This is a genomic window from Ruegeria sp. A5, from assembly GCF_056543005.1.
In genome coordinates, this window is record NZ_JBQGAV010000004.1 from 168,604 (window position 1) to 395,762 (window position 227,159).

215 protein-coding genes, 5 tRNA genes and 1 other RNA gene (2 of these 221 only partly in view) are annotated in these 227,159 nt (G+C 57.7%); 115 read left to right on the forward strand and 106 right to left on the reverse strand.

Annotated features, from left to right (window positions below; translation table 11 throughout):
• Positions 1 to 1,580: the 5' portion of a PhoX family protein gene (locus ACR0AY_RS11090; protein ID WP_170512423.1), read on the reverse strand. It extends 310 nt beyond the left edge of the window; the window shows 1,580 of its 1,890 coding nt (coding positions 1–1,580); its start codon is at positions 1,578 to 1,580; its stop codon lies beyond the left edge, outside the window.
• A gap of 177 nt (positions 1,581 to 1,757) precedes the next feature.
• A complete protein-coding gene (locus ACR0AY_RS11095; RefSeq protein ID WP_170512421.1) occupies positions 1,758 to 3,401 on the reverse strand; it encodes a tetratricopeptide repeat protein in 1,644 nt (547 codons plus the stop codon).
• 295 nt (positions 3,402 to 3,696) lie between these two features.
• On the opposite strand from ACR0AY_RS11095, the gene ACR0AY_RS11100 reads away from it, so the two are divergent.
• From ACR0AY_RS11100 to ACR0AY_RS11115, 4 genes are all read left to right on the forward strand, one after another.
• Positions 3,697 to 3,770: transfer RNA gene (locus tag ACR0AY_RS11100), tRNA-Gly, on the forward strand.
• A gap of 143 nt (positions 3,771 to 3,913) precedes the next feature.
• Complete coding sequence (locus ACR0AY_RS11105) at positions 3,914 to 5,734, forward strand: ABC transporter transmembrane domain-containing protein (protein ID WP_170512420.1); 1,821 nt, start codon at positions 3,914 to 3,916, stop codon at positions 5,732 to 5,734.
• 160 nt (positions 5,735 to 5,894) lie between these two features.
• On the forward strand, positions 5,895 to 7,784 hold the full coding sequence (locus ACR0AY_RS11110) for an acyl-CoA synthetase (protein WP_170512417.1): 1,890 nt from the start codon (positions 5,895 to 5,897) through the stop codon (positions 7,782 to 7,784).
• A 12-nt stretch (positions 7,785 to 7,796) separates the two neighbouring features.
• Complete coding sequence (locus tag ACR0AY_RS11115; RefSeq protein WP_170512415.1) at positions 7,797 to 8,720, forward strand: alpha/beta hydrolase; 924 nt, start codon at positions 7,797 to 7,799, stop codon at positions 8,718 to 8,720.
• Positions 8,721 to 8,726: 6 nt separating this feature from the next.
• Here the strand turns inward: ACR0AY_RS11115 and ACR0AY_RS11120 are convergent, their stop codons facing one another.
• From ACR0AY_RS11120 to ACR0AY_RS11185, 14 genes are all read right to left on the reverse strand, one after another.
• Complete coding sequence (locus tag ACR0AY_RS11120; protein WP_170512413.1) at positions 8,727 to 9,563, reverse strand: alkaline phosphatase family protein; 837 nt, start codon at positions 9,561 to 9,563, stop codon at positions 8,727 to 8,729.
• A 162-nt stretch (positions 9,564 to 9,725) separates the two neighbouring features.
• Positions 9,726 to 11,363 (reverse strand): ABC transporter ATP-binding protein, encoded by a 1,638-nt coding sequence (locus ACR0AY_RS11125; RefSeq protein ID WP_170512411.1) that lies wholly within the window; start codon positions 11,361 to 11,363, stop codon positions 9,726 to 9,728.
• On the reverse strand, positions 11,360 to 12,175 hold the full coding sequence (locus ACR0AY_RS11130; RefSeq protein ID WP_170402849.1) for an ABC transporter permease: 816 nt from the start codon (positions 12,173 to 12,175) through the stop codon (positions 11,360 to 11,362). Before ACR0AY_RS11130 ends, ACR0AY_RS11125 begins: the two co-directional genes overlap by 4 nt.
• Positions 12,175 to 13,131, reverse strand: a complete 957-nt coding sequence (locus ACR0AY_RS11135; RefSeq protein ID WP_170392259.1) for an ABC transporter permease — start codon at positions 13,129 to 13,131, stop codon at positions 12,175 to 12,177. Before ACR0AY_RS11135 ends, ACR0AY_RS11130 begins: the two co-directional genes overlap by 1 nt.
• 15 nt (positions 13,132 to 13,146) lie before the next feature.
• Positions 13,147 to 14,733: an ABC transporter substrate-binding protein gene (locus ACR0AY_RS11140; protein WP_480454157.1), complete on the reverse strand. Its 1,587-nt coding sequence runs from the start codon at positions 14,731 to 14,733 to the stop codon at positions 13,147 to 13,149.
• 334 nt (positions 14,734 to 15,067) lie between these two features.
• On the reverse strand, positions 15,068 to 16,171 hold the full coding sequence (locus tag ACR0AY_RS11145) for a DUF4147 domain-containing protein (protein ID WP_170512409.1): 1,104 nt from the start codon (positions 16,169 to 16,171) through the stop codon (positions 15,068 to 15,070).
• Entirely contained in the window at positions 16,171 to 16,608 is a 438-nt protein-coding gene (gene dtd, locus ACR0AY_RS11150; RefSeq protein WP_170512407.1) for a D-aminoacyl-tRNA deacylase, read from the reverse strand. The genes ACR0AY_RS11145 and dtd overlap by 1 nt, the downstream gene beginning before the upstream one ends.
• Before the next feature lie 22 nt (positions 16,609 to 16,630).
• Entirely contained in the window at positions 16,631 to 17,299 is a 669-nt protein-coding gene (locus ACR0AY_RS11155) for a nitroreductase (protein ID WP_170512405.1), read from the reverse strand.
• Between the two features lie 63 nt (positions 17,300 to 17,362).
• Positions 17,363 to 18,454 (reverse strand): TFIIB-type zinc finger domain-containing protein, encoded by a 1,092-nt coding sequence (locus ACR0AY_RS11160; RefSeq protein ID WP_170512403.1) that lies wholly within the window; start codon positions 18,452 to 18,454, stop codon positions 17,363 to 17,365.
• Positions 18,455 to 18,489: 35 nt separating this feature from the next.
• Positions 18,490 to 19,638 carry an SPFH domain-containing protein gene (locus ACR0AY_RS11165; protein WP_170512401.1) on the reverse strand — a complete coding sequence of 383 codons (1,149 nt, stop codon included), beginning with the start codon at positions 19,636 to 19,638 and terminating at the stop codon, positions 18,490 to 18,492.
• Between the two features lie 22 nt (positions 19,639 to 19,660).
• Positions 19,661 to 20,632, reverse strand: a complete 972-nt coding sequence (locus ACR0AY_RS11170) for a DUF2927 domain-containing protein (protein WP_170512399.1) — start codon at positions 20,630 to 20,632, stop codon at positions 19,661 to 19,663.
• Positions 20,632 to 21,822, reverse strand: a complete 1,191-nt coding sequence (locus ACR0AY_RS11175; RefSeq protein WP_170420695.1) for a toxic anion resistance protein — start codon at positions 21,820 to 21,822, stop codon at positions 20,632 to 20,634. The genes ACR0AY_RS11170 and ACR0AY_RS11175 overlap by 1 nt, the downstream gene beginning before the upstream one ends.
• Positions 21,823 to 21,851: 29 nt before the next feature.
• Positions 21,852 to 22,766, reverse strand: coding sequence for a 5-bromo-4-chloroindolyl phosphate hydrolysis family protein (locus ACR0AY_RS11180; RefSeq protein WP_170392241.1), 915 nt, complete (start codon positions 22,764 to 22,766; stop codon positions 21,852 to 21,854).
• A 175-nt stretch (positions 22,767 to 22,941) separates the two neighbouring features.
• Complete coding sequence (locus ACR0AY_RS11185; RefSeq protein ID WP_480454159.1) at positions 22,942 to 23,838, reverse strand: pseudouridine synthase; 897 nt, start codon at positions 23,836 to 23,838, stop codon at positions 22,942 to 22,944.
• Between ACR0AY_RS11185 and ACR0AY_RS11190 the strand changes: the two genes are divergently transcribed.
• Positions 23,819 to 24,271 carry a nucleoside deaminase gene (locus tag ACR0AY_RS11190; protein ID WP_170420696.1) on the forward strand — a complete coding sequence of 151 codons (453 nt, stop codon included), beginning with the start codon at positions 23,819 to 23,821 and terminating at the stop codon, positions 24,269 to 24,271. The two genes, ACR0AY_RS11185 and ACR0AY_RS11190, sit on opposite strands and share 20 nt — an antisense overlap.
• Here ACR0AY_RS11190 and ACR0AY_RS11195 read toward each other — a convergent pair.
• Entirely contained in the window at positions 24,268 to 25,434 is a 1,167-nt protein-coding gene (locus tag ACR0AY_RS11195; protein ID WP_170512395.1) for a M24 family metallopeptidase, read from the reverse strand. The genes ACR0AY_RS11190 and ACR0AY_RS11195 overlap by 4 nt on opposite strands.
• Positions 25,434 to 26,126: a metal-dependent hydrolase gene (locus ACR0AY_RS11200; RefSeq protein WP_480454160.1), complete on the reverse strand. Its 693-nt coding sequence runs from the start codon at positions 26,124 to 26,126 to the stop codon at positions 25,434 to 25,436. Before ACR0AY_RS11200 ends, ACR0AY_RS11195 begins: the two co-directional genes overlap by 1 nt.
• 57 nt (positions 26,127 to 26,183) lie before the next feature.
• Here ACR0AY_RS11200 and ACR0AY_RS11205 point away from each other — a divergent pair, with 57 nt between their 5' ends.
• A complete protein-coding gene (locus ACR0AY_RS11205; RefSeq protein ID WP_170512393.1) occupies positions 26,184 to 26,867 on the forward strand; it encodes a ceramidase domain-containing protein in 684 nt (227 codons plus the stop codon).
• Positions 26,868 to 26,897: 30 nt separating this feature from the next.
• Here the strand turns inward: ACR0AY_RS11205 and ACR0AY_RS11210 are convergent, their stop codons facing one another.
• Positions 26,898 to 27,461, reverse strand: coding sequence for a DUF4202 domain-containing protein (locus ACR0AY_RS11210; RefSeq protein WP_170512391.1), 564 nt, complete (start codon positions 27,459 to 27,461; stop codon positions 26,898 to 26,900).
• A gap of 154 nt (positions 27,462 to 27,615) precedes the next feature.
• Complete coding sequence (locus tag ACR0AY_RS11215; protein ID WP_170401611.1) at positions 27,616 to 27,774, reverse strand: hypothetical protein; 159 nt, start codon at positions 27,772 to 27,774, stop codon at positions 27,616 to 27,618.
• Positions 27,775 to 27,998: 224 nt separating this feature from the next.
• Here ACR0AY_RS11215 and gatC point away from each other — a divergent pair, with 224 nt between their 5' ends.
• From gatC to rnpB, 5 genes are all read left to right on the forward strand, one after another.
• The gene (gatC, locus tag ACR0AY_RS11220) at positions 27,999 to 28,286 is read left to right on the forward strand and encodes an Asp-tRNA(Asn)/Glu-tRNA(Gln) amidotransferase subunit GatC (RefSeq protein ID WP_170392224.1); all 288 of its coding nucleotides are present in this window, start codon (positions 27,999 to 28,001) and stop codon (positions 28,284 to 28,286) included.
• A gap of 3 nt (positions 28,287 to 28,289) precedes the next feature.
• The gene (gene gatA / locus ACR0AY_RS11225) at positions 28,290 to 29,777 is read left to right on the forward strand and encodes an Asp-tRNA(Asn)/Glu-tRNA(Gln) amidotransferase subunit GatA (protein WP_170512390.1); all 1,488 of its coding nucleotides are present in this window, start codon (positions 28,290 to 28,292) and stop codon (positions 29,775 to 29,777) included.
• Positions 29,778 to 29,818: 41 nt separating this feature from the next.
• The gene (locus tag ACR0AY_RS11230) at positions 29,819 to 30,523 is read left to right on the forward strand and encodes an excalibur calcium-binding domain-containing protein (RefSeq protein ID WP_170512388.1); all 705 of its coding nucleotides are present in this window, start codon (positions 29,819 to 29,821) and stop codon (positions 30,521 to 30,523) included.
• Positions 30,507 to 31,178, forward strand: coding sequence for an N-acetylmuramoyl-L-alanine amidase (locus tag ACR0AY_RS11235; RefSeq protein ID WP_480454162.1), 672 nt, complete (start codon positions 30,507 to 30,509; stop codon positions 31,176 to 31,178). Before ACR0AY_RS11230 ends, ACR0AY_RS11235 begins: the two co-directional genes overlap by 17 nt.
• 124 nt (positions 31,179 to 31,302) lie before the next feature.
• An RNA gene (gene rnpB, locus ACR0AY_RS11240) (RNase P RNA component class A) lies at positions 31,303 to 31,696 on the forward strand.
• A 6-nt stretch (positions 31,697 to 31,702) separates the two neighbouring features.
• Here the strand turns inward: rnpB and ACR0AY_RS11245 are convergent.
• Positions 31,703 to 32,035 (reverse strand): GYD domain-containing protein, encoded by a 333-nt coding sequence (locus ACR0AY_RS11245; RefSeq protein WP_170392216.1) that lies wholly within the window; start codon positions 32,033 to 32,035, stop codon positions 31,703 to 31,705.
• A gap of 380 nt (positions 32,036 to 32,415) precedes the next feature.
• Here ACR0AY_RS11245 and rpmG point away from each other — a divergent pair, with 380 nt between their 5' ends.
• On the forward strand, positions 32,416 to 32,583 hold the full coding sequence (gene rpmG / locus ACR0AY_RS11250; protein ID WP_010441901.1) for a 50S ribosomal protein L33: 168 nt from the start codon (positions 32,416 to 32,418) through the stop codon (positions 32,581 to 32,583).
• 207 nt (positions 32,584 to 32,790) lie between these two features.
• Positions 32,791 to 33,297, forward strand: coding sequence for a membrane lipoprotein lipid attachment site-containing protein (locus tag ACR0AY_RS11255; RefSeq protein ID WP_170392214.1), 507 nt, complete (start codon positions 32,791 to 32,793; stop codon positions 33,295 to 33,297).
• 294 nt (positions 33,298 to 33,591) lie between these two features.
• Here the strand turns inward: ACR0AY_RS11255 and ACR0AY_RS11260 are convergent, their stop codons facing one another.
• The 8 genes from ACR0AY_RS11260 to ACR0AY_RS11295 form a co-directional block, all read right to left on the reverse strand.
• Positions 33,592 to 34,647, reverse strand: coding sequence for a sn-glycerol-3-phosphate ABC transporter ATP-binding protein UgpC (locus ACR0AY_RS11260; protein WP_170512384.1), 1,056 nt, complete (start codon positions 34,645 to 34,647; stop codon positions 33,592 to 33,594).
• The gene (locus ACR0AY_RS11265) at positions 34,647 to 35,894 is read right to left on the reverse strand and encodes an MGH1-like glycoside hydrolase domain-containing protein (RefSeq protein WP_480454165.1); all 1,248 of its coding nucleotides are present in this window, start codon (positions 35,892 to 35,894) and stop codon (positions 34,647 to 34,649) included. The genes ACR0AY_RS11260 and ACR0AY_RS11265 overlap by 1 nt, the downstream gene beginning before the upstream one ends.
• Positions 35,895 to 35,899: 5 nt before the next feature.
• Complete coding sequence (locus tag ACR0AY_RS11270) at positions 35,900 to 37,108, reverse strand: carbohydrate ABC transporter permease (protein ID WP_170512380.1); 1,209 nt, start codon at positions 37,106 to 37,108, stop codon at positions 35,900 to 35,902.
• A complete protein-coding gene (locus tag ACR0AY_RS11275; RefSeq protein WP_170512378.1) occupies positions 37,108 to 38,340 on the reverse strand; it encodes a carbohydrate ABC transporter permease in 1,233 nt (410 codons plus the stop codon). Before ACR0AY_RS11275 ends, ACR0AY_RS11270 begins: the two co-directional genes overlap by 1 nt.
• A 57-nt stretch (positions 38,341 to 38,397) precedes the next feature.
• Positions 38,398 to 39,753: an extracellular solute-binding protein gene (locus tag ACR0AY_RS11280; protein ID WP_170420724.1), complete on the reverse strand. Its 1,356-nt coding sequence runs from the start codon at positions 39,751 to 39,753 to the stop codon at positions 38,398 to 38,400.
• Entirely contained in the window at positions 39,750 to 40,910 is a 1,161-nt protein-coding gene (locus tag ACR0AY_RS11285) for a LacI family DNA-binding transcriptional regulator (RefSeq protein WP_480454166.1), read from the reverse strand. The genes ACR0AY_RS11280 and ACR0AY_RS11285 overlap by 4 nt, the downstream gene beginning before the upstream one ends.
• Positions 40,911 to 41,349: 439 nt before the next feature.
• A complete protein-coding gene (locus tag ACR0AY_RS11290) occupies positions 41,350 to 42,087 on the reverse strand; it encodes a Bax inhibitor-1/YccA family protein (protein ID WP_010441904.1) in 738 nt (245 codons plus the stop codon).
• 195 nt (positions 42,088 to 42,282) lie between these two features.
• Positions 42,283 to 42,501, reverse strand: a complete 219-nt coding sequence (locus ACR0AY_RS11295) for a DUF1127 domain-containing protein (protein ID WP_170512374.1) — start codon at positions 42,499 to 42,501, stop codon at positions 42,283 to 42,285.
• A 127-nt stretch (positions 42,502 to 42,628) separates the two neighbouring features.
• Here ACR0AY_RS11295 and ACR0AY_RS11300 point away from each other — a divergent pair, with 127 nt between their 5' ends.
• The gene (locus ACR0AY_RS11300; protein ID WP_170512372.1) at positions 42,629 to 43,507 is read left to right on the forward strand and encodes a LysR family transcriptional regulator; all 879 of its coding nucleotides are present in this window, start codon (positions 42,629 to 42,631) and stop codon (positions 43,505 to 43,507) included.
• Here ACR0AY_RS11300 and ACR0AY_RS11305 read toward each other — a convergent pair.
• Complete coding sequence (locus ACR0AY_RS11305; protein WP_170512370.1) at positions 43,491 to 44,459, reverse strand: NADPH:quinone oxidoreductase family protein; 969 nt, start codon at positions 44,457 to 44,459, stop codon at positions 43,491 to 43,493. The genes ACR0AY_RS11300 and ACR0AY_RS11305 overlap by 17 nt on opposite strands.
• 337 nt (positions 44,460 to 44,796) lie before the next feature.
• Between ACR0AY_RS11305 and ACR0AY_RS11310 the strand changes: the two genes are divergently transcribed.
• The 3 genes from ACR0AY_RS11310 (at position 44,797) to ACR0AY_RS11320 (ending at position 47,453) form a co-directional block, all read left to right on the forward strand.
• Positions 44,797 to 45,168 (forward strand): helix-turn-helix domain-containing protein, encoded by a 372-nt coding sequence (locus ACR0AY_RS11310; protein ID WP_170343628.1) that lies wholly within the window; start codon positions 44,797 to 44,799, stop codon positions 45,166 to 45,168.
• 44 nt (positions 45,169 to 45,212) lie between these two features.
• A complete protein-coding gene (gene hisN / locus ACR0AY_RS11315) occupies positions 45,213 to 46,004 on the forward strand; it encodes a histidinol-phosphatase (protein ID WP_170392196.1) in 792 nt (263 codons plus the stop codon).
• A gap of 114 nt (positions 46,005 to 46,118) precedes the next feature.
• Entirely contained in the window at positions 46,119 to 47,453 is a 1,335-nt protein-coding gene (locus ACR0AY_RS11320) for an 8-oxoguanine deaminase (RefSeq protein ID WP_170512368.1), read from the forward strand.
• Between the two features lie 65 nt (positions 47,454 to 47,518).
• Here ACR0AY_RS11320 and guaD read toward each other — a convergent pair whose 3' ends face one another.
• Positions 47,519 to 48,808: a guanine deaminase gene (gene guaD / locus ACR0AY_RS11325; RefSeq protein WP_170512366.1), complete on the reverse strand. Its 1,290-nt coding sequence runs from the start codon at positions 48,806 to 48,808 to the stop codon at positions 47,519 to 47,521.
• Positions 48,809 to 48,946: 138 nt separating this feature from the next.
• Between guaD and mgtE the strand changes: the two genes are divergently transcribed.
• The 5 genes from mgtE to ACR0AY_RS11350 all read left to right on the forward strand — a co-directional run bounded on the left by mgtE (position 48,947) and on the right by ACR0AY_RS11350 (position 54,542).
• The gene (gene mgtE, locus ACR0AY_RS11330; RefSeq protein WP_170401569.1) at positions 48,947 to 50,341 is read left to right on the forward strand and encodes a magnesium transporter; all 1,395 of its coding nucleotides are present in this window, start codon (positions 48,947 to 48,949) and stop codon (positions 50,339 to 50,341) included.
• Complete coding sequence (locus ACR0AY_RS11335; protein WP_170512364.1) at positions 50,338 to 50,904, forward strand: 5-formyltetrahydrofolate cyclo-ligase; 567 nt, start codon at positions 50,338 to 50,340, stop codon at positions 50,902 to 50,904. Before mgtE ends, ACR0AY_RS11335 begins: the two co-directional genes overlap by 4 nt.
• Positions 50,905 to 51,016: 112 nt before the next feature.
• Complete coding sequence (locus ACR0AY_RS11340) at positions 51,017 to 51,829, forward strand: TIGR00282 family metallophosphoesterase (RefSeq protein ID WP_170512362.1); 813 nt, start codon at positions 51,017 to 51,019, stop codon at positions 51,827 to 51,829.
• 91 nt (positions 51,830 to 51,920) lie between these two features.
• Entirely contained in the window at positions 51,921 to 53,699 is a 1,779-nt protein-coding gene (locus ACR0AY_RS11345; protein WP_170512360.1) for an SLC13 family permease, read from the forward strand.
• Positions 53,700 to 53,795: 96 nt separating this feature from the next.
• Complete coding sequence (locus tag ACR0AY_RS11350; protein ID WP_170401560.1) at positions 53,796 to 54,542, forward strand: YbaY family lipoprotein; 747 nt, start codon at positions 53,796 to 53,798, stop codon at positions 54,540 to 54,542.
• On the opposite strand, the gene ACR0AY_RS11355 is transcribed toward ACR0AY_RS11350, so the two are convergent.
• The 4 genes from ACR0AY_RS11355 to ACR0AY_RS11370 all read right to left on the reverse strand — a co-directional run bounded on the left by ACR0AY_RS11355 (position 54,543) and on the right by ACR0AY_RS11370 (position 59,669).
• Positions 54,543 to 56,204: an FAD-binding dehydrogenase gene (locus tag ACR0AY_RS11355; protein ID WP_170512358.1), complete on the reverse strand. Its 1,662-nt coding sequence runs from the start codon at positions 56,202 to 56,204 to the stop codon at positions 54,543 to 54,545.
• 11 nt (positions 56,205 to 56,215) lie between these two features.
• On the reverse strand, positions 56,216 to 57,073 hold the full coding sequence (locus tag ACR0AY_RS11360) for a bile acid:sodium symporter family protein (RefSeq protein ID WP_170512356.1): 858 nt from the start codon (positions 57,071 to 57,073) through the stop codon (positions 56,216 to 56,218).
• Between the two features lie 72 nt (positions 57,074 to 57,145).
• Positions 57,146 to 57,880, reverse strand: coding sequence for a glutamine amidotransferase (locus ACR0AY_RS11365; protein WP_170512354.1), 735 nt, complete (start codon positions 57,878 to 57,880; stop codon positions 57,146 to 57,148).
• 16 nt (positions 57,881 to 57,896) lie between these two features.
• Entirely contained in the window at positions 57,897 to 59,669 is a 1,773-nt protein-coding gene (locus tag ACR0AY_RS11370) for an SLC13 family permease (protein ID WP_170512351.1), read from the reverse strand.
• Between the two features lie 110 nt (positions 59,670 to 59,779).
• On the opposite strand from ACR0AY_RS11370, the gene ACR0AY_RS11375 reads away from it, so the two are divergent.
• Together ACR0AY_RS11375 and ACR0AY_RS11380 are read left to right on the forward strand one after the other, a co-directional pair.
• Positions 59,780 to 60,520 carry a YebC/PmpR family DNA-binding transcriptional regulator gene (locus ACR0AY_RS11375; protein WP_170392173.1) on the forward strand — a complete coding sequence of 247 codons (741 nt, stop codon included), beginning with the start codon at positions 59,780 to 59,782 and terminating at the stop codon, positions 60,518 to 60,520.
• Positions 60,521 to 60,692: 172 nt separating this feature from the next.
• The gene (locus ACR0AY_RS11380; protein ID WP_170512349.1) at positions 60,693 to 61,967 is read left to right on the forward strand and encodes a permease; all 1,275 of its coding nucleotides are present in this window, start codon (positions 60,693 to 60,695) and stop codon (positions 61,965 to 61,967) included.
• On the opposite strand, the gene ACR0AY_RS11385 is transcribed toward ACR0AY_RS11380, so the two are convergent.
• Positions 61,964 to 62,857: an ArgP/LysG family DNA-binding transcriptional regulator gene (locus ACR0AY_RS11385; RefSeq protein WP_170512347.1), complete on the reverse strand. Its 894-nt coding sequence runs from the start codon at positions 62,855 to 62,857 to the stop codon at positions 61,964 to 61,966. The genes ACR0AY_RS11380 and ACR0AY_RS11385 overlap by 4 nt on opposite strands.
• An 84-nt stretch (positions 62,858 to 62,941) precedes the next feature.
• On the opposite strand from ACR0AY_RS11385, the gene ACR0AY_RS11390 reads away from it, so the two are divergent.
• The 6 genes from ACR0AY_RS11390 to ACR0AY_RS11415 all read left to right on the forward strand — a co-directional run bounded on the left by ACR0AY_RS11390 (position 62,942) and on the right by ACR0AY_RS11415 (position 68,769).
• Positions 62,942 to 63,541, forward strand: coding sequence for a LysE/ArgO family amino acid transporter (locus tag ACR0AY_RS11390; RefSeq protein ID WP_170512345.1), 600 nt, complete (start codon positions 62,942 to 62,944; stop codon positions 63,539 to 63,541).
• Between the two features lie 40 nt (positions 63,542 to 63,581).
• Complete coding sequence (locus ACR0AY_RS11395; protein WP_170512343.1) at positions 63,582 to 64,514, forward strand: DMT family transporter; 933 nt, start codon at positions 63,582 to 63,584, stop codon at positions 64,512 to 64,514.
• 57 nt (positions 64,515 to 64,571) lie between these two features.
• Entirely contained in the window at positions 64,572 to 65,144 is a 573-nt protein-coding gene (betI, locus tag ACR0AY_RS11400) for a choline-binding transcriptional repressor BetI (RefSeq protein ID WP_170392164.1), read from the forward strand.
• A complete protein-coding gene (gene betC, locus ACR0AY_RS11405) occupies positions 65,141 to 66,649 on the forward strand; it encodes a choline-sulfatase (protein WP_170512341.1) in 1,509 nt (502 codons plus the stop codon). The genes betI and betC overlap by 4 nt, the downstream gene beginning before the upstream one ends.
• 88 nt (positions 66,650 to 66,737) lie before the next feature.
• Positions 66,738 to 68,396 (forward strand): choline dehydrogenase, encoded by a 1,659-nt coding sequence (gene betA / locus ACR0AY_RS11410; RefSeq protein WP_170392160.1) that lies wholly within the window; start codon positions 66,738 to 66,740, stop codon positions 68,394 to 68,396.
• Positions 68,397 to 68,529: 133 nt separating this feature from the next.
• Positions 68,530 to 68,769 carry an HP1242/YdcH family protein gene (locus ACR0AY_RS11415; RefSeq protein WP_170392158.1) on the forward strand — a complete coding sequence of 80 codons (240 nt, stop codon included), beginning with the start codon at positions 68,530 to 68,532 and terminating at the stop codon, positions 68,767 to 68,769.
• Between the two features lie 56 nt (positions 68,770 to 68,825).
• Here ACR0AY_RS11415 and ACR0AY_RS11420 read toward each other — a convergent pair whose 3' ends face one another.
• Both ACR0AY_RS11420 and ACR0AY_RS11425 read right to left on the reverse strand, forming a co-directional pair.
• The gene (locus ACR0AY_RS11420; RefSeq protein WP_170512339.1) at positions 68,826 to 70,226 is read right to left on the reverse strand and encodes a helix-turn-helix transcriptional regulator; all 1,401 of its coding nucleotides are present in this window, start codon (positions 70,224 to 70,226) and stop codon (positions 68,826 to 68,828) included.
• A gap of 64 nt (positions 70,227 to 70,290) precedes the next feature.
• Positions 70,291 to 71,496, reverse strand: coding sequence for a multidrug effflux MFS transporter (locus tag ACR0AY_RS11425; protein ID WP_170512337.1), 1,206 nt, complete (start codon positions 71,494 to 71,496; stop codon positions 70,291 to 70,293).
• A 181-nt stretch (positions 71,497 to 71,677) separates the two neighbouring features.
• Here ACR0AY_RS11425 and ACR0AY_RS11430 point away from each other — a divergent pair, with 181 nt between their 5' ends.
• From ACR0AY_RS11430 to ACR0AY_RS11440, 3 genes are all read left to right on the forward strand, one after another.
• The gene (locus tag ACR0AY_RS11430; protein WP_170512335.1) at positions 71,678 to 73,210 is read left to right on the forward strand and encodes an acyl-CoA carboxylase subunit beta; all 1,533 of its coding nucleotides are present in this window, start codon (positions 71,678 to 71,680) and stop codon (positions 73,208 to 73,210) included.
• Between the two features lie 28 nt (positions 73,211 to 73,238).
• A complete protein-coding gene (locus ACR0AY_RS11435) occupies positions 73,239 to 73,718 on the forward strand; it encodes a DUF6497 family protein (RefSeq protein WP_480454171.1) in 480 nt (159 codons plus the stop codon).
• Positions 73,719 to 73,854: 136 nt separating this feature from the next.
• Positions 73,855 to 74,208, forward strand: a complete 354-nt coding sequence (locus tag ACR0AY_RS11440; protein ID WP_170392151.1) for a hypothetical protein — start codon at positions 73,855 to 73,857, stop codon at positions 74,206 to 74,208.
• Between the two features lie 86 nt (positions 74,209 to 74,294).
• On the opposite strand, the gene ACR0AY_RS11445 is transcribed toward ACR0AY_RS11440, so the two are convergent.
• On the reverse strand, positions 74,295 to 75,446 hold the full coding sequence (locus tag ACR0AY_RS11445) for a DcaP family trimeric outer membrane transporter (protein ID WP_480454173.1): 1,152 nt from the start codon (positions 75,444 to 75,446) through the stop codon (positions 74,295 to 74,297).
• Between the two features lie 650 nt (positions 75,447 to 76,096).
• Between ACR0AY_RS11445 and ACR0AY_RS11450 the strand changes: the two genes are divergently transcribed.
• Together ACR0AY_RS11450 and ACR0AY_RS11455 are read left to right on the forward strand one after the other, a co-directional pair.
• The gene (locus tag ACR0AY_RS11450) at positions 76,097 to 76,300 is read left to right on the forward strand and encodes a hypothetical protein (RefSeq protein WP_170392147.1); all 204 of its coding nucleotides are present in this window, start codon (positions 76,097 to 76,099) and stop codon (positions 76,298 to 76,300) included.
• A gap of 117 nt (positions 76,301 to 76,417) precedes the next feature.
• A complete protein-coding gene (locus ACR0AY_RS11455; RefSeq protein WP_170512331.1) occupies positions 76,418 to 78,463 on the forward strand; it encodes an acetyl-CoA carboxylase biotin carboxylase subunit in 2,046 nt (681 codons plus the stop codon).
• A gap of 76 nt (positions 78,464 to 78,539) precedes the next feature.
• Here ACR0AY_RS11455 and ACR0AY_RS11460 read toward each other — a convergent pair whose 3' ends face one another.
• Positions 78,540 to 78,986 carry a DUF4174 domain-containing protein gene (locus ACR0AY_RS11460; protein WP_170512329.1) on the reverse strand — a complete coding sequence of 149 codons (447 nt, stop codon included), beginning with the start codon at positions 78,984 to 78,986 and terminating at the stop codon, positions 78,540 to 78,542.
• 170 nt (positions 78,987 to 79,156) lie between these two features.
• On the opposite strand from ACR0AY_RS11460, the gene ACR0AY_RS11465 reads away from it, so the two are divergent.
• From ACR0AY_RS11465 to ACR0AY_RS11495, 7 genes are all read left to right on the forward strand, one after another.
• A complete protein-coding gene (locus tag ACR0AY_RS11465; protein WP_170512327.1) occupies positions 79,157 to 79,972 on the forward strand; it encodes a hypothetical protein in 816 nt (271 codons plus the stop codon).
• On the forward strand, positions 79,969 to 82,095 hold the full coding sequence (scpA, locus tag ACR0AY_RS11470; RefSeq protein ID WP_170512325.1) for a methylmalonyl-CoA mutase: 2,127 nt from the start codon (positions 79,969 to 79,971) through the stop codon (positions 82,093 to 82,095). The genes ACR0AY_RS11465 and scpA overlap by 4 nt, the downstream gene beginning before the upstream one ends.
• Positions 82,096 to 82,204: 109 nt before the next feature.
• Positions 82,205 to 82,807 carry a VOC family protein gene (locus ACR0AY_RS11475; protein ID WP_170401518.1) on the forward strand — a complete coding sequence of 201 codons (603 nt, stop codon included), beginning with the start codon at positions 82,205 to 82,207 and terminating at the stop codon, positions 82,805 to 82,807.
• Positions 82,804 to 83,328, forward strand: a complete 525-nt coding sequence (locus tag ACR0AY_RS11480) for a GNAT family N-acetyltransferase (protein ID WP_170512323.1) — start codon at positions 82,804 to 82,806, stop codon at positions 83,326 to 83,328. The genes ACR0AY_RS11475 and ACR0AY_RS11480 overlap by 4 nt, the downstream gene beginning before the upstream one ends.
• Positions 83,329 to 83,337: 9 nt before the next feature.
• The gene (locus tag ACR0AY_RS11485) at positions 83,338 to 84,018 is read left to right on the forward strand and encodes a molecular chaperone DjiA (protein ID WP_170392133.1); all 681 of its coding nucleotides are present in this window, start codon (positions 83,338 to 83,340) and stop codon (positions 84,016 to 84,018) included.
• A gap of 3 nt (positions 84,019 to 84,021) precedes the next feature.
• Complete coding sequence (locus ACR0AY_RS11490; protein WP_170512321.1) at positions 84,022 to 85,014, forward strand: endonuclease/exonuclease/phosphatase family protein; 993 nt, start codon at positions 84,022 to 84,024, stop codon at positions 85,012 to 85,014.
• A gap of 37 nt (positions 85,015 to 85,051) precedes the next feature.
• Positions 85,052 to 85,423 (forward strand): hypothetical protein, encoded by a 372-nt coding sequence (locus tag ACR0AY_RS11495; RefSeq protein WP_170512319.1) that lies wholly within the window; start codon positions 85,052 to 85,054, stop codon positions 85,421 to 85,423.
• Here the strand turns inward: ACR0AY_RS11495 and ACR0AY_RS11500 are convergent, their stop codons facing one another.
• From ACR0AY_RS11500 to ACR0AY_RS11520, 5 genes are all read right to left on the reverse strand, one after another.
• Complete coding sequence (locus ACR0AY_RS11500; protein WP_170401504.1) at positions 85,424 to 86,968, reverse strand: Ppx/GppA family phosphatase; 1,545 nt, start codon at positions 86,966 to 86,968, stop codon at positions 85,424 to 85,426. It abuts the gene before it with no gap.
• A gap of 50 nt (positions 86,969 to 87,018) precedes the next feature.
• Complete coding sequence (locus ACR0AY_RS11505; RefSeq protein ID WP_170392125.1) at positions 87,019 to 87,708, reverse strand: HdaA/DnaA family protein; 690 nt, start codon at positions 87,706 to 87,708, stop codon at positions 87,019 to 87,021.
• Positions 87,709 to 88,782, reverse strand: a complete 1,074-nt coding sequence (locus ACR0AY_RS11510; protein ID WP_170392915.1) for an AI-2E family transporter — start codon at positions 88,780 to 88,782, stop codon at positions 87,709 to 87,711.
• Between the two features lie 90 nt (positions 88,783 to 88,872).
• The gene (locus tag ACR0AY_RS11515) at positions 88,873 to 89,847 is read right to left on the reverse strand and encodes an isopenicillin N synthase family oxygenase (RefSeq protein ID WP_170512317.1); all 975 of its coding nucleotides are present in this window, start codon (positions 89,845 to 89,847) and stop codon (positions 88,873 to 88,875) included.
• A complete protein-coding gene (locus tag ACR0AY_RS11520; protein WP_170512316.1) occupies positions 89,847 to 91,244 on the reverse strand; it encodes an FAD-dependent oxidoreductase in 1,398 nt (465 codons plus the stop codon). Before ACR0AY_RS11520 ends, ACR0AY_RS11515 begins: the two co-directional genes overlap by 1 nt.
• A 132-nt stretch (positions 91,245 to 91,376) precedes the next feature.
• On the opposite strand from ACR0AY_RS11520, the gene proS reads away from it, so the two are divergent.
• The gene (gene proS, locus ACR0AY_RS11525; RefSeq protein WP_170465087.1) at positions 91,377 to 92,717 is read left to right on the forward strand and encodes a proline--tRNA ligase; all 1,341 of its coding nucleotides are present in this window, start codon (positions 91,377 to 91,379) and stop codon (positions 92,715 to 92,717) included.
• Positions 92,718 to 92,747: 30 nt separating this feature from the next.
• Here the strand turns inward: proS and ACR0AY_RS11530 are convergent, their stop codons facing one another.
• Positions 92,748 to 93,104 carry a hypothetical protein gene (locus ACR0AY_RS11530; RefSeq protein ID WP_170392119.1) on the reverse strand — a complete coding sequence of 119 codons (357 nt, stop codon included), beginning with the start codon at positions 93,102 to 93,104 and terminating at the stop codon, positions 92,748 to 92,750.
• A gap of 392 nt (positions 93,105 to 93,496) precedes the next feature.
• Here ACR0AY_RS11530 and ACR0AY_RS11535 point away from each other — a divergent pair, with 392 nt between their 5' ends.
• Together ACR0AY_RS11535 and ACR0AY_RS11540 are read left to right on the forward strand one after the other, a co-directional pair.
• Positions 93,497 to 94,783 (forward strand): lipoprotein-releasing ABC transporter permease subunit, encoded by a 1,287-nt coding sequence (locus ACR0AY_RS11535; protein WP_170512314.1) that lies wholly within the window; start codon positions 93,497 to 93,499, stop codon positions 94,781 to 94,783.
• A complete protein-coding gene (locus ACR0AY_RS11540) occupies positions 94,776 to 95,462 on the forward strand; it encodes an ABC transporter ATP-binding protein (RefSeq protein ID WP_170512312.1) in 687 nt (228 codons plus the stop codon). Before ACR0AY_RS11535 ends, ACR0AY_RS11540 begins: the two co-directional genes overlap by 8 nt.
• On the opposite strand, the gene ACR0AY_RS11545 is transcribed toward ACR0AY_RS11540, so the two are convergent.
• A complete protein-coding gene (locus ACR0AY_RS11545) occupies positions 95,446 to 95,883 on the reverse strand; it encodes a DMT family transporter (RefSeq protein WP_170512310.1) in 438 nt (145 codons plus the stop codon). The genes ACR0AY_RS11540 and ACR0AY_RS11545 overlap by 17 nt on opposite strands.
• 97 nt (positions 95,884 to 95,980) lie before the next feature.
• On the opposite strand from ACR0AY_RS11545, the gene ACR0AY_RS11550 reads away from it, so the two are divergent.
• Positions 95,981 to 96,388 (forward strand): c-type cytochrome, encoded by a 408-nt coding sequence (locus ACR0AY_RS11550; protein ID WP_170512308.1) that lies wholly within the window; start codon positions 95,981 to 95,983, stop codon positions 96,386 to 96,388.
• Positions 96,389 to 96,393: 5 nt separating this feature from the next.
• Here the strand turns inward: ACR0AY_RS11550 and ACR0AY_RS11555 are convergent, their stop codons facing one another.
• Both ACR0AY_RS11555 and ACR0AY_RS11560 read right to left on the reverse strand, forming a co-directional pair.
• On the reverse strand, positions 96,394 to 97,080 hold the full coding sequence (locus tag ACR0AY_RS11555; RefSeq protein ID WP_170512306.1) for a hypothetical protein: 687 nt from the start codon (positions 97,078 to 97,080) through the stop codon (positions 96,394 to 96,396).
• 42 nt (positions 97,081 to 97,122) lie between these two features.
• Positions 97,123 to 97,785: a DNA-3-methyladenine glycosylase I gene (locus tag ACR0AY_RS11560; RefSeq protein WP_480454177.1), complete on the reverse strand. Its 663-nt coding sequence runs from the start codon at positions 97,783 to 97,785 to the stop codon at positions 97,123 to 97,125.
• Between the two features lie 334 nt (positions 97,786 to 98,119).
• Between ACR0AY_RS11560 and ACR0AY_RS11565 the strand changes: the two genes are divergently transcribed.
• From ACR0AY_RS11565 to ACR0AY_RS11590, 6 genes are all read left to right on the forward strand, one after another.
• The gene (locus ACR0AY_RS11565; RefSeq protein ID WP_170392106.1) at positions 98,120 to 99,070 is read left to right on the forward strand and encodes an ABC transporter substrate-binding protein; all 951 of its coding nucleotides are present in this window, start codon (positions 98,120 to 98,122) and stop codon (positions 99,068 to 99,070) included.
• Between the two features lie 10 nt (positions 99,071 to 99,080).
• Positions 99,081 to 100,130, forward strand: coding sequence for a betaine/proline/choline family ABC transporter ATP-binding protein (locus ACR0AY_RS11570; RefSeq protein ID WP_170512303.1), 1,050 nt, complete (start codon positions 99,081 to 99,083; stop codon positions 100,128 to 100,130).
• Positions 100,127 to 102,190 carry an ABC transporter permease subunit gene (locus ACR0AY_RS11575; protein WP_170512301.1) on the forward strand — a complete coding sequence of 688 codons (2,064 nt, stop codon included), beginning with the start codon at positions 100,127 to 100,129 and terminating at the stop codon, positions 102,188 to 102,190. The genes ACR0AY_RS11570 and ACR0AY_RS11575 overlap by 4 nt, the downstream gene beginning before the upstream one ends.
• A gap of 105 nt (positions 102,191 to 102,295) precedes the next feature.
• Complete coding sequence (locus tag ACR0AY_RS11580) at positions 102,296 to 102,961, forward strand: NnrU family protein (RefSeq protein WP_170512299.1); 666 nt, start codon at positions 102,296 to 102,298, stop codon at positions 102,959 to 102,961.
• A gap of 72 nt (positions 102,962 to 103,033) precedes the next feature.
• Positions 103,034 to 103,570, forward strand: coding sequence for a DUF2478 domain-containing protein (locus ACR0AY_RS11585; protein ID WP_170512297.1), 537 nt, complete (start codon positions 103,034 to 103,036; stop codon positions 103,568 to 103,570).
• A gap of 158 nt (positions 103,571 to 103,728) precedes the next feature.
• Complete coding sequence (locus tag ACR0AY_RS11590; RefSeq protein WP_170512295.1) at positions 103,729 to 105,201, forward strand: glycosyltransferase family 39 protein; 1,473 nt, start codon at positions 103,729 to 103,731, stop codon at positions 105,199 to 105,201.
• 86 nt (positions 105,202 to 105,287) lie between these two features.
• Here ACR0AY_RS11590 and ACR0AY_RS11595 read toward each other — a convergent pair.
• A tRNA-Tyr gene (locus ACR0AY_RS11595) sits at positions 105,288 to 105,371 on the reverse strand.
• A 116-nt stretch (positions 105,372 to 105,487) separates the two neighbouring features.
• Between ACR0AY_RS11595 and rlmB the strand changes: the two genes are divergently transcribed.
• The 5 genes from rlmB to ACR0AY_RS11620 all read left to right on the forward strand — a co-directional run bounded on the left by rlmB (position 105,488) and on the right by ACR0AY_RS11620 (position 108,395).
• The gene (rlmB, locus tag ACR0AY_RS11600) at positions 105,488 to 106,261 is read left to right on the forward strand and encodes a 23S rRNA (guanosine(2251)-2'-O)-methyltransferase RlmB (protein ID WP_170512293.1); all 774 of its coding nucleotides are present in this window, start codon (positions 105,488 to 105,490) and stop codon (positions 106,259 to 106,261) included.
• 12 nt (positions 106,262 to 106,273) lie between these two features.
• Positions 106,274 to 106,549 (forward strand): hypothetical protein, encoded by a 276-nt coding sequence (locus ACR0AY_RS11605; protein WP_255612144.1) that lies wholly within the window; start codon positions 106,274 to 106,276, stop codon positions 106,547 to 106,549.
• Positions 106,550 to 106,724: 175 nt separating this feature from the next.
• On the forward strand, positions 106,725 to 107,096 hold the full coding sequence (locus tag ACR0AY_RS11610) for a YHS domain-containing (seleno)protein (RefSeq protein ID WP_255611718.1): 372 nt from the start codon (positions 106,725 to 106,727) through the stop codon (positions 107,094 to 107,096).
• Between the two features lie 291 nt (positions 107,097 to 107,387).
• On the forward strand, positions 107,388 to 107,858 hold the full coding sequence (locus ACR0AY_RS11615; protein WP_170392089.1) for a CoA-binding protein: 471 nt from the start codon (positions 107,388 to 107,390) through the stop codon (positions 107,856 to 107,858).
• A gap of 120 nt (positions 107,859 to 107,978) precedes the next feature.
• Positions 107,979 to 108,395, forward strand: coding sequence for a VOC family protein (locus ACR0AY_RS11620; RefSeq protein WP_170392087.1), 417 nt, complete (start codon positions 107,979 to 107,981; stop codon positions 108,393 to 108,395).
• 53 nt (positions 108,396 to 108,448) lie between these two features.
• On the opposite strand, the gene ACR0AY_RS11625 is transcribed toward ACR0AY_RS11620, so the two are convergent.
• From ACR0AY_RS11625 to hisF, 3 genes are all read right to left on the reverse strand, one after another.
• The gene (locus ACR0AY_RS11625; RefSeq protein ID WP_170512291.1) at positions 108,449 to 108,997 is read right to left on the reverse strand and encodes a hypothetical protein; all 549 of its coding nucleotides are present in this window, start codon (positions 108,995 to 108,997) and stop codon (positions 108,449 to 108,451) included.
• Between the two features lie 69 nt (positions 108,998 to 109,066).
• On the reverse strand, positions 109,067 to 109,384 hold the full coding sequence (locus ACR0AY_RS11630) for a phosphoribosyl-ATP diphosphatase (protein ID WP_170420798.1): 318 nt from the start codon (positions 109,382 to 109,384) through the stop codon (positions 109,067 to 109,069).
• Positions 109,381 to 110,142, reverse strand: coding sequence for an imidazole glycerol phosphate synthase subunit HisF (gene hisF / locus ACR0AY_RS11635; RefSeq protein WP_170392081.1), 762 nt, complete (start codon positions 110,140 to 110,142; stop codon positions 109,381 to 109,383). Before hisF ends, ACR0AY_RS11630 begins: the two co-directional genes overlap by 4 nt.
• A gap of 120 nt (positions 110,143 to 110,262) precedes the next feature.
• Here hisF and ACR0AY_RS11640 point away from each other — a divergent pair, with 120 nt between their 5' ends.
• Positions 110,263 to 110,709, forward strand: coding sequence for a DUF302 domain-containing protein (locus tag ACR0AY_RS11640; protein WP_255611717.1), 447 nt, complete (start codon positions 110,263 to 110,265; stop codon positions 110,707 to 110,709).
• Between the two features lies 1 nt (position 110,710).
• On the opposite strand, the gene hisA is transcribed toward ACR0AY_RS11640, so the two are convergent.
• A complete protein-coding gene (gene hisA, locus ACR0AY_RS11645; protein ID WP_170420802.1) occupies positions 110,711 to 111,430 on the reverse strand; it encodes a 1-(5-phosphoribosyl)-5-[(5-phosphoribosylamino)methylideneamino]imidazole-4-carboxamide isomerase in 720 nt (239 codons plus the stop codon).
• Positions 111,431 to 111,564: 134 nt separating this feature from the next.
• Between hisA and ACR0AY_RS11650 the strand changes: the two genes are divergently transcribed.
• Positions 111,565 to 111,966 carry a DUF2147 domain-containing protein gene (locus ACR0AY_RS11650; protein ID WP_170392077.1) on the forward strand — a complete coding sequence of 134 codons (402 nt, stop codon included), beginning with the start codon at positions 111,565 to 111,567 and terminating at the stop codon, positions 111,964 to 111,966.
• 3 nt (positions 111,967 to 111,969) lie between these two features.
• On the opposite strand, the gene hisH is transcribed toward ACR0AY_RS11650, so the two are convergent.
• Together hisH and hisB are read right to left on the reverse strand one after the other, a co-directional pair.
• Positions 111,970 to 112,608 (reverse strand): imidazole glycerol phosphate synthase subunit HisH, encoded by a 639-nt coding sequence (gene hisH / locus ACR0AY_RS11655; protein ID WP_170512289.1) that lies wholly within the window; start codon positions 112,606 to 112,608, stop codon positions 111,970 to 111,972.
• Entirely contained in the window at positions 112,609 to 113,196 is a 588-nt protein-coding gene (hisB, locus tag ACR0AY_RS11660) for an imidazoleglycerol-phosphate dehydratase HisB (protein ID WP_170512287.1), read from the reverse strand.
• Between the two features lie 153 nt (positions 113,197 to 113,349).
• Here hisB and ACR0AY_RS11665 point away from each other — a divergent pair, with 153 nt between their 5' ends.
• The gene (locus ACR0AY_RS11665; RefSeq protein ID WP_170325761.1) at positions 113,350 to 113,589 is read left to right on the forward strand and encodes an Lrp/AsnC family transcriptional regulator; all 240 of its coding nucleotides are present in this window, start codon (positions 113,350 to 113,352) and stop codon (positions 113,587 to 113,589) included.
• On the opposite strand, the gene ACR0AY_RS11670 is transcribed toward ACR0AY_RS11665, so the two are convergent.
• The 3 genes from ACR0AY_RS11670 to ACR0AY_RS11680 form a co-directional block, all read right to left on the reverse strand.
• Positions 113,586 to 114,452 (reverse strand): GNAT family N-acetyltransferase, encoded by an 867-nt coding sequence (locus tag ACR0AY_RS11670; RefSeq protein WP_170512285.1) that lies wholly within the window; start codon positions 114,450 to 114,452, stop codon positions 113,586 to 113,588. The genes ACR0AY_RS11665 and ACR0AY_RS11670 overlap by 4 nt on opposite strands.
• Before the next feature lie 85 nt (positions 114,453 to 114,537).
• A tRNA-Gly gene (locus ACR0AY_RS11675) sits at positions 114,538 to 114,612 on the reverse strand.
• Between the two features lie 33 nt (positions 114,613 to 114,645).
• Positions 114,646 to 114,720 (reverse strand) — tRNA-Gly (locus ACR0AY_RS11680).
• A gap of 149 nt (positions 114,721 to 114,869) precedes the next feature.
• On the opposite strand from ACR0AY_RS11680, the gene ACR0AY_RS11685 reads away from it, so the two are divergent.
• Positions 114,870 to 115,022: a hypothetical protein gene (locus ACR0AY_RS11685; protein WP_170609401.1), complete on the forward strand. Its 153-nt coding sequence runs from the start codon at positions 114,870 to 114,872 to the stop codon at positions 115,020 to 115,022.
• Between the two features lie 6 nt (positions 115,023 to 115,028).
• Here ACR0AY_RS11685 and ACR0AY_RS11690 read toward each other — a convergent pair whose 3' ends face one another.
• Complete coding sequence (locus tag ACR0AY_RS11690) at positions 115,029 to 115,412, reverse strand: MAPEG family protein (RefSeq protein WP_170401416.1); 384 nt, start codon at positions 115,410 to 115,412, stop codon at positions 115,029 to 115,031.
• 71 nt (positions 115,413 to 115,483) lie between these two features.
• Positions 115,484 to 118,921 (reverse strand): pyruvate carboxylase, encoded by a 3,438-nt coding sequence (locus ACR0AY_RS11695; RefSeq protein WP_170512281.1) that lies wholly within the window; start codon positions 118,919 to 118,921, stop codon positions 115,484 to 115,486.
• 293 nt (positions 118,922 to 119,214) lie between these two features.
• Between ACR0AY_RS11695 and ACR0AY_RS11700 the strand changes: the two genes are divergently transcribed.
• Positions 119,215 to 121,611 carry an ATP-dependent helicase gene (locus tag ACR0AY_RS11700; RefSeq protein WP_480454181.1) on the forward strand — a complete coding sequence of 799 codons (2,397 nt, stop codon included), beginning with the start codon at positions 119,215 to 119,217 and terminating at the stop codon, positions 121,609 to 121,611.
• A gap of 3 nt (positions 121,612 to 121,614) precedes the next feature.
• On the opposite strand, the gene ACR0AY_RS11705 is transcribed toward ACR0AY_RS11700, so the two are convergent.
• Positions 121,615 to 121,905: a DUF1330 domain-containing protein gene (locus ACR0AY_RS11705; RefSeq protein ID WP_170512277.1), complete on the reverse strand. Its 291-nt coding sequence runs from the start codon at positions 121,903 to 121,905 to the stop codon at positions 121,615 to 121,617.
• Positions 121,906 to 122,279: 374 nt separating this feature from the next.
• The gene (locus ACR0AY_RS11710) at positions 122,280 to 122,504 is read right to left on the reverse strand and encodes a DUF1127 domain-containing protein (RefSeq protein WP_170392061.1); all 225 of its coding nucleotides are present in this window, start codon (positions 122,502 to 122,504) and stop codon (positions 122,280 to 122,282) included.
• A gap of 937 nt (positions 122,505 to 123,441) precedes the next feature.
• Between ACR0AY_RS11710 and mraZ the strand changes: the two genes are divergently transcribed.
• The 10 genes from mraZ to ACR0AY_RS11760 all read left to right on the forward strand — a co-directional run bounded on the left by mraZ (position 123,442) and on the right by ACR0AY_RS11760 (position 133,478).
• Positions 123,442 to 123,909: a division/cell wall cluster transcriptional repressor MraZ gene (mraZ, locus tag ACR0AY_RS11715; protein ID WP_480439182.1), complete on the forward strand. Its 468-nt coding sequence runs from the start codon at positions 123,442 to 123,444 to the stop codon at positions 123,907 to 123,909.
• A gap of 4 nt (positions 123,910 to 123,913) precedes the next feature.
• A complete protein-coding gene (rsmH, locus tag ACR0AY_RS11720) occupies positions 123,914 to 124,906 on the forward strand; it encodes a 16S rRNA (cytosine(1402)-N(4))-methyltransferase RsmH (RefSeq protein WP_170512617.1) in 993 nt (330 codons plus the stop codon).
• Positions 124,903 to 125,271 carry a cell division protein FtsL gene (gene ftsL, locus ACR0AY_RS11725; RefSeq protein ID WP_170401400.1) on the forward strand — a complete coding sequence of 123 codons (369 nt, stop codon included), beginning with the start codon at positions 124,903 to 124,905 and terminating at the stop codon, positions 125,269 to 125,271. Before rsmH ends, ftsL begins: the two co-directional genes overlap by 4 nt.
• Complete coding sequence (locus tag ACR0AY_RS11730) at positions 125,268 to 127,055, forward strand: peptidoglycan D,D-transpeptidase FtsI family protein (RefSeq protein ID WP_170512275.1); 1,788 nt, start codon at positions 125,268 to 125,270, stop codon at positions 127,053 to 127,055. Before ftsL ends, ACR0AY_RS11730 begins: the two co-directional genes overlap by 4 nt.
• Positions 127,056 to 127,077: 22 nt before the next feature.
• Positions 127,078 to 128,559: a UDP-N-acetylmuramoyl-L-alanyl-D-glutamate--2,6-diaminopimelate ligase gene (locus ACR0AY_RS11735; RefSeq protein WP_170512274.1), complete on the forward strand. Its 1,482-nt coding sequence runs from the start codon at positions 127,078 to 127,080 to the stop codon at positions 128,557 to 128,559.
• Positions 128,556 to 129,974, forward strand: coding sequence for a UDP-N-acetylmuramoyl-tripeptide--D-alanyl-D-alanine ligase (locus ACR0AY_RS11740; protein WP_170512272.1), 1,419 nt, complete (start codon positions 128,556 to 128,558; stop codon positions 129,972 to 129,974). Before ACR0AY_RS11735 ends, ACR0AY_RS11740 begins: the two co-directional genes overlap by 4 nt.
• Complete coding sequence (mraY, locus tag ACR0AY_RS11745) at positions 129,974 to 131,056, forward strand: phospho-N-acetylmuramoyl-pentapeptide-transferase (protein ID WP_170392049.1); 1,083 nt, start codon at positions 129,974 to 129,976, stop codon at positions 131,054 to 131,056. Before ACR0AY_RS11740 ends, mraY begins: the two co-directional genes overlap by 1 nt.
• Positions 131,053 to 131,583, forward strand: a complete 531-nt coding sequence (locus ACR0AY_RS11750; protein ID WP_170512270.1) for an AAA family ATPase — start codon at positions 131,053 to 131,055, stop codon at positions 131,581 to 131,583. Before mraY ends, ACR0AY_RS11750 begins: the two co-directional genes overlap by 4 nt.
• 13 nt (positions 131,584 to 131,596) lie before the next feature.
• Entirely contained in the window at positions 131,597 to 132,991 is a 1,395-nt protein-coding gene (murD, locus tag ACR0AY_RS11755) for a UDP-N-acetylmuramoyl-L-alanine--D-glutamate ligase (protein WP_170512615.1), read from the forward strand.
• 106 nt (positions 132,992 to 133,097) lie between these two features.
• Positions 133,098 to 133,478: a glycine zipper family protein gene (locus ACR0AY_RS11760; RefSeq protein ID WP_170392045.1), complete on the forward strand. Its 381-nt coding sequence runs from the start codon at positions 133,098 to 133,100 to the stop codon at positions 133,476 to 133,478.
• Here ACR0AY_RS11760 and ACR0AY_RS11765 read toward each other — a convergent pair.
• Positions 133,475 to 134,653: a BaiN/RdsA family NAD(P)/FAD-dependent oxidoreductase gene (locus ACR0AY_RS11765; protein ID WP_170512268.1), complete on the reverse strand. Its 1,179-nt coding sequence runs from the start codon at positions 134,651 to 134,653 to the stop codon at positions 133,475 to 133,477. The two genes, ACR0AY_RS11760 and ACR0AY_RS11765, sit on opposite strands and share 4 nt — an antisense overlap.
• A 194-nt stretch (positions 134,654 to 134,847) precedes the next feature.
• On the opposite strand from ACR0AY_RS11765, the gene ACR0AY_RS11770 reads away from it, so the two are divergent.
• From ACR0AY_RS11770 to ACR0AY_RS11850, 17 genes are all read left to right on the forward strand, one after another.
• Positions 134,848 to 135,183 carry a cupin domain-containing protein gene (locus ACR0AY_RS11770; RefSeq protein WP_170392042.1) on the forward strand — a complete coding sequence of 112 codons (336 nt, stop codon included), beginning with the start codon at positions 134,848 to 134,850 and terminating at the stop codon, positions 135,181 to 135,183.
• Positions 135,184 to 135,435: 252 nt separating this feature from the next.
• A complete protein-coding gene (ftsW, locus tag ACR0AY_RS11775; protein ID WP_170392040.1) occupies positions 135,436 to 136,599 on the forward strand; it encodes a putative lipid II flippase FtsW in 1,164 nt (387 codons plus the stop codon).
• Complete coding sequence (locus ACR0AY_RS11780; RefSeq protein ID WP_170512266.1) at positions 136,599 to 137,696, forward strand: UDP-N-acetylglucosamine--N-acetylmuramyl-(pentapeptide) pyrophosphoryl-undecaprenol N-acetylglucosamine transferase; 1,098 nt, start codon at positions 136,599 to 136,601, stop codon at positions 137,694 to 137,696. Before ftsW ends, ACR0AY_RS11780 begins: the two co-directional genes overlap by 1 nt.
• Positions 137,693 to 139,099 (forward strand): UDP-N-acetylmuramate--L-alanine ligase, encoded by a 1,407-nt coding sequence (gene murC, locus ACR0AY_RS11785; protein WP_170594761.1) that lies wholly within the window; start codon positions 137,693 to 137,695, stop codon positions 139,097 to 139,099. The genes ACR0AY_RS11780 and murC overlap by 4 nt, the downstream gene beginning before the upstream one ends.
• A 4-nt stretch (positions 139,100 to 139,103) precedes the next feature.
• Positions 139,104 to 139,352, forward strand: a complete 249-nt coding sequence (locus ACR0AY_RS11790; protein WP_170512262.1) for a DUF2484 family protein — start codon at positions 139,104 to 139,106, stop codon at positions 139,350 to 139,352.
• Entirely contained in the window at positions 139,349 to 139,615 is a 267-nt protein-coding gene (locus tag ACR0AY_RS11795; protein ID WP_170392032.1) for a DUF2484 family protein, read from the forward strand. The genes ACR0AY_RS11790 and ACR0AY_RS11795 overlap by 4 nt, the downstream gene beginning before the upstream one ends.
• 23 nt (positions 139,616 to 139,638) lie before the next feature.
• Positions 139,639 to 139,932 carry a hypothetical protein gene (locus ACR0AY_RS11800; protein ID WP_170401372.1) on the forward strand — a complete coding sequence of 98 codons (294 nt, stop codon included), beginning with the start codon at positions 139,639 to 139,641 and terminating at the stop codon, positions 139,930 to 139,932.
• Positions 139,929 to 140,855: a UDP-N-acetylmuramate dehydrogenase gene (gene murB, locus ACR0AY_RS11805; RefSeq protein ID WP_170512260.1), complete on the forward strand. Its 927-nt coding sequence runs from the start codon at positions 139,929 to 139,931 to the stop codon at positions 140,853 to 140,855. The genes ACR0AY_RS11800 and murB overlap by 4 nt, the downstream gene beginning before the upstream one ends.
• Positions 140,856 to 140,963: 108 nt before the next feature.
• Positions 140,964 to 141,881: a D-alanine--D-alanine ligase gene (locus ACR0AY_RS11810; RefSeq protein ID WP_170512259.1), complete on the forward strand. Its 918-nt coding sequence runs from the start codon at positions 140,964 to 140,966 to the stop codon at positions 141,879 to 141,881.
• Complete coding sequence (locus tag ACR0AY_RS11815) at positions 141,869 to 142,873, forward strand: cell division protein FtsQ/DivIB (protein ID WP_170512257.1); 1,005 nt, start codon at positions 141,869 to 141,871, stop codon at positions 142,871 to 142,873. Before ACR0AY_RS11810 ends, ACR0AY_RS11815 begins: the two co-directional genes overlap by 13 nt.
• Positions 142,874 to 142,881: 8 nt before the next feature.
• Positions 142,882 to 144,216: a cell division protein FtsA gene (ftsA, locus tag ACR0AY_RS11820; protein ID WP_170392023.1), complete on the forward strand. Its 1,335-nt coding sequence runs from the start codon at positions 142,882 to 142,884 to the stop codon at positions 144,214 to 144,216.
• A complete protein-coding gene (locus ACR0AY_RS11825) occupies positions 144,203 to 144,622 on the forward strand; it encodes a hypothetical protein (RefSeq protein WP_170392021.1) in 420 nt (139 codons plus the stop codon). Before ftsA ends, ACR0AY_RS11825 begins: the two co-directional genes overlap by 14 nt.
• 348 nt (positions 144,623 to 144,970) lie before the next feature.
• The gene (gene ftsZ, locus ACR0AY_RS11830; RefSeq protein WP_170512255.1) at positions 144,971 to 146,572 is read left to right on the forward strand and encodes a cell division protein FtsZ; all 1,602 of its coding nucleotides are present in this window, start codon (positions 144,971 to 144,973) and stop codon (positions 146,570 to 146,572) included.
• Positions 146,573 to 146,786: 214 nt separating this feature from the next.
• Entirely contained in the window at positions 146,787 to 147,707 is a 921-nt protein-coding gene (gene lpxC / locus ACR0AY_RS11835) for a UDP-3-O-acyl-N-acetylglucosamine deacetylase (RefSeq protein ID WP_170512253.1), read from the forward strand.
• A gap of 126 nt (positions 147,708 to 147,833) precedes the next feature.
• Positions 147,834 to 148,697 carry an outer membrane protein assembly factor BamD gene (locus ACR0AY_RS11840; RefSeq protein WP_170392015.1) on the forward strand — a complete coding sequence of 288 codons (864 nt, stop codon included), beginning with the start codon at positions 147,834 to 147,836 and terminating at the stop codon, positions 148,695 to 148,697.
• A gap of 36 nt (positions 148,698 to 148,733) precedes the next feature.
• On the forward strand, positions 148,734 to 150,383 hold the full coding sequence (gene recN, locus ACR0AY_RS11845; protein ID WP_170512251.1) for a DNA repair protein RecN: 1,650 nt from the start codon (positions 148,734 to 148,736) through the stop codon (positions 150,381 to 150,383).
• Positions 150,384 to 150,475: 92 nt separating this feature from the next.
• On the forward strand, positions 150,476 to 152,161 hold the full coding sequence (locus ACR0AY_RS11850) for a chloride channel protein (protein ID WP_170392011.1): 1,686 nt from the start codon (positions 150,476 to 150,478) through the stop codon (positions 152,159 to 152,161).
• On the opposite strand, the gene ACR0AY_RS11855 is transcribed toward ACR0AY_RS11850, so the two are convergent.
• Positions 152,162 to 153,532, reverse strand: a complete 1,371-nt coding sequence (locus ACR0AY_RS11855) for a DUF3179 domain-containing protein (RefSeq protein WP_170512249.1) — start codon at positions 153,530 to 153,532, stop codon at positions 152,162 to 152,164.
• 191 nt (positions 153,533 to 153,723) lie between these two features.
• Between ACR0AY_RS11855 and speB the strand changes: the two genes are divergently transcribed.
• Entirely contained in the window at positions 153,724 to 154,695 is a 972-nt protein-coding gene (gene speB, locus ACR0AY_RS11860) for an agmatinase (protein ID WP_170512247.1), read from the forward strand.
• Between the two features lie 30 nt (positions 154,696 to 154,725).
• Here the strand turns inward: speB and ACR0AY_RS11865 are convergent, their stop codons facing one another.
• The 8 genes from ACR0AY_RS11865 to ACR0AY_RS11900 form a co-directional block, all read right to left on the reverse strand.
• Positions 154,726 to 155,946: an aminopeptidase P family protein gene (locus ACR0AY_RS11865; RefSeq protein ID WP_170512245.1), complete on the reverse strand. Its 1,221-nt coding sequence runs from the start codon at positions 155,944 to 155,946 to the stop codon at positions 154,726 to 154,728.
• A gap of 160 nt (positions 155,947 to 156,106) precedes the next feature.
• Positions 156,107 to 157,318 carry an ABC transporter permease gene (locus ACR0AY_RS11870; RefSeq protein WP_170512243.1) on the reverse strand — a complete coding sequence of 404 codons (1,212 nt, stop codon included), beginning with the start codon at positions 157,316 to 157,318 and terminating at the stop codon, positions 156,107 to 156,109.
• Positions 157,319 to 157,323: 5 nt separating this feature from the next.
• Positions 157,324 to 158,598 (reverse strand): ABC transporter permease, encoded by a 1,275-nt coding sequence (locus ACR0AY_RS11875; RefSeq protein WP_170512242.1) that lies wholly within the window; start codon positions 158,596 to 158,598, stop codon positions 157,324 to 157,326.
• Between the two features lie 70 nt (positions 158,599 to 158,668).
• A complete protein-coding gene (locus ACR0AY_RS11880) occupies positions 158,669 to 159,760 on the reverse strand; it encodes an extracellular solute-binding protein (RefSeq protein WP_170391999.1) in 1,092 nt (363 codons plus the stop codon).
• A 101-nt stretch (positions 159,761 to 159,861) separates the two neighbouring features.
• Positions 159,862 to 160,962 (reverse strand): ABC transporter ATP-binding protein, encoded by a 1,101-nt coding sequence (locus tag ACR0AY_RS11885; RefSeq protein ID WP_170401347.1) that lies wholly within the window; start codon positions 160,960 to 160,962, stop codon positions 159,862 to 159,864.
• Between the two features lie 132 nt (positions 160,963 to 161,094).
• On the reverse strand, positions 161,095 to 161,808 hold the full coding sequence (locus ACR0AY_RS11890) for an aspartate racemase/maleate isomerase family protein (protein WP_170512240.1): 714 nt from the start codon (positions 161,806 to 161,808) through the stop codon (positions 161,095 to 161,097).
• Positions 161,805 to 162,950, reverse strand: coding sequence for a M24 family metallopeptidase (locus tag ACR0AY_RS11895; protein ID WP_170512238.1), 1,146 nt, complete (start codon positions 162,948 to 162,950; stop codon positions 161,805 to 161,807). Before ACR0AY_RS11895 ends, ACR0AY_RS11890 begins: the two co-directional genes overlap by 4 nt.
• Complete coding sequence (locus tag ACR0AY_RS11900) at positions 162,947 to 163,990, reverse strand: pyridoxal-phosphate dependent enzyme (protein WP_170512237.1); 1,044 nt, start codon at positions 163,988 to 163,990, stop codon at positions 162,947 to 162,949. Before ACR0AY_RS11900 ends, ACR0AY_RS11895 begins: the two co-directional genes overlap by 4 nt.
• 203 nt (positions 163,991 to 164,193) lie before the next feature.
• On the opposite strand from ACR0AY_RS11900, the gene ACR0AY_RS11905 reads away from it, so the two are divergent.
• A tRNA-Leu gene (locus tag ACR0AY_RS11905) sits at positions 164,194 to 164,279 on the forward strand.
• 8 nt (positions 164,280 to 164,287) lie between these two features.
• Here the strand turns inward: ACR0AY_RS11905 and ACR0AY_RS11910 are convergent.
• A complete protein-coding gene (locus tag ACR0AY_RS11910) occupies positions 164,288 to 164,785 on the reverse strand; it encodes a hypothetical protein (protein WP_170391988.1) in 498 nt (165 codons plus the stop codon).
• Positions 164,778 to 165,539 (reverse strand): helix-turn-helix transcriptional regulator, encoded by a 762-nt coding sequence (locus ACR0AY_RS11915; RefSeq protein ID WP_170401338.1) that lies wholly within the window; start codon positions 165,537 to 165,539, stop codon positions 164,778 to 164,780. The genes ACR0AY_RS11910 and ACR0AY_RS11915 overlap by 8 nt, the downstream gene beginning before the upstream one ends.
• A 612-nt stretch (positions 165,540 to 166,151) precedes the next feature.
• Between ACR0AY_RS11915 and ACR0AY_RS11920 the strand changes: the two genes are divergently transcribed.
• From ACR0AY_RS11920 to ACR0AY_RS11945, 6 genes are all read left to right on the forward strand, one after another.
• Positions 166,152 to 168,359, forward strand: coding sequence for an MSCRAMM family adhesin (locus ACR0AY_RS11920; protein ID WP_170512235.1), 2,208 nt, complete (start codon positions 166,152 to 166,154; stop codon positions 168,357 to 168,359).
• Between the two features lie 128 nt (positions 168,360 to 168,487).
• Complete coding sequence (locus tag ACR0AY_RS11925) at positions 168,488 to 170,434, forward strand: type I secretion protein (protein ID WP_170512233.1); 1,947 nt, start codon at positions 168,488 to 168,490, stop codon at positions 170,432 to 170,434.
• Positions 170,435 to 170,470: 36 nt separating this feature from the next.
• Positions 170,471 to 172,777, forward strand: a complete 2,307-nt coding sequence (locus ACR0AY_RS11930; RefSeq protein WP_170512232.1) for a type I secretion system permease/ATPase — start codon at positions 170,471 to 170,473, stop codon at positions 172,775 to 172,777.
• 3 nt (positions 172,778 to 172,780) lie between these two features.
• Positions 172,781 to 174,121 carry an HlyD family type I secretion periplasmic adaptor subunit gene (locus ACR0AY_RS11935; RefSeq protein WP_170391969.1) on the forward strand — a complete coding sequence of 447 codons (1,341 nt, stop codon included), beginning with the start codon at positions 172,781 to 172,783 and terminating at the stop codon, positions 174,119 to 174,121.
• Between the two features lie 72 nt (positions 174,122 to 174,193).
• Positions 174,194 to 174,586, forward strand: coding sequence for a rhodanese-like domain-containing protein (locus ACR0AY_RS11940; protein WP_170420870.1), 393 nt, complete (start codon positions 174,194 to 174,196; stop codon positions 174,584 to 174,586).
• A gap of 83 nt (positions 174,587 to 174,669) precedes the next feature.
• The gene (locus ACR0AY_RS11945; RefSeq protein WP_170512230.1) at positions 174,670 to 174,855 is read left to right on the forward strand and encodes a hypothetical protein; all 186 of its coding nucleotides are present in this window, start codon (positions 174,670 to 174,672) and stop codon (positions 174,853 to 174,855) included.
• Here ACR0AY_RS11945 and ACR0AY_RS11950 read toward each other — a convergent pair whose 3' ends face one another.
• Positions 174,856 to 175,614, reverse strand: coding sequence for an alpha/beta fold hydrolase (locus tag ACR0AY_RS11950; RefSeq protein WP_170512228.1), 759 nt, complete (start codon positions 175,612 to 175,614; stop codon positions 174,856 to 174,858). It abuts the gene before it with no gap.
• A gap of 89 nt (positions 175,615 to 175,703) precedes the next feature.
• Here ACR0AY_RS11950 and ACR0AY_RS11955 point away from each other — a divergent pair, with 89 nt between their 5' ends.
• On the forward strand, positions 175,704 to 176,078 hold the full coding sequence (locus ACR0AY_RS11955) for a hypothetical protein (RefSeq protein WP_170391953.1): 375 nt from the start codon (positions 175,704 to 175,706) through the stop codon (positions 176,076 to 176,078).
• A gap of 69 nt (positions 176,079 to 176,147) precedes the next feature.
• Here the strand turns inward: ACR0AY_RS11955 and glyA are convergent, their stop codons facing one another.
• Positions 176,148 to 177,443: a serine hydroxymethyltransferase gene (gene glyA / locus ACR0AY_RS11960; RefSeq protein ID WP_170512226.1), complete on the reverse strand. Its 1,296-nt coding sequence runs from the start codon at positions 177,441 to 177,443 to the stop codon at positions 176,148 to 176,150.
• 168 nt (positions 177,444 to 177,611) lie between these two features.
• Here glyA and ACR0AY_RS11965 point away from each other — a divergent pair, with 168 nt between their 5' ends.
• Positions 177,612 to 178,373 carry an NAD kinase gene (locus ACR0AY_RS11965; protein ID WP_170391948.1) on the forward strand — a complete coding sequence of 254 codons (762 nt, stop codon included), beginning with the start codon at positions 177,612 to 177,614 and terminating at the stop codon, positions 178,371 to 178,373.
• A 271-nt stretch (positions 178,374 to 178,644) separates the two neighbouring features.
• On the opposite strand, the gene ACR0AY_RS11970 is transcribed toward ACR0AY_RS11965, so the two are convergent.
• From ACR0AY_RS11970 to ACR0AY_RS11980, 3 genes are all read right to left on the reverse strand, one after another.
• The gene (locus ACR0AY_RS11970) at positions 178,645 to 180,084 is read right to left on the reverse strand and encodes an amidase family protein (protein WP_170512224.1); all 1,440 of its coding nucleotides are present in this window, start codon (positions 180,082 to 180,084) and stop codon (positions 178,645 to 178,647) included.
• A 180-nt stretch (positions 180,085 to 180,264) separates the two neighbouring features.
• A complete protein-coding gene (prpE, locus tag ACR0AY_RS11975; RefSeq protein WP_170512222.1) occupies positions 180,265 to 182,154 on the reverse strand; it encodes a propionate-CoA ligase PrpE in 1,890 nt (629 codons plus the stop codon).
• Between the two features lie 287 nt (positions 182,155 to 182,441).
• On the reverse strand, positions 182,442 to 184,715 hold the full coding sequence (locus ACR0AY_RS11980; protein ID WP_170391942.1) for an NADP-dependent malic enzyme: 2,274 nt from the start codon (positions 184,713 to 184,715) through the stop codon (positions 182,442 to 182,444).
• A 196-nt stretch (positions 184,716 to 184,911) separates the two neighbouring features.
• On the opposite strand from ACR0AY_RS11980, the gene ACR0AY_RS11985 reads away from it, so the two are divergent.
• From ACR0AY_RS11985 to upp, 7 genes are all read left to right on the forward strand, one after another.
• Complete coding sequence (locus ACR0AY_RS11985; RefSeq protein WP_170512221.1) at positions 184,912 to 185,616, forward strand: hypothetical protein; 705 nt, start codon at positions 184,912 to 184,914, stop codon at positions 185,614 to 185,616.
• The gene (locus ACR0AY_RS11990) at positions 185,579 to 186,682 is read left to right on the forward strand and encodes a cupin domain-containing protein (protein ID WP_170512219.1); all 1,104 of its coding nucleotides are present in this window, start codon (positions 185,579 to 185,581) and stop codon (positions 186,680 to 186,682) included. The genes ACR0AY_RS11985 and ACR0AY_RS11990 overlap by 38 nt, the downstream gene beginning before the upstream one ends.
• Before the next feature lie 104 nt (positions 186,683 to 186,786).
• Entirely contained in the window at positions 186,787 to 187,179 is a 393-nt protein-coding gene (locus ACR0AY_RS11995; protein ID WP_170512217.1) for a cytidine deaminase, read from the forward strand.
• Between the two features lie 4 nt (positions 187,180 to 187,183).
• Positions 187,184 to 188,491: a thymidine phosphorylase gene (locus ACR0AY_RS12000; RefSeq protein ID WP_170636108.1), complete on the forward strand. Its 1,308-nt coding sequence runs from the start codon at positions 187,184 to 187,186 to the stop codon at positions 188,489 to 188,491.
• Positions 188,488 to 189,699, forward strand: a complete 1,212-nt coding sequence (locus ACR0AY_RS12005) for a phosphopentomutase (protein ID WP_170512214.1) — start codon at positions 188,488 to 188,490, stop codon at positions 189,697 to 189,699. Before ACR0AY_RS12000 ends, ACR0AY_RS12005 begins: the two co-directional genes overlap by 4 nt.
• Positions 189,696 to 190,682, forward strand: a complete 987-nt coding sequence (locus ACR0AY_RS12010; protein WP_170512212.1) for an adenosine deaminase — start codon at positions 189,696 to 189,698, stop codon at positions 190,680 to 190,682. The genes ACR0AY_RS12005 and ACR0AY_RS12010 overlap by 4 nt, the downstream gene beginning before the upstream one ends.
• Complete coding sequence (gene upp / locus ACR0AY_RS12015; protein WP_170391930.1) at positions 190,679 to 191,311, forward strand: uracil phosphoribosyltransferase; 633 nt, start codon at positions 190,679 to 190,681, stop codon at positions 191,309 to 191,311. The genes ACR0AY_RS12010 and upp overlap by 4 nt, the downstream gene beginning before the upstream one ends.
• A gap of 3 nt (positions 191,312 to 191,314) precedes the next feature.
• Here the strand turns inward: upp and ACR0AY_RS12020 are convergent, their stop codons facing one another.
• Positions 191,315 to 192,328: a hypothetical protein gene (locus ACR0AY_RS12020; RefSeq protein ID WP_170512209.1), complete on the reverse strand. Its 1,014-nt coding sequence runs from the start codon at positions 192,326 to 192,328 to the stop codon at positions 191,315 to 191,317.
• A 147-nt stretch (positions 192,329 to 192,475) separates the two neighbouring features.
• Here ACR0AY_RS12020 and ACR0AY_RS12025 point away from each other — a divergent pair, with 147 nt between their 5' ends.
• Positions 192,476 to 193,414, forward strand: coding sequence for a DMT family transporter (locus tag ACR0AY_RS12025; RefSeq protein WP_170512207.1), 939 nt, complete (start codon positions 192,476 to 192,478; stop codon positions 193,412 to 193,414).
• Between the two features lie 209 nt (positions 193,415 to 193,623).
• Positions 193,624 to 194,400: a Hint domain-containing protein gene (locus ACR0AY_RS12030; RefSeq protein ID WP_480454189.1), complete on the forward strand. Its 777-nt coding sequence runs from the start codon at positions 193,624 to 193,626 to the stop codon at positions 194,398 to 194,400.
• A gap of 53 nt (positions 194,401 to 194,453) precedes the next feature.
• Here ACR0AY_RS12030 and ACR0AY_RS12035 read toward each other — a convergent pair whose 3' ends face one another.
• From ACR0AY_RS12035 to ACR0AY_RS12070, 8 genes are all read right to left on the reverse strand, one after another.
• Entirely contained in the window at positions 194,454 to 196,655 is a 2,202-nt protein-coding gene (locus ACR0AY_RS12035; protein WP_170512204.1) for a 3-hydroxyacyl-CoA dehydrogenase NAD-binding domain-containing protein, read from the reverse strand.
• Entirely contained in the window at positions 196,648 to 197,136 is a 489-nt protein-coding gene (locus tag ACR0AY_RS12040; RefSeq protein WP_170420894.1) for a cupin domain-containing protein, read from the reverse strand. Before ACR0AY_RS12040 ends, ACR0AY_RS12035 begins: the two co-directional genes overlap by 8 nt.
• Positions 197,136 to 198,347 carry an acetyl-CoA C-acetyltransferase gene (locus ACR0AY_RS12045; RefSeq protein ID WP_170512202.1) on the reverse strand — a complete coding sequence of 404 codons (1,212 nt, stop codon included), beginning with the start codon at positions 198,345 to 198,347 and terminating at the stop codon, positions 197,136 to 197,138. Before ACR0AY_RS12045 ends, ACR0AY_RS12040 begins: the two co-directional genes overlap by 1 nt.
• Before the next feature lie 12 nt (positions 198,348 to 198,359).
• Positions 198,360 to 198,998, reverse strand: coding sequence for a glutathione S-transferase (locus ACR0AY_RS12050; protein WP_170391918.1), 639 nt, complete (start codon positions 198,996 to 198,998; stop codon positions 198,360 to 198,362).
• Positions 198,999 to 199,029: 31 nt separating this feature from the next.
• Complete coding sequence (locus tag ACR0AY_RS12055; RefSeq protein WP_170391916.1) at positions 199,030 to 199,242, reverse strand: hypothetical protein; 213 nt, start codon at positions 199,240 to 199,242, stop codon at positions 199,030 to 199,032.
• Positions 199,243 to 199,295: 53 nt separating this feature from the next.
• Entirely contained in the window at positions 199,296 to 201,077 is a 1,782-nt protein-coding gene (locus ACR0AY_RS12060; RefSeq protein ID WP_170512200.1) for an acyl-CoA dehydrogenase C-terminal domain-containing protein, read from the reverse strand.
• A 38-nt stretch (positions 201,078 to 201,115) separates the two neighbouring features.
• Positions 201,116 to 201,517 carry a MerR family transcriptional regulator gene (locus tag ACR0AY_RS12065; protein WP_039536426.1) on the reverse strand — a complete coding sequence of 134 codons (402 nt, stop codon included), beginning with the start codon at positions 201,515 to 201,517 and terminating at the stop codon, positions 201,116 to 201,118.
• 172 nt (positions 201,518 to 201,689) lie between these two features.
• Complete coding sequence (locus ACR0AY_RS12070; protein ID WP_170391912.1) at positions 201,690 to 202,058, reverse strand: MerR family transcriptional regulator; 369 nt, start codon at positions 202,056 to 202,058, stop codon at positions 201,690 to 201,692.
• A 117-nt stretch (positions 202,059 to 202,175) separates the two neighbouring features.
• On the opposite strand from ACR0AY_RS12070, the gene ACR0AY_RS12075 reads away from it, so the two are divergent.
• Genes ACR0AY_RS12075 through ACR0AY_RS12085 form a run of 3 tightly spaced genes read left to right on the forward strand, consistent with a single transcriptional unit; the run spans position 202,176 to position 204,434 of the window.
• Positions 202,176 to 202,595 carry a PaaI family thioesterase gene (locus ACR0AY_RS12075; RefSeq protein WP_010438901.1) on the forward strand — a complete coding sequence of 140 codons (420 nt, stop codon included), beginning with the start codon at positions 202,176 to 202,178 and terminating at the stop codon, positions 202,593 to 202,595.
• Between the two features lies 1 nt (position 202,596).
• Entirely contained in the window at positions 202,597 to 203,115 is a 519-nt protein-coding gene (locus tag ACR0AY_RS12080) for a PaaI family thioesterase (protein ID WP_170401296.1), read from the forward strand.
• Positions 203,116 to 203,117: 2 nt separating this feature from the next.
• Positions 203,118 to 204,434, forward strand: a complete 1,317-nt coding sequence (locus ACR0AY_RS12085; RefSeq protein WP_170512198.1) for an MATE family efflux transporter — start codon at positions 203,118 to 203,120, stop codon at positions 204,432 to 204,434.
• Here the strand turns inward: ACR0AY_RS12085 and arsC are convergent.
• Genes arsC through ACR0AY_RS12105 form a run of 4 tightly spaced genes read right to left on the reverse strand, consistent with a single transcriptional unit; the run spans position 204,431 to position 206,590 of the window.
• Positions 204,431 to 204,772: an arsenate reductase (glutaredoxin) gene (gene arsC, locus ACR0AY_RS12090; protein ID WP_170420902.1), complete on the reverse strand. Its 342-nt coding sequence runs from the start codon at positions 204,770 to 204,772 to the stop codon at positions 204,431 to 204,433. The genes ACR0AY_RS12085 and arsC overlap by 4 nt on opposite strands.
• Entirely contained in the window at positions 204,769 to 205,827 is a 1,059-nt protein-coding gene (locus ACR0AY_RS12095) for a quinone-dependent dihydroorotate dehydrogenase (RefSeq protein ID WP_170512196.1), read from the reverse strand. The genes arsC and ACR0AY_RS12095 overlap by 4 nt, the downstream gene beginning before the upstream one ends.
• On the reverse strand, positions 205,824 to 206,255 hold the full coding sequence (locus ACR0AY_RS12100) for a DUF1330 domain-containing protein (RefSeq protein ID WP_170420906.1): 432 nt from the start codon (positions 206,253 to 206,255) through the stop codon (positions 205,824 to 205,826). Before ACR0AY_RS12100 ends, ACR0AY_RS12095 begins: the two co-directional genes overlap by 4 nt.
• Positions 206,252 to 206,590 carry a DUF952 domain-containing protein gene (locus tag ACR0AY_RS12105; protein WP_170401286.1) on the reverse strand — a complete coding sequence of 113 codons (339 nt, stop codon included), beginning with the start codon at positions 206,588 to 206,590 and terminating at the stop codon, positions 206,252 to 206,254. The genes ACR0AY_RS12100 and ACR0AY_RS12105 overlap by 4 nt, the downstream gene beginning before the upstream one ends.
• A 108-nt stretch (positions 206,591 to 206,698) precedes the next feature.
• Between ACR0AY_RS12105 and ACR0AY_RS12110 the strand changes: the two genes are divergently transcribed.
• Entirely contained in the window at positions 206,699 to 208,276 is a 1,578-nt protein-coding gene (locus ACR0AY_RS12110; RefSeq protein ID WP_170464941.1) for a bifunctional metallophosphatase/5'-nucleotidase, read from the forward strand.
• Positions 208,277 to 208,328: 52 nt separating this feature from the next.
• On the opposite strand, the gene ACR0AY_RS12115 is transcribed toward ACR0AY_RS12110, so the two are convergent.
• Positions 208,329 to 209,981: a tetratricopeptide repeat-containing sulfotransferase family protein gene (locus tag ACR0AY_RS12115; protein WP_170512194.1), complete on the reverse strand. Its 1,653-nt coding sequence runs from the start codon at positions 209,979 to 209,981 to the stop codon at positions 208,329 to 208,331.
• Between the two features lie 151 nt (positions 209,982 to 210,132).
• On the opposite strand from ACR0AY_RS12115, the gene mnmH reads away from it, so the two are divergent.
• On the forward strand, positions 210,133 to 211,185 hold the full coding sequence (gene mnmH, locus ACR0AY_RS12120) for a tRNA 2-selenouridine(34) synthase MnmH (RefSeq protein WP_170512192.1): 1,053 nt from the start codon (positions 210,133 to 210,135) through the stop codon (positions 211,183 to 211,185).
• Here mnmH and selD read toward each other — a convergent pair.
• The 7 genes from selD to ACR0AY_RS12155 are packed head-to-tail and all read right to left on the reverse strand — an operon-like array spanning position 211,176 to position 219,262.
• Positions 211,176 to 213,335: a selenide, water dikinase SelD gene (selD, locus tag ACR0AY_RS12125; RefSeq protein WP_170512190.1), complete on the reverse strand. Its 2,160-nt coding sequence runs from the start codon at positions 213,333 to 213,335 to the stop codon at positions 211,176 to 211,178. The genes mnmH and selD overlap by 10 nt on opposite strands.
• Before the next feature lie 5 nt (positions 213,336 to 213,340).
• Positions 213,341 to 213,727, reverse strand: a complete 387-nt coding sequence (locus ACR0AY_RS12130; RefSeq protein ID WP_170401276.1) for a Na+/H+ antiporter subunit G — start codon at positions 213,725 to 213,727, stop codon at positions 213,341 to 213,343.
• Between the two features lie 7 nt (positions 213,728 to 213,734).
• Positions 213,735 to 214,004, reverse strand: coding sequence for a K+/H+ antiporter subunit F (locus ACR0AY_RS12135; protein WP_170391889.1), 270 nt, complete (start codon positions 214,002 to 214,004; stop codon positions 213,735 to 213,737).
• Entirely contained in the window at positions 214,001 to 214,498 is a 498-nt protein-coding gene (locus tag ACR0AY_RS12140; RefSeq protein ID WP_170392908.1) for a Na+/H+ antiporter subunit E, read from the reverse strand. Before ACR0AY_RS12140 ends, ACR0AY_RS12135 begins: the two co-directional genes overlap by 4 nt.
• Positions 214,498 to 216,036 carry a monovalent cation/H+ antiporter subunit D gene (locus ACR0AY_RS12145; protein WP_170512189.1) on the reverse strand — a complete coding sequence of 513 codons (1,539 nt, stop codon included), beginning with the start codon at positions 216,034 to 216,036 and terminating at the stop codon, positions 214,498 to 214,500. The genes ACR0AY_RS12140 and ACR0AY_RS12145 overlap by 1 nt, the downstream gene beginning before the upstream one ends.
• Positions 216,033 to 216,392 carry a Na+/H+ antiporter subunit C gene (locus ACR0AY_RS12150; protein ID WP_170391885.1) on the reverse strand — a complete coding sequence of 120 codons (360 nt, stop codon included), beginning with the start codon at positions 216,390 to 216,392 and terminating at the stop codon, positions 216,033 to 216,035. The genes ACR0AY_RS12145 and ACR0AY_RS12150 overlap by 4 nt, the downstream gene beginning before the upstream one ends.
• Complete coding sequence (locus ACR0AY_RS12155) at positions 216,392 to 219,262, reverse strand: monovalent cation/H+ antiporter subunit A (RefSeq protein WP_170401275.1); 2,871 nt, start codon at positions 219,260 to 219,262, stop codon at positions 216,392 to 216,394. The genes ACR0AY_RS12150 and ACR0AY_RS12155 overlap by 1 nt, the downstream gene beginning before the upstream one ends.
• 220 nt (positions 219,263 to 219,482) lie before the next feature.
• Here ACR0AY_RS12155 and ACR0AY_RS12160 point away from each other — a divergent pair, with 220 nt between their 5' ends.
• Complete coding sequence (locus ACR0AY_RS12160; protein WP_170401273.1) at positions 219,483 to 219,956, forward strand: rhodanese-like domain-containing protein; 474 nt, start codon at positions 219,483 to 219,485, stop codon at positions 219,954 to 219,956.
• Positions 219,953 to 220,768, forward strand: a complete 816-nt coding sequence (locus tag ACR0AY_RS12165) for a PHB depolymerase family esterase (RefSeq protein ID WP_170391879.1) — start codon at positions 219,953 to 219,955, stop codon at positions 220,766 to 220,768. Before ACR0AY_RS12160 ends, ACR0AY_RS12165 begins: the two co-directional genes overlap by 4 nt.
• On the opposite strand, the gene mdoH is transcribed toward ACR0AY_RS12165, so the two are convergent.
• The 5 genes from mdoH to ACR0AY_RS12190 form a co-directional block, all read right to left on the reverse strand.
• Positions 220,769 to 222,640: a glucans biosynthesis glucosyltransferase MdoH gene (mdoH, locus tag ACR0AY_RS12170; RefSeq protein ID WP_170512187.1), complete on the reverse strand. Its 1,872-nt coding sequence runs from the start codon at positions 222,638 to 222,640 to the stop codon at positions 220,769 to 220,771.
• Complete coding sequence (locus tag ACR0AY_RS12175) at positions 222,637 to 224,136, reverse strand: glucan biosynthesis protein G (protein ID WP_170512185.1); 1,500 nt, start codon at positions 224,134 to 224,136, stop codon at positions 222,637 to 222,639. Before ACR0AY_RS12175 ends, mdoH begins: the two co-directional genes overlap by 4 nt.
• Positions 224,133 to 225,350 (reverse strand): OpgC domain-containing protein, encoded by a 1,218-nt coding sequence (locus ACR0AY_RS12180; protein ID WP_170512184.1) that lies wholly within the window; start codon positions 225,348 to 225,350, stop codon positions 224,133 to 224,135. Before ACR0AY_RS12180 ends, ACR0AY_RS12175 begins: the two co-directional genes overlap by 4 nt.
• A gap of 33 nt (positions 225,351 to 225,383) precedes the next feature.
• A complete protein-coding gene (locus tag ACR0AY_RS12185) occupies positions 225,384 to 226,754 on the reverse strand; it encodes a tetratricopeptide repeat protein (RefSeq protein ID WP_170512182.1) in 1,371 nt (456 codons plus the stop codon).
• Positions 226,755 to 226,934: 180 nt separating this feature from the next.
• On the reverse strand, positions 226,935 to 227,159 hold the 3' end of the coding sequence (locus ACR0AY_RS12190; protein WP_170512180.1) for a CoA transferase. It continues 960 nt past the right edge of the window; 225 of the gene's 1,185 nt are visible here — the last part of the coding sequence; its start codon lies beyond the right edge, outside the window; the stop codon is at positions 226,935 to 226,937.

The following is a 227,159-nucleotide window of genomic DNA, read 5'->3' on the forward strand; positions in this document are numbered from 1 at the left end:
TTGAACAGGTTGCCTTCGTTCACATTTGCCGATCCGCCACGGTTATCCGAATGAACAGTTGGGTTTCCGGCCATGACATAGAGATCCCAATCAAAGCCAGTGGCCGCGTGATCTTCATCCGCTGGACGCCAGCGCACGATCTGGCCGTATTTGTTGGCCTCGCGCGGGTTAGGGCCGTTGACTGCAGTGTCATCACCCCCAGCATTTGGCTTAACTCCACGGTTCTTGTTGTTGGTCAGGCAGCAATATGCCTCGACCGCAACAGGGCTTGAGGCCACCCATTCCGGGCGGTCCATTGTGGTGCCGCCCGCAGCCGATGCGGCCATACGGGTAAAGATCAGAATTTCGGCCGCGTCCATGCCGGTTGTTTCCGGCGTCAGCGGCAGCCATTCGCCACTCATGTCGTCATTGAACTTGGCGACATATAGCGTGCCGTCATTCAACAAGCCCTGAGTGTCGACACCGGGCGCATAGGCCGCGTTCGAGACGAACCTGTAAAGATACTCGCCACGTTCATCGTCGCCCATATAGACCACGACACGACCGTCCGCAGCCAGCGCGACCTCAGCATTTTCATGCTTGAAGCGACCAAGGCCGGTGTGCTTGACCGGAGTGCTGTCGGGTTTGGTCGGGTCGATTTCAACGATCCAGCCTGCGCGGTGCGGCTCATTGGGGTTTTTCGAGGTGTCGAAGCGGGGGTCAAACAGTTCGTAGCCATTCCAGCTTTCGGCTTTGATGCCATAGCGTTTCATGCCGTCCGCGACCTTCTGATCGTAGCTGGCATTCTCGTCAGAGGAACCAAAGTAGCCGTTGAAATTTTCTTCGCAGGTCAGGTAGGTGCCCCACGGTGTCTTGCCGGAACCACAGTTGTTCATGGTGCCCAGCGACGCGGTTCCTGTCGGATCGGCCTCGGTCTTCAGTAGGTCATGACCAGCGGCGGGGCCGACGATCTTCATCGGAGTGTTATGGTGGATCCGGCGGTTGAAGGGGCTGTCCTTAACGACCGCCCAGCCCGCAGGGCCTTCCTTGATCTCCATTACTGTCACGCCCTGGATGTTCTGCAATTTCAAAACGTCATCGGCACTGGTCGGAACACCTTTTTGCGCGGCAGGCAGGTTGATCTTGCGGTTCGGGTACTCGTGGTTGATCGCAATCAGCTCGTGACCCCGGAACGAGAATGTCTCCATCCCATCCGTATTCTCGCCAAAAACCTTGTCCGAGTTTTCGACCGAACCGCCATCGGTCAAGTCATAGCCAACGGCCTCGGAAAACAGCGGATCGCCCCAGCGCATCAGCATCTTCCACTCATAACCTTCCGGCACGTGGACTGTCCCATCGGTCTGGGCAGGAATCGGCGTGAAGGCAAAGCGTTGTGCATCGACCGCCTGTGCTGAAGTTGAGCCCAACAAACCAGCGCCCATCGCCGCAGCGCCCGATCCAAAAGCCACAACTCCTGACAGGAAACCCCGTCGCGAGATAGCGCTTTCAACCACGCGGTCGAAGTCGTGTTCATCCGGGCGGGGGAAGTGCAACTCATCCCAATCGTCGGCGGAAAGGGTGGTAAGGTCGACGTCTGTCATGGATAGCTCCTGGCTGTCTGAACTAAGAATCGCACCGTGGGTTTAGAGCGATCACATGACAGGAAATTGACAGTCTGAGCAAAGCTTCTTTTGATCTGCGCCGCGTGCAGATTGACGCCGATCTACCTGCGGCGCTGATCAATGTTTAGGCGAATCTATCGCCTAACGACCAGAAGCCTAAGCCGCCTTTGCCTTGCTGCGGCAATAACATGAGGCATGGATAGGCACCGTGGCCCGTGCAGCAGCTTTGTCCAGTTGCAGCTTGATATGACGGGCCTCGGTCGTTTCACCGCGACGGATCAGGCATTCATGCAGGCCATGAAGGCTCCAGATATTGCCGGGATGCTGGCAAGCACGGGCGAGCGTGTCGTCCAGACCCAGATCGGCCCGATAGACGGCCTCGGCCTCATCGAATTGACCGTCTTCCATCAACAAGGCACCCAGAGCGTGCCTTGTTGGCTGCATCCATCCCCAAGGCTCGTCATAAACCAGATTGTCATCCAACTCGACCGAGCGGCGCAGATGATCAAGCCCGCCTTCGCGGTCACCGGATTTGAACGCGATCTCTCCATCCATCATCGCCTCGCCGATCATCAAAACATCCTCGGCGGTGTTATTGAATACCAGTCGACTTTCCGGGACGGCTTTCCTGGCCTGAAAGGCCACTTCGCGTGCGTGCGTTGCGTCGTCCATACGACCCAAATTGGCCAGAGCCACAGCGCGCGCCTGATGAATTGCGGCGGTGGTATAGCTGTATAACTCCGCGTCGCCGGGCATGGGTTCATCCAGAATTTCCTGCCACATGCCGAAGCGAACCATGACATGGACCTTTTTGCCATAGAAGGATTCGAACAAATCCGGGAAGTAACGGATCACATTGTCCGGCAATAATCGCATCAATTCCTCGGACGCAGCCAGGGCCAATTCGGGTTGCCCAAGGAACATGGCCCCATAGGCTTCAAAATGTACGTTGTGGACGCGATAGACGGTATAGAAGTTCTCACCCCCGGCCATGGCTTCATATTTCTTGTCGACCGCTGCGGCTCGGTGATTGCGCCAGACCACATTCTGATAGTCGCCGCACAACACGTCGATATGCGTCGCCATGTGAACTAGATGCCCGCTGTCGGGCACCAGATCGACCAGCCGATCCCCGTGTCGCAGCGCCTTTTCCGGAGTGGGCGACATCTCCATCAAGTGGATATACATATGCAGCAGGCCGGGATGATCCCAGGCACCGGGAAGCGTTTCAAAGGCCCTTTCCAGAACGGCTTGTGCCTCGGTGGTGGATGCCCCTTCGGCGGGCACGCCCTTCTTGAGATCCCATAGCTGCCAGGGCGTTCGGTTCATCAAGGATTCGGCAAACACAGATGAGACATCCAGGTCGTCCGGATGATCGGAATAAACCGCGCGCATCGAATCGGCGAACGCGTCGTTCCACGGGGCGTAATCTTCGATCTCGGGGTCCGACGGGAAATGTTGTGAGATCGCTTCGATCAGCGCCGCCTCGACCGGGGTAGAGGATGCGCGCAATGCCATCGCCGCTTCGATTGCCTGACGCGACCGATCAAGGGTTGCAACTTTTTCATCGGGCTCGAAGAACTCCCATGGTTTGTTGTAATTTGGACCAATCGCATAGGCGATGCCCCAATGGGCCATACCGCATTTCGGGTCATGAGTAATGGCCTGTTCGAAACAGGCGGCAGCGGCCTCGTGGTTATACCCGAACAACCAGATGAGCCCCTGATCGAACAGTTTCTGAGCTTCGCTTGATGAAGTGGTAACAGCACGGCGATACGTGCCGAGGTCAAATTCGGTCATCATTCAATCCCCCGCTAAAATTCCGCCGAGGACGGGCAAACAGCGCCGGACGACGGATTTTCGAACTATAGCACATTTTCGTGAATGGCGTCGCGGAGCGCGGAAAATGCTCTTTTGAGCGTTTGCAATGATCCAGCCCGCCTGATCAGTTAAGAACACTCGCCGAAAAGCACCCGGCTGTTCGCACGTGTCGATCCTGGCAAAATGGACCTTTCAAATCTCAGTGCGAGGCACATTTGATTGAAACATCCTCTTGACGTCAAATTTCGTATGAAATAGGTGGTGGCCTCGCTGAGCGGGCGTTGTGTAGTGGTAAGACCTTAGCCTTCCAAGCTAATGACGCGGGTTCGATTCCCGCCGCCCGCTCCAGTTGATCCCTCACACAAGTTGCGTCATTTAGCCCTTATCGGGTTGCAAAACTTTGTCTTCAGCTTGACCCCAAACGCCTCTGACGCCAAGAAGCTGGGAATGATGCCTGATCAGGGCGATCGACCAAAATACAAGGGCCAGACATGGCAAGAACCAGCGCCGCCAGTCCAGCGAACAATTCGGCTCCGCGTGCACAGGAAGAGCGTGCGCGGTCTAAGAAAATCGGCGTGCTGCGGTCTTTGTGGCCGTTCATGAAGCCCTATCGACTGCTGATGATCGGTGCGACACTGGCGTTGGTCCTAACGGCCAGCATGACGCTGACATTGCCCTTGGCTGTGCGGCGTGTGGTCGACAATTTCCGCATCGAAGATGGTGATTTGCTGGAATGGTATTTTCTGGCCGCCCTCGGTATTGCCGGGATTCTCGCAGTGGGTACGGGTATTCGCTATGCGTTGGTGACTCGGTTGGGTGAACGTGTGGTGGCCGATATCCGAAAGGCGGTTTTTGACCGCGTGATCGGGATGAGCCCCGAGTTTTACGAGCGCATCATGACCGGCGAAGTTCTGAGCCGTATCACCACCGACACAACGCTGATCCAATCGGTGCTGGGATCGTCTGTGTCCATCGCGCTCCGCAATCTTTTGATGTTCGTCGGCGGACTGGTGCTGATGCTGCTGACATCGGCTAAGCTGACTGGGATGGTGTTGCTACTGATTCCGCTGGTGGTTGTGCCAATATTGGTACTGGGCCGCAGGTTACGGGTGATCAGCCGGGAAAATCAGGACTGGATTGCGGCGTCCTCTGGAAATGCCGGCGAGGCGTTGGGTGCGGTGCAAACCGTGCAGGCTTTTACTCATGAGGACGCCAGCAGGACGCAGTTCGGAGAGATGACAGAAACTTCGTACGAAGTTTCTCTGCGTCGGATCCAGACCCGTGCGATTCTGACCGTCATTGTGATCTTTCTCGTCTTCTCGGGCATCGTTGGCGTGCTGTGGATGGGTGCGAATGATGTGCGTAACGGGGTTATGACCGAGGGCGTGCTGATCCAGTTTGTGATCTATTCGATCATCATGGCGGGTTCAGTCGCCGCGTTGTCCGAAATCTGGAGCGAGTTGCAGCGCGCTGCAGGTGCGACCGAGCGTTTGGTCGAGCTTCTGAACGCTGAAGATACAGTCAACGATCCGTCGCAGGCCAAGGCATTGCCTGTGCCCGTACGCGGAGAGATACGTTTCGACGATGTGACATTCCACTATCCCGCGCGCCCGGACGTTGTCGCGCTGGATCATTTGTCACTGCAGATTAAACCTGGGGAGACAGTGGCCTTTGTTGGCCCGTCTGGTGCGGGCAAGACAACAGTCATCCAGATGATTCAGCGGTTCTATGATCCCGATGCGGGACAGGTCAGTCTTGATGGGCTCGACCTGCGCGAGTTGAACCGTGACGACTTCCGTCAGCACATCGCGCTGGTCCCGCAAGACCCCGTGATCTTTGCCGCTTCGGCGCGCGAGAATATCCGCTTTGGCCGTCTGGACGCCTCAGATGCCGAAGTCGAGTCCGCCGCCCGAGCCGCCGCCGCGCATGAGTTCATCTCGGCTTTGCCCGAAGGGTATGACAGCTTTGTGGGCGAACGGGGCGTAATGCTGTCGGGTGGTCAGAAGCAACGTATCGCCATCGCACGTGCCATCCTGCGCGACGCACCGGTGCTGCTGCTGGACGAGGCGACCTCGGCTTTGGACGCAGAAAGCGAACGTGCGGTGCAGGGTGCGGTTGATAACATGAGGGCAGGGCGCACCACTCTGATCGTGGCGCACCGTCTGGCGACCGTTAAGAAGGCAGACCGGATTGTCGTGCTGGAAGCCGGGCGCATTGTGGCGCAGGGTACCCATAACGATCTGGTGGCGCAGGACGGTTTGTATGCCCGCCTCGCACGCTTGCAGTTCACCGACGGGGTGGCTGCAGAATAAAGTGACGCTCCGGCACATCTCGTTTCGCCGTAGCGTCATTCTACATATTCCCGAACCTGATCGCTAAGCCCTTGCTTGCGCATGGTGTGTTTTGCTTCCATCTTGGAGGTGACAAACAAGCCTGTGCGCGACACGGGAGACAGATCAGGGGAGGAGCCACATGGCCTTTGTGGGATTGGAAGACAAGGCGCGCATCGAGCAGGAGATGGCGTGGGAAGATCGGGACGTACCCGTCACCTTCCATCAACTGTTGTCGCGGACGGCGGGCAAGTTCCCGAACCATAAAGCGATCAGCTTTCAGTTGTTGTCCGGCCCGAGCGACAAGGCCGAGACGCTGACATGGTCCGAGCTGCTGGGCAAAGTCAATCAGGCCGCCAACCTATTCCGTTCCCTTGGCATCGGAGAAAACGATGTGGTGGCCTATGTGCTGCCCAACTGCAACGAGACGCTGGTCACCATGATGGGCGGTGCGGTGGCCGGGATCGTGAACCCGATCAACCCGTTGCTGGAGCCAGAGCAGATCGCGGCGATCCTGCGTGAGACCAAGGCCAAGGTTGTCGTCACCCTGAAATCCTTTCCCAAAACCGATGTGGCCCAAAAGGTTGAAGAGGCTGTGCGTCACGCTCCGGGTGTCAACACGATCCTTGAGATCGACCTGAATCGCTATCTGACGCCGCCCAAATCCTGGCTTGTACCGTTCTTGCGCCCAAAGATGGGTGATAAAGAAAAGCTGGCCCATGCGGATTACAAGAACTTCCTTGATGAGCTGAACAAGCAGCCTAAAACGCTGAACTTTGAGGATAGCCAGGAAGATCGGGTGGCGTGCTACTTCCACACGGGCGGCACTACGGGCATGCCGAAAGTAGCGCAGCACAAATACTCGGGCCTTATCTACAATGGCTGGTTGGGCAACACGCTGCTCTTTGACGAAAACGACGTCATCATGTGCCCTCTGCCGATGTTCCATGTCTTTGCGGTGCATGTCATCGTGATGGCGGCGGTGTCGTCTGGTGCACATGTGGTATTCCCGACGCCTGCCGGGTATCGCGGTGATGGCGTATTCGACAATTTCTGGAAACTGATCGAACGCTGGAAGGTTTCGTTCATCATCACAGTGCCGACAGCGATTTCAGCCAAAATGCAGCGACCTGTGGATGCGGATATATCCAGCGTTAAAACAGCATTTTCGGGATCAGCTCCGTTGCCGGTCGAACTGTTCCGTCGGTTTGAAGAAGCGACTGGCGTTACTATCGTCGAGGGCTACGGCCTGACCGAGGCCACTTGTCTGGTGTCATGCAACCCCGTGGATGGGGAAAAGAAGATCGGTTCGATCGGCATCCCATTCCCCTATACGGACGTCAAAATCCTGCAGGACGGGCCGGATGGACCAACCGAGTGCGGCGTAGATCAGATCGGTGAAATTTGCATCTCGAACCCCGGCGTATACGCGGGAAATACTTATACCGAGACCGACAAGAATACGAACCTCTATCATTTCGATAAATACCTGCGCACGGGCGATCTGGGACGGTTTGATGAGGACGGCTATCTGTGGATCACCGGTCGCGCGAAGGATCTGATCATTCGGGGCGGACACAATATCGACCCTGCAGAAATCGAAGAGGCCTTGCTGGGCCATGACGCGGTCGCCTTCGCTGGGGCTATCGGTCAGCCCGATGCGCATTCGGGTGAGGTGCCTTGCGCCTTTGTTGAACTGGTCGAGGGGGCCTCAGTCACTGAACAGGAGCTGATGGACTATTGCAAGGTTCACGTCCACGAACGTGCAGCACAGCCCAAGCATATGACCATTCTGGATGAATTGCCGAAAACCGCCGTTGGCAAGGTTTTCAAACCCGAACTGCGCAAGCAGGCCATCACTCGCATCTACAACGGTGCTTTGGACGCCGCAGGCATTGAAGCGCGGGTTGTTTCGGTAATCGATGACAAGAAGCGAGGTCTTATCGCGCAGCTTGACGCGAATGGGTCTTCCGAAGACGATGTCTCAAAAGTGCTGGGTTCGTTTACCCGGCCATGGGAGTGGTCTGAATAATTCGGAGGAACAATGGACTATGAACGTCTGATCGACGAGGAGACCTGGGGTTTCATCCGGCGCACGGCCGAGAGCTATCCGGATGATACAGTAGAGATGTCCATTGCTGACCAACGCCGGGTCTATGACGCGATGTGTCAGGACTTCCGCCAGGCGCGCCCACCTGGCATCGAGGTGCGCGACAGGTCCGCCGATGGCGTACCTGTTCGCATCTATAGTGCCGGTGACCCCACCCGGACCGTCATCTATATACATGGTGGTGGGTTCGTCGTCGGGGGCTTGGATAGCCACGATGATGTTTGTGCGGAACTCTGCGCCCAGACGGGCTATCGGATCGTTTCGGTCGACTATCGGTTGTGCCCTGAGCATGTGCACCCGGCGCAGTTTCAGGATAGCTGGACCGCCACGAACTGGGTGGTTCAGGAATACGGCGAGCCGATCGTGCTGGCCGGTGATAGCGCGGGTGGCAATCTGGCAGCAGCCGTTTCGCACCATGGTCGGGGGCGGTTGGAAAATGTGCTGGGGCAGGTCCTCATATATCCCGGCTTAGGCGGAGATATGTCGCAGGGGTCGTATATCGAACATGCCAATGCCCCGCTGCTGACATTGGACGATATCCGGTTTTATGAGACTGTTCGGTATCAAGGGACCACGCCCCAGAACGATCCTACCTATGCACCGTTGCATGACGTCGATTTCTCGGGGCTACCGCCGACGGTGGTGGTGACCGCCGATTGCGATCCGCTGCGCGATGACGGGCAAGCTTATTGCGACCGGATCACAGCCGCAGGTGGGCAAGCCCAATGCATCAACGAGGCAGGTTTGGTCCATGGGTACCTACGCGCCAGAACATCTGTCGGGCGCGCAGCGGACAGCTTTGAACGCATTTCCGTGGCCATTGAGGCATTGGGGCAGGGGATTTGGTCCTACGACTGAACCGCGTCAGGTCAGGAACGGCTTGGCTTTCATCGTGTCTGCCACCGGCGCACCCATACGCTTAAGTATGGTTGGGGCTAGCTGAAGCTGGTCGATCACGGTATCCGGTTCAGGGCCTTTGGCCTCACCAAAATAGTAAAGCGCCGTTTCCTGCTGCAACGGGCTGCGACCACCGTGATGGCCGCGTTCGTCCTGACCATGATCAGCCGTCACGATGACGTCATAACCCAACTGCTGCCAACGCGGAATGAATGGGGCCAGCATTTCGTCCATGACGAAACAGGCATGGTCCATCTCAGTGCAATCGTGGAAGAAACGATGCCCCATGCTGTCCAGTGTGCAAGTGTGCAGGATGCCATAATCCAGTCCGAAGCGCAGACACAGGTTGGTGAGCGAGGCAAACAGATCGACATCGCTTGGCGTCATCTGGTTGGCGTTGCCATATCCTGTCATTGAATGAAAGCGACCATAGTTGATGGTCAGGTTGTCGGGCTCGTCATATTCAACGTCGCGGACGTATTCGAACGGGTGGCGATTGAAGAATTGAGACCAATAGCTGTGGGTGACCGCGCCGGTTATGCCACCTGCCTCACGCACCTGACTGAACACGTCCTTGTGGCTTAGTCGGAAGACGTTGCCGTTGCCTGTACAGCCATGCTCTTGCGGTGTGACGCCGGTATGGATCGACGCATAGCAACTGGCAGAGGTTGAAGGCAGTACAGAGCGGAGTTTCCAAACCCGGGCAGCACCGCTGTCGACCCACCCTTCAAGATTGCCAAACAGTCGACGAAAGTTGCGCCAGGGGACGCCATCGAGGATGATCAATAGCAGTTTGCGGTCCATGTTACGGCCCTTGTTTCTGAGTATTCGTTCCGGCGAACCTATGAGATTCGTCCGGCTATGGCTGCGCATTTGCGCCCCAAATAGCAAAATCCCGACGTCTGCCTGTGTTCACAGCGCCGGGAATTTGAATGGTCTTCGGTGTTTCTATGAGAAGTGCGCGGATCAGTTCCCCGCGCTCTCCATTTTGCGGTGAGCGACAACCTCTTCCAGCCAGCCAAGATGCATCTCAGGCACCGAGCTAAGCAGCAAGTCTGTATAGTCGTCGAATGGAGGGCTTAGCACCTGGCTCTTGGGACCGTAGCGAACCACCCGACCCTGGTACATCACCGCGATACTATCGCTGATCGCACGGACTGTCGCCAGATCGTGGGTGATGAACAGGTATGCCACATCCTCGATCTTTTGCAGATCCAGCAGCAGCTTGAGGATACCGTCCGCGACCAGCGGGTCGAGCGCCGAGGTGACCTCATCACAGATGATCATCTTTGGCTTGGCCGCCAGTGATCGCGCGATACAGACACGCTGTTTTTGACCACCCGACAGTTCCGCCGGATAACGATCGATGAACTTCTCGCCCAGTTCGATCTCATCCAGCAACTCGACGATCCGCTTGCGTTTCTCGGCGCCGCGCATGTTGAAGTAGAACTCGAGTGGGCGGCCGATAATCGTACCGACGGTCTGACGCGGGTTCATTGCCACGTCGGCCATCTGGTAGATCATTTGCAGCTCACGCAGGTCTTCACGCGTGCGGCCTTTCAGATCAGAGCTGAGCTTGCGGCCCGCAAAGGTAATCTCACCATCACGGGGTGGAAGAAGCCCGGTGATGACCCGTGCCAGCGTAGACTTACCCGACCCGGATTCACCCACAACCGCCAGTGTCTGGCCCGGATGAAGCTCGACGTTGACATTATGCAGCACGTCGAAATTCAAGCCTTTGTAGCGCGCGGTGATACCATCGACGCTCAGCACGGGTTCAGGAGTTGGTTTTTTCTCTTCGTGCTCGATTGAGCGGACCGAAACCAGCGCCTGTGTGTACTCTTCTTGCGGGCGGTTGATGATCTGGTCGGTATTTCCGTATTCGACCGTATCGCCCATCCGCAGCACCATGATGTCATCACTGACCTGGGCCACAACTGCCAGATCATGGGTGATATACAAGGCGGCAACGCCCGAGTCGCGAATGGCGTCTTTGATGGCCATCAGCACATCGATTTGGGTAGTCACGTCCAGTGCCGTGGTAGGTTCGTCAAAAACCACCAGATCAGGCTCGGGGCAAAGCGCCAGCGCCGTCATGCAGCGCTGCAGCTGTCCGCCCGAAACCTGATGCGGGTAACGATCACCGATATTGTCAGGGTCGGGCAGACCCAGCTTGGCAAAAAGCTCACGCGCGCGGGCTTCAGCCTCTTTGCGCGAAAACTTCTTCTGCTCAACTGCGGCCTCGACCACTTGATCCATGATCTTCTTTGCGGGGTTGAACGATGCGGCGGCGGATTGGGAAACATATGTTACCTCACCACCGCGCAGTTTGCGGATGTCCCCATGAGATGTCTTGAGGATATCACGCCCGTTCACCCAAACCTCGCCCCCGGTGATTTTCACACCGCCACGGCCATAGGCCATTGAGGCCAGACCGATGGTAGATTTGCCAGCCCCGGATTCGCCGATCAGACCCAGCACCTTGCCTGGCGCGAGGTCAAAGCTGACCCCGTGCACGATCTCGATGTCATGGGGCTTTTCACCCGGCGGATAGACGGTCGCGCCGATTTTGAGGTCGCGGACCTTGAGAAGGATATCACTCATCCCCGGCCTCCTTTCAGCGATGTGGTACGATTCAGGACCCAGTCAGCCACCAGGTTGACCGAGATTGCCAGCGTCGCAATGGCCACAGCGGGATAAAGCGCTGCGCCGATACCATAGACGATGCCATCCTTGTTTTCTTTCACGATACCGCCCCAGTCAGCCAGCGGTGGCTGGACGCCCAGTCCCAGGAACGACAGGGTCGAGATGAACAGAACCATGAAGATGAACCGAAGTCCGAATTCGGCCACAAGTGGCGACAGCGCATTGGGCAGGATTTCCCGGAAGATGATCCAGGCGCGCCCTTCGCCGCGCAGCTTGGCGGCTTCAACATAGTCCATAACGTTGATGTCCACCGCTACAGATCGCGATAGGCGATACGGGCGGGTGGCATCCAGTAAGCCCATAACAAGGATTAGGATCGGGACGGTCACCGGAACGATGGCCAGAATGACCAGTGCCAGGATCAGAGTCGGGATTGACATGATCAGATCCACCGTACGGCTGAGCGCCTGATCAGCCCATCCGCCCAGTACAGCAGCCAGCAAGCCAAGCGACGTACCGGTCAGAAAGCTGAGCAGCGTCGCCGCTGCCGCGATGAAGATTGTCGTGCGCCCGCCATAGATCATGCGGGTCAGCAGATCGCGACCGATATTGTCAGTGCCTAGCAGATGTTCGGGGCTGCTCGGCTCCCAGACGTCGCCGACGACTTCTGCCATTCCATAGGGTGCAATCAACGGGGCGGCGATCGCCACAAAGAAATAGGCGAAGGTGAAGATAAGGCCAATCAGAGCCGAAAGAGGAATGTTCTTTATCATTTCGGATGCCTCAGTCTTGGGTTGGCAAGGATCGACACGATATCTGCAACCATGTTCAGACCGATATAAACGGCCGCAAACACCACGCCGCAGGCCAGAACAACCGGCACATCACGTTTGGTCACGGCATCCACAAGGTATTGCCCCATACCTGGATAGACGAACACAACCTCGACCACGACAACACCCACGACCAGATAGGCCAGGTTCAGCATGACGACGTTCACGATCGGTGAAATCGCGTTGGGAAAGGCATGGCGGGCAATAACCTGAAATGTGCTGAGGCCTTTCAATTCAGCGGTTTCGATATAGGCCGATTGCATGAGGTTCAGAATGGCCGCGCGCGTCATGCGCATCATCTGTGCCAGCACGACCAGCGTCAGAACAAAGGCAGGTAGCGCGATTGCATTCAACTTTTGTCCAAACGACATAGAATCATTGATCATCGCAAGCGACGAGAACCATCCCAATTTCACTGAGATATAGTAGATCACCACATAACCGATCAGAAACTCGGGGATCGAAACCGTCGTCAGGGTGATGGCTGAAATCAGTTTGTCGGGCCAGCGATTGCGGAACCGCACGGCAAGCAGCCCCAGAAAGATTGCAAGCGGTACGGAAACTATTGCTGCCACGCAAGCCAGGAACAGAGTGTTCCCAAGGCGTTTTCCAATACTCTCGGAGATATCAAGTTTGTTGGTCAGGGATTGACCCAGGTCACCCTGAAGTATGCCGCCCAACCACTCGAAATAGCGTGTAAGGGCAGGGCGGTTCAGGCCCATTTCTTCGCGTAGGTTTGCCAAGGCCTCTGGAGTTGCGGACTGCCCCAGGACGGCTTGCGCGGCGTCTCCGGGTAGGGCTTCGGTTAGGCCGAAAATCAGGGCCGAAGCGCCGAGCAGCAAAAGGAGTCCCAGCGCCAGGCGCTGGGAAACCAATTTGATGATGGGATGCATTATCCGTAGCCCGTTTTAGACGAACCACATTTTGCGAGATATGTTGCCGTTCATCATCTCTTGCGTCGGGTCAGATTCCCATCCATCCAGCTGGTTGCTGACGCCTTCGACAAAGTCGTTGAACATCGGGCAGATCAGGCCGCCTTCGTTGCGGACCATTTGACCCATCTGGCTGTAGATGGCTTTGCGTTTCTCAGCGTCGAGTTCCGCCTTTGCCGCGAACAATAAGTCGTCAAACGCCTGAACCTTAAACCTCGTGTCATTCCAGTCTGCGGTCGACAGATATGCAGTCGAGTACATCTGGTCCTGAACCGGACGGCCGCCCCAGTAAGACGCACAGAAGGGTTGAACGTTCCAAACCTCGGACCAGTAGCCATCATTGGGCTCACGCTTGATTTCAAGCGGAATTCCAGCCTGTGCAGCAGTCTGCTGGAACAGAGCAGCAGCATCTACAGCACCTGGGAACGCACCATCGGCAACGCGCAAAATAATCGGAGAGCCATCATGTCCAGATTTCTTATAGTGCTCTGCAGCCTTTTCAACGCTGAATTCGCGCTGTTCGATGGTTTCATCAAACAATGGATAGGCTGAATTGATCGGCATATCATTCCCGATCGAGCCATAGCCGCGCAGAACTTTGTCAACCAATTCCGCGCGGTTGATGGCGTACTTCAGTGCGGTGCGCAGTTCATTGTTATCAAACGGAGCCGTGTCGCAATGCATGATGAAGACATAGTGACCGCGACCAGCGGTTGAATGCACCGTCAGGTTAGGCGCACGGCCCAACAGGTCGGCAACTTTGGGTTCAACGCGGTTGACGGCGTGGACCTGTCCGGACTGCAGTGCAGCGGTCCGTGCCGTCGCATCGTTGATCACAACAACTTCTACGCTGTCAAAATTGCCGAAATCGCTGTTCCAGTGGTTTTCGTTCTTGGTGAACAAGTGGCGGACGCCGGGTTCGTCCACTTCTAGTTTGTACGGGCCGGTGCCGATACCTGCCGCCGGATTATCCATGCCGCCATCGGGCTGAATGATGAGGTGATAGTCGGCCATTAGATACGGCAGGTCGGCGTTCGGCTCGGTCAGTGTGACCTGGAAATTATCTCCATCGGCCTTCATCGACTCGATGCCTTTCATGATGCCCAAGGCACCTGATTTGGAATCTTCGTTCGAGTGGCGCTGCATAGTTTTCAGCACGTCTTCGCTGGTCATGGTCTTGCCGTTGTGGAACTCGACCCCTTGACGCAGCTTGAACGTCCATACTTTCGCGTCTGCACTTCCTTCGACGCTTTCAGCCAGGCGCGGTTCGATGGTTCCGTCGGGCGCCACTTCGACCAGTTGGTCTCCGAACTGCTTGCCGTTCTGGAACGGGACTGAGCTTGCGTAGGTTGCCGGATCAAGTGAGTTGGTTGATTCACCACCCTGCAAACCGAATTTCAGATCGCCGCCCTTTTTCGGACCAGCGGCACGTGCCGCATCGGCAAACATAGTGCTTGCCATTGCGGCCGAGACACCCAGTGCCGCTGCTTTGCCCATGAATTCACGGCGGGTCAGCTTTCCAGCTGTGACCTGCTTTGACATGTGAGTGAGTTGTTCGTTCATCCAGATTTCTCCCAGTTGATAGGATGTTCAGCCCGTTGGCGGGCTTTTTATTGACGCATGAGTCAACTTAGGTGCAATTCAGGGCAGCGGGCAAGTGCAAATCTCTTGAAATAATGGGGAGGTTCCGCCTTTGATCGCGCCAGATGATCTTGTTATGAGCCTTTGGAAATCCAAAACCCCTTATTACTAACTACTTACTCTGACCTGAACAAATTATCCGATAGTTGCCTGGTCAGTTTAGCATGAACTTTCGTTCCACAGATCAAACGCCATTCCGGCCTTTAAGTGATTCTATCTGGTGGTTTTTTCGGATGGGCGGAGTCAGGGTCCCGGATCAGTTTTTTATTGCAACAATCAGATCCATTACGTTTGTGCCTGTGGGTCCCGTGACCAACAGCGCCCCCGCCTTGTCGAGGAAACTGCCGCTATCTGCATTGTCCAGATACGCTTGCGCCTTATCAGACCAAGTGTCGCCGGTAACGATGGCGCCTGCTGCATCTGTTGGCCCGTCGGTGCCATCTGTTCCTCCGACGATGACGGTCAAATCAGATTGCCCTGCGATTTCGCGCGCGAGTGCTAGAGCAAGGGCCTGATTGCGCCCACCGCGCCCTGGCGCATCAGGTAGGACCACGGTTGGTTCGCCGCCAAATACCATGGCGCCCTTGGGCATATTCCGCAGCCGATCTCCTAATTTAGCTGCAACCGAGAGATAGTCATCGTGCATCGCTTCTTCGTTGCCGAGGACCTTGATGCCTGAGTTCTCGGCCGCAAATGCTGCGGCGTCGCGCGCGTGTGCGTTTGATGCGATTATCGCGGTGTGGGCAGAAAACTCCGGTTCTTCGGGCAATGACCCGATACCGGAGCCAATAACGCCCAGATCATCACCCGGGACGTCCGAGATCGCCAGAACGGTCACACTTTTCCCCAAGAATGCCGACAACAAACCGCCACCCTTGATCCGGGACAGCTTGCGCCGTTCCGTGTTCATTGCACCGATGTCGAGACCTTCACTCAGCAGTCTTTGGTTGAGGGCCTCAAGATCATCCAATGTCGTACCGGCCACGAGGTCCTCGGCAAGCGAAGAAGCCCCTCCCGAAACTAGCAGAAGCAGCTTGCTGTTGGGTTTCATCGCCTCAACCGTTTCGCGCAAAGCCTGCCCACCCTTCAGACTGCGGGCATCAGGAACCGGGTGTGCAGCTTCAATCACCACAATATGCTTAGGCAGGTCGTGGCCATGGCCATCCTTGGTAACCACCAGAGTGGGCACTGGGCCAAACCGTTCGACGGCGGCACGGGCCATGGCCCCTGCGGCTTTTCCAACGGCCAATATCTGATCTGGGGCTTCGATCGCCTGAGTGGCCTCCAGCGTTGCGCGATATCCATCAACCGCCGCCACACCTGCGCGCCAAATGTCCTTTGCCTTTTGCGAACTCTGCATCAGCTTTCCATCCAAATTGTGACCGGTCCGTCATTGACCAACTCTACCGCCATGTCAGCTCCGAACGCACCTGTCTCAACCGGAATGCCCCGCGATGAAAGGTTGTGTACAAACGCCTCGTAGAGGTGTTCGCCCTCAGCCGCCGGGGCGGCCCCGGAAAACCCAGGCCTGTTTCCACGCGATGTGTCAGCTGCCAAGGTGAACTGGCTGACCACCAGGGCCGAGCCCTCAATGTCCAATATCGACCGGTTCATCTTTCCCGCGTCGTCCTTGAAGATACGGAGCTTTGCGATCTTTTCAGCCAATTGATCAGCTTGTGTCTCTCCATCCCCCTGCATCGCACAAACCAGAATCATCAATCCGGGGCCCGATCGCCCGATGACTGTTCCATCGACTTTGACCGAGGCACTGGAAATTCTTTGAAGTAAGGCGCGCATCTGCAGGTCCTGTATTTTATTGCTATTCGTGCCAATCGATCACTTCATCCAGCGCGGCACGTTCCGTTCTGAACGCGTTCGCCGGGTGATCCATATCCGCATATCCGAACGAAATCGCGCACAGAATCAAGCGATCTTCTGATATCCCGAAATAACGGTGAAGAAATGTGCCATGGGCCGCTACCGCTGCCTGCGGGATACAAGCCACACCCAGGGCCTGCGCCGCCAGTGAAAATGCGGTCACGAAGCCACCACAATCCATCGCGCCGTAAGGGCCCAGTTCAGCAGGGCTGGACAGTATGGCGCAATGTGGGGCGCCGAACAGAGCATAGTTTTCCATCATCTGTTGCGCCGAGGCCCTGCGATCACCTTTTTCGATACCAACCGCTTTGTAGAGGGCCCAGCCACAGGCGCGACGGCGCTCTTGATAAACACCGGAATAGCCGGTTGGAAAGGGTAGGTCCGGAGCAGGCGCAACGTGCGAGGCTTCGTGTTGCAACGCGTCCCGAAAATGGTCTGTCTCGGCCCCGCTGGTGATGACGACCTGCCAGGGTTGCGCGTTGCACCAGCTTGGAACACGCGCAGCACTGGCGACGATCTGTTCAATCTGTTCGCGCGGCACCAGGTCCGTGCGAAAGGCACGGCAAGAAAAACGATCGGCCAAGAGCGCGTTCAGAGCGTCAAGGTGCAATTCAACATCTCCTTTCAGGCATGCCGAGGAGTAGGTTCCATGAGCGTGCTCTGCTTATCAGCTTTATTGCTGTCCAGTTGCCACCAGATACCCGACGCCGGCCGCAACGAGAAGGCCCAGAACCACGGCGATCGTAATCTTGATTGCGGACCAGGGACGCTCACCCTGAACGCGGCCGGTCCGGCCATTGACCACAAAACGATAGGTCTGGCCGCGGTATTTGTAGGCCGCCATCCAAACCGGCAAAAGGATGTGTTTGAATGTGACATCTCGCACTTCGGTGTCGACAGCGTGAATGCGCTGACGATCACCTCCGATATCGAAGCGCACGTCACGCTCGATCACCCGTGCCATATGTGCGCGGGCCTCTTGATAACCTTCTCGCAGTTCGACCGTGTAAGCCTCGGCGCGGAAACCGGCCAGATATTCCGGCTGGTATGGCTCAAGCGCAGGCAGGTCCCATGGCTCCAGCGCATCGGTATAGGATTTGGGCAGCGATTGTGATGCCAACACCAGAACATCGTCAAAGAACCGTGCAGCCCGTCCGGATTTTGGCGTCCAGCGCACTTTGGGAACCTGTTGCTGCACGCGCTTTCCATCGCGCATCACTGTGCGAGTTTCGTAATACACCACACCGCGTTCCCCACGATAACTCGACTTGGTATCAGCGTCGAAGGTCCAATACGGGACATAAATGCCCTGCATCTTGCGTCCCTTTCGGGCGTATTCCTTCAACCCGTTAGGTGCAAACCACAGTCGGCCCAGCCAATCCCCCATTGCCTTGTGGGCCGAGCGTTCATCCAGTGCAAAGGGCAACACTCCGCGGGGTTTGATATGGCGGCTAACGCCTGTATCGGTCACTACCGGAGTGGCACAGAACGGGCACTCCGCAGCATGGGTGTTCGGATCAAACTCAACCTGAGCCGCGCAGTTCGGACAGGTCAGAACACGGGTTTCTTCAATCTCGCTGTCAGGCAAGCGATCCGCGATGGCGGCGTCGAAATCCAGCTCTCGCAGACTCGCACCACCCCATGGGCCAGCACCGATCGTTCTGGTGTTGCCACAATGATCGCAGGTCAGCGTTCCGTCACCGGGATTGAACCGATAATCCGCCCCGCATTGGTCGCAGGGGAAACGGTGTTCGTCTTTCGCCATGACAGAACCTCGAAATCAGGTTACCAAATGTCAGATCACGCGCCCGGAGGCGGCGGAGGCAGGATCGTGAACAGCTGTGCCAGTTCCTGCACGTCGCCTGCCTTCTTCCAACCGTCCTGACCGGCAGTCCAGACGTGGGTATCACGCGTGATTTCACCATCGGTTGCCATACGACCCATCTTGGCCTTGGAGAACGGCCCGCTGGTCTGGCCATCCACCGCGATATGCCACACGTGCTCGACGGGTGGCGGGGGTGGCGGTGCCGCAGGCGCTGCGGCTTGCGGGGCAGCGGGGGCGGAACCGCCCCAAGGGCCGCTTGGTTGACCCGCTGCCATGTTCGACATCTGCTGTGCCATCGCCATACCCATTCCCATGCCAAGACCGGCGCCTATGCCGCCGCCCTGACCGGGATTGTTGGCCGCTGCGGTCATCGCTTCAGCTGCGGAATACTGCGTGAACTTGCCCAGATCGCCCGCCAACCCCATCGATGTGCGCTTGTCCAGCGCGGCCTCGACCGCTGGTGGCAGCGAGATGTTCTCGATGTAGAACTCGGGCATGCTCACACCATACCCGTCCAGCACCGGTGACACCTCGGCGGCAATCAGTTTGCCCAGATCGGCAGTGTTCGCCGCCATATCGAGAACTGGAATGCCCGAGCCTGCGAGGACGCGGCTGAATTCCTGCACGATGATGTTTCTGATCTGAAAGCTGATCTCGTCCATGGTGAATTCACCATCGGTGCCTACGATCTCTACCAGGAATTTCGCCGGGTCCTTGACCCGCACTGTATAGGTGCCGAAGGCCCGGATGCGTGTTGGCCCAAACTCGGGATCGCGCAGCATGATCGGGTTCTTGGTGCCCCATTTCAGGTCATTGAACCGGGTCGTGTTAACGAAGTAAATTTCAGACTTGAACGGAGACTGAAAGCCGTGATCCCAATGCTGCAGCGTCGTCATGATCGGCATGTTGTTTGTCTCAAGCATGTAGAGACCTGGGGTGAAGACATCCGCCAACTGCCCTTCATGCACAAAGACCGCCGCTTGACCTTCGCGCACGGTCAGCTTGGCGCCGTATTTGATCTCGTGTCCTTCACGCTCGAACCGCCAGACCATCGTGTCGCGCGTATCGTCGACCCAGTGGATGACGTCGATAAATTCGCCGGTCAGAAAATCAAAAATTCCCATTGGATTTCTCCTGTCTTCGGGGTCAGAGCGACTGCCCCATCAATTCGCGTGCAATGATACGGACCACCGGGCGCGCTTCTTCAGCGGTCATGCCAGCCTTAAGGCGCGGGTCATAAAGGATGGTCAGCAGCTTTTCGTCATGACTTGTCAGCAGGGCGAACTCGTCGTCATCGTTGAAGATTGATGGCCGGGCAGACGGGCTGTCATTCGGCAGCCCCAATCCCTGAGCGATCTCTTCGTGGACGCAACTCAGGCGCACCAGATCGGGATGTTCCGCCCGGATCAGGGCAACAGCCCGGGTATATGTCTGTGGCGCGCTGTTCGACGCCGAAGCGAATACAAAGCAATAGAAAGAGCGTGGCAGTTTGTCGAAGAGGTCAAGTTGCGCCTGCCCTATGCCCGGGATCAGTTGTCGCAGCCGGGCTTGCACATAAGCGGTATCATCTTCACCCGCCACGAAGACGTGGAAATTTGCATTCCGGGTGGTGGTTGAGACCGGGTGTCCAGTGAGCCGCGACAAGCGGTTGGCGTAGGCGTCAATTCGGGCGGTCTCTTGCTGGCGGACTTCAGGTGCAACCGATGGACCAAACTCGGGCTTTATGCGAACCGGCGACGACCAGCGACTAAGCTGTCGGCTGGTGCGGCTGCTGCCGCTGGCAACGGCTTGCCCCGGATATTCATTATAAAACGCTATGGTCTCAAAGTTCCGGGCCAGATCATCGGCATCATAGGGCGTATCAGGGCCACCGCCATCGGTTCTCAGCAACCCGCGCGTCAGCAAGTTGTTTTGTACGCTTTCATAGTATCGCGCGAGATCAAGGCTCGCTGGTGAGGGCGCTTGATATGCATTGCTCAGGCCTTGCGGCTGGGCAGGTTGAGGTTCAGGAGCGATCGTCGTCGTCAATGCCTCATCGCAGCCAGCAAATGCCAGCAGCGACAAGCCCAATACTGCAATCTTAGCGCGATGAAATGGCCGCACGCCCGCTGTTTCCATTATCCGGGAACAGCCGTTCCGGCATTGTCGCCGATCCCGTCCTGTCGCGCCTTGGCCGAGGCGAGCGTGTCGCGCAATTCGGCCTCCATCTTCTTCAGTTCTTCCTCGGCTGCGGCGCGTTTGGCCTTGCCTTCGTCTGCAATGGCGAGGCTTTCGTTGATGGTGCCGATCAGGTCTGCATTGGCTTGTTTGACGGCTTCGATATCGAAGACGCCACGCTCCATCTCTTCGCGGATCATTTTGTTGGATTCGCGCAAGTTGGCGGCGTTCGAGGTCAGCAATTCATTCGTCAGATCATTGGCATCACGTACGGCAGCGGCGGCCTCGGCACTGCGCTGTATGGTGACAGCTTGTGCCAGCTGGGTTTCCCAGAGCGGTACTGTGTTGACGAGGGTCGAGTTGATCTTGGTCACCAGCGACTTGTCATTTTCCTGCACCAGACGGATGGAGGGCAGCGATTGCATCGTCACCTGACGGGTAAGCTTCAGGTCGTGGACCCGGCGTTCCAGATCATCGCGCGCGGCACGCAAGTCGCGCAATTCCTGCGCTTTCATCACCTGTTGGTCTTCGGGCGCGGCCTGAACCTCGGTCTCTTTTTCAGGAATGTCATGGCTGTCCAGCTCGGTCAGCTTCTCCTCTCCCGCTGCGATGTACAGTGCGAGTTCGTCGTAGAACTCCAGCGTTTTTTCGTACAGCAGGTCCAAAGACTTGATATCTTTCAGCAGTGTATGCTCATGCCCCAGAAGATCATCAGTAATCCGGTCGATCTGGCTTTGAACGTCCTCATACTGCGCTGTGAATTTGGCGAAGGGCGCAGCACGGCCCAGCAGTTTTTCCCACCAACTGCGTTCGCGACGCACATCCAGTTCGCTGACTGAAAACCCCCGGATCGTTGTTACGATATTGCGAAGGCTGTCACCCGCCGGGCCCACATCCTTGTTGCGCACGTCGGCCAGCATGGCCTGACTGATCTCTTGCAATTCCGCCTGTGCGGATGATCCGAACGAGACGATCGAGTTTGTGTCGCCCATGTCGATCTCACCCATCCGCTTGCGGATCTCGGCACCAACTGGTTCGTCGGCCTCTTCCAACGGGACAATCTCGGCCTGCGGCTCGGGGAGGGCTACGGCGGTGACTTCCTGCACCAGCGTTTCAGCCTCGACTGCCTTGTTTTTAATCTCATCGGACATGGGGTAATCCTCGCTTACATAAAAGCCGGTCAGTCCAACCGGACGCCTTCGCGCTGCAGCCGGTCGCGCAGCACATCAATTTCAACCGTCAGATCACTGCGGTCATCCAATAGCATCTTTCGCGTCCGCGCCGCGAAATTCTGTTCAAGATCGTCCAGCAACGCCGAATAGTCCGCCAACGCCTGCGCATCACGCGTCCGTGCATAGACGTCCGAAAACTTCACCGTCGCATCGCGCGCGCCCTGCAAATAAACCGTCAGGTATTTTCGGGCACCAGCCAGATCGCGCGGGTCTTCCTCGACCGTGCGAAACAGATCGCGGGCTGTATCCTGAAAGCGTTCGACCCGCGCTTCGATCCGGCGGTCACCTGCGCGTTTTATTGCATCTGTCATTTGGGTCAGATGGGTTTCGGCGTCCTCGACCACGCGTGCGACACGGTCCTGCTGGAAGGTGTCGACACCCTCCATTCCTTTGTCCTTCATTGGGTCGAGGCCGAAGGAAACCGAATGTAGAACCGTTGCAGCGGCGCCAAACAGGATGGGGGCCAGCAGGCTTACCTGTGATGCTGTTTCGGCGTCCAGAAATTCGGTCCGGTATGAGGCTAGCGCCGCCCCCAAACCGGTCAGAACGCTGGAAAACATCTTGCGGGGAAACGCAGGTCTGCGTGCGGTGCGGCGGGCGTTGTAAGCGGATTCGGCCCTTAAACCTTCGCGCAGCAGAAACGCGGCAGCGGTCAGTAGCCCTGCCGCAACCAGGCCGATGGTCATTCCGATCGCGCCATCGTTCAGAGACAGAAACACCAGTGGTATCGCCGGGACAAACAGGATGTTCGCGCGTGCACCTGCCGGTTCGACACGGGCACCATCGAATTGGCCACGCGATGGCTGATCCTGCGAGGAAACATCGCCTTCTGGGCTGAATTTGCCGCCGTACCGTTTGGCCATTTCGCTACAGGCCCCCCAACAGACCGGTGCAGACGCCGAACAACAGCACCAACAGGGCCGCATAGGCCAATTTTTGTACTCCGGTCCCGGACATAGCGCCCCCCAACTGTGACCATCAGGGAAAATTTAGGCGATACGAGGGCTTGGCGCTAGGGGGAAGGTTGAATAACCCGCGTCACTTGCGAGGTTTCTTGCCGATTGCTGGTCTTTTGCGCTGCGGTCGAGCAGGGCGTTTGGCCGGGGGTATTCCGCTATCCTCAGCATCCAGCCCCAGTTGGTCGCGCATGACACGGCGGCGGATTTCTTCAACCTCGCTGGGTTTCAGGTTGCCCAGTTGGAATGGGCCGTAAGAAACCCGCAAAAGCCTGTTCACCACATAACCGATATCTTCGATAGCGCGGCGGATTTCGCGATTCTTGCCTTCGCGCAGGCCGATGGTCAGCCAAGCGTTCGCGCCCTGTTGACGGTCCAGTGTCACGGTCATGGGCTGAAACCGTTCACCATCGATTACCAGGCCTTTGCGCAGCGGTTCGAAATCCTCGTCTTTGGGGCGTCCATTTACCCGCACCCGGTATTTGCGCAGCCATCCAGTTGAGGGCAGTTCCAGCTTGCGCTTGATGCCGCCATCATTAGTCAGCAGCAGCAATCCTTCCGAGTTCAGATCGAGCCGCCCGACGCTCATGACCCGGGGCATATCCTCGGGCAGGTCGTCAAAAATCGTCTTGCGGCCTTTTTCGTCACGCGCCGTCGTCACCAGTCCCGGTGGCTTGTGATAGAGCCACAGGCGTGATGGCTCGGGCTCGGATACTGGTTTACCATCGACGGTAATCCTGTCCTTGGCGGTTACGTTCAGCGCAGGGCTGTTGATCGCCTTGCCATTCACGGTCACACGTCCGGCTTCGATCATGCGTTCAGCTTCGCGGCGCGAGGCGACACCGGCGCGGGCCAGCACTTTGGCGATCCGGTCGCCGGGAGGAGGGGTATTGGTCATCCTCCGGCCATAACCCATCCCGGCGGCTTGCGAAAGACGGGTTTCTGAGGCAGTCAGAGGCATGAAGTTCAGATCCCACATGAAACAGGCGCTGGAACAGGCACAGGCGGCGGCAGATCGAGGTGAAGTGCCGGTCGGCGCGGTGATCGTCGCGCCCGACGGGCAGGTGGTGGCCGCAGATGGGAACCGCACCCGCGAGTTGAATGACCCCACTGCCCATGCAGAGATTCTGGCTCTGCGCGCCGCATGTGCCGCGGCCGGGTCCGAGCGTTTACCCGATCATGACCTTTACGTAACCCTTGAGCCTTGTGCCATGTGCGCCGCAGCGCTGGCCGCAGCCCGCATCCGGCGCATCTACTACGGCGCTTCCGATCCGAAATCTGGCGGTGTCGCGCATGGCGCGCGCGTGTTTTCGCACCCACAGGCCCACCATCGACCCGAGGTCTATGACGGCATTGCCGCCGAAGAGGCTGCCGCGCTGCTGAAACGCTTCTTCGCGGCGCAGCGCGGTTAAGTTTTTACGACCATTTCACGTGGGATATCAGCCAGGGGCTTGCCCCCATCTGACGTCACCACAAAGCTTTCGGTAATCGCCAGTCCCCAGTCTGGGGTCCAGAGGCCGGGCATTAGGTGAAAGGTCATATTCTCTTGCAATTCCGTCGTGTCACCGGGTCGCAGGCTCATGGTGCGCTCGCCCCAGTCGGGCGGATAGCTGAGCCCGATGGGATAGCCGGTGCGGTTGGCTTTGACATACCCCGCGCGGGCGAAACTGTCATAGACACAAGCCGCGACCTCTTCGCAGGTGATGCCAGGGCGTGCGGCGGTCATTGTGTCGTCGATAGCGGTTAGAACAGCGGCTTCGGCCCGGCGGATATCATCCGGGGGATCACCCAGAAACAGGCTGCGACTAGCGGGGCAGTGATAGCGTCGATAGCAGCCGGAGATTTCGAAATAGGTCGCCTCATCCCGCGCCAGTGGTCGGTCGTTCCAAGTAATGTGCGAGGCAGAAGCCTCACGACCGGAGGGTGCAATCGGCACGATAGCAGGGTAATCTCCGGCTAGGCCGGGCAGTCCGGCGATGCCTGCCGCCTGCACTTCGGCGACAAGTTTGTTTTTGGGCAATCCTTCGCGATATGCGTCACGCAGAACTCCGTGCATATGTGCAGTCAGCTGACCCGCCTTGCGCATCATTGCGATCTCGGCATCGCTTTTGACAGCACGCTGCCAGTTCACAAGCCCTGTGGCATCAATCAATGCACCGAAGGCCTGTTCGAGGATGCGGTGGCTGGTGGCTGAGTAATAATAGTTATCCATCTCCACGCCGATACCAGAGGTCCAGCCGCGATCCCGCAATGCCAACACAAGGGCGTCGACCGGGTGGTGGTCCGGGTGTTGCACATGCTCTTCAGGCCAATCCAGCAGGTCCATCTGGTCCAACCGGGTGGTCTGCGCAGCCCCCGCTTTGTCCTGCGTTCTGCCCCACCAAAGAGGCGATCCGCTGGCGGGTAGGATGACCATCTGCGGTACGTAAAAGCTCCAACCGTCATAACCGGTGAGCCACGCCATGTTCGATGGGTCCGTGATCAACAAGGTCTCGATACCCTGTTGATCCATCGCAGAACGGGTCTTGTGAATGCGGTCAGCGTATTCCTGCGCGCTGAAATCCGACGCGGGCATCAGAGAGAAATCGCCTGCATGACCTCGGGCTCGATTACATCGACACCGGGCAACCCGTCAGCCAGTTCCTGAGCCGATTGCGCGAGAATCGGAAAGGTCTTGTAATGGCACGGGATCACTGTCTTGAAATTGAAATACCGCTTGGCAGCATAGGCAGTGCCCTTCATGTCCATGGTAAAGTGGCCACCTGCCGAAAGGATGCCGATATCGGGTTTATAATAATCACCCATCCACTCCATGTCGGCCATAATGTCGGTATCGCCAGAGAAATAGAGCATACGGTCCTCGGACGCGATCATATAGCCGACCTCGGTTCCACCCGTACGCAGACCATCAGGTGTCGAGAAGGTCGAGCTGTGCGAGGCAGGCACCATCGTTAATTTGATACCGTTTAGGTCAACCGTGCCACCTTTGTTGAATCCGACCGTTTCAATGCCTTCAGCCTCGGCCCAGTAGCCCATCAGGTCGTATTGCCCGACCACGGGCACGTTTAGATGTTTGGCCAGCGGCAGCACATCGACGACATGATCGAAATGAGTATGAGTCAGCAGGATATGCGTCGCGCCCGCAACGGCTGCGTCATGCTGATCTTCGGGCAAAGACGGGTTGCCCGTCAGCCAGGGATCGATCAATAGAACTTGTCCTGCTGTTTCGATGCGAAAGCTGCCATGTCCCAGCCAAATGATATCCATAGAGAATCCTCCCATTTTCCGCTTGGAGTTAGCCTAGCATCGGCTATGTAAAAATCTATGGATTGGACGCAGTATGTTGATGGATATTGTGAGCGGCTCTCGCCCGCGTATTGGGCCGAGCCGATAAACGCGATTACCAATGCGGCCTTTCTTATTGCTGCATTTGTGATGTGGCAAAGGGCGCGCGGGCAGGGCGCACCGTTGGCGATGGCTTTGGTTGTCATATTGGCGATGATCGGAATTGGCAGCTATCTGTTCCATACCCATGCGCAGGTTTGGGCGGCGATCTTGGATGTGACGCCAATTCTGCTGTACATCCTCGTTTACATCTACGCAGTGAATCGCGATGTCTGGCGGCTGAGCAACAGATACGCGCTGGGTTTGACCGCGCTGTTCTTTCCATACGTGGCGCTGACGATCCCGCTATTCCAGTTGGTGCCTAGGCTTGGTGGCTCGGCGGCATACGCCCCAGTCCCTCTATTGATTCTGATTTATGCGGTCCTGTTGCGCCGGAAAGCCCCGGACACTGCGCGTGGGCTGACAATAGGAGCAACTGTCCTGATCACCTCGATCACCTTTCGATCACTGGACACTCCAATTTGCGGGTATCTGCCAACGGGGACGCATTTTATGTGGCACATTCTGAATGCAGTTATGCTGGGCTGGATGATTGAGGTTTATCTGCGGGCGATCCGAAATCCACCTGCCGGAGCTGCGGTGGCTGCAGGATCAGGGCATTGATCAGAACCACCTAAGCATCTTCCTGATTGGTTAGTCCCTGAACGCAGCAGCCAAAGCCTCGGGCAGATCAAATTCAGCCAATACGCGCGCGCGGCCTTCGGCTGACATCTTGAAAGCCGTTTTTTCAACAATGCGCTGGATTTTTTCGGCGGAGTGCTTGGCGGCAAAAGGTTCAAAGTACCATTTCAGAAAAACGAAACAGATCACGTCCTCAAGCGCCTGTACCTCGGCATTGCGCTTGATCCCCTGTTTGCGCAGCATTTGCCCGACGGCTTCTATATCGTCCGCACCATATTCAGCCTGTTCCATGAATCCTTGCACAACGTCAGCGTGATATACGCCTTGCGCCTTCCTCCAGGCCAGATACCCTGCACGTCCTTCGGGGTATTCAGTGCGCTTTAGCTTCCAGCGTTCGACATGCTGACCACGTGCGGCGATCTGTAAAGCATCCGACGCATCGGGAAATAGCCGATCCAGCTCTGCGCTCATGCGTTGGCCATAAAGCAGTTCGACCGGCTGGCCGTCCTCTATATTAGGGTCTTGCGCATTTGCTGCGTCAATTGCGTCCAGAACGGTTTGCTTGCGTGTGCTCATTCTCTGCTCCGTTAGCTCGCCTGAACTGCACCTGACGGGTGGTTCGGCGTTTGATCCAAGACCATGCTAACGAGTTGTTGGAATGGGTGCAGCAGTCAATTGTAAAAAGCGCCGGATCGGGAGGGGGCGTACCGATCCGGCGCGCAGGTCAGGGTTATTTGCCTGCCTGGGTGTGGTCCCTCGTCACGGGCTCCGAAACAGGCGCGGGGAAGCTAAGGTTTCGGGTCAGATTGTTCATATCGATACCCAAAGCCAGGGCGGGCGAGGTCAGAACCAGAGCGGACAATATGAAGGCGGGAAGAAGGGTTTTCATGAGGTGTCTCCGATTTCTCGTTGCGTCACGATATTGAGGTGAACTGTTCGGTTCATTTTTTCAATGGCAAAACTGAACTAATCGGTTTACTTATTTGCATATCAGCCATTCAAATATGCATGGCAGCTGGCGATATTGGGTTTGAATCCGCGTCTGCCGCCTGTCGCTCTTGCGAGTGTTGCGGCAGGCAGGTAAACGCCCCCTAACGTAGATGAGGGTTTCCGATGTCGATTGACCAAAGCACCGCCGCCAAGGTGGCCAAACTGGCCCGGATCAAGGTCGAGGATGATGCGCTGCCTGCGCTGGCGTCCGAGTTCAACAATATCCTCGGGTTTATCGAGCAACTGAACGAAGTGGATGTCGAAGGCGTCGAGCCGATGGTCTCGGTCGAGCCGATGCGCCTGAAGCGTCGTCAGGACGTGGTCACCGATGGAAACCAGCAGGACAAGGTCCTATCCAACGCCCCCGATGCGCGCGAAGGGTTCTTCGCTGTTCCAAAAGTTGTGGAGTAAGTCATGAGCGAACTGAACAAACTGGGCCTGGCCGAGGCCCGCGATGCGCTGCGTGCCAAAGAAGTGACCTCGGTCGAACTGACCGAGGCCTGCCTCAAGGCCATTGACGAAGCCGACGCGCTGAACGCGTTTGTCCACAAGACGCCCGAGATCGCGTTGGAGCGCGCCAAGGCGGCGGATGAGCGGATCAAAGGCGGCGACGCGCCTTCGATGTGCGGTCTGCCGATCGGCATCAAGGACCTGTTTTGCACTAAGGGCGTGCCCTCGCAAGCGGCCTCGAAAATTCTCGAGGGGTTCAAGCCCGAATACGAATCCACCGTGTCGCAACAATTGGCGGATGCTGGTGCTGTGATGCTGGGCAAGCTGAACATGGACGAGTTCGCGATGGGTTCGTCTAATGAAACATCCGTTTACGGCAATGCGGTCAGCCCGTGGCGGCGCGGCAATGACGATGCACAGCTGACACCCGGCGGCTCGTCCGGTGGCTCAGCCTCGGCTGTCTCGGCTGACCTGTGTCTGGCCGCGACCGGTACCGATACCGGCGGTTCGATCCGCCAGCCTGCTGCTTTTGTCGGTATCACCGGCATCAAGCCAACCTATGGTCGTTGCTCGCGCTGGGGCATTGTGGCCTTCGCCTCTTCTCTGGATCAGGCCGGTCCGATGACCAAGAACGTCCGAGACGCAGCGATCATGCTGGAAACCATGTGCGGTAATGACCCCAAGGATTCCACCAGCGCCGAGCTGGCCGTGCCAAATTTCGAGGCGATGCTGACCGGCGATATCAAAGGCAAGAAAATCGGTATCCCAAAGGAATACCGCATGGACGGCATGCCTGCCGAGATTGAAAAGCTTTGGGCCGATGGCACCGCTATGCTGAAAGACGCAGGCGCCGAAATCGTAGATATCTCGCTGCCGCATACCAAATACGCGCTGCCTGCCTATTACGTGATTGCTCCTGCCGAGGCGTCGTCGAACCTCGCCCGCTATGACGGTGTCCGGTATGGCCGCCGAGCGCAGTTGGCTCAAGGCGATGGCATCACCGAGATGTACGAAAAGACCCGTGCCGAAGGCTTCGGTCATGAGGTCCAGCGCCGGGTGATGATCGGCACCTACGTGCTGTCTGCAGGCTTCTATGACGCCTACTACAACCGCGCTCGCAAGGTCCGCACCCTGATCAAGAAGGACTTCGAAGATGTCTTTGCCGCAGGCGTTGATGCGATCCTGACCCCGGCAACGCCGTCGGCCTCGTTCGGTCTGGGCGAGATGACCGAGGCTGATCCTGTTCAGATGTACCTGAACGATGTGTTCACCGTGACAGTGAACCTCGCTGGCCTGCCCGGTATTTCGGTTCCTGCTGGTCTGGACAAACAGGGCCTTCCGTTGGGTCTGCAGCTGATCGGCCGTCCGTGGGAAGAAGGCGATCTGCTCAACACCGCCTACGCGCTAGAGAGCGCGGCTGGGTTTGTGGCCAAGCCCGGAAAATGGTGGTAATCCTCAAACCTGACACGGCAATAAAGAACCGGAGCAGTCAAATGCGCAAATTGCTTCTGATCCCGGCCCTTGGGCTGATCGCGGCATGTGATACCGTTACCCCTGTTTCGGGTACCGGTTTCAATACGCCGGAATATCAGGCGCAGCGCGAGGCCGAACTGGCCGGGCAGGGTCTTGCCGGTAATCCGCTTGCACCACCCGAGGCGGTTTCCGAACAGCCGCTCTCGGCGCAGGGGGCTGTTGGTGCCGTACCAACAGGCGACGCCTCTGACATCGCCAACCAGACGGCCATTGCCTTGGCGAATACGTCGGGTCAAGAGACGCGCGTCGCGCCTCTGACTGCAACAAACAACCCAAGTATCTCTGATGAGCAGGATTTTGAGGCTGTCTCAAACCGTCGCAGTATCGATGCCGACGCTGCTCGTATCGAACAGAATCGGCAGTCTTACGAGGTCGTCGCCCCTACTGCCGTGCCCGAGCGCGGCTCTGACGGGCAACCCAATATCGTGCAATACGCCCTGAGCACTTCGAACCCCATCGGTACCCAGTTGTACAGCCGAGCCGGATTTAACCTGCAGGCCAAGGCACAGCGCAACTGCGCTCAGTTCGCATCTCCTGATCAGGCGCAGATTGAGTTTCTGTCGAATGGAGGCCCCCAGCGTGACCGCAAAGGGCTGGATCCGGACGGCGACGGTTACGCCTGCGGCTGGGACCCCAGCCCGTTCCGCAGTGCCGTCAACAACTAAGCTCTCCCCCATCTGGCACCCATCGCCCAATTTCGGCCCCCGCCGGGATGGGCTGTCACCCAAGCTGATCGTGCTGCACTACACTGCAATGGAGAGCGCTGCTGCCGCGCTTGAACGTCTCTGCGATCCGGGTCCCGAGGTCTCCGCCCACTACCTGATCGGTCGCGACGGTGCGCTCTGGCAGCTTGTCCGAGAGGAAGATCGCGCTTGGCACGCCGGGGCAGGGGAGTGGCAAGGGCAAGCCGACATAAACTCCCGCTCGATCGGGATCGAGCTGGACAATGGCGGAGATCACCCGTTTGCCGAACCCCAAATGCGTGTATTGGAACAGCTTTTGCCCGAACTCATGCAGCGTTGGACCATCGCGCCAGAGGGTGTGATCGGGCATTCCGACATGGCACCGGGCCGCAAGTCCGACCCCGGCCCTCGGTTCGACTGGCAAAGGCTGGAACACCAGCGCCTTGCCGCTCGGCGTGGTACTGCCCTCGAACCGAACGTCAACTTCCGCGAGCTGGCGCAGGACCGGGGCTACACAGCGACAAGCGAGGAGAAGACGCTCCTAAATTCCACACGCCTGCGCTATCGCCCGTGGGCCTCAGGCCCCTTGCACCCCGATGATCTCATAGCCCTCTGTCCGCTCCCAAAATCGACCTGATCCGCCCTTCATCTGGCCAAAAATATCTCGGGGATGAATTGGCCGTAGGCCAAGAAGGGGCTGGCCCCTTCACCACCCCAACCCCTCTTGACGCCATCACGCACAGAGCCTACCCAACCCACGCGCGGAGGGCCGGATGGCCGCTGGGGTCGTTAGGCCCGAGAGGAAAGTCCGGACTCCACAAGGCAACGGTGCCGGGTAACGCCCGGGCGGGGAAACCCGACGGAAAGCGCCACAGAAATCAGACCGCCACACACGTGTGGCAAGGGTGAAACGGTGGGGTAAGAGCCCACCGCGCCGCTGGCAACAGTGGCGGCACGGCAAGCCCCACCGGGAGCAATGCCGAATAGGGTCCCCGCGCGGGCCGGTCGGTGCAAACCGATACCGCCGCTAGGCACGCCTTGGCCGAGAGGGACCGGGTTGGCAGCTCGAGCCGCGCAGCAATGCACGGCCTAGAGGAATGGTCATCGAAGGGGGCAACCCTGGAACAGGATCCGGCTTACAGGCCCTCCGCGCATATCCTGTTACCCGCCCGGAGGTGTGTAGGTGCCGCCAAGTGCTGCAGCTTTTTCGGCGACGGCAACAAATTCCTGCGCCGACCATGCGCGAACGGTCTCGATCCTCGAAACCGCACCCGTGCCCGCGACGGCCATGCCAATTGCCACAGCATCACTGCCTTCAGGCAGTTCGCTGATAACGACGACATCATTGCCTCCGGTGGTTATATAAAATGAGATCAGTCTGCCGCCTGCTTTCTCAAGCAGAGCCTTGACGGGACCGGTGCGATCTTCCGGTTTTGCCAACATTCCTTTGACCCCATCTTGCGAATAAGACGCATAGGTAATGAAAACAGGCATATTTCTCTCCCTTGGTTGCAGTTTATTCGGAGCGCTAAAAGCGGCCGACTCCTTGGCCGTGTCGCGTGCAGGGTTGCGCGCAAACCGGAAAAGACCCGGCCAAATAGACAGCCGGGCGTTGCTATAGTTGTGAGCGGTGTTGTCTGCCGGAATTTACATCCGGCCCGGTATTACCTAAGTCCGCAAAACGGGCTTCGAAGGTTCCGGCGACACTATCACAGAATCGTGAGCGTTCCAAATCGACTGCTCTTGAAGCCATGTCAGGAATTGTTCCCCTAACGCGGCGAATCCGGTTGACTTGGGCGCATGAGCGGTTAAAAGCGCACGCTCATAAGGATTCAACCGAAAGGCCCCTGCCTTTTCGGACGCAGGAGATAACCATGGCGAAGCCGACGACAATCAAGATCCGTCTGAACTCGACCGCGGGCACGGGCCACTTCTACGTGACCAAGAAGAACGCGCGCACCATGACCGAGAAAATGACCATTCGTAAATACGATCCGGTCGCTCGGAAGCATGTCGAGTACAAAGAAGGCAAGATCAAGTAATCTGCCCTCTGACATACTTTTTGAAGAAGGACTCTGCCATGCAGGGTCCTTTTTTGTATTGTTTTGGGGTATCTCTTGGTCGGCCTAAACCAAGCAGGGGCGTTGCAGGGGCGCATCAGAGGTTTGGGTGTTCTGAATCTCAGCGGCTTGCTTTTTCTAATCCCCTGCCGCTACGCTTCAGCAACCCTTTCCAAAATGTTGACCGCCATGAAAAAAATCTTGTTGCCCGCTCTTGCTGTTCTGACATTGTCAGCCTGCGAAGACCCCTTTAACCGCGAAGGTGTTGGTTTCACCGGGATTGATGGTGAACCGCGCACAGTTTCGGATGTAAAAGGCGCCGTAGCCTTTTTGCCGCCAGAAACCAACATCCCGGCGGAACTGGCCAAGCTGCCAACGGTCCAGGTTACATCGGACAAAGCCGAGCTTGAAAAGATCGCGGGTGTCGCAATCGATAATGGCGGTCGCTCAGATGCGAATTCAGTTCAGCTCACTGGCAGTGATACCAATCTGTACCTGAGCAATGTCAGTGTAAACGGTCAGTTGTTCGGCGTCCTGCGTACGGAAAACAACTCCACCAAAGTTGATACATCCGTGGGCTCGGCCTTTGGCGCTCAAACGGAACGCTTTACCGGATGCTTGCCCGCGGGTGATGTATACCGCAAAGGTTCGTCCGAGCGCAGTTCGGGTTTTGCAGTGCCACTGAACTGCCGTTAATTTAGCTTACACAATCTAAGTAAAAGCCCCCGCCATTGGCGGGGGCTTTCTAGTTTCAGTGTTTCTGCAAGTCTTACGAGGCGCTGAACAAGGGCCCAAACCCAGCACCGGTCATTCAATCCAAGTGACACACCGGACGATGATCACGCGAGTTCAGAGGCCCCCGCCATCCGTTGGCATCCAAGCAAGCGCTATGCGTGTTCTCTATTCCGCCTCACCGCCAAAGAATAATCAGTGGTGAAACTCAGACCCGATCAGCAGAACTGTTTAACCTCAACTGATAGGAAGCAACGTTCATTGCTTTACCAATGCCTGCCCATTCTCGTCAAAGAAATGAAGTTTGTCGGTGGGAAAATGCAGGCCGATCTTTGCCCCAGGCTTTAGAGCGGTGTCCCCATTCAGGCGCACGGTAACCTTCTCTTCGGCGCCGCAATCCACGATCAGGAAGGTATCTGCCCCCAGATACTCAATCACCTCGATGATGCCATCACATTGCCCATCGCCTGATGATACAACATCGATGTGTTCGGGGCGAATGCCGAGTTTGCTTGCTACACCCGAGCGCGCGAAGTCGCCGCCTCTGCCATGTTCCAGAGTGTAGCCATCGTTCTGAGTCGTGCACGGCAATATGTTCATTTTGGGGCTGCCAATGAACTGTGCGACAAACAGATTGGCAGGGCGTTCGTAAAGTTCGCGGGGTGTGCCGACTTGCGCGATCTTGCCGTACTCAAGCACGACGATGCGGTTGGCCAATGTCATCGCTTCAACCTGATCGTGCGTCACGTAGATCATAGTGCGCTTTAGGTTCTGATGAAGTTTCGCGATTTCGTAACGCATTTCGACACGAAGCGCTGCATCAAGATTCGAGAGCGGTTCATCGAACAGAAACGCCGTCGGGTCGCGCACGATAGAACGACCAATTGCAACGCGCTGCCGCTGTCCACCGGACAGGTCCTTGGGGCGACGTTCCAGAAAAGGTCCCAGCTTGAGAACCTCGGCGGCTTTATTGACCTGCTCTGCTATCTCGGCCTTCGGAACACCCGCGACCTTAAGTGAGAACCCCATATTTTCGGCGACTGTCAAGTGGGGATAAAGCGCATAGGACTGGAACACCATCGTCAGACCCCGCTTGGAGGGTGGGTGATCCGTGACATCATTGCCGTTGATTAGTAGCGATCCGCGCGAGATATCTTCAAGCCCACCGATCATGCGAAGCAGGGTGGATTTTCCACAGCCCGATGGACCGACGAAGACGATGAATTCACCTTCATCAATCATTAGGTCAACGCCTTTGATGACCTGGGCCGAGCCAAACCACTTTTCGACGGATTTTAGTTCGATGCTGCCCATTAGTTCCTCCCTGCCCAATGCAGCCAAACTGCGGCTGTCCAGGTGAATGAATTCCCTCCGGCAGGGCTGCCGGTCAGTGGATCGTAGTATTCAGCGAAGCCGTTCGTTGCGATCAGCTGCGACGTTTTCTGGCGCAGTGCCTCGGCTTCTTCCAGGTGCCCCATATCCGCCAATCCAAACCCGATCAGCATATTCATGAACCCCCAAGTGGGACCCCTCCAGTACCTGCGTTGGTCGAAGTTGGGCATCGCGGGGTCATAGCTGGGAACTGGAAAGGGTACTTTTGCAAGCGTCGCCTGCAGGCGCTCCAGCATGTGCTGTGAATCAAGCCCCCCAAACCAGCAAAGATACGACGCGTTAGAGATGCTTCCGGCCCAATCACCAGTCAGCGCATCACGCGAGTCGAACGAGCTCAGCGTTTCGTTCCACAAAGATCGCGCGCCCGCTTCGAGCCTTTGAATGTCGCTACTTAGTCCATCCGCATCAATTCCAAGCCTTTCGCTGATCTCCTGCAGATCGCGTGCGGCGCGCAGAGCGATAAATGTCATCGTCGGATCTGCGACTCGGAAGGGATTCAGGCTCAGCAACTTCTGTTGATCCCAGTCGGCCTGGCAGCCGATCTGAACCAATTTGATATAGCGGTCATAGTCGTATTTGGTCGGTCGGTCTGCACTGTTGACGTGGCTTGTGTCACGACGCTGGTAGTCTCCGACACCTGTGGGATCTACGCCCTCCATTGCTTTGTCCCAGTCCGGTGCATTGTCGCGACCAGCTTCCCACGGATGCGTGGTGCAGACCGCGCCGTGTTCGTCGAGTCGCCATTTCATGATCCAGCGATGCCACGCCAGCAGAGATGGGAAGAGCGCGCGAACGCGGTCCGCGCCTGCATCGCCATCTTTTTCCCAGATCTTCCGCGCCACAGTTGCAGCCACCGGGGGCTGAATGATGCCTGAGGACGGGATCGGCCCGTGGCCACCCCAGACATCCGGGCCGGGGTAATATCCGTCATCCTGTTTGTGGAACAGGATATGCGGCACCATTCCATCATCCCACTGGCCCGAGAACAGTGTTTCAAGTTCCACCCAGGCTCGATCAATGTCGAACTCGGCAAAACCAAGCGCCGCAATCGCGCTGTCCCAATTCCATTGATAGGGGTAAAGCCCTTCGGTCGGGATGGTGTAGCCGCCGCGATCATTGGCAACCAGAATGTTGCGCGCCTCGCGGTCGGGGTTTGTATGTTGGTTCATCTCAGTCATCCTTTGACGGACCCCGCAGTCAGGCCCTTAGTCATGAAACGTTCAAGTCCCAGGAACAGCGCCATGATCGGAACGGTGGCGATCACCGCACCGGCCATCAGATGCTGTCGGGGAATTTCCGAGGAGTTCAGCATCGTGACGCCTCGGGTCAGGGTAAATTTCGAAGGGTCGTCCAGCAGCATGAAGGCCAGCAGGAACTCGTTCCAAGCGATCATGAAGACGTAGAGCGAGACCGACGCCAGCGCAGGCAGGCTAAGCGGCAGCGTAATCTTCCAAATCACTGCCAGCCGCGACAGCCCATCCATGAGACCGGCCTCTTCCACCTCAGTCGGCAAACCACGGAAATAACCTTGCAGCATGTACAGCGCGACAGGGATCGTCGTGACCGGGTAGATCATAACGATGCCAAGGATCGAGTTGCGCAGCCCGGTCAGCGAGAATGCGATATAGATCGGCAATGCCAGAACAATCATCGGCACCATGTAGATCAGCAGAATCGAGCGCGAGAACGCCTTTTGCCCTGAGAAACGGAACCGCGCCACCGCATAGGCTCCGGGGACGCTGAACAGCAGGGTGATAAAGACCGTCAGGACCGAGACGTAGAGCGAGGTCCAAAGATAGGTGCCGAAGTTGAAATCGCGAAACAGCTCGGTATAGCTGCGAAACAGAGCGGTGCCTTGTGATAGATCTACCGAGAAATCCAGCGGGTTCTGCAACAGGGCCTGTTGCGACTTCAGGCTGGTCATCACCATCACATAGAACGGAATGATCACGATCGCCGTGAAGAAGATATAGCCAAAGCCCGTGCAGAACCGGATCACGGCCTCTTCGTACTCGTGGCGGGTGAGCTCGCCGAACGGTGTCTCTTTCAGGATTGCGGCAACGGATAGGTGCATCACGACCGCCATCGCCACGACGGTGACCAGTATTGCCTGCAGGGATGTGTCAGAGCCGATCAGGACAGGCCCGACTCCGGTCAGGCAAGACAGGCCTAACAAGGCGGATACACCCAGTCGGGCCGGTGCGCGTTGCGCCGAGAAGCGGACATACACCAGACCGGCAATAGCCCCCCATATCAAGCAGAGCAAGACCTGTGGCCGGAACGCAGCCCCGGTCGAGAATGACATGGTGATGGCGACAGTAGTGGCGATCACCACCAGCCAGAGCGCGCCTAGAATCGGGGCGGTTATATACCCTTTGCGCATCACAAACCCTCCTCGCGGCTGATGAAGCGGAAGAAGACGAAGCTAAAGGCAATCAGGCACATCAGGATCACAACGGCCACCGCTGCGCCTGCGCCGATGTTCGAAACCGCAAATGCCTGTTCATAGACATTTACGGTCAGAGTACGGGTGCCGGCATTGCCGCCGGTCAGCAGGAAGATGTCGTCGAACTTGTTGAACGTCCAAATGAAACGCAGCAGGAACAGTACCGACAGGATGCCCAGCAGTTGCGGGATGCTCAGCAGCCAGAACTTCTGGAATGGTGAGGCTCCATCCATATCTGCTGCTTCGTACATGCTGGAGTCGATTGATTGCATCCGCGCCAGAATGAACAGGAACGACAGCGGGAAATAGCGCCAGATCTCGAACACTGTCACCATGATAAGCGCCAAAGGGCGTTCCCCGAAGAAGTTGATCGGTTCACTGCTTAGTCCCATCTGCACCAACAATGCGTTGGCAGAACCCGAGAACGGGTCGAACAAGGTGACCCATGTGAAGGCCACAGCGATGACCGGCGCCACATAGGGGAACAGATAGAGGCCGCGTATGAACCCTTGTCCTTTGAAGCTTTTGTTCAGCAACAAGGCTGCAAACAGGCCCATCACCAAAGCTCCAATGGTGCCGACCACGGTGTAGAACAACGTAACCCACAGCACGCCCCAGAACTCGTCTCCATCAAAGACACGGGCGTAGTTTTCCAGACTGAATTCAAGGTTGGTCAGGACGCTGGGTCCGCTCCCGGTCACGCCGGGCTCTGATCCTTCGAGCAGCTCTTCGAAAGCGTCCGGATCTCCGTCCAAGGTGACCGGAATACGGATGCGTTCGCGTTGACCGCCTTCCAGTGTGCCGAAATCGCAGAACAGGTTTTGCCCGTCCAGAACACAGGGACTTGCAACTTCGCGCGCCGTCACGCCGTCCGGTAGAACATCTGTCAGGGTGACGCCGACAACGGCGATGTCCTGACTTGAGTTGCGGACGCGGTATTCAATCCGCAGATCCTCGCCAGATCCGCGCAAGCTTTCACGCACCACAGGTGCAGGCGGACGAAGGTCAGACAGGGTGAAGGGCTTGAAGCTGATCCAGAAGATCGCCAGCAAGGGCAGGATCACCACAAGCGATACACTGATCACTGTCGGAGCCAGCAGCGTCCAGGCCAGACGCGCCTCGCGTTTGGCTAGCGCCCCGGTTCCGGTCGGTGGGGTGGCCGAAGACATGGGATACCTCGAAGGGTTGGGTGCAGCGGCGTAATCGCCGCTGCATGTGTCACAAGGTTACTGAACCTTCGCGAGCTCGTCGTTCATTGCGGCCACTGCAGCGGCGGCATCGATTTCATCGTCGATATATTGGCGCACGACCCGGTTAATTGCCTGGCTGTTGATCATTTTGGACGCCAAAGCCAGCTGGCCTTCAGCAACGCCCCAGCGCTGCGCCACGTCCAGACCGCCGACGATCTCATCGATCATCGCCTGATCATACAGCTCGCCCAACGGGGCTTTGCGGTCCACGCCTACAGGCAGCTCTGCCCATGCTTCCGAGAACGCGGTCGGGTTGTCAGCATTACCGCGACGGACCGGGAACTTGCCCTCGGGTGCGATGGCCAGTGTTTGAGTATAGCCGTCGTCCATGGCGAATTTCACGAACTCCATCGCCGCGTCGGTGTCGGCGTCGTTGGTGATGCCAAAGTAACGAACGTCACCCCAAGCCGCGCCATCCGGGTTCGATGGGCCCGAGAAGTTAGTGACGATACCGGTCTTCGAGGCCAGATCGCGCGAGGTCGGATCATCGTTGATCGTCGGCGGGGCGCTGTCGCGCAGACCGGCCAGTTCGTCAAGGATGAAGGGCGACCAGATGATCATCGCTGCTTTGCCATCAAAATACAGCTCGCGCGATTGTTTCCAGAATAGCTCACCCGGGGGCGAGGCTTTCGAGATCGCCTTGTAGAAATCCAATACCTCTATGGTCTTGGCTTCATCCAGCGGTTGGAAGCCGTCCGCGCCAACAGGGGTCACGCCATTGGCGAGGAACACATGCTCCAAAACCTGACTCATGAAGTTTTCATCAACTTTGGTTGCAGCAACGAAACCGTACATCTCGGGCGGGTTGTGCAACTGCTCCAGCGCAGCGACGACGTTGGCGAATGAGTTCGGGGCCTCAAGGCCAGCTTCATCAAACAGGTCTTTGCGGTAGACAACCATTTGAGTCCATCCATCGACCGGTACCGACGCGGTTTCGTCGTTGAACGCCGCCATACCAAGCGCGCCGGGGGCGAAGGTGTCGGCGCCCAGTTCTTCGATCACTTCGGTGGCGGCTTCGGTGTCCAAAATGCCCGCTTCAGCCCATGGCAGGGCATATTGCAGCGGATGATAGACCACATCTGGCAGGTCTCCGGCGGCAAATGCTGCTGTGGCGCGTGTACCCAGATCACTTTCGGTGACCGGGATAACCTCGACCGTGGTGCCGGTTTCAGCCTTGAACTGGTCAGCCATTTCCTGTTGCTTGGCCAGCCGCTCGGGCTGTTCTTCGGTGGTCCAGAAGCGGATCGTATCCGCCTGAGCGGACATCGCCGCCAATACTAGCGCAAGCGATGTTCCAAGCATCATTCGCGATGCTAAAGGTGCAAGTTTCATAGTCGGTTTCCTCCCCGGTTATGATCTTTTGAAAGTTGAATTTTTCGGGCCAGTTCCTCGGCTGTAACGCTTGGTGGCCCGTCGGAATTGCGTTCGATCAGAACGGCCTCACTAATCTCACGCAGATCTGTCGGTGCTTCACCGCGAGTCTGACTGATCAGCATCGTCGCAAGGCGTTCTCCGGCCCGCTTAGAATCGACGCTGAACGTGGTTAGACCAGGGCTGACATATTGGCATTCAGGGATGCCGTCATATCCCAAAATTGATACATCTTGCCCGACCTCGAGGCCCAGTTCTGCACAGACCGAGTAACACCCCAGCGCAGCAAGATCTGTTGCAAACACTATTGCAGTAGGTGGGTGATTCAGCGTCAAAAGCGCGCGTGCCTCAACCGCACCCTCCTCGCGCGTACGAGCACCTTCCCGGAACAACTCGGGATCGGCAGGCAAGCCCGCGATCTTGAGACCTTCGAGATAACCGTCACGGCGCAGATGGCTGTAGTTGAATTTCGGATCGCTACCGACATAGCCGATACGCGTATGGCCAAAATCGACGAGCCGACCGACCGCATCACGGGTTGCAGATTCACCCGAAATGTCGAACCAGGATGTCTCATCCTGCCAGTCCGCCTGCCCATACCCCGTGCGGCCATACATGATGAAGGGAACCTTCAACTCTTGCAGGTATTTCACCCTCGCATCGTCGACCTCGGTCCGGGGCAGAATGAATCCATCGGCTTTGCGCTCTTCGACAAGCCGCCCCAATACATCAAGCATATCTTTTTCGGACTTCGCCGTAGAAATCGTCATCGTCCAGTCGGATGCGCTCGCCGCTTCGCATGCTCCGGCCAGAAAGTCCTGAAGAAATGGGTTATGCCGGTCTGGTTCTTCGCTGTTGATGACCATGGCAATGGCGCGCACCCGCCCGGTTCGTATCGCCTGCGCATGGCTGAGTGGGCGATAGCCCATCTTTCGCGCCGTGGTTTGAACGCGCTTTCTCGTGGATTCCGAGATGTCGGTATATCCATTCAGGGCGCGGGACACCGTGCTCTTAGAAAGCCCAAGATGATCGGCCAATTGATCCAGTTTTACCCTGCCGGGGCCAGAATGACTCCGGGGGCGAGACTGCGGTTGCTGGAGACTTGGATTCGTCATCATTCTTCTATTTGTTTTCTCCGAAACCGGTTTCGGCAATCAAAATTATGAAATTCTTTGATTGGATCGACCAAGTACACGAACGTTCCAATGGCGAAAGGCGCTGATGAACGCATATGCAAACTTGCAAACGCGGCTTTCAGAGCGGTGCAAAATTAGGGTTGCGCCAACATGGTTGACTGCCGACTGCTACAGTAACTGCACGCTGATCATTGTTCGCGGAGCTTTGATGGGAATCGGTGAATTGAGCATGAGGACTATGCGTAAATACGGGCGACTATCCGGCCATGAGGGCGTGTAAAATTTGTGGAGGCAAAATAATCTGGTCGGAACATCATGCGATTTCACCAAGGCTTGGTATGGGCTTTTGAAGAGCAACCTAAAAAAAGCCCCGCTTAGCGGAGTGCTAAGCGGGGCTTTCTGTATTCTGTTGGAAGCAGTTTTATTCTCTGTTGCCCAGTAGTTGCAGCAGGAACATGAACATGTTGATGAAGTCCAGATACAGGTTCAATGCACCCATGATCGCCGCTTTGCCAAGCCATTCCTGATCGCCAGCATGAGCCATCTGCAGATAGGTGGTTTTGATCTTCTGCGTGTCATAGGCGGTCAGGCCGGCAAAGATCAGCACACCCAGGATCGACACTGCGAACATGATCGCAGGCGACTGCAGGAAGATGTTGATAACCATCGCAACGATCAGGCCGATAACGCCCATCATCAGGAAAGTACCCATGCCGGACAGGTCTTTCTTGGTCACATAACCGTACAGCGAAAGACCTGCAAACGCGATCGAAGTCACCAGGAACACCTGCGCGATCGAGATGCCGGTGAATGCTACGAAAATCCAGCTCAGCGACAGGCCCATCACGGCTGCAAATGCATAAAAGAACAGCTGTGCGCCGGACGCCGAGAGGCGGTTGATGGCGGCGCCAAAGCCAAACACCATCGCCAAAGGTGCAAACATCACGATCCAGCCCAGGATATTGGGGCTCAGCGTGACCGGATCACGGAAGATCGACAGCAGTTGCGGGCTCGAGCCCACGGCCCATGCCACGGCAAATGTGATCAGCATGCCTACGGACATCGTGCCGTAGACTTTGTTCATATGGGCGCGCAGGCCCTCGTCTATCTCGGCAGCGCGCGCGCCGGACGCCGTCCGGATCGTGTCGAATTGTGCCATATAGGGGTCTCCCTTCAATATTCTGTTCGCAGCCCACGGATGCGAGCCGGTTTCCCGGTAAATATCGGAGAGTGTGGCCCTCGTTTCAAGGGTTTTAAGCCTGAAACTCAGCAAAACTGTCGGCAATTTTTGCAACTGTCGCCAAAAAACCGGCGGCTTGGTCGCCAAATCCCTCAAGCCGCCGGTATTTTCGAATTAATACAGATGTTTGTGCCAGCTGTCGGGCGCGTCCCAGAACGGGCGCTCTGCTTCGTTACGCGCGTCTTTGCGTGAAACGCCGATGTCATTCAGTGCATCATCATCAAGCTGGGCGAGGGCGCGCCGCTGACGAGCGAGGTTAAACAGGTCAAGTATCCGAGCACCAATCGCCTTACGCTTGATGCGACGATGAGCTGAGATGGCTATATGGGTCATGATGATTGCCCTTTCCTGATTGTTTGATGAAACCTAGCGCTTCAATCAATTTCCTTGATCTATATGGAGCAGTCTGACATATTTTGGAAATGAATGTTTATGACGAGTCTCATAAGGAATCTTGAACATGCGAAATTTGGACATCACCACATTGCGGTCTTTCGTAGCTGTTGCTGACCATGGGGGCGTGACGCGTGCCGCTGGATTTCTTCACCTCACGCAATCTGCGGTCTCTATGCAGCTCAAGCGGCTGGAAGAGCTTTTGGGGCTGGAATTACTGGATCGATCCGGTCGAACCATCGCGCTAACGGCGTCCGGAGAGCAATTGCTGGCATACGCACGGCGGATGATTGCGTTGAATGATGAGGTAATCGGGCGGTTGACGGATCAGGCGTTTGAGGGCGAGGTCGTGCTAGGCGTACCGCATGACGTCGTTCATCCGTTCATCCCGCGCGTGTTGAAGCGTTTCAATGCCAGCTTTCCTCGGGTCAGCGTGAACTTGGTCACTTCCAACACGCGGCACTTGAAAGAAGAGTTCGCACGCGGAAGCTTCGATCTGATTGTGACTACGGAATCGGGTGCGGGCGAAGGTGCCGAAACCCTGCACCATATGCCTTTGCGTTGGGTTGGCGCGCTGAACGGATCTGCCTGGCGCCAAAAGCCTTTGCGGCTGGGGTTTTGCCGGAATTGCATTTTCCGTCCGGTTGCGACAGCGGCGCTGGATGATGCGGGAATCGAATGGGATATGAGCATCGACAGCGATTCCGACCGCACCGTTGAAGCCACCGTCAGCGCTGATCTGGCTGTGGGAGTTTTGCTGGAAGGCACCCAGCCCAGCCATCAGGAACTGATTGACCATGCCGGAGTGCTGCCGGACCTGCCGGTGCAGTTCATCAACCTCTACGGTGCAGAGCGGGTACGTGAGGAATATGTATCAGAGCTTGCGAACCTGCTGCGCCAGAACTTCAGTCATCCAACGGCGCAGCCGCTTAAAGTGGCGAGTTGATGCGGATCACCACCTTGCCAGTGGATTTGCGATCGCGCAGCAGTTCCAAACCTTTTGCTGCATCCTTCAAGGGCAGGACGTGGCTGATATGAGGCTTTATCCGGCCCTCAGAATGCCAGCGGAACAAGGTGCTGAAGCTGTCGCGCACGATCTCGGGTCTGAAATTCAGATAGCCGCCGATATATACGCCGATCACGGTCAGGTTCTTGACCAATAGATGGTTGGCCGGGATCTGGGGCACCTCACCTCCGGCAAATCCGATCGGTAACAAGCGGCCTTCCGGGTTGGTCGCGCGGAAGGCGGCCTTGAAGACATCTCCACCAATCGCATCGTAGACCACGTCAGCACCACCCAGAGCGAGAACGCGGTCGCGCAGGTCTTCGCTTGCGTCAAGCAGATGGTCTGCACCAGCTTTTTGTGCCACGGCCAATTTGTCCTGCCCGCGGGCTTGGGCGATGACTGTCGCACCCATCAGTTTTCCGATTTCAACTGCGGTCAATCCCACGCCACCGGCAGCACCGGTGACCAGTAGGGTCTCGCCCGGTTGCAGTCGCGCCCGGTGCGCAAGAGCAATATGGCTGGTGCCATAGGCAATTTGGATCGCGGCCGCGTCTTCGAAACTCATGGAATCTGGAAGGGGAATTGCCCGGTCCGCATCAAAAACGCCTGATTCGGCCAGGCCGCCTTGACCTGAATAGACTGCAACACGATCGCCCAACTTCAAATGCGTAGCATTGTTTCCAATTTCGGTGACAATCCCTGCAATCTCCATGCCCAGCGTAAACGGTGCTTCGGGGGTGTCTTGATACGTTCCTTTCTGCATCAGAAGGTCTGCAAAGTTCAGGCCGCAGGCGCGGATTGCGATACGAACTTGGTTCTCTTGCAGCGGTGCTTCGCGTGTTTCGCATAGCTGAGCGGGTGCCCCTTTGGTCTCGATACGAAATGCCTGCATCATTGGTCTCCGCTCTTTTGTCGCCATAGGCCGTTTGGCTTGACCGTTTGTCAATTCCATTCGCAATCTTCACAGCGTTAAACTGAATAGGGTGGATCAACTGTTTCCCATTTAGAAACTATCAATCTCTATGTTGGCCGTACAACCACAAACCACTGTTCGAATTCTCTGATTCAACCAGCTTGAAAAAATAACGGATTGCGGCAATATTGTACTATGGTGCTGTTCGGGGGGCACGATCCGAATTAGGGAGTTCTTAAGCAGCGACCCGCTAACTAAGCGGCGATGGCTGCTGTCGCGGTTTCCCGGACAGGTGTTTGTGTAAAGGAGACTACCAATGACCCATCACGTCGATGTCCATGTGGGCAAACGCGTCCGGCATCGCCGCTGGCTGATTGGCATGACTCAGCAGCAGTTGGCGCAGCAAGTTGGTATCAAGTTTCAACAAATCCAAAAATACGAAACAGGGGCCAACCGGATAAGCGCATCGCGTTTGTGGGACATTGCCGAAGCGTTGGATGTTCCCGTCAGCTTTTTCTTCGAGGGTCTTGAAGAGGCTCAGAAGTCGGATGCAGACAAGAAATCGGTTCCTGCGGATTTGATGGGTGACAAAGAAGCGCTTGATCTTGTTCGCTCGTATTATGCGATCCCGGAAAACCAGCGTCGCCGCCTGTTTGAACTGGCACGCGTGCTGAGCGACGTCGCCTGATACAAGCGCTTGACTTCGCGGGGTGTGGGGCGCACGGGTAAGCAATGCAAAACACCCTACGAAGCGATCTAGAGATTGCCGAAGAAATGGCCGACGCTGCGCGGGCGGCCATTCTTCCGTTTTTCCGCCAATCTAACCTGAAGACAGACAACAAACTCGATGCCGGTTTTGATCCGGTGACAGCCGCTGATCGCGAAGCAGAAAAAGCAATGCGTAGGGTGCTGGCTGATCACCGGCCTGAGGACGGTATCCTGGGGGAAGAGTTCGGTCATTCCGAGGGAACTACCGGACGAGTTTGGGTGCTGGACCCAATTGATGGCACGCGCGGTTTCATAAGTGGTACGCCCACATGGGGTGTTCTGATCGCCCTAAGCGATGAGACTGGACCGAAGCTTGGTGTGATCGATCAGCCCTATATCGGCGAACGTTTTATCGGAGATAAAGAGCACGCATTTGTCAAAGGCCCTTTGGGACGCACAGAACTTGGGACGCGTGACACTCGATCTCTGGACCAGGCGATCATCTTCACCACTTTCCCGGAGGTTGGCAGCGCGGTCGAGGCCGCCGCATTCAAGGCGGTTTCTCAGAAAACGAAGCTGACACGCTATGGGATGGATTGTTATGCCTACGCGTTGCTCGCTGCAGGTCAAACCGATCTAGTGGTCGAGGCCGGATTGAATTCCTACGATATCCAGGCCCCAATCGCGGTGATCGAGGCCGCGGGTGGTATTGTGACGGATTGGCAGGGCAATCCGGCTCATAATGGTGGGCGTGCGCTCGCTGCAGCCAATACTGAGATTCATGCGGCAGCGCTAGAAATTCTGAAGCAATACTAAACGGGTTGCCGACCCTTCTTTGCGACTTTAAACTGATCACGGCTGGTTCTTACGCCCGTTTTCCACCAGCCCATCACTCCATGCATGAGATGGGCAGTATGCGGGAGTGCGAAAATGACAGAATTTCTGATCCGTAACGCCGATATGATCCTGACGATGGATGATGATCGGCAAGAGCTTGCAGGCGCTGATCTGCTGGTTCGGGATGGTAAGATTGCCCAGATTGGCCAGCGCCTTACGAGCGATGGCGAAATACATGATGCAAATGGGTGTGTTGTGACCCCCGGTCTGGTGAACACCCATCACCATCTCTACCAAACGCTCACCCGCGCGGTTCCCGGCGGGCAGGACGCATTGTTGTTTGGTTGGTTGCGAACGCTCTATCCCATCTGGTCCCGCTTTGGTCCTGACGAGATGTTTATATCTGCCCAGATCGGATTGGCCGAGATGGCACTGTCCGGCTGCTCGCTTAGCTCTGACCACCTTTACCTATATCCAAATGGCGCGCGGCTTGAACACACGATCCATGCAGCGTCAGAGCTGGGGCTGCGTTTTCATCCCACGCGTGGGGCTATGAGCATTGGCGAAAGTGATGGTGGACTGCCTCCTGATGCTTTGGTCGAATCCGAGCAGGCTATTCTGGAGGATATGATCCGTGTCGTAGACGCCTATCACGACCCATCTGAGGGTTCGATGTGTCGCGTTGGTTTGGCGCCATGTTCGCCGTTCTCGGTTAGCCGAGACTTGATGCGTGATGCCGCGCTGTTGGCGCGCGACAAAGGTGTGATGCTGCACACCCATCTGGCGGAGAACGATGAGGATATTGCCTATTCTCAAGATCAGTTCGGATGTAGACCCGGCCAATACGCCGAAGAATTAGGCTGGACCGGTTCGGATGTCTGGCACGCTCATTGTGTCAAGCTGGATGGCGCCGAGATTGACCTGTTTGCACGTAGCCGAACCGGCGTTGCGCACTGTCCATGTTCCAATTGTCGTCTTGGTTCAGGTATCGCGCCAGTCCGAAAAATGCGTGATCAAGGCGTGCCAGTCGGGTTGGGCGTGGATGGATCAGCCAGCAACGACAGCGGCAATCTGATGGCCGAGGCGCGCCAGTCTATGCTGCTGCAACGAGTCGCAAACGGCGCTGACGCCATGTCGGCCCGTGAGGCGCTTGAGATCGCCACCCGAGGCGGGGCGGATGTGTTGAATCGGCCCGATTGCGGCCGGCTTATGCCCGGTAAACGAGCTGATATTGCCATTTGGGACGTGCAAGGAATTGAAAGTGCAGGCAGTTGGGACCCCGCTGCGCTCCTTCTGGCCGGACCGACGCGTGTCAAACACCTCTTTGTCGAGGGACGCCAGATTGTTCGTAACAGTCAGATCGCCACGATCGACCTGCCAAGGGTCATAGAAACCCAGAATCGTCTGGCACGCGCGCTGGCAGAATAGCGGATCCGCTCTTCATCTGGCTAAAAATACCTCCGCCGGAAGCATGGGCCATAGGCCCATTCCTATCAACCAGAAACAGCTCGTCCGGCGATCCAGGTATCGGTTACGGCACGGTCATCACCCATCATGATGGTCGGGAACACCGCTTCCCAAAGATCATCAGCATGAGCTTCGCGCTGGGCGATAGCAGGCGTCGATGCGAGGTTCAGCACCGCCAGATCGGCTTCCATGCCCACGGCGATGTTTCCAATACGGTCATCCATCCGCAGGGTACGAGCCGATCCCACCGTTCCAAGCCAAAGCAATTGCGACGGGTGCAGAGGATAACCCCGCAATTGACCAATCTCATAGGCCGCAGCCATTGTGCGCAGCATTGAAAAACTTGAGCCGCCTCCGGTGTCGGTGGCCAAGCCCACGCGGTGTCCTGAGTGGATCAGACCATTCATGTCAAACAGGCCAGAGCCGATAAACGTGTTTGAAGTGGGGCAGTGGATCAGGGCTGCATCTACCTCGCGCAGACGATCCCGCTCTCGGTCTTCCAGATGGATCGCGTGCCCATAAAGGCCATTTCCGCCCAGCAATCCAAACTGCTCGTACGTATCCAGATAGTCGCGCGTGTCGGGGAACAGGAATCGGACCCATTCGATCTCATCGGTCTGTTCGCTCAGATGGGTTTGCATCAGGCAGTCGGGATGCTCGGCCCAAAGCGCGCCCATCGCCTCCAGCTGTTCTGGCGTCGATGTCGGCGAAAATCGTGGAGTGATGGCGTAAGATATGCGATCAACCCCATGCCACTTTTCAAGCAGAGCTTTGGACTGGTCGTACCCGGTTTGTGCAGTATCCCGCAGCCCCTCAGGCGCATTGCGATCCATGCAGGTTTTACCCGCGACAACCCGCTGCCCACGCGCCTGCGCGGCGGTAAAGAAGGCATCAACACTCTCTGGATGAATGGTACAAAAGCTGCACATGGTCGTGGTGCCATGGGCTGCGGTTAGGTCTAGATATCTGTTTGCAATTTCAGCGGCATAGGCGGGGTCGTCAAACTTCATCTCTTCAGGGAACGTGTAGCTGTTCAGCCAATCGATCAGCCGCTTTCCCCAGCTCGCGATCATTGCCGTCTGCGGATAGTGGACATGAGAATCCACAAATCCCGCCATGATCAGCTGATCGCCATAATCCTTAATGTTGGCTTCGGGATGCGCGTCAGACAGGTCGGACGCCTGGCCCAGTGCCGCGATGCGGCCATCTTCGATCAGGACGGCTTGGTGAATTTTGGTCGCATCGGTGGGCTCACCTTCGAACGGTGATCCGTTGAAGCTAAGCACACGTCCCTTCAGAAGCGTCTTTTGCGCCATTTGTTCTGTTCTCCGCCTGTTTTGGACCGCCAACCAGCATAGGGGCGCGAAAGATGCGGGTAAATTGGACCATTGTCATTGTTTTCCGGTAGCTGCTTCTTCTATCTAGGGGCAATCGACAAGAAAGAGGGGCAGCGCATGACGACAGGCAACGACGAAGCCAGACCCGATCAGCCCCGCGATGAGGACGCCTATGCGCTGGACCCGCGAACCGTTGCGGCCATCCTTTATGCGGTTGATGTCGAAGATCGTGCCAAGCTGATTGAGCTGATGGAGCCGCTGCACGCGGCCGATATCGCTGACCTTCTGGAGCAGATCAATCCTTACGACCGTGCGCGCCTGATCCGGCTGTATGACAAAGAGTTCGACGGCGATATCCTGTCGGAGCTCGACGAGTCAGTTCGGGAAGAAGTAATCAATGTCCTGAAACCGGACGTTCTGGCCGAAGCCGTTCGGGATATGGAAAGTGATGACGTTGTTGACCTTCTGGAAGACCTTGAAGAGCCGCAGCAAGAAACCATCCTGGGCGCGCTTGAAGACTCCGAACGCGTCGCGGCAGAGCAAGCCCTATCTTATCCAGAAAACTCTGCTGGCCGCCTTATGCAGCGCGAGGTGGTCATGGCGCCCGATCACTGGACCGTGGGGCAGGCCATCGATTTCATGCGTGCCACCGACGATTTGCCGGAACAGTTCTATCATGTCATACTTGTTGACCCGCGATTGAAACCGGTTGCTCAGGTCACGCTGGGCAAGTTGATGGCAACCCGGCGCGAGGTGCCGCTGCAGGACATTGCCGAAGATGAATTCCACACCATACCCGTCGAACAGGATGAAGAGGACGTGGCCTATGCGTTCAATCAGTATCACCTGATTTCGGCTCCAGTCGTGGATGGCGACGGTCGTTTGGTCGGTGTCATCACCATCGACGATGCGATGGTGGTCCTGGACGAAGAATACGAAGAGGATATGCTGCGTCTTGCGGGCGTCTCGGACGAAAGCTCTCTGTCCGATAGTGTAGCGGCAACCAGTAGGCGCCGCTTGCCTTGGCTTGGTGTCAATCTGGTTACGGCGATTTGCGGATCGCTGGTGATTTCTCAGTTTGAGGCCGCGATTGATCAACTGGTGGCGCTCGCGATCCTGATGCCGATCGTCGCCTCGATGGGGGGCAATGCCGGGACCCAATCACTTACCGTTGCAGTGCGGGCGTTGGCAACACGCGACCTGACCGGCTCGAACGTAGGGCGCGTGATCCGGCGAGAACTGCTGGTGGGAATGCTCAACGGGCTGTGTTTCGCTATCGTGTTGGGAACCGTCGGGATGATGTGGTTCGATTCCCCGCTGCTGGGCGTCGTGATCGGATCGGCGCTGGTCGTGAACATGATCATCGCGGGCTTTGCTGGTACGGTAGTACCGGTCGTGCTGGACCGTCTGGGTGTTGACCCGGCGCTGGCGTCAGGAACCTTTGTGACCACGACAACGGATGTCATGGGGTTCTTCATCTTTCTGGGGCTTGCCAGCGTGGTGCTACTGTGAACGAGACAACCGATCTGACTGAAATCAAGGCCGCAGCGCGCAAGGTGGCATTCGCGCGACGCAAGGTAGCGTTTGATATGCGCATCCCGGGCGCGGCCGGGCGCTTGTCCGAGGTTCTGGCGGGTCATCGCGGTGTTCCCATGTCTGGCTACATGCCGATCCGCACCGAAATCGACCCGCTGCCTGCAATGGCCGAGGCTTCTGCATATGGCCCAGTGGGCGTGCCTGTCATTCGGGCCGCAGGACAGGCGTTGCGCTTCTCTCGATGGACGCCTGAGGGCATGCTGAAAGATGGACCCTTCGGCGCGAAAGTGCCCGAGATCGATGACTATTTCGACCCGGAGATCCTGATCGTGCCACTGGTTGCGTTTGATGCGAAGGGTGGTCGCTTGGGCTATGGCGGCGGCTTCTATGATCGCACGCTTGAAGGGTTGCGCGCCAAGCGCCCGACGCTTGCCATAGGATTTGCCTTTGATGCGCAGGAAGCCGAACATATGCCGCTGGAGCCGACCGATCAACCACTCGATATGGTGATTACTGAAAGCCGGGTGCTAACTTTCTAAGTTATCCCTCGCTATGCGCGATCGCGATTTCCTTTACATTGGCAGGCTTCAGGCTGAGTGATTGTTTGCTTCTGCCTTGTTATTGCCACTTCCAGCCCCTAGGACCGCAATCATGAGGATTTTGTTTCTTGGTGACGTCATGGGGCGCTCGGGTCGCGCCGCCATCCAGCAGCATCTGCCACGCCTGCGTGACGAATGGCGGCTGGATTTTGTCGTTGTCAACGGCGAGAACTCCTCGAACGGAATGGGGCTGAGCGGGGACCACGCCAAGCTGCTTTTGGACGCGGGGGCCGATTGTATCACCCTGGGCGATCATGCTTTCGACCAGAAAGACATGCTGCAGTTTATTGAGAAAGAACCTCGCATCGTGCGTCCGTTGAATTATGCCAAAGGGGCACCGGGGCGGGGGCATCGACTGTTCACCGCGCCGGGCGGTCGCAAGGTTTTGGTGGTGCAGGTGTTAGGGCAGGTCTTCATGAAACGCCCCTTTGACGATCCCTTTTCGGCCATTGAACCGATCCTGAAATCGCACCCACGCGGCGGCCAGGCGCAGGCGATCATCGTCGACATGCATTGCGAGGCAACGTCCGAGAAAATGGCGATGGGCCATTATTGCGACAAACGCGCAAGCCTTGTGGTTGGGACGCATACGCATGTGCCTACCGCGGATGCGCAGGTATTGCCGGGCGGTACAGGATATCTGACCGATGCCGGGATGTGCGGCGACTATGACTCGGTCATCGGAATGGACAAGCAGGAACCGATGCGCCGGTTCATAACCGGGATGCCCAAGGCGCGGTTTACGCCTGCGACAGGTGAGGCGACCTTGAGCGGAGTTTTTGTCGAAACCGATGACCGCGATGGAAGCGCAAAATCCGTGCAGATGATTCGTGTTGGCGGGCGGTTGCAGCAGTCTACACCCTGAAAAGCACGTCAGACTTGCCCCGCCGCACGCAATACGTGAAACTACCTATTAGGCGCGTATGCCAAATCAGGGTTCGGACAGAATACCAAGAATGCAATTCCTTCAACTGACAGAGATGGGCAGCGCAATTCTGGCGCTGATGATCGTAGCGGGCATGTTCATCATGTTTCTGCGCGAGGTCTATCCGACCGAAGTTGTCGCAATCGGCGGGGCGGCCCTGATGCTGGCAACCGGTATCCTGCCCTATCAAAGTGCGCTTGCAGTCCTTTCGAATCCCGCGCCGTGGACCATCGGCGCGATGTTCATCATCATGGGTGCCTTGGTGCGCACCGGAGCGCTTGATGCGTTCACCTCGCTCGCGCAGAAGCAGGCGCAGGTGAACCCTCGGTTTGCCATCGGGTTATTGATGGCGTTTGTCGTCGTCGCTTCGGCGGTGGTGTCGAACACACCGGTTGTCGTTGTAATGATCCCGGTCTTTATCCAGATCGCCCGCACGCTGAACGTTTCGGCGTCTAAATTGTTGATCCCGCTCAGCTATGGGGCGATCCTTGGGGGTACGCTGACGCTGATTGGCACCTCGACTAACCTGTTGGTCGATGGTGTGGCCCGCGCACAGGGTATGACGGCGTTTTCAATCTTCGAGGTTACCCCGCTGGGCATCGCGCTGGTGATCTACGGTATGGTGTACCTGCGCTTCATTGCGCCACGACTGCTACCCGAGCGTGACAGCATGGCCGAGATGCTTAGCGACCGCTCCAAGATGAAGTTTTTTACTGAGGCGGTTATCCCACCCGACAGCAATCTGATCGACCGCGAAGTGACCGGTGTTCAGCTGTTCAAGCGCCCCGGTGTGCGCCTGATCGACGTCATCCGAGGCGATGATTCACTGCGGCGGAACCTCAAGGGGGTGACGCTGAAAGTGGGCGACAGGGTAGTTTTGCGCACCGAGATGACCGAATTGCTGAGTCTTCAAAGCAACAAGGAACTCAAGCGCGTGGATCAGGTCTCAGCCGTTGAGACCAAGACGGTTGAGGTTCTGATCACGCCGGGCTGCCGAATGGTCGGTCGAACGCTTGGTGCGATGCGGTTACGTCGCCGATATGGTGTCTACGTCCTGGCGGTTCATCGCAGGAACCAGAATATCGGGCGTCAGTTGGATGCCTTGACCGTGCGTGTTGGGGATACGCTGCTGTTAGAGGGCTCGCCTGCGGATATCCAGAAGCTGGCCGCCGATATGGATATGGTCGATGTTACGCAACCTTCGGCACGAGCGTTTCGCCGCAGCCATGCGCCCATAGCCATCGGTGCGCTGGTCGGGATCGTCGCCCTGGCGGGGTTGGGCGTGGCACCGATTTTGCTGTTGTCGATCATCGCCGTTGCCGTGGTTCTGCTGACCCGATGTATCGACGCGGATGAGGCGTTCTCATTTGTCGAAGGCCGATTGCTGGCCCTGATCTTCTCCATGCTCGCAATTGGGGCTGCGCTCGATAAATCGGGCGCGGTTACACTGATTGTCGAAGCGGTCGCACCGGCGCTGGGCATGTTGCCACCTTTCTTGATCATATGGGCCGTATATCTGTTGACCTCGGTGCTAACCGAATTGGTTTCGAACAACGCCGTGGCGGTGGTGGTCACTCCGATCGCGATCTCTCTGGCTCAGGCTGTAGGAATTGATCCGCGCCCGCTGGTGGTCGCGGTGATGGTGGCGGCATCGGCATCCTTTGCGACGCCGATTGGCTATCAGACCAACATGATGGTGTATGGCCCGGGTGGGTACAGATTCACCGATTTTCTGAAAGTTGGTGTGCCGCTGAACCTGACTGTGGGTCTGCTGGCGTCACTTCTTATTCCGTTCATCTGGCCGCTCTGACACTGGCACGGATTCGCCGACCTGGTGTTTCGGGCCTTGTAAATGTCGATATCGTCACAATCTTTTTGCCTAAGATGAATGTGAAAGGATGGGATCATGCCTTTTCCAAAACTCGGGCAGGCCATTGTGGCCGGAGCAATCGTATTGGCTTTGCTGGGCAGCCAAAGCTCGGCAGGAACAGTCACTGGCACGGCAACCTACCGTGAACGGATCGCCCTGCCACCGGATGCGACGCTATTTGTCGAATTGCAGGATATCTCTCGGGCCGATGCGGCAGCGGTCACGCTGGCGGCGCAACGCTATGCGTTGAACGGAGTGCCCTCGGAATTTGAGCTGACTTTTGACGACGCGCTGATCCGCGAGGGTATGACCTATGCAGTACGCGGATCGATCTATCGCGGGGGTGAGCTGTTGTTTACGACGGATACGGTCCATCCCGTGCTGACCAACGGCGAAGGCAATTCGGCAGATCTTGTGCTGGTGCAGGCCGGTGCTCAGAGCCCCGCGACCCTGGAAGGGACCGAGTGGACAGCCATCGGTATCGGTGGAACCGTGCTAGATACAAAACGGCCGCCCCAGCTTTCCTTCGCCCAAGGTGGTGCGTTCGGTGGCACGGGCGGTTGCAACCGGTTTTCCGGGCAAGCCGAGATCACCGGCAACAGCCTTGAGTTTCCAGACAATATGGCCGCGACTTTAATGGCGTGCCCGCCAGAACTGGACGAGGTCGAGGATCAGTTCTTTGCCGCCCTGCAAAACGTGACGAACTATGCCGTTGCCGGCGACAGCATGGTTTTGCTCGATGCTGCAGGTGAGCCGATACTGAAATTCGTGCGCACCCAGTAATCAGGCCACTGCGCGGGACCTTCCTGCGTTGCGACCCGAGAAGATGCAACCGCCCAGAAACGTGCCCTCTAGCGCGTTGTACCCGTGATAGCCGCCGCCGCCAAAGCCCGCGACCTCTCCGGCTGCAAACAAGCCGGGGACGATTTGTCCATTGGCGCCGATCATCTGACTGTCCAGATTGGTCTGCAGCCCACCCAGTGTCTTGCGGGTCAGTACGTGCAGCTTGACCGCGATTAGCGGGCCGTTTGATGGATCGAGGAACTTGTGCGGTTTGGCCGTCCGGATCAGCTTGTCGCCCCGATAATTGCGTGCCGCAAGGATGGCCATCATCTGGGCGTCTTTGGAAAACGGATTGTCGACCTGAGAATCCCGTGCCTCGATCTGGGTGCGCAGATGCGTCTCGTCTATCAGACCCCCGCCTAATTGGTTCATGCCGCTGACCAATTCAGTCAGCGTGTTGGCGACGACGAAATCCTCGCCCTTTTCCTTGAACGCCTCGACCGGGCCAGTCGCCTTGGTGCCAGAAAGGATGCGCTGACGGAGCACCTCTTTCCAGCTGCCCGAAGTGAAATCCGGGTTCTGCTCGGACCCCGAAAGTGCAAATTCCTTTTTGATGATCTTCTGGGTCAGAACGAACCAGCTGTATTCATATCCGGTTTTCAGGATCTCTTTCAGCGTTCCCAGCGTATCGAACCCCGGCAGGCAAGGGGGTTGCAGGCGATTGCCGCGCGCATCGAACCACATCGAACTTGGGCCGGGTAGAATACGTATACCGTGCGCGGGCCAGATCGGATCCCAATTGCGCACACCTTCAGTGTAATGCCACATTCTGTCGCCGTTGATGACATGTCCGCCAGCTTTCTCGCTGATCGGGATCATGCGGCCATCGACATGAAACGGAACGCCTGCCACCATATCTTTGGGCGGTTCACCCAGCCGGTCGCGGGGCCAGTTCTGTCTCACCATCTCGAAATTCCCACCGATCCCACCAGAGGTGACAATAACCGAAGGGGCATAGACTTCGAATTCGCCTACTTCGTCCCGGTTGGTCTTGCCACCTCTTTGAATGCCGTCATCGGCCAGGACCTCCCCTGACACGCCTTTGGCAGAACCATTTTGCATAATGATGTGGCTGACTTGGTGACGGAACTTCAATTGGATCAAGCCGGCGTCGAAATGCGCGCGGACGCGGCGGATAAAATGCTCAAGTACACCTGGGCCGGTTCCCCAAGTGATGTGAAAGCGCGGGACCGAGTTGCCATGGCCGTCCGCATAAGAACCGCCGCGTTCGGCCCAGCCCACGACGGGAAACCAGCGCAGCCCCATTTCATGCAGCCACGGACGCATTTCACCTGCGGCGAACTCGACATAGGCTTCAGCCCATTTGCGGGGCCAGTTGTCTTCATCGCGGTCAAACTGCGCGCTGCCCATCCAGTCGCGCAGGGCCAGATCGTGGCTGTCGCGGATGCCCATGCGGCGCTGCTCGGGGGTGTCGATCATGAACAGGCCGCCGAGGCTCCAAAACGCCTGTCCACCCAGAAAATGCTCAGGCTCCTGATCCAGCACGATCACCCGCTTGCCCCGGTCGCCCAATTCGGCCGCCGCCGAGAGGCCCGCAAGGCCGCCTCCGATCACGATCGCGTCTGCGGTGTTATTGGTCATCGGATGTCCTTTCAGCGGCTGCGGAACCAAAGGATGAAGGGGGTTACGACCACATACATCGTGATACCATAAACGGCGGCAGGAACGGCAAGTGGGCTGAAGCCGGTCGTGGTGCCGGTGATCAAAGCTGCCAGCGTAATTCCCATCGCCGAATTCTGAATGCCAGTCTCGACCGAGATCGTTTTCGCCTCACTCCATGTCAGATTGGCGATGCGCGCCAGCCCCAGACCGATCAGCAACAGCGCAACGTTCAACGCGATCAGAGCTGCCCCAATCGAGCTGAGGTTTTGGATGAAGAACTGCCAGTTTCCGGCCAGTGCCGCCGCGACGATCAGCACGAACAGTATCGATGCGAGCGTCGAAAGCGGGCCGTCGACCCGAATGGCGAACCCCCTTGCAAAGTGACGTATGGCGACACCAATGGCGACTGGTAGGGTCGTGATCAGGAACAGCGCGGTGGCTAATGCGCTGATCGAAACTTTGGGTGCGGCCTCGCCCATGAAATGATCTATGGACCATGCGGCCAGAATGGGGACGGTCACGATGGACAGCAGGCTGATCACCGCTGTCAGGCTGACCGACAGTGCCACATCACCCTTGGCAAACTTTGCTAGGATGTTGCTGGTGACCCCACCGGGGCAAAAGCTTAAAAGCATGACACCCACGGCGATTTCAGCGGGCAGTCCGAACAGAGTGACCGTCGCGAAGGCAGCCAATGGTATCAGCACAACTTGACTGATGGCGCCAATGGCGAAGGGGTACCCCCGCGCCAAAACCCGGCGGAAATCGGCGGCTTCTAGCCCGATCCCCAGTGACAACATGATAATGGCCAGCGAAATGGGCAGGCCAACGTTGATAAGCAGGTCCAAGAACAACTCCTCCCAAAGTCATTCGGGCCAGCCTATGCGAGGGGTCGTAGATCAGGCAACAACGCCGTTGGGTCACCCGTAGCGTTGAGCAAACCGGCGCAGGATTTCACCCGGCTCCGTAACGTCTGCGGCATGGCACATATCGATCAAGCTTTGCGCATCCTCCGGCGGAAAATAGCCGTGGTCCTTGTAGATGTTAATCCGCTGCTCAAAATCTTTGGCGTCCGCTTCGGGGTGGAACTGGGTGGCATAGACATTCTGCCCCCAGCGGATCATCTGAAACGGGCAGGGGTTAGACGCTACCAGATGAACGCAGCCATCCGGCAGTAACTGCACGGCTTCCTTATGTCCCACAAACGCTTCGAATTTCGGCTTTAGGCCTGCGGTCAAGGGGTCTTGGGCGCCATCCTCTGTCAGACGGCAGTCGGACGGTCCGACCGGTTCGCCAAATTGCCGTTTGCTGACATCTCCGCCCAAATGTACGGCGAGAATACCCAAGCCATAGCAGCAGCCCATGAACGGGTGATCTTTCGCAGTGATCTGGGGCATCAGTCCCATGATTGCGCCTTCGATCTTTGCATCCAGCGCGGATTTGGTGGTCGGATCGTCGCTGACGCAGCCGGGACCCCCACCCACGATGACACCAGCGTAATCGACGACATCCAACCCTTCGGGCAGGTCTTCGCAATCCAGCCGGATGCGATGAGTTTGCGCAGGGCTCAGCCCGGTTTTGTCCAGTATCGAGGCATATTCGGCATCCGATGCATCGGTTTCCGGGCGCAGTTGCAGGATCAGAAAGCGTTTCATAGACAGCCTTTAGCCATCAAAGCGGCCAGAACACAAGGATCGCGGGGATCGAGACCGCGATGATCAGGATTTCCAGCGGCAGCCCCATGCGCCAGTAATCACCAAAACGGTATCCTCCGGGACCAAGCACCAGCGTATTGTTCTTGTGCCCAATGGGCGTCAGAAACGCGGCAGACGCCGCAACGGCCACCGTCATCAGAAACGGATCTGGCGACACCTCAAGCGTGCGCGCCATCTGAATGCCAACAGGGGCCGCGACAATGGCGGTGGCTGTGTTGTTCAACACATCGGACAGGGTCATCGTCACGACCATCAGTACGGTCAGGATTGCCCAGGCGGGCAGGCCGTTGGTCAGCTGAATCAAGGCGTTGGCGATCAACTCGGTTCCGCCCGAGGTTTCAAGCGCGCTACCCAATGGGATCATTGACCCCAGCAATACAACCACTGGCCATTCGATGTGGTTGTAGATATCCGCAATCGGCATGATCTTGGTCAGCACATAGGCTACGACCACGAACCCCAGTGCGATCGGCAGATAGATCAACCCGATACTGGCCGCCAACACGGCAGCCGCAAACAGGCCGATGGCAAGCCAGGCTTTCTCATTCGCGGTTACATTCAAGCCGCGCTCGGCCAAGGGCAGGCAGCCGAGCCACTCGGTGACATCGGGTGCTCGGTCGCGCGGGCACAGCAGCAATAAGATGTCGCCGGGCTCGACCTCGGTTTTGCGAACCTGACTGGATATCCGGCGCCCTTGGCGTGAAATGCCCATCAGGACTGTACTCTGTCGCCAGGCCAGTCCTAACGCCTGCGCAGTTCGCCCAGTGATGCGCGCGCTTTCGGGGACAACGACTTCAACCACTTCCAGCCCTTCGCCTTCGGCAGTCAAAACCTCCTGCCGACGGGCGTCCGAGAAATCCAGATTGAGCGCGGCGCGGAACTCATCCAGCGCTTCGGGGCGTGCTTCCAGAACAAGCGCATCGCCTTCATGCAGGGTTGCGTGGGTTGATCGACCATAGCGTCGCTTTCCGTTCCGGATCAGGCCGATGATAGCGACGTCAGATTTCTCGGCAGCCTCGTAGAGCTCACTGACCCGTTTCCCGATATGGGGCGATTCAGGCGGGATCGTCAGTTCGGCGATGTATTCGGCCAAAACTTCCGAGGTTTCTTCCTGCGCGCCGCGATTGGGGATGAGGCGCCAGCCGATCAGCGCGACGAACGCCAGCCCCGCAATTGCAGCCAACCCGCCCACCGGTGCGAAATCGAACATATGAAACGGTTCGCCCAGCGTTTCAGCCCTGATCGAGGCGATGATGATATTTGGCGGCGTACCGATCAGCGTGGCCATCCCTCCCAGGATCGTCGCAAAGCTGAGCGGCATCAGGCTAAGGCCGACCGGGCGCCCCGCTTTGCGCGCGGTCTGGATATCGACCGGCATCAGCAGCGCCAGCGCCGCGACGTTGTTCATGAAGGCTGACAGGATCGCCCCGATGCCGCCCATTAGTGCGATATGCGCGCCCAATCCGCGCGATGCATCGACCAGCGTGCGCGTGATCATGAACACTGCACCTGAGCGCACCAGACCGGCAGAAACCACCAGCACCAACGCCACGATTATCGTGGCCGGGTGCCCGAACCCGGCAAAGGCATTGTCAACGGGCACCACACCCAGCGTGACCGCGATCATCAAGGCGGTGAATGCTACAAGGTCATAGCGGAACCGCCCCCAGAGCAGCATTCCGAAAACGGCGATGAAAAGGGAAAAAAGAATGATCTGATCTGTCGTCATACCGCCACCATAGTCACGGGCGAAGACAGGGCAAGCCGCTCTCTTGATCCTTTGCCCCGCAAACGTCTATATGAGCGCCAAACACGCAATCACGATGACGAGGACGCACCATGGCAGGCCACTCCAAATGGGCCAATATCCAACACCGCAAGGGACGTCAGGACGCCGCGCGGTCCAAACTGTTTTCCAAGCTGTCGAAAGAGATCACGGTCGCCGCCAAGATGGGCGACCCCGATCCGGACAAGAACCCGCGCCTGCGTCTGGCGGTGAAAGAGGCCAAATCGAATTCGGTGCCCAAGGACGTGATCGACCGTGCGATCAAGAAGTCCGTAGCAGGCGAGGGCGATGAATACGAAGAAATCCGGTATGAGGGCTATGGTCCCAACGGTGTGGCCGTGATTGTTGAAACGATGACCGATAATCGCAACCGTACCGCCTCGACTGTTCGTTCGACCTTTTCGAAGAATGGTGGAAACTTGGGTGAAACCGGCTCGGTCGGGTTCATGTTCGATCGCAAGGGCGAAGTTGTGTATCAGGCAGACGCAGGCGATGCGGATACGATTTTCGAAGCCGCGATCGAGGCCGGGGCAGAGGATGTCGAAAGCTCGGATGACGGTCACATCATCTGGTGCGCAGATACGGATCTGAACGATGTGTCAAACGCGCTGGAAGAGGCGCTGGGCGAATCCGAATCCACCAAGCTGGTCTGGAAGCCGACAACGACGACCGAGTTGGGTCTGGAAGACATGCAAAAGCTGATGAAACTGGTGGATGCTTTGGAAGACGACGACGACGTTCAGCGCGTGACCACGAACTTCGAAGCGACCGACGAGGTTATGGCGCAGCTCTGATGTACCGGACAATCGCCAGATGAACCAAACCCGGCCCAGCGGCCGGGTTTTTCTGTTGCAGTTGCGCGTCTTACACAAGCCTTGGTCCTGAAGCCTCTTGCGATTAAACTCAGATCATTGAGGCTGAAGGACCTGAAAGGCAACCGTAGGCACATCATGCAGAGCATCGCAAATGGCGAGTAAATCGACTGATCCGGCCCGACGAAATGTCCCGGTTCTGGCTAGCCAAAGTATCCTTTCCCAGGTGGCGTGGACTTTGGGCAGCCCGTCTATCGTATTGCCATTCCTTGCCGTCTCGCTGGAGTTACCGATGTTCCTTGCCGGTGCATTAGTGTCGATTCGCATGGTCGGTAGCATGATATCGGACGTGTTTTTCGCGCGATCCATCGCAGCGCAGGCGCGGAAGAAGCGCGGGATTGCCCTGACCGAGATCGGCATTGGCGGTTGCCTTCTGATGGCCCTTCTGATCGCGGCCACCGGCAGTGTCTCGTTGACGGCCATCGCCTTTGTCATCGCCTTTTTTATGATCGGGCTGATTGAGGAAAGCCAATCCCTGATGCTGTCAGATCTGTTGGGCGATCATCTGAAATCGAAATCCAGGATGATCATTCGCTATCTCCAACTGGGCGCAGGAGGTCTTTGTGCGATCGGGTTGGTGTTGCTGATACACGAGATCACGAAAGAGTACCCGCCATTCTCGCGCCATTCCGCGGTAATTGCCGCCTCGGTCGTGTTTTTCCTCTTTTCGGCGCTGTGCATTCTCGGCATGGCCGAAATCGGCCCCGATGAGTCCGATGATGGAAAGCCCAAAGCGGCAGGGCATCAATCGCTGCGAAGCATCATCTCAGGCATCGCTGGCATGTTCGAACAGCCATGGTTCGGGCGCTATATGGCCCTGCGGCTTCCTTTGGTTGTCGTGTCGTTGTCGGTTCCGTTCTTCGCACTTATCGCCGCCGAGGCACATCACAGCTCGGCCAAAGGTCTGACGGCGATGATAATCTCATCCGCGTCCGGCTATCTGGTTTCGGCACCCTTGTGGCAATTGGTGAATATGAAGTCCCACCGGGCGGTGATGGTCGCAGGCAACTTGATGGTCGCGCTGACTGGGATCGTATTATTGGCGTTCCACTATGCCCATATTGATCACGAGGTACACTTGCACGCCATTGCCCTGTTTGTCGTTTCAGTGGCGACAACGGGGATATCCAGTGCGCGTCAGCTATATTTTTTAGACGTTGCCCCAAAGGATCAGCGTATTCAGGGCGCGGCCGCCATCAAATCCATCTGCAGGCTTGCTGCGGTTGCCCTGTCTGCAATGCTGGCTGCGGTCGCCCATATGCACGAGGTTGCAGCCGCCATCGTGTTCATCGTGCTGGCCAGCATCTGGGCGGCCTTTAGTTGTTATCGCATCGCGAAACCGCAAAAGGCGGCTCAGTCGCAGGCCTAAGACCCAACTGGGGCGATCAGTTGCTGGGCCGCCGCGTGGAGTACCGCCTGGGTCAGGGGTGCAAGGGCAGGGGCAAGGACGCGCCCGATCTGCCAGGTCAGTTCGATATCCAGCGGCGCATCGGGTATCACCTCGCAGAGCTGCCCACTTGCGATCGCTCCTCTTGCAAGGCATTCGGGGTTCATGCCCCATCCCAGACCGGCGATTGCCGCGTCAACAAAGCCGTTCGAGGATGGCAGAAAGTGCGACGGCGGCGAAAGGTGCCTGCCTGTCTGGGCAAATATCCAGGATTTCTGCAGATTGTCCTTACGGTTGAAGGTCAAACATGGGGCCTGTGCCAGAGATTTGGCGGAAACCCCGTCAGAAAACCACCGCCGCATGAAGGCCGGGGACGCGGTCGGCAAATAGCGCAAAGTGCCCAATGCAATGGCATCGCATCCAGTGATGTTTTGACCGCCCACCGTTATCGCCGCACTTACGTCGCCACGCCGCATCCAGTCAGCCGAATGATCCTGATCGTCAATCACGAGGTCGAACAGTATGTCTTCGGCGCGCGCCATCGCGTCGATAAACCATGTGGCAAGACTGTCAGCCGGTAGTGCGATGCGCACCCGTACCGGACCTTCACGCTGATCCAGAGTCAGCTCTCGCGCCAGCTTCGCCTCCAACAGGCCGATATCTTCGGCGTGACGGGCGATCCGCAGACCCGCCGGTGTCCCGGTGCATGGGGTTCCGCGATGAATGAGAGCTGCACCAACACGATCCTCCAACGCCTTGATCCGCTGCGAAATGGCGGACGGGGTAACGGACAGCTCTGCTGCCGCGGCTTCAAAGCTGCCATGACGCAAGATCGCCGCCAATGCGGCTAGCTGATGGGGGTCGAGTAGCATTAGAGATACTTAATTCAGGTAATCATCATTAATTTGATAGAACCTCGCCAGCCATGTAGTCAACGACCATCGACAGGAGGCCGCATGTTCCCATCAATGATCGCCGGATTTGCCCTGAGCTTTAGCCTGATATTGGCGATAGGCGCTCAGAACACCTTTGTTTTGCGCCAGGGCCTGCGGCGCGAGCACGTCTTTGCCCTGTGCCTGACCTGCGCAGTGTCTGACGCGATATTGATCGGGGCGGGTGTTGCAGGGTTCGGCACCCTGGCTCAGGCCGCGCCGTGGTTTGAAACGGTGATGCGCTATGGTGGGGCGGTGTTTCTGATTTGGTACGCCCTACGAAGTTTTTGGTCTGCCTGGCAGGGAGGGGCGGTGATGGATACCGCAACAGGGCAGCGCACCAGCCTGCGTGCGGCCATGCTAACTGTGCTGGCCTTCACTTGGCTCAACCCCCATGTATATCTGGATACGGTCGTATTGATCGGGTCGATATCGGCCCAATATTCAGACCGCATGGGGTTTGCGATAGGGGCGATGACTTCGAGTTTCGTTTTCTTCTTTTCGCTCGGCTACGGTGCCAGAGTGCTTTCACCGATTTTTGCACGCCCGCGCGCATGGCAGATTCTTGATTTTATCATCGGAATCGTGATGCTTATGATCGCGTTGAAACTTGTTATCATGTGAAGGGTTGTCCCGGATCAGAATTCGGTGTTCAACCGTTTGTATGACCTCACCTAATGATCAGCACCGCCCGCTTGTTGGCATGTTTTGGATGCTTGCGGCCGGGCTGTCCTTTGTGGGCATGAATGCGCTGGTGAAGGTGCTGGGAACCAGCATGAACCCCATTCAAGCGGCATTCTTGCGCTATGTCCTGGGTCTGGTGTTTCTTTTGCCCGCAATCCGGGCGATCCTCGGAACTCCATTGACCCCGCGCAATCTAACGCTGTTTGGACTACGCGGAATGGTCCACGCCATCGCCGTCATGCTGTGGTTTTTTGCGATGACGCGCATCCCCCTCGCCGAGGTGACCGCGATGAATTACATGACACCTATATACGTCACGGTGGGTGCGGCACTGTTCTTGGGTGAAAAGCTAGCTTTTCGTCGTATCGCCGCGATTGGGGTTGCTGTGATTGGAGTAGTGATCATCCTGCGCCCGGGCTTTCGCGAGATTTTGCCCGGTCACATCGCGATGCTGGGGGCTGCGCTAGCGCTTGGTGGTTCCTATCTGCTGGCCAAAGTCATGGTCCGTGATATCCGTCCCTCGGCCGTTGTTGCCCATCTTTCGATATGGGTCACCATCGCGCTTATCCCTTTCGCCGTCGCGGTTTGGGAGCCGCCCAGCCTGCGCGATCTTGGTATACTTTTCATCGTCGCCAGCTTTGCGACTGCGGGGCACTATTTCATGACGCTTGCATTGCAGGCTGCCCCGGTGGCCGTGACCCAGCCAGTGACGTTCCTGCAGCTGATCTGGGCCACTTTGCTCGGCGCTTTGGCCTTCCATGAACGCATCGACATCTGGGTAATTGCAGGAGGCACTCTGATCCTGGCTGCCGTCAGCTTCATCACCTGGCGTGAAGCCGTGCTGAGCCGTGGCGGCACACCGCCGCAAGGTTCTGAGACCCAACATGCGAAACCAAGAGCCGTTATTGATTGACGAGTCAATAAAAACCGCTTAGCCTTCCTTGCACTCAGGTATGGCGAAGAGGCGAAGATGCCAAAACTCGGAATGGAGCCGATCCGGCGGGACGCGATCGTCAAGGCGACGATCGCCGAGCTTGGCGCGCAAAAATCCCTTGATGTCACCGTTAGCCAGATCGCCAAACGCGCAGGGATGTCCAGTGCATTGGCGCATCATTACTTTGGGGGCAAAGAACAGATATTCCTAGCCGCGATGCGGCGTATCCTGACGGATTTTGGATCTGAAGCGCGCGCACAACTCAGCACGGCAGATCCGGAAGAGCGCGCACAGGCCATCATTCGCGCCTGTTTCGCGCCATCATGTTTCACACCGGATGTTATCGCAGCTTGGATGACTTTTTATGTTTTGGCGCAAACCAACGATGATGCGCTGAGGCTCTGGCAAATCTATCAGGCGCGCATCCGCTCGAACCTGATCCACGCGTTGCGTCCGCATATGAGTGACCCGAGCGAGGCTGCCGAAGGTATGATTGCGCTGATCGATGGTTTGTACATCCACTCTGCACTGAATTCCCCACAAGAGCCGCAGCGGGCAGTCACCCATGCGCTGCGGGTACTGAGAGTTTTCCTAGAGGCCGAAAAATGACAAAGCCGAATATTCTGATCCTGATGGTGGATCAGCTCAACGGGACCCTCTTCCCCGACGGTCCTGCAGAATGGTTGCATGCGCCGAACCTGAAGGAGCTGGCGGCAAGATCAACGCGTTTCGCAAATGCCTACACTGCCTCGCCGCTCTGTGCTCCGGGACGTGCGAGCTTTATGTCGGGTCAACTGCCATCGCGTACTGGCGTCTATGACAACGCCGCCGAGTTCAGCAGCGATATCCCGACCTATGCCCACCACCTTCGTCGTGCAGGATATTACACCTGTTTGTCCGGCAAGATGCACTTTGTCGGCCCAGACCAGTTGCACGGGTTCGAAGATCGTCTGACCACTGATATCTACCCGGCAGATTTCGGTTGGACGCCGGATTATCGTAAACCCGGTGAGCGCATCGACTGGTGGTATCACAATATGGGCTCGGTCACTGGGGCAGGCATTGCCGAGATTTCCAACCAGATGGAATATGATGACGAGGTCGCTTATAACGCCAAGGCCAAGCTATATGACCTTGCACGCGGCAAGGATGATCGCCCCTGGTGTGTGACCGTCAGCTTCACGCACCCACACGATCCTTACGTGGCGCGACGCAAGTACTGGGATCTGTATGAAGATTGTGAGCATCTTGAGCCACAGATCGCGGATCTGGGATATGACAATCAGGACCCGCATTCCAAACGTATTTTCGATGCCAATGACTGGCGCAGCTTCGACATAACGACCGAGGATATTCGCAAATCCCGTCGCGCCTATTTCGCCAATATCTCATATCTGGATGACAAGATCGGTGAGATACTGGAGGTTCTGGAAACGACGCGTCAGGAGGCGATCATACTGTTCGTGTCCGACCACGGCGACATGCTGGGTGAGCGCGGGTTGTGGTTCAAGATGACTTTCTTCGAAGGCTCTTCCCGCGTGCCGCTCATGATTTCGGCCCCCGATCTTCCAGTTGGTCGCATCGATACACCAGTTTCGACGATCGATGTGACACCGACGCTTGGTACGCTGGCGGGCGTCGATATGGCTGAAATCTCACCTTGGACGGATGGTGAGGACCTTGTTCCGTTGGCAAAGGGCACAGACCGAACCGCGCCGGTTGCAATGGAATATGCCGCCGAGGCCTCATACGCTCCTTTAGTCTCTTTGCGTTATGGCAAGTGGAAATACAATCGCTGTACATTGGACCCCGATCAACTGTTCGATCTCGAGGCTGATCCGCATGAGATGGAAAATCTCGCTGGTCTGCCCGAACATGCAGGCACCTTGCAAACACTGCGTGCTAAATCCGAGGCGCGATGGGATTTGGATCGCTTTGATGCCGATGTGAGGGCCAGCCAAGCCCGGCGCTGGGTGGTTTATGAGGCATTACGGCAGGGTGGCTATTATCCTTGGGACTATCAGCCTCTTCAGAAAGCGTCTGAACGGTACATGCGCAATCATATGGACCTGAACGATGTCGAGGATAGCCAGCGTTATCCACGTGGCGAGTAATCCTTTACATTTTTGAAATTGCACCCGTCGGAAATGCGGAGATTTTTCGTCGAAAAATCTTGCCCCGAAGGTGAACGGAGACACGAATATGGAAGCAGATTTTGTCATTGTTGGCGCCGGTTCTGCTGGTTGCGCGATGGCTTACCGTCTGAGTGAGGCCGGAGCCTCGGTTCTGGTGATCGAGCATGGCGGCACAGACGCCGGACCCTTCATCCAAATGCCTGCCGCCCTAAGCTATCCGATGAATATGTCGCGATATGACTGGGGCTACAAATCCGAACCCGAACCACATCTGAACAATCGTCAACTTGCTTGCCCTCGGGGCAAGGTGATCGGAGGGTCTTCTTCGATCAATGGCATGGTCTATGTGCGCGGTCACGCGCGAGATTTTGACACCTGGGCCGAGATGGGCGCAGATGGATGGTCTTACGCAGATGTGCTGCCGTACTACAAACGCATGGAAACCTGGCATGATGGTGGCCATGGCGGTGATCACACCTGGAGAGGCACGGATGGACCTCTGCACGTGTCGCGAGGGCCTCGTGAAAATCCGCTGTTTAAGGCGTTCGTCGATGCAGGTCAGCAGGCTGGATATGAGGTCACTGGCGACTATAACGGTGAGAAACAAGAAGGTTTTGGGCCGATGGAGCAGACCGTCTGGAAAGGACGGCGCTGGTCGGCGGCGAATGCGTACCTTAGGCCAGCGCTCAAGCGGCAAAACTGCGAAATCATCCGGGGTCTTGCGGCGCGCGTGATTATTGATTCTGGGCGCGCATCCGGGGTCGAATTGATACGGGGTGGCAAACGGGAAGTGATCACAGCGCGGCGCGAGGTTGTATTGGCGGCTTCGTCTATCAATTCGCCTAAGTTGCTGATGCTTTCGGGGGTTGGACCCGCGGCGCACCTGGCTGAGCACGGTATCAAAGTGGTCGCCGACCGCCCTGGCGTCGGCGCCAATCTGCAGGATCACCTAGAACTTTATATCCAACAGGCCTCGATACAACCGATCACGCTATACAAGCATTGGAACCTGATCAGTAAGGGGATGATCGGGGCGCAATGGTTGTTTACCAAAACCGGCCTTGGCGCATCGAACCAGTTTGAAAGCGCCGCCTTTGTGCGTTCGAAACCGGGTGTGGAATATCCTGACATACAATATCATTTTCTGCCGATGGCGGTTCGCTATGACGGGCAGGCGGCAGCCGAAGGGCACGGATTCCAGGCGCATGTGGGGCCAATGCGGTCGCCCTCGCGCGGCGCTGTGACTCTGCGATCCGCCAAAGCCGAAGACGCGCCGGTGATCCGGTTCAACTACATGAGCCATGATTCGGATTGGGAAGACTTCAGAACCTGCATTCGCTTGACCCGAGAGATCTTTGGACAGCAGGCGTTCAAACCCTTTGCCGGTAAAGAGATCCAACCGGGGGCGGAGGTTCAGTCGGACGATGAGCTAGATGCCTTTATCGCCGAGCATGCCGAAAGCGCCTATCACCCTTGCGGGACTTGCCGCATGGGCCGCGCGGATGACAAGGATGCCGTTGTCGACCCGCAAGGGCGTGTGATTGGGGTGGATGGATTGCGCGTCGCCGATAGCTCGATTTTCCCGCAAATCACCAATGGCAATCTGAACGCGCCGTCGATCATGGTGGGTGAAAAGATGTCGGACCATTTGCTGCAGAAAGACCCTCTGCCCAAAGCGAACGACCAGCCCTGGATAAGTCCGAGATGGGCAACGGCACAGCGCTGACACATCCAAAACCCACGGCGTGCATTTATCCTGAAAGCTGGTTGATTGCGCTCAGAATTTGATCGGCGTCAAAGCGGAGTGCGACAGTCATGTTTAGCCTTGGGATGTAACGCTGAAACAAGGAGCCAACTGGATGTCTCATACCCCGCATGAACTGGCTGAAGAGTTCCCCGACAAGCTCGAAGTGATGAGCCAGCTCAAGCAAACGGATGCGCATTTTGCCCGACTTGCGGATGAGTATCATGAGGTCAACCGCACCGTGCATCGGGCTGAAACCAATGTTGAGCCGATGGAGGAATTGGCCGAGGTTGATTTGCGCAAGAAACGCGCGGCGCTCAAGGACGAGATCTGGGCGATCTTGTCAAAAAGCTAAGGATTAGGCGGGGGCTCTGCCCCCGGACTCGCAGGATATATATGGCCAGGCGAAGATCAGGTGACCTCATAAGGCAGGGTGCCGCGGCTATGGGCGTCGATGGTCAGGCGGCGCTCTAACGGTGGGACTGATCTTTGGTGGCAGGTTTGGCGCTCGCATATGCGACAGGATATGCCGATGGGCTCGTAAGCGCTCGCGTTGTTTATGTCGAGATTATCGGCGTAGACCAATGCTTCGGCATGACGAACCTCACATCCCAAGGCGATGGCATAGCGGCGGACAGGAGCACCGAACGAGCCTCCGGATTTTGAAACATCACGAGCCAATGAGATATAGCGGACGCCATCCGGTGTCTCGGCTAGCTGTTGCAGGAAATGACCCGGGGTCTCGAACGCCCGGTGGACATTCCAGAGTGGGCAGGCGCCGCCGAAGCGGGCAAATTGCAAGCGCGTAGCTGAATGGCGTTTGGTGATCGTTCCGGCCTGATCGACACGGACAAAAAAGAACGGAATCCCCTTTGCGCCGGGGCGTTGTAGCGTAGATAGGCGGTGCGCCACCTGTTCAATCGACGCCCCGAACCGGTTGCTGAGCAGCTCCAAATCATGCCGATAGTCTTGCGCTGCGGACAGGAAAGCGCCGTAAGGCATCAGCGAAGCCCCGGCAAAATAGTTGGCGAGGCCAATTTTGGCGATGGCGCGGGCCTCATCGCTTTGGAAACGGGCGAAATCTAGCGTTGCTTCAAGCAGCTTATCCTGACTGATCAACGCCACCTGCAGCAATAGTTGGAAGACCTGCGTTTGTGGTGCGGCGCGCGAGGAAAGGCGCAGGGTTTTGTCACCAGCATTGTAGCTGCGTAAGGTTTCTGTGTCGGCAAAAGTGACGTGAATGCCGCGTTCTGACAGGCTGTTCAGGGCGACTTGTCGAATATCGCTGGTTTCATCGGCACGGCTGGCGAAGCGTTCGGCGGCGCGGTCAACGGCGTCAATATAATTGTCGCAGTAGTGAAAGAAATCGCGCACCTCTTCCCATGGGCTGGCCTGAATACGGGCATCCTCGCGGCCCAATGCCTCGTCGAGCGAGGCGAGGCGTTCATGGGTCTGGCGATAGGCGCGGTGTAACTCGATGAACGCGCGTGCAAGCGCGGGCGCATTTGAAGCGGTGAGCCTGAGATCAGCCAGAGGGGGTATCGTTTCGGCAAACACCGGATCGGCCAGTGCTTCGCGCATATCCGAAACCAATCGTTCGCTATCCCCTGTGCTGAGTTCGGTCACATCCATACCAAACTCTTGCGCCAGTGCCAGAACAACGGTCGTCGAGATCGGCCGGTTGTTATTCTCCATCTGGTTCAAATAGGGCAGTGAAACGCCCAGTTTTGCGGCGAAATCCTTCTGCGTGAGGGTCAGGCGTGTGCGCATTTCGCGCAGCTTGGCGCCAGCGTATAGTTTCTGAGTGGCCATGGCGGTTCTTTGCAGCTTTACTGAATCTGCAGGATAACTTTGCAAACCCTGTCGCGCAAGCCGTCTACAGACCCAATTGCCGTTCGCGCCAGATAACAACGCTGATCGCGCAGATTGCCAGGGCGGCGGTTGCCAGCATCAGCCAAAGCAGAGGCATCGCGCCTGTCTCATGCGTCAGCAATGCGCCTGCCAATGCGCTGAGTGCCGCGCCGCCACCCAACATGATCGCACCGCTCAAACCAGAGGCAGTAGCCGCCAGATGCGGGCGGACCGAAAGCGATCCGGCGGTTGCATTTGGGATCGCCATGCCGTTACCCAACCCGACGAAGGTCATCAGGCCGAAGAAGCTGAGAGCCGTTCCCAAATCCACTAGGAACAACAAAGCTGATAGGGCCACGCCAATTGCATTCAGCCAGCATCCCCAGCGCACCATTCGGTTGACGCCGAAGCGAACCGAGAATCGACCGCTGATGAAGTTGCCGAAGAAATAGCCAATCGCAGGCGCACCAAAGTAGATGCCGACCTCGGCGGCTGTCATGCCGAACACTTCGGTCCCGATAAAGGGTGCGCCCCCGAGATAGGCAAAGAACGCACCTGAAGAGAACGCCGAGGACAGGGAATAGCCCCAGAAGCGGGGCGATCTCAGCAATTCAGGATATTCGCGAAATTGCTGCATCAGTGTTTTGCCGCTTGCGGCTGCGGTTTCGCCAAAATCTTGGTAGGTCAGCACCAGCGCTAGCGCCGCAAGGGCAAAGGGTAGCCAGAAATTGGCTTTCCAGCCAAAAGTTTCTTCGAGAAGCCCGCCGACAGCAGGGCCGATCATCGGGACGACTGCCATCCCCATGGTGACATATCCGAGCATCGAAGCAGCCTGGTCCTGTTCGTACATGTCCCGCACAGCCGCACGACTTAAGACAATACCAACGACAATGACGGCCTGAAACATTCTGAAAGCGAGAAAGGTCTCGACATTTGGGGCGTATATACACCCCAGCGTTGCAAGCAGAAAAAGGGCGAGTCCCCACAGCAGTACAGGCCGACGTCCGGCCTTATCGGCAATGGGTCCTATTAAGATTTGCAGTGCCGCGTTGACCAGAAGATAAAGCGCGATCGAAAGCTGCATCACCTTGTAATCAGTCTGAAAATACGTCGCCATAAAGGGAAGGCTGGGCAGATACAGATTCATGCTCAGCGCCGACAATCCTGACAACAAAACGAGTGTTGCAAGCGTGGGGGGCGTGCGGCTGACAGAGGGTGAACTGAACTGCATGGTTTACCTTTAGACCCTGATCGCGCGAAACGCCATCGGCAGTTTGGCTTGTTGTGTTAATTAACAAATTTGCAGTTATCTCAAATAGTGTTGCCAAATATTTGCAAATTTGCCGAAAACTACTTTGGCCACTGCTCCCAAATCGTTATGGTCGCGCAAATTCTCTTGGGAGACTACCGACATGAAAGACATCCTTTCCGAGCTCGAAGGCCGTCGCAACAACGCGCGATTGGGTGGTGGGCAAAAACGCATCGACTCGCAACACGCCCGCGGAAAGCTGACGGCACGCGAACGGATCGAGTTGCTGGTAGACGAAGGCAGCTTTGAAGAGTTTGACATGTTTGTCAGCCATCGCTGCACTGATTTCGGAATGGAGAAACAAAAGCCTGCTGGTGACGGGGTGGTCACAGGCTGGGGTACAATCAATGGTCGAATGGTCTACGTCTTCAGCCAGGACTTCACCGTATTCGGTGGCTCGCTGTCAGAAACCCATGCGCAGAAGATTTGCAAGATCATGGATATGGCAGTTCAAAACGGAGCGCCGGTGATCGGGATCAACGACTCGGGCGGGGCGCGGATTCAGGAAGGCGTCGCTTCATTGGCCGGATATGCTGAGGTGTTCCAGCGTAACATCATGGCCTCAGGCGTCGTGCCACAGATTAGCGTGATAATGGGGCCGTGTGCAGGTGGTGCGGTTTACAGTCCTGCAATGACCGACTTCATCTTCATGGTCAAAGACACCTCGTACATGTTCGTGACCGGCCCAGACGTTGTGAAGACCGTCACCAATGAGGTCGTGACGGCGGAGGAACTGGGCGGGGCTTCAACCCACACCAAAAAGTCGTCGGTCGCTGATGGCGCGTTTGAAAACGATGTGGAGGCGCTGGCCGAGGTGCGCCGTCTTGTCGACTTCCTTCCGCTCAACAATCGCGAGAAACCGCCAGTTCGCCCGTTTTTTGACAGCCCTGACCGGGTCGAGACATCGCTGGATACGCTGATCCCGGACAATCCGAACACGCCGTACGACATGAAGGAACTGATCACCAAAGTGGCGGATGAGGGTGATTTTTACGAGATTCAGGAAGACTACGCTAAGAACATCATCACCGGTTTTATCCGGCTTGAAGGGCAGACCGTGGGCGTCGTGGCCAACCAACCCATGGTATTGGCAGGATGTTTGGACATCGATAGTTCCCGAAAAGCGGCCCGGTTCGTGCGGTTCTGTGATTGCTTTGAAATCCCGATCCTGACGCTTGTTGATGTTCCGGGCTTTCTGCCGGGCACTTCGCAGGAGTATGGCGGCGTGATCAAGCACGGCGCTAAACTGCTATTTGCTTATGGCGAAGCGACCGTGCCAAAGGTCACCGTAATTACGCGTAAGGCCTACGGTGGCGCGTATGATGTTATGGCCTCCAAACACCTGCGCGGCGATTTCAACTATGCGTGGCCCACGGCTGAGATCGCGGTGATGGGTGCAAAGGGCGCGACCGAAATCATCCACCGCGCCGATCTCGGCGATTCCGATAAGATTGCGAAACACACTCAGGACTATGAGGACCGGTTCGCAAATCCCTTCGTCGCGGCCGAGCGCGGCTTTATCGACGAGGTGATCATGCCACAATCGACCCGCCGCCGTGTATCACGTGCATTTGCGAGCCTGCGCGGCAAGCAACTGAAGAACCCTTGGAAAAAGCACGACAATATCCCGCTGTAAATGCCCGCCGAGGAGGCCCGAGCCGTAAATGCCCCGATTGACCGGACATAAGACCGCGCAGGTTGCAACAGCTCTGCACGCTCCCCCGGAGGAAGGAAACCGCCGCTGGCGGATCCGGGGATGCGCCGGGGTTTTTACGTTGCTGGTCGGAGTAGGTTCGGCGCTGGCCTCAAACCTGCTGCCCGTGCCATCGGGTCAACCGGTCGAGCTTAGCGATGTGCTTCTGGACACCAATCCGGGTGAGCTTTGGGTGCGGTTTCGGTTCATTGCACCCAAGATCGGATCGACTGCAGGTCGTATCACATATGATGTCGCCGTAGTCGACATGGAGCATTTGTGTGAAACACTGGCGGTGCCTTATGTGGCCCAGCACGAATTGCAGCCTGCCCGGATTGTGATTTCGTTTTCGGACAGACCGGTAGCGTTCGGCACCTCCGAACCTGACGCAACGCAGTTCTTCGAAGCCTACCGGCTGGATCAATCCCGGTGTATCTGGGAGGGGCTCTGACCATGAACCAACAATGTCACGGTCTCAGAGTGTCCCGATACAGTGATGCAGCTCTGGAGGTTCGCATGATCACTTCAATCCCGCAGGCATGTCCGATGGCCTGCCATATCTGGAACTTGTCCGTTGAGGTTTCGCAATGCTGAAACATCGCGGTTTCCCCGGACGTTTGCCCGGAACAGACTTCCAGTTCACCATTCGGCGGGCCAATCCCAAGGGCGTTACGCCGCTGACCCAGCGAGAACGCTTTCGCGATCGCAAACCCGCCGACAAGCGCGCAGATGTCGCGTTTATCGAGGCGTTATGGGCGCACTTTGGTGATCAGCCCTTTGAGCGGGGCAATCTGGACGCGGGCCGTCTAAGTTGGCTGTTCGGGCGTGAGGTTGTCGCCGCCGAAGACCCGTTTGATCCTGCAAGCTATGATGCTCTGCTGGTGATCAATCTGGACGCCGCGCGCCAATCTTTCCCTGACGTGTTCGACGGAGTGCGCTGATTGTGACCGGGGCTGCCGCACATAACACTCAGATGATCAGTGACAGTGGAACCCTGCCCGCTAACGGGCAGGGTAGGCTGTTTTCATCAGAAGTTGAGTTGCGCGGCCAACTGGACACGATTGCCGTCGAATGTGTCGCCGGAAATTGTGTCGTTCCGCTCGCCATAGATGTATTCGGCGCTGAGCGTCAGGTTGTCTGTCGCCTTGTAAAAGGCATTGACGTGAATCGTCTCAAGCTCGGTGAACGACAAAGTACCGGTCGATGTAGGCAGGTCGTAGTCTTCCTTGCCATAGGCGATGCCGACGTTCCATTTGGAACTCAGGTCCTGACGGAATTCGATGGTGTAGCCATCAACATCGTTGGCCTGACCCCCGACGACTGCGTCACCCAAGCCGATCAGGTAGGGGCCAAGTGCCTCGCCGTTGACATAGTTGACCTGAAACAACCCACCTTCCCACGGTCGGATCGAGCCCGACAAAGAGAAACCGGTCTGATCGACCTCGACGTCGCCGGATTGCGCCTTGCCGTAGAGCGCCGAGGCACGAGCGATGTATTTGCCATCGTTGTATTCGACCGAACCAGTCAGCACAGGATCATCCGAATCCGAGCCGCCGACGTTTTCTTCAACGGAAACGGCGAAGGTGGTATTCGATCCGATATTATTGGCGTAGCGCACCTGCGGTACGCGCGCGAAAGCGATCCCGACCGGCCCGTTAAATTCCACCGAGGTGGGGTAGGTGTCCAGAGGTTGGAAATTGGTCCAGTATTGTCCGATCAGCCATTGTTCTCCAATCCAGATATTGGCGTGACGAATTCGGAATTCGGCGGTTCCGTCCGAGCCGAAGGCATCGACTTCGATCTGGCCCTGAATGTCTCCGATTCCCGAAGGCGTGCTGGTGCGCAGCCCGATACGAGACTGACGGACTGTGGCGCCAAACGTACCATCTGTCTCGGCCGAGGGTTCGCCAATCACGTTTACGAATGCGGTGTCGCCCTGATCGTATTCGAAGTCATAGAAGAAGTCGGCTTTGACATAACCGTAGACGTCCAGAGTGGTGTTGCCGATCTGCAGATCCCCAGTGCCAGACCCGGGATTGGAGGATTCCAGCGCTTCGACCCGGGCGCGCAGTGCATCCAGTTCAGCCTGAGTTTGTGCATCTTGCGCCAAGGCTTGCATACCGGTCACGGAAAGCGCGCTGGCAGCAAGCAGGCTAGCATTTTTACCCTTTGTTATCATATGGATAGTTCCTTGTGTGCGAGTGTGCAGGGGCACCGTTCCACGCAACTGAATTCTTGGGAAATCACCAAGTTGAGAGAAGATGCTCTCAATTTTTCAAGCAAAAGTGTCGGTAGACATGTGACGTTTCACGCTGCGCTGAAACCGGAATCTAAGTTACTGTCACCGGAAGGATTTTTGCGTGAGTTTGTAGTGATGTTGCGTGAGGTGCCTCGCGCACTGCCTCGCTACAAGTCTTCGATTTGTAACAGGAACGTGACGGATTTCAGACGTAGTCGTCGCTGTCCGGGCGATTACGACGTCGGCGCAAATCTGCGTGGTGCCGCGCTGGATGGGCAGGTTTCAGCCGGAATCTCAGATGGAAACAATAACTGGTTGGCGGCCAGAATTGTGCTGTGCACAGTGATTGGGCCGTGCGGCTCTACTTTGCCTGCGTCGCACAAGCACCTACTATTCCGTACCCCTTCCTTCCGCGGGCAGGCTTGTGTTCCCCACAGAGTTCTGTCCGCGGTTTTCTTTTTGTCAGGTTTGGACAAAAAGCGGCAAAAACCTGCGCAATTCGCAAGTTTGTGGTCCGTGTTATTGCATAACAAGGCGCGAAATCGGCATCTGCTCTCAAAGACTGCAAAAAATCTAGAAGGGCAGAAACCATGCGAATCAAACGAATTTCCCTTGCGTTGGCAACCTGCGCGGGTTTGGCGGCCTGCGGTGGCTCGACCGGTGAACAGGCGATCCTTGGCGGCGGTGCGGGGGCTCTGGGGGCGGCGGTCCTCAGTGCAGATCCGCTGCTTGGGGCGGCAGTCGGGGCTGCGGGCAACGTGCTTTACTGCAAGACCCAGAACAACTGTAACTAAAGCTGAATTTAACGGGGCTGGAAAAGTCCCGTCCGTCATTGCGCATCACGCCGTCGTGGGGTCAACGCCCCGCGGCGGCGTTTTGCGTTTCCAGAACATCAAGCCAAAGGACGTTCCATGTTCAACAAGATCCTGATCGCAAACCGGGGCGAGATTGCCTGCCGGGTCATCAAGACCGCCCGCAAGATGGGCATTGGCACGGTTGCCATCTATTCAGATGCTGACAAGAACGCCCTGCATGTTTCAATGGCGGATGAGGCCGTGCATATCGGCCCGCCGCCCGCCAACCAGTCATACATCGTCATCGACAAGGTGATGGATGCCATCCGTAAAAGCGGCGCGCAGGCGGTCCACCCCGGTTATGGCTTTCTGTCCGAGAACTCCAAATTCGCCGAGGCGCTGGATGCCGAAGGCGTCGCCTTTGTCGGCCCCCCGGTCGGTGCGATCGAAAGCATGGGGGACAAGATCACCTCGAAGAAGATCGCGCAGGAGGCCGGGGTTTCGACGGTGCCCGGTTACATGGGCCTGATCGAAGACGCCGATGAGGCGGTGAAGATTTCGAACGACATTGGCTATCCGGTGATGATCAAGGCCAGCGCTGGCGGCGGTGGCAAGGGCATGCGGATTGCGTGGAATGACGAAGAGGCGCGGGAAGGTTTCCAGTCATCCAAGAACGAGGCCGCGAATTCTTTTGGCGACGACCGGATTTTCATTGAGAAATTCGTGACTCAGCCGCGCCACATCGAAATTCAGGTTCTGTGCGACAGCCACGGCAATGGCATCTATTTGGGCGAGCGCGAATGTTCGATCCAGCGCCGGAACCAGAAGGTCGTGGAAGAGGCGCCATCGCCCTTTCTTGACCCCGAAACCCGTAAGGCGATGGGCGAACAGGCCGTCGCGCTTGCCAAAGCGGTGGACTATGCCAGTGCCGGTACGGTCGAGTTCATCGTGGATGGCAAAAAGAACTTCTACTTCCTCGAAATGAACACCCGCCTGCAGGTGGAACACCCGGTGACCGAACTGATCACTGGTGTCGATCTTGTCGAACAGATGATCCGTGTGGCCGCTGGTGAAAAGCTGTCGATCACGCAGGATGACGTCACCCTGACAGGCTGGGCGATTGAAAACCGTCTTTATGCAGAGGACCCGTATCGTGGCTTCTTGCCCTCGATTGGCCGCCTTACCCGTTATCGCCCGCCGCAGGAGGTCGCAGCCGGCCCGCTCCTTGTGAATGACAAATGGCAAGGTGATGCGCCTAAAGGGGATAGCGCTGTGCGTAACGATACCGGCGTCTATGAGGGCGGCGAGATCAGCATGTATTACGACCCGATGATCGCCAAGCTGTGTACCTGGGCACCGACCCGCGAACAGGCGATTGAGGCGATGCGCGTGGCGCTGGACAGTTTCGAAGTCGAAGGCATCGGTCACAACTTGCCATTCCTGTCAGCGGTCATGGATCACCCGAAATTTGTAAGTGGTGAAATGACGACCGCTTTCATCGCCGAGGAGTATCCGGACGGGTTCGAAGGCGTCGACCTTCCCGAAGAAGATCTGCGTCGCATCGCAGCCTCGTGCGCTGCCATGCACCGGGTTGCCGAAATCCGTCGCACCCGCGTATCGGGCCGGATGGACAACCATGAACGGAAAGTCGGCAAACGTTGGAATGTCGCTCTGCAAGGGCAGGATTTCAGCGTCAAGGTTAAGGCTGACAAACAGGGCGCGACTGTCAAATTCAAAGACGGGTCAGCTCTGCGTGTGTCCTCTGACTGGACGCCGGGTGACCAACTTGCGGTGTTGGACGTGGATGGCAGCCCGTTGGTCTTGAAGGTTGGAAAGATTTCGGGCGGGTTCCGTATCCGAAACCGAGGGGCTGACCTCAAGGTACATGTGCGCACCCCGCGTCAGGCCGAACTGGCCCGCCTGATGCCCGAGAAGCTGCCGCCTGATACATCGAAAATGCTGCTCTGCCCAATGCCGGGCTTGATCGTGAAGATTGATGTGGAAGTAGGTCAGGAGGTGCAGGAAGGTCAGGCACTTTGTACCGTTGAGGCGATGAAGATGGAGAACATCCTGCGCGCCGAGAAAAAGGGCGTTGTCTCCAAGATCAACGCGGGCCCCGGCGACAGTCTGGCCGTTGACGATGTGATCATCGAGTTCGAGTGATGATGCGCGCACCTGCGACATATCTTTCAAGGTTCCCAGCGGCTTCCGCCGGGATCTTGAAGCATGTCGCAGGTGCTCAGCCGCCCTCACGTCGTTCGCGGATTTCGCGTTCGCGCAAAGGCGTCTTGTCAATGGATCGGCCAATCTCACGCACGCTCCATGGGCTGGGTTTGCGCAGTTTGACGACACCATCCTTGTCGACAAACACCATCTGGAATCCACGTGGTCGCAGTTTTGATCGGATCGATGATCGCGCCGCCGGATCAGTATCGGTCAAGACAATCACGTCGCGATCCCGCATTGCGTCCTCGCCTTCGAGTAACATGTCAATCTGTTGCTGGAATCTTGGGTCTGCCGGGGTATCGGCAAAAACGACGATCGGGCGATGCGTCCAGAGAAAATCGCTTAGATCGCTGTCAGCTACTGGACGAACAAAGCTGTCATTCGCAGGGGCAGTCGCGTCGGCGGCCAAGGCGGCCAACGGGAATAGTGCCGAGAAAACAAAGGCAAGCGTGCGTGTCATGAGGCCTCCTGTTGTGATGAATATAGCCTCTGCTGGGGCGAATGCGACTGACGAAATGCGTGTGATCACCAAAAATTTTCTTCGTGGACGCCGCACCCACCCATGCGTATTTGTCAGTATGCCTACAAAACGCGCCGTTCCCGCGGCCTTCGCGTTGGGAGAGTAGGCCGATGGAAGTGATCCTGCATTGCGGCGCACATCGATGTGCAAGCACCAGTTTCCAGAACTATCTGAGCCGGAACGTGCAGGTCCTTGCAGATCAAGGTTTGGCGTATTGGGGGCCGGAGCGAACACGCTCCAATGGCCTCAACAGCTTGAACAAATTGACGCCTGAGGTCTGTGATGGATTACGCCGCGAGTTGGACGTATGTCAGAAAGACGGCGCGACGCAGCTATTGGTCAGCCAAGAGAATTTCGTGGGCTCAATGGAGCGCAATATTGCCTTTGCCTCGCTCTATCCAGGTATGCAGGAACGTGGGCAGCTTTTGGCAAGGGCATTTGATGGAAGAGTCACCAAAATTGCTTTGAATATCCGCGCGTTGGATATGTATTGGTCTTCCGTGGCCGCCTATAAGTTCAAACGTGGCAGCGCCCCAATAGAGCCCACAAAGTGGACCCGCATCGCGCAAAGCAAGCGGAGCTGGCGAGACGTCATCACCGATATTAGCCACGCCTTCCCGGGCGTCCCATTGCTCGTTTTGCCGTTTGAGGAATTTGCGGGTCATCAACAGGCGCAGCTTCAGGCGCTGACGGGTCGCACCGCGCCCGAATTCAGCGATGGCCTTGCGTTGAATGCTGCGCCCAAACCCGCGCCCCATGGTCTGACCGCTGAACAGGCGATGCAGCTTTGGGCTGATTATGCCGATGATCTGGAATGGCTTGCCTCGGGCGCCGATGGGAGGGCTGAACTGATCTGCCGGACAGATAGCAATGCACGCGGGGTCGCCCCCGCCGAAACCAGAATTGAACAGAGGAAATCGACATGACCGACACCAACGACTGGCAGGTGCTGGCTGAAAAAGAGCTGCGCGGCCGACCTTTGGGCGATCTGACCAAAGAGACGCTGGAAGGCATCGACGTCAAACCGCTTTATACTCAGGAAGACACGGCTGATCTGCCGCATATGGGCTCGCTTCCGGGCTTCGGTCCGTTTACGCGCGGCGTAAAAGCGACGATGTATGCGGGGCGCCCTTGGACGATCCGTCAATATGCAGGCTTCTCGACGGCTGAAGAATCGAATGCATTTTACCGCCGCAATCTGGCAGCCGGCCAGCAAGGTGTCTCGGTCGCCTTCGATCTGGCGACTCACCGGGGGTATGACAGTGACCATCCCCGTGTGGTGGGCGATGTCGGCAAGGCCGGTGTGGCCATCGACAGCGTTGAGGATATGAAAATCCTGTTCGACGGTATCCCGCTGGACAAGGTTTCGGTCTCAATGACGATGAACGGGGCGGTGATCCCGGTTCTGGCCAGCTTCATCGTTGCAGGTGAAGAGCAGGGGCATGACAAGGCCGTGCTCTCGGGCACCATTCAGAACGACATTCTGAAAGAGTTTATGGTGCGTAACACCTATATCTACCCGCCCGAGCCTTCGATGAAGATCATCTCGGACATCATCGATTACACTTCGAATGAGATGCCCAAGTTCAACTCGATCTCGATCTCCGGCTATCACATGCAAGAGGCCGGGGCGAACCTGGTGCAGGAACTGGCTTATACGCTGGCCGACGGGCGCGAATATGTGCGCGCAGCGACGGAATCAGGCATGGACGTGGACAAGTTCGCGGGTCGTCTGTCGTTCTTCTTTGCCATCGGCATGAATTTCTTCATGGAGATCGCCAAACTACGCGCTGCGCGCACCCTTTGGCATCGGGTAATGACCGAGTTCGGGGCAAAATCCGAACGGTCGAAAATGCTGCGAACTCATTGCCAGACCTCGGGCGTGTCGCTGCAGGAACAGGACCCCTATAACAACGTGGTCCGCACTGCCTATGAGGCCATGAGCGCGGTTCTGGGCGGCACACAGTCACTGCATACCAACGCACTGGACGAGGCGATCGCGCTGCCAACCGATTTCTCGGCACGTATCGCGCGAAACACGCAACTGGTGTTGCAAGAGGAAACCGGCGTGACCGATGTGGTCGATCCGCTGGCGGGCTCTTACTACGTCGAAAGCCTGACCAACGAGTTGGTCGAAAAAGCCTGGGCTCTTATGGAAGAGGTCGAGGAAATGGGCGGTATGACCAAGGCCGTTGCTAGTGGCATGCCCAAGCTGCGGATCGAGGAAAGCGCTGCGCGCCGTCAGGCCATGATCGACCGGGGCGAAGAGGTCATCGTTGGTGTCAACAAGTATCGCAAAGAGCAAGAAGACCCGATCGATATTCTGGACGTCGATAACGTGGCCGTGCGCGAAGCTCAGGTCGCGCGGCTGGAGCGTATCCGTGCAACGCGCGACGAGGCGGCTTGCCAACAGGCACTGGACGCCCTGACAACAACCGCCCGCGAGGGAGGTAACCTGCTGGCCGCCGCCGTCGAGGCCGCTCGAGCCCGCGCATCCGTAGGAGAGATCAGCATGGCAATGGAGAAAGAGTTCGGTCGTCACCGCGCCGAAGTGAAGACCCTGGCCGGTGTTTATGGGGCGGCCTATGAGGGTGACGAAGGTTTTGCCGCGATTCAGAATTCCATAGAAGAATTCGCCGAGGCCGAGGGGCGTCGCCCGCGTCTGCTGGTGGTCAAGATGGGGCAGGACGGCCACGATCGAGGGGCCAAGGTGATTGCCACTGCCTTTGCCGATATCGGGTTTGATGTGGATGTCGGCCCTCTGTTCCAGACGCCTGCAGAAGCCGCACAGGACGCGGTGGACAATGATGTGCATGTGATTGGGATCTCTTCGCAGGCTGCGGGGCATAAGACATTGGCGCCTCAGTTGGTTGAGGAACTGAAAAAGGCGGGGGCTGAGGACATCATAGTCATCTGCGGTGGGGTCATTCCGCAACAGGATTACCAGTTCCTTTACGATCACGGTGTGAAGGCTATCTTTGGTCCGGGAACGAACATCCCTGAAGCGGCGCAAGACATCTTGCGTTTGATCGGCGAAGCCAAAACCTAACGCCGGCGCCAAGATTTTTCGTACGAAAAATCTTGTGATTTCGCCCCTTTGCGGAAAACATGCGACCAGACCCAAATGGTCTGGTCGTTTGTCATCAGGAGGCGTCTTCATGTTACTGGATCATCTGGCTGTTGCGGGCGAAACGCTTGAAGAAGCTTCTGACCATATCGAACAGGCGCTGGGCGTACGGCTTCAGGACGGCGGCAAGCACGAAAAATTCGGAACGTATAATCGACTTCTGGGCTTGCGGGATGGGCTCTATCTGGAGGCGATTGCGATCGACCCCGAAGCCTCCAAACCGCAAAGGACGCGCTGGTTCGATCTGGACCGGTTCACCGGATCACCCCGCCTGACCAACTGGATTTGCCGGGTTCCGGATATCGAAGCGTCACTGACCGTTTTCCCCGACGGCGTCGGACAACCTATCGATCTGAACCGAGGCGCGCTGCGCTGGCGTATGGCAGTCCCCCCAAATGGACGTCTGCCATTTGACAACCTCTTTCCGGCGCTTATCGAGTGGAAGGGTGATTTGCATCCGGCGCAAATGCTTCAGGACAGTGGCTGCCGGTTACGCCGCCTGATTGTGTGCCATCCGGATGCAATCGACTTAGCCAAAGGTTTGGGGGCGTTGGAGTATGTCGCGTTTGACAGCGGCCCGGCTGCATTGCGCGCTGAAATCGAAACACCGCACGGGTTGCGCGTGCTGGAATGAACATCCGGCAGGCCAGAGCCCAGGATGCATCCGCGATTGCGGCGATAGCAAACGTGATTATCCGTGATACGCTGGTCACTTTCACCACCGATGAACGCAGCGTTGAAAGCGTGGTGGCAGAGATCGAAACCAGAGGTCCCGCCTTCTTGGTCGCCGAGCGCAGTGGTGCCGTCGAGGGGTTTGCGACCTATGGCACCTTCCGCTCGGGACCGGGATATGCGCAGTGCCGCGAACATTCGATACAGTTGGCACCCGAAGCCAGAGGCCAGAATGTTGGCCGTTCGTTGATGGAGGCTCTTGAAGCCATCGCGCGGGAGGATAACGTGCATGTCTTGGTGGCGGGCATTTCATCGGCCAACCCCGCAGCCATCGCCTTCCATAAGGCAATTGGCTTCAAGCAGGTGGGACGCATGCCTGAAGTGGGGTTCAAATGGGGGCAGCGGCTGGATCTTGTCCTGATGCAGAAAATACTCGGCCCGCAGTCATCTGTCGCACCTGACAGTCGTGACAAGGCACGCTAGGGTGCGCCCATGTCGATCTGGTCCAGAATAGCCGACGCGCTGAACGCGCTTGCCCAGGGCGAAAGCCTGACTGCGGTGTTTGAGAAACTGCGCACGCCGCCAGAACGTTCGGTGGCCTTTGCGATTGCTGTCGTGGCGCTTGGCGCCAAGATGGCCAAGGCCGACGGTCAGGTGACGCGGGATGAGGTGACGGCTTTCCGTGAAGTGTTCCAGATCGCGCCCGAAGATGAAGACGGGGCGGCCAAGGTCTTTGACATGGCACGGACAGACGTTGCTGGATATCAGGACTATGCCCGCCGGATTGCCCGCATGTTCGCCGAAGATAGCACCACCCTGTGCGATTTGATGGAAGGGCTGTTTCACATTGCCATGGCGGACGGGTTCTACCATCCGAACGAAAACGAGTTTTTGGAAGAAGTCAGCCGCATTTTCGGCCAGACCGACGCTCAGTTCATGGCCCTGCGCGCGCGTTTCGTACCGGATGCGCCGAAAGACCCCTATACGGTTCTGGGCGTTCCCCGCGACGCTCCTCTGACCGAAATTCGCAAGGTTTGGCGGCAACTGGTGCGAGAAACTCACCCCGATGCGATGCTGGCACGCGGCGTTCCGGAAGAGGCGGTGCGGCTGGCCGAGAAAAAGATGATCGATATCAACCGCGCCTGGGATGAAATCAACGGCGCCCGGGTCTGATCCGTGCGGTTGGCGACCTACAATATCGAATGGTTAGCCAACCTGTTTGATCGCAATGACAGCCTGATTGTCGATGACAGCTGGTCAGGGCGTCACGATGTGACCAAGGCCCGGCAGGTTGAGGCGATCGCAAAGGTGCTGACAGCGATTGATGCCGATGCGATGCTGATCGTCGAAGCCCCCAACACAGGCAAGTCTCAGAATACCGTCCGTGCCTTGCAGCGATTTGCCGAGGCGTTCGGTCTGCGTACAAGCCATGCAATCATGGGATTTCCCAATGATACACATCAGGAATTGGCCCTGCTTTATGATCCCGAAATTCTTACAGCCAAACACGACGCAAGGGAGGCTGAGAACGCGCCGCGTTTCGATGCCGAGTTCCGGATAGACCTGGATGTGGATGCGACCGAGGATCTTGTTCGGTTTTCAAAGCCTCCGATGGAATTGGCGATCCAAACAACCTCAGGGCAGGAGTTTCGACTGATCGGGGCGCATCTGAAGTCCAAAGCGCCCCATGGCGCTGCGTCGCGGGATGAGATGATACGAATTTCGATTGCCAATCGCCGTAAGCAGTTGGCGCAGGCGGTATGGCTGGGTCGACGGGTCCGACATCATTTGACGGAGCAAGAGCCGGTGATTTTGCTGGGAGATCTCAATGACGGACCCGGGCTGGACGAGTTCGAACACCTCTTCGGTCGATCGTCGGTCGAGATATTGTTGCAGGCGGGGCTCTATGATCCTCATGCGGCACGGGCATTGGAACTGCGCCCCGGTTCCGTCCCGGCAACTGCCCGATTTGCGCGGCCGAATGAGGGACGGTATCTTGAGGCGCTGTTGGACTACATCATGATTAGCGAGGATTTGCGCGCCCACCACCCGAACTGGCGCATCTGGCATCCGTTTCGCGATGCCGCCTGCTGGGGCAACCCTGAGCTGAGGGATGCCTTGCTAACCGCATCCGACCACTTCCCGGTGACGTTGGATATCGACCTCTGACCTTTCAACACTCGGCACGCTCGCTTATATTCAAGCTATGCTACGTCTCATGCTGATCAGCGCTATTTGTACTGCCTTGGCCCTGCCTGCCCAAGCACAGGACGATTCGGGTAAGTCGCTGATGGAGCGGGGTGCCGAGTTGTTTCTGGAAGGCTTGCGGCAAGAGATGGAGCCCACGATCGAAGACCTGCGTGGATTTGCGGACCAATTTGGTCCGGCTTTGCAGTCTTTCATGCGGGAAATGGGTCCGGCGCTGGCTGAGTTGGCTGCTCAGGTGCAGGATTGGAGCGCGTATGAATCGCCCGAGATGTTACCAAACGGCGACATTATCATCCGCAAGAAGCCCAAAGATCAGCCCGAAGAAGTTGTGCCGGAAGAAGAGACTTCTAACGGTTATACCGATATCTGATTATCCGCGAATGATCACTTTGGGTTCTGATTTCAGCGCGCCGGCCAACGAGTTAAAACGGGCCTCGGCGACTTCGTTGAACAATGCGCCCGCCGATTTGGGCAGACGCAGTTCGAGCTTTTGTTTTTTGGGATAGTAACGCATCTTGCCCATGGCTGCGTCGTGCTGCATCCAAAGCATCGCTCCGAACCGTAGTGCTTTGCCCAGGATTTCGGCCTGTTCCTGGCCGCGTTCGTCGAGCAGTTCGTAAAGCTCGGTAAAGCGGCTCCCTTCGCGTTTGTTGCGATATCGGTGTTGCAAAGCGAGCCCGATAAAGATCCGCTCGGAGTGTTTGATCCCGCTCATGTTGGCGCGGGTGACATATTCGAAACAGGCCTCGGCCCGGTAATCTGGATGCGCACGCCAACTGACGTCATGCAGCAGACAAGCTGCCTTGATCAGGCGCAGCATCGGTTCCGGCGCCGAACGGAACAAGGGCATGACAAAATCGAACAGGTGTTTGCCGAAACCGGGCAAGCGCGCGTCTTTCGCTTCGGCAAACCGGCAGGCTTCGATCAAAGGATCCCGGTCGCGCAGGCGTTGCGGCATCTGTTCATACAGCAATCCTTCGCGGATGCCGTAGCTTGAAATCGCGATGTCCTTTGGTTTGAACGTGCGGATCAGGCGTGAAAGCACATCCATTGCATAGGGGATCAATGCCATACGCGAGCCCGACACACCGGCCAATGCGCGCAATTCATCAGGATCATTCTGTTCGATGAACTTGATGGTCTCGCGTACCTGACTTTGTGTCATGCGGTATTCGTGCAGCACGTTCAGCGGATAGCCTCGGCGCAGCATGTCCAGACGTGCGAAGGCGCGCCAGCTGCCGCCGACCAGAAACAGCCGATCACGTTGAGGGCCCATCCGGTCGCGCATCTCTTCCAGCGTCTTCTTGATATGCTCCTTACGCGCCCGGCGACCGCCTTTGATATCGCGCAGTTTGAGCGGCCCCAGGGGCGAAGTCATGCGACGTCCGACCTTGCCGCCTCCGATCTCAGCGAGTTCGACGGACGAGCCACCGATGTCGCAGATCAGCCCATAAGCTCCGGGCCAACCCAGCAGCACGCCCTGAGCTGAGAGCCGTGCTTCTTCCTCGCCATCGACAACGTTGATGATCAGGCCGGTTTCGGCTTTTGCCTGCGCGCAGAAATCCGGTCCATCGCTGGCCTCGCGCACCGCAGCGGTGGCGACCGCGTGCAGGGCGGGCAGGCCGAGGTCTCTGGCAAGATGCTGAAACCTGTGCAAGGCAGCCAGCGCCCGTTTGCGACCTTCAGGGTTCAATCGGCCGGTCTCTGACAGGCCGGCGCCCAGTTCGCACATCACCTTTTCATTGTAGAAATAGGCCGGTGAGCGCGCCGCGCCGTCAAAGATCACCATCCGGACCGAGTTCGATCCGATATCGACAACCCCGACCCGGGAAAGTGCACGGGCGCCCGGATCTTCGAACAGCGGCCTTCCGAACAGCCCGTGATCCGGGAAATCAGTCTCGGCAATCTTGGTCATGGTGTCCCCAGGTCTTTTGCGCGACAGGATGCGAGATCACCCTTGTCCGGTCAATTACAGGCATCCGATTGTTCGGCCTCTGTGTTCAATAGACGCACCGCCAGCGCACGGGTGATGTCGCGTTTTTCAGTCAGCGCAATTTCGTCAAGCTGCTCGACCACGCGGGCGGCGGTTTCAAAGCTTCGATTCATGTGCTTGACCAGATATGCTATGACATCCGGCCCCGGATTGAGCTGCCGGTCGGTGAATAGCTTCGCCAGCACTGCGCCCAGCAGCGCATCGTCCGGCCCTTCAAGCGACACATGATGCGCACCTTCGGCCCGGCTTTGCAGATCGGCCAGCGGCAGATGCCACAGTTTCGGCGTCGTGCGCCCGGTCATCAGCAAGGCGTGGCCCTCGGCCAGAACCAGATTGTGCAAATGGAACAGAGTTTTCTGCTGCTCGACGTCCGCCGCGATTACTGGCACATCTTCGACCGCCACCGGACCGCGCGCCAGGTCCGGCACGTCGTCATATCGAAGCGCGGCGGCTTGTACGATTCGACCGCCGGTCTCGCCGGCCCAGACATGCGCCAGATGGGTCTTGCCCGATCCTGCAGGGCCGCTCAGCACCAGTTTGTTGCCAGGCCATGAGGTGGCAGAGATCATCGCAACAGCTAGCGCATTAGCAGGCGAGACGAAAAAGTCTTCGCGGCCCAAGGCAGTCTTGGACGGCAGATCAAAGCTGAGCTGCATGGCCATTTATTCGTCTTCCTGATTGAGCCCTTCAAGCCCGGTATATAGGCGGCTGTGCAGATACTGCTCGGTCGCAAACCGTGCCAGCACGCCCAAGGCAGCCGCTACAGGTACTGCGATCAGCATTCCGACAAAGCCGAACAGCGCGCCGAAGACCGACAAAGCCAGCAGCAGCCAGACCGGGTGCAGGCCCACCGAACTACCGACGAGTTTGGGCGTCAGGAAGTTGCCCTCGGTCACCTGTCCGATAGCAAAAATACCGGCGACCAAACCGATATGTGCCCAATCCCCCCAGAACTGAAACAGGGCCAGGCCTATGGCTAGGGTGCCTCCGATCAGGGCGCCCAAATAGGGGATGAAGGTTACCAGCCCTGCAATGAAGCCGACGATCAGGCCGAATTGCAGGCCGACCAGCATCAATGCGACAGCATAGTAGGTGCCGAGGATCAGGCAGACGGTACCCATTCCACGCACGAATGAGGCAAGAACGGCGTCGATTTCACCAGCAAGTCGTTTGATCGTGGGGGCGTGATCACGGGGCAAGAGCTCTCCGATCCGGGTGATCATGCGATCCCAATCCATCAGCAGATAAACCGCGACAACCGGTACGATAACCAGCAGGACGACGACATTTATTGCTGAACCCAATGAGGCCAGAACGGTTTGCAGCACATCGCCGGTTTTTGATTTCAGCGTCTCGCCAAATGACACCAGCATCTGGTGGGTATTTGATTCGCGATCGAGCAAAGCCGGGAATTGTTTCTCAATAAAGGCGCGCAGTTCTTTAAAAAGGCTTGGCAAAACATCAATCAGATCCAGTAGCTGTGTGATCAACGCGGGCACAACCATAAGAATCATCAAAACAAAACCAAACACGCCGACAACGGTAATGATCCCGGTCGCAGCCATGCGCGAAAGGCCGAGTGTTTCCAGGCGGTCCGCAACGGGATCAAGGAAATATGCAATCGCACCACCGATCACAAAGGGCAGCAAGACATCGCCCAACAGGTACAAAAGCAGCACGAAAACAGCGGCGGCAATGCCCCAGTATCTAAGCTGATCCTTCACCGGCAAGGCCATGGCGCAATCCCTCGTTTGCACAGCATTGCCGTGTTCTTGGCCCATGACGCCCGGCGATGCAAGCGGTTCATGGCGCGTGATTTTTATACCCTAGTCTGTCAGAGTACCCAGTTCCGGTGTCTCACCTGTGGCCATTTCATCAGGCCAGTTGGTGCGCCAGATTTCCGCCGACCAGTGTCCGCAATGTACCTTCGGGCGATCAAAGCCGGGCAGGGCAGGCAGCAGTGGCGCAACCACCACATCGTGGCGCGGAACGGCGAAATAAGGGAAGGAATAGCGTTCACGCCCGGATCGATTAACCACGCGATGCGGGGTCGATTTCAACCGCCCGCCCGACCACAGTTCCAGCATGTCGCCGATATTGACCACGAAGCCGCCGGGCGGGCAGTCCGGTGTGATCCAGCCGCCGGTGCGGGTCTGCACCTCAAGTCCTCCGACCGGATCGGTAGCGATTATTGTCAGTGCGTCGGTGTCCTTATGCGGATGAATTCCATAGCCACGCTCATCCGGGGATTGTGGCGGATAGTGTAGCAGGGTCATGTTGGTCATCGGGTCGCGGAAGGCGTCGCGTAGTGTGTTGGGCGGGATTTTTAACCCCACTTCCAATGCACCCAGCAAAAGATCTGTTACGCCATCAAGCTGTAGCCAGTAATCCAGTATTACCGCGCGGGCCTGGGGCACTTCTCGGGGCCAGATATTCGGGCCGTAAAGCGCGCATTCAACCCGGATCGGCGCATCTTCGGCTGCTTCGAAATGCAGCTTGTACCCTTCGTACTTATCCGCCGCGCCCGAGCCGTCATTGGGCGTGAAGAACCCCATCGGAATGTACCCACGATAGTTTTCGCGGGTGATGGCCTGATCCCATTTTCGGGCCTCGTCGATATCAAAGATCGCACTGACACAATCGCGCACCTGCTCAATTTGCTCGGGTGCGATGCCTGTCCCGGTGATCGACAGAAACCCGATACTGGTGCAGGCATCCATGATCTGCGCGACCGTTGACTGATACTGTGGACCAGAAGGATCGGCCAGCGGGCTGATATCTATGGTTGGAATATGCTCCATCAGTTAATTCTCACGCCTTGCCGTTCCAGTTCCTGATGCACTGGGGCAAGGTTCATGCTGTCGAGCTCCTGATTGCTTTTCAGCGACAAGGCCGCCGCAATCCCCGCACCTTGCCCCATGACCGCGCAGCAGGACATGTTGCGCGTTGCGGCATGGGCGACCCGATCCGCACCATGAGACCGGCCCGCTACCAGCAGGCCCTTGATCCCTTTGGGCAACATCGAGCGATAGGGGATCTGCATATACCGCCCGGTAGTGGGCAGGATCAGTATGCCGTAACCATCAATGAATTCTGGGTAGATGCCGATAGAGTCTTCGAACCGGCCCTGATGGCGGGCATCGGTTTCGGTCATGTTGTAGACTGCATCGATCTTGCGCGTATCTCGAATACCGATAGTCATGCCGAAATTGCGCAAACGTGCGTTTTCGCAGCCCGGCATGAAGCGACGGAGGGCATCAATGGCGAGCATCGCCTGACGGCGGCCTTCGATCTCGCCAAATGTCAGGCTGTCGGGGTCGGTCCCGTCAATCTGATCCATATGAATCAGGTTCATATAAGTCAGCTCTCCGGTATCGTGCATCGCTCCCCACGTGCCTGCAATCGTGTTCAGATGCGCCGGGATCAGGCCCTCATCAATCGCCTGCTGGAAGGGTTTCTTGACGAAGGGTGAGAACATGTCGTCCTCTTTGCCAGAGGTCTCGATATTCCATTCGCCACCGCCGCCCCAGTCCTTGTAGGTCTGCGGATCGGCTTTGATGCCTTCCATAAACGCCCGTTTGTCGACACCGGCCAGATGGAACATGACCGAGGCTGCCATCATGTCCTCACGCGGCGTCTTGTGCGTCGGGGCGCCCGCGCGATGCGCTACATCTGCATCCCCTGTGGCGTCGATGACAACCTTGGCCAAGATCGCCTCACGCCCCGCTTTGGATTCGGTAATCACCCCAGTGATGCGATCCCCTTCCATGATTGGGGCAACGAATTGACGGTGCAGCATCGGGTGAACGCCGGCCTCTTCGACCAGCTTGTCGGCCACCAGCTTGAAACCCTCGCTGTCCAGTTCGTAGCTGAGCGATTGGCTTTCAGGCACTGCTGCACCCATCTCTTTGGCGCGGGTTTCGAATTCCATGCCGATGCCTCCGGCCTCGACAGTTTGTTCGTGGCGATACCAGGCAAAGCCTTCGACGCCGACTGCCGTAATATTCCCACCCATGCAACCGAATCTATCCATCAAGGAAACTTCGGCCCCAGCGCGTGCGGCAGCCAGCGCTGCTGACAATCCAGCGGGGCCCGAGCCGACAACCAATACGTCTGTCTGATGAACAACGGGGATCTGGCGGGCGGGTTCGGTGATTGTTTGCATTGCTGCCTCGCGGTTTAACGTTTGCGCCAACATTGAAAACCCCAACGCTCGGGTCAATCAAAAAACCGACTGCGCATGGGTCGCAAAACACCGATGTGCGATTGCCCCCGGCTAGGCTTTGGAATAATCACCTTGCAGCGAAATTCTCACCCGTAAGGTTACGTTATGCGCCTCAGCCGTTACTTTCTGCCCGTTCTTAAGGAAAACCCCTCGGAGGCTCAGATCGTCAGCCACCGGCTGATGCTGCGTGCCGGGATGATCAAACAGGCCGCCGCCGGGATTTATTCTTGGTTGCCATTGGGCTTCAAGGTTCTGCGCAAGCTGGAGAACATTGTGCATGAAGAACAGGCGCGGGCTGGGCACATCGCGATCCAGATGCCGATTCTGCAATCAGCCGACCTGTGGCGCGAATCCGGTCGTTATGACGATTATGGCCAGGAAATGCTGCGCATGCAGGACCGCCACGGTCGCGATATGCTGTACACGCCAACCGCCGAGGAACTGGTGACCGACATCTTCCGCGGCCACGTGAGCAGCTACAAAGACCTTCCGCTGACGCTCTATCAGATTCAGTGGAAGTTCCGCGATGAAATCCGCCCACGTTTCGGCGTGATGCGGGGGCGCGAGTTCTACATGAAGGACGGATACAATTTCGATCTGACCAAAGAAGACGCGCTGCACGCCTATAACCGCCACTTGGTCAGCTATCTGCGTACTTATGAGCGGATGGGTCTGCAAGCCATCCCGATGCGCGCTGATTCTGGACCTATCGGCGGTGACTACACGCATGAGTTCCTCGTACTGGCCGATACTGGCGAATCCGAGGTCTTTTATGACAGCGCGGTCACCGATCTGACCTTCGGCGATCGTGAGATCGACTATGATAACCGCGAACAGTGTCAGGCGATCCTCGAAGAGTTCACTTCTAAATACGCCCGAACGGACGAAACCCACGACGAAGCCCTGTTTGACCAAATCCCCGAAAACCGCCGCCGCGTGGCGCGTGGTATCGAAGTGGGGCAGATCTTTTATTTTGGCACCCAGTATTCCGAAGCTCTTGGAGCGACTGTGCAAGGCCCCGATGGCAAGCCGGTTCCGGTGCATATGGGCAGCCACGGCATCGGCGTTAGCCGCCTGATCGGTGCGATCATCGAAGCCAGCCATGACGATAAGGGCATCATTTGGCCCGAAGGCGTGACTCCATTCCATTGCGGCATTGTGAACTTGAAGCAAGGTGATGAAGAGGCGGACGCGGCGTGCGATAAACTCTACAGCGCGTTGACTGCGTTGGGGCTTGAGCCGCTTTATGATGATCGGAATGAACGGGCAGGGGGCAAGTTTGCCACCATGGACCTGATCGGTCTGCCGTGGCGCATCACAGTGGGCCCGCGTGGTCTGAAGAACGGTGTGGTCGAACTCACCAGCCGCCGTACCGGCGAAAGTGAGGAACTCAGCCCCGAAGCGGCCGTCACCAAGATCGCAGAAATCTATGAGGGCATCGCCTGAACAAGGCGGTGCAACCTTCGGCGGTTTAGCTCAGGAAGCTGAGGTCGGACGTGCGGTCAGGAAATCGCCGTCCGCTTCGCTGCCGCGTGCGACCACGATCGGGCGACCAAAGCGGCGTACAAGTTCCGCCAGTTCGAAGCCCAGAAACCGCAATCCACAGACGCGTTCGTCAGTGGCGCGATCCGTGATGCACAGCCGCCCCTGCCGGAAAGCAAGGCGATAGCCTTTGTCCCGCAGTATGTCGGCCAAACCGGCCCAGCTTGCTGCGCTTGTGAAAACTGGCCTGATCGCTGCCCGCAACAATACGGCGCTTTCGCAATCCAGTTCTGTTGCTGCTGAACGGGCAGTAATCGGGCCCGTACCTTCCATATGTTCTTGAATACCCATGAGCGTGCCTCCGCCCTTAAACTCTTAAAATGTGTCCCCCACACAAATAGGGTGACAAAGTTTCTCACACTAATCAATTTGTGAAACAATATTTCGCACCTGAATGTTGCGATTGTGACTCAGTCGGGTGCTGATATCTCACATTGACTTCATAACTGAAACAATAAGCCCTTGTCTGTGAAGGGGTTCACAACCATTGGTATAATTTGCGGCCAGTGATTTCTCGCGCTGCCGCTGATGAGTTGGCGCTTGGGGCAAATGATTCGTTTCAAACTGTTCTTTTCGCCCCTTTATCGGGCGCAGTAACGCCGAACCGGTGTCCGCACGATAACTGGCTTGACCATCCGGCGAAATGTCGAAAGGGTCGCGAAAAATCTGAACCCGAGGCAGGAATGGCCAAATCTCCCCCGCCCTTTGCCCCTTTCGAATGGAAAATCGCCTGGCGATACCTCCGTGCCCGTAGGGCCGAAGGGGGCGTTAGCGTGATGACCTGGATCTCGCTGATCGGGATTACGCTCGCTGTGTTCGCTCTGATCGCGACGCTGGCTGTTCGGTCCGGATTCCGGTCAGAATTCGTGGGCACTATTCTTGGGGCCAACGCACATGTCACGGTGTATTCCGCCGGAGAAATCGATGCGCAGGGGCGGCTAGACCGCACCATCACGGATTTCGATGGAATGGCCGAGCGGATCGCGCAGGTGCCGGGGGTCGAACGGGCAGCACCGCTTGTCAAAGGGCAGGTGCTGATCACCAATGCGGACCGCAGTTCAGGCGTGCAGGTCTTTGGCATTCGTCCCGACGATCTGGCCGAGTTGCCCGGTATTGCAGAAAGCGAAGAGGCCTATGGTGACCTGTCCCGGTTCCCGGACGGCATCGCCATCGGCTCGGGCGTGGCGCGGGCCATCGGGGCGACGGTGGGGGATCGGGTCAAACTGACCTCGCCCAACGGTGTCAAAACCGCATTTGGCACATCTCCCCGCGTGAACGCTTATGAGGTGGTCTATGTCTTTTCTGCCGGGCGCTATGACATCGACCGCACGCGCGTCTACATGCCGTTTGCCGAGGCGCAAAGCTTTTTCAACCGTGAGGGCGTGGCGGACGAGATCGAAGTGATGGTCGAGCGCCCCGAAGAGCTGACCCCGATCCTGATTCCGATCCTTGAGGCCGCAGGTGAGCGCAGCCAGATATGGACTTGGCAGGATGCCTCTGGAGGATTCCTGCGGGCGCTGGAGGTCGAAGACAATGTGATGTTCATCATCCTGTCGATCCTCGTGCTGATTGCAGCAATGAACATCGTCTCGGGGTTGATCATGCTGGTGAAGAACAAAGGGCGCGACATCGGTATCTTACGCACCATCGGGCTCAGCGAAGGATCAGTGCTGCGGGTGTTCTTCATTTGCGGGGCCTTTACGGGAATCATCGGAACAGCGATGGGCGTCGTACTGGGCTGCCTCTTCGCTATCTATATCGATCCGATTTTTTCCTTCGTGAACTACGTCATGGGTGGCGGCGTCTGGGACCCGTCCATTCGCGGCATCTACGCATTGCCCGCCGAATTGCACCTGTCGGACGTCATGAAAGCGATAGGGCTGTCACTTGGCCTGTCTTTCCTTGTCACTTATTTCCCGGCTCGTCGCGCAGCGCGGCTGAACCCGGTTGAGGCGCTGCGCTATGAGTGATGTGACTTTGAGGCTCAGCGGTCTGACCAAGACATATCTGCAAGGCACCCCAGGAGAGGTGCAGGTTCTGCGCGGTGCCGATCTGGAGCTGCGCGCGGGTGAGGCTGTGGCACTGGTTGCGCCATCCGGGGCGGGCAAGTCGACCCTACTGCATATCGCGGGCCTGCTGGATATCCCGGATACAGGCGAAGTCGAAGTCGCGGGGCAGGGCGCGACGGGCAAAGGGGATCGCACGCGCACAGCGATCCGTCGGCGCGATGTTGGCTTCGTCTATCAGTTCCACCATCTGTTGCCTGAGTTTACGGCGCTGGAGAACATCGTGTTGCCGCAACTGGCAAACGGTGCTTCCGAGAAAGTAGCGCGAGCCCGTGCGATGCAGTTGCTTGATCGCGTTGGCGTCGCTCCGCGCGCAGATCACCGGCCAGCAGCCTTGTCGGGCGGAGAGCAACAGCGCGTGGCCTTCTGCCGGGCGCTGGCAAATCAGCCACGTGTGCTGCTGGCGGATGAGCCGACCGGCAATCTGGACCCCGATACCTCGGATCAAGTGTTCGCGGCCCTTATGGCGCTGGTGCGGGATGAGGGGCTTTCGGCGCTGATCGCGACGCATAACCTTGATCTGGCGGCGCGGATGGACCGGATGTTGCGGCTGGAGGGGGGCGTGCTCAGGCCAGCTGAGTGATGGCGACCCCGATTGCCATTACTGCAATGCCTCCTGCCCGCATGAATGTCAGCGGCGTAACCTGCGCGCCGAACAAGCCAAAATGGTCAATTGCGGCTGTGCTGATCAACTGGCCCAGCAGGACGAAGAACACCGCATTGCCCACGCCAAAATGTGGGGCCACATGGGTGATTGAAAGCACATAGAAGGCGATTAATACGCCGCCCAGCAGCAGATGTTTGGGGGCTTGGGTGAGTTTGGCAAAGGCATCGGATCCACCGAGTACCAACAGCGCCAGCGCTGAAGCGACAAAGGCGATCGCGAACAGGACGACGGCGGCCGCATTGGGTGAGCCGATCAACCTGCCCAAGGCTGCATTCAGAGCGGCGAGGATGGGAACGCCGATCCCGGCGGCCAGCATGATGGCTGCGTATTGTGTCATTGCCTTTTGTCCCTGCGCCTATTTCGTTGATCTGGATCATTGCGCCAGCGTGAACTCCCGGCAAGTCTCGATTTGCCAGGCAGGAGGGAGAAAAGTGATGATCCGATCAATACTTGGCGCGGGCGCGCTGACTGTACTTACCATGATACCACAGGCCTCTTCAGCTCAGGACGTGGAGACCGGGGCCGAGCTGTATCAGCACTATTGCGCTACCTGTCACGGGTTGGATGCAACGGGGCATGGGCCAATGGCCGGGGTGCTGGTGATCCAGCCAACAAACCTGAGAACGCTGGCCGATGCAAATGGTGTATTTCCGACAGCGCGCGTCGTGGCGCGGATTGACGGGCGCGAACCGTTGGTCAGCCATGGCAGCCCGATGCCGGTTTATGGCCCCTATTTCGAAGGTAACGACACCGCGATCAAATCGCCGGAAGGGCAGCCTATCCTGACCAGCAAGCCAATCGTGGATCTAGTGGCGTACCTGAAGACCCTGCAAGTGAACTAAAAAGCTCAGCGACAGATGCCATTAATCTCTGCGCCCGCCCAGGGTATCAGGACGGAGCTTTCGCGCCTGTTACCGGGCAATTTCGAGACTTCGAATTGGGCGCTTAGCATATCGTGCAGACGCTTGGTTCGAGGTGCGTCGGGGTCGAGCGCCCGGCAGCAAACATATTCCTCGACGATGGCGCCCTGCTGTTCGTAGCCATAGGCCAGAAAATCGGGCGAAGTATCAAGGTCGAACAGGTAAGGATCGTCCTTCCGGCCATGCTCTGCCGCAGCGCGGAACGGGTGATAACCAGTTGTCTTGCGATTTTGCCACTGCCAGACATGGGTTAATTCATGCGCAAGCAACATTGCCCCGATCAGGTTCACCTGATCGGGGTACTGGCTCATGTAGTCGTCCAGATACCAGTCCTTCGTGAAGTATACATGATTGAACAGCGCAACGCCCGCGGGTTTGCCGGTCACGGTTTCCTCTTTGACAGGTGGTAAGATCCGTTCGCGGCAGGCAACCCGAGGGCGGGCTTTGCGGGTAAATGTAACCGCTGCGACGGGGGCGCCCTCTACCAATCGCACACGATCCAGATTCAATGTGTCTCCGTGGATTCTACTGACAAATGCGCGCTCGTGATCGGTTAGAGGTCGACCACAGGCTACACATAGAAACAGCAATGAAATCAACAGGGGGCGGATCATGGCATTAAGCCTAATGCGGCAGCTCGGCGCTGCAAGTCGTTTTCAAAGGCTCATCGCCAGAACCCGGCTGATTTCCGTCAGCGATCGCCCGGATTGTCCCATCCATGTATTGAACGCGGCCTGCACCGCGGCCATTGCTTTTTTGGAGGTTGCAGGTTTGTCGATAACGCCCTCAGCGATCAGACGAGCTGTTACATCTTGGGACAGAATAAAGCTGTCCCGTCCGGCAAACCGCATAGCATACTGCGCCGAAGCACCGCCAAGCCGTGATCCGCGCTTGGCGAGCATCTGTAGCAAGCCGACATAATCCTGTGATGGCCACCCGCCCAGAATTTGCCCGACGCCACCTTCCGCGCGGAGTTCTAGCAGAAACGCGGCATTGTCGCGCACTGTGGCAATCTTAGTTCCGTTGCGGACAATGCGGGTGTCCTGCAGCAGTGCGTCGAATTTCTCGTCATCCATGAATGCGCAGCGTCCAATGTCGAAGCCGTCAAATGCCGTTTCGAATCCGTCCCACTTCGATTCGATCACTTTCCAGTTAAACCCTGCCTGGAACACGGTTTTCGCAATAATTGATAACCAGCGATCATCTGACATCGCCACCAATTCGGCGATCGGTTTAGGCTTGCTTAGCTTGCTTTCCAGTTCGGCGGGGCCGCCGTGGCGATCAGCCGATATCTGGTAGATCTTTTCAAAGTGACGCATCTCCCAGACCCTCCCTTATCCAGATGCTGCCTTATTAAGAAGATTTGACAAGGCAAATCAGATCTTGAGATGAAGCGCGTGTTTTATATTGACTAGTCAATCAATATCTTTGACGGTTCCGAACTGACGGTGTTAAGTGTGTGTATTGCCGAGTGGAGCAGCAGGGATGGGTCGTGTTTTCACGCTTGATGAAGAGCGTCGGACCCGGAACAACTGTTCCCTTTCCTTTTTCGGCTAAACTTGTGCATGTTGCGAAATGTGCTGTGACCACAAATGATCCTGGGCGGGCTCGATATCGCCATGGGGCAAACGTAAAAAACAGGGAGTTGTTGTTATGAAAAAGCTAAGCGTAAGCTTTTTGGCTATCGCAGTGGCCGGGGCGGCCCATGCCGCAGATATGGGCGCGGTCGATGAACCGATCAAGCTGGCGATCAACGAATGGACCGGTCAACATGTGACCACCCATGTGGCAGGTGAGATGCTGAAGGCCGCCGGTTATAACGTAGAATACGTGACCGCCGGGATGATGAATCAGTTCCAGGCGTTGGCCGATGGGGACATTGACGCGACATTGGAAATCTGGTCGTCCAACGTGTCCGACGAATACGCCAAGAAGATCGACGAAGGCACCGTTGTTGAAATCGGCGATCTGGGGCTTGATGCCAAGGAAGGCATTGCCTACCCGGCACATGTAGCGGAGCTGTGCCCGGGCCTGCCTGCGTGGGAAGCGCTGAAAGAGTGTGCGCAAGTTTTTGCTACGGCTGAAACTCTGCCCGGTGGCCGTCTGGTCGATTACCCAGCGGATTGGGGTACGCCCGGCGCGGATCGTATGACCGGTCTTGAATTGCCGTTCAAAGCGGTCCCCGCGGGTTCCGAGGGCGCTTTGATCGCCGAATTGCGCGCCTCGACCGAGCGCAAGTCGCCGTTGCTGATCACCTTCTGGCAGCCACATTGGGCGATGTCGGCATATGACGTACAGTTTGTCGAACTGCCTGCAGGCGAAGAGGCGTGCTTTAACGATCCGTCTTGGGGCCCGAACCCCAACGCAGTGAATGATTGCGATTTCTCGCCGTCACGTATCTTCAAGGCCGGTTGGAGCGGCATGGCAGACAAGTGGCCCGCTGCCTATGAAATCCTGACTAACTATCAGCTTTCGGTCGAAGACCAGCAGCCAATGATGGGGGCGATCGACGTAGATGGTGGCGCGGTCGAAGAAGTCGTCGCGGCATGGATGGCCGAGAATGAAGACAAATGGCGCCCCGTCGTTGACGCGGCAACGCAGTGAGTCCGCTTAAGTGACTGAAGCGAATACGCCAGCCATCGCCTGCCAGAATCTCTGGCAGGTGTTTGGCCAAGGTGCCGACAAAGCTCTGACCGACGCGCTGTCTCGGTCAGGGAGTGACGCTGACAAAGCCGCCGCCGAATTGCGCGAACTGGGGTTTATCCCTGCTGTTCAGGATGCCAATTTCGAGGTCAAAGAAGGCGAGCTTTTTGTCATCATGGGTCTGTCCGGCTCGGGCAAATCGACGCTGATTCGTTGCATTTCGCAACTTCTGCCCGGTACGGGCGGCGAGATCCGTGTGGATGGCGAGAATGTCATCGGTGCATCGAAGAAAACCCTGACTGAACTAAGGCGCAAGAAGCTGGGCATGGTTTTCCAGCATTTTGGCCTGTTCCCTCATATGACCGTGGCTGAAAACGTGGCTTATCCACTACGTGTGCAAGGCGTCGGCAAAAAGGAACGTTTGGCGCGTGCTCAGGAAGTAATCTCGCTGGTCGGCCTGGAAGGCCGCGAAGATAGCTTTCCTCGGCAGCTTTCGGGTGGTCAACGCCAACGCGTAGGGATCGCGCGCAGCCTTGCGGTGAATCCCGATATCTGGTTTCTGGACGAGCCGTTCTCGGCCCTTGATCCTTTGATCCGTCGCCAACTGCAAGATGAATTCCTACGCATCCAGGCGACGTTGAAGAAATCCATCGTCTTTATCACTCACGACATTCAAGAGGCGCTGAAACTGGCCGACCGCATCGCCATCATGCGCGATGGCAAAATCGTTCAGATCGGCACGCCGACGGATATCGTGCTGCGTCCGGTAGACGACTACGTGCGCGAATTTTCTAAGGACGTGGCCAAAGGCCAGCATGCCAAGGTTGCTTCGGTCATGCGTGATGATGCTGAGCGTGGGCCGGATGATCCGGGCTTGACCACATCCATGACGCTCGACGCGGCGCTCGCACATTGCATGGAGCTGTATGAACCCGTGCCCGTCCGCGATGCAGACGGCAATATTGTCGGTACGGTTCATCCGTCCGATCTCGCCGCAGCTTTGCAGGTGGATGAAGCATGACCGCTGTGACGGATATCCCCGCGCGGCAGGCCCGCCTGACGGCTGGGGCGCAGGCCGCGCTGATTACCCTTGTCGTTGGTGCGGTTTGCCTTGCGCTGGAAGGCGTTGCGCCATGGCTGATCACATGGCCCAAAGAATGGGAACTGCCTGCAACGCAATGGGTTGGTGCGTTTCTCGACTGGTTTCTGAATGGCATTAAACCGGCGATGCGGTTGTTTTCGGACCTGATGACTTATCCGATGAATGCTGCAAACTACGTGCTTGGCAGCACGCCCTGGCCGATCTTGATTGGGGTCGTCACTGCGCTGGGTTGGTATCTGGGCGGTCTGCCGATGGCGGCGCTGGGGTTCTTTGGCCTCAGCTTCGTTCTGGCTTCAGGCTATTGGGCCGAGAGCATGAATACGCTGGCCCTTGTCGCCGTATCTGTCCCCGTGGCGCTGATTATGGGCGGGGCTATCGGTATTCTTGCCAATGAAGTGCCACGTGTGAAGGCCTTTGTTCAGGCAGTACTGGACATCATGCAAACGGTGCCGACCTTTGCCTATCTGACGCCGCTGCTGCTTCTGTTTGGCTTCGGTCCGGTGGTCGGCCTGATCGCTTCGGCCATCTACGCCGCGCCACCTATGGCTCGCAACGTTATGCTGGGGCTGGAACGGGTAGAGCCCGAAATCAAAGAAGCTGCGATCATGTCCGGCGGGACGCGCTGGCAGCAGCTCTTTCAGGTCGAAATTCCTGCTGCCACGACTCAGATCATGGTTGGTGTGAACCAATGCCTGATGGCCGCCCTGTCGATGGTGATCATCGCCGCGGTCATCGGCGGCTTCAACGACATCGGCTGGGAAGTCCTTTTGACCATGCGCAAGGCGCAGTTCGGTGAATCCCTCATGGCCGGTCTGGTCATCGTTGTCTTCGCAGTGATCATCGACCGGATGAGCGGCACTTTGGCGACCGAGCGCAAGCGATATGACAGCCGCGTTGTCTGGGCGATGCTGGGCTTTGCAGTGCTGTTTACCGCTGCCTTCTGGTCCCGGTTGCCGAACCCGTCTGACCTTACAGTTCTGGACCCGATGGCCGAGGCGATTGACACCGGCCTGACCTCATTTACGCAGGCTAACGGGCCTTGGCTGGACGCACTCAAGAACAATTCTCTGTTCTATGTGTTGTTGCCCTTGCGGATCGGTCTGGACCAGGCTGTACTACCGTTCACCTGGGGGTTCCAGTGGACCCCGAGCATGAGCTGGGGTCTGTTCGCCGCCGGTGCGGCTATCGCTCTGCTGATGGCGTGGCGCGGGCATCTGACCGGCGGTCTGATCGTTCTTATCCTGATCGGCATGCTGGAAACCGGCATATCAAACCTGCCTTGGCCGTTTGTCCTGACGGGCGCGGCTGCGCTGGGTTGGGTCGCGGGTGGCTGGCGTCTTGCGGCGCTGTCGGTTGGGCTGCTGTGTACCATCCTCGTTTCAGGCCTGTGGGAGCGGGCACTCCTGTCGCTCTACCTCAGCGGTGCCGCAGTGTTTTCTTGCGCAGTGGTCGGAGGGCTGATCGGTCTTGCCAGCGCAGTTTGGGGGCCGGTCTGGAAAGTGGTTCGCCCGATCTGTGATATGCTGCAGACGATCCCACTGTTTGTGTTCCTGATCCCGGTTCTGATGGTGTTTCAGATCGGTGAGTTCTCGGCCTTCTTGGCGATCTGTGCCTACGCGATCGTCCCGATGATCCGCTACACGCGACACGGGCTGGTCAACACACCCGAGGAAATGATGGAAGCCGCAATCTCCAGCGGCGCGACCGAATGGCAGATCATGCGCGACGTCCGCGCGCCCTATGCCGCACCGACCATCCTACTGGGGCTGAACCAGACCATCCTCTATGCCTTTGCCATGCTGGTGATTGCGGCACTGATCGGGACAACCGGTCTGGGCCAGTCGATCTATCTGGCGCTGGGGCAGGCGGATGTGGGGCTTGGCATCTCGGCCGGTGCCGCCATGGCAATTTTAGCACTGATCGCTGATCGTATGGTGCAGGGTTTTGCCGAGGAACGCCGAAAGGCACTGGGCCTGTAAGACAGGGCAGGGGCGGGTAACCGCCCCTTTGCCCTCACTTGATTTCGGACAAAGACCAGCGCGCTGTCACGGCCTAAACCGGGCGCAACACGTTCGGAGATTACAATGACTGGTTGGGGCCTCTTCCTCGCAGCACTTGCCACATTCCTTCTTAGCCACATGATTCCAGCGCGCCCCGCAGTGCGCGGCTGGCTGATCGGTACGATGGGAAAGCGCGCATATTTCGCCAGCTATTCAATGATTTCTCTAGCAGTTTTGGCCTGGTTGATCATCGCCGCCGCAAATGCACCCTATGTCGAAGTGATCCCGCCGCTTCCGATCTTTCGCTGGGTGCCTTTGCTGATCATGCCTATTGTCTGCTGGTTGGCCATTGCGGGCCTGTCGATCCAGAATCCATTTTCGTTCGGAGGGTTGGGGCACCGTCCGTTCAATCCCGAAAACCCTGGAATCCTGCGCACGACGCGTCATCCGATACTTGCGGCGTTGATGCTATGGGCTTTGGCACATCTGTTGGCCAATGGAAGCCTGTCGCATGTCATCCTGTTCGGCTTGTTTTCTGGCTTTGCGGTGATGGGCATGGCGCTCATTGATCACCGCACCGCGCGGAATTTGGGGACGGAATGGGTACGCCTTTCCCGCAATACCGCGCGCCTGTCACTCCGCGCGCCTCGCCCTTGGCCCAGCCTTTGGGTCTGGTTGACTGCTTTGGCTTCTTACGCGGTTCTCCTCCACCTGCACGCATCGATGATCGGGCTTTCTCCACTGCCTTGATGGATGAAGGTGGTCGGACAAGCCGACGCGTGCTATCTGAAACGTCACCAATTGAACTTTGAGGTCCAAAAAATGCATCTGGCCTATATTACGACAACCGATCGCGGCGCAACCGATCGCCTGCTAGGCGAATTTGCGGATGGTCTTGTGCAGGCCGGAACACCGATTGCCGGGGTTGTGCAGACCAACACCGAATGTGCCGACGGATACAAATGCGATATGGATCTGAAAGTCATGCCGACCGGGGAAACCATTCGCATCTCACAATCTCTTGGCAAGAACGCACGGGGTTGCCGTCTGGATCCGGCTGAATTGGAACGGGCCGTCGGCCTCGTGACGCGGTCGCTTGAGGATGGCCCTCAATTGCTGATCATCAACAAGTTCGGAAAGCACGAGGCGGACGGGCGGGGCTTTCGCCCAATTATCGCCGACGCACTAGAGCGTGAGATTCCCGTTTTGGTGGGTGTCAATAAATTGAACATTGAAAAGTTTCAGGATTTCGCCGGCGGCATAGCCGAGGCGCTTGGCCCCGATGTCAGCAGCCTGACTGAGTGGTTTGACAAAATATCCCAAACTGACGTTCAGCCCGCCGCGGCATCTGGCGGCTGAAGCCCAGGCATCCATCTGCTGAGCCGCGCGCATTGTTTCACGCGCCCAACTGCCGCAAAAATGGTGGACTTGAGCCCACACATCGGGTCTAGCTTCGGTCAAAGTTGCAATCCGGCGGCCAGAAATCCTGGGCGAGTGCCGACGAAATGGGCTTATCCATGATCGAAGATCAGTGCGTCTCAGATGAGCGATCTCTGGAAACCGCTTGCGGGGTCGATGACCCGGCAGCGAAGCAATCCCGTCTCGATGGGTTGATGTCGACAGATCGCTTCTGGTTAAGCATAGTAACGGCTTACTTTCTGCTTCATGTCGTATTGCGAGTTGCAACCGGCGGCGCGCTTGGTCTGGATGAGGCTGAGATACTTCTTGATGCGCGCCGCTTGGAATGGGGCTACGGCCCGCAACTGCCACTTTATGCCTGGCTGCAATGGGGCATCTTTCAGATAACCGGTCCCGGCATATTAGGGCTGTCACTGCTGAAGAACGGGATGCTGCTGGCGACGGTTGTCGCGCTGTACCTGACCATACGAACCCGTCATGCGCCACTGTGGGCAGGGCTGTCGGTCCTGTCACTTCTGATGCTCTATCAGTTTAGTTGGGAGGCGCAACGCGCGCTGACGAATACCGTTCTGGCCAATCTCTGCTCGGTTCTGACCTTCGCGGTGATTTGGGGGCTAATTCGCAAACCGGCGACTTGGGGATTCGTCTTGCTGGGCGTAGTCGTGGCAATGGGAAGTTTGTCAAAATACAACTATGCGATCGCGCTGCTGGCCATGTTGCTGGCGGCTTTCAGTGCATCTGAGACGCGCAAGCCTCTCTGGTCGCCTCGACTGCTGCTTTCGTTGGGTGTCGCCGCATTGCTTGTCACACCACCGATGCTATGGGTTCTGAACAATCCCGAACACGCATTTGCAAGCGCGCGCAAGTTGGACATGAGCAGCGATGGCCCAACCACATTGATCGCGCTGCAAGGCTTGGTTGAGTTGGCCTTGGCGTCGGCTGGGTTTGTATCGCTCTTGCTAATCGTCCTGGGTGTTCTCTGGTTGGTCTACCTCAGACAAGGGGTGGCCGCCAAAGGCGATGATCTGAGGCGATTGATGACGCGTACTCTGGTCTGGGCGTTGTTACTTATGGCGGCTGTAGTGCTTGTGAGCGGAAGCACCAACGTAAAGGATCGCTGGCTGCAACCGATATTGATTTATGCCGGCCCCGTGCTGTGTTTGTGGTTGTTACCGAGTGCAGGTCGTAAAGGCGTAAGGCGATTTGCCCAGGTCAGCGCCGTTCTGGCGGTGTTTATTGGACTGGCGATGCTGCATCACAATCTGGCAGGGGATGCCAAACGTGCGGCCCCTTTCGCTACTTTGACCTCTGAGATAATCGCGCAAGCAACGCCCGAAAGTGCAATTGTTGCTGACAATTGGATTTCCGGAAACATGGCCTATTTTGCGCCCAATCATCCTGTTTACAGCGATCGGGACCCGCGCGCGCCAAATGCTGCTCTTCGGGTTTGGGAATCGGCTCGAAATGTCCCGAAGGACGTCGACCCAGCACAGGTGAAAACCTTGGTTGCGCCATACCGCTTTGACAACAACGAAGAGATGACGCTGTCATTTGGACCTGTGACGCAATAGCGCGGGGACCATGGCAACTGACAGCGCGCGGTGCAATCAAACAGATATCGGCCTGAACGAATGGCCCAAATTTATCGGTGAGTAAGTGGTGGGCGACCCTGGAATCGAACCAGGCGTGCGTCTCCGCGAGGGAGTTACAGTCCCCTGCCACACCTTGCGGCCTGTCGCCCACTGTCAGGCGTTGCACCTGACGTGGAGGCGTGATTACTAGCGCGTCTAAAGGGCGTCAACAGGAAAATACCGCTTTGACGCAGGAAACCGAATTCCCGGCCCGGAGGCCCGTATTATGAAGAAACCAAAGTGGGTCGTTGAGAAGGAACAGGCGCGCAAAGCGGCTGCGGCAGAAACCGTCTGGCTGTTCGGTTTACACGCCGTACGCGACGCGCTGATGAACCCGAAACGGCAGAAGCTGCGCCTGATTGTGACGCGCAATGCCCGCGACAAACTGCTGGAAGCTATTGAATTTGCGGAGATTGTACCCGAGATGGTTGATCCGCGAAAATTTACCGCACCGATTGATCCGGGATCGGTTCATCAGGGCGCGGCACTTGAGGTCAAGCCGCTGGAATGGGGTGGGCTTGCCGACAATTGTATTGGGCAGGAAAACCCACGTGTGCTGCTGCTGGACCGGGTGACAGACCCACATAACGTCGGGGCGATTCTACGCTCGGCAGAAGTGCTGGGCGCCAGCGCCGTCATTGGCACCCGCCACCATTCAGCGCCCGAGACCGGCGCTTTGGCAAAAACTGCCAGCGGCGCGTTGGAACGACAACCCTATCTACGCGTGCGCAATTTGGCCGATACGATCATCGAGCTGCAGAACATGGGGTATTTAGTCCTGGGTCTGGATGGTGAGGCCGAACAGACGATAGAAGCCACGCTGGGTGACAAGCGTGATCGCCCGGTGGCGCTGGTGCTTGGGGCCGAGGGGCCTGGGTTGCGGCAGAAAACCAAAGAAACCGTCGATCAATTGGTAAAAATTGACGCGGCGGGGGGATTTGGTTCTCTAAACGTCTCAAATGCCGCGGCTATCGCACTATATGCATCCAAACCCAGATGACAGGAGGCCCCCATATCCACTCCACATAAAATTGCCACCTGCTGCTATTGCGGTACCCGTGCCGCATTGGTTCTTCGGGGAAAGCAACAGCACGAGCTGAGTTGCGCAAGCTGCGGCGCACCCCTGCATAATCTCAAGATGGTGCCAAAAGCCAAACTGGCAGATCGGCCGATCAAAAGTTACCAGCCGGCACAGAAGCACAAAAAATACAAAAAGAAGAAAAAGCGGGGCCTGTTCTCAAAGGTGTTGGACGAAGCCTGGGACGTGATCGAAGACGTTTTCGATTAACAACCGCACGCCCGTTCACATCGGCGTCATGGGGGTTTCAGATACGGTTTGAAATATGCATCTTGAAGCCCTCTAACCGCAATCCAGTGAATCACCTATGTTGTCTCGACGTTCCTTCTTGATCAGTCTCTCTTGTACCCCGTTTGCCTCTGTCGTCGGTGCGCAGGAAATGCCCATGTTCTACGTGGACGATGGGATGGCGGTCTCAGGCTATGATGCGGTTTCTTATTTCAAGGCTGGAGCACCAGAGTTGGGTCAGCCCGACATAGCGCTGATGTGGAAGGGTGCGATCTGGCGGTTTGCGTCAGAGGAAAATCGCGATCGATTTGAACGCAATCCGCGCGCCTATGCCCCGCAGTTTGGTGGTTACTGCGCCTATGCGATGGCGAAAGGTCTGCTAAGCAGTACCGATCCCATGGCATGGCAGATTGTGGATGGGCGGTTATATCTGACCCACTCGGAAGCGATCGAACGTATCTGGGAACGCGATGTCACCAATTACATCCGCGAGGCCGAGGGGCATTGGCCTGCGGTTCTTTACCAATAAAGCCTATTGCTCTTGGCTTAAGATCGGCGCGCGGCTTATGTAACGAGCCGTTCTGACCATGATCGCCGAAGGAAATGCGCACGGTTTCATTCGGCGGCATTCCGCCTTTTGTGATGTGTCATCACAAAAATGCGCGCGACCTCTTTTTTTTAGAAAACTCATGCTTAAATGTCACAGTGACCGCGGAATGGAACTGCCGCGGGTCATTTCACTGTCCCTCGTTCCAACAACTGGCGCTCAGGAGTTTCCTGGGCGCTTTTTTCTTTGCATGCGCTTGCTTATGGTGTGCTCATGAATGACTACTCCGACGATGTTCTGACCCAAATCCTTAGGCGCACCAAAGTGGTTGCGGTGGTTGGGGTTTCTATGAACCCGGTGCGGCCCAGCTACTACGTCGCGCGTTATCTGTCGCTCAAGGGATATCGGGTGATACCGGTCAATCCGGGCCATGCAGGCAAGATGCTGTTTGGCCAGACGGTGCAGGCTTCACTATCCGACATTCCCGAGCCCGTCGATATGGTTGACATCTTTCGCCGCTCCGAGGCCGTGCCACCCATTGTCGACGAGGCGCTGGATGCGTTTCCCGACTTGCGCACCATCTGGATGCAGATCGGAGTTGAACATGCCGAGGCCGCTGCCAAAGCGCAGGCCCGCGATATCGACGTAGTCATGAACCGCTGCCCCAAGATCGAATATCAGCGCCTGTTTGGCGAACTGCGTATGGGTGGGTTTGCGACTGGAGTGATTTCGTCCAAGCTGTGACAGCCCTGACGTTTGTGTCTACGCCCCGGCCTGAATTGAACAGAAATGGTGCATTTGTTGAGGGCGAGGTCCAATTGACCTATACCCATTCAGCAAACCAATAAGACAGGACCATGCGGAATGATTGCTTATGTGACCGTTGGTGTTGACGATATCACGCGCGCTGAGCGGTTTTATTCGGCGTTCCTGCCCGCCCTTGGTTATGCGTTGGAGCGGTATCACGGAGACTTGAGCTATGCGCTGCCAGTGCCGCCGGGGCAATCCCCGGTTCAGCCCGAGTTCTATGTAAAATCACCCTTTGATGGAGGCGCGGCTTCGGCTGGCAACGGGTCCATGGTGGCGTTTGAGGCGCGCACCCAACAGCAGGTTCGCGACCTTCACGCCGCTGCGCTTGCCGCAGGCGGGTCTGACGAAGGCCAGCCGGGCTTTCGCGCCTCGTATGGTCCGAATTTCTATGTCGGCTATCTGCGCGATCCTCAGGGCAACAAAATCGCGCTGTTTTCCAGCAATCCAAACGAGCCGGGGCGCGACGGGTAACGCTTTCGTCGGGTCGCTATGGCGCTTCAATCACTGCCCGCAGAAGCTCAGTCTCACGGGCTGGATGCTTGTTCCTGTCGCCGCTTTTCCAGAACCACTTCGCGTGGAACCCACTCGTAACGGGTGTCCTCAACCAGGGGCGACCAGAATAGCACTCCGCCATAGCGCCAGGGATCCAAGACAACGCCTTCGTACATGCTCTCTCCCTTGCGGCTGATAATGGCAGTGCTGTGGTCGATGCGGAACGGGTTATCCGCGTTGGCGATGGCGCGGTGCATTTCCAGAGTGCGGAACTGCTCCTGATCCAGTCGCCGCTCAATATCTTCAGCCCAGTGCCAGCACAGACCACGCGGACGCAGACCCTTGTTGACCTTGGCGTTATGGATAAGCGGAGGGTCGGTGATCTCGTATTCCTGCGCCAGTTGCGCAGTATAGGCATAGGCGATGCGGGCGGCGCGGGTGGCCTCTTCCGGGTCGATATCGGGGCCGAGGCTTTGAATTTCAGCCGCCAGCCGCTGGACCTCATCTCCGGAAGACGGGGGAGGGGTGGCACAGGCGGCGAGGGTGGCAAGTACCGCTGCAAACACCAAAGCTCTGATCATCTGCGCGCCCTTTGCCTCAATGCACCCGAACCCGGAGTATAGCGAGCCGGGTATCCGCGCGAAACCCGCTTAACCTTTGGGGCGGGATGCCTTTTCCGTTATGCCGCTGGTGCCCTGTCGACGGGCCAGTTCGCCCAGCACATCATCCAGCGCAACATCGCGCGCGGCCAGCATCACTAGCAGGTGATAAAGCACATCAGCCGCCTCGGAGGTCAGTTTTCCCCTGTCCCCTTTGGCGGCTTCGATGATTGCTTCAATGGCTTCTTCGCCGAATTTCTCGGCACATTTCTCGGGACCTTTGGCCAACAGCTTGGCGGTCCAGCTGCTGTCTGGTTCTGCCCCTTTACGGGCCTCAATCGTAGCCGCCAGATCGTGCAAAATACTCATGTCAGCCTCATCGGTATGCCAGCGGCGGCCATATGCTCTTTGGCCTCGTGGATGGTGTATTCGCCGAAATGGAAGATCGAGGCGGCAAGCACCGCGCTGGCCCCACCTTTAGTCACACCTTCGACCAGATGATCCAGATTGCCCACGCCCCCGCTGGCGATCACCGGCACTTCCACCGCGTCACTGATCGCTCGGGTCAGGGGCAGGTTGAACCCGGCCTTGGTGCCATCGCGATCCATCGAGGTCAGCAGGATTTCCCCCGCGCCCTTGGCGACGACGGTTTTGGCAAATTCAACGGCGTCGATGCCTGTTGGTTTGCGTCCGCCATGGGTGAAAATCTCCCACTTGCCGGGGCTGACCGTCTTGGCGTCAATGGCACAGACAATGCACTGGCTGCCGAACTGGTCCGCTGCTTCGGCGATGACGTCCGGATTCGCGACGGCGGCCGAGTTAAAGCTGACCTTATCAGCCCCCGCCAGCAACAGGGCCCGCACGTCATCTTTGGTGCGCACGCCACCACCTACAGTCAGAGGCACAAAGCACTGCTCTGCCGTGCGTTGGACCACATCGAACATCGTGCCGCGGTTCTCATGCGTCGCATGGATGTCCAGAAAGCAGATCTCATCCGCTCCGGCGGCGTCGTATGCCTTGGCCGATTCCACGGGGTCACCAGCATCGCGCAGGCCAACGAAATTCACACCTTTGACCACACGGCCATCGGCGACATCCAAACAGGGAATGATGCGGGTTTTCAGCATGGGCTTTCCTTTGCTCGGGGCACCTGTACCGGCAAAGCCCCGCCGATGCCAGACTTGTGATTGTGATCTGTCGCGAAGCCATGGAAATTAGGGGTGAAATTTATGAAAAGGATTACGCAGATGCGACAACTTCTTTTGGCTTCAATTCTCACATTCGGAGGCGCCCTGTCCGCCATGGCTGACGACATCATCAAAGTGGAAACCAACAAATCCGTGGCCGAGGCGCTGGACGCGCTGGAAGCCGCCGTGGGTAATGCGGGCGCCACCGTGTTTGCCCGCGTGGATCACGCGGCGGGGGCGGAAAAGGTCGGAACGCCAATCCCGGCCAATCAGGTGCTGATTTTCGGCAACCCTGCTCTGGGCACTCCCGCCATGCAGATCGACCCGCGCGCGGGGCTGTTCTTGCCGCTGAAGGTGCAGGCCTACGAAGACGCAAACGGACAGGTCTGGCTGGCTTATGAAGATCCGAAAGAGACGATGGACGAGCTCGACGAAGTAGAGAAATCCCCCATCATCGAAAAGATGCGCGGCGCTTTGGCGAAACTGACCGCCGCCGCTGCTCAATAACTCAGTTCAGGGCGCGAATGGCCTCTTTTAGGTCAATCGCGCCATCATATAGCGCGCGGCCAGAGATCGCGCCGTTCAACTCGACGCCACAATCACGCAGGGCGATCAGGTCGTCCAGTGAGCTGACGCCGCCCGAGGCAATTACCGGAATCGAAACCGCCTGCGCGAGCGCCGCCGTGGCTTCGATATTCGGACCCTGCATCGCACCGTCGCGGTTGATGTCTGTATAGATGATCGCTGCCACGCCAGCGTCCTCGAAACTGTGCGCCAGATCGGTGACCTGTACGTCGGTCTCTTCGGCCCAGCCCTTGGTGGCAACCATGCCGTTTCGCGCATCTATACCGACGGCTACCTTGCCCGGGAAGGCTTTGGCAGCTTCGCGCACCAGATCAGGATTTTCGACTGCAACGGTGCCCAGAATCACCCGCGCCAGACCTTTCTCGATCCAGGTTTCGATCGTGGCCATATCGCGGATGCCGCCGCCAAGCTGCGCGGGCACGTTACAGGCTTTCAGAATTGCCTCAACGGGTGCCGCATTAACAGGCTCCCCGGCAAAAGCACCGTTCAGATCAACCAGATGCAGCCACTCGCAACCAGCCTCGACAAAGGCGCGGGCCTGCGCAGCAGGGTCTTCGTTAAAGACCGTCGCCTTATCCATTTCACCACGCAGCAGGCGCACGGCGTTGCCGTCTTTCAGATCGATGGCGGGGTAGAGGATCATGTCGGGCGGCCCTATATCACTGTTACACGCGCGGGATATCGCACAGGCAGGGCAGGGGCGCAACGCGACGCTAAGTCATTCTTGCCCGGTGCCGAACGGCAGGTCAGACTGACCGGAAAGACAGGGAGATAACCATGAAGACATATTCTCTTGCAGCGGTCTTCGCTGCGATGGCCACCACCGCCTTTGCTGCCGATCCGGTAGACGGGCTGTGGAAGACCGCTCCGGGCGATACGGGCGGCTATTTGCATGTGTCGATTTCGGAATGTGGCAGCGCCATCTGCGGAACTATCGACAGCGCATTTGATGCCCAAGGCAACCAACAGCTGGAGTACGAAAACCTTGGCAAGCAAATCATCTGGGACATGATCCCCGAGGGTGACGGCAGCTATGACGACGGCAAAATCTGGGCCCCGGATCGCGACAAAACCTATAGTTCGAAAATGACACTGGACAGCCAGAACAAGCTGACCGTCAAGGGGTGTGCCGTGGGTGGTCTGGTCTGCCGGGGGCAGGTCTGGACGCGGGTGCAGTAAACCTCAGGGCTTCCAGGTCAGGAAATTGCCGATCATACGCAGGCCGACGTCCTGGCTTTTCTCAGGGTGGAACTGCATCCCAACCATCGTGTCGCGGCCAATCACGGCCGTGACCTCTTGCCCGTAGTCCACATAGGCCAACCGTTGCGCCGGATCCATCACCCGGAAGTGGTAGGAGTGCACAAAATAGGCGTGATCGCCTGATTTTATCCCTTCAAAGACCGGATGGTCGCTTTCCAGAATCAGATCGTTCCAGCCCATATGTGGCACCTTGAGCGCGCTGTCCGAGGGTTCAATCTTCACAACATCACCGGCAACCCAGCCGAGACCATCGGTCGCGGAGTATTCATGACTCTTGGTCGCCATCAGCTGCATTCCGACGCAGATGCCCAGAAACGGGCGGCCTTTCTGCTCAACGGCTTCAACCATAGAGTCATAGATGCCTTTGTGGCCGCGCAACTCGGCGGCGCATGCCGGGAAAGCGCCATCACCGGGCAGAACCAGCCGGTCGGCCCGCGCGACGACGTCTGCGTCCGATGTCACGACGACCTCGCCCGCATCCAGTTCGCGGGCCATCCGTTGAAACGCCTTCTCCGCCGAGTGCAGGTTGCCGCTCTCGTAGTCAATGATGGCAGTCAGCATCTAGAGCGCGCCCTTGGTCGAGGGAATCGCATCCGCCTTGCGTGGATCGGTCTCGACCGCATCCCGCAGCGCGCGCGCGACGGCCTTGAAGGCCGCCTCGGCGATGTGATGGCTGTTGAAGCCGTGCAACTGGTCGATATGCAATGTGATGCCGCCATGGGTGCTGAGCGCCTGAAAGAACTCGCGCACCAGCTCGGTGTCGAACGTGCCGATCTTTTGCGTCGGCAGGTCCACATTCCAGATCAGGAACGGGCGGCCCGACAGATCCAGCGCACAGCGCACCTGTGCGTCATCCATGGGCAGATGGCATTCGCCATAACGACGAATACCCTTCTTATCCCCTAGCGCCTGCGTCAGTGCCTGACCCAGCGTAATCCCGGTGTCTTCGACTGTGTGGTGGTCGTCGATGTGGTAATCGCCCTTGGCACGGATCGTCATGTCGATCAGCGAATGCCGCGCCAATTGATCCAGCATGTGATCAAAGAACCCGACGCCAGTCTGGTTGTCATACTGGCCGGTGCCGTCCAGATTGACCTCGACCGAGATCTCGGTCTCGGCGGTCTGACGACTGATCTTAGCGCTGCGCATGGGCGAATTCCTTTTGCTACAGGGCGCTTATAGACGCGGATGAACGGCCTATCCAGACCGCTTTAAGCCTTCGCTGCAAACTGTTGCAGGGGATTGCACCTGGGCGCGGCCCGTGCCAGCCTGCGGGCAACACGAACCAACAAGGCCCGGCCCATGTCCACCTGCGTTTTCATCCAGATCCGTTGTAAACCCGGCACCACTTACAAAGTCGCCGAAGAGATCGCGCTGCGTGAAATCCATTCCGAATTGTATTCCACAAGCGGCGAATACGACCTGCTGCTGAAGCTCTACATCCCCGAAACCGAGGATGTGGGCCATTTCATCAACGAAAACCTGCTGGTGATTCCCAATATCGAACGCTCGCTGACCACGATGACGTTCAAGGCATTCTAGCCGAGTTCGAATGTCGTGATGCCATATATCCGTTCAAGGTCGATGTCTGGCGCGTGACTGGAATACATGCGCCCCGTTTCAAATACCTTGGTTAGCCCCAACTGTTTGGCCAATTCCATGGCTTGTGCGTTTGGATTAGGCTTGTCGATGAAGACCTCGGCCTTTGCCTGATCGGCGGGTAGCGTCGTCAGAAGGGAAACCAAAAGCGCCTGCGCGATTTGTGGATTGTTGGCAAACAGAGGCCCGACCTTGTACCCGCTCAGGCAGCGCCGCAACGTTGCATAGCCTTTGATCCGCCCATTTTCCTCAAACACCCGCGAAACGTGGCTGGGTGCCTCCAACCAGACGCGCAAGAACGTGTCGCGCGCGGCGGGGAACAGGCCTCGGTCATACGACTTTAGATCATCGGTTAGTGCGTTGATTGGACGAACCCGAGTGTCCTCTACGCGACCCAGGGCATCCAGGATGCCGCCGACGGTGCCCGCGAATCGATAATTGTCATACGCCAGTTCAAAACCGAATTTCCGATAGTTGTCCTGCTGTTCGACCACACCATCCATGCCCATGTTACGATCCTGGCAATGTGCCTTGACCGCTTCGGCGACCTGCAATCCGTATCCCGAGCCGCGAAACTCGGGACGCACGATGTAGAAGCCAAGAAATGCGTAGGCATCATCGTAGTTCACGGCGGATGCGGACGCGATCATCTGGCCGTCCAGGAAACCGCCCTTGAATCCTTCGGGGTCCGAACTGCGAAAACAGACCGCGTCGTGCAGCCCGGGGTTCCAGCCTTCCTGTCCCGCCCAATCTACAGCGGTTTGAAGTTCGTCTGCTGTTAAGGCGCGAATGACGTAATCGGGCATATCCGCATCTCCGTCGTAATTTCATGTGCAGCAAAGATGCCGCAGCAATCGCGAAAGAACCAGCATGTTCGGAGAGTTTGGTATCTGGAGCGGGCGAGGCGATTCGAACGCCCGACCCTAACCTTGGCAAGGTTATGCTCTACCCCTGAGCTACGCCCGCATCAGATACTTATATGGTCCGTAGACCTCTCAATGGAGCGGGCGAGGCGATTCGAACGCCCGACCCTAACCTTGGCAAGGTTATGCTCTACCCCTGAGCTACGCCCGCGCCGTTGAGTGAGGAGGGATGTATAAATTCCAACACGAGGCTGCAAGCGGAAAAACACAAAAAACAGCAAAAAATCTTTCGACGGAAATTCGGGGCTGCGGTGTTCAAGAGATATAGCAATGAACGAAATAAGGGATTGGGCAGAGGAAATGAAAGATATTGCAGACATTAAAATGGCGGCATTGGCGGCGCTGATTGTTCTTACCACCGTGATCTACAGTCAGAGCGATGAAACACTGGCAGAGGCGCAGCCTAGCCTCCCGCATGCTCCTTTGATCGAGACGCAGGTTTTGACGGGCTAAACGTTCTCATACAGCCAGAACAAGATTCGCCATGGCCGCCAGCAATATGGCCGTAAAGGTCAGACCCATTCCGATCTGGCGCAGGATGATGATCTGTGGGGTCTTGCCAAAACCATAAGCGTGCAGAAGCCTGCCCGCCAAAAGTAACATCCCCAGCAGGTTCACAAGCCAGCCGCCAGCATCTTGCAGTTCGACCATGGCGATAAGCAGCAAAGCAAAGGGAGCGTATTCGGCGCAGTTCGCATGCGTTCGCATTGCCTTGATCATGGCCTTGTCGCCATGATCCCCGACCGATATTTTGCCCACCCGGCGTTGCCGAATGACATTCACGCTGAGTGCGACGTACAGAAATGCGATCAACGCGGCGTAGATCGGGGTGATGGTCAGCATGCGGCCTCCTGATGTTGAAAGGGCCGCCCGGTTCCCCGAACGGCCCTTATTAGCTTAGAAGGCTAAACCGGTTATTCCAGTTCGACCAGCAGATCTTTGGCGTCGATTTGACCTCCGGGCTGGACGTGAACGGCCTTGACCACCGCGTCGCGCTCGGCGTGGATACCTGTTTCCATCTTCATCGCTTCGATGGTCAGCAGCAGATCGCCTTCTTTGACTTCTTGACCTGTGACAGCGGCAACAGTTGCAACGACACCCGGCATTGGCGCGCCGATATGGTTGGGGTTACCAACTTCGGCCTTTGGCCGCTGAGCGGTTGATGCTTTCACCAAACGGTTCGGCACGCGGATCACGCGGGGCTGACCGTTGAGTTCGAAGAACACGCGAACCTCGCCATTCTCGTCCGTCTCGCCGATGGCCTGACAGCGAATCTCCAGCGTCTTGCCGGGATCGATCTCGGCGGTGATCTCCTCGCCCGGCTCCATGCCGTAAAAGAAGGTACGCGTGGGGAGGGTACGGACCGGGCCATAAGTGCGGTGACGGCCCATATAGTCGAGGAACACCTTGGGATACATCAGATATCCGTTCAGGTCCTCGTCATCGATCTCTTTGCCCTCAAGCTGTTTGGACAAATCTGCTCGCGTGGCCTCGAGATCGACCGCTTCGACATGCTTGCCGGGGCGTTCGGTGTTGGGGGCCTCGTCCTTCAGGACCTTCTGGATGATTGTATCGGGGAACCCGCCCGGAGGCTGACCCAGATTGCCGCGCATCATGTCCACCACCGAGTCGGGGAAGGCGACATCAGTGTTCGGGTCTTCGACCTGCGCACGGGTCATGTTCTGGCTGACCATCATCAACGCCATATCACCGACCACCTTGGACGACGGCGTCACCTTGACGATATCGCCGAACATCTGGTTCACGTCCGCATACATCTGAGCAACCTCGTGCCAGCGTTCTTCCAGTCCAAGCGAACGCGCCTGTGCCTTGAGGTTGGTAAACTGACCACCAGGCATTTCGTGCAGATACACCTCGGAGGCCGGGGCCTGCAGGCTGGACTCGAAGGCCGCGTACTGGCCGCGCACTGCCTCGAAGTAATCGCTGATTTCACGGATGGCTTTGATGTCCAGCCCGGTGTCTCGCTCGGTATGGCGCAACGCCTCGACCACGGTGCCGAGCGTTGCCTGAGAGGTGTTGCCGCTGAAACTGTCCATCGCGCAATCCACCGCGTCCACGCCGGCCTCGGAGGCGGCCAGAATGGTGGCGCTTGCAATGCCTGCGGTGTCATGGGTGTGGAAGTGGATCGGCAGCCCGACCTCTTCCTTCAGCGCCCGGATCAGGATCTTGGCGGAGGCCGGTTTCAGCAGTCCGGCCATATCCTTCAGGCCCAGCACATGTGCGCCAGCGTCACGCAGTTCCTTGGCCATTCCGACATAGTATTTGAGGCCATACTTAGCACGGTCCGGGTCCAGAATATCGCCGGTATAGCAAACGGTGCCTTCACAGATCTTGTTGTTTTCGATCACCGCGTCCATGGCGACGCGCATGTTCTCGACCCAGTTCAGCGAGTCGAACACGCGGAACACGTCGACACCCTTGGCCGCCTGACGCACAAACTCCTGCACCACGTTATCGGGATAGTTGGTATAGCCAACCCCGTTCGCCCCGCGCAGCAGCATCTGGGTCATCAGGTTCGGCATCGCCTCACGCAGATCACGCAGGCGCTGCCAAGGGCATTCCTGCAGGAAGCGATAGGCGACATCGAAGGTTGCACCGCCCCAGCATTCGACGCTGAATAGCTGCGGCAAGTTCGCAGCATAGCTGGGTGCTACTTTGATCATATCGATCGAGCGCATCCGGGTTGCCAGCAGCGACTGGTGCCCGTCGCGCATGGTGGTGTCGGTGATCAGCAGCTGACGCTGCGCCTTCATCCAGTCAGCAACCGCCTGTGGGCCTTTTTGCTCCAGCAGGTTGCGGGTGCCCATCTGCGGTTCGGCTTTGGGCGCGGGGGGCCTGGCCTCTTTCAGGTCGGCGCGCGGCATCGGGCGATCCTTGGTTTCGGGGTGCCCGTTCACAGTGATGTCGGCGATATAGTTCAGAACCTTGGTGCCCCGGTCGCGGCGCTTCTTGAACTGGAACAGGTCCGGTGTCTCATCGATGAACTTGGTGGTGTATTCATTCGACAGGAAAGTCGGGTGCTTTAGCAGGTTTTCGACAAATGCGATGTTGGTGGAAACACCGCGCACACGGAACTCCCGCAGCGCACGGTCCATCCGCGCAATCGCCTTTTCTGGCGTTGGGGCCCAAGCGGTCACCTTGGTCAGCAGAGAGTCATAATACCGCGTGATCACCCCGCCTGCATAAGCGGTGCCGCCATCCAGGCGAATGCCCATGCCGGTGGCCGAGCGATAGGCGGTGATGCGGCCATAGTCGGGGATGAAGTTGTTTAGTGGGTCCTCGGTGGTCACGCGGGTCTGCAGCGCGTGGCCGTTCAGGCGAATGTCGGACTGCGTGGCCTTGCCGGTGGCCTCGGTCAGGGTCTTGCCCTCGGCGATCAGGATCTGAGCCTGCACGATGTCGATGCCGGTGACTTCCTCGGTTACGGTGTGTTCCACCTGCACGCGCGGGTTCACTTCGATGAAGTAGAACTTGCCGGTGTTCATATCCATCAGGAACTCGACGGTGCCCGCGCATTCATAGTTCACATGGGCGCAGATACGGCGGCCCAGCTCGCAGATTTCGGCGCGCTGTTCTTCAGTCAGGTACGGGGCAGGCGCGCGTTCCACGACCTTCTGGTTGCGGCGCTGGACCGAACAATCGCGTTCATAGAGGTGGTATATCTCACCGTGCTTATCGCCGAGAATCTGCACCTCAACATGGCGGGCACGGGTGATCATCTTTTCCAGATAGCCCTCACCGTTGCCAAAGGCGGCCTCGGCTTCGCGGCGGCCTTCCAGCACTTTCTCTTCCAGCTCATCCTCGGACAGGATCGGGCGCATCCCGCGTCCGCCACCGCCCCAAGACGCTTTCAGCATCAGCGGATAGCCGATCTCGGCTGCCTCGGCCTTGATGGCTACCATGTCGTCGCCCAACACCTCGGTCGCTGGGATAACCGGAACGTCGGCGGCAATCGCCACTTTCCGAGCGCTAGCCTTGTCGCCAAGCGCGCGCATGGTCTCGGCCTTTGGTCCGATGAAGGTGATGCCGTTCTGAACACAGGCATCCACGAAATCCGGGTTTTCGGACAGCAAACCGTAACCGGGGTGGATCGCATCTGCGCCGCTTTCTTTGGCCACCCGGATGATCTCGTCAATCGACAGATACGCCGCAACCGGTCCCAGATCTGCGCCAATGCGATAGGCCTCATCCGCCTTGAACCGGTGCAGGCCCAACTTGTCCTCCTCGGCGAAGACCGCGACGGTGCGCTTGCCCATCTCGTTGGCTGCCCGCATCACACGGATGGCAATCTCGCCGCGATTGGCAATCAGGATTTTCTTGAAGTCTGTCATTTCAGGTCCCGGTCTTAATGGCTGTGGCCTTGTGCATAGGCGGACAATACGGCCACGTACATATGTAGTTCTGGGTAGAACCGGCATGTTAACGCTCGCAAACGCCGCCCTTTTGCGCAAACTTATTGCACATGCTGCATTGCGGCATCAATCCCCCGTGGGAAAGAGCAAATAATGCCCGTTTCTCCGAATATCCTCGCTGCGCCCTTTGGAGGGATGATTCTATTTGATTTGAGCGAACAAGCCGTGAACAAACCCTTTCCCTCCGCGCTCATCCGACGTAGTTTATTGGCATGAGCAGTTTTGACGAAATGGACGCCTTCGAAGGCGCATCGCTGTCGGCGCGGGCGATGCCTGCGACCTCGGCTGAGTACCTCAACGATCTCAACCCGGCGCAGCGCGAAGCGGTTGAGCGGCTGGATGGTCCGGTGCTGATGTTGGCTGGTGCGGGCACGGGCAAAACAAAAGCTCTGACCGCTCGGATCACCCATCTGCTCAGGACACATAGGGTGCGTGAGAATGAGATTCTGGCGGTGACCTTCACCAATAAGGCCGCGCGAGAGATGAAAGAGCGGGTAGGGCGGATGCTGGGCCGACCCGCTGAGGGGATGCCGTGGCTTGGCACCTTCCACGCAATCTGCGTCAAGCTGCTGCGTCGCCATGCGGAACTGGTCGATCTGAAATCGAACTTCACAATTTTGGACACTGACGATCAGAAACGGCTGCTGAAACAGCTTACTCAAGCCGCCAACATTGACGACAAGCGCTGGCCCGCTCGGATGCTGGCCGGGATCATCGATGACTGGAAAAACCGAGCGCTGACGCCCGACAAGGTGCCTGCTGCGGATGCGGGGGCCTATAATCACAAGGGCATCGAGCTTTATGCCCAATACCAGACCCGCCTACGCGAGCTGAATGCGGTGGATTTCGGCGACCTGTTGCTGCACATGGTCACGATTTTCCAAACCCACCCGGACGTGCTGGAGCAATACCAGCGCTGGTTCCGTTACATCCTTGTGGACGAGTATCAGGATACCAACGTAGCCCAATATCTCTGGCTTCGTCTGCTTGCAGGGGGCCACAAGAACATCTGTTGCGTCGGAGACGACGATCAGTCGATCTATGGCTGGCGCGGGGCCGAGGTGGGCAACATTCTGCGATTCGAAAAGGACTTCCCTGGCGCCTTCGTGGTCCGGCTGGAACAGAACTACCGCTCGACCCCGCATATTCTGGCCGCTGCGTCCAACGTCATTCGTGGCAATGAAAGCCGCTTGGGCAAAGAGCTTTGGACCGACTGCGAAGAGGGTGAAAAGGTCCGTCTGATCGGCCATTGGGATGGCGAGGAAGAAGCGCGTTGGATCGGGGAAGAGATCGACGCGATGCAAGGTGGCACGCGCGGTGTGCGGCCGATGAACCTTGATGAGATCGCGATCCTCGTACGCGCTTCGCACCAGATGCGGGCGTTTGAGGATCGGTTTTTGACCATTGGTCTGCCTTACAAGGTGATTGGCGGCCCTCGATTCTATGAGCGGATGGAGATTCGCGATGCCATGGCCTATTTCCGGCTGGTGGTCAGCCCCGAGGATGATCTGGCGTTCGAGCGGATCGTAAACACGCCCAAACGCGGCCTCGGCGACAAAGCGCAGCAGACGATTCAGGTTGTGGCGCGCGAGAACGGAGTGTCTCTGGTCGAAGGCGCGCGGATTGCAGTCGAGAACGGACTGATCAAGGGTAAGGGTGGCAAGGCGCTGCGCGAACTGATCGACGGATTGGCGCGGTGGAATGCAATGACGCGTGGGCCTCGGATCGAGGTGGACGATGATACGGTGATTGATGACGGTGTTTCACCGATCCGATACGGCGCGCCCGAGCATACGCATATCGAGCTGGCGCAGATCGTCTTGGACGAATCCGGCTATACCGCGCATTGGCAGAACGAAAAGACGCCCGAGGCGCCTGGACGATTGGAAAACCTCAAAGAACTGGTCAACCAGCTGGACAATTTCGAGAACCTGCAGGGGTTTTTGGAACATGTCAGCCTGGTGATGGACAATGAGCAGGATGGCGATGGGGCCAAAGTCTCGATCATGACGCTGCACGCGGCCAAGGGGCTGGAGTTTCCCGCGGTTTTCCTTCCGGGGTGGGAGGATGGATTGTTCCCCTCTCAGCGTTCGATGGACGAATCCGGTCTCAAAGGCCTCGAAGAAGAACGAAGGCTGGCCTATGTCGGTATTACCCGTGCAGAAGAAGTCTGTACGATTTCCTTTGCAGCCAACCGACGGGTGTTCGGACAATGGCAGAATTCGATGCCGTCCCGGTTCATTGATGAGTTGCCCGAAGATCATGTGGAAGTGCTGACACCTCCGGGGCTCTATGGTGGTGGTCAGCAGGCAGCCGGGATCGAAACTCGCGCAGCCGAGGCGAATGTCTATAACTCTCCGGGCTGGAAGCGGATGCAGGCGCGGCAGGGGCAATATGGCATGTCTCAGCCAAAAGAAAGCCGGAATACTGTGATTGATGCGACCGCCGTGGCCAGCTTTACGCTGGGCGAGCGAGTGTTTCACCAGAAATTCGGCTATGGCGCAGTGATCGGCATCGAAGGTGATAAAGTCGAGGTCGATTTCGACAAGGCAGGGGTGAAGAAAGTGGTCTCGCGCTTTCTGACCAACAAGGATGACGTGCCGTTCTGAAGCTTACAAACCTTCGACCAGCACAAGATTCGCCGTCGCCGTTTTTTGCCTGATCTTGGCCAATTCGACATAGTCCGGATCGTCCTTCCACGCGTTTGCGGCAGCCATATCCGGAAACTCCATCAGGACGATCCCATCTTCTTCCCAACTGCCTTCGATCACTTCAACGGGTTTTGAGGATACGGTCAGAAGCCTTCCGCCATGTCGGTCAAAGATCGGCATGAATCCTTCGAGGTATTTCTGGTACCCAACCGGGTCATGAATGGAAATCTGGGCGATGAAATAAGCGGCCATGGGAGACTCCTGACAAAGCGTTCACGACCCCAGCCTACATCTTGTGCGCAAAAAACGAAAAACGGCGGTTCCCAGGGAGGAGGAGGGGAACCGCCGTTCTTTTCTACATCAGGGCAGGGAGGAGGAAGCCCCGATGTATCCGAACCCGGGTTTGATCCCGGTATGAGGAAGACGCGGCGACGTCAGGGAGGAGGAAGACGTCGCCGCGCGCTTTCAACATCGAGGCAGGGAGGAGGAGAGCCCCGATGTATCAGGTTCCGGCGGTCAGGGCCGGTATTAGGTGCGGCAACGTCAGGGAGGAGGAGAGACGCTGCCGCTGAAATACAGGTCCGAAAGGGAGGAAGACGGACCTGATCTCGGTGTTCATGTTGCGCTTACCGCGCGATCTGCTCTTCGGTGGCCTGTTGGGCCAGCCGGCGGATCATCGAGCGGTGCAAGCCAAGATCAGCCAATTCCCGATCTGACAGTCCCGACAATTCGTTGACTGTCTGACGGTACAGGCGATAACGAGCAACCCGGGTTTTCACGGTCTCAACCAGCGTTGAGATTCCATTTGCCGGTGTGCCTTTCAGAGCCGTTTGTGTGCTTGCGACTGCCATCTTCATGATCCGTTCATTCTTACTGTTGCCGGCATCGTCCGGCGTTTGCTTGAGACTGAAGATAGGCAAATGCTGCGATTGCACAATAGTTCGCGTCGTCAATGCTGCTATGCAGCAAATGCATGGATTGGCAGGATAATCCGGTACGCCCCAATAATTGCCTTTAAAATACTGGTTTTCACGTGTGGTTGACGTTTCGTGTGTCCAGACCCTGTGATGGTGACCGCTTATCTATTGAGCGGAATTGGTGTTTGTTTGGGCATGTTGTGTCAACTCAAGAGGGGCAAATCTTCTCACCGCAGGTCCGGCGCCTGGGGTGATGGTGCTATGGGAAAGCATGGGGCGACTATGGGAAAGGCCCTGTAAAGGGACCGCGATTCGTCCTCTTCGGCTGTCATTCATGAGTGTCTGCGCCAAATAATCCATAATTCTAAAAATTATTGGGAATTCATGGGAGGAATAATCTAGGCGTCAATTTTTACATATTTAGTGTTAGTAAGCATTTGGAGCACAATTTGTGGCATATTTGATCCGAGTTTCGATTGCATTAGTCTTGATCTGAAGCCTGCATCAGGCCTCCATATGCAAATTTCCTATTGATTTCCATGAATTCCCATGGCATCCCTTGTGTACCCGATGAGGGCGAGGACAGTTGAGGGGCACCAAACGACCCCGAACCAAAAATACAAAAACAGGTTTCATACAGGCATCTCGCTTTCATCACTTAACAGATCCGGCGCGCGGGCGAGCAGACATCCCCCCCAGGTGGCGCGCGCAGCTGGACATCCCGCAAAGCGGGTCAATGCGGCGGGTTGATCAGTGGCAGCAGATCAACCCGCCGTTTTACTTCCGGGGGGAACGTGAATTTTGAGGTGGGGCGCAAGCGAAAGGGACAGTCGTCTTGGCGCGCAGGTTTAGAGGCGAAAGCCAGCATAAGGTGGATACGAAGGGCAGGGTCTCGATCCCGGCCTCGTTTCGTCGTGTGCTTGAGGCCTCGGACCCCAGCTGGCAACCCGGTGACAATCCTGAACTCGTGATTGTCTATGGCGACCACCGCCGCAAATACCTTGAATGTTACACCATGGAAGCGATCGACGAGGTGGATGCCAAGATCGATGCGCTGCCACGTGGCTCGATGCAGCGTCGGATGCTTCAGCGGATGTTCCATGGTCAGTCCTTCCCGACCAATGTGGACGAAACGGGTCGTTTGGTGCTGCCCGCAAAGCTGCGCAACAAGATCGACCTTGAGAACGAGGCGTTCTTTATCGCTGCCGGTGATACCTTCCAGATCTGGAAGCCCGAGACATACGAGGCCGAGGAACTGGCCACGACCGAGGAATGGCTTGACGATCTGCCGGATGATTTCGATCCGATGCAGTATCTCGATGGCATCGGGGATGGGTGACGGCATGGCCGGCGCTCAGACCTCATCGGACAAACCTCATATCCCCGTTCTTCTGCGCCCGTTGTTGGCCGCCGTGGCGCCGGTATCCGGTGCCTGGCTGGACGGCACATTCGGCGCAGGCGGCTATACTCGTGCGTTGCTGGAGGCCGGGGCCGAGAAGGTCATTGGCGTCGATCGCGACCCACTGGCATTTGAAATGGCCGCTGACTGGGCTGGGGAATACGGTGACCGGCTGGTGATGCAGCAGGGCGTGTTCTCTCGCATGGATGAATATGCACAGGATCTGGACGGCGTGGTGCTGGATCTTGGTGTCTCATCCATGCAGTTGGATCAGGCTGAACGCGGTTTTTCCTTCATGAAAGACGGTCCGTTGGACATGCGGATGAGCCAAGATGGTGAAAGCGCAGCTGATCTGGTGAATACGGCAACCGAGACGCAATTGGCCGACATCCTGTTCCATTTCGGTGAGGAACGCGCCAGTCGTCGTATAGCAAAGGCCATCGTCAAGGCGCGGGCCGAAGAACCGATCACAACAACTCTGCGGCTGGTCGAGATTATCGAATCCTGCCTGCCGCGCCCCAAACCGGGCCAATCGCACCCGGCGACGCGCAGTTTTCAAGGGCTACGGATCGCGGTGAACGCAGAATACGAAGAACTGTTTCAGGGGCTTATGGCCGCCGAGCGCGCTTTGAAGCCGGGCGGGCAACTGGCCGTTGTGACTTTCCATTCCATAGAAGACCGGATGGTGAAGCGGTTCTTCCAATCGCGCGCGGGCAAAACCGGACGCGCCAACCGTTATGCGCCTGAGATGGAGCAGGAGAAGCCGCAATTCATACTCAAGACCCGCAAGGCCGTAGGGCCGGATGAGCAGGAACTTGAAGAAAACCCACGTGCACGCTCGGCAAAATTGCGTGTCGCGATAAGAACGGATGCCCCGGCAGGGGAAATTGAGGCCCGGGCCATCGGCATGCCGCAATTGGGGGGAAGGGCAAGATGAAGAGTATTCTGTATGTGTTGACTGCACTGTCCGTATTCGGGCTGGCGCTTTGGGCTTATCAAGAGAACTATCGCACGCAGCAGGTGCTGAAGGAAACGCAGTTGCTGCAAGGCCAGATCGGGATGGCGCAGGCGCGACTCGCCGTGCTGAATGCCGAATGGGCCTATCTAAACCGGCCTGATCGTTTGCGTGAGCTGGCGGACTTGAATTTCGAACGTCTCAGCTTGCTGCCTCTGCGGGCTGAGCAGTTTGGTCGCGCCGATCAGATTTCCTATGGCGAGGACCCGGATCTGCCCATCGTCGACCCGCTTGAAATACAGGACGTCACTGACATTCAGGCACTGATCGAGGTGCAGGTTCCATGACCCGCACACCACTTCGCCCTCTGGCCCGTATCCTCGACGCCCGTGCAAAGGGTGAAAACCCCAAGGCGATTGAGCGAGAGAACATCCGCAAACGCCACGAAGACATGAAAGACCGCGCCCGCGCGCGCGCCGAGGGCCGCCTGTTGGTGTTGAGTCTTTTCTTCTTTTGCGCCTTTTCGGTCGTAGGCTTTCGTATGGGCGTTCTGGCGACATCCGAGGCGCAAGAACCATTGGCAAGTGCGCCGGGGGCCTCCATCGCCATGCAACGCGCCAATATCGTGGATCGCGAAGGCCGTATTCTGGCGACCAATCTGGACACCTATTCTGTCTATGCGCAGCCACCGCTGATGATTGACCCGATCGCCGCAGCCGAGCAACTGGTCGCTATTTTCCCTGATCTGGAAAAAGAGCGTTTGGTCAAAGACTTCACCGGTAAGCGAAAATTCCTGTGGATCAAGAAGCGCATCTCGCCCGAGCAGAAGCAGGCGGTGCATGACATCGGTGATCCCGGCATCCTGTTCGGCCCGCGCGAAATGCGGCTATATCCCAATGGCAGACTCGCGGCGCATATTCTGGGCGGCTCGGGCTTTGGCCGCGAAGGTGTCAGCGCAGCCGAGGTGATCGGCGTAGCTGGCGTCGAAAAACAGTTCGACGGCTATCTGCGCGACCCGGCCAACGGCAACAAGCCGCTGCAACTGTCGCTGGATCTGACCGTTCAAGCGGCGGTGGAACAGGTGCTTTATGGCGGCATGAAGATCATGAACGCCAAAGGAGCCTCGGCGGTTCTGATGAACGCCCATACGGGCGAGGTCGTCTCGGCCGCGTCGTTGCCGTCTTTTGACCCCAATGACCGTCCGCGCCCGCCGACCTCGGGCTTCGATCCCTCGGACAGCCCGCTGTTCAATCGCTATGTACAGGGTGTCTATGAGCTGGGTTCGGTGTTCAAAATCTTCACCGCCGCGCAGGCGGTGCAGCTAGGTCTGGTGAACTCCAACACCATCATTGACACTTCCGGCCCAATGAAAATCGGGCGCTTCCCGATTGGCGAGTTTAACGGCAAGAATTATGGTGAGATCAGTGTCTCGGATGTAATCAAGTACAGCTCGAACCGAGGCACCGGGCGGCTGGCCTTGCAAATCGGGGCCGACCGGCAACAGGATTTTCTGAACGCGCTAGGCATGTTCGACCCAACCCCATTCGAGATTGTCGAGGCCAAGGGCGGGCAACCGCTCAAGCCCAAGAAATGGGGCGAGTTGAGCACCGTGACGATTTCTTATGGCCACGGCCTTTCGACCAGCCCCATGCATCTGGCCGCTGGTTACGCAGCGATTGCCAATGGCGGGTACTATGTCAGCCCCACGATCTTGCGCCGCAATGGCCCGCAATACGGCCCTCGCGTGATGTCCGAAAACACCGCCAAGCAGGCGCAAAATATGCTACGCAAAGTGGTCACGGATGGCACCGCCAGCTTTGGTGATGTCAAAGGGTACGACGTGGCGGGAAAAACCGGTACTGCCGATAAACCCAAGCCGCGTGGCGGGTACTATGAGGACAAGGTGATTGCCACCTTCGCCACCATCTTCCCGGCTTATGATCCGAAATATGTGTTAATCGTCACGCTGGATGAACCGTCCATCGTAGCCTATGGCGAAAAGCGCCGCACGGCGGGTTGGACTGCCGTTCCCGTTGCTGCCGAACTGATTGGACGGGTGGCGCCGCTATTGGGTCTCAGACCCCGGCTTGAGCCTGAGGCGCGCGCTGCTATAACGCTGACCTCAAATTAGGCTGTCCAGCGAAAGGTGGGTCATGGGCAATCGGTCAAAGAAACTCAGCGAACTGGCCCTGACCGCACGGGGAGGGGCCAATCCCGAAATCACCGGTCTGGCTGTCGACAGCCGCGAGGTCAAAGACGGTTTCCTCTTTGCAGCCCTTCCCGGCACTCGAGTCCATGGTGGAGACTTCATCCAATACGCCTTGCGCATGGGGGCCGCCGCGATCCTGACGGACGCGAAAGGGGCCGAGATCGCCACCGACGAACTGGCCGCATCCGATGCTGCGCTGATCGTCACGGAAGACCCCCGTCAGGCACTGGCAGGGGCCGCCGCCCTATGGTTTGGCGCGCAACCGCAGACTATCGTGGCGGTCACCGGCACCAATGGAAAAACCTCGGTCGCCAGTTTCGTCCGCCAGATCTGGACCGAGCTTGGACTTGCCGCCGTCAACCTGGGCACCACTGGGGTCGAGGGCGCATGGACTGCGCCGCTGGCCCATACCACACCCGAGCCGATCACTCTGCACCGCTGTCTTGCCGAGGCTGCCGAAAATGGCGTGACCCATGCGGCGATGGAGGCCTCCTCGCACGGGCTTGAACAGCGTCGCTTGGACGGGGTGCATCTGACCGCTGCCGGGTTCTCGAATTTCACGCAGGATCATCTGGACTATCACGACACGTTCGAGGCCTATTTCGCAGCCAAGGCGGGTCTGTTTGATCGTGTGCTGCCCGAAGACGGGGTCGCTGTGGTCAACCTTGGTGATCCCAAGGGTGCCGAGATGCGCAAGATCGCCGAGGCACGCGGCCAGAATATCATCACCGTGGGCCCTGAGGGTTCTGATCTTTGTCTTCTGAATCAACGCTTTGACGCGACCGGGCAGGATTTGCGCTTTTCATGGAAAGGCAAGGCCTATCAAACCCGCCTGAATCTGATCGGCGGCTTTCAGGCCGAGAACGTTTTGCTGGCTTGCGGATTGGTCATCGCGGCGGGCGAGGACCCCGACCGCGTGTTCGAAACCTTGCCGCACCTGATCACCGTGCGCGGACGGATGCAGCTGGCTGCCACCCGCGACAACGGCGCGGCGGTGTTTGTCGATTACGCGCATACTCCGGATGCCGTGGCCACTGCACTGAAGGCGATGCGCCCGCATGTCATGGGACGTCTGATCGCCATTGTTGGTGCAGGCGGTGACCGAGACGCCACTAAACGCCCATTGATGGGGCGGGCCGCTGCTGAAAACGCCGATGTGGTCTTTGTTACCGATGACAACCCACGCAGCGAAGACCCGGCCACCATCCGCGGTGCTGTCATGTTGGGCGTACCCGAAGCCACGGAAGTCGGGGACCGGGCGGAGGCCATCCTGCGCGGCATCGACGCGCTGCAACCGGGCGACGCTCTGCTGATTGCGGGCAAGGGACACGAAACCGGCCAGATCGTCGGAGATCAGGTCCTGCCCTTTGACGATGTGGAACAGGCCAGTATCAGCGTTGCCGCGCTGGACGGGAGGGTCGCATGACGCTCTGGACCGCAGCCGAGGCCGCAGAGGCCACCAACGGGCGCGCCACCACCGATTGGCAGGTGAACGGCGTCTCCATCGACACGCGCACCCTGCAGCCGGGTGACCTGTTCGTTGCGTTGAAGGCTGCCCGCGACGGCCATGATTTCGTCGCCCAAGCGCTTGAAAAAGGCGCAGGCGCAGCGCTTGTGTCGCATATTCCCGAAGGCGTGCCCGAAGATGCACCGCTGTTGATCGTCGACGATGTGCAGACGGGTCTAGAGGCGTTGGGGCAGGCGGCTCGCGCCCGGACAGGTGCGCGCGTGGTGGGGGTGACTGGCAGCGTGGGTAAGACCTCGACCAAGGAAATGCTGGCCAGCATTCTGGAGACGCAAGGCAAAACTCATGCCAGCGTCGCCAGCTACAATAACCATTGGGGCGTGCCTTTGACGCTGGCGCGAATGCCGCGCGACACCGAGTTCGCGGTGATCGAGATCGGCATGAATCATCCGGGCGAAATCGCCCCGCTGGCGCGTCAGGCGCAACCGCATGTGGGGCTGGTGACCACAGTAGCCGCCGTCCACCTCGAAGCCTTCGACTCGGTTGCGGGTATTGCATTTGAAAAAGCTGCGATCTTCGACGGGGTGGCCGAGGGCGGCACCGCTATCGTCAACGCCGATATCGAACACGCGGGCATCTTGCGCGACTGCGCCGCTGCGCATGGTGCGAGGATCGTCGAATTTGGCCACAAGGCGCGGGACTATGCCCTTACCAACGTGCTCCAAGGCCCTGACTCGGTGCGGGGACACGGTATTGTCGGCGGAGCAGACATCACATTCGATGTACAATCCGCGGGAACTCACTTTGCTATGAATGCGCTGGGCGCTCTGGCGGCCTGTGTCGCGCTGGGGGTCGATCTGGATCAGGCGATTGCCGGTCTGCGCGGCTGGTCTCCGGTCAAAGGGCGCGGTGTGCGCGAGGTGATCGCGCTGCCAGATGGCGGGCAGATTGAACTGCTCGATGACAGCTACAACGCCAATCCAACCTCGATGGAGGCCGCTCTCGACGTGCTGTCTACGTCGGCGGGCAAACGCAAGATCGCGTTTCTGGGCGACATGAAAGAGCTTGGTGCGCAAGAGCAGGCGATGCACGCCGCCATGGCCGAGTTGCCTGCGATGGCGCATGTCGATCAGGTTCATTGCATCGGCCCGTTGATGCAAGCGCTGCATCAGGCGCTGCCCGAGGGCAAGCGCGGGTTGTGGACGGAAACCAGCGATGAGATGGCCGCCCATCTGCCGGAATTGATCCGTAGCGGCGATGTAGTGATGGCCAAGGGCTCCCTCAGCATGGCTCTGGCGCAGATCGTTGACGGTCTGCGGCAAATGGGGCATGGCAGCGCGCCAGAGAGCCGCCGTATTGTGAGAAAGGTTTTGTAATGCTCTATTGGTTAACCGCCCTGTCGGACGGAGGGGATTTCTGGAACCTCTTCCGCTATATCACCTTCCGGGCAGGGGGCGCCTTTCTGACTGCGCTGATCTTTGGGTTTTTGTTCGGAAAACCCTTGATCAACGTATTGCGCAAACGGCAAGGCAAAGGTCAACCGATCCGCGATGACGGCCCCGAGGCGCATCTGTCCAAGGCTGGAACCCCTACCATGGGCGGGCTGCTGATCGTGGGTGCGCTGGTCACCTCGACCCTGATCTGGGCGCGCTGGGACAATCCATATGTCTGGATGGTACTGTTCGTGACGCTGGCCTATGCGGCCATCGGCTTTGCGGACGATTATGCCAAGGTCTCAAAGCAGAACACTAAGGGCGTTTCCGGTAAGATGCGGTTGGCGCTGGGAATCATCATTGCCGTGCTGGCGTCACTCTGGGCGACGCTGCACCATCCCAGCGATTTGCAAAACCAGCTGGCTCTGCCGGTGTTCAAGGATACGCTGATCAATCTTGGCCTTTTCTATATCCCTTTTGCGGTGATCGTCATTGTGGGTGCGGCCAACGCGGTGAACCTGACAGATGGTCTGGACGGGCTGGCGATCATGCCCGCGATGATCGCGGCCTCGACCCTTGGTGTGATTGCCTATGCGGTTGGGCGGGTCGACTTCACCGAGTATCTTGATGTTCACTATGTGCCTGGCACCGGTGAAATCTTCATCTTCACTTCAGCGCTGTTTGGTGCGGGGCTGGGATTCCTGTGGTACAACGCCCCTCCGGCGGCGGTTTTCATGGGTGATACCGGATCACTGGCTCTGGGTGGTGCGCTGGGCGCGATTGCCGTTGCTACCAAACACGAGTTGGTATTGGCAGTCGTGGGCGGGCTGTTCGTGGTTGAAGCTTTAAGTGTGATCATCCAGGTTCTTTATTTCAAACGGACCGGAAAGCGGGTGTTCCTGATGGCGCCGATCCATCACCATTATGAGAAAAAGGGCTGGGCTGAACCCACCATCGTGATCCGGTTCTGGATCATTTCACTGATCTTAGCGATGATCGGGCTGGCGACGCTGAAAGTCAGATGAGCCCGCGTTGCGTCGTGCTTTCTGGATGCTCCGGTGGTGGCAAATCAACACTGCTGGAGGAGATGGCCCGACGCGGATATTCAACAGTTTCCGAGCCGGGTCGTCGTGTCATTGCCGAGGAAAGACAAGGTGGTGGTCGCGCTCTGCCTTGGGTCAACTCCGAGGTATTCTGCCGCCGGATCATTGAACTTGCGATATCAGACTTCAACAATGCCAAAGATGATCTTGTGCTATTTGATCGTTCGGCATTGGACGCGCTGATTTGGTTTGATCGAACCGTTACACCGTTGGAGACCAAAGTGCGTGAACAGATACTGCACTTGGGCTACGACCCATGCGTGTTTCTCTTTCCTCCTTGGCCTGAGATATTCGAACAGGATGATGACCGGCGGCACAACTTGGCCGCAGCTATTGCGGAATACGATGCTTTGTGCGACCGGTTACCAGACTATGGGTTCGTAATAGAAAACGTTCCAAAAGGGCCGGTCTCTTGGCGGGCGGACTGGCTGGAAGAGCGGCTCGGATAGAAGGTGTATGGCAATGATCCCGGTCAAAGGGTTTTCAGGGCAGAAAGTAGCGGTTCTGGGGCTAGGTCGGTCGGGTCTGACCACCGCACGAGCGCTGCGCGCTGGCAGGGCTGAGCCGATCTGCTGGGATGACAACCCCGCCGCGCGTGAAGCGGCAGAGGTCGAGGGATTCTCGTGTGTCGATCTGCGCCGCCACGGGGCGTTTGACGATATTGCCGCACTAATTGTCTCGCCCGGCATCCCTCATCTCTACCCCGCGCCGAACCCGGTTGTGGCCGCTGCGTTGGAAGCCGGAGTTCCGGTCGACAATGATATAGGTCTGTTCTTTCGCTCTTTCGCAGGCCCTGAATGGAACAACTACGACATCCCACCGCGCGTCATCGCGGTGACGGGATCGAATGGCAAATCAACCACCGCTGCGTTGATCCAACATATCCTGACCGAGGCCGGGCGCGACTCGCAACTGGCGGGTAACATTGGGCGCGGCGTGCTGGACATCGACCCAGGTGGCGATGGATCGGTCGTGGTACTGGAGCTATCGAGCTACCAGACCGAACTGGCCCGCGCACTGACGCCGGATGTGGCGGTTTTCACCAATCTTTCACCTGATCACTTGGATCGACATGGTGGAATGGGTGGTTACTTTGCCGCCAAACGTCGCCTGTTCGCCGAAGGAGGCCCAGACCGCGCCGTGATCGGGATAGATGAGGCCGAGGGCGCGTTTCTGGCCGGGCAACTGGCCGAGGGACCGTCGGATGACCGGGTGATCCGCGTCTCGGTGGCGCGCAAGCTGACCGGGTCGGGTTGGCAGGTCTTTGCCCGCAAGGGTTTCCTGTCGGAATACCGCAAGGGCCGTCAGGCCGGATCGATCGACCTGCGTGAGATCAAGAGCCTGCCCGGTGCGCATAATCACCAGAACGCCTGCGCCGCCTATGCCGCCTGTCGCTCATTGGGCCTTGCGCCGCGCGTCATAGAAGATGCGCTGCATAGTTTCCCCGGTCTGCCGCATCGTAGCCAGATCATCGCCGAGGCGGATGGCGTGACCTATGTGAACGACTCGAAAGCCACCAACGTAGATAGCGCCCTCAAAGCGTTGAGCGCGTTCAAGAAGATACGTTGGATCTGTGGCGGGCTTGAGAAAGAAGGCGGGCTTGAGGCGCTGAACGGGGCAGGGGACCACGTAATCAAGGCCTACGTCATCGGGCGTGAGGCGGCGAGCTTTGCAATGCAGTTGCAGGCCGATGCGCAAGTCTGCACCACTATGGAAGCGGCGGTTATGCAGGCCATGGCCGATGCGCAGCCCGGTGAAACCGTTCTATTGGCACCTGCTGCGGCCAGTTTCGACCAGTATGACAACTTCGAACAACGTGGCGATGACTTCGTGGTTCAGGTTAAAAAACGCCTCTGAAAGCAATGCGTTTGCAATAGATCGCCGGTTCGGCGAAGCTGTGGGCCTATCTGCTTGACGCACTGCCTGCATTGGTTTTTGCCTTCAGGAAATTCAACACGAGGTCATGAATATGCCAAACCGTAAACTTCTTCTGGTCGTTCCAGCGCTGCTGGCTGCTGCGGCTTGCACCAATACCGGGGCCAACTATCAGCCCGTGATCGATGGCCCGGTAGGCCCGAACTACAACTCGGACCTGTATCAGTGCCAGCAACTTGCAGCCTCGCAGGCCAGCGTTGACGGATCGACCGCAGGTAATGCCGCAATCGGCGCTGCAGGTGCTGCAGCCGTCACCGGCATCGTTCAGGACAGCAGTGACAACCTGGGTCGCGCCGCCGTTGCCGGTGCGTTGGTTGGTGCAGGTGCTGACGTGATCAACAAGAACCAGAACAAGGAAGTCATCGTGCGCAACTGTATGCGCGGACGGGGTTACAACGTCGTAGGCTAACGGCTTGCGATGGCACTTCCGGCGGCGTGGCCCGAGGACCACGCCCATTGGAAGTTGTAACCGCCAAGCCAGCCGGTGACATCCACCGCTTCACCAATGACATAGAGGCCGGGGACATCCCTGGCCTCCATGGTTTTGGACGACAGCCCGTCAGTGTCGATTCCACCCAGAGTGACCTCGGCGGTGCGATAGCCCTCGGTGCCCGACGGCGTAAGCCGCCAGTTGGACAATGCGGCGATCAGTTCCGACAGCGCCGTGTCGGACTGATCCGCAAGATTGCCCTTCATCGGGATATGGTGTGCGAGGTATTCCACCAGACGCGTGGGCAGGTGGCGTGCCAATTCGGTGGTCAGCGCCTTGCGCCCAACAGCCTGCCGCTGATCGCGAAGCAGATCGTATAAAGGCAAATCGGGGATCAGGTTGACCCATATTGCCTCACCCTCGCGCCAGTACGAAGACAATTGCAGCACCGAAGGACCGCTCAACCCGCGATGGGTGAACAACAACGCCTCGTCGAAACTGCTGTGCTCGTTTGACAGTCGAGCGGGCAAAGAGACGCCGGACAAATCCTTGAACCGTCCGTCCGAGAAGGTGAACGGCACCAGCGCCGCCCGTGTCTCGGTTATCTGCAGCCCGAATTGCTGCGCGATGTCATAGGCCAACCCCGTTGCGCCCATTTTGGGGATCGATTTGCCACCCGTGGCCAGAACCAGATTGCGACAGGTCAGAGGGATGTGCTTGCCATCGCGTTCGACATCCAAAGCAAAACCGCTTTCGGTTTTGCGCAAGTTGCGCAGCGACGTCTGCACCCAGAGCTCGGCCTCGGCCTTGACCATTTCATTCAGCAGCATCTGGACGATCTGTTTCGAAGACCCGTCGCAGAACAATTGCCCAAGCGTTTTTTCATGCCATGCAATGCCATGGCGATCGACCAGTTCGATGAAGTCCCACTGTGTATATCGCGCCAGCGCTGATTTGCTGAAATGCGGATTCTGAGACAGGAAATTGCCCGGTCCCGCATACATATTGGTGAAATTGCATCGTCCACCACCCGAGATGCGGATCTTTTCTCCGGGAGCTTTTGCATGGTCGATCACCAGCGCCTGGCCACCGCAATGGGCTGCGCACATCATGCCAGCCGCGCCAGCACCGAGGATGATCGTCTCGAAATCCATATGCTGCGCATGGCGTGGATTGTGAGCGATGGCAAGAGCGCAGACCAAAAACGGTGTGGGTTTGGCCCACAGAATTTCTCAGCGGCACTTGGGTTTGTGCCATATGGTATGTGGATTTTTAGTCGTAGTACATCCTGACATGCTAGGCTCTGTGCTAATGCTTGCCGGTTAGATCCATTTAAAGGGATAAAAATATGCGCTTTCCAAACTTCATTACAGACTTTCCAAGACTAGACGTGCCATTTCCCGAAGACGTCGTGCAGACGGCAGTCATTCGATCTGATGCTGGTTTGGTCGCCTTTTTTACTTTTCTTAAAGAAATGGAACTCCCACTACATTCACATGGTGCCCAATGGGGTACGGTGGTGGAAGGAGAAATTGAACTCACCATTGGCGGAGAGACGAAAGTTTATCTGCCCGGCGACAGCTATTCTATCCCAGCCGGAGTGGAGCATGGCGGGCGCATCAAGGCGGGTTCCCGAGTGATCGATGTGTTTGAAGAGCCTGACAGATACCCCATCAAAGACTGACGATTTACTTTTTGAACAATGACGTTGGGCGCGGTTGATATTTGGATGAACTCAAACCGAGCCTCAACGGGCCGTCGATCAGAACAGGCAGCATGCGCTGCTTGAATGCATGCGCGTTTGTCAACGGCGGCTCATCGTTCCGGAATTCCAGTTCTGCCTGTCATTCTGCTAGCCCAAATGTAAAAATCCCTGTAGACTCTCAATCAGATCCCGAAAACGGGACGTTAACGAGGCAGATAGTGGCGGTATCTCATGACTGAGATGGTGTATGGCGCGGTCCAGGACCAGCGCGGAGAACCGATTCTTCCGAAGTGGTGGCGAACGATTGATCGCTGGACGATGTCCTGCGTTCTGATCCTGTTTGTCATCGGGCTTTTGCTTGGGCTGGCCTCGTCGCCGCCACTGGCGGGGCGTAACGGGTTCGATCCTTTCCACTATGTAGAACGTCAGGCGATCTTTGGCGGGCTGGCGCTGGTCGCGATGCTGCTGACCTCAATGATGTCGCCGACACTGGTGCGGCGGCTGGCGATTCTGGGCTTTCTGGCCTCGTTCGTGGCGCTGGCCTTCCTGCCGGTCTTCGGTACAGACTTTGGCAAAGGCGCGGTGCGCTGGTATTCGCTGGGTTTTGCCTCGTTGCAGCCATCCGAGTTCCTCAAGCCCGGTTTTGTCGTGGTGGCCGCATGGCTGTTGGCCGCATCACAGGAAATCAACGGCCCGCCGGGGCGGTTGTGGTCCTTTGCACTGTGTATGTCCATCGTGGCAATGCTGGTGATGCAGCCCGATTTCGGGCAGGCCTGCCTTATCCTTTTTGGTTGGGGTGTGATGTATTTTGTTGCCGGAGCCCCGATGCTATTGCTGGTCGGCATGGCCGGGGCGGTCGTTCTGGGCGGCATGTTTGCCTATTCCAATTCCGAGCACTTTGCCCGTCGTATCGATGGTTTCCTTAATCAGGAACTCGATCCGACCACCCAGCTTGGGTATGCCACCAATGCTATCCGCGAAGGCGGTCTGTTCGGCGTCGGCGTGGGTGAGGGGCAGGTCAAGTGGTCTCTGCCTGATGCGCATACGGATTTCATCATCGCGGTCGCGGCCGAAGAATACGGGCTGATTCTGGTGCTGATTATCATCGCGCTGTACTCGCTGATCGTTGTGCGTTCACTGCTGCGGCTGATGCGCGAACGCGACATGTTCATCCGTCTGGCTGGCACTGGTCTGGCCTGCATGTTTGGCGTGCAGGCTATGATCAACATGGGCGTCGCCGTGAGACTTCTGCCCGCCAAGGGCATGACGCTGCCCTTTGTCAGTTATGGCGGATCGTCCCTGATTGCAGGCGGCATCGCGGTTGGCATGTTGCTGGCCTTCACCCGAACCCGCCCGCAGGGCGAGCTGGGCGACATTCTGCGCGGACGAGGCTGATGGGCAAACCTTATCTACTAATCGCAGCAGGTGGCACCGGGGGCCACATGTTCCCCGCGCAGGCGTTGGCCGAGGCGATGCTACAGAAAGGCTGGCGTGTGCGCCTGTCCACCGACCCGCGCGGAGCGCACTATACCGGCGCGTTCCCCGCAGACGTCGAGATTGTCGAGGCATCCTCGGCCACCTTCGCCCGAGGCGGATTAGCGGCCAAGATGTTGGTTGGACCCAAGATTGCTGCTGGAGTCACTGGCATGGCTGTGCAGATGATGCGTGACAAGCCGAATGTGGTGGTGGGCTTTGGCGGCTATCCGTCGATACCGGCGCTGGGCGCGGCCATCCTGCTGAAGCTGCCGCGTATGATCCATGAACAAAATGGCGTTCTGGGCCGGGTAAACCAACTGTTTGCCACCCGTGTGGCTCAAGTGGCCTGTGGTGTCTGGCCCACCGATTTGCCTGAAGGGTCCAAGGGCATACACACTGGTAACCCGGTTCGCGCCTCCGTTCTTGAACGCGCTGCTGCCCCCTATATCCCGCCTGGGGAGTACCCGATGTCCGTCCTGGTGATGGGCGGCTCTCAGGGCGCACGTATCCTCAGTGACGTGGTGCCGGGGGCCATCGCTGCGCTGCCTGAATATCTGCGCGGGTATATCCGCGTCTCGCATCAGGCCCGCGATGAGGATGGTGAACGGGTCAAGGCCTTTTACGCCGATCACGGCATACGCGCCGATGTACAGCCTTTCTTTGACGACGTACCTCGCCGTATGTCCGACGCGCAGCTGGTTGTCAGCCGGTCAGGTGCCTCCAGTATCGCCGACATTTCCGTGATTGGCCGCCCGTCGATTTTGATCCCGCTTGCCACGGCTGCCGGAGATCATCAAACAGCCAATGCGCGTGGATTGGTTCAGGCAGGCGGTGCGATCATGATCCCCGAAAACGCCCTTGACGTTCCCGCGCTGACACAGCAAATGACCACGGTTCTCACCAACCCCGAAGCCGCACAGCAAATGGCCCATGCCGCGCTATCGGTCGGGGCACCGGACGCCACCGAGCGTCTGGTCGCCCTTGTCGAGCAACTGGCGCAGAAGGAGACCTCATGAATCCAGCAACCAAACTGCCGCAGGACGTTGGACCGATCCACTTCGTGGGCATCGGTGGGATCGGGATGTCGGGTATCGCAGAGGTGCTTTTGAATCTTGGCTACCAGGTACAAGGTTCGGACCTGAAAACCTCGAAGATTACTGACCGGCTGGCTGGGCTGGGTGCTGAGATTTTCGAAGGCCAGCGTGCCGAGAACTTGCAGAATGCCGCCGTGGTCGTGGTATCGACCGCGATCAAACCGGGGAACCCGGAACTGGACGAAGCACGCGCGCAGGGCCTGCCGGTTGTCCGCCGCGCCGATATGCTGGCCGAACTGATGCGGCTGCGCTCGAATATTGCCATCGCCGGAACCCACGGAAAAACGACCACGACCACAATGATGGCCGAACTGATGGTTGCCGGCGATTTCGACCCCACTGTCATCAATGGCGGCATCATCCACGCCTATGGCAGCAACGCCCGCATGGGGCAGGGTGAATGGATGGTGGTTGAAGCGGATGAGAGCGACGGCTCATTCAATCGCCTACCTGCAACCATAGCCATCGTCACCAATATCGACCCTGAACACATGGAGCATTGGGGCGATTTCGATAAGCTGCGAGACGGGTTTTACGAGTTCGTCTCGAACCTGCCGTTTTATGGCCTGGCCGTCTGCTGCACAGATCATGCCGAGGTGCAGGCTCTGGTCGGCCGCATCTCGGACCGTCGTGTGCGCACCTATGGATTCAACGCACAGGCCGATGTGCGGGCCGAAAACCTGACCTATAAGGGTGGCGTCGCCCATTTCGACATCCACCTACGCCATGAAGACAAGGTGATCGAAGGTTGCACCTTGCCAATGCCCGGCGACCACAATGTCTCTAACGCGCTGAGCGCCGTGGCCGTGGCCCGTCATCTGGGCATGAAGGCCAGTGAAATCCGCGACGCGCTGGCCAATTTCGGCGGCGTCAACCGCCGTTTCACGAAGGTTGGAGAAATTGACGGCGTCACCATCATCGACGATTACGGCCACCATCCGGTCGAAATCGCCGCCGTTCTCAAGGCCGCACGTCAGGCCACCGAGGGCCGCGTCATCGCAGTCCACCAGCCGCACCGCTACTCCCGCCTGTCCGACCTGTTCGACGATTTCTGCACCTGCTTCAACGACGCCGACGTGGTCGCTATTGCGGAGGTCTTTGCTGCAGGCGAAGATCCGATCGAAGGTGCCAGCCGTGACGATCTTGTGCAGGGCCTGATCCGCCACGGCCACCGCCACGCGCGCGCGATCTTGAACGAAGAAGACCTGGCCCGCCTTGTCCGTGAACAGGCCCGCCCGGGCGATATGGTTGTCTGCCTCGGCGCAGGTACGATCAGTACCTGGGCCAACGGTTTGCCTGACCGGTTAATCGCCAAAGCGAGCTAACCTCGTGGCGCTATCGCTCATACTCGCCTGCGTCTGGGTCTTCGCTTCCACCATTGTGGCGATGCTGCCGATGCACCTGCAATTCCCGCCGGGTGTTGTACTGTTTGCCAGCGCGCCTGCTCTGATTCTGTGGCTGAGTTTAGACTATGGCTGGTTCGTCGGAATCCTGGCTGCTGGCGGTTTTGTTTCGATGTACCGCAACCCGATCCGCTACTACTGGCGCAAGTGGACGGGTAAAGAGGTGTCGGAATGAACTGGTCGATTGCGCTTGCCGGTCTGTGGGGTGTTGTCGCCAACGTGTTGGCGATGTTGCCCAGCAAGGACAACCATTGGCGGCGCGCCTATTTCCTGATCGCCGTTGGCGTCCCCATCCTAGGCTATGTCACCTATGAAAATGGTCCATGGATCGGGCTGCTGGTTCTGGCGGCAGGTATGTCAGTTCTGCGTTGGCCGGTGATTTACCTCACCCGTTGGACAAAGGCGAAAATGCAGGGCATGAAGGCGGCGAACAAGTAACTGGCCATTTTCAGGAGGCCCCCATGGTCGACATCGCCACTTTCGCCTATTTGCCGCTGATTACCCTGATCCTCGGGACGCTTGCGGGTTTTGTCGCCGCGCGCTGGATCGGCCTCAAGGCACTGCTGTGGCTGATCGGGCTGACCTCGGCCCTTGGTCTGGTACTGATCATAGTGCTGGCCGGTGTCGGGACAGGAGAAGAAGAACAGGCGTTCGGACCCTTCGTCTGGCTGACCGGTGCGGTCCTGCCCTTCCTGTTTGCGGTGATCATGGGTGGAGTAGGCGGGCGCAGCCTTGCATCGCGGGAAGGCGCATGAGCGAACTGCCCGACGTCCGTGGCCGCTTGTCCGCGGCGCGCTCTCTTTCCGAACTCACCTGGCTGCGCGTCGGCGGACCTGCGGATTATCTGTTTCAACCCGCCGATACCCAAGACCTTCAGTCGTTTCTGCGTGATCTGCCTGCGGATGTTCCCATCTTTCCTATGGGTGTCGGATCCAATCTGATCGTCCGTGATGGTGGTCTGCGGGCGGTGGTGATCCGATTGGGGCGCGGGTTCAATGGCATCTCGGTCGACGGCAATACCGTCAGCGCGGGTGCCGCCGCGCTGGATGCGCATGTGGCGCGTAAAGCAGCGGATGGAGGTGTGGACCTGACTTTCCTGCGCACGATACCAGGCTCGATCGGCGGGGCCGTGCGCATGAACGCGGGCTGTTACGGCAGCTATACGGCGGATGTGCTGCAAAAGGCTACCGTGGTCACCCGCGCCGGAGAGATCGTGGACCTGACCCCGCAAGACCTCAGCTTCCGCTATCGCCAGTCCGACCTGCCCGAAGGCGCGGTGCTGATCTCGGCGACGTTTCAAGGCCCCACGGGCGATCCAGCTGAGCTGCACGCTCGCATGGAGGCGCAGCTAAAAAAGCGCGACGAAACTCAACCCACCAAGGACCGCAGCGCCGGGTCGACCTTCCGTAATCCAGCTGGGTTCTCGTCGACTGGGCGCGCGGACGATGTGCATGACCTCAAGGCGTGGAAAGTGATCGATGACGCGGGTATGCGCGGGGCCACAAAAGGTGGCGCGCAGATGAGTCCCAAACACTCGAATTTCATGATCAATACAGGCGACGCCACCGCCGCAGACCTCGAAGGTCTGGGCGAAGAGGTGCGAAAAAAGGTTTACGAAACAAGCGGCATCACGCTAGAGTGGGAAATCATGCGGGTCGGTGATCCGCTGGAAGAATAAAGCCCCGACCGTCAGACCATAACAGGCAAATTAGGACGACGGATCAAAGGCATAAACGCAGTACGGACCACCACATAAGGTCCGGGGACATTGAGGCGCACATTGGGTATGTCGAGCAGGACAAACCTCAAAGTGGCGGTATTGATGGGTGGCCCCTCGGCGGAACGCGAGGTGTCTCTCAGCTCTGGGCGCGAATGCGCAGCCGCTCTTGTGGGAGAAGGCTTTGAAGTGGTCGAACTGGACGCAGGTCCGGACCTTGCTGCTCGCCTTACCGATATCAAACCCGATGTGGTGTTCAACGCCCTGCATGGACGCTGGGGCGAGGATGGCTGTGTGCAGGGGCTACTGGAATGGATGCGCATTCCTTACACGCATTCCGGTGTGCTGGCTTCGGCCCTTGCGATGGACAAGCAACGCAGCAAAGAGGTCTACGCCGCCGAAGGATTACCTATCTTACCCAGCCTGATCGTTCCCAAGGTCGAGGTGGTCGAGGTCCATGTGATGGAGCCGCCCTATGTGGCCAAGCCCAACAACGAAGGTTCCAGCGTCGGCATCTATATCGTGCATGAAAATGCCAACGGCCCGCCGCAACTGGACGAGGCGATGCCTGATCAGGTGATGGTCGAGAAATACGTCGCGGGCCGTGAACTGACCGTGACCGTGATGGGCGATCGCGCCCTGACGGTGACCGAGATCATGACCGATGGCGGTTGGTACGATTATGATGCCAAGTACAAGCCCGGCGGCTCGTGGCATGTGCTGCCCGCCGAGATCCCGCAGGATATCTTTGACCGCTGCATGGACTATGCGGTTAAGGCGCATATTGCGCTGGGGTGTCGCGGCGTGTCCCGCACCGATTACCGCTGGGATGACAGCAAGGGTGCCGACGGGCTGTTCCTGCTGGAAACCAACACCCAGCCCGGCATGACGCCGACTTCGCTGGTGCCCGAACAGGCCGAGCATCTTGGCATCAGTTTCGGCCAGCTCTGCGCCTGGATGGTGGAGGATGCCTCATGCGACCGCTGACCGCCACCCGCGCGCCGGTGATCCACCGGACCAAACCGTTGGCGGGGCCGGATGCCGATTTCAACGCCGCGCCAAGGCCCGAGCCCAAAACCGAACCTAAGCTGCATTTGCGCGGGGCGCGTCTTTTTGGCCGCGCGCGCAACGCGGACCCCGCGCCCTCGCGCCTCAGCTACCGCTTTCAGCGCTGGATGCTCACCCCCGGCATCCGGCGCGGGCTAAAAATTGGCCTGCCGGTTCTGGCCGTCTTTGGTTTGGTGGGTGGCTTCTTTGCCGCCGAAGAACGTCGTGAGGCGGTCAGCACCTATATCGCCGACATCAAGACCTCGATCCAGGAGCGCCCCGAATTCATGGTCAACTTGATGGCCATCGACGGGGCAGGAACCGCACTGTCTGAGGATATCCGCGAGATCGTGCCGCTCGATTTCCCGCTCAGCTCGTGGGATCTGGATGTGGAGTTGATCCGCGACACCATCACCGGGCTTGACCCGGTGAAATCGGCAACCGTACGCATTCGCCCTGGCGGGATTCTTCAGGTTGATGTGGTCGAACGCCAGCCGGTCATCGTCTGGCGCACCCGAGACGGGATCGAGCTATTGGATGAAACCGGAGCTCATGTTGACCGTGTTTCAGCACGCGCTGATCACGCAGCCCTGCCACTGATCGCAGGGAAGGGCGCGAACAAACATGTCCCCGAGGCGCTGCAAATCCTGACCACAGCCCGCAGCTTGGGCGAACGCGTGCGCGGTTTGGTGCGCGTTGGCGAACGGCGCTGGGATCTGGTGCTGGATCGAAACCAGCGCATCATGTTGCCGACCGAACGTCCGGCGCGCGCGCTGGAACGCGTGTTGGCGGTGAACGAGGTTCAGGACCTTCTGGAACGTGACGTGGCCGTGGTCGACATGCGACTGGGGCAGCGACCGACCATCCGAATGAACAAAACGGCCAGCGAAGACTGGTGGAACACAAAAGTAGATGTGAGTAGCGGGCAGTAACGACCATGATGACCGATCTTTATCAGTCCCAAAGGGCTATGCGGCAGATGCGCCGACAGGCAATGCAACGCGGTGTAGTTGCTATCCTGGATGTCGGCAGCTCCAAAATCGCTTGCCTTGTATTGCGCTTCGACGGGACGGGGCGGTTGTCCGAGGATAACTCGATCGGCTCGATGGCCGGACAAACCGGTTTCCGGGTCATTGGCGCTGCGACCACCCGTTCGCGCGGGGTGCAGTTCGGCGAGGTTACCGCGATGCAGGAAACCGAGCGCGCCATCCGCACCGCGCTGCAGGCGGCGCAGAAGATGGCCGATATCCGCGTCGATCACGTGATTGCATCCTTCTCAGGGGCGAACCCGCGTTCCTACGGGCTGGATGCGCAGGTTGATCTGGAAGGCCAATTGGTTACCGAAGCCGAGGTCGGTCGTGTCCTGAACGCCTGCGACGTGCCCGATTACGGCGAAGGGCGCGAGGTACTGCATGCGCAACCGGTGAATTTCGCGCTCGACAACCGCTCGGGACTAATCGATCCGCGTGGACAGTTGGGGCAGAGCCTTGCAGTGGATATGCACATGCTCACCGTCGATGCGGTGGCGATCCAGAACATCGTCCGCTGCATCAAGCGCTGCGATCTGGAGCTGGCAGGGATTGCGAACTCAGCCTATGTCTCGGGCATTTCCGCATTGGTCGAGGACGAACAGGAGTTGGGCGCGGCCTGTATCGATCTGGGCGGCGGCACCACCAGCATCTCGATCTTCATGAAGAAACACATGATCTATGCCGATTGCGTGCGCATGGGCGGGGATCACGTGACCAGCGACATTTCGATGGGCCTCGGCGTGCCCGCAGCGGTGGCCGAACGGATCAAGACCTTTAACGGCGGCGTTCACGCGACCGGAGCCGATGATCGCGACCTGATCGACATCGGTGGCGATACTGGCGATTGGGAGCATGACCGCCGTACCGTCAGCCGTGCCGAGTTGATCGGCATCATGCGCCCCCGCGTCGAGGAGATTCTCGAAGAGGTGCGTACTCGTCTGGACGCTGCCGGTTTCGACCACCTGCCAAGCCAGCAGATCGTTCTGACTGGTGGTGGCAGCCAGATCATGGGGCTAGACGGGCTTGCCAGCCGGATTCTGGGTCAGCGTGTTCGTTTGGGCCGCCCGCTGCGTGTTCATGGCCTGCCGCAATCCGCGACCGGGCCCGGTTTTTCTTCGGCAGTGGGGCTTAGCCTGTTTGCGGCGCATCCTCAGGACGAATGGTGGGATTTTGAGATCCCGGTCGACACCTATGCCGCGCGCCCGTTCAAGCGCGCCGTGCGCTGGTTCCGTGACAATTGGTAATGCCCTGCGTGGTGCAGCCGTTGGCGCGGCCCTTGGACCCGCTGCGGCCCCGGCTCAAACCCTGATTACGCCAGAGGCGTTTCTGAGCGCAGTCGTTGGCAAAACGATCACCTTCCATGAAATCCGAAGCGGTATGTTGGTCGGAACTGAGGAATTTCTCAGCCCGACTCTCTCGGTCTGGCGGATGGAGGGGCGGGGCTGTGTCTATGGCCAGATCACCACGCCAAATGGCCAGATCTGTTTTCTGTACGATGATGCGCCCGATGGCCTGCCAGTCTGCTGGTGGCCCTACCTGTACAATGACCGGTTGATGGTGCGGCTGGCGCGCTTCGTCGGCAGCGAAATGCAAGAGGTCCGTAGCATCTCTGAAGATGGCCTGAATTGCCCAAGTGCCCCGGTAGGCTAAAGAAATCAGTTGCGGCAACTGCCAAATTGCCGCAAAATAAGGCTCAAGGCCCGGCAGAGGCCCAGCGGCAGGACATTGAGCAGTTTTCCGCGACCAAACGAGTGACTAAAAGTTTTACACCCCCCTCAAGGTGGGCGGGGTCTTTCCGTGTGTAGTAGCGCATGAGTCCTTCGCCGCAACATGTCGCGGTAACAGCGAAATGCCGCTGTTTGCTGCCTTATTTCCTCCATATTTTGTGGATTCGTGCGATTTTTCTGGTGACGTTTCCGAAATGACACAGTAAAATCGACTGTGGATAGGTCAGAAAAACCGCATTTTGCGGCAACATAAAAAACAGGCGGACAGAGCATGACATTAAATCTTTCGATGCCCGGGCACGACGAACTCAAGCCTCGGATTACCGTATTTGGCGTTGGCGGCGCTGGGGGCAATGCTGTCGACAACATGATTGAAAAACAGTTGGACGGCGTAGAATTTGTCGTCGCCAACACAGACGCACAGGCGCTGCAGCAAAGCCGTTCGTCGGCGCGGGTGCAGCTGGGCGTCAAAGTCACCGAAGGGTTAGGTGCAGGTGCGCGTCCGACCGTGGGTGCTGCAGCAGCTGAAGAAAGCATCGAACAGATCGTCGATCACCTAGCGGGTGCGCATATGTGCTTTATCACCGCCGGCATGGGTGGCGGCACAGGCACCGGCGCAGCCCCGATCATCGCGCAGGCAGCGCGGGAGCTGGGTGTCCTGACCGTTGGCGTTGTCACCAAGCCCTTCCAGTTCGAAGGCGCCAAGCGTATGCGTCAGGCCGAAGACGGCGTTGATGCGCTGCAGAAAGTCGTTGACACGCTGATCATCATTCCGAACCAGAACCTGTTCCGTCTGGCCAACGAAAAGACCACGTTTACCGAGGCGTTCTCGATGGCCGACGATGTCCTGTATCAGGGCGTCAAAGGCGTAACCGACCTGATGGTGCGACCGGGTCTGATCAACCTCGACTTCGCCGACGTTCGTGCCGTGATGGACGAGATGGGCAAGGCGATGATGGGCACAGGCGAAGCGACCGGTGAAGATCGCGCCATTCAGGCAGCCGAGAAGGCCATTGCCAACCCGCTGTTGGACGAAATCAGCCTCAAGGGTGCCAAGGGTGTGCTAATCAACATCACCGGTGCGCACGATCTGACCTTGTTCGAACTGGACGAGGCCGCCAACCGCATCCGCGAGGAAGTGGACCCGGAGGCCAATATCATTGTCGGTTCGACCCTGGACACCGAAATGGAAGGCGGCATGCGCGTTTCAGTCGTTGCCACCGGTATCGATGCCAGCGAGAAAACCGAAGATGTACCGGTCGCCCGCCGTTCGATGTCGGCTCCGCTGACACGCACGGTTTCGGCAGAAGACTCCACGCCTGAACAAATCGCTGCAGATGAGGCCCCGGCTGAGGACAACATTGCACCCACGCTCTTCGAGTCCATCGAAGATGTCGAGTTCAATGAAGGCTGGCAAGACGAACAACCCGCTGCCGAGCAGGACGATGACGGGCTGCCTCCGCCCGCCTATCAGCCTCAGGTTGCGCAGTTCGAACCGCAACCCGAAGTCGAAGAGACAGTCGACTCCTACGACGCACCGCGTGCCCAGACCCCCGGTACACCGTCTCCGGAAGCGATGCAGCGGTTGCAGGCCGCAGTTCAGAAAGTACCTTCGAACCGGCTGCGTCCGACGCCTGAGGCACCTCGCGAACCGGCCCCTCAGCCGCAGCAAGCGACCGAGGATCGCCCGCGTTTTGGCTTCAACCGATTGATTGACCGGATGACCGGCCATGCGGCCGATACGCCCGCTCAACCGGTACGCCAACAGCCTGCGATGCGGTCGGTTGACGCAACGGCACCTGTTCAGGATGAAGCCGATCCTGATCAGGAGCGCATCGAAATTCCCGCCTTCCTACGGCGTCAGGCCAACTGATCGCGGTAACAAAATCATCCCGAAGGGCCGCCATCGCGCGGCCCTTTTTTGTGGAAACACAAGGTGTTGAGCTGGTGTAAGCAGGGATTTGCCGATGTGTCACATTCATGTTTCATTCGGTTGCAAAAGGTGAGTTGAGCCTCAACGCCCCCTTCCTTAGTTGAGGGTGCAACACAGCCCCTGATAGGCTGGACACAACTCACCGAGGCTCACATTGCAACATACGCTCAAATCTTCAGTCACGTTTGTGGGCACTGGGCTGCATAGCGGCAAGCCTGCGACGATGGTTCTGAAGCCTGCAGCGGCAGGTCATGGAATCTGGTTCAAACGGACTGATATCGAGCTGGGCAATGCGTTGATCCCCGCAATCTATGACGTTGTTGAGCGGACGCCTCTTTGCACACGATTGGTTAACGATGCGAATGTGTCGGTATCGACTGTGGAACACATCATGGCGGCACTTGCCGGATGTGGTGTGCATAATGCACTGATTGAAATCGATGGTCCCGAAGTCCCGATCATGGATGGCTCATCCGTGGCCTTTGTTCAGGGCATCATGGCCAAGGGCGTTCGTCGTCAGGCTAGTCCGGTACTAGCTTATGAGGTGCTTCAACCCGTCTCTGTTGAACGCGAGGGCGCAAAGGCATCTATCGCGCCTGCGGAAGGTCTGGAGATCGAGTTCCACATTGATTTCGAAGATGACGCCATTGGAAGCCAGACAAAAGTTTTGGACATGCGCAATGGTTCGTTTGCGCGTGAACTCTGCGACAGTCGCACGTTTTGCCGCCGCACAGATGTTGAAGCGATGCGTGAAAACGGATTGGCTTTGGGCGGCACGTTGGACAATGCCGTAGTCGTACAGGGCGACGAAGTCCTGACCCCGGGTGGCTTCCGTCACACGGATGAAGCGGTGCGCCACAAAATGCTGGACGCTCTGGGTGATCTCTATCTTGCAGGCGGTCCGATTCTGGGGCGCTTTGTCGGCGAGAAGTCGGGGCATTCGATGACCAACACATTGCTGCGCAAACTGTTCGAAACACCGGGCGCTGTGCGTCCGATCCTTTGTACCCCTGAACAAGCCGCGCGTCTGCCCGGCCAGGGCCTTGTGCGAAGCGAAATCCCGCAGGTTGCGTGATCTGATCAACTCTGACGACATTTGCGCCATGAGGGTGGATAAGGCGTTTTGCACTGGAATTTTATGTGCTAGACCGAGGCCCGATCAGGGGTAATTCCCGCTAAGTAGACGACAAGGATGGGCGGAATGGTTGGCAGCAAAGCGGCAGTCAGAATCGCAGGTGCGCTTCTTCTGGCAGCAACTTTGACGGCATGTGGCAATGCCGGAGGTCTGTTTGGTAACCGTGGGGCAGACCGCAGCCAAAACCTCGAAGGTTTCACGCCTGAACAGATTTACACCCGCGGTGAATACGAGCTGTCGCAGAATCGCTCGGACGACGCGGCTTGGTATTTCTCTGAAGTAGAGCGGCTTTATCCTTATTCCGATTGGGCGAAACGTGCGCTGATCATGCAGGCGTTCTCATTCCATTCGGACCAGAACTATGAAGAAAGCCGCGCCGCCGCGCAGCGCTATATCGATTTCTATCCCACTGACGAAGACGCCGCCTATGCCCAGTATCTTCTGGCGCTCAGCTACTATGATCAGATCGACGAAGTGGGTCGTGATCAGGGGCTGACCTTTCAGGCTCTGCAGGCGCTGCGCACGGTGATCGAAGTCTACCCAGACAGTGAGTATGCCACATCTGCCGTACTGAAATTCGACCTTGCCTTCGACCATCTGGCTGGCAAAGAGATGGAGATCGGGCGCTATTATCTGCGTCAGGATCACTTCACTGCGGCGATCAACCGATTCCGCGTGGTGGTCGAGGATTTTCAGACCACATCTCATACCGCCGAGGCGCTCTATCGCCTGATCGAGGCGTATCTGGCGCTGGGACTGGTGGACGAGGCGCAGACCGCGGGTGCGATTCTGGGTTACAACTATCAGTCCTCAGAATGGTACGACGCGGGGTACACGTTGCTGACGTCGCGTGGTCTCGATCTAAAGAGCCGAGGTAACAATTGGCTCAGCACGATCTATCGCCAGACCGTCAAGGGTGAGTGGTTGTAACGGCCATGGCTAAAGGCTTGGGACGCTAAAGACCCGATGCTGCGCGCCCTTGATATCCGCGACATGCTGATCATCGACCGGCTGGAGCTGACGTTTCAGCCGGGCTTGAATGCTTTGACCGGTGAAACCGGCGCGGGCAAGTCGATCTTGCTGGATTCGCTGGGCTTTGTGCTGGGCTGGCGCGGGCGCGCCGAGCTGGTTCGTCAGGGGGCCGCGCAGGGCGAAGTTGTGGCCGAGTTTGAACTGCCTGACGATCACCCTGCCCATTCGATTCTGGCCGAGGCGGGTCTGCCCGGTGGCGAGGAGCTGATCCTGCGCCGCGTCAACACCGCCGAGGGACGTAAGACTGCATGGGTCAATGACCGCCGTTGTTCGGGCGAAGTGTTACGGGCGCTGTCGGATACTCTGATCGAACTGCACGGCCAACATGATGACCGAGGCCTGCTGAATCCACGCGGGCATCGCGCAATGCTGGATGCCTATGCCGGGGCAGGGGATCAGTTGGCCGCCGTGCGTGCCGCATGGGGCCAGATGTCCATCGCCCGCAAAGCTCTGGCGCAGACTGAGGCAGCGCTGGAGGCTATGCGTGCCGAAGAAGAGTTCCTGCGTCATTCCGTTGCCGAGTTGGATCAGCTTGACCCGCAGCCGGGCGAGGATGCAGATCTCGACGCCCGCCGCCGCATGATGCAAGGGGCCGAGCGGATTCGCGATGACGTGGCCCGTGCCTTTGCCTTGCTGGACGGCGACGGGGCCGAGGGCGCGATGGCCGATGCCGTGCGCTGGCTGGAAGGCGTGTCGGACAATGCGGGTGGCCAGTTGGAAGGCCCCATTGCAGCGCTGGGTCGCGCCCTGATCGAACTGGGCGAGGCGCAGGATGGGGTCAACGCCTGTCTGCAAGCGCTCGATTTTAACCCAGCGGAACTGGAACAGGCCGAGGAACGCCTCTTTGCCATTCGCGCGCTGGCACGGAAACACGATGTGGCCCCCGATGATCTGGGCACCTTCGCCGATACCTTGCGCGACCGCCTGAACCGGCTGGATGCAGGTGACGCCGACCTCAGCAACAAACGCGCTGCTGTGGACGCGGCACAAGCTGCGTATGACAACGCGGCCACCGCACTCGGCGAAACGCGCCGTAAGGCCGCCAGTGCGTTGGACACCGCAGTAATGGCTGAACTCGCGCCCCTGAAAATGGAACGCGCCGTGTTCCGGACCGAGATCACCGCGACCGACGCAGGCCCCGAAGGCACCGACGCGGTGGCCTTCACCGTCGCCACCAACCCGGGGGCGCCGTCAGGGCCGCTCAACAAAATCGCCTCGGGCGGCGAACTCAGCCGCTTTCTGCTGGCGCTTAAGGTCTGCCTAACGGGCGAAGACAGTGCCCGCACGATGATCTTTGACGAGATTGACCGCGGTGTCGGCGGTGCCACGGCGGACGCGGTGGGCCGCCGTCTGGCCGCACTCGCGCAGGGCGGGCAGGTGCTGGTCGTCACCCACTCGCCGCAAGTGGCCGCACGGGCGGCGCATCACTGGCGGGTGCAGAAACAGGTCACCGGCGATCAGACCCTGTCCACCGTGATCCCGCTGGCCGACCCCGACCGCGTCGACGAAATCGCCCGGATGGTCGCAGGCGACACCATTACGGATGAGGCACGTGCCGCTGCCCGTGCCCTGTTGGATGCATGACGCGCATTCTGTGAGCATCTTGTCGTGAACCGACTTTTCTAAGGCGCGCGCGTGGCTTACTAAGGGTCAGGCGACCACCCCAACGAGGGCCAATGACCCAATCGACCCGCACCGTGCTGCGCAATCAGCTCAATCAAGCCCTCTCGGCGCTGCGGGATGCATGGCGGGTAATGCTTCATCGTGGCCCCAGCCAGATTCAGTTCTGGTTTATTGCTCTGGTCATCGGGATCGCTGCAGGCTTCATGGCGCTGGGATTCCGGATGGCGATCTCGTCGTTGCAGGCTTATCTCTACAACACCGAAGATATCCTGTTCCTGCACAGCCATGCTGAGAAGCTGCATTGGCTCTGGATTTTCCTTACACCTGTGGTCGGCGGGTTGGTCGTCGGGATCATCCTGAACAGGTACACCGATGATGGCCGTGTGCGTTCGGTAGCTGATGTGATCGAGGGTGCGGCCATCACTGATGGACGGGTCGAAAAGAAGGCCGGTATCGCATCTTTTTTCGCTTCGCTGATCACGCTCAGCTCTGGCGGATCCACGGGGCGGGAAGGACCTGTTGTGCATATGGCCGGGGTCATCTCGACTTGGGTCAGCGACCGTATCCACGCCGACGGCATCACCGGGCGCGACCTATTGGGTTGTGCTGTGGCCGCTGCTGTTTCGGCCAGTTTCAACGCCCCCATCGCCGGGGCCTTGTTTGCGCTTGAGGTTGTGCTGCGCCACTTCGCCGTTCATGCCTTTGCGCCCATTGTCATCGCCTCGGTCGCGGGGACCGTGATCAACCGGCTGGCTTATGGTGACGTGACCGAATTCACGCTGGATACGCCCGGGTCGTTGCAATTCTATGTCGAGCTGCCCGCCTTCCTGATCCTAGGCCTGATTTGCGGGCTGGTCTCGCTGCTGCTGATGCGATCGATCTTCTTCGCCGAGGATATCGGCACGCATATCCAAAACCGCTTGTCTCTGCCGCGCTGGCTGCGCCCCGGTGTTTCGGGCGCGATGCTCGGCCTGTTGGCGGTCTGGTTTCCGCACATCATCGGCGTGGGATACGAAACCACGATCCGTGCCTTGACCGGGGACCTCGTGCTGACGACCGCGATCCTGTTCGCGGTCATCAAAACCGTCGCAGTGGCGATTACCATGGGCGGTCGCATGGGTGGTGGTGTGTTTTCCCCTTCATTGATGATCGGAGCGCTGACCGGGTTGGCCTTCGGCCTGATCGCCACCGGATTGCTGCCAGATGTGTCAGGCACCCATACGCTCTATGCCTTTGCCGGGATGGGCGCGGTGGCTGCCGCGGTGCTGGGCGCACCAATCTCGACCACGCTCATCGTGTTTGAATTGACCGGAGACTGGCAGATCGGCCTCGCCGTGATGGTTTCGGTCTCGATGTCCACTGCGCTGGCCTCGCGCCTTGTGGACCGGTCCTTCTTCCTGACCCAGCTGGAACGACGCAATGTGCACCTTGCCGCCGGGCCGCAGGCCTACTTGCTGGCAATGCTGCGCGCAGGCGCAGTAATGCGCCCGCTGGGGGACGCGCGTTCTATCTCCAAGGAAGACGCGCAGGCATTGATCGAACAAGGCCTATGCGTCAAGGCCAGCGCCACGCTTGAGGCCGCGATGCCATATTTCGACCGCGATGACATCCCTTGCATCCCGGTGGTGATCATCGACAAGGACGGCTGTGAAAACCCCGTTGGCGCGCTCTATCACATCGACGCGCTGAAAGCTTACAACCGCGCGCTGGCCGCCACAGCGGCCGAGGAACATTCTTGATCAGCGTCCGTAAACGCTGGCTGCGTCGCCCAGATAATTGTCCCAGGCAAACCAATACGAGATATGTCCCGCGACGCGCGGCAACTCTGCGCCATCCGGGCCAATCAGTGCCTCTTCGGTGACGCGCCACTTGTTGCCCGTTTCGTCCAGCAGCCCGCCATCGGTGGTCGCGCGGAACTGGCGCGACCCACGCTCGTAGGCGCGCACGCTGCGCTTGTCCGGGTCGCCCATCAGCATCAGTGCCCGCCCGCCAATCGCATCGTTGATCACCGGCTTGCCCTTGAACGCGTCCAACGGCCACGCCCGCGCCGCGCCGAACTGGCGCACGGCGAACACGTAGTCCTTCTGGCGATGCCGACTTTGATCGACCAAGGCCGGGAACATCAGATCGGGTGAGGCAAAGTAATCGCGATACACAACGCCCGAGCCATAGTTGCGCCGATGACCGGTGCTGAGCGACAGCACCTGCGTATCCGGATGCGACGCCTTCCAGCTGTCCCAGCGGGTGATCACCACAGGACGCTGCTTCAGCTCGATCCAACTGTTGACCAGCGGTCCGACCACGGGCTTACCTGTGTACTGGTTCCATAACGAATGCGTCTCACGGTCGAACATCAATTTGTTCGACCGATACAGGAACCCGGACGAGCCAAATACAAACGGCTTCCGCCGCCCCTCGACCTGCGTTTCAAACAAAATCCCCGATCCGCACAGCGTACAATAGGCCAGTGCTACCGGAACGCCTCCGATCACCTCGTTGAACATCTCGTGCCAGCCCATGATGCGCAGCGGATAAGCGCGTACATCGCCGTTGATCGAGACGCCAAAGACCAGATCGTCGTCTTTCATGTAGTCCGCCCGCGCCGCCGGGATCAGCTTGGGATTGTCCAGCGAAGGGATACCGTCCTTGAGCACACCACCCCAACTGATCTCTTCCAGCCGAATCTTCATCTTGTCGCGTTGCAAATATTCGGGTTTCAGGAAAACGTCGAAGTTCTGATCGATGCCCAAAAGAACTTCGCGTTTGAACGGTATCAAAGATGGATGAGGTACAATCTGAGCGTTCCGTTCTTGCCATAGCATCCATTCGAACCAGTCTGTGCCGTGGCGCGCGCCGCTCAACGCTTCCATGACTTTGGCAATGTCTCGCTCTCGCCGTCTACCATAGCGCATCGCCGTCAAAAGCGCGGGCACAACGTCCGGGTTGCCGCGCTCGGTCAGGAACGCCATCCCGGCTTCGAAATCGGTCCGACTGCCATACAAAGTTGAACGTACGGCATCGTAAACAGGGTCATCCTGCGCCCAAAGAGCGCGAGGTGCTACAGCGCTTGCCCCCAACAGGCCGACAAAGCTGCGACGTGGAATCGACATGGCATTCTCCGATCGGGTTCATATTCGATCTTGCCTGCAAAGCAGATCACATACACGCAACACTCGCGTGAGTGGCTCAGAAATTCTGAAGCTGCACGCCGGGCATCTCGACATTGGTCCATCCTGAGCACAAGATGCTGCTGCGATTGATGTCATCGAACGTGACAGTGGCAATGAAAAAGGAAATACCCATGCAAGACCATGGTTATAAGGCGGGGCGACTAAACCTGCCTTTTGTCGGCATCTCAACCTTCGCCAAATCTCCCTATGTTGAGAATTGGGATGAGATAGAGGCGGATATCGCCGTTCTCGGCGCGCCCTTCGATTTCGGGACCCAATGGCGACCGGGGGCGCGGTTTGGACCTCGGGCCGTGCGCGAAGCCTCGACCCTGTTCAGTTTCGGCCACGCCGGGGCTTATGATCACGAAGATGACGCAACCTATCTGGATGGCTCTGTGCGGATCGTTGATCTGGGGGATGCAGATATCATCCACACCAAGACCGACGAGAGTCATGCGAGTATCGCCTTGGGGGTGGGCAAGATCCTGAAAGCAGGGGCCTTGCCGGTGACAATTGGCGGGGACCATTCGATCAACATCCCCTGCATCAACGCCTTTGCCGAGGATTGCGCGCGGAACGGCCCGATCCATGTGGTGCAGATCGACGCACATCTGGATTTCGTCGATGAACGCCACGGGGTGACCGCCGGGCACGGAAACCCGATGCGGCGGGCGATTGAGAAAGACTATGTCTCGGGCATGACGCAGTTGGGCATCCGCAATGTCTCATCCACTGCGAAAGAGGGCTACGAGGACGCCCGCGCGCGGGGCTCGGATATCCTGTCGGTGCGGCAGGTGCGCAAACTGGGGGCCGAGGCAGTGCTGGCGCGTATCCCGCAGGGGGCACGTTATTACGTAACGATAGATATCGACGCTTTTTGCCCTTCAATCGCGGCGGGCACAGGTACGCCCAGCCATGGCGGGTTTCTCTACTACGATGTACTGGAAATTCTACAGGGTCTGGCCAAACGCGGGGATGTTGTGGGCATCGATCTGGTCGAAGTCGCGCCTGCTTACGACCCGACGGAAAGTACCCAGGTTCTGGCGGCGCAGCTATTGCTGAACTTTCTGGGCTTCATCTTTTACGAACGAGCCCAGCGGTAGAAGGTGGGGCTTGTCGCCCCACCCGTTTTTTCATGCATCGATGATGTTGTGGCCGGGACCATAGGGGAAGCCGGTGATGTTCTCGGCCCCGTCTTCACCAACCACAAGGATATCGTGTTCACGATAGCCGCCCGCGCCGGGCTGGCCTTCGGGGATCCACAGCATCGGCTCGATCGAGACGACCATGCCGGGTTCCAGCACCGTGTCGATATCTTCGCGCAGCTCCAGACCCGCCTCGCGCCCGTAGTAGTGGCTGAGGATACCAAAGGAATGGCCATACCCGAACGAACGGTATTGCAGCAGGCCCTCATCCGCGAAGAAGCGGTTGATCTCAGCCGTGATGCCCGAACAGGTCGCGCCGGGTTTGATCAGGCTCAGGCCCAGCTCATGCGCGGCAACGTTGGCCTTCCACAGGCGCAGGCTGTCTGCGTCGGGCTCGCCCAGGAACAGGGTGCGTTCCAGCGCGGTGTAATAGCCCGAGATCATCGGGAAGGTGTTCAGCGACAGGATATCGCCCTTTTGCAGCGCGCGTTTAGTCACCGGGTTATGTGCGCCGTCGGTGTTAAGCGCCGACTGGAACCAGACCCATGTGTCGCGGTATTCGGCATCCGGGTAGGCGCGGGCGATTTCCTCTTCCATCGCGTCGCGTCCGGCCATGGCGATCTCGATCTCGGTGGCGCCTTCACGGATAGTTGCGTGAATGGCGGCCCCACCCACGTCAGCGGTGCGCGCGCCGCCTTTGATCAGCTCGATCTCTTCTGCGGATTTCACCATGCGAGCAAACATTGTGTCAGGCGCGATGTCGATCAGTTCCGGTCCGCCCAGCATGTCCAGCGCCGTGTTGCGCGCCGCCAGTGTCATGTGGTCGCCTTCGATCCCGATCCGTTTGGCCCCGCCGATCAGGCTGGCCACTGCGCGCCAGTAATTGTCGCGCTTCCAGTCGGTGTAGATGACGTTGTCCTCAACCGAGCGCCGCCACGGTTGGCCCGCGTCGATGTTTGCCGAGACAGTGGTGCAAGCGTCCTGTGTTACCACGCAGCCGTAGGGGCGGCCGAATGAGCAGTACAGAAAGCCGGAATAATAGGCGATGTTCTGCATCGAGGTCAGCAGGACTGCGGGGATGTCATGCTTGGCCATGATTGCGCGCAGGGCGCCAAGGCGGCGGTCGTATTCGCCCTTGCTGAACGGCAGGGGCGCTTTTTCGCCATTGTGGCAGGTGAAGAATTCAGGGCGTTTTGTTGTGTCTGTCATGACTTGGTCTCTCATCATTGCCGGGCGGCAAACCCGGCCACTTGTCCCGGCGTTCAGGACAGGCGGTCTCGGGGTCCGAGAGCCGATCATCCCAGTGCGTCCGCGACGCCATCGCGGCTGGGATGAACAGGTGAATCGTTAGATCAGACCTAGGCCTGCGTCAAGCGGGGGAAAGGCCTCGCAGGCGCTCGGACCGACGGCGCAGCAGCTCGACCGTGGTCAGCAGCGCAATCGAGATCACCACGAGGATCGTGGCCACCGCCAGAATGGTCGGGCTGATCTGTTCGCGCAGGCCGGTGAACATCTGCCATGGCAGCGTTTTTTGGCTAGCCGAGCCGACAAACAGTACCACGACCACCTCGTCGAATGAGGTGATGAAGGCAAACAAGCCGCCTGAGATCACACCCGGCAGGATCAAGGGCATCTGAATCTTGAAGAATGTCCGCACCGGACCCGCGCCCATATTCGCAGCCGCCCGCGTCAGCGAGCGGTCAAAGCCCACTAGCGTTGCGGTCACGGTGATGATGACGAATGGAATACCCAGAACGGCGTGAGCGAGGATCACTTTCACATAGCCCACAAAATTCTTGTTCATGCCCAGTGTTCCCTCCATGAAGCGGCCGATATCGCTGTAGAAGAAGAACATGCCTGTGGCTGAAATGATCAGCGGCACGATCATTGGCGAGATCAGGATGCCCATGATGGCGCGGCGGCCTGGAACGTGGCTCTGGCTGAGGCCAATGGCCGCCAGCGTGCCCAGCGAGACCGAGATGATCGTCGCAATTGGAGCAATGATGAGTGAGTTCTTGAAGCTGCGCTGCCATTCATTGTTGGTGAAGAAATCGCGGTAGTGCTTGAGCGAGTACCCTTCCGGGTCGAGCCGCAGCATTTCTGGCGTGAAGGTAAAGAAGTCCTGCGCGTTGAACGAAAGCGGCAAAACCACGAGGATCGGGGTGATCAGGAACACGAAGATCGCGCCGCAGATCACCCGGAACAAGTAGTGATAGAACACTTGTTTCGCGGTCAGATAGGGCAACAGTTTTTGGCGATATCGACCTTCGTACAGCCAAAAGATAAACCAGACGAAGAACCATCCACCCAACAGGCCCAGAACGCCGCCCATTGGGCCAGAGAATAGAAAACCGACGATGCCAAAGCCAAGAATATTGATCCATCGTGCCAGCTTTTCGTTCTTGAGTAACGTGATGTAGACCCAGGCCACAGCGGCGATCAAGGCTGCCCCGCCAATGATGCCGAGGAAGACCGAGCCATTGCCCGCGCCGACAAAGATACCGGCGAAGGCGCCTGCCAGCGCAACGCTTGGCAAGACCATGGACAAAGGTTTGCGGGATATCGGAGTAAGTGCGGCCATGTCGATTATCCCAGCTTCACGTTATCAATGCCGACAATCTTGTCGTAGCACCAGTAGAGCAGCAGTACGACGCCCAGAAGGATCGTTCCCAATGCCGCGGCCAGCCCCCAGTTCAGTGAGGACGAGATGTGATAGGCAATCCGGTTCGAAATAAAGACACCTTTGGTGCCGCCAACGATTTCAGGCGTGATGTAGTAGCCGATCGCCAGAATGAACACGAGGATTGAGCCCGCGCCAATGCCAGGAATGGATTGCGGGAAGTAGATGCGCCAGAATGTCGTCCAGTTGGTCGCGCCCATGGATTTTGCGGCGCGGGTGTACGAGGGCGGTATGGTCTGCATCACCGAATACATTGGCAGGATCATGAACGGCAGCAGGATATGCGTCATAGCTATGATCGTGCCGATCTGGTTGTTGATGATCACCAGCCTGGCGTCGTCGGCGACCAGTCCCAGCCAGACCAATGTTTCATTGATCACGCCCTGTTGCTGCAACATCACCTTCCACGCCGAGGTTCGCACCAACAATGACGTCCAGAAGGGCAACAACACGAGGATCATCAGCAGGTTCGACACCCGCATCGGAAGTGTCGCCAGCAAATAACTGACCGGATAGGCCAGCAGGATACAGGACGCGGTGATCACCAGCGACATGAACAAAGTGCGCCCGAACAGCTTGATCAGGATCTGCTTGTCCTCGGGCTGCGCCTGCGCGCCCTCGGGCGTGCGGCGCATGTCCACAGCGTTCAGAAAATAGCCATTGGTGACAGCGGGCGAATGCGTCTTGATAACCGCCCAAGTCTGCGGTTCACCCCAGCCGTCGTGAATCTCGATGACCTGGTCTTTGAACGGCCCATCGGTTTCGGGGTCCAGCTTACCCATTTTCCGACCCGAGCGGCGGAACATCGAAGACATGCCTGTCTCTTCGTAGTTCAGACGCGAACCCAGCCGGGTGTGTGTCTTGTTATCGACGGCCACGACCATATCGCGGACAAAGGCGTCATAAACGGCTTCGTCGGGCAACTCGCTGCTGGTTTCATCCCAGCTTTGCAATGCTTCAACCGTCAGGGGCAGTGTCTCTTGTACGATGCTGTTTTCCACAGATCGGAACAGCATCGCCGCAATAGGCACGATGAACGAGAACATAACGAACAGCAGCAGTGGGGCGACCAGCATCAGGGCCCGCAGCTTTTGCCGTCGCAGTGACCGGGCCAGCGATTGCTTGAGTGGCGTGCCGTCCGCGGCCAGCATGGGACCAGTATTTTGGGTGGCGTCAGTCATCGGTACCCCTTGGGTATTTTTGGGGTCGGGGGCGATAGGCCGCCCCCGACAATCTCAGGAAATCAGACGCTTATTGCGCCAGCCAAGCCTGGAATTTGGCGTCGATATCGTCGCGGTAATCCGCCCAGAACTCGTAGTTGTACAGGAACGTGTTCTTGGCGTTTTCCGGATCGGTCGGCATGTGTGGTGCCATGTCGATGCCCAGATCGGCGTGCTGACCCACCAGCGGAGCAGAGGAGGCACGGGCCGGGCCGTACGAGATGTACTTGGCCTGATCTGCCAGACGCTGCGTGTCAGTTGCGAACATGATGTAGTCCAGCGCGCGCTGTTGACGCTCTTCGCTCAGGCCTGCAGGAATGATCCAGCCATCAAGATCGAATACCTGAGCATCCCACAGCATCGCTACCGGCTGCTTTTGTTCTTCGATCACGCTGAACAGGCGACCGTTATAGGTCGAACCCATGACAACTTCACCATCAGCCAGCAATTGTGGCGTGTCGGCACCGGCAGACCACCAGACGACACTGTCCTTGATGGTGTCCAATTTGGCCAAGGCCTGGTCCTGACCTTCAGCAGTGGCCAGAACGTCGTAGACGTCGTCTTTTGCAACGCCGTCACACAGCAGCGCCCATTCCATGTTGTTGATCGGGCGCTTTTCCAGCGAGCGCTTGCCGGGATAGGCTTCAAGATCGAATACTGCGCAGATGTCGGTTGGCGGAGTATCACCGACCAGATCTGTGCGATAACCGAAAGTGGTTGAATAGACGATCTGCGGGATAAAGCAGTCGCTGACCAGAAGGTCACCGAAATCTTCGGAGGCAGGCGTGCCATCGGGGGCAGGGGCCAGTTGAGTGTCGAAATCGATCTCAAGTGCCAGACCTTCGTCGCAGAGGCGGATCGCGTCCGCCGCAACCACATCAACCACGTCCCATGTGATGTTGCCCGCTTCGTTCATCGCGCGCAGTTTGGCGACGGCCTCGTTCGAGCTGTCATCGTTCAGGATGGTGACGCCGGTCTTCTCTGAATAGGGCTCGTGATAAGCCTTGAGCTGCGATTTGGAATAGGCGCCGCCCCACGAGACGATGGTCATCTCTTCGGCGGAAACGCCGCCAGCCGCTGTCGCAATAGCAGCTGCTGTCAGCAGTGTTTTGGTAGTTTTCATGTGTTACTCCCAGTACTTCCCGTTTGTTGTTTGGTCAGCTGACGCACGGGTTTTCGCCAGCTGGTCCCTCGGTAAGCCACGTTTGTACCGCGCGGCTTGGTCTATGCGTCGAGCGCACGACAATCCTTTGCAAGCCAGCCGATCTCGATTTCCTGTCCGGGATTCAGACGGATGGCGTCGGGGGCATTCCGTGTTTTGACGATGAACTCGTCATTGCCCGCCACCGACATGCGGAAGCGGAACACGTCGCCCATATAGATGAATTCCTTGACCGTTGCTTTCAGCGTATGTGCATCGGCATGCAGTCGGTCTTTATTGAATTCTACGCGCTCGGGCCGGATCGAGACCTTGGTACGTTCGCCCGGATTGTGCACGTTGATCGGCACCGCATCGATTTCCGAGCCGTCATCCAATTGCACAAGGCAGGTATCTCCATCGATGGATTTAACAACACCTTCCAGGGTATTGTTTTCACCGATGAATTGCGCCACGAAACTGTTGTCGGGTTCTTCATACAGCTGATCCGGCGGGGCCAGTTGCTGAATGCGGCCATCGTCAAACACCGCAACACGGTCGGACATGGTCAATGCCTCGGTCTGGTCGTGGGTCACGTAGACGGTGGTAATGCCCAGTTCATGCGCCAGACGGGTGATTTCGAACTGCATATGCTCGCGTAGTTGTTTGTCCAACGCACCCAGCGGTTCGTCCATCAACACCAGTTCGGGCTCGAAAACCAGCGCACGTGCCAGTGCGATCCGTTGCTGCTGACCACCCGACAACTGCGCGGGGCGACGATTGCCGAAGGCACCCATTTGCACCATGTCCAGCGCGCGTTTGACTTTCTCCTCGCGCTCGGACTTGCCCAGCTTGCGGACTTCCAGCGGGAATGAAAGATTCTCGGCCACAGTCATATGCGGGAACAGAGCGTAGTTCTGGAACACCATCCCGATGCCACGTTTGTGCGGAGGGATATTATTGATGGGTTTTCCATCCAGAAGAATCTCGCCATGTGTGGCGGTTTCGAATCCGGCAAGCATCATCAGGCAGGTCGTCTTACCTGATCCGGACGGCCCGAGCATGGTCAGGAATTCGCCCTTTGGCATTGCCAGGTTGAGATCTTTGACGACGAGGTTCTCGCCATCATAAGACTTTTGAACGCGTTGAAATTCAACAAACGCGGCGTCGCTATTTGTGTCGGTCACAAGACCCCCTGTTGCGTCAAATGATTACCCGGTTGGTCCGGGCCTCATTGATCTTCTCGTGCATTGATGACGAGGCTAACAAATGGTCGCAAGCCCGTAAAGCAATTGGAGTCGCGTAAACGCCGCATTTGCCTAATTTTGCGACACGTTCAGTTGTTTCATATGCCAGGCCAAACTCTGGTTGCTTGACAGGACAGGCTTGCCGATCTGCGCCTCGATCCTTGGGATAGCCGTCAGTGTCCGAAGGTTCGTACAACTTAGGAATACGGCGTCGACTGTTGAATCTCTTCCCAGTCGCACGGCGGCATCGACCACGGAATCGGTCGAGATGCGCACAACTTTGGCTTCTTCGGATTCGCCGAAAGTGCCAAACACATCCATCGCGATGCCTTGTTCTGCAAACGCGCGTCGCAACGGAGTGTTTACTTCTTCGATGTAGGGCGACAGCAGTGCAAATTTTGAGACGCCCAAATGTCTCGCGCAGGCGGAGGCTGCCCGCAACGGGTTGGTGACGGTCGCTGTATTACAGGTCTGCATGACCATCTGCTCAACCCGATCCGATCCGATTACCGAACTGGCTGATGTGCATCCATAGCCAACAACTCGATAGGGCCGCGCCTTTGGCAGCAGATCAGCCGCGGCGGGCAAGTCGGTTTCCATTTGCGCCAGAGTGTCGGTGTTGACCTCAGCCCCGCTGGGAATGCGGCTGACATAAAGCGGGCTTTTGTCATCGGTAAAAAGGCTGCGAAACTCAGGTTCGATTGTCTCGTCAGTCTGTAAAACGATCAGCCCCATTGGTACGGCCGAGGGATCGTCAGGATCCAGTGTGTACGGCAACGTGCTCATATCTCGGCGATCTCTGGTCCGGTGCGGGGGCTGAGGAATTCGGGCGCGCCTTCGGTTATCAGGATGTTTTCTTCGTGCACGAGAATTTTGCCATCGACTGCAATACCCGGTTCAAGCGTCAAAACCATTCCCGGTTGCAGTTCAGTATGATCATCGGGAATAAGCGAAGGCCATTCGGTCAACGACATTCCTAACCCGTGGCCCAGTCTCCCGGCATCGGTACCCGCGCTGCCATCGGCAAGTATTGTGTTCATCGTATGAAAAAGCTGAGAAGCCGTCACGCCGGGACGCGCTTGATCAAACGCTGCATCCGAAGCCTCGACCAGTCTGGCATGTGCATCGCGTACCGTCTTGCTCGCTGGGCCGACGGACCAATTGCGATCATAGTCGCAAAAATAGCCATCGTGGACGAGGCCGGTGTCGAGCATCAGCACATCGCCTATACGAAGCGGGGTCTGTGTCGCGGGTGAGATTACATCCGAGTACCCGCCTTGCTCGGCCCCTCCGGCCAGATAGGGCACCCAGTCGGCACCCTCTTCAAGGCAGAGTCTCTGAAAGTTTCGAAATATCTGATCCAGCGGTGTCCCTGCTGAGGCAATCTCGGGCACTCGTGCAAAGGCGTGGGCACCAATCTGACAGGCAGTTCGAATCTTTGCGATCTCGGCGTCAGATTTCACCATCCGCAGCGCCCGCAGGATGCCATGGTCACCCGTAATTTGGCGCGCTCCAATTGCGGATTCGAGATGCCTTAGATCGGCCAGTGGCATCCTTACATGGGTCTCATGCCCGTCGGGGCAGCCGATTGAGGCGTTTTCAGGCGTCAACCCTCTCAGTGTATCGGCCAGCAGGGATACCCCATCATCTTCAAGGTCGGGTGCACTCCAGGTTCGAATGTCGTCGATCCATGTCTGTGCCATCAATGCAGCACCGATGGATGGGATTACTGCAACCGGCTTGCCAGAAATCGGAACGATCAGAAACCAAGGCCGCGTTGGGCTTTCCCAGAAACGGGTGAGATAACCGGTGAAATAGCGAAGCTGGGGCTCAGTCGTAAGCAACAGGGCCGATAGACCGGTTTCTTGCATCCGATGCTGGGCGCGCGCAACGCGGGTCGCGAATTCCTCTGGTGCGAAACCTCTCATGCAGGTTGCTCGCTCAAGATGCAGAGCACTTTGGAATTCGGTCCAATACCCAGTTCACTACGGATCGCGTCGTTCAGAACGGCCGCAATGCCAGCACCGCCCGAGGCGCTGGTTTCCAACCCGGCCTTCGCCATGGCCGGAAGCTGTGCTTCGACAGTGTCATCCTCGATTGTCACAAACAGATCGGCATCTCGGGCCAAGCCGTTCAAGGCGATCAGCGAGGGCTCTTTGCAATCCAGTCGCCCCATGATGCTGTCGGGCCCGTCAGCAAACACACAATGCCCCGCTTCGATACTGGCCTGCAGCGCCGGGGCAGAGGTTGGCTCGACAACGATGATCTGCGGAGCATCTCCCCAAACGACCCGCGCATAGGCAGCGACGGCTCCGGCCATGCCGCCAACACCGGCTTGCAGAAGAACGTGCGTTGGTGCCTCAGTACATTGCTCGGCGGCTTCGACCGCCATTTGCAGATACCCTTCCATCAGCAAGTACGGTAGTTCAGTATACCCCTCCCAGGAACTGTCCGAGAGCAAAGCCCAGCCATTGTCCTGCGCTGCCTGACTGGCTGCTTCCATGCTGGCGGCGTAATCCGCACCCGCCCGGACCACTTGTGCGTTTTGAGCGCGCAGGCGATCTGCAAAGCTTTCCGGAACTGTTTCTGCGATGTAGACAACTGCATCAGCTCCGAAAGTGCGCGCGCCTGCGGCCATGCTCATCCCGTGATTGCCCGCGCTTGCTGTAACATAGGTGCGCCCTTTGAGCGTGTTACCATCTGGCGTGACCGAGATGTCATTCGCTTCGCAGGCGATCACATAAGCCGCACCCAGCGCTTTGAACGATCCCAGGCCCATACGGCTTCGCTCATCTTTAACCCAGAGATTCGCGACGGGTGCCAGCGCCGATGCATTCACAAGGGGCGTTTCGGCAAAGTCAGGGCAGAAGAATCGATGCCGGCCCAACCCATCTGTCTCTACGGAGGGATAAGGGGCCTGATCCGAAAGCTTAGAACCACCTCGAAACGGGTTACTGACTAGTTTCATCGCTCGCTCCCTGATCTTGTGTTGTGCCGACGTGAACGAATTGGCCGAAGGCTGTCAAGCTCGGCCTTGATTCAGCAGGATTGTGTTCGTGTTCTGCATGCATCCCTGGATCTGATGAATGAGTATCTTTTCAATCGTTTTGGTTGGTTGTAAGTGTCTGCACACGACATCGGCGCGGTGAGACAAAACTTCGACGATGATGTGCGGGCGTGATGGAATGGTAGACATATCGGACTTAAAATCCGAAGGCCTTAGCGCCGTGTGGGTTCGAGTCCCACCGCCCGCACCAGTACCATATCAGACAGGGAAACCCAGCTGGGTGATCAATTTCCAGATATCCCTGTTGGCATTCGAGAGCTGAGTGACAACATCCTCGATTTCTTTCATTGCTTTGTCGTCAACTGTGTCTTCACGACCAAGTTTGATGTCGGTCTTGCGATCAGCAATGCGCATCAGGATGGTCTTTGGATTTCCGCTTTCCTGATCGAAAGAATAGATGCAGTGATTGTACTTGTTTCGAATAGAGGACAGGCGCGACAACCGCTGGGTGTGTTCGAGAATCGGATCGCGGATTTCAGGGGGGCGACCCTCCATCTTGGCGAGACGTTCGACCAGATCGATACGGGCACGTGTGGTGTTAAGCGTCAGGAATATGATGACCGCAACATCTTTATTGGCCCCGGTCAGACCTGCGATCAGGTGGATCAGCAGGCTTTCCGTGTTCGTCCACATATAGTTGAGCCGACCCACCAACAGAATGAGCCGGTCGAACCGGGTTTCGAATGCCTCATCCAACGGGCGCGTTGCGCGCTTCGTTCGGCGCGACCTCAAAGTAAAAATGCGCAGCTTCAGTCCGGTTGCTCACATCGATCTTGCCCGAGACATTGTGCATATGCAGTTTGACGGTGTGTTCGGTGATGCCCAGATTCGACGCAATGGTCTTGTTGCTCTTGCCTTGCGATACCAGCCTCAGGACTTGCTTTTCGCGGCGCGTCAGCTTTGAGTATCGCAACAGTTTGTCGGGCGACCGGGTTCTGGTTGCAGGCTGTTTTTCGATAGGTGTGCCTGGCGCACTTTGTGTTGCGGTCATGCTGTCGGCCAGAAAGCAGGGCAGGTGCAGCTCTTCGTGCATCAGAAGGCGCAATATTGCGCGCCAAACATCCGGCGCCACGTTCATTGGCAAATACCCGACACTGCCGAAACGGGTACGATCCCAGCGTTCGAACAGAACCCGGGCCGGACTTTTCTTGCGATAGGCGAAGGCCAGACATCCTGTCTCGGCGAGCCGGGAGTAATCAGCGGGCCGCGCTAACAGATCTTCGAGCATCATCTGATCCACGACAATGATGCGCTCGGAGGGAACAGAGTTCCCACTCTCGGCCAGCAGGTCGTCAAGGCTTTCATATCTTGACGCACGAACGCCGAATTCGCTTTGAACACTTCTCAGGGTTTGGTTCGAGTAGAACAATTCCTTGCCGATAAAAATGATCGACAGCTCTTCGGGATATTCAATCTGATCACGGGCGTCTTCTTGCAATGAAATATTCATTGACTTTCCCCCCACTAATACAAACGCCGCCCTCTGAAACTTTAAATCGGGTACAGAGCTGGGTGGCGCGAAACATTAACTTTGAACTCAAATAGTACCTTATCATAGCTGAAAGTACGTATTTCAGCAACCAAAGGCGGGTTCTGCAATACCGCTTACTAGAACCTTTGATCAGGTTCTTCGCATCTGGTTATAGCGTAACTCCATGAAATATCAGGGTTAATAATCCTATATGTTTGCGCATGATTGTTTCTGGGTAAAATCTGGCGCGAAATAAGCCGAATTTCAAAAAAATATATATTAAACAGTGATTTGCAGAAAATAATGCTTTCGGCCAGCTATGCATACCCCTTTATCGCTGCGACCATTCCTAGGCTTCTATTTGTGAAGTGAACTTGAACCTGACGTGTCTGCGGTCCGCGTATTTCAGCGAATTTCCCGTGGTCATGGAATCGGCTTAGCCGAGAAAGGGGGGCAAACCAAACAGAAGACTTTCTCTGCCGCGCGAGTGTCCAGTTTGACACCTTGTGCGCGAACTCTGTTTTCAACCGCGCCTGTAGCCGCTTTGTAGATGAATGGCGGTCCGGTGCTTCAGTAAAAGTGGAAAATTTTATGAGACGCCAACCCAACCAAACAACAACCGTGACCACAATTGATGACGTCCAAATCGATAATCTGGACGCCGATTTCGAAACAGATATAGCGGTAGACGAAGCCTATATCGAAGCTGACATCAACGCTCAGAAGCAAAAGCAAGATCAGGACGTTGAAAACTCTGCGAACAACTCTGATTCACAAGGACAAGATCAGTCACAGCGTTCTAAAAATGATAACGACAATGACAACGCGCAAGATCAGGATCAAAATCAGAAGCAGCAGCAGCAAAACACCAATGGTGGTGAAGACAATAATGATAATGACAACTCTAACAATAATGCGGTCAACATTGACTTCGGTGGCGGCGAATGGATTCCCCGCGATGACGATCAGGTAGACTTGGATCTGGGCGACAACGCCAGCGTTGGTGATGTGATCACCGCCGGTCGCGACCTGAATTATGATCCCGGTGATGATCTGAACCTTGATATTTCGCTGGATGGTCCTGGCAACGATATGTCGTCGATCAACAATCAGCTGGCAAGCTTGGAAGACAACGATCAGTTGGATAATGCCGAAGTTGGTAACTACGGAGAATTCAAGCAAAACGGTGATGCCAATGGTGGCGAAGCCAACGCTGCGGAAGGTATTAGTTCCAATGCAAATGGTGCAGCTTCCGGAAAAGGCGGAACCAGTTATGGCGGTGAAGCTGTAGGCGGCAAGACCATTGGTAGCGACGCTTACGGTGAAGGCGGAGACACTGGTGACGCTGATGCCCATGCCAAAGGTGGTAGCGGTGGCGATTCAGGTAATGCTGACAATGCAAGCACCGGCAAAGCCAAATCCAATTCGAACGCTGATGGTGAGAGCATTGGCGGGTACGGTGGTGACAGCACCAGCGACTCGAATGCTGACAACAACACCGACAGCGATAACACGACTGATGGCGAAGGCGGAGATGGCGGCTATGCCGATTCCGAAGGTGTAGGCAAAGGCTATGGTAAGGCGTACAGCGAGTCCGATGCCGATGCTGACGGTGGTGATGCTGACTCAGAGTCCAGCGCCAAAGGCAAGGGTGTAGCGGATAACGACGCAGATGCATCTGGTGCAGATGGTGGCGACGGCGACTCGAATGCGGATGGCAACGCTGACAACGACAGCGACAACAACACCGACGCCAACGACAATGACGGCGGTGACAACACAGCTGACGGAACAGGAACTGGTACTACCGATAGCGACGCTTCAGGCGACGGCGGCGATGGCTCGGGTGGATTCTCGCGCCTAGTCGAAGAAGCAATCGCGCGCCTCCAGCAGGAAATCTCTGAAAGCGGCCGTGGTGATGCAGATGCCGACACCGGTAATTCCAGAGCTGATTCTGGCAGTGGTTCATCCACCGGTGGAGACGGAGACGGCGGAGACAACAACGGAAGTTCAGCAGCTGATGCCGATGTTCAAGGTTTAGGTGATCAAGACGCTGAAGGCCCAAGTGTCGATCAGACATCTGGTGATGTTGACGGTTCGGCTGCCAACGCAAGTGATGCGGACGCAGATGGTGGCGATGGTGGTTCGAACGCTGCCAACGGTTCCGGTGATGGCACGGGTACAGGTACTTCAACGGCTGATGGTGATGGTGGTGCAGGTGGAACTGGTTCTGCTGCATCGGATTCAAACGCCAGTGCTGCTGGATCTGGCGCTTCCGAGGCCACAGGTGGTCTGGGTGGTGCATCAGATGTATTCTCAGAGACCGACACGGATGGTTCTGCTGATAGCCTCGCTGAGGCGATTGCCGGATACGGCGGTGCATCTGCATCGGACAATGACTCGGATTCGTCCGCAACGGGCAATGCCACTGGTACCGCATACAGCGGTGATGGCGGTGCAGGTGCTGCTGGTACTGCAGCAGGTGGAACTAGCGGCGAGTCAATGGTTGACGTCATGTCTGGTGACACAATGGGCGGCAACACGACAGGCGGAAGCGCAGCCGGTGCCTATTCGGGTGACGGCGGTGCCGGAGGCCATGGCGGTGATTGGGGTTCGAATAACGGTGGCGATGGCATCGTGACCGGTGAATCCTACGCCTCGGCCGCTGCCGTAGTCGATACGAACGCCTTCAACCAATCGATCGTACAGGGTGCCAATGTGCTAGGTAACTCAGTCGATACAACCATGGTTGGTGGTTCGATGACCTCGTCCTACGCAAGCGACGACACTGACGTCTAAGACAAAAAATCGGGGGCCGCATTATCGGCCCCCGTTCAATGAAATCGCCGGGGCCGCGCAATGTGGCCTCGGCCCAGAAAATCCCGAACCGGAAATTTTAGCTGGCAAGGGGGTAAGGGATCATCGAAATGTTATTCGATAGTGTTACCGAAAAGATTGCACACTTTATTGGATCTTTTGATCTTACGATTGAAAAAGCCCGGTTGAGGGATCAGTACGAAGAGTTCACCGCCATGCGGCGCAAGGCGGAACTGGACGAACTGGAAGAACCCGCAAAGATCCGGATCAAGGCAGATCTTGAATTGGACCCAGGCAAATATGGTCCGCTTTCCTATCGGTTTGACACCCCCCCCGCCACTCCTGAACTTCCACCCCCAACCGATGGCCCTGAATTTGAAACGGTCGTTGTACTTGAACCACCACTCTCAGACGGTCCGCCGTTACCCGAAGCGACAACCGGCCTAGGTGCAACGTTTGTGATCGAGCAGCAGCTGGAGATTGTGACAGAGCTTATCGGGTCTGCTGTGACCTACACGTTCCAGACGATTTTCCTGCGCGACAATGACGTTGTCGGCGAGGGAGATTTCCGCGATGTCGATCAGTTGATCGCATTGGCCGAGGCGGCTGCGCAGGTCGCAGCATCGATGCACGCGTTTGCCGTGCCCTCGTTCTCAATCTCGGACTACTTGTCGGTTGAATACGTCGAGTCTTTGGCCGAAGCGATGTTGGCCCCGATCAATGTCGAAGTTGAAGGCGCAGTTGTTTATCAGTTCCACGGCGAAGACGCGATGGGCGTGATCGTCAATGGTGAGTATGTGGACGAAGCCCCGGAATGGGAAGATCTTCTGCCTGCGCATCATAGACCGGACGAGGAAGAGGACGACGAAACACCCGATATGATGCCCGCAGAATGGGCTCAGGACGAGGAAGACGAATTTGCCGAAGGTCACACGGTGATCGCAGGCGGCAACCTTGCGATCAACGAGATGAACGCAACTGTGGCTTGGGTCGATGCGCCTTATATTGCGGTCGGTGGAAAAGCAATCGAACTGGCCATGGTGAGCCAGGTCGCCGTTGTATCTGACACCGACAAGGGCACGAATGGCGGCTCGGGCACCAATGTGGTGCACTCGTCGACGATCGAGGTCGAAGGCAACTCAGCCCCTTGGCTTAAGAAAGGCTCAAGTGGAGACGATGCCCCGGCATATGTGCATGTTGATTGGATTACGACCGATCTGATCGTTGCAAATTTTGTCAAGCAGGACATCGATGCAACGGATATCGATCATATTGATGCCGAGATTAGCGCGACGACCACGCTGTATGCGTTGGGTGACAACGAGTTGATTGATGTCACCAATATTCTTCAACTTGGCAGTTATTATGACCTGATCATGATCGAAGGCGACATGATATCGGTCGATGCGTTTGTCCAGACGCACGTATTATTGGATGACGATGTGGTGATGGGCGGATTGCCAGGACCCATCGATGGATCGGACGAAAACCTGGTTATGAACGAGGTTTCTCTCAAGAAGGAAGGCGAAGATACGTATCAGGCGATGCACGACTCCATGGCCGACGCCATGACCATGGGCGAGGACGACATGGCAGCGCTGGAAGAGGCGCTAATGAACGATCCGATGTTTGCTGGCATGGAGCAGATGCGGGTCCTCAAGATCGATGGATCGCTGGTTCAGGTCAACGTAGCCGAGCAATCGACGATGCTTGCCGATCAGGATGACGTATATCTGAATGGTCCCCACGCGGACGAGACCGAGGTTCTGGCAGGCAGCAATGCGATGCTGAACGCCGCCAATGTAACCAAGGCCGGCGTGGATTCGGTTGTTATGGCTCAGGATGGGGCATTTTCTGACCTGCTATTGCATCAGGCAAGCCTGCTTGACATGCCCACGAATGAGGACATCGCCGAGATGACCAACGAGGCAATCGCCGCCATCATGGAAGAGGCGGGTATGCCAGGTCACGACAATGGCATTGGACCTAACGGTAACGATCTCACGCCAAGCGAAATGGCGAATTCCTCTGATGGCCTGCAGACCATGCTGGCCTAATATTTCCTGATTTACGAGTGACCGGAAGGTTAGTTTATGTCGATCGTTTTTTCGTCGCGCCGCACCCGTTTTGCAAGTCCATTGGACCGGCACGGAGGCGGAGGCCCATTGACCCTGGAACCCCGAAATCGGGTAGCAAAACCAAATGAAAGCAAACTTGCAAAAACAGCGTCCCGCCTGCGTTTGACAAGTGATATGCAACTGGCGGAACCCGAAACCAAACCAGAGACCCCGGAAGCAAGTGACACCCCGGTTGCCGGGCCCGCGAAACGATCGCGGCAATTAGAAGCGCCTCAGGCGACGACACAACCGGATGATCCGGGGCAGACCCAGGCAGAGCAGTTGGATCAAACATCACAACCGCGCGCTGGTTCTCCCCTTCGGCGCGCGTCGTCGCGGCCCGCGCAAGATAAGGATCCTGCGGGTGGCGACACTGGGGTGGCCGATACCGAAGCCCCCGATTGTGAAACCGCCGACCAATCGACTGCACGCATGACCCCCTCTGCGCCGTCGGATGGTAAAGACCGCATGGGCACCACGATCGAGGCCAAGGCCAACCAACCCTTGCTGCGCCCGGGGACGGGTGGTGGCGATGGCAAGGGGCCACCCCAAACATTCCACAAACGCACGCCGCCTGAAGATTTCCAGAAGACGCTGCGTACCTCACTGCGCGCGATTTGGCGCAATCTGGCCTTCGTGCTGGTACTGACCTGCGCGACCAACGTCCTGATCCTAGCGATCCCGATCTACCTGTTTCAGATCAGTGACCGGGTTCTGACTAGTCGCTCGCTGGATACGTTGATCATGCTGACGGCAATCGTTGCCGGAGCAGTCATTTTTCAAGCCGCATTTGATGCCGTTCGTCGGTTCATGCTGATGCGTACAGCGGTCGAGGTCGCCGCCCGTCTTGGGGCCCCGGTTCTTAGCGCTGCGGCCCATGCCTCGCTGCACGGCAACGGACGCGAATATCAGACACTTGGGGATCTGCAACAGGTGCGAGGCTTTCTGGTCTCGGGCACTCTGATCTCATTTCTGGATGTACCATTTGCACCGCTGTTCATCCTGATGATCTTTCTGGTGCATCCGCAACTTGGGATGATTGTGGTGACGACGGCCGTGATTCTGATGATCATCGCGCTGATCAACCAGAAAATGACCGCCAAGCCCTTTGCCAAGGCCAATCAGGCGCAATCAATGGCGAACCAGCATCTGGATTCAATGTCGCGCAACAGTCAGATCATCAACGCTTTGGCGATGATCCCCGAGGCAGTGCGCATCTGGGGGCGTGACACCGCACAATCGCTGACATGGCAAGTCAAGGCGCAGGATCGTAACGTGATCTTCGCGGCCATTTCGCGTGCCGTCCGTCTTTTGACGCAGATCGGCATTCTGGGCTGGGGCGCCTTTCTGGCCCTTCAAGGTGAAATTACCGGCGGTATGGTCATCGCCGCCTCGATCATCGCAGGGCGGGCTTTTGCGCCGATCGAAGGCTCGATCGAGGGTTGGAATACCTTCCTGCTGACGCGCGGCGCTTTTGGGCGGATCAAGGCTCTGCTGTCGAACTCGGCCCTGCAATATGAAAAACTGCGCCTACCACGGCCTGAGGGGCGGTTGGATGTCGAACGCCTGCTATATGTCCCAGGCGGCACCAAGCGGGTGGTTCTGAACGGGATTACCTTTGCGCTGAACCCAGGTGAAACTCTGGCGATCATCGGGAATTCAGGCGCAGGCAAAACGACACTTGGTAAAACGCTGGTGGGTTCGATCCTGCCGACCTCAGGCAGTGTGCGGCTGGACCTGATGGATATCCGCAACTGGGATCCCCGCCAGTTTGGCGAAAATATTGGCTATCTGCCGCAAGACGTACAGCTGTTCCCCGGCAGCATCAAAGACAATATTGGCCGGATGCGTGCCGATGCCACGGATGAGCAGATCCACGATGCCGCCGTTTTGGCCGACGTGCACAATATGATCGCAACGCTGCCGCAGGGGTATGAGACTGTTGTGGCCGCCGACGGCTCACCTCTCTCAGGTGGCCAGAAGCAGCGTATTGCTTTGGCGCGTGCCTTCTTCGGCAACCCGCGTTTGGTTGTTCTGGATGAGCCGAACTCGAACCTCGACGTGGCGGGTGACAAGGCGCTTGCGCGTGCGATTGAGCAAGCAAAGGAAAGCAAGATCACCGTTGTGGTGATTACGCAAAAGCCGACTCTGTTGAATGTTGTCGACAAGATCATGCTGCTGACCGATGGGCGCGTGGCGCTGTTCGGGCAGCGCGAACAGGTGCTGGAACAGCTCAACGGGCCGCGCCAGCAACCGCCCGAAATACAGGGCAAGGGGGATTAAGCGATGAACGACGTGGCACGCACCGATGAAGGCGGTCTTTGGTACTCTGAGGTTCCGCGCTCGATCACCAAATTCATCGTGATTGGCTTTATCATGCTTATTGTCTGTTTTGGCGGCTTTGGCGTCTGGTCCTTCCGTGCACCTCTGGCCGCTGCAGTCATCGCGCAAGGCAGCTTTGTCGCGACCGGCCGCAACAAGATCGTGCAGCATTTGGAAGGCGGTATCATCGAGAACATTCTGGTCTCGGAAGGTGAATCTGTTCAAGCCGGACAGATCATGATGACTTTGGATCAGACCTCGGCCGAGGCGAGTGAACGCGAATTGTTCATTCGCAAACTTCGCCTTCAGGCCATGACCGAACGGTTGCTGGCTGAGCATAGCGAACAGGAAACCCTCGTGTTTTCGCCCGGATTGATCGAAGCATCGGACGACGTCGAGGTCATGACGATCCTCGACAATCAGAAACTCAGCTTTGATGTATCGCGCAAGACACTGCTGAACGATATTGCTTTGCTGCAGCGCAACATGGAGGCGTTGAAAATTCGTGCGTCAGGATTTGAAGCACAATTGGTCAGCATGGAAAGGCGATCAGAGATTCTCGAGGAAGAATACGAGACCAAATATTCGTTGTTTGAAAAAGGATTAGTGCGCAAAGGTGATCTGAATACGATCCGCCGGGTGCAGGCCGAAGCCGAAGGTCAACTGGCGCGTTTGCGCGCAGAAACGGCTGAGGTAAACCAGATGCTGCTGAAGTATGAAGAGCAGATTCTGCGCACCCGCTCAGCCTACCGCGAGGCTGCGCTGGACGAGTTGGGCGTTATTGAAGCCGATCTTGAAAGTGTGCGTGAAAAAGCCCGTCAGGCCCGTAGCGTTCTGGCCCGTGCCGTTGTGCGTGCACCGGTGACAGGCACAGTGGTGCGACTTCATCACCACACGCCGGGCGGGGTGATCGAAACTGGCGAACAGATTGCTGAGATTCTGCCCGCCGATGCGCCATTGATCATCGAAGCGCAGATCCCGCGTACCGAGATCGACAGCGTGGTCACCGGGCAGATCGCGACGGTGCGCCTAGTCGCGCTCAATCAACGGACAACCCCAGTGCTTGAAGGCGAGGTCTATTACGTCTCGGCTGACTCGCTTGTCGAGGATTCTGCCGGTATGCCGCAAGAGGTCTATCTGGCGCGCATTTCTCTGACCACGGAAGAGATGGGTCGCGTGCGGGGCTTCGTGCCGACACCCGGAATGCCCGCCGAGATCATGATCCAGACCGAGGAACGCACCTTTGCGGCCTATATCGCCAAGCCGGTGGTTGACAGTATGTCGCGTGCATTCCGCGAACATTAAGCGCCTGAATGTCTACACCTTCAATTTTCTGCATGTTAGCCTTTCACGGATTCATTTCCTGGAGGGGCGCAAATGCCATTGACGGTCAAAGACATGATGCAAGCTGCAAACGCGGTGGTTGAACGTATCGATGCCAGCCGGGCGAAAGAACTGATCGGGCAGGGTGCCTTGTTGTTGGATATTCGCGATGCGCCTGAACTGGAAAGGACAGGGCGCGCGGTCGGCTCGCATCATATCCCGCGCGGGATGTTGGAGTTTCGGGCCGATCCCGAGCTGCCTTCCCATGACGCGGAACTGCGCAAGGACCGGGTGATCATCCTGCATTGTGCATCGGGTGGCAGGGCGGCGCTGGCTGGGAAACTGCTTAAGGATATGGGGTATTTACACGTCTATAATCTGGGCGGGTTTGCGGATTGGGTGAATGGCGGTGGTGAGGCGACCGGGCCCATGGATCGAGGGATGTAGCTACATATCTGACCCAAATCAAAGTCACACATATTCCGTTGCTGTAATGTAAAGGCCAGAAGCTTAAACACAGGATACTGGCCATGATACGCCTAGCAGCCACGCTTTATTCTTTGATCGCCACAGCCATCGCGGGTTCTGCCGTGATTGCGGTCCTAGCGGTTGGAATGGTGACCTGGATGGCCATCGTTTCCGCCGCAGCAGTAGGGGCGGTTGTTGCCGCGCCGGTGTCGTGGCTGGTGGCAAAACGCCTGTATCAAGGCGCTTGATTAAGCGTTCAAGAAGGTCCTGACTGCAGCTTCGAATTCGCGGGGTTTCTCGGCGTGCAGCCAGTGCCCCGCACCGGGAATTTTGGCGAAGCGAGCTGAAGGAAACAGGGTGCGAATCTGCTCTCGGTATTCGGGCTGAACATAATCTGATGCTGCGCCGGACAGGAACAGAGCAGGGCCGTCCCAATGGGTCGAAATCTCGGGGAAGCCCATGATCTTTGGCATTTCGCTGGCCAGTACATCTAGGTTCAGCCGCCAGCGGCCTCCCTCAACATCCAAAGACTGCGTAAAAAAGCTCTGCAGCGCCTTTTCGACGCCCAGATCGGCCAGCTGTGCTTCGGCATCTGAACGACGCTGAACGCGGGACATATCGACCGCCCGCATTGCCTCGATGAATTGAATCTGGCTGTGGCTGTATGCCACTGGTGCGATGTCGGCGACGATCAGCTTGCGCACCAGATTGCCATATTCCAGCGCCAGCACCATCGAAGCTTTTCCACCCATGGAATGCCCGACGATATCGGCGATGCCGCCAACGCTGTCGATGACCTTGGCCAGATCATGCGCCAAATCCGGGTAGCCATGCTGAGCATCCCAAAAGCTGTAGGCGTGATTGCGCATATCGACGGCGATCACCTGTCTTTCGTCCGACAGTCGCCGCGCAATGACTCCCCAGTTGCGCGCCGAACCATAGAGGCCATGCGCTATCAGCAGGGGCGGATGATCGGTCGGGTCGCCATGGATGATCGTATTCAGCATGCTTCTGTGATACGCGTCACCGCGCGGAACAACCAGCCCCATTGTCGCCGGTGTGACGCGCGGCTAAATTGTCCCGTCAGGAGGCGCCAATGACGCAGGAAATCGATATCCAGACCCGGATCGCAGAGACCATTCGGTTGCTGCGTAAAAAGCTTGGCGTGAAAGACAAGACCCTGATTGCCTCGGTCCGGCGCGCAAAGCGGCGTTTGCCGCGCAAGGTCTATAAACAGGCCTTGGTTCTGGCAGAGGCCGAGCAGATGGCCGAGCATCCCAAACTGCGGATGGTTTTGGATATGCCCCGGCTCGAAAAAGCGTCGGACGAGGTGCAAGGCCACCTGAACGCGATCAATCTGGCAGATCGACGTTGGGGATGGTTCCTGAGCTTTCTTGGTTCGCTTGCGTTGGGCCTGATCGTGTTGGCGGCGTTGGCTGTGTTCGTACTACGATGGCGCGGGTATATCTGACCGCTGCACGCCTCAAAGAAAAACGGCGCCGATCAGGGCGCCGTTTTCTGTTCTAAGATCCGTATTGGATCAGAGATTCGGATAAAGCGGGTAGCGCGCGCAAAGTTCGGCGACTTCGGCTTTGACTTTGGCTTCGACCGCACCGTTTCCGTCTTCGCCATTTGCGGCCAGACCGTCGACCACTTCGATGATCCAGTCTGCGATCTGGCGGAACTCGGCCTCACCAAAACCGCGGGTGGTTCCGGCGGGCGAGCCCAGACGGATACCGCTGGTGATCGTCGGCTTTTCGGGGTCGAACGGCACACCGTTCTTGTTGCAGGTGATATGTGCCCGGCCCAAAGCTTTCTCGGTTGCGTTGCCTTTAACGCCTTTGGGGCGCAGGTCGACAAGAACCACATGGGTATCGGTGCCGTGGGTCACAGTGTCCAGGCCACCCTTGATCAGCTGATCTGAAAGGGCCTGCGCATTCACAACGACCTGCTTGATATAGTCCTTGAACTCAGGACGCTGTGCCTCGCCAAAGGCAACGGCCTTGCCAGCAATCACATGCATCAGCGGGCCACCCTGAATGCCCGGGAAGATCGCCGAATTTATCTTTTTGGCAATCGCTTCATCATTGGTCAGGATCATGCCGCCGCGCGGGCCGCGCAGGGTTTTATGCGTGGTGGTGGTGGCCACATGCGCATGCGGGAAGGGCGAAGGGTGCGCGCCTGCGGCAACCAGACCGGCGATATGGGCCATATCCACATGCAGATAGGCGCCGACCATATCGGCGATTTCACGCATGCGGGCAAAATCGATGACGCGCGGGATGGCCGAGCCTCCGGCGATGATCAGCTTGGGGTTATGTTCCTTTGCCAGCGCTTCGATCTGATCATAGTCGATCAGGTTGTCCTGCTTGCGCACGCCATAATGTACCGCGTTGAACCACTTGCCTGACTGGTTCGGCGCCGCACCATGGGTCAGGTGACCACCTGCATCCAGCGACATTCCCAGAATGGTGTCACCGGGCTTGATCAGCGCCTGAAATACACCTTGGTTCGCCTGCGATCCCGAATTCGGTTGGACGTTGGCAAACTCACACCCAAACAACTGCTTGGCACGGTCGATAGCCAGGTTCTCGGCAATGTCGACGAACTGACAACCGCCATAGTACCGGCGGCCCGGATAACCTTCGGCATATTTGTTGGTCATGACCGAGCCCTGCGCCTCCATCACGGCGGCAGAGACGATGTTCTCCGAGGCGATCAGTTCGATCTCGTCGCGCTGGCGGCCCAATTCAGATGTGATCGAGCCGAACAGCTCGGGGTCACGATCCGCGAGGGACTGGGTGAAAAATCCGTTGTCACGAAGATTGGCGTTCATGTGCGCTCCGCATGGCTGGGGTGTATCTGGCGGATTTCCTATCGGAAACGACGTGTGTCAGAAAGGTTGTAAAGCGACGAAATGGCCCTCTATGGCGTCAAGTCTGGCCTATTGCGGAAAGGTATGCTTGTTTCGGAACCAAATGTGCAGCACTGGAAACTATAAAACATGACAAAGAGAATCGCCTTTCTGGCCAGCGATGCCAAGGTTGCGCAGACCGCCCGGGATGCGCTTGTGGCGCGCTACGGAAATGCAGCGCCGAGAGACGCAGATGTTGTGGTGGCGCTGGGTGGTGATGGCTTCATGCTTCAGACGCTGCAGGGCGTCCAGCATTTGGACAAGCCGGTTTATGGAATGAATCGCGGTACCATCGGGTTTCTGATGAACGAATATGCCGAAGTTGATCTGATGGCCCGGCTAGCAGAGGCAGAGGAAGAAGTCATCAATCCATTGGCGATGACTGCAATGGACCAGGCGGGCCAAAAGCACCAAGCACTTGCAATCAACGAGATTTCGCTGCTTCGTGCGGGGCCGCAGGCAGCGCGGTTGCGGATCAGCGTTGATGGGCGGGTACGCATGGCCGAACTCGTGTGTGATGGTGCATTGCTTGCCACGCCGGCGGGTTCAACCGCATATAACTATTCCGCTCACGGACCCATTGTACCCATTGGCGCGGACGTTCTGGCATTGACGCCAATCGCCGCGTTTCGCCCCCGGCGGTGGCGTGGCGCCTTGCTGCCGAAAGTTGCGAAAGTCAGATTCGATGTGATCGAGGCTGACAAACGCCCGGTTATCGTTGCGGCCGACTCCATATCGTTTCCGGATATCGATTGGGTCGAGATCAGGTCTGAGATTGCGATCCAGCATCGTATTTTATTTGACCCTGGCCACGGCCTGGAAGAACGGTTGATCTCTGAACAATTTACTTAAATCTCAGCGTGTTGATCATTTTTCCACCGCTTGTGTGAACCAGTTCACATGCAATGCGATAAGGGTTTGTTAACTTCAAGTTGCCCGGAGAACACGCCGAGGTGGAAGTGAGTGGCCATCTAAAGGTGTTTTCGAATGGTTGCGCAGTTTTCGCGCTGGCGAGGGTGGGTGGTGCTACGCTCGTCATCTTAATCCGGGCATATTTTAGTATGCGGACCCCGGGACAAAATCCCGGGGTCTATTTCATCTGTGAGGCCTGAGTGACGATGTCTCAGGTTTGCGCGCTCATTCGATCCCACAGAATCGGAGCCATCTGCCCCACACGCGCTTCGATCGCGACCGCTGCATCCACCGCCATATCCTCACGCCAGCGTCGAGCAGCAATCTGAACATTGATCGGTTGCGGCCCATTCGGCAATTCGGCCAAGCGCGCGGGAACGCTGGCGGCGGGCAGCCCGAGGAAATTCATCGCATAAGAATAGACCGCGCATCCTAACACCTCATGAACGCCTTCGGCACCTTCGGTATCGCGATCAGGTTTAAAGAACGGCTGCGGCAGGAATGGAGACAGGACCAAAGGATATTTCTGCATGAATAGCGACCATTGGCGCGCATAATGGCTGCGTTGCGCCAACGCCTGAATCAGTTCGTCGCCTACGATCGGAGGAAACTCCTGAAAATAAACCTCGAAAATATCACGGATGGTTTGAGACCCGGCTGCCTCGATATCGTTTTTCATCAACGTCAGCACTTCACCCATCAGCGCGCGATAGCCGATGCGCCCGCATTCGAACACATCCGGCGGATCAATGTCTTCAACTATATATCCGGCATCTACCAGCGCCTCCCGAGCGGTACTTAGCGCTTTGTCCACTTCGGGGTGCAAAGCGTATTCGAACGTATTTTTGGTGAACGCAACTTTGATTGGGACATCCGGCCCCGCGCCGCGCCAAGGCATTGGCACATGGAAGGGGTCGCGGGCGTCCGGGGCGATCAGGCTGGGCATCGAAAGGTGCAGGTCCTTTGCGCTTCTTGTGATCAAGCCCTGTACCGACATCGATTGTGCCAGCATCCCGCGTTCTGCATTCTGGCTGGGGTTCCAGGCCGGTACGCGGCCCAGCCCCGGTTTCACTGTAACCGCACCATTGGCTGCAGCAGGGAACCGCAAGCTACCTCCGATATCGTTGCCATGAGCCAGTGCGCCGATGCCCGCCATGACCGCAGCCCCCGCGCCCCCGGACGACCCACCGGGCGAGATATGGCGGCCCCAAGGATTGTGCGTGCGCCCATGAAGTGGATTATCCGTGTCAGCGCGGAACGAGAATTCGGGCGTGTTGGTCCGCCCGATGACAATGGCCCCCGCATTGTGCAAGTTTGAAACCACCGGGGCGTCATCAGGGGCAATGACATCCTTCAAGGCAACCACACCATTTGTTGTGGCATGGTTCTTCTGGTCGACATTCACTTTGATGGTCACCGGTACGCCGTGCAGCGGCCCAACCGAGGCACCTTTGCGGCGCGCCTGATCAAGCGCAGATGCACGCTCTAACGCTTCTGTGCCCAGATCGTCCACGACAGCATTCAGCGAGGGATTTACCTGATGCATGCGCTCCAATGCATCACTGATCACCTCTTCTGCGCTCAACTCGCCAGCTTGGGTCAGCGCAGCCAATTCTGTTGCATCAAAACGCCAGATATCGCCCTGTGTCATGCTCGTCCTCCTCACCTCAAACTGAGGTGAGGAGGACCCAATGACAAGCCCCGCAATCGCAAAACGGATCCAACCTTCATCTGGCCAAAAATATCTCGGAGCGCGAGGCAGAGCCTCGCACACGCGCGACAGCGCAAATCGGTTGCGCCGTAAGGCGCTCCACTTGATCGTACCGTGAAATTACTGTGCGTAGCCGATAGTTTGCAGGGCCACCGTGATCTCGTCCAGAATTGCTGGGTCATCGATTGTGGCAGGCATTTTATACGCCTTGCCATCCGCGATCGACACCATCGTACCACGCAGGATCTTGCCCGAGCGTGTCTTGGGCAGACGATCCACCACCACTGCTTTCTTGAACGCAGCGACTGGGCCGATTTTGTCACGAACCATCTGGACCACATCGGTTACCACCTCCGCGTGATTCCGATCGGAACCGGCATTCAGACACAGGAAACCGACAGGCATCTGGCCTTTCAGTTGATCAGATACCCCAATGACAGCGCATTCTGCCACATCGGGGTGAGCGGCCAACACCTCTTCCATCCCGCCCGTCGAAAGTCGGTGCCCGGCGACGTTGATCACGTCATCGGTACGGGCCATGATATAGAGATACCCATCTTCGTCGATCATGCCCGCATCACCGGTTTCGTAATAGCCGGGAAAATGCTCAAGGTAGGATTTTCTGAAGCGCGCCTCGGCATTCCACAGGTTTGGCAATGTGCCTGGCGGAAGCGGGAGCTTGACTGCGATCGCGCCCAACTCGCCCGGTTTCATAGGATGGCCGCCCTCGTCCAGAATCTGAACGTCATAGCCCGGCATAGGCTTGGCAGGTGATCCCAGCTTGACCGGAAGCTCTTCGATTCCGAGCGGGTTGCCAGCGATGGTCCAGCCAGTTTCGGTTTGCCACCAATGATCGATGACCGGAACTTTCAGCGCATCCTGCGCCCAGATGATCGTATCTGGATCAGCCCTCTCTCCTGCAAGATACAGAGCCTTAAGGCAGGATAGATCGTAATTCGCCATCAATTCTGCGCTTGGGTCTTCGCGTTTTACGGCACGAATGGCGGTTGGGGCGGTGAAGAAGCTTTTGACCTTGTGTTCGGATATCACGCGCCAGAAAGTTCCGGCGTCAGGTGTTCCGACGGGCTTGCCTTCAAAAACAATCGTCGTGTTGCCGTGGATCAGCGGGGCATAACAGATATAGGAATGGCCAACGACCCAGCCGACATCCGAAGCCGCCCAGAACACATCTCCAGGATCGACATTGTAGATGTTTTTCATCGTCCAGTTCAGTGCGACCAGATGGCCGGCAGTCGGGCGCACGACGCCTTTGGGCGCACCAGTGGTGCCGGATGTATAGAGGATATAGGCTGGATCATTGCCGCTGACTGGTACACATTCTGCGGGCTCGGTACCGTATTGGAAACCGTGCCAGTTGACGTCGCGCCCATCGATTAGTTGTGCGACTTCCTGCTCGCGCTGGAATATTACGCAAAATTCGGGTTTGTGGGCGGCCAGATCGATCGCGCCATCCAGCAGAGGTTTGTAGTGCACAACGCGTCCCGGCTCCATCCCGCATGAGGCAGCGATGATCGCCTTGGGTTTCGCATCGTCGATACGTACGGCCAGTTCGTTGCTGGCAAAGCCGCCGAATACCACTGAATGCACTGCTCCTAGCCGGGCGCAAGCCAGCATTGCCTCCAGCGCTTCGGGGATCATAGGCATGTAGATGATGACGCGGTCACCTTTCTCAATACCTTTTGCACGGAGCGCGCCAGCCAGATTAGCAACCCGATTGCGTAACTCGACGTATGAGATTTCGCGTTTGGTATGAGTAATTGGGCTGTCATAGATGATCGCGGTTTGCTCACCACGACCATTTTCCACATGGCGATCAACGGCGTTCCAGCACGTATTTACCTTGGCATCACTGAACCATTCGTAAAGAGGCGCATTGTCGTCAAACAGAGCTTTGCTGGGCGCTTGAACCCAATCGATCCCCTTGGCTGCATCCATCCAGAATGCTTCGGGGTCGTTCTTCCAGCTCTCGTAGACGTCCTGATATGCCATGATGGCCTCCTCCCAAATTCCTTGAGCTATGTGTTAGGCATCGTGGATGTTTCGAGCAAGCGATGCGCATAACGGCGCGTCAGTTTATCGCAAAATCTTTGCAGAACCTTGCAGTTTGGCTTGCAAATTTTTGCAAATCCTCTGATCTGAGCAGATTTCTGAGTGTCACACGCAAAGGTATGCAAATCTGCAAATTTATTGCTGCAAATGTTCTGGCGCTAACAGAATCAAACCGGGCACCTAATCTGGTGCCCGGTCATGTATACGTAATGATATAGGCGCTGGGCTTATCCGTAGTGCGCGACTGGCGTACCTGCGATGGCCGCCATGTTCAGCAGTCCCCTGGCCGTAATCGAGGGCGTTACGATATGCGCCTTGTTTCCCATTCCCATGAGGATTGGACCTACCTCAAGCCCGTCCGCTTTCATCTTCAGGATATTGCGCACACCGCTTGCCGCATCCGCATGGGCGAAGATCAGGACATTTGCAGAGCCTTCCAAACGCGAGTTCGGGAAGATACGTGCACGCAATTCAGGATCCAAAGCCAGATCAAGGTTCATCTCGCCTTCATAGCTGAAGTCGCGTGGCTCGGAATCGAGAATCTCAAGCGCAGCCCGCAGCCGCTTGCCTGATCCCTCGGCCTGATTGCCGAATTGCGATTGCGAACAAAATGCGATCTTGGGTTCCAACCCGAACCGCCGCACGTGACGAGCAGCTCCAATGGTGGATTCGGCAAGTTCTTCTGGTGTCGGCAATTGTCTTACATGCGTGTCTGCAATGAACAGAGGGCCATCTTCCAGAATCATCAGCGAAAGCGCGCCATGCGGGCGCAAATCGCCATCATCCAGAACCTGTTCGACATAGTTAAGATGCCAGCGATACTCACCAAAAGTGCCACAGATCATGCTGTCCGCCTCACCGCGATGCACCATGATTGCTGCAATGGCGGTGTTGTTTGTGCGCATGATGGCCTTGGCCAGATCCGGAGTGACCCCCCGACGCTGCATTATTTGATGGTACGAATTCCAATAATCGTAGTAACGGGGATCGTCCTGAGGGTTCACGATCTGAAAATCCTGCCCCGGTCGTACTGTCAGGCCTAGCCTTTCGCACCGTGCGCTGATCACGTCCGGTCGCCCGATCAGGATCGGAGTTTCCGTGGTTTCTTCCAATATCGCTTGCGCAGCCCTTAAAACACGCTCGTCCTCGCCTTCTGCGAAGACAATTCTACGCGATGCGACGGCTGCGGCTTCGAACACTGGCCGCATCAACAGTGCAGATTTGAACACGGTCTGGTTCAGGCGCTCTTTGTAGGCCTCGAGGTCATCAATGGGTCGTTTTGCGACCCCGCTCTTCATAGCCGCCTGTGCAACCGATGACGAAACGACCCCCACTAGGCGCGGGTCAAAGGGTTTTGGGATCAGGTAATCTGGACCAAAAGTCAGCTGCTCACCCTTATAGGCCGCCGCGGCTTCAGCGCTCGTCGTCGCGCGGGCCATGTCGGCGATGCCGTCGACGCAGGCGATCTGCATCTCGTCGTTGATTTCAGTCGCGCCCACGTCCAGGGCACCTCGGAAGATAAACGGGAAGCACAACACGTTGTTCACTTGGTTCGGAAAGTCGCTGCGACCGGTCGCAATGATCGCGTCAGGGGCAACTTCGCGCGCCGCCTGTGGCAGGATTTCCGGAGTTGGGTTGGCCAGCGCAAAGATGATCGGGGTCTTGGCCATCTTCTCGACCATCTCAGGCTTGAGCACATTTGGTCCGCTCAGCCCCAGAAACAGATCGGCACCTCCGATCACATCATCCAGAGTGCGCAGATCGGTTTTCTGCGCAAACTGATCCTTGTGCGGGTTCATATCCTCGGCGCGACCTTCATAGACCAACCCGTGAATGTCACAGAGCCAGATATTCTCGCGTTTAACGCCGAGCTTCACCAACATGCTGAGGCAGGCGATCCCGGCAGCACCGCCGCCGGTCGAAACTACTTTGATATCCTCGAAGCTCTTTCCTGCCACATACAGGGCGTTTTTAGCTGCGGCACCAACAACGATTGCCGTGCCGTGCTGATCGTCATGAAACACCGGGATGTTCATCCGTTCCCGGCACAGTTTTTCGACAATAAAACAATCCGGTGCCTTGATATCTTCAAGGTTGATCGCGCCAAAGGTAGGTTCCAGGGCGCAGACGATATCTGCCAGCTTTTCTGGGTCAGGCTGATCCACCTCGATATCAAAGCAATCGATGCCTGCGAACTTTTTGAACAGGACGGCCTTGCCTTCCATCACCGGTTTCGAGGCCAATGCGCCTATATTCCCAAGGCCCAGAACTGCGGTGCCGTTTGACACAACCGCAACAAGATTGCCGCGGGCCGTGTATTTCTCAGCATTGGCGGCGTTGTCCTTTATCTCAAGACTGGCTTCGGCGACGCCTGGCGAATATGCCCGCGCAAGGTCCCGACCATTTGCCATTGGTTTGGTTGCCTTGATCTCAAGCTTTCCGGGCTTTGGATACGCATGATAGTCAAGCGCGGCCTGTCTCAGGTTCGGTGTGTCAGACATCGGTAATACAACTCCGTTCCAATATTCGTTTGATGGTTAAACTATTTCTCAGCGCTTGGCTATGTCGCCTCGGACCGCAGTCAGAGACAGGCCTCACGGATACGTTAACGAAACGTTGGTTGAGAGTTGCTGCATCGTTTTTATGTACAGCCAATTCCGGGGAACCTGACGGACACCAGAAGCGGCGGACCTTATCATGCGTCATGATGACAAAGCTTGTGCTAGTGCACAATTTGCCAACCCTTCAATCAGGATTGGTGCCAATCGGAATGTCTTCTTTGTTGTGCTTGTTTCGGCGGTTTCATTTCTTTTTGTGGTTATGATTTGGCCCGAAGCGGCTGCGGCTTTCATCCAGGAAGGTGGGTTGATTGAGACGATATCGGCCTCTGCGTTACTGGCTGCCGGTTTGGTCGCGTTGGTACGCTTCCGAGTCATCTCGCGGCTTTACATCGCGGTGGTCTGCCTGCTGTTGGCCGAGCGCGAATTGGAGGCGGAGGTGTACACAGAAGGCAGCGCGCCTTTCGTGGTGCTAAACTGGATTGACTTATTGCTTGATGTGACTGCAGTAAGGATCGTTTTGGCTGCGATCGTCATTGGTGGTTTGCTCTGGCATGGGATACCGAACGGAATTAAGGCACTGAAGATCCGCGCGCCTTTTTTGATGATTTTTTTCCTGGCTGGAAGTGTTGCGGTGCTGGCTCAGCTTCTTGAGGAAATCAGCGGATTGTTCGACGAATACCTTTCGGTTGCGATGGCTACACGTTTGTTCGTGATGGAAGAAACGCTGGAGATGTACTTTTCGATTGGCATTTTGGCTGCTGTTCTGATCGGATGGCCAAAACCAAAATCCGAAGAGAAACAGAATGACCAGCAATACCGGCGACTCCCTCACGCGCGCTGAAATCCGACTGCCGACGCAGGAACTGCGCAACGATATCCCGTTTTATACCAAGGTACTGGGGATGCGGATGGATATGATCTATCCGGCAGATGACCCTCGGGTTGCCGTGTTCTCTGGTCACGGTCTGCGCTTGCGGATCGAGAAAGATGCAGCTGAAGCGGCGGGAACGTTGCGCATTCTGACAAACGATCCAGATGGTTTTGCCGAGGGGCAGCGCAGCCTTGTCGCGCCGAACGGCACCCGGATCGAGATTGACGAGTTGAACCCGCCGCTTGTCATGCCGAACACGGTGCACTCATTTGTAGTCCGTAGGCTCAAGGATCAGGCGCCGTGGATCATAGGGCGGGCAGGGATGCACTATCGCGATCTCGTGCCGGACCGGCTGGGCGGATCGATTATCGCCAGCCATATACGTATCCCAGATGGCGGTCCTGTGCCTGATATGGTGCATTTCCACAAAGTCGGATTTCAGCTGATCTTCTGCATCCACGGCTGGGTCGATGTGGTCTACGAAGATCAGGGCGACAAGATGCGCCTGACGGCAGGCGATTGCTTTATTCAGCCGCCTGAAATCCGCCACCGCGTGCTGGAAGCGTCAGACAACGTTCAGGTGATCGAGATTGGTGTCCCAGCCGAGCATGTCACGGAGATTGATCATGAGATGGAACTGCCCACACCGCATTTCCGCCCGGATCGGGAATGGGATGGGCAGCGGTTCGTTTACAATCAGGCGAACGGGGCAGAATGGGTGCCATTCCGTTTGCCCGGTTACATCTGTCGTGACACGACGATTGCCGAGAATACCAAAGGCGTGGCGGGCGTTCAGATCGTGCGCCGGGGCGAGGGTAACCCTCAATGGGCCAGCCACGACACCGACATACACTTTACCTTCGTGATAACCGGCGAGGTGACACTTGAGGGTGAAGGGCGCGAGCCCTATCAGTTGGAACAGGGCGATGCCTTCGTCATCCCGCCGGGAATGCGAACGCGGCTGTCAGACCCCTCGCAGGATGTGGAACTGCTTGAGGTGACTTTACCGGGGACCTTCAATACGACGTTGGGTTAGGTCCAAGAAGAAGTGGATAATGGCGTCAAGGGGGCTTCAATTCCCCCGTCGCTTTCCAGTAGGGTATGATATTCTGACCAGATGATCAAAAATTGGGATTCGCCATGTCTTTGAAAGATGCAGCTTTGGCCGTTCGGGAAAATGCCCACGCGCCTTATTCGAATTTCAAGGTCGGGGCGGCGATCCGGTCCAGTTCAGGTGTGATCTATTTTGGCTGCAATGTCGAAAATATTGCTTACCCCGAAGGTACGTGCGCCGAGGCCGGGGCAATCGCGGCAATGGTCGCCGCTGGTGAAAAAGAACTGACCGAGGTCTACGTGGTCGCCAGCAGCCCGCAGCCGGTGCCCCCATGTGGTGGATGCCGTCAGAAACTGGCCGAATTCGGCAATGGGGATGTGGTCGTTACGATGGCGACGGTTGATGGTCTGGAAACCAAAACCACGATTGCCGATCTATTGCCCGGTGCGTTCGACGCGTCGCATATGGAGGATGCCTGACTTCATGGATGCGCGCTCGATCATCGCCAAACTTCGCCGTCAGGAGGTGCCAACTGGTGACGAACTAATGTGGTTCGCGCAAGGCCTGGCCGATGGTGGCGTCAGTGACGCGCAGGCCGGGGCCTTTGCGATGGCTGTCTGTATGGGCGGTCTGGGGGCCAATGGGCGGGCTGATCTGACTGTCGCCATGCGCGACAGCGGCGAGGTGCTGACGTGGGATTTGGACGGGCCGGTGGTCGATAAGCATTCGACCGGTGGGGTCGGCGATTGCGTCAGCCTGCTGCTTGCCCCGGCTTTGGCGGAATGCGGGGCGTATGTGCCGATGATCTCGGGGCGTGGTCTGGGCCATACCGGGGGCACTCTGGACAAGCTCGAGGCCATACCGGGAGTGACCACTCAGATCGGGCAGGCGCGACTGACGCAAGTGCTGAAAGACACCGGGGCAGCCATCGTGGGGGCAACGGGCCAGATCGCCCCTGCGGACAAGCGGCTGTATGCGGTGCGCGATGTGACGGCGACGGTGGAGAGCCTTGACCTGATTACGGCATCAATCCTGTCCAAGAAGCTGGCGGCTAGCCCGGATGCGTTGGTTCTGGACGTTAAGGTGGGCAGCGGCGCGTTCATGAAGACGCTGGATGAGGCACGCAATTTGGCACAGGCCTTGACCGAAACGGCTAATGCCGCTGGTTGCCGTACATCCGCAGTGATCACCGACATGAGCCAGCCCCTCGCTTCCGCACTTGGCAATGCGCTGGAAGTGGCCGAGGTGATGAAAGCTTTGACCAGCGGGCAGGGATCACCTTTGGCGGAAATCTCGGCCGAGTTGGGGGGCGTTCTCATGGCGGATGCCGGTATGTGCGCTACGGCAGAGGAAGGAAACGCCAGTATAGCCCAAGTGATCCGCGATGGTCGTGCAGCCGAACGGTTCGGACGCATGATGGCTGCCGTGGGTGGACCGGTGCATTTCGTTGACACATGGGATCGGTTTTTGCCGGAGGCCAATGTGATCCGGGAAGTTCACGCTCCGCATGGCGGATATATCTCGTCTATTGATGGCGAGGCGCTGGGCCTCGCAGTCGTGGCCCTAGGCGGTGGGCGCCAGATCGAGAGCGATGAGATTGATCCGGCGGTTGGCCTGTCGGGCCTTCTGAGGGTCGGGGATAAGGTGACCAAAGGCGCTCCGTTGGCGGTTGTTCATGCGGGGCGAGAAGATGCAGCGCAACGGGCTGCCGCGGTGGTGCTAGATGCCATCACGCTGAGTGACGAACCGGTAGCACAGCCGCCTCAAATCCATGAAAGGATCAGCGCATGAGCCGCGCTTTCCTTGTGATAATGGACTCGGTTGGTATCGGCGGCGCGCCGGATGCCGATCAGTTTTACAACGGCACCAAACCCGATACAGGCGCGAATACAGTGGCCCACATAGCACAAGCTTGTGCCGAGGGGCGTGCGGAAGAAGGGCGGAGCGGACCGTTGCAACTGCCCAACCTGGATGCCATGGGGCTGGGGGCGGCGACCCGTCTGGCCTCGGGCGCACCGACGCCGGGCCTTGAGGCCGCGCCGACGGGCTTGTGGGGTTGCGCACGTGAATATTCTCCGGGAAAGGATACGCCATCAGGGCATTGGGAACTGGCGGGTTTACCTGTGCCATGGGACTGGCGTTATTTCCCGGATCGCCAGCCAGCGTTTCCCGAAACGCTAAGCAAGGCTGCCGCCGAGGCAGCGGGGACCGACGGAATATTAGGCGACTGCCATGCCTCGGGGACGACGATTATCTCGGAACTGGGGGCCGAGCATATACGTACCGGCTGGCCGATCTGCTACACGTCTGCCGATAGCGTATTCCAGATTGCCGCGCATGAAGACAGCTTTGGGCTCGACCGACTGCTGGATATGTGCCGTTCACTGGCGCCTCGATTGCACGAAATGAAAGTGGGCCGCGTTATCGCCCGACCGTTTGTCGGAACGCCCGAAAAGGGGTTCACCCGGACAACCAACCGCAAGGATTTTGCCATCGTTCCACCAGAACCCGTTCTGACGAATTGGGCACAGGATGCCGGTCGCCGTGTGCATGCGGTGGGCAAGATTGGCGATATATTTTCAATGCAGGGGATCGACACGCTGCGAAAGGGTTCGGACGCAGAGTTGATGCACCACCTTTCGGACCTCGTTGATGAGGCGGAAGAGGGTAGTCTGACATTTGCAAACTTTGTCGAGTTCGACAGTCTGTATGGCCATCGGCGTGATATCAGCGGCTATGCCCGCGCGCTGGAATGGTTCGATCGTGAAATCGGAGTGATTGCGCAAAAACTGCGCCCCGGTGATCTGATGCTATTGACCGCAGACCACGGCAACGACCCCAGTTGGAGCGGCACTGACCACACCCGCGAACAAGTGCCCGTGCTGATCGCCGGACAGGGGGCGGGTGAGATTGGTCCCGTGAACTTTGCCGATATCGCCGCCAGTATCGCGCACCACCTGAACATACCGGCGCAAGGGCCGGGAAGGACTTTTCTGTGACAGTCGCTGACCTGCCTAAGATCGAATTACATTTGCACCATGAAGGCGCCGCTCCGCCTAGCTTCATACGCCAACTGGCCCATGAGAAACGAGTGGACCTGAGCGGGATATTCAAACCCGACGGCTCTTATGATTTCCGCGACTTTGCCCATTTCCTTAGCGTTTATGAGGCTGCGTGCGAGGTGCTGAAAACGCCCGAAGATTTCCGCCGCCTGACGCTGGCCATTCTGGAAGATAGCGCCGCGAATGGTGTGGTGTATTCCGAAACATTCCTTAGCCCGGATTTCTGCGGCGGTGGCGATTTGCATGCATGGAAGGATTACCTGACTGCGATTCAGGACGCCGCAGACGAGGCCGAGCGCAAATTCGGGATCACCCTGCGTGGTGTCATCACTTGCGTGCGCCATTTTGGACCCGAGCAAGCCAAGGCCAGCGCTCATTGTGCGGCTGAAACCGCAGGTGACTGGATTACCGGATTTGGAATGGGCGGCAACGAATCCGTCGGAACGCAGGGCGATTTCAAATGGGCCTTTGACTGCGCGCGCGAGGCTGGGTTGCGATTGACGACCCATGCCGGTGAATTTGGCGGTCCAGAGAGTGTTCGGGATGCCGTCCGTGATCTGGGGGTCGAGCGCGTAGGCCATGGCGTCCGCGCCATCGAAGACCCGGATCTTGTGTACGAGTTAGTTGATCGGGGCACTACGCTTGAGGTCTGCCCTGGCTCAAACGTGGTGCTGGGCCTGTTTCCTGATTTTGCCGCCCATCCCATTGCGAAATTGCGTGATGCAGGCGTCAAGGTCACGGTATCAACCGACGATCCGCCGTTTTTCCATACCACGATGCGGCGCGAATATGAGATGCTGAGCGCAGCTTTCGGCTGGCAGGCCGAAGATTTCACTGCCCTGAATGAAACGGCCCTGAACGCGGCCTTTTGCGATGAAGAAACCCGCGCGCGGGTCAAGAAAAGACTGGAGACATCATGAGCGATCACCTGACCGTCGTCGACCACCCATTGGTGCAGCACAAATTGACGCTCATGCGGGACAAAGGCACCTCAACCGCTGTGTTCCGGCAGTTGCTGCGCGAGATCACGCTTTTGCTGGCTTATGAGGTCACCCGCGAGATGCCGCTGACCACCCGCCATATCGAAACCCCGATGGAAGAAATGGACGCTCCCATTCTGGCGGGCAAAAAATTGGCGCTGGTATCGATCCTGCGGGCTGGAAACGGGATGTTGGACGGCGTGCTGGAGCTGATCCCCTCTGCCCGAGTGGGGTTCGTGGGGCTTTATCGGGATGAAGAGACGCTGAAGCCGGTCCAATACTATTTCAAAGCTCCCGAGGGTTTGACGGACCGTTTGGTCATTGCTGTTGATCCGATGCTGGCAACCGGCAACAGCTCGGCTGCGGCCATTGATTTGCTGAAAGAGCAGGGGGCGAAAGATATCCGCTTTCTGTGCCTGCTGGCTGCCCCCGAGGGCGTCGCGCGCATGAAAGAGGCGCACCCGGATGTCAAAATCGTCACGGCCGCGCTGGATCGTGAACTGAACTCAAAGGGTTACATTATGCCTGGACTAGGTGACGCCGGGGATCGGATGTTCGGGACCAAATAGGTGCTATTGCCCGCAGATATTCTGTAGCCGGACCCAATCGCGGTCGGGCAGTACCTGTTCCAAAGTACGACCCGCCATCGGATCGGCTTCTATCAATCCAAGAACGGACTCGCCTGTGATATCAAGCGCATAGGCGTATGGGGTCGAGGGCAGAGCGGTCTGTGCAAAAACCGCGAGCAGCACGTCATCGCTTAGCTGCGGCTGTGGACCGGATAGAACCTGCTCGGTGTAGGTGTCCACGATCTCGTGCGTCAATTCGCCGGTGGTCAGCAACCGAAATGCGGCACTCGGGCCTGTACGGTCCAACAGATCGTCCAGCGGTTCCTGCTGAGTTGCCCGCGCGCGCGCGGCTATGATGTATCCGGCGGCAACGGCTGGGTCTTCGTGATCTTCGACCAGTGCCCGGTTTAGCAGCACGGTTCCACCCGGCAGGCTCAGGCTGTCAGGCAGACCTGCTGGTAGGATCACGATTTGGCGGACACCGGTGCGGCGCGCCAGCTGATCCAGCGACGCTTGCGCATCAGGCGAAGAGCAAGCCTTGCCTGACACCCTTTCGATCCGCTGCAGGATTGCATCGCCGATTTCTTGTTGCTTGACCTCTGGCACTACCGAAACAACATGGCGCTGCAGTGCACTGGGTAGCCAAAACAAAAGCACTGCCAAGACCGCCAGAACAACCCCTGCAACGCTGAGCCAACGCAGCCGTCCGGGATGTGGTCTGGCACGGTCGATGGCGCGCTGCAGCCGGTCAATTGCTTCGATCATTGTGGTTTCAGATTCTGCAAGCTCCAGTGTTTCGCCGGGATCGCCGTCGGGATTGAATATTGCAGGGTAGGTTCCGGGGTTTTGTCGCTCTAGCGCCGCCAGCGACCAATGGGTCAGCGCGCTGTCATTGAAGTCAGAAATCGTCAGAGTGGCTTCACCAATCGATACGACTACTTCGCGCCGTTGCTCATCGGGCGAGGGACGCCACAGACCGGTGGCTTCGATCCGCTGGTACTGTTTGAGTGCGGTCATCGGGTAATGCTGCTCGAATATTATTTTGCGCCAAGCTTAGCATGGCGAAAACCAGCGGCGCAAACCTGTTGCGCAGTGTTTGTGAAATGTGCTGAGTGTGCCGGGTAAGTTTCGGCCAGAACGGGCTGATTAAGGGCAGAGGCGCGGATGCAGTCACAACAACAAACCCATTCAATCATGGCGTCGTTGCTGATGGTTGCGGCCATGTCCATTATCGGCGTGATCGACAATTTCGTGATCCGCGTGGCCGAGAGCGTGGGGCTATGGCAGTTTCACCTAAGTCGCGCCTTACTGATGCTGCCGCTGATCGCGGTGTTGTCGATATTGGGTATGGGCACCTTGAGGCCCCGGCGGATTGGTGTCGTCGCGGTGCGCAGCGTGTTGATCACGCTGGCAATGCTTTTCTATTTCAGCGCGCTGGCATTGATGCCCATCGCTCAGGCGCTTGCCGGGTTATTCACATCGCCGATATTCGTGCTGTTGATTTCGGCCCTTTTGTTGAAGCAGCGCATAGGTCCCTGGCGGATCGTGGCTGTTTTATTGGGGTTTTCGGGAATTCTGTGCGTATTGCAGCCGGACCCGACATCATTTGACGTAAAGACGCTACTGCCAGTCGCTGGTGGCTTCTTTTACGCACTCAGCGCTGTTGTAACGCGCACCCACTGTTCCGACGAAAGCACTGTTGCGCTGCTGGCGGCGATGGTTGTCACACTGGGGCTTGCAGGGGCGATCGGACTGATCTGGCTTGCCCTGTTTCCGGTTGGCGTGCCAGTCGGGCCGGATGGCTTCGCGATGCGCGGTTGGGTTTGGCCGATGCAAGACGCGTTGCCTTGGGTTGTGGTTCAGGCCGTGGGCTCAACAATTGCCGTTTTCATGCTGATCAAAGCCTATCAACTGGGTGAGCCATCATATGTCGCAGTCTTTGAATACTCGGTCATGATATTTGGCCCGCTCTTTGCCTGGGTGGCGTTTGGGCAGTCCGTCGGGCAGATGCAAATTATCGGCATTGGCATGATCGCCTCTGCCGGAGTGCTGCTTGGGTGGCGGGAGCGGCGGATATCCTCGCTACAGCAGGCGGCGCAGTAAGAACGGAATAGATTCGGCTTGTATCCCTCTTAGTATCGTTTCGAAATGCATATCAAAGCTCGTTCGGAATACTGATTTGTTTATTCAAAACCAGTAAATTGCGGCGAAACTGACCTAATTTGGCCTCAAATGTGGCAAAACTAAGTCCAATTGAGGCACAACTCTAAGACCTTCTGAGTCGTGTGAAGGTGCCAACAGGGGGACGGCACGTGTTAGAGTTAGTGAGTGTTTCGGGGTATTCGAAACGTGAAGTTAAAGGCCGACAGGCCTTTGTGGGACAGGCCGCATCAGCGCGTCGTGGGGGATTGCTGCACGGAACCAAAGTGTCCACAACAGGGGGCTGGAAACGGGTCGAAAGACTGGTTGCAGGCGATCTGGTGCGGACACGGGACCATGGGTTCAAAGAACTGAGGCGCGTTTGCGTCGACCGGATCGTGGTGCCGGGAGACGAACGCAGGCCCGAGCATCTGCCGATCCTTGTGCCATCCCGAGCAGCCTATAATGGGCGCCCAGTCTGGCTGATGCCGGAACAGGGTATGGCATTGGATCAAGGCAAGCTTGGTGTTGGAAACGAGGGGGTCTCGATCATTCCAGCTCGAACGCTCAGCGGGGTGGGGCGTATTGAGTCCAGCACGCCTGCGCAGTCCTTCGATGTCACGTCATTATTCTTTGACGAGGATGAGCTGGTTTTCATCGAGGGCGGATTTCAGGCTTATTGCCCGTCCGGTCGCATGAATACCGGTTCAAGTCGAAACCCGGAGTTTTATGAAGTCGCAGATGCGGAACACACCGATCTTTTGATCGAGGCTGTGACCGACAAAGGGGATATTTCGGCTTTGACCAACCCGTTGGCCGCGTTACCTGCGCCCATTCCGCAAGAGCCGATTTTCCCTATCCGGCCCGCATTGGGAGTACGTCGACCCGGGCGACCGGGGCGGCCCAATATGCCTGCGCTGTTCCTGCGGCCTGAATGGCAGCTGCAATAGTACGTGTATAAGAATAATGCAGGCGCACGGGTTCATGCGCCTGCTTTGTCTGTTCAGGCGGCCTGTGCTTCGGGGTTGAAGCGGCCATAGAAGCTCTGACCTTTTTCCGCCATCTCGCGCAGCAGCGGCGGGCAGGTAAAGCGCTCACCATAGGCTTCGGTCAGTTGATCGCAGCGCTCGGCGGCGTAGGGCGTGCCGATGATGTCCAACCAGCTGAGTGGGCCACCAGACCACGGGGCAAAGCCCCAGCCAAGGATCGCACCCACGTCGCCCTCGCGGATATCTTCCAGAACACCTTCTTCCAGCGCACGGACGGCTTCCAGAACCTGCGCGAACATCAGACGTTCCTGCAATTCGATCAGGTCGGGCTGGTTTGCGGCATGTGGGTATTTGTCCTGCAGGCCCTTCCAATACTCGACGCGTTTGCCCTTGTCGTCATAGTCGAAGAAACCTGCATTGGCCTTGCGACCCAGACGACCTTGTTCTTCCATCCAAAAGATCAGATCATCGCCCGGATTTTCCGGGTAAGCGTTGCCCATAGCTGCCTTAGTCGCGCGGGCGATCTTGGCCCCCAGGTCAATCGAGGTTTCGTCGTTCAGCTGAATGGGTCCTACGGGGAAGCCCAACTGACGCGCCGCATTGTCGATCAGAACAGGGCTGACGCCTTCGGTGATCATCCGCAGACCTTCGTTGATGTACGGAATAATGCAGCGGTTGGCGTAGAAGAAGCGCGCGTCATTGACCACGATCGGTGTCTTGCGGATTTGGCGCACATAGTCCAGCGCCTTGGCGACAGCACGATCACCGGTTTCCTTGCCTTTGATGATTTCGACCAGGAACATCTTCTCGACCGGTGAGAAGAAGTGGATGCCAATGAATTGCTCGGGCCGTACGCTGGCCCTGGCCAGATCTGTGATCGGTAGGGTCGAGGTGTTCGACGCAAAGATGCAATCCTCGGGGATGATCGCCTCGACCTTCTTGGTCATTTCAGCCTTGACGCCGGGGTCTTCGAACACCGCTTCGATGATCAGGTCACAGCCTTTCAGGTGCTCCAGATCGGGCGTGGCGGTGATACGGGCCAGCAGGGCCTCTTTTTTCTCAGCCGTCGCTTTGCCGCGTTTGATGCCCTTATCCATATAGCTTGCGCTATAGGCCTTGCCCTTGTCGGCGGCCTCCTGATCGCGGTCGATCAGCACAACCTCCATCCCGGCCTGTGCCGAGACTAACGCGATACCGGCACCCATCATACCCGCGCCCAGAACGCCGACTTTCTTGACCCGCTGATCGGGTACATCCTTGGGTCGCACTGCGCCTTTCTCCAGCGCCTCCTTGTTCAGAAACAGCGACCGGATCATCGCTGACGAAGACGGGTTCATGAGCACGTTGGTGAACCAGCGCGCCTCAATCTTCAAGGCGGTGTCAAAGTCAACCAATGCGCCTTCATAGATCGAACTCAGCAGAGCCTTGGCCGCCGGGAAGGCACCTTGGGTCTTGCCGTTCACCATGGCGCTTGCGCCCACGAAGGTCATGAAACCGGCGGGGTGGTAGGGAGCGCCGCCGGGCATCTTGTAGCCCTTGGCATCCCACGGCTTTACCAGATCGGCTTCCTTGGCGTTCAGTACCCATTCCTTGGCTGCCGCAACCGGATCATCCGCCACCGCGTCGATCAATTGCGCGCCTTTGGCCTTCTTCGGGTCCATCATCTTGCCTTCAAGCAGCACCGGAGCTGCAGCCATCGCGCCGACCATACGGCTGTAACGCATGGTGCCGCCGCCGCCGGGGAAGATCCCCAGAAGAATCTCGGGCAGGCCGATCTTGGCCTTGGCGTTCGAGGTCATCACGCGGTGATGACAGGCCAGTGCGATCTCGGTACCAATCCCGGCACAGGTACCGTTGATGGCACAGGCGACCGGCTTGCCGCCTTTTTTGGACTTGGGGTCCATGCCTGCCAGTTCCAGCCGACGCAGGATGTTGTGGCCACTCATGACGAAATCGAACAGTGCCTGCGCGGGTTCGTCGCCGGCCTCCTGTCGGATCGTGGCGAGCGTGCTCAAGTCCATGCCGCCTGCAAACGACCCTTCTTTGCCACTGGTGATAACGATGCCCTTGATCTCATCATCCGCCAGCGCCTGATCGATCAGATCACCGACCAGAGTGAAGGCCTCGCGCGACAGGACGTTCATGGATTTGCCGGGAACGTCCCAGGTGATGAAGGCGACGCCATCGGCGTCTTTGCTGAGGGTGAAATCAGTCATTGTCATCTCCAATCTGGTCAGCCGTCAGCGGGCTGCCATCCTTGCGAGTGAAAGAGAATCCGTTCTCATCATCTTTCACCATCATGTCTATATCGCTGTAATAGCCGGTCTCGGTCGGGGTCCGGGTGCCCACCACCAGAAAGGTTGCGGGCGTGTCGGTTTTGTTCACAAGGTGATGGCCATTGGCCTCACCTGCAGGCCAAGCGGCGCAGTCACCGGGCAGCATCTCATGCTCGCCATCATCATCGATCAGCATGCATTTGCCGCTGAGCATGATGGCAAACTCGTCCTGCTCCATGTGGTAATGGCGCAGCGAGGATAGCCCCGAGGGCTCCAAACGTACGATGTTGACCCCGTATTGGGTCAGCCCGCCTGCATCTCCGACGCGCTGGACAAAACGACCCGCGGTGGCCTCGGCTAACTTGCCGGGATAAGATGAACCGCCTTTGAACGGTATCTGAGAAAGATCCAGTTTGGGCATCAGACGCGCTCGATAATTGTTGCCGCACCCATACCGGATGCGATGCAGAGTGTGGCCAGACCGGTTTCCTTGTCCTGACGCTCCAGCTCGTCCAGCAGCGTGCCGATAATCATCGCGCCGGTTGCACCCAGCGGGTGACCCATCGCGATCGAGCCGCCGTTGACGTTAACCAGCGCCGGATCAACATCAAACGCCTGCTGGAACCGAAGCACGACCGAGGCGAAGGCTTCGTTGACTTCAAACAGGTCCAGATCGCCGATTTTCATTCCGTTGTCGGCCAGAATTTTCTCAGTCACCGGAACCGGACCGGTCAGCATTATGGTCGGATCAGTGCCGATCTTGGCAGTTGCTTTGATGCGCGCGCGCGGCTTCAGGCCGTATTTCTCGCCGAACTCCTTATTACCGATCAGCACAGCGGCCGCACCGTCCACGATGCCCGAGCTGTTGCCCGCGTGGTGTATGTGGTTGATCCGCTCAAGATGCGGGTATTTGATCATCGCCACCTTGTCGAAGCCCGGCATCTGCTCACCCATCATTGCGAAAGACGGGTTCAGCGCGCTAAGCGACTGCATGTCGGTGCCGGGACGCATGTACTCGTCGCGGTCCAGAATGGTCAGACCGTTCTGATCTTTGATGGCGATCACCGACTTTTCAAACCGGTTGTCTTCCCAAGCCGCTGCTGCGCGTTTTTGGGATTCAACGGCCAGAGCATCGGCATCATCGCGGCTGAACCCATATTCGGTTGCGATGATGTCGGCCGAGATACCTTGCGGCACAAAATAGGTTTCCATCGCCAAAGACGGGTCAACGGCAATCGCCGCACCGTCGCTACCCATGGCCACGCGGCCCATCATCTCGACACCGCCTGCGATATAGGCTTCACCCGCGCCGCCTTTGACCTGGTTTGCAGCCAAGTTCACGGCTTCCATGCCCGAGGCGCAGAAACGGTTGATCGCCAGACCGGGGATCGATTCATCTAGATCCGAAGCCAGAACTGCCGAGCGCGCCAGACAGCCGCCTTGCTCCATCACCTGCGTGACGTTGCCCCAGATCACGTCCTCAACGGCGTGGCCTTCCAGATTGTTCCGTTCTTTCATCGCGTTCAGGGTCAGGGCAGACAGGCGCACCGAGGTTACCTCGTGCAGGCTGCCATCCTTGCGGCCCTTGCCGCGCGGGGTGCGCAGGGCGTCATAGATATAGGCTTCGGTCATGGGGTCTTCTCCTTAAGCTCGATCCGACGGGTTGCCGGGCATCAGGTCGTAGGGGTGTTTCCAACCGGGCTGTTCGCTAAGGCGCGTCAGCCAAGCATCGATGTTGGGCCAATCGGCGCGATCAAAGCCAAATGGTTCGGGGTAATAGAGGTAGCCGCAGCAACTGATATCAGCATTGGTCACGCCACCACCAACGATCCAGTCGCGGCCTTCAAGATGGGCGTTCAGTGTCTGATAAGCAGCCTTGAGGCGACCCTGATTGAACGCGATAACATCCGGATTGCGGTGCTTTTCGGGCAGGAAGTTGATCAGAAAACGAGTCAGTCCGGCCATCGAGCTAAGCTTGTGGTTGTCCCAAAGAACCCATCTGAAAATCTCGTAATTTTCGTCACGATCCTTGCCGCCGAATTTTCCGGATTTCTCGGTGACATAGGCCTGAATTGCTCCGGACTGGCTGGTGCGAAAATCGCCATCTACCAGTACGGGTGCTTCGCCCATTTCGTTCACTTCGGCCCGGAATTCAGGGGTGCGCGTTGCGCCGTTGAAAAAGTCGACAAAGACCGCTTCCCACTCCAGACCCGACATCTCAAGCGCCAGAGCGGCTTTGTAGCTGTTTCCGCTTTCACCGAAGCAATGCAGTTTGATGGTCATTTGGGCGCCCCTCCCAAGGCGTATTGCGCGTTCAGCGCTTTCTTGCGTCCAGCTCGGAGTTGAAGATGCGCAATCTGTGCGTCAGGTTCTCGTGATCAATCACGCTATTGAAATTCTCGAACAGGAACGACAAAGCCTCACCTTCATCCAATCCCGCCTCTCGCGCGAATCCGCGGAGTTTGCGATAGCCATCCTCGGTCATGGCGACGGGAAAGCGGCGGGTCAGGCGAAAGCGTTTTGGCATCTTGTCTCCTCCAAGGGTGGGTTCGGGCTACGACGCCCGAGCCCACACTGAGATCAGAAGTTCGCTGCGTCCAGCGCCATTACCGTGTCCGCTCCGGTTTGGATGCGCGCCAAATGCATGGCTGTCGCGGGCAGGCGACGGGCCATGTAGAAGCGACCGGTATTGATCTTGGTCTCGTAGAACTCTTTGTCCGAGGCGCCACCATCCAGCGCTTCGCGAGCGGCTTTCGCCATCTGAGCCCACATCAGGCCCAGGCAAACATGACCAAACATGTGCATGAAGTCATACGAACCGGACAGCGCGTTGTTAGGGTTCTTTATGCCTTCCTGCATGAAATACATGCCAGCGGCTTGCAGGTCCTTGGACGCGGCCTTCAGCGGTTCGATGAACGCTTTGTCATAAGCTTCATCCTTGCCGGCATTTTCCTTGCAGAAGGTTTTAACCATCTCAAAGAACGCCATGACATGCTTGCCGCCATCCTGCGCCAGCTTCCGGCCAACAAGATCCAACGCCTGAACGCCGTTTGCCCCTTCGTAGATCATCGCGATGCGGGCGTCGCGGGTGTATTGCGACATGCCCCATTCTTCGATGTAGCCATGGCCGCCATAGACCTGCTGCGCCTGAACGGTCATGTCGTAACCTTCATCCGTCAGGAAGCCCTTGATGACCGGTGTCAGCAGCGAGATCAGCCCGTCGGCATCCTTGTCACCCGAGCGGTGCGCCTTGTCGATCATGGTCGCGCCCCACAGGATGAACGCACGTGCGCCCTCGGTGAAGCTTTTCTGATCCATCAGGTTGCGGCGGATGTCCGGGTGCACGATCAGCGGATCGGCCGGGCCATCCGGGTTCTTCACACCTGTTACGTCGCGGCCCTGCAGGCGGTCTTTGGCGTATTCGACGGCGTTTTGATACGCTGCCTCGGCCTGGGACAGGCCTTGCATGCCCACACCCAGACGCGCTTCGTTCATCATCGTGAACATGGCGCGCATGCCTTTGTGCTCGTCGCCCAGCAGCCAGCCGGTGGCCTCGTCATAGTTCATGACGCAGGTCGAATTGCCGTGGATGCCCATCTTTTCCTCGATCTTGCCGACCGAAACACCATTCCGCTCGCCCGGAGTACCGTCTTCGTTCACGATAAACTTCGGGACAATAAACAGCGACACACCTTTGATGCCCTCGGGTCCGCCTGGAATTTTGGCCAGCACCAGGTGAATGATGTTGTCGGCCATGTCGTGATCGCCCGCAGAGATAAAGATTTTCTGACCGGAAATCTTGTAGCTGCCATCGTCCTGCGGCTCGGCTTTGGTACGCATAAGCCCCAGATCGGTGCCGCAATGCGGTTCGGTCAGGTTCATGGTGCCGGTCCATTCGCAGCTGACCATATTGGGCAGGTACGTGTTCTTCTGCTCGTCGGTTCCGTGCGCCAGAATGGCTGAGGCTGCGCCGTGGGTCAGGCCCTGATACATCACAAACGCCTGGTTCGCGCCCGAGAACATTTCGCCTACCGCAGTACCCATCACATAAGGCATGTTCTGGCCGCCATACTCTTCCGGCATGTCGAGGCCAGTCCAGCCGCCTTCTTTCATCTGCTCGAAGGCATCTTTGAAACCTGTTGGGGTGTACACAATCCCGTTTTCCAACCGGCACCCTTCGATGTCCCCAACCACGTTCAGCGGGTGCAACACATTGGTGGCAACTTTGCCCGCTTCTTCCAGAACCGCGCCGGTAAACTCGGCCTCCAGTTCATCATAGCCGGGGATATCCGACTGCGAGACTTTCAGAACATCGTGCAGGATGAACTGCGTATCTTTGGTTGGCGCGTTATAGACGGGCATGTGAAGCTCCCTTAATTCATATGTCCGAAAGGCCGGGCTTATTCGGCGGCCTTCTTTTCCTGTTTCATCGAGGCGATAACCTTTTCGCCCCAGCGCAACTGCTCTTTTAGTTCGTCAATGGCCTGCGTCAGCTCTTCGCGGCGCGATTCCATGTCAGCAAGGCGCTCGCACGCGATTTCATAAGTGCGGGACATCTGGGTCAGCTGCTGGTCACCCACGTGGTACAGGTCCAGAAGCTGGCGGATCTCTTCGAGGCTGAAGCCAAAGCGCTTGCCGCGCAGGATCAGTTTCAGGCGTGCACGATCCCGTTTGGTGAACAAGCGCTTTTGGCCCTCGCGGATCGGAAACAAAAGCTCTTTGGCCTCGTAGAACCGCAATGTGCGGGGCGTGACATCATAGGTCTCGCACATTTCGCGGATGGTCAGCAGATCTTCGGTCATGGTTCAAACTCTCATCACTGGCGTCATGCAATCTGAGTTGCGCAGTCGATGAGCGTTTTACAACACACAAGTGACGTTTACGTAATGCGGACGCTGCGTCACAAAATAGTTGACGTAACATCCAGTCGCGTAAGCAGGGGTTTCGGCAATTTTCTTGCCGTAGGGGAAGGGGCTATTTCAGCAGGCCGACGGTCTGATCGCGCAATTGCTGAAGCGCATCCATTGCTTCATCCAACTGCGCGCGCTGCTGGCGCAGCTCTTCCATTTGACGATCGGCCATCTCGATAAAGGTCGCCATCTGCGCCTGATTGCCCTGATCTTCGTAGATCAGCAGCCACTGACGAATCTCTTCCAAAGGAAATCCAAACTTTCGACCACGCATGATCAGTTTCATCCGGGCGCATTCACGAGGCCCGTAAAACCGCGACCTGCCTTCACGGTCAGGCTGCAGCAATTCGATGTATTCGTAATAGCGCAGGGTGCGTGGGGTCACGTCGAACTCGGCGCACATTTCTTTGAATGACAAACGGGTGTCGGACATTCCGGGTCTCCTTGGCAGCAACCTAGGGCGTCGTTGCGGCAAGCGCAACAGGTGGGCTTGCCCTTGGTGTAAACGCAGGCCCATAAAGGGGCAGGTACAAGGACAGGACCCAACCCCATGGTCGATAAGACAGTTTTAGCGCGCCAGTTCATCGAGGCGATTCCGCACGCCAAGGCCTTGGGGCTTGATCTGACCCACATCGGAGAGGGCGAGGCTGAAATCTCGATGCCCTATAACGAGCAACTGATCGGCGATCCTCGGACTGGCGTGATCCATGGCGGGGCTGTGTCGGCCATGCTGGATACCTGTTGCGGTGCCGCAGTGATGAGCCACCCCTCAGCCCCGGGAGGAACCGCCACCATCGATCTGCGTATTGATTACATGCGGGCCGCAACGCCGGGTCAAAGTATCCGGACCCGCGCGACCTGCTATCACATCACGCGCAACGTGGCTTTTGTGAGGGCGACGGCGACGGATGATGACAGCGACCGTCCCGTTGCCACCGCTTCAGGTGCCTTCACCGTGGAGGGTCGCTGAAATGGCAAGACCTCGCCCCGAACCCATGCAGGTGGTCAAGCAACGCCGTGATGCCGCTCTGACCGCGCTGGTCGAAGGTGTGCCGTATGTACAGTTCCTCAATATAACATTCGACCGGCGGGGGGACGAACTGACAGGCGTTCTGAATTTCGATGAGAAGTTGATCGGTAATCCTTTTCTGCCCGCTATCCACGGTGGGGTGACAGCGGCGTTTCTGGAAGTCACTGCCGTAATCACGCTGAGTTGGGAACATATGTTTCCCAGGATTGAAAGCGGTGAGATCGGTGCGGAAGACATCTTGACTGACGTGAATATCCGCTTTCCCAAAACCATCGACTTCACGGTCGACTACCTGCGGTCGGGCCTGCCGCGAGACGCCTATGCGCGCGCTTTCATCAACCGCTCGGGTCGACGTTATGCCTCTGTCCGGGTCGAAGCCTGGCAAGACAATCACGCCAAACTCTTTGCGCAAGGTACGGGGCACTTCCTGATGCCGCAATCTCCGACATCGAAAGACTAAAGATGGAGGACGCCTCAGCGCCCATTACCCATAGGCGCGTCCTGAAAATCGCGTTGCCGATCGTGCTGTCGAACGCGACCGTACCGATCCTCGGGGCAGTGGATACCGGCGTTGTCGGTCAGATGGGGCAGGCCGCCCCCATCGGGGCTGTGGGTATGGGTGCGGTGATCCTGTCGGCGATCTACTGGATATTCGGCTTTCTGCGGATGGGCACCACCGGGCTGGCGGCACAGGCGCGCGGTGCAGGTGACACTGCAGAAACCGGAGCGTTGCTCATGCGAGGCTTGCTGCTGGGCGGAACAGCAGGATTGGTCTTCATTGCCGCGCAGGTTTGGGTATTCCTTGGAGCTTTTGCACTGTCGCCCGCCAGCGCCGAAGTCGAGTCTCTGACGCGCGCCTATCTGGAGATTCGCATCTGGGGCGCTCCAGCCACGATTGCCCTTTATGCGGTGACAGGCTGGCTGATCGCAGTCGAACGCACGCGAGGTGTATTCATCCTGCAGATATGGATGAATGGGCTGAATATAGCGCTGGATCTATGGTTTGTGCTTGGCCTGGGCTGGGGTGTCGAGGGCGTTGCCATCGCGACACTGATTGCCGAGTGGACGGGTCTTGCCCTGGGTTTGTGGCTTTGTGGTGATGCGTTTGGCGGCAAGCAATGGCGGGATTGGCCGCGTATTTTTGATGCCGCACGGCTGCGCCGGATGATGCAGGTGAATGGCGATATCATGGTGCGCTCGGTTCTATTGACCGGGGCTTTCACCACGTTTTTGTTTGTCGGTTCCGATCTGGGCGACGTGAATTTGGCGGCCAATCAGGTGCTGTTGCAGTTTCTCGAAATCACCGCGTTCGCTTTGGACGGATTTGCTTTCTCGGCTGAAGCTCTTGTCGGAGGAGCCGTCGGTGCTCGCGACCGCCGGAAGGTCCGGCGCGCGTCGGTCATGGCTTCGCAATGGGGCGTTGGCGGGGCCATCGGGCTTGGGCTGGTGTTTTATCTGGCAGGGCCCGCGCTGATCGATCTGATGTCGACATCGCCTGATGTTCGGGCGACGGCACGCGAATATCTGATCTGGGCCGCTCTGGCACCGGTCATCGGAGTGGCAAGCTGGATGTTCGACGGCATCTATATCGGGGCCACCTGGACCCGCGATATGCGTAATGCGATGATCCAGTCGGTCGCGCTGTACGTGGTTGCGTTGTTCGTGCTGGTGCCGACGATGGGCAATCATGGTCTTTGGGCCGCGCTGATGGCGTTGAACATCGCACGGGGCCTTACGCTTGGTTGGCGCTATCCGCGACTTGAGGCACAGATCGCCTAAAGCAAGTCCAGCAGGTTCTCGGGCGGGCGTCCGATAGCGGCTTTGTCGCCCGCGATGGCCAGCGGACGTTCGATCAGGATCGGGTGTTCGGCCATGGCCTGAACAAGCTCCTCATCGGGCGAGGTCTTGGCCAGACCAAGCTCTTTGAACGTTTTCTCTCCGGTGCGCATCATGCTGATCGCCGGGATATTCAGCTTGGCCAGAACCGTCCGGATTTCATCGGCCGAGGGCGCGTCTTCGAGGTATTTGCGCACCTCAGGATCTGCGCCGTTTTCCTGCAGCAACGCCAACCCCGCACGGGATTTGGAACAGCGCGGATTGTGCCAATATTCGATCATAGCCATTCCTCTCGTTTACTGCCCACCGCTTGCGCGACCGAATCGAAGCCGTCGCGCTCCAGCAGCGTGTCCAAACCCTGTGCGATGTCAGCGGCCAGGGAAATCCCGCCATAGACCATCGCCGTGTAGAACTGCACTGCGGACGCTCCGGCGCAGATCTTGGCATAGGCCTGTTCTGCCGTGCTGATGCCGCCGACCCCGATCAGCGGGATATCTGCGCCCGTCAACTGGCTGAGCTGCGCCAGCACCCGCGTCGATTTCTCGAATAACGGCGCGCCGGACAGGCCTCCGGCCTGATCCTTGTGCGCACTGCGCAGGCCATCGCGCGACAACGTGGTGTTGGTGGCGATCACCGCGTCCACGCCGGTTTCACGGGCGACAGCGGCGATATCCTGCAATTCGTGCTCAGTTAGATCCGGGGCGATCTTCAGGAAGATCGGGATTGGGCGGGACAGGGCGTTTCGGGTTTCGATCACACCGCTCAGCAACGCGCTCAGCGCCGCTTTGCCCTGCAAATCTCGCAGCTTCTCGGTATTGGGCGAGGACACGTTGACGGTGGCAAAGTCCAAATGCGCAGCGCAATGGGCAAGCACTTTTGCGAAGTCTCCGGGCCGATCATCACTGTCTTTGTTGGCCCCCAGGTTTAAACCGATCATCGCGTCCTTTGGACGCTGCGCCAGACGCGCGGCCATGACCTCCATTCCCTCGTTGTTGAAGCCAAAGCGGTTGATGGCGGCGCGATCTTCGGTCAGGCGGAACAAGCGCGGCTTAGGATTGCCGGGCTGCGGACGGGGTGTCACCGCCCCGACTTCGATAAACCCGAACCCGGCACGCGAAAGCGGCAACAGTGCTTCACCATTTTTGTCAAACCCTGCGGCCAGTCCGACGGGGTTGGGCAAATCCAGACCCGCGACTCGGGTCTTCAGCCGGTCCGATGTGACCGGCCCAGGCGTCGGTGCAAGCCCCGAGGTCAGGGCCTTGATCGAAAGCCTATGCGCGGTTTCCGGGTCAAGACGGTGCAGCGCAGCGAGCCCAAGTTTTTCGGTCAGTTTCATCCGAAGGAATCTCCACCCTCTGTCGGCGCGCAACGTATCAGGCGCGAGGTTTCAACGGCGGCCTGCCGGTGTATCACCGCGGCGCGATAGGCAGGGTCGGTCACCATCTCAAGAAATGCGTGGGCGGTGGGGTAGCGGGCGATGAACACAGCATCCCAAGCCTCATTTTGTGGACCGATCAGCATAGTCTGAAATGCGCCGCGCCAAAGGATCGACGCTCCTATGCGGGCGACGATAGGCGCGGTTTCAGACCCGTATTTGCCATAGGCCTGTGCGCCGGTCAGATGTGCGCCGGCCAGTGCGTGATCGGACGGATACTGAGCTGTTTCGCGAAACTTCACCAGATTGAGCATCTCGATAGGATGGTCTCGATCGAGGGCCTTAAACGCCTCGAACTGTTCGCGTTCGGGATCGATGAAGCGGGTCATTCCATCTCCTGCGGGAACTGGTGCGCCTGACCGTCAAAGGGCAGATCGCGTGACCAGACCACATCCGACATTTTAATCTGGCGGTAGAGATGGGGGAACAATGCGCCACCACGCGAAACCTCCCATTTCAGATCATCGCCCATTGCTTGGCTATCACAGGCCAAGAGGGTCAGGCCCTCGATCCCGGCAAAGTGCTTGGCAGCGGTTTCAGCGGCCTGTTCTGCGGTTGAGAAATGAACATATCCATCCGAAACATCAATCGGTGCACCATCCGAAGCCCCTTGTGCTTGCAGGTTTGCCCATTCATCGGCGCGGAAGATCTTGTAAATCAGCATGAAGTCCTGATGCCCCGCACGACGGGTAGAATCAAGCCGGATTTCCCCCTTTGACTCTTCGCCACGCAACGCGCACCATCGCGCAAAACAATCATAGGGAGTTTCACGATGTTCACCCGTTTTCTGGCTTCGGCTGCGGTATTGGGGCTAAGCGCCGGTATGGCGGCTGCCGAATACAAGCTTACGATTCTGCATACAAACGATTTCCACTCGCGCTTTGAGCCGATCAACAAGTACGACAGCGCCTGTGGCGACGAAGACAATGCCGAAGGCAAGTGCTTTGGTGGATCGGCGCGCCTTGTGACGGCAGTCGAAGAGGCCCGCGGACGGGCCGATAACTCGATCCTCGTTGATGGGGGCGACCAGTTCCAGGGCTCGCTGTTCTATACCTACTACAAGGGTAAGGTTGCGGCTGAGTTCATGAACAAGCTGGGCTATGACGCCATGACTGTGGGCAACCATGAATTCGACGATGGCCCTGAGGTGCTGCGCGGCTTCATCGACTCGGTCGATTTCCCGGTGCTGATGTCCAACGCCGATTATGCGGATGAGGAACTGCTGACCGACAAGATCAAGAAATCGGCTGTGATCGAAGTGGGCGGCGAAAAGATCGGTCTGATCGGACTGACACCGGAAGACACGCACGATATCGCGTCACCCGGTCCAAACATCACCTTCTCTGATCCAGTTCCTGCCGTTCAGGCTGAGGTCGACAAGCTGACCGGCGAAGGTGTGAACAAGATCATCGTTCTCAGCCACTCAGGCTATGGCGTCGATCAGCGCGTGGCGCAGGAGACCACGGGCGTTGACGTGATCGTGGGTGGGCATTCGAACACATATCTTTCGAACACATCCGACAAGGCCGCCGGGCCGTACCCGACCGTCGTAAACGGGGTGCAGATCGTTCAGGCCTATGCCTATGGCAAGTTTCTGGGTGAATTGAATGTGACATTCGATGATGACGGAAATGTTGTATCCGCTGAGGGTGAACCGCTGATCATGGACAATGCGGTGACCGAGGATCAGGCCGCGCTGGACCGCATCGCCGAGCTGGCCGTTCCGCTGGATGAAATTCGCAACAAGGTTGTCGCGGAAGCGTCAGCTTCGATTGAAGGCGACCGTTCCGTTTGTCGCGTGCAGGAATGTGAAATGGGCAATCTTGTTGCGGATGCCATGTTGGCGCGGGTTGCCGATCAGGGCGCCCAGATTGCGATTGCGAACTCGGGTGGGCTGCGCGCCTCGATCGATCCGGGTGAGGTGACCATGGGTGAGGTGCTGACAGTACTGCCGTTCCAGAACACGCTCTCGACCTTCGAGATCAGCGGTCAGGGCGTGATCGATGCGCTTGAAAATGGGGTGAGCCAAGTTGAAGAGGTCAAAGGCCGCTTCCCTCAGGTGGCAGGAATGACATTTACCTGGGATCCATCGGTTGCCCCGAATGAGGGCCGGATTGTTGAGGTCATGGTCGCCAAGGATGGCGGTTTCGAAGCTATCGATCCCGCGGCGACATATCTGGTGGTGACAAACAACTATGTCCGCAATGGCGGCGATGGTTATTCTGTGTTCTCGGGTGATGACAAGAACGCCTATGATTTCGGGCCTGATCTGGCGGATGTTACGGCGGAATATCTGGCCGAGAACGCCCCGTATCAGCCTTATCTGGACGGGCGTATCAAACAGAAGTGATGTGACCGGAGAAGCAAAAAAAAGGCCGTCTCTCGGGGCGGCCTTTTTTTGGTCAATCGAACCTGTATTCGGGCCACAACGCCTGATTCAGCCCATCCAACATCGGCTGAATTTGATCCGCAACCTCTTGCCAGCCACCAATTGACCCGGTTGAGATTTTCTTGCGCACCTGATCGGTGCTGGCGGTGCGGACTTTCCTGGTATTTTTCTCAGGGGTCATCATTCGCTCATCCCAGTCGATACCGCAGAAGGCGGCGACTTGCTGGATACAGGTTTTGGGGTCGACTACCAGGTCCTCATATCGAACCGTTAGAATACGATCACCGAACAGCTTTTCCCAATGAGAAAGATAGCACCGGTACAGGTTGGCTGAGTGGGCAATCGATTCAAGATTGGATGCATAGCGCATACCCGGTGAGTGAAAACGCCTGATCCATTTTGATAGCCCCACATCCCTTGGATCGCGCAACATGTTGATCACGCGGGCATTCGGGAACGCTGACATTATGAAGCCGAGCCGCTGATAGTTATGTGGCATCTTGTCAACGAATGCAGTCGAACTTTCGGGTAAGGGTGGCATCAGCCTGCGAAACTCTGCTGCACATTCAGCAGCTGCGTCTGCGTCAAATGGTTTGCCGCTCTCTCTGACCTTCTGGGATAATTCACCTGCAATCGTCAGCTCTCCGCAGCCGGCGATATCCGGTGCCGAACTAAGCATCATTTCCATCAGTGTTGTGCCTGATCGTGGCTGTCCGACCACGAATATCGGCTTGGGCCCATCGCTTACGCCTGCAGTCGCAGGGGGTACATTCAGGGGAAAAAACGTGCTGATTTCTTTGAACCGTTTCTCTTCTTGCGTACTGTCATAGGGATTCACGTTGTGTTGAATGGCATTGGCCCGCGCAAAGTGGGGGAGCGCCGAGAACAGCCCATCACGTTTGGAGATCAAGTGCGCCTTTGCGAATTCAAGCACCGAGTTGGCGTGATCACTTTCTGAAATTGCGGTGTCGACAGCACGCGCAAGGCTCTCGGCATGGTCATTGTCCACCATTAGAGACATTTGGTAGAGCGCCGCCGCGCAAAACTTGTTTCTCTCAAGTACAGCGCGCAAAATGGTTTTTGAGCCCTCTTTGTCGCCCGATTGATACAAGTCTACGGCTTTTGACAATGCGATTTTTTCATTTTCAGGTGCGATCCCATAAGCGCGGGCAATGTCGTGAGAGCTGTGATCGGAGAATCCGACCTCTCCGTAGGCGCGGGCCCGCAACCAAAGCAAATCTGCATTGTCAGGGTCTTTTTCCAGTTTGTTCGTCGTATGGTCGATGATCAGGCGCCAATTCTGTCCCTTGAGCTGAATTTCATCAATGACGCGGACCAGTTCTTTGTTATTCGGGAAGCGTTCAAGTTTCTGCTCGGCATAGGATAGCGCACGCGGAATTTGACCTGTCTGCATTAACGCGTTGGCGAGGTTTTCGACAAATTGAGCATCGTCCGGTTTCATTCGCGATGCTTCAGCGAAGTGTGGAATGGATTGCTTGTACCGCTTCATCTCGGTCAGGACAAAGCCTGCGATTGCTTGGTAATCGGCATCCTTGGGGTGTTTCTTGATGCCAAGCTGTGCTTTTTTCAAGGCCTGCGGCAACTTCCCTGTCTCCAGATCGGCCAATGCTTTGCTCTTGAGGGAATTTGCGGTCTGCTGTGCCATTTGTGCGCACGTCCCATGCCATTAAGAAACCAGTATCGATGGTTCATTACCCAAGCGAAGATGGTTTGCAATGGCTGTTCCGTATTATGGTCTGGTACCTTCAACGGCGGCTTGGGTTTTCTTCCGGCACCATGCGGGATAGACCGTTGATATGGTTTTGAAAGTCTCCAGCCTGCAGCAATTCTACAACCACACGTTTGATACGATTATCGACGTGCGTAGCCCGGCTGAGTTCGCCGAAGACCATATGCCGGGCGCTATCAATCTGCCGGTTCTGAACAATGAAGAACGGGCACGGGTCGGTACCATCTACGTCCAGCAAAGCCCGTTTCTGGCCCGCAAGCTGGGTGCTGCGCTGGTGTTTCGCAACGCGGCAGGCCATATCGAGGATCACCTGAGCCATCATGAGGGCGACTGGAAGCCGCTGGTCTATTGCTGGCGTGGCGGGCAGCGATCAGGATCATTTACCTGGATGTTGCAACAAATCGGCTGGCGCGCCGAGGTGGTTGAAGGCGGCTATCGCAGCTATCGCCGACTGGTAAAGCAGTTCCTCTATGATGAAGTGTTGCCATATCGATTGGTCGCGCTGGATGGTTATACCGGGACGGCCAAGACAGACCTGTTGGGCCATCTAAAGGCGCAAGGCGCGCAAGTGCTGGACCTTGAAGGGCTGGCCAATCACCGAGGCTCATTGTTGGGCGAAATGCCGGGTGGGCAACCCAGTCAGAAAGCCTTTGAATCCGCGCTTGCCGCTTCCTTGGGCGAGCTGGATGCAGCGCGTCCGGTGGTTGTTGAAGCAGAATCATCCAAGATCGGAAACCTGATGCTCCCGCCCAGCCTGTGGTCGACCTTGTGTTCTGCACCTCGCATCCAGATCACAGCACCGATTGCTGCGCGCACCGCGTATCTGGTGTCTGCCTACGATGACATTCTGTCGGATAGCGAACGGCTACGTGATCGATTGTCTCCGCTGCGCATTCATCGCGGTCATGAGGTTGTGGATGGTTGGCTGGAATTGATCAATGCCGGCGACAAGCGTGGACTGACACAGGCATTGATGGAACAGCATTACGACCCGGCCTATGCCAAATCGCGTAAGGCGCAGCGTGCCGAAGTGATCGCGCAGATTGAGGCACCGTCACTTGATGATACCGGGCTGTCGGCGACGGTGGCTCGGATTAAGAATGTTCTGGATCAGCTTTGAACACGCAGGCCCGATGTAGCGTCGATGTGACCAATCAGGGCGGCAGGGTAACCGGCGGCGCGTAGTTCCGAGCATACTTGCTCGGCTTCGTTGGCATCGACGGCCGCCAAGAGACCTCCCGCAGTCTGAGGATCGAATAATAAATCCGCCTTGCCGCCGGTCGGAAGGCCTGGGGCGATGGCACGGTTGTCGGTGTAGATTGTAGATCGAATGCCCTGATCACTGAGCTCTGCCGCACCTTCCAGAGCTGGAATCGCGTCCAAAGACAGGGTTGCCCCGCAGCCAGATGCTTCGCATACCCCTTGCAGGTGACCCGCCAGACCAAAACCGGTGACATCCGTCATCGCATGGGCATTTTTCAGGATGCGGGACGCCTCACCCTGCGGCTGTATCATTTGCGCGAAAGCCGCCGCGACCCAAGCGCCTTCCGCCTTGCCCGCCATTTCGGCCGCCATCAAAACACCGCTGCCCAACGGCTTTGTCAGGATCAAAGCGTCATTAGGTTTTGCGCCACCCAGCGTGATCGGTTCAGCATCACAGAGCCCGGTCAGAGTGAACCCGATGGTCATTTCGTCACCCATTGAGCTATGGCCGCCGACGATCTCAGCCCCGGCTTGGTGCATGACGTCGCTGGCAATATGCATGATCTCAGCCAATGTGCGCTGCTGCAACTCAGCTGACATGCGCAGCAGGATGATCGTTGCTGTCGCAGCCTGCGGACGAGCGCCCATTGCCCAGATATCACCAAGCGCGTGGACAGCGGCGATGCGCGTCATCAGGGCGGGATCGTTGGTGAAGCTGCGTAAGTGATCCGATGTCATAACCTGTCGCGTGCCACCGGTTAGCAGCACCGCCGCATCGTCACCGGGCAGGGGTGTAATGTCGGGCCTGTCGAGCTGCGGCAACTCCTGCAGTGCGGCATGCAAAGCGCCTCGACCCACCTTTGCACCACACCCGCCGCACATTGGTTTTTCTCCCAACGCCTCTTGCAGCCCTGCTGCGTGATGACGCGGCAATGCGGTGGTGGGCATTTGGGGCAGTTCACGGAACCGGTTCATGAACTTCTGATCGATATGGTTTTTCCATTGCCACATGAGCGGCCCGCTGAATGATGTTCCCAAGCGCTCGGCCAGTGCGGATTTTCCACCCAGAGAGATGAGTTTCAGGTAATCCTTCTGCGGCATGTAGCGCCGCATTTTCCCAGACCCTAGCGCGGCGCGCAAATTGTCATACAGTATTGGTGCCTCGCGCACTGCGTAGACCCCTGCCTTGGGGCGCGGGTTCTCGGACAGATGGGCACAATCCCCGGCGGCGAAAATCGCCGGATCACTGGATTGCAGGGACGCGTTAACCTTGATGAAACCGTCATGCAGCGCGAGGCCGGTATTGGATATCCACTCATAGGGCCGCGCGCCTGCAGCACCGGTGATGAAATCGGCTGGTATCTGGCGACCATCCGTTAGCTCGATTTCGCCCGCAGAAATCTTCTGGATTGATGTGTTTTCCAGAACTTCGATCCCCAGGTGCGCCATCGCCCGCCGGATGGTGGCGGATGCCTTCGGGACAGTCGCTGTCAGGGCTGTTGCACTGTCGATCAACGTAACCTGCGCTTCACGTCCTTTGGAACGCAGTGCATGGGCCATCGCCATGACTAGCTCTACTCCCGCAACGCCACCACCGATCACGGCGACCGAGGCGCGGCCCGTCCCTGAAAGATAGCTTTGCCACTGCGCGGCGAAGAGGCCGAGCGGCTTGGCCGGAACGGCATGCTCGGCGAATCCCGGCAATGCTGGCATATCCGAGGTGATCCCGACATTGACCGAGGCCACATCAAACGCCACCGGCGGGCGTCCGGGCACATGGAGTTGGCGTGTGTCCGGGGCGATGCCTTCAACAGCGCCCAGTATCACCCGCGCACCGGCAAAGCGGGCCAGACGCACCAAATCAATATCAAGCTCCCACTGCTGATAGTGACCAGCGACAAATCCTGGCAACATGCCCGAATAGGGTGCGGTGGGACCGGGGTTTATCAACGTAACCCGCGCGCCGGACAGCGGTTTCATGCCCCATTTCCGCAGTAGCAGCGCGTGCGTGTGTCCTCCGCCTATCAGAACCAGATCGCGGGTTAGGGGCAGCAGAGGTGTGTGCATGGGTCTCAGTTCGTACTGTGGTCCGGGACGTCCTCGACCTGTTCGACCGCGTGGGTGGCCCAAAGCTCATCCTCGCCTGCGTCTGGCAGATCGCTGGGCTTTTCATGGCGATGAATGTGCCATTTGGCAATGAAAAGGGCCGTGATCGGAGCCGTCAGGAACAGAAAGAGCGTGATCAACAACTCGTGCATCGACAGTTTGCCCTCAAGCAAAACCGAATGCGCGATCGAGGCCAGCAGTACGCCGCCCACGCCCAGCGTAGTTGCCTTGGTGGGTGCGTGCAGGCGGGACATGGGGTCTTTCAGCTTGATCATGCCGAATGATCCGACAAAGCCGAAAATGCCCGATACGATCAGGAAGAATGCGATGAGCAGTTCGAAGATAAAGGTCATGCCACGCTCATTCGATGATATTGCCACGCAGCATAAAGCGCGCATAAGCCACGGTTGAGACAAAGCCGAGCATGGCGATTATCATGGCGGATTCAAAGAAGATTTCGGTCTCGATACTCAAGCCGTAAAGGATAAGCAGAGCGATGGTGTTGATCACCATTGTATCTAGGGCCAGAACACGGGTACCGACACCGTCGGCAGTAATGATACGCCACAAGCACATCATGATCGCAGCGCCGAAGCAGGCAAAAGCAAAGTAGATCGCATAGGTGATCATTCGAAAATCTCCTTCAGGCGGCGCTCATAGCGTTGTTTGATCTGGTCGCGCACCTCTTCGGGGTTCGGTGCATCCAGACAATGAACCAGCAGGTAGTGCCCTTGTGCGGACAAATCGCAACTGACGGTGCCGGGGGTCATGGTGATGGTTCCGGCCAGAACTGTGATGGCCTCGGGCGTGCGCAGTTCCAGCGGGACGCTGACAAAGCTTGGCTGGCGGTCTGCATCGCGCTTGAACAGGATGATCCGGGCCACCGCGATATTGGCCATCACGATATCCCATAAGACTACTAACATGTATTCCGCCACCATCGGCCAATTGCGCAGTTTCGGGCGATCCGGCCAATAGGGCTGAGTGATAAACGGAATGATGATTCCCAATAGCAGGCCAAAGACCACCGAGTTCAAAGACCCGGTGTTTGCCAGAAACACCCACACCAGTGTAAGTAGCGCGGTCAGATGGGGATGCGGAAATATACGGTGCAGAAGCTTCATCATTCTTCCCCTCCCAGCACGGCCGAAATGTAGTCATCCGGCGCGAACAGTTGCACGGCCGTGTTGCTGGCATATTGCAGCGCCGGACCTGCAAATAGCGTCAGCAGCACAAGTCCCAGAACCGCCCCGAACACCGAAGTAAAGGCGAGGCCCGGATAGGGCTCGGGCGCGGTAGGTAGGCCGGCTTCTTCGGTTGGCTCAGGCGTCACATTATGTTGGGCGTCGTGACTTTTCCAGAAGATCAGCGTTCCCGCGCGGGCCAGACCCACGATTGTGACGAACGACCCGATCAAGATCACGGCCCAGACCGCATTTGCATCGGGCGCGCCACGTGAGGCGTCCAGTACCAGCAGCTTGCCCACAAAGCCCGATAGTGGCGGCATGCCAGCCATCGCGATGGCGCCGACAAAGAACAGGGCTGAGATCAGACCGGATTGCGGCATCGGCCTCGAAGGGGCTATGGCTCCGCCACGGCGCTCCATTACCATGTCCGCGACAAGGAACAGCAGGGCCGTCGCCAGAGTCGAATGGAAGATATAGTAGAGCGCTGCCGCCGTCGCGGCCTCGCTAAACAACGAGATCGCAATCAGCAATGTGCCCATCGATGCGATGGCGCAAAAGGCCACCATTCGCGCGATATGTTGCGAGCCCAGAATGCCAATAGCGCCAACTGCCAATGTCAGCAGTGCTGCAGGTTGTAGCCAACTACCGACTAGCCCTTCGGTTGCGGCTACATCGGGCCCAAAGACCAGCGTATAGACCCGCAGGATCGAATAAGCACCGACTTTGGTCATGATCGCGAACAGCGCCGCAACGGGCAGCGGTGCATTTGCGTAGCTTGCAGGAAGCCAGAAATGCAGTGGCAACACTGCAGCCTTGATACAGAAAACCAGTAATAGCAAGACTGCTCCAACCCGCAGCAAGGCGGTGTCTTCGGGTGGGATATCGGCCACGCGAACGGCCAGATCAGCCATGTTGAGCGTGCCGGTCACAGCATAGATCGTGCCCAAGGCAAACAGGAACAAGGTCGAGCCGAGCAGGTTATAGGCGACGTACTGAACACCGGCCTTCAACCGCACTGCGCCACCTGCATGCGTCATGAGGCCGTAAGAGGCAATCAGCAGGACCTCGAAAAACACAAAGAGGTTGAAGGCGTCGCCGGTCAGAAAAGCACCGCAGACACCCATTAGCTGAAAATGGAGTAGAGCATGGAAGTGTTTGCCTCTCTCATCCCAGCCAGAGCCGATGGCATAAAGGACAACCGGCAGGGCCAGCAGGGCCGTCAACAACACCATCATGGCCGAAAGTTTGTCCAACACCATTACGATGCCGAACGGTGCAGGCCAGTTGCCGAGCTCATAGACCTGAACCTCGCCACCCGATGCCTGGGCGGTAATGGTCAAGGCGATACCCAGCAATCCCACGACGCCGGCGACCGAGAAGATGCGTTGAAGGTCCAAATGATATCGCAACACCATAATGATAAACGGGGCCAGGATCGCGGGCAGGACGATCGGCGCGACGATCCAATGGTTCATGCGTCTTCTCCCGGTGCGTCCACGCTATCGCTTGCGCTCATATCGATATGGTCATCCTTCGAGGACAGATAGGCGGACAGCGAAATCATCACGATCACCGCCGTCATCCCGAATGAGATCACGATGGCCGTCAACACCAGCGCCTGCGGTAGCGGGTCGGTATAGGGGACATCTTCATATTTGTTCAGAACGGCAGGTGCGTTCAGCGCCAGCCGCCCGGTGGCGAATAGGAACACGTTCACCGCATAGGTGATCAGGGACAGGCCCAGAATGACTGGGAATGTACGACGGCGCAGGATCAGAAATATCCCGGCGGCGGTCATCACGCCGACTGCAGAGGCTACGAGCGCTTCCATCAGGCCTGTTCCTTCTCGTTATCTTCATCCTGAGGGCTATCCCGCAGCGGGTTGATATCCATCGGGAATTCTTGTGCCATTCCCGGCTGCCACGCGAAGCGCGACAGGCTGTCGAGCGCCAGCATCACAGCGCCCAGTACCGCAAGGAAGACGCCGGTATCGAACAGAATCGCGGTGGCCCATTCGAATTCTTCCAGCGGGGGCCAGTGGATATAACCGAAATCGCTGGTCAGGAACGGGCGTTCATTGAACCATGCACCCAGACCAGTGGCAGCGGCGATCAGAACGCCCCAACCGATGGTGCCGTGATAATAGAATCTCTGCCGTTCAATCGCCCAGGTATAGCCGCTGGCCATGTACTGCATCAGGAAGGCGATCGCGACGATGAGGCCTGCGATGAAGCCGCCGCCGGGCTGGTTGTGGCCTCGGAAGAAGATATAGGCCCCGACCATTAATGCGATGGGCATCATCACGCGGGTGACGACCACCATCATCAATGGGTGAGAGTCACCCGACTGCGGCCAATGTGGTTTACGGTTTAGCAGGTAACTGCGCACATTGGTGCTCAGCACTGCTTCGGTCAGGGCGTAGATGATCAGGGCTGCGATGCCCAGCACGATGATCTCGCCAAAGGTATCAAAACCCCGGAAGTCGACGAGGATCACGTTCACGACGTTGGTGCCACCGCCACCTTTGTACGAATTGGCCAGATGGAATTCCGAGATCGTTGGGAAAGCAAAATCCCGCATCATCAGCGCATAGATCAAAGCGCCTGAGCCGATCCCGGCAACCACCGAAATTGCCGCATCACGCCAACGCCGTGCCGCGCTGCTGTCCCAGGGTGTGTCGGTCGGCAGAAAGTTCAGCGACAACAACAGCAGGATCATCGTCACCACTTCGACCGAAATCTGTGTCAGCGCCAGATCGGGGGCAGAAAGGTAGTTGAATGCCATCGAAACGATCAGGCCAACCACCCCGATCAACACCAGTGACAGCAGACGGTTGCGGTGGAACCACATGATCGCCAGCGTCGCACCCACCAGACAGATCCAGCCGATGATCGGGATGACCTGAGCCTCAAGCGGTACGCGTGTTTCAACGCCAATGGTGCCGGTGGTGTAGGCGTAGTAGCCAAGCCCAACGACAAAAGCCACGAAGATGATCGCATACCGGCTGAGCACACCATTATGCAGCTCGTCCGTAATCCAGCGGCTGAGACGGGTCAGCGCGTCGATGATTGCCTCGAAGATCACCTTTGCCTCGGGCCGGGGCAGGGCGTTCCATATCTGGTCGCCGCGTTTGTGCAACGACAGCAGGAACAGGCCTCCCAGCGTCGCGACCACCGACATGTAAAGCGCAGGTGTAAAGCCGTGCCACAGTTTCAGCGAGTAATAAGGCAGCTTCTCGCCCCCGATCACCGCGCTGGAGACAACCGCGACAAGCGGGCCAACAATGGCTGCGGAATAAAGACCGATCAGGACGACCAGCACCACAAGGAACGCCGGCGCCAACCAAAGACCGACAGGCGGGTCATGTGGATGCGCGGGGTAATCGTCCCGCTCGGGCCCAAGGAAGACATGGCTGACAAAGCGAAAGGAGTAGGCCGCTGAAAATAGCGCAGCCAGAAGCGCCAATCCGGGTACCAAGTAAGGCGAGTTCAGCCAAGTCGTGTGGACCGTCTCTTCCAGCATCATCTCTTTCGAGAGGAAGCCATTCAGCGGTGGCAGACCGGCCATCGACAGGGCAGCGATGGTGCCGATAGTAAACGTGATCGGCATCAGATGCCGCAAACCACCCAGCCGTTTGACATCGCGTGTGCCGGTCTCGTGGTCCACGATCCCGGCGGTCATGAACAAGGCCGCCTTGAACGTCGCGTGGTTGATGATGTGGAAGACGGCTGCAACAGCGGCGATCGTCGTGCCAAAGCCCAGTAGCATCGTCACGAGACCCAGATGGGACACCGTCGAAAACGCCAACAGCGCCTTTAGGTCATCCTTGAACAGCGCAATCACGGCACCCAGCAGCATGGTGATCAAACCGGTAGTGGCGACGATGTAGAACCACGCATCCGTACCCGCCAGAACCGGCCACATCCGGGCCATCAGGAACAGGCCTGCCTTCACCATTGTGGCCGAGTGCAGATAGGCCGACACTGGCGTCGGAGCCGCCATCGCGTGCGGCAGCCAGAAATGGAACGGGAATTGCGCCGATTTGGTGAAACAGCCAAGCAAGATCAGGATCAGCGCAGGAAGGTAGTACGGCGAGGACTGGATCAGCTCTTTGTTCTGCAGAATGACACTCAGGTCATAAGATCCCACGATATTGCCGAGGATAAGCATCCCTGCGATCATCGCCAGCCCGCCCGAACCGGTCACGGCCAAAGCCATACGCGCGCCTTGACGACCCTCGGGCAGGTGCTTCCAATAACCAATCAGCAAGAATGAACTGAGCGACGTAAGTTCCCAGAATATTAGCAGAAGCAGGATATTGTCGGACAGAACAATTCCCACCATCGCGCCCTGAAACAGCAGCAGATAGGTATAGAACTGCCCCATCGGATCCTCGCGCGACAAGTAGAATCGTGCGTAGAGGATGATCAGAAGACCGATGCCCAGGATCAGCAGGGCGAACAAAAAACCCAGGCCGTCCAGCATGAAGTTCGCGTTTAGTCCAAGCCCGGGTATCCAGTCGAACCGCGCGGTCACAACATCACCGCGCATGACGCTGGGAATGTGGATCAGCAATCCCATCAACGCGAGGAAGGTGGTCAACCCAGCCGCTGATGCTGCTGCGTTTCGTCCTGCCCGGATCAGGAGGGCCGGAAAGACAGCTCCGAGGAAGGGAAGGGCCGCGATAAGGAATAGGGACAAGTGCGATACTCCGGTCTGTGCGGTCAATATGACTGAATTACTAGGGATAATTTATTGACTGTCCGGAAATTGCAAGGTTCCGAAAGGTCCTAAAGCGCACATATTGGACGTGATCCACCTGTGTAACTATGACGCGAACTTGATCTGAGGGTTGGATTTCCTGAAAGCGTCGCGAATTGCCATATGATAATACCGATCTGACAATGCAGGAGAGTGCCGCATGGCAGAAGGGAAACGCCGAACCCGCAGATGGGTCCTATTGGGCGGAGGGGCCGCCATTGCAGCGGGTTTCGCAATCCGCGAATACCGGCTGATCCCGCAGGCCTATGCTGGTGGTCAGATTGCGGCGGCCACAGCCCATCAACAGGCTCTCGACGGCGCGATCCATCTTATCGATATCCGAACCCCACGCGAATGGCGGGCGACCGGGGTCGCCGAAGCAGCCCATCCGCTCGACATGCGCCGTGAGGATTTCGTGCAGGCCTTGGACCACCTGCTCGGGGGGGACCGATCTGCACCTGTCGCACTGATCTGTGCACGCGGGGTGCGCTCGGCCCGATTAAGCAATCGACTGACCGAGGCTGGATTTACCAATATCATCGACGTGCCCGAGGGCATGCTGGGTTCGGCGGCCGGGCCCGGTTGGGTGCGGGCTGGGTTGCCTGTCAACGATTATGAAGAGGAAACGGGATGAGTGTCAGACACTGGTTGGCCGCGTGCTTTGTTTTTGCCGGGCAACCCGGCCTTGCGGCTTGTGGCGATACCGAGGGGATGTGCGAAACCGCATCAGGCGGATATCACATCGAACTGCCGAAAGCGGAGAACCCTCCGCTGGTTGTGTTCCTGCACGGCTATGGTGGCAGCGCCACCGGTACGCTCAAGAACCGATCCATGGTCGAGCCACTGCTGGCGCGCGGCTACGCGGTGATGGCACCGGAAGGGTCCGAGAGAAACGGCCGAAAAAGCTGGAACTTCTTTCCCGGTTGGGAAGGTCGGGATGAACCCGCGTTTCTTCGTGAAGTAGTGCAGGACGCTGCCGACCGGTTTGATATCGACCCGGATCGCGTGGTGCTGGGCGGCTTCTCGGCTGGCGCGTTCATGGTTTATTACCTCGCCTGCGCTGCGCCGGATTCATTTTCTGCTTATGTCCCGGTTTCAGGCGGGTTCTGGCGGCCACATCCCGAAAGCTGTGATGGTCCGGTGCGCATGTTCCACACCCATGGTTGGACGGACAATGTGGTGCCGCTGGAGGGCCGCCTTTTGGGCGGAGGCCGTTTCCACCAGGGCGATATCTTTGCCGGATTGGAAATCTGGCGGGTCGCCAATGAGTGTGCCGATACCAAGCCCAGCGGGTTTTCTACCACGGGCCAGTTTATGCGTCGCAACTGGATGGGATGTGCCGAAGGTAGCGCCTTGGAATTTGCTCTGTTCCCGGGCGGCCATACGGTGCCAAACGGCTGGGCTGATATGATGGTAGACTGGTACGAAGGCTTGCCCGGCGGGTGATCATTCCGCCGGTGTGATCACGCCTTTGCCTTCGATCAATCGCTTCAACTCATCGCGATAGCGCCGGGCCGAGCGTGTAATTGCAGGCTCACTGACATCTTCGCGCATACCAACCATACGGCGCGCGGTGCCTGCCGATACGCCGCTGAGCGCAGACAATGGGATCGCCAGTGCCAGGCTGATCGCAATCGGGGCCAGCCAGACCGAGACCAGACCGGCGAGGATGCCAACGCTAAGCGCGACGCCGATGATAGTCTCAAGGCTGTGGCACAGGATCAGCGTGCGCAGCCCGTAGCTGCCACCATCGCGCGCTTGCGGGGACCAGCCCTTTTGAATGCCCAACGCGGTGCGGAACACTGCAATCATCTGCTGCACCATAAGTATAGGGGCATAGAGGATCGACAGGATGACTTCGGACAGAAATGAAGTGAAGAATTTTCGCGCTCCGCCGAAATCGGAATAGCGCACACCGCTGAGGGGCAGGGCAGCGACGCCCAAAACCTTGGGCGCCAATAGCATCGCATACATCACCAGAATGATCAGCACATGCCGTGTTTCGGACATTTCTGGCCATTGCGGGAACAGCGGATTGTCCGGGCTGAAGTAATGCAGGACCGAGGCGTCCTTGCCCTGACCGATCAAGGCCCACATCACCAAAAGTGCGAACCATAGCGGCGACATCAGATATCCGACCGCTCCGTGGAACATATGGAACCGTGAGACTGCGCGGAAGCCGGTCGAACCCAGCAGTTTCAGGTGCTGCAGGTTGCCCTGACACCAGCGGCGATCGCGCATTGCGTGGTCAATGAGGGTGGGGGGCGTTTCTTCATATGATCCGCGTATGCGCGGCAGAAAGCGCACGGCCCATCCTGCGCGGCGCAGCAATCCGGCCTCGACGAAATCGTGGCTCATGATCAGCTTGTCTTGTCCGTTGAGCGACCGCAACTTGGGCAGACCTGCGCTAGAAGCAAATGCACAGGTGCGAATGATGGCGTTGTGGCCCCAATAATTGCCTTCTTGCCCGCACCAGCGCGCGAGGCCTTCGGCAAAGGCGATACCATAGACGCAGTTGGCAAACTGCTGCATCCGGGCAAAGACCGATTGCGCGCCAATCAGCTGCGGATAGCTTTGGATCAGGCCTGCGCCGGGATCGCGGGCCAAAGCATCGGTCAGGCGCGAGATCGCGCGACCCGTCATCAGGCTGTCGGCATCCAGCACCAACATCGCATCCCAGTCCGCGCCCCAGCGGCTGACCCAATCGGCAATATTACCGACCTTGCGATCCGTATTCTGGGGGCGGCGGCGGTAATAGAGTTCAAGCCCCGGTGCCAGCGTGGTCCGCAACGCCTCAACGCTGGCCTGTTCCTGCGCGGCGATCTCGGGGTCGCGCGTGTCGGATAAAATGAACATGGCATAGTGGTGCTGACCACCGCGTTTCTGCAGGTCTTCCAGCATCGTACGGGCGTTCCCCAGCACGTTCCACGGCACTTCGTTATAGACAGGCGTCAACAGCGCCACGCGCAACGGTTGCGAGCGTCCTTCACGCTTTGGCTGCTCTTGCCGGGACAGCGAGACCATGCCCAGCAGCACGGTGCAGACCGTGAAGGAAATCCAGAAGAAATTGAACGAGATTAGCGTCAGCAGGATACCTTCGACCAGATTAATCCCTTCGGCGCTGAACCAGTCGAACATGACCCAGAGCAGACCCAAAGCCGCCGCCATGGCAGGTGAGAAGACCAGCGCGCGCCAGAACCCGACGGAAGGAATTCGACCTCCGGCAGGTACCTGCGCATCGCGGAATCCCTGCGCAAAGTTCTGCGCTGGCATCGCCAGAGGGGCCTCGGGCGGCATGATATGAAGATCGCGGTTCATATGGTCCAACGGTAAAGCCAGACTTCAGAGGCTGGTTGTTTGTCTTTCAGCAACTGCGCGCGCAGTTCCACGTGGTTGCGTTCGCCTGGTTCGAATGAGAACGCCAGCCGCAACCCGCCCGTGTCTGGGTTACGCTGCAGAACGCCTTCTGAAGTTTCGGCATGGGGCGAGTCGACAAACACCGTGATGGCCTCGGGATCGTCAAGCAGCTCACTGGCTTCGAAGTCAATCACAGCTAAACGGCCCTCGCCGAATGTGTTGTCGCCCATCGCGGTGTTGATCACGCGGGCCATAGGGGTGTGCTGAGGTTCCTCGCCCCAGATCAGGCGATAGGACAGATCAATCTGGCTGCCTGCGGCGTAGGGTTCCATCGGGCGCCAATAGGCGACGATGTTGTCATAAATCTCCTGATCCGCCGGGATTTCGACAAGCATGACGGTGCCTTTACCCCAGTCTTCTCTGGGTTCGACCCACAAGCTTGGGCGTTTGTGATAATTGGCTTCAAGATCCGCATAGTCCGAGAACTTGCGCTTGCGTTGCATCAGACCAAAGCCGCGGGGGTTTGTGTCGACAAAAGACGAGATCTGCAGGCGCGTCGGGTTCGCAAGCGGGCGCCACAGAACCTCTCCTGCGCCGTTGCGGATCATCAACCCGTCACTGTCGTGCACTGCGGGGCGAAAATCATCGAAACGGCTGTGATTGGTCTGATCGAACAGGAACATAGATGTGCCGGGCGCGATGCCGACATGGGGCAGTTCGGTACGTGGGAACAGGGTGGCTTCAATATCCATCACGCAATCTGAACCGGCGGTAACGTGGAAGCGATAGGCCCCTGTAACGCTTGGGCTGTCCATGAGCGCATGAACGACCATGTTACGTTGATCCGGTTCTGGACGCTCCAACCAGAAACGAATGAATTCGGGGAATTCCTCGCCATCTGGATCGCCGGTCTTCAAGGCGAGCCCTCTGGCCGATAGGCCATAGACTTCGTGCAAACCGATGGCGCGGAAATAGCTGGCCCCTTGCCAAACGCAGAACTCGTCTGTCTCGCCAGGACGGTGCATCTCAGTACGCAGGCGTAGACCTGAAAAGCCCAGCGTGTCGTCAATGGGCAGCTCAGGTACGTCTTCAGACTTATCGAACATGGCTAGATCAAAGGCGACCGGCTTGGTCATACCGTCCTCGACGGTCGATACTTTCACTGTGCGTGGAAAATACAGGCCCGGCGTGAAAAAATCGACGTTGAAGGGCGTCTCGGTCTCGTACCACAGCGCGCGATCCAGCCGGAACCGGATTGAACGGTATTGCTGATACGTCAGGTCCTGCCACTCCTGCGGAACCATCTCACGCTCTGCATAATCGCGGCTGGCCAGGTCGCGGGCCATTGCGATGACGTCGTCTCGGCTGAACGGGGTCTCTCCTCCTGTGGCATATGCCGCTGGGGCGAAGGCCAGAGCGGTTGATGAGGCGAGAAAAGCGCGACGTGTAAAGTTCATTTCTTTGATTTCCAAGGTTGTGACTTGAACCAGGCGGCCAGATAAGCCACGCCGATGATCATGGCAAAGCCAATCATGTTGGCGATGAACACACTGGCAACATCCCGCCCACTCAGGTCCAGTCCGACGCCGATAAGTCGTGCTGCTGCCATAGAAAATACGAACACCGCGAGCGATTGCTGACCCACTTTGGTGATGATGGTCAGCAGGAACTGCCAGACTTTTGCAGCTGCCCCCTGACCGGTCGCGATCAGGCGGTGGCCGTGCTCACCAGCGATAACCCAACCCAAATAGGCAAGTGACAGGAAATGCAGATACCGGAATAGACCAAAGTCGGTCTTATCGCGAAATTCTTTGGTCACTGGCCAGACCTTGCGAATCTCTTCAGCCAGATCAGGGGCTGCTGCATTGATCCAAGTGAATACCTTCCACGAGCCGAACGGCATCGAGAAGATCAAAAACAATGCTGCCGCCCAGATCAGAGTTTTCGACACCGGCGGCGCTGGAATCCAACCTCGCATGAACGCAAAGCCGGTGAAGAACAGCAATTGCCACCCGAATGGGTTGAAGAACCACTGGCGCTCTGACCAGGGCTCGGCCGGCAGGTCAAGGTAGTCGAATTGTGCAACGAGCCAGATCGTGACCGAGGCCATGGCGACCGCCCAGAATCCGATCCGATATAGCCCCATAAACAGGGGCATCATCGCCAGTACCACCAGATACATCGGTAGAATATCGAAGTAGTTCGGCACATAGGTCAGGGTGAACAGTCCGACGATCTGTGACGCCGGATCGTTGAAGAAATGCTGTAGATTGAGAGAGGAGATATAGTTTTTCTCGAACAGCCCACTCTGGTTCAGGGCCGCCATTGTCATCGCGACAAAGAAGAACAGGCAGATATGCGCCCAGTAGACCTGCCAGATGCGAAAGCTCACGCGTGCGGTGCCCATCCACCAGCCTTTGCGCATGAACGCCCCCCCAAAAGCAATTGCCGAAGCCATGCCTGAACAGAATACGAAGATCTCGGTTGCGTCCGAAAAGCCAAAGCGGGCAGGTATCCATTTGGCCCACGGATCGTTCGGAATATGGGCAATCAGGATGATGAACATCGCGATGCCGCGATAGAAATCCAACCGCGGATCGCGCGTAGCGGCGGGGGCGGCGACCTGAGACGCCACCGGAGCAAAATCAGAAGCGGGCGATGCGGTCGCCATACGGTTTCTGTCCTTCTTGGTCTTTTATTGTTGTTATTCGGCGGGGACGCTTTGTGCGTCGCCGCTGTCGCGTGCGGCCTCGATCAATTCTCGGCGGGCGAGGGCGTAATTGTCCTCTCCCCCGGCACGTTTGGCGCGGCGGTCGTCCAGGATGCGCTCGACAGCATCCAGGCGGCCAGCGCGCAGGCCGGAATCAATGGTGATGCGCTCGAATACATCACGTTGGGCGTGGCTGCCACCCGCCAGTTGCATCCCACCCCGGGCATTTGAAAGAAAATCAAAGGCTTGGCCGTAAAGGCCTTCTCCAAAGGCCTCAAGCCCCTTGGCGGCGGCAATGCCCGGGTCGGACATGCGGATCGGCGTGTCGCCCTGATTGCGCTGGGCGTCATTTTGAATACGCTGCAGCATATTTGCTGTAGCCTCCGAACGATTGTCCCCGGTCAATGCCAGCAAGTAGTGAAGATCGGCGAAGATCAAGCATCCGTCTTCGGTTCGTGCTGCGCTGAGATCGGCTAGTTCTTCCCAGCGGTTGCCAACATCAACGCCCTCAAGCTCTAGCCGGGACAGCAGCGAGGTTGCATTCGAGATATCGCGATAGTCGTCGGTTTTGTCCTGGCGGATGTGATGATCGTAAAGCGCCATAACTTGATCGACTTGCCCCAAATCCAGATGCATCAGCGCCTTGTGCCACCAGACATGATAGCGGAAATTGTTGCAATGCGCCCAAGCGTCCTCGCGTCCCGCGAGCCAGTCCAGTCCCAGCTGCGCGTTGCCCGTCATCTCGTGCACGTGCGCTACAGCGTGCAATCCCCAGGCGTCGTCCGAAACCATCCACAAGGCCTGACGACCGGCGATCTCGGCTTTCTCGTAGGCGCCGGTTTCCTCCAGCGCGAACGAGTGGCATCCCAGCAAGTATCCACGTCCGGCATGGTCGGGTTCATACGCTGGCATCACCCGTTCGATCGACCGACGCATCCCCGCCGCATCGCCCAGAACGAAACGCGTCGCATGGCTGAGCTTCATGGCCAAAGTATCCGTTGGGTGCGCTCGCAGAATCTCTTCAAATTTCTGAACGGCCTGTGATGGAAGGTCGGCCATATACAAACCCAGCGCCTCGACATATAGCCTTTCCCGGGCTGAAACTGGCTGACGCTCCATCGCTGCATTCGCGGCACTCAGCGCTTCGGCAGCGACCGCGATCATCTCACGCCGGCCCAGCAGAACCATGAACAGCCCTTTGACCGCATGGCCCAGCGCAAAGTCCGGCTCAAGCTCCAGCACCTTGCCCAGATGTTGCGGTGTGACAGCGGCATGCGCCATGAACCCAAGGAGAACACCATCCCATGCCTCGACGCTTGCGGGCTGGTTCAGGGTGTTCATCTGTCCAAAGACGTCTTGTTTCATACTCGGGTCCAATCTGATTGCGACGTTCTACACTGTTCGATGTAACAGAGTGTGCAGCCGGGTCGTAACAGTATCGACCCTGCTCTCGAATTGGTGAAATCCCGTGTGTGAGAAACGCGAAAAAAACCGCCGATTCAAGGGCATGTTTCAGCAACTTGCCGCCTAAACGGGCAGAGTGTTTCAATCTTCGAAGGGGTTTTCCGCGTTCAGAACAGCCTGTGTGTCAGCCCCACAGACCGGTGGTGCGCTGCGATATGTTACAGGCGTGCGTGACAGGTTCAGGGGATTCCCGATCAGTTGCACCTCGCCAGGCTCAGCTTGCATCGAGATCTGCATCTGGCGGGCAGCGACCTGATCCGAGGCAAAAACCCGATCGAGCGTCCGCACCGGGCCAACAGGGACTTT

Bases quoted from the DNA above. Each gene is read 5' to 3' on its own strand.
- ACR0AY_RS11095 (WP_170512421.1), bottom strand. From the start codon at position 3,401: ATGACCGAATTTGACCTCGGCACGTATCGCCGTGCTGTTACCACTTCA.
- ACR0AY_RS11105 (WP_170512420.1), top strand. From the start codon at position 3,914: ATGGCAAGAACCAGCGCCGCCAGTCCAGCGAACAATTCGGCTCCGCGT.
- ACR0AY_RS11110 (WP_170512417.1), top strand. From the start codon at position 5,895: ATGGCCTTTGTGGGATTGGAAGACAAGGCGCGCATCGAGCAGGAGATG.
- ACR0AY_RS11115 (WP_170512415.1), top strand. From the start codon at position 7,797: ATGGACTATGAACGTCTGATCGACGAGGAGACCTGGGGTTTCATCCGG.
- ACR0AY_RS11120 (WP_170512413.1), bottom strand. From the start codon at position 9,563: ATGGACCGCAAACTGCTATTGATCATCCTCGATGGCGTCCCCTGGCGC.
- ACR0AY_RS11125 (WP_170512411.1), bottom strand. From the start codon at position 11,363: ATGAGTGATATCCTTCTCAAGGTCCGCGACCTCAAAATCGGCGCGACC.
- ACR0AY_RS11135 (WP_170392259.1), bottom strand. From the start codon at position 13,131: ATGCATCCCATCATCAAATTGGTTTCCCAGCGCCTGGCGCTGGGACTC.
- ACR0AY_RS11140 (WP_480454157.1), bottom strand. From the start codon at position 14,733: ATGAACGAACAACTCACTCACATGTCAAAGCAGGTCACAGCTGGAAAG.
- ACR0AY_RS11145 (WP_170512409.1), bottom strand. From the start codon at position 16,171: ATGCAGAGTTCGCAAAAGGCAAAGGACATTTGGCGCGCAGGTGTGGCG.
- dtd (WP_170512407.1), bottom strand. From the start codon at position 16,608: ATGCGCGCCTTACTTCAAAGAATTTCCAGTGCCTCGGTCAAAGTCGAT.
- ACR0AY_RS11160 (WP_170512403.1), bottom strand. From the start codon at position 18,454: ATGGCGAAAGACGAACACCGTTTCCCCTGCGACCAATGCGGGGCGGAT.
- ACR0AY_RS11165 (WP_170512401.1), bottom strand. From the start codon at position 19,638: ATGGGAATTTTTGATTTTCTGACCGGCGAATTTATCGACGTCATCCAC.
- ACR0AY_RS11170 (WP_170512399.1), bottom strand. From the start codon at position 20,632: ATGGAAACAGCGGGCGTGCGGCCATTTCATCGCGCTAAGATTGCAGTA.
- ACR0AY_RS11175 (WP_170420695.1), bottom strand. From the start codon at position 21,822: ATGTCCGATGAGATTAAAAACAAGGCAGTCGAGGCTGAAACGCTGGTG.
- ACR0AY_RS11180 (WP_170392241.1), bottom strand. From the start codon at position 22,766: ATGGCCAAACGGTACGGCGGCAAATTCAGCCCAGAAGGCGATGTTTCC.
- ACR0AY_RS11190 (WP_170420696.1), top strand. From the start codon at position 23,819: ATGAAGTTCAGATCCCACATGAAACAGGCGCTGGAACAGGCACAGGCG.
- ACR0AY_RS11185 (WP_480454159.1), bottom strand. From the start codon at position 23,838: ATGTGGGATCTGAACTTCATGCCTCTGACTGCCTCAGAAACCCGTCTT.
- ACR0AY_RS11195 (WP_170512395.1), bottom strand. From the start codon at position 25,434: ATGCCCGCGTCGGATTTCAGCGCGCAGGAATACGCTGACCGCATTCAC.
- ACR0AY_RS11200 (WP_480454160.1), bottom strand. From the start codon at position 26,126: ATGGATATCATTTGGCTGGGACATGGCAGCTTTCGCATCGAAACAGCA.
- ACR0AY_RS11205 (WP_170512393.1), top strand. From the start codon at position 26,184: ATGGATTGGACGCAGTATGTTGATGGATATTGTGAGCGGCTCTCGCCC.
- ACR0AY_RS11210 (WP_170512391.1), bottom strand. From the start codon at position 27,461: ATGAGCACACGCAAGCAAACCGTTCTGGACGCAATTGACGCAGCAAAT.
- ACR0AY_RS11215 (WP_170401611.1), bottom strand. From the start codon at position 27,774: ATGAAAACCCTTCTTCCCGCCTTCATATTGTCCGCTCTGGTTCTGACC.
- gatC (WP_170392224.1), top strand. From the start codon at position 27,999: ATGTCGATTGACCAAAGCACCGCCGCCAAGGTGGCCAAACTGGCCCGG.
- gatA (WP_170512390.1), top strand. From the start codon at position 28,290: ATGAGCGAACTGAACAAACTGGGCCTGGCCGAGGCCCGCGATGCGCTG.
- ACR0AY_RS11230 (WP_170512388.1), top strand. From the start codon at position 29,819: ATGCGCAAATTGCTTCTGATCCCGGCCCTTGGGCTGATCGCGGCATGT.
- ACR0AY_RS11245 (WP_170392216.1), bottom strand. From the start codon at position 32,035: ATGCCTGTTTTCATTACCTATGCGTCTTATTCGCAAGATGGGGTCAAA.
- rpmG (WP_010441901.1), top strand. From the start codon at position 32,416: ATGGCGAAGCCGACGACAATCAAGATCCGTCTGAACTCGACCGCGGGC.
- ACR0AY_RS11255 (WP_170392214.1), top strand. From the start codon at position 32,791: ATGAAAAAAATCTTGTTGCCCGCTCTTGCTGTTCTGACATTGTCAGCC.
- ACR0AY_RS11260 (WP_170512384.1), bottom strand. From the start codon at position 34,647: ATGGGCAGCATCGAACTAAAATCCGTCGAAAAGTGGTTTGGCTCGGCC.
- ACR0AY_RS11265 (WP_480454165.1), bottom strand. From the start codon at position 35,894: ATGAACCAACATACAAACCCCGACCGCGAGGCGCGCAACATTCTGGTT.
- ACR0AY_RS11270 (WP_170512380.1), bottom strand. From the start codon at position 37,108: ATGCGCAAAGGGTATATAACCGCCCCGATTCTAGGCGCGCTCTGGCTG.
- ACR0AY_RS11275 (WP_170512378.1), bottom strand. From the start codon at position 38,340: ATGTCTTCGGCCACCCCACCGACCGGAACCGGGGCGCTAGCCAAACGC.
- ACR0AY_RS11280 (WP_170420724.1), bottom strand. From the start codon at position 39,753: ATGAAACTTGCACCTTTAGCATCGCGAATGATGCTTGGAACATCGCTT.
- ACR0AY_RS11285 (WP_480454166.1), bottom strand. From the start codon at position 40,910: ATGATGACGAATCCAAGTCTCCAGCAACCGCAGTCTCGCCCCCGGAGT.
- ACR0AY_RS11290 (WP_010441904.1), bottom strand. From the start codon at position 42,087: ATGGCACAATTCGACACGATCCGGACGGCGTCCGGCGCGCGCGCTGCC.
- ACR0AY_RS11295 (WP_170512374.1), bottom strand. From the start codon at position 42,501: ATGACCCATATAGCCATCTCAGCTCATCGTCGCATCAAGCGTAAGGCG.
- ACR0AY_RS11300 (WP_170512372.1), top strand. From the start codon at position 42,629: ATGCGAAATTTGGACATCACCACATTGCGGTCTTTCGTAGCTGTTGCT.
- ACR0AY_RS11305 (WP_170512370.1), bottom strand. From the start codon at position 44,459: ATGCAGGCATTTCGTATCGAGACCAAAGGGGCACCCGCTCAGCTATGC.
- ACR0AY_RS11310 (WP_170343628.1), top strand. From the start codon at position 44,797: ATGACCCATCACGTCGATGTCCATGTGGGCAAACGCGTCCGGCATCGC.
- hisN (WP_170392196.1), top strand. From the start codon at position 45,213: ATGCAAAACACCCTACGAAGCGATCTAGAGATTGCCGAAGAAATGGCC.
- ACR0AY_RS11320 (WP_170512368.1), top strand. From the start codon at position 46,119: ATGACAGAATTTCTGATCCGTAACGCCGATATGATCCTGACGATGGAT.
- guaD (WP_170512366.1), bottom strand. From the start codon at position 48,808: ATGGCGCAAAAGACGCTTCTGAAGGGACGTGTGCTTAGCTTCAACGGA.
- mgtE (WP_170401569.1), top strand. From the start codon at position 48,947: ATGACGACAGGCAACGACGAAGCCAGACCCGATCAGCCCCGCGATGAG.
- ACR0AY_RS11340 (WP_170512362.1), top strand. From the start codon at position 51,017: ATGAGGATTTTGTTTCTTGGTGACGTCATGGGGCGCTCGGGTCGCGCC.
- ACR0AY_RS11345 (WP_170512360.1), top strand. From the start codon at position 51,921: ATGCAATTCCTTCAACTGACAGAGATGGGCAGCGCAATTCTGGCGCTG.
- ACR0AY_RS11350 (WP_170401560.1), top strand. From the start codon at position 53,796: ATGCCTTTTCCAAAACTCGGGCAGGCCATTGTGGCCGGAGCAATCGTA.
- ACR0AY_RS11355 (WP_170512358.1), bottom strand. From the start codon at position 56,204: ATGACCAATAACACCGCAGACGCGATCGTGATCGGAGGCGGCCTTGCG.
- ACR0AY_RS11365 (WP_170512354.1), bottom strand. From the start codon at position 57,880: ATGAAACGCTTTCTGATCCTGCAACTGCGCCCGGAAACCGATGCATCG.
- ACR0AY_RS11370 (WP_170512351.1), bottom strand. From the start codon at position 59,669: ATGACGACAGATCAGATCATTCTTTTTTCCCTTTTCATCGCCGTTTTC.
- ACR0AY_RS11375 (WP_170392173.1), top strand. From the start codon at position 59,780: ATGGCAGGCCACTCCAAATGGGCCAATATCCAACACCGCAAGGGACGT.
- ACR0AY_RS11380 (WP_170512349.1), top strand. From the start codon at position 60,693: ATGGCGAGTAAATCGACTGATCCGGCCCGACGAAATGTCCCGGTTCTG.
- ACR0AY_RS11385 (WP_170512347.1), bottom strand. From the start codon at position 62,857: ATGCTACTCGACCCCCATCAGCTAGCCGCATTGGCGGCGATCTTGCGT.
- ACR0AY_RS11390 (WP_170512345.1), top strand. From the start codon at position 62,942: ATGTTCCCATCAATGATCGCCGGATTTGCCCTGAGCTTTAGCCTGATA.
- ACR0AY_RS11395 (WP_170512343.1), top strand. From the start codon at position 63,582: ATGACCTCACCTAATGATCAGCACCGCCCGCTTGTTGGCATGTTTTGG.
- betI (WP_170392164.1), top strand. From the start codon at position 64,572: ATGCCAAAACTCGGAATGGAGCCGATCCGGCGGGACGCGATCGTCAAG.
- betC (WP_170512341.1), top strand. From the start codon at position 65,141: ATGACAAAGCCGAATATTCTGATCCTGATGGTGGATCAGCTCAACGGG.
- betA (WP_170392160.1), top strand. From the start codon at position 66,738: ATGGAAGCAGATTTTGTCATTGTTGGCGCCGGTTCTGCTGGTTGCGCG.
- ACR0AY_RS11415 (WP_170392158.1), top strand. From the start codon at position 68,530: ATGTCTCATACCCCGCATGAACTGGCTGAAGAGTTCCCCGACAAGCTC.
- ACR0AY_RS11420 (WP_170512339.1), bottom strand. From the start codon at position 70,226: ATGGCCACTCAGAAACTATACGCTGGCGCCAAGCTGCGCGAAATGCGC.
- ACR0AY_RS11425 (WP_170512337.1), bottom strand. From the start codon at position 71,496: ATGCAGTTCAGTTCACCCTCTGTCAGCCGCACGCCCCCCACGCTTGCA.
- ACR0AY_RS11430 (WP_170512335.1), top strand. From the start codon at position 71,678: ATGAAAGACATCCTTTCCGAGCTCGAAGGCCGTCGCAACAACGCGCGA.
- ACR0AY_RS11435 (WP_480454171.1), top strand. From the start codon at position 73,239: ATGCCCCGATTGACCGGACATAAGACCGCGCAGGTTGCAACAGCTCTG.
- ACR0AY_RS11440 (WP_170392151.1), top strand. From the start codon at position 73,855: ATGCTGAAACATCGCGGTTTCCCCGGACGTTTGCCCGGAACAGACTTC.
- ACR0AY_RS11445 (WP_480454173.1), bottom strand. From the start codon at position 75,446: ATGATAACAAAGGGTAAAAATGCTAGCCTGCTTGCTGCCAGCGCGCTT.
- ACR0AY_RS11450 (WP_170392147.1), top strand. From the start codon at position 76,097: ATGCGAATCAAACGAATTTCCCTTGCGTTGGCAACCTGCGCGGGTTTG.
- ACR0AY_RS11455 (WP_170512331.1), top strand. From the start codon at position 76,418: ATGTTCAACAAGATCCTGATCGCAAACCGGGGCGAGATTGCCTGCCGG.
- ACR0AY_RS11460 (WP_170512329.1), bottom strand. From the start codon at position 78,986: ATGACACGCACGCTTGCCTTTGTTTTCTCGGCACTATTCCCGTTGGCC.
- ACR0AY_RS11465 (WP_170512327.1), top strand. From the start codon at position 79,157: ATGGAAGTGATCCTGCATTGCGGCGCACATCGATGTGCAAGCACCAGT.
- scpA (WP_170512325.1), top strand. From the start codon at position 79,969: ATGACCGACACCAACGACTGGCAGGTGCTGGCTGAAAAAGAGCTGCGC.
- ACR0AY_RS11475 (WP_170401518.1), top strand. From the start codon at position 82,205: ATGTTACTGGATCATCTGGCTGTTGCGGGCGAAACGCTTGAAGAAGCT.
- ACR0AY_RS11480 (WP_170512323.1), top strand. From the start codon at position 82,804: ATGAACATCCGGCAGGCCAGAGCCCAGGATGCATCCGCGATTGCGGCG.
- ACR0AY_RS11485 (WP_170392133.1), top strand. From the start codon at position 83,338: ATGTCGATCTGGTCCAGAATAGCCGACGCGCTGAACGCGCTTGCCCAG.
- ACR0AY_RS11495 (WP_170512319.1), top strand. From the start codon at position 85,052: ATGCTACGTCTCATGCTGATCAGCGCTATTTGTACTGCCTTGGCCCTG.
- ACR0AY_RS11500 (WP_170401504.1), bottom strand. From the start codon at position 86,968: ATGACCAAGATTGCCGAGACTGATTTCCCGGATCACGGGCTGTTCGGA.
- ACR0AY_RS11505 (WP_170392125.1), bottom strand. From the start codon at position 87,708: ATGGCCATGCAGCTCAGCTTTGATCTGCCGTCCAAGACTGCCTTGGGC.
- ACR0AY_RS11510 (WP_170392915.1), bottom strand. From the start codon at position 88,782: ATGGCCTTGCCGGTGAAGGATCAGCTTAGATACTGGGGCATTGCCGCC.
- ACR0AY_RS11515 (WP_170512317.1), bottom strand. From the start codon at position 89,847: ATGGAGCATATTCCAACCATAGATATCAGCCCGCTGGCCGATCCTTCT.
- ACR0AY_RS11520 (WP_170512316.1), bottom strand. From the start codon at position 91,244: ATGTTGGCGCAAACGTTAAACCGCGAGGCAGCAATGCAAACAATCACC.
- proS (WP_170465087.1), top strand. From the start codon at position 91,377: ATGCGCCTCAGCCGTTACTTTCTGCCCGTTCTTAAGGAAAACCCCTCG.
- ACR0AY_RS11530 (WP_170392119.1), bottom strand. From the start codon at position 93,104: ATGGGTATTCAAGAACATATGGAAGGTACGGGCCCGATTACTGCCCGT.
- ACR0AY_RS11535 (WP_170512314.1), top strand. From the start codon at position 93,497: ATGGCCAAATCTCCCCCGCCCTTTGCCCCTTTCGAATGGAAAATCGCC.
- ACR0AY_RS11540 (WP_170512312.1), top strand. From the start codon at position 94,776: ATGAGTGATGTGACTTTGAGGCTCAGCGGTCTGACCAAGACATATCTG.
- ACR0AY_RS11545 (WP_170512310.1), bottom strand. From the start codon at position 95,883: ATGACACAATACGCAGCCATCATGCTGGCCGCCGGGATCGGCGTTCCC.
- ACR0AY_RS11550 (WP_170512308.1), top strand. From the start codon at position 95,981: ATGATCCGATCAATACTTGGCGCGGGCGCGCTGACTGTACTTACCATG.
- ACR0AY_RS11555 (WP_170512306.1), bottom strand. From the start codon at position 97,080: ATGATCCGCCCCCTGTTGATTTCATTGCTGTTTCTATGTGTAGCCTGT.
- ACR0AY_RS11560 (WP_480454177.1), bottom strand. From the start codon at position 97,785: ATGCGTCACTTTGAAAAGATCTACCAGATATCGGCTGATCGCCACGGC.
- ACR0AY_RS11565 (WP_170392106.1), top strand. From the start codon at position 98,120: ATGAAAAAGCTAAGCGTAAGCTTTTTGGCTATCGCAGTGGCCGGGGCG.
- ACR0AY_RS11575 (WP_170512301.1), top strand. From the start codon at position 100,127: ATGACCGCTGTGACGGATATCCCCGCGCGGCAGGCCCGCCTGACGGCT.
- ACR0AY_RS11580 (WP_170512299.1), top strand. From the start codon at position 102,296: ATGACTGGTTGGGGCCTCTTCCTCGCAGCACTTGCCACATTCCTTCTT.
- ACR0AY_RS11585 (WP_170512297.1), top strand. From the start codon at position 103,034: ATGCATCTGGCCTATATTACGACAACCGATCGCGGCGCAACCGATCGC.
- ACR0AY_RS11590 (WP_170512295.1), top strand. From the start codon at position 103,729: ATGATCGAAGATCAGTGCGTCTCAGATGAGCGATCTCTGGAAACCGCT.
- rlmB (WP_170512293.1), top strand. From the start codon at position 105,488: ATGAAGAAACCAAAGTGGGTCGTTGAGAAGGAACAGGCGCGCAAAGCG.
- ACR0AY_RS11610 (WP_255611718.1), top strand. From the start codon at position 106,725: ATGTTCTACGTGGACGATGGGATGGCGGTCTCAGGCTATGATGCGGTT.
- ACR0AY_RS11615 (WP_170392089.1), top strand. From the start codon at position 107,388: ATGAATGACTACTCCGACGATGTTCTGACCCAAATCCTTAGGCGCACC.
- ACR0AY_RS11620 (WP_170392087.1), top strand. From the start codon at position 107,979: ATGATTGCTTATGTGACCGTTGGTGTTGACGATATCACGCGCGCTGAG.
- ACR0AY_RS11625 (WP_170512291.1), bottom strand. From the start codon at position 108,997: ATGATCAGAGCTTTGGTGTTTGCAGCGGTACTTGCCACCCTCGCCGCC.
- ACR0AY_RS11630 (WP_170420798.1), bottom strand. From the start codon at position 109,384: ATGAGTATTTTGCACGATCTGGCGGCTACGATTGAGGCCCGTAAAGGG.
- hisF (WP_170392081.1), bottom strand. From the start codon at position 110,142: ATGCTGAAAACCCGCATCATTCCCTGTTTGGATGTCGCCGATGGCCGT.
- ACR0AY_RS11640 (WP_255611717.1), top strand. From the start codon at position 110,263: ATGCGACAACTTCTTTTGGCTTCAATTCTCACATTCGGAGGCGCCCTG.
- hisA (WP_170420802.1), bottom strand. From the start codon at position 111,430: ATGATCCTCTACCCCGCCATCGATCTGAAAGACGGCAACGCCGTGCGC.
- ACR0AY_RS11650 (WP_170392077.1), top strand. From the start codon at position 111,565: ATGAAGACATATTCTCTTGCAGCGGTCTTCGCTGCGATGGCCACCACC.
- hisH (WP_170512289.1), bottom strand. From the start codon at position 112,608: ATGCTGACTGCCATCATTGACTACGAGAGCGGCAACCTGCACTCGGCG.
- hisB (WP_170512287.1), bottom strand. From the start codon at position 113,196: ATGCGCAGCGCTAAGATCAGTCGTCAGACCGCCGAGACCGAGATCTCG.
- ACR0AY_RS11665 (WP_170325761.1), top strand. From the start codon at position 113,350: ATGTCCACCTGCGTTTTCATCCAGATCCGTTGTAAACCCGGCACCACT.
- ACR0AY_RS11670 (WP_170512285.1), bottom strand. From the start codon at position 114,452: ATGCCCGATTACGTCATTCGCGCCTTAACAGCAGACGAACTTCAAACC.
- ACR0AY_RS11685 (WP_170609401.1), top strand. From the start codon at position 114,870: ATGAAAGATATTGCAGACATTAAAATGGCGGCATTGGCGGCGCTGATT.
- ACR0AY_RS11690 (WP_170401416.1), bottom strand. From the start codon at position 115,412: ATGCTGACCATCACCCCGATCTACGCCGCGTTGATCGCATTTCTGTAC.
- ACR0AY_RS11695 (WP_170512281.1), bottom strand. From the start codon at position 118,921: ATGACAGACTTCAAGAAAATCCTGATTGCCAATCGCGGCGAGATTGCC.
- ACR0AY_RS11700 (WP_480454181.1), top strand. From the start codon at position 119,215: ATGAGCAGTTTTGACGAAATGGACGCCTTCGAAGGCGCATCGCTGTCG.
- ACR0AY_RS11705 (WP_170512277.1), bottom strand. From the start codon at position 121,905: ATGGCCGCTTATTTCATCGCCCAGATTTCCATTCATGACCCGGTTGGG.
- ACR0AY_RS11710 (WP_170392061.1), bottom strand. From the start codon at position 122,504: ATGGCAGTCGCAAGCACACAAACGGCTCTGAAAGGCACACCGGCAAAT.
- rsmH (WP_170512617.1), top strand. From the start codon at position 123,914: ATGGCCGGCGCTCAGACCTCATCGGACAAACCTCATATCCCCGTTCTT.
- ftsL (WP_170401400.1), top strand. From the start codon at position 124,903: ATGAAGAGTATTCTGTATGTGTTGACTGCACTGTCCGTATTCGGGCTG.
- ACR0AY_RS11730 (WP_170512275.1), top strand. From the start codon at position 125,268: ATGACCCGCACACCACTTCGCCCTCTGGCCCGTATCCTCGACGCCCGT.
- ACR0AY_RS11735 (WP_170512274.1), top strand. From the start codon at position 127,078: ATGGGCAATCGGTCAAAGAAACTCAGCGAACTGGCCCTGACCGCACGG.
- ACR0AY_RS11740 (WP_170512272.1), top strand. From the start codon at position 128,556: ATGACGCTCTGGACCGCAGCCGAGGCCGCAGAGGCCACCAACGGGCGC.
- mraY (WP_170392049.1), top strand. From the start codon at position 129,974: ATGCTCTATTGGTTAACCGCCCTGTCGGACGGAGGGGATTTCTGGAAC.
- ACR0AY_RS11750 (WP_170512270.1), top strand. From the start codon at position 131,053: ATGAGCCCGCGTTGCGTCGTGCTTTCTGGATGCTCCGGTGGTGGCAAA.
- murD (WP_170512615.1), top strand. From the start codon at position 131,597: ATGATCCCGGTCAAAGGGTTTTCAGGGCAGAAAGTAGCGGTTCTGGGG.
- ACR0AY_RS11760 (WP_170392045.1), top strand. From the start codon at position 133,098: ATGAATATGCCAAACCGTAAACTTCTTCTGGTCGTTCCAGCGCTGCTG.
- ACR0AY_RS11765 (WP_170512268.1), bottom strand. From the start codon at position 134,653: ATGGATTTCGAGACGATCATCCTCGGTGCTGGCGCGGCTGGCATGATG.
- ACR0AY_RS11770 (WP_170392042.1), top strand. From the start codon at position 134,848: ATGCGCTTTCCAAACTTCATTACAGACTTTCCAAGACTAGACGTGCCA.
- ftsW (WP_170392040.1), top strand. From the start codon at position 135,436: ATGACTGAGATGGTGTATGGCGCGGTCCAGGACCAGCGCGGAGAACCG.
- ACR0AY_RS11780 (WP_170512266.1), top strand. From the start codon at position 136,599: ATGGGCAAACCTTATCTACTAATCGCAGCAGGTGGCACCGGGGGCCAC.
- murC (WP_170594761.1), top strand. From the start codon at position 137,693: ATGAATCCAGCAACCAAACTGCCGCAGGACGTTGGACCGATCCACTTC.
- ACR0AY_RS11795 (WP_170392032.1), top strand. From the start codon at position 139,349: ATGAACTGGTCGATTGCGCTTGCCGGTCTGTGGGGTGTTGTCGCCAAC.
- ACR0AY_RS11800 (WP_170401372.1), top strand. From the start codon at position 139,639: ATGGTCGACATCGCCACTTTCGCCTATTTGCCGCTGATTACCCTGATC.
- murB (WP_170512260.1), top strand. From the start codon at position 139,929: ATGAGCGAACTGCCCGACGTCCGTGGCCGCTTGTCCGCGGCGCGCTCT.
- ACR0AY_RS11810 (WP_170512259.1), top strand. From the start codon at position 140,964: ATGTCGAGCAGGACAAACCTCAAAGTGGCGGTATTGATGGGTGGCCCC.
- ACR0AY_RS11815 (WP_170512257.1), top strand. From the start codon at position 141,869: ATGCGACCGCTGACCGCCACCCGCGCGCCGGTGATCCACCGGACCAAA.
- ftsA (WP_170392023.1), top strand. From the start codon at position 142,882: ATGACCGATCTTTATCAGTCCCAAAGGGCTATGCGGCAGATGCGCCGA.
- ftsZ (WP_170512255.1), top strand. From the start codon at position 144,971: ATGACATTAAATCTTTCGATGCCCGGGCACGACGAACTCAAGCCTCGG.
- ACR0AY_RS11840 (WP_170392015.1), top strand. From the start codon at position 147,834: ATGGTTGGCAGCAAAGCGGCAGTCAGAATCGCAGGTGCGCTTCTTCTG.
- recN (WP_170512251.1), top strand. From the start codon at position 148,734: ATGCTGCGCGCCCTTGATATCCGCGACATGCTGATCATCGACCGGCTG.
- ACR0AY_RS11850 (WP_170392011.1), top strand. From the start codon at position 150,476: ATGACCCAATCGACCCGCACCGTGCTGCGCAATCAGCTCAATCAAGCC.
- ACR0AY_RS11855 (WP_170512249.1), bottom strand. From the start codon at position 153,532: ATGTCGATTCCACGTCGCAGCTTTGTCGGCCTGTTGGGGGCAAGCGCT.
- speB (WP_170512247.1), top strand. From the start codon at position 153,724: ATGCAAGACCATGGTTATAAGGCGGGGCGACTAAACCTGCCTTTTGTC.
- ACR0AY_RS11865 (WP_170512245.1), bottom strand. From the start codon at position 155,946: ATGACAGACACAACAAAACGCCCTGAATTCTTCACCTGCCACAATGGC.
- ACR0AY_RS11870 (WP_170512243.1), bottom strand. From the start codon at position 157,318: ATGGCCGCACTTACTCCGATATCCCGCAAACCTTTGTCCATGGTCTTG.
- ACR0AY_RS11875 (WP_170512242.1), bottom strand. From the start codon at position 158,598: ATGACTGACGCCACCCAAAATACTGGTCCCATGCTGGCCGCGGACGGC.
- ACR0AY_RS11880 (WP_170391999.1), bottom strand. From the start codon at position 159,760: ATGAAAACTACCAAAACACTGCTGACAGCAGCTGCTATTGCGACAGCG.
- ACR0AY_RS11890 (WP_170512240.1), bottom strand. From the start codon at position 161,808: ATGAGCACGTTGCCGTACACACTGGATCCTGACGATCCCTCGGCCGTA.
- ACR0AY_RS11895 (WP_170512238.1), bottom strand. From the start codon at position 162,950: ATGAGAGGTTTCGCACCAGAGGAATTCGCGACCCGCGTTGCGCGCGCC.
- ACR0AY_RS11900 (WP_170512237.1), bottom strand. From the start codon at position 163,990: ATGAAACTAGTCAGTAACCCGTTTCGAGGTGGTTCTAAGCTTTCGGAT.
- ACR0AY_RS11915 (WP_170401338.1), bottom strand. From the start codon at position 165,539: ATGAATATTTCATTGCAAGAAGACGCCCGTGATCAGATTGAATATCCC.
- ACR0AY_RS11920 (WP_170512235.1), top strand. From the start codon at position 166,152: ATGAGACGCCAACCCAACCAAACAACAACCGTGACCACAATTGATGAC.
- ACR0AY_RS11925 (WP_170512233.1), top strand. From the start codon at position 168,488: ATGTTATTCGATAGTGTTACCGAAAAGATTGCACACTTTATTGGATCT.
- ACR0AY_RS11930 (WP_170512232.1), top strand. From the start codon at position 170,471: ATGTCGATCGTTTTTTCGTCGCGCCGCACCCGTTTTGCAAGTCCATTG.
- ACR0AY_RS11935 (WP_170391969.1), top strand. From the start codon at position 172,781: ATGAACGACGTGGCACGCACCGATGAAGGCGGTCTTTGGTACTCTGAG.
- ACR0AY_RS11940 (WP_170420870.1), top strand. From the start codon at position 174,194: ATGCCATTGACGGTCAAAGACATGATGCAAGCTGCAAACGCGGTGGTT.
- ACR0AY_RS11945 (WP_170512230.1), top strand. From the start codon at position 174,670: ATGATACGCCTAGCAGCCACGCTTTATTCTTTGATCGCCACAGCCATC.
- ACR0AY_RS11950 (WP_170512228.1), bottom strand. From the start codon at position 175,614: ATGCTGAATACGATCATCCATGGCGACCCGACCGATCATCCGCCCCTG.
- ACR0AY_RS11955 (WP_170391953.1), top strand. From the start codon at position 175,704: ATGACGCAGGAAATCGATATCCAGACCCGGATCGCAGAGACCATTCGG.
- glyA (WP_170512226.1), bottom strand. From the start codon at position 177,443: ATGAACGCCAATCTTCGTGACAACGGATTTTTCACCCAGTCCCTCGCG.
- ACR0AY_RS11965 (WP_170391948.1), top strand. From the start codon at position 177,612: ATGACAAAGAGAATCGCCTTTCTGGCCAGCGATGCCAAGGTTGCGCAG.
- ACR0AY_RS11970 (WP_170512224.1), bottom strand. From the start codon at position 180,084: ATGACACAGGGCGATATCTGGCGTTTTGATGCAACAGAATTGGCTGCG.
- prpE (WP_170512222.1), bottom strand. From the start codon at position 182,154: ATGGCATATCAGGACGTCTACGAGAGCTGGAAGAACGACCCCGAAGCA.
- ACR0AY_RS11980 (WP_170391942.1), bottom strand. From the start codon at position 184,715: ATGTCTGACACACCGAACCTGAGACAGGCCGCGCTTGACTATCATGCG.
- ACR0AY_RS11985 (WP_170512221.1), top strand. From the start codon at position 184,912: ATGCGTCATGATGACAAAGCTTGTGCTAGTGCACAATTTGCCAACCCT.
- ACR0AY_RS11990 (WP_170512219.1), top strand. From the start codon at position 185,579: ATGACCAGCAATACCGGCGACTCCCTCACGCGCGCTGAAATCCGACTG.
- ACR0AY_RS11995 (WP_170512217.1), top strand. From the start codon at position 186,787: ATGTCTTTGAAAGATGCAGCTTTGGCCGTTCGGGAAAATGCCCACGCG.
- ACR0AY_RS12000 (WP_170636108.1), top strand. From the start codon at position 187,184: ATGGATGCGCGCTCGATCATCGCCAAACTTCGCCGTCAGGAGGTGCCA.
- ACR0AY_RS12005 (WP_170512214.1), top strand. From the start codon at position 188,488: ATGAGCCGCGCTTTCCTTGTGATAATGGACTCGGTTGGTATCGGCGGC.
- upp (WP_170391930.1), top strand. From the start codon at position 190,679: ATGAGCGATCACCTGACCGTCGTCGACCACCCATTGGTGCAGCACAAA.
- ACR0AY_RS12020 (WP_170512209.1), bottom strand. From the start codon at position 192,328: ATGACCGCACTCAAACAGTACCAGCGGATCGAAGCCACCGGTCTGTGG.
- ACR0AY_RS12025 (WP_170512207.1), top strand. From the start codon at position 192,476: ATGCAGTCACAACAACAAACCCATTCAATCATGGCGTCGTTGCTGATG.
- ACR0AY_RS12035 (WP_170512204.1), bottom strand. From the start codon at position 196,655: ATGACTGATTTCACCCTCAGCAAAGACGCCGATGGCGTCGCCTTCATC.
- ACR0AY_RS12040 (WP_170420894.1), bottom strand. From the start codon at position 197,136: ATGCCCAAACTGGATCTTTCTCAGATACCGTTCAAAGGCGGTTCATCT.
- ACR0AY_RS12045 (WP_170512202.1), bottom strand. From the start codon at position 198,347: ATGACCGAAGCCTATATCTATGACGCCCTGCGCACCCCGCGCGGCAAG.
- ACR0AY_RS12050 (WP_170391918.1), bottom strand. From the start codon at position 198,998: ATGACCATCAAACTGCATTGCTTCGGTGAAAGCGGAAACAGCTACAAA.
- ACR0AY_RS12055 (WP_170391916.1), bottom strand. From the start codon at position 199,242: ATGCCAAAACGCTTTCGCCTGACCCGCCGCTTTCCCGTCGCCATGACC.
- ACR0AY_RS12060 (WP_170512200.1), bottom strand. From the start codon at position 201,077: ATGCCCGTCTATAACGCGCCAACCAAAGATACGCAGTTCATCCTGCAC.
- ACR0AY_RS12065 (WP_039536426.1), bottom strand. From the start codon at position 201,517: ATGACCGAAGATCTGCTGACCATCCGCGAAATGTGCGAGACCTATGAT.
- ACR0AY_RS12070 (WP_170391912.1), bottom strand. From the start codon at position 202,058: ATGTCCGACACCCGTTTGTCATTCAAAGAAATGTGCGCCGAGTTCGAC.
- ACR0AY_RS12075 (WP_010438901.1), top strand. From the start codon at position 202,176: ATGGTCGATAAGACAGTTTTAGCGCGCCAGTTCATCGAGGCGATTCCG.
- ACR0AY_RS12080 (WP_170401296.1), top strand. From the start codon at position 202,597: ATGGCAAGACCTCGCCCCGAACCCATGCAGGTGGTCAAGCAACGCCGT.
- ACR0AY_RS12085 (WP_170512198.1), top strand. From the start codon at position 203,118: ATGGAGGACGCCTCAGCGCCCATTACCCATAGGCGCGTCCTGAAAATC.
- arsC (WP_170420902.1), bottom strand. From the start codon at position 204,772: ATGATCGAATATTGGCACAATCCGCGCTGTTCCAAATCCCGTGCGGGG.
- ACR0AY_RS12095 (WP_170512196.1), bottom strand. From the start codon at position 205,827: ATGAAACTGACCGAAAAACTTGGGCTCGCTGCGCTGCACCGTCTTGAC.
- ACR0AY_RS12100 (WP_170420906.1), bottom strand. From the start codon at position 206,255: ATGACCCGCTTCATCGATCCCGAACGCGAACAGTTCGAGGCGTTTAAG.
- ACR0AY_RS12105 (WP_170401286.1), bottom strand. From the start codon at position 206,590: ATGCTGATTTACAAGATCTTCCGCGCCGATGAATGGGCAAACCTGCAA.
- ACR0AY_RS12110 (WP_170464941.1), top strand. From the start codon at position 206,699: ATGTTCACCCGTTTTCTGGCTTCGGCTGCGGTATTGGGGCTAAGCGCC.
- ACR0AY_RS12115 (WP_170512194.1), bottom strand. From the start codon at position 209,981: ATGGCACAGCAGACCGCAAATTCCCTCAAGAGCAAAGCATTGGCCGAT.
- mnmH (WP_170512192.1), top strand. From the start codon at position 210,133: ATGGTTTTGAAAGTCTCCAGCCTGCAGCAATTCTACAACCACACGTTT.
- selD (WP_170512190.1), bottom strand. From the start codon at position 213,335: ATGCACACACCTCTGCTGCCCCTAACCCGCGATCTGGTTCTGATAGGC.
- ACR0AY_RS12130 (WP_170401276.1), bottom strand. From the start codon at position 213,727: ATGACCTTTATCTTCGAACTGCTCATCGCATTCTTCCTGATCGTATCG.
- ACR0AY_RS12135 (WP_170391889.1), bottom strand. From the start codon at position 214,004: ATGATCACCTATGCGATCTACTTTGCTTTTGCCTGCTTCGGCGCTGCG.
- ACR0AY_RS12140 (WP_170392908.1), bottom strand. From the start codon at position 214,498: ATGAAGCTTCTGCACCGTATATTTCCGCATCCCCATCTGACCGCGCTA.
- ACR0AY_RS12145 (WP_170512189.1), bottom strand. From the start codon at position 216,036: ATGAACCATTGGATCGTCGCGCCGATCGTCCTGCCCGCGATCCTGGCC.
- ACR0AY_RS12150 (WP_170391885.1), bottom strand. From the start codon at position 216,392: ATGGAAGCGCTCGTAGCCTCTGCAGTCGGCGTGATGACCGCCGCCGGG.
- ACR0AY_RS12160 (WP_170401273.1), top strand. From the start codon at position 219,483: ATGGCAGAAGGGAAACGCCGAACCCGCAGATGGGTCCTATTGGGCGGA.
- ACR0AY_RS12165 (WP_170391879.1), top strand. From the start codon at position 219,953: ATGAGTGTCAGACACTGGTTGGCCGCGTGCTTTGTTTTTGCCGGGCAA.
- mdoH (WP_170512187.1), bottom strand. From the start codon at position 222,640: ATGAACCGCGATCTTCATATCATGCCGCCCGAGGCCCCTCTGGCGATG.
- ACR0AY_RS12175 (WP_170512185.1), bottom strand. From the start codon at position 224,136: ATGAACTTTACACGTCGCGCTTTTCTCGCCTCATCAACCGCTCTGGCC.
- ACR0AY_RS12180 (WP_170512184.1), bottom strand. From the start codon at position 225,350: ATGGCGACCGCATCGCCCGCTTCTGATTTTGCTCCGGTGGCGTCTCAG.
- ACR0AY_RS12185 (WP_170512182.1), bottom strand. From the start codon at position 226,754: ATGAAACAAGACGTCTTTGGACAGATGAACACCCTGAACCAGCCCGCA.